We start from the raw sequence: 171,736 nt of genomic DNA, 5'->3' as shown, positions 1-171,736 counted from the left end.
CATCCAGGCGGTGTAGTCCTCGCCCATGGCCTCCAGCTGGAAGGGCTCGTTGGAGCGGAAGGCGGTCAGGGACTGCACCTGGCCGCGGGGCAGGACGGAGGGGTCGTAGCCCACCTCCACCTGCTCGATCTGGCTCATGTCGACCCCGGCGGCGTTGAGCATGGCCTCGATGGGTGCGGGGAGCAGGCCCTTGTGGCCCAGGGTGGTGCCTTCGAGGTCGGTGAGGTCCTCGACGTCGGGGCCGGTCAGCAGGGTGGCGATGGGCACGTGGCCGTAGGTGGCCACCCCGATGACGTCGCTGCCGGCGTTGTTGGCCTGGAGGATCTCGGCCTCGTTGCCCAGGGAGGTGAACTGGGAGGTGCCGGCGGCGACGGTCTGGGCGTTGCCGATGGTGTTGCCGTCGCCGGGAACGATCTCCACGTCCAGGCACAGTTCGTCGAAGTAGCCCAGGGCCTGCGCGGCGATGGGCTCCAGGATGCTCACCGAGGACTGGTACTGGAAGCCGGTGAGGTAGGTGATGGTCCCCGCGGCCTCGTTGGTCTGGCAGCGCTCGTCGTCGATGACGGAAGCGGCCTCCGCCGCCTCCGGTTCGTCCTGGGCCCCGCCGCACGCCGAGGTCAGGAGGAGGGCCGCGGCCGCGCCGGCCGCGCCGCGTATGTACCGGGAGCGGCGGGGAGAGATGGGGGCGGAGGAGGGCATGCCGGTGTTGCTCCGATCATGGTGGAGAGTTGAGGGGGTCACCGCTGTGACTCGTGCCAGAACAGCAGCCTGCGTTCGAGGAGGGTGGTGAACGCGAGCATCAGTACGCCCATCGCGGCCAGGCAGATGACGGCCGCGTAGACGTAGGACAGTTGGCCCATCGCCGCCGAGTTGCGGATCATGGTGCCCAGCCCCTGGGAGGAGCCGGCGGCGACGAACTCGGCGACGACGGCGCCCACGATGGACAGGGGCAGGACCACGCGCAGCGCGGCCATGGCGTAGGGCAGGGAACTGGGGACGCGGAGCCTGAACAGGATCTCCATCCGGGAGGCGTGCAGTGTGCTGAACACGTGCATCACCGGCACAGGGACCGAGCGCAGCCCTGTCGTGACGTTGATCAGGACCGGGAAGAACGTGATGATCGCCGTGACGATCACCTTCGGTGCCAGTCCGAAGCCGAACGCCACCACCAGGGCGGGGGCGACAGCGATCACCGGGGTGACGTTCAGGACCACGGCGAGCGGCATGATCGCCCGCCGTAGCACCGGGATCTCGGACATGAGCAGGGACAGGCCGAACGCCAGTCCGGCACCCCAGGCCACGCCCATGAGCGCGATGCTCAGCGTCGACCAGGCGTTGCCCAGGAACGCCATGGGGTCGTCGGCGAGTGTCGCGCCCACATCGGGCAGTTTCGGCAGGACATAGGGCTGCGTCTCGGCGATGTAGGTCCACCCGGCGGCGACCAGGGCCACGGCGACGACCGTGGGCAGCCACATTCCGGGCCGGAGGGGGGAGTCGCGAAGCCGGCGGCGCTTGCCGGGCACGGGACCGGTGGGTGAGGGGGCTCTGTTCGCGCCCTCGGAGGTACTGGTGGTGGCCACGTTCTCTCCTCCCGTCACTGGGGAATCAGGTCGTCGGGGGCGGAGCCGGCCTGCCAGGCGTCTTGGAGGGAGGCGCGTACCCGCTCCTCCAGCGCACGTGCGCGCGGCCCGGCCACCTCGTCGCCGTCGCGCGGGCGGGGGAGGTCGACGGGCAGGACCTCGTACACACGCCCGGGGCGGGCCGACATCACCACGATCTCGTCCGAGAGCGTGATCGCCTCGCGCACCGAGTGGGTGACGAACACCACGGTCGTGGACATGCGCTCCCACAGACTCAGCAGGTGCCACTGGAGGGCTTCCCGGGTGAACTCGTCCAGTGCGGAGAAGGGCTCGTCCATGAGCAGCAGGTCTGGGCGCATGCCGAACGCGCGGGCGATGGCGACGCGCTGCTGCATGCCGCCGGACAGTTCGTGGGGGTACTTGCGGGCGGCGTCGGCCAGCCCGACCAGTTCCAGCAGGGATTCGGGGTTCTCACTGCCCCGGCCCGCCCTCCGGTTGACCCGGGAGGGGAGCGACACGTTGCGCCGCACGTTCAGCCAGGGCAGAAGGGCCGGCGTCTGGGGGACGAGTCCTACCGCCTTGGCCGCGCACATCTGCCGCGGTGTGGAGCCGAAGAGGGCCGCCCGGCCGGAGTCGAAGCCCTCCAGCCCGGCGATGACGCGCAGGAGCGTGGACTTGCCGCAGCCGCTGGGGCCGATGAGGCTGACGAAGTGTCCTCGGGGAATGGTGAGATCGATGTCGTCGAGGACCGGTGCTGGGGCGCCTTCGTAGGTCTTGGTCAGACCTCTGACGGTGATGCTCTCGTTCACGCCGCCCCCAGGCGGTGGAAGCGGCGCCCCTGGTACACCAGCGGTTCGGCGTCGTGGCGTCGGACGCGGGAGACCTCGGCGAGGATCATGGTGTGGTCGCCCGCGTGCTGGAGGGAGTGGACGGTTCCCTCCAGCACGAGGGCGGCTTCGGGGAGGACGGGGGCGCCCAGGTCGCCGGGGACGAACCCTGTGGCGGCGAACTTGTCGGCACCCCTGGTGGCGAAGACCCTGGCCAGGTCCTGCTGGCCCTCGGCCAGGACGTTCACGGCCAGCGTTTCGGTGTGGGAGAAGGCCTCGTGGCACTCGGCCTTGGTGGCTAGGAAGACGGCGATCAGCGGTGGCTCCGCCGAGACGGAGACGACGCTGTTGGCGGTGAAGCCGTGGCGGCCGGTGGAGATCTCGGTGGTGACCACGCTGACCGAGGTGGCCATGTGGGCCAGGCCGTCGCGTAGGGCCCCTGGTTCCTCACGTATGTCGGTCGAGCGGGCTGTGGGGGAGGGCGAGGTCATGGCTGCTCCTCGGGGAACGGGCTCGTGCTGTCGGCGGCCGCTGGGGTGTGCGGGGACATGCCGAAGGGGAAGGCGTTGGGCTGCGTCGATCATGGGCGCGCTAAGAGGAGGACGTCCCGGGCGAACGCGTGTCCTGCCCGGCCGTCCGTGGTGCCGGTTCGCGTCCGGGCGGGGCGCGGCGGCGGAGTCTGGTCGACGCAGGAGAGAGCGCGTGGGCCCGAGCGGGGACCACGTGTCGACGCGACCACATGGGAAGAGCCCACGCGCACACCCTCCATACAGGACACCTCAGGCACGGTGCCTGAGCCTTCGGCGGAGAGCGGGCGGAAGCAGGGTTGGCGACGGCCCGCGGGAGTCGTTGACTCGGCAAGTGTAGACGAAAAGGATGGGCTCATAGCGGGGTATTGGTCACTTTGTCGCGTCCGATAGCTGGATATTTCGGTTCTGGTCCATGAGGAGGACGTGGATGTGGTGCGAGGCGAGCGCCGAAGGGAGCCATGCGCCGCTTCCCAGGAGGCGGGTGAAGGGTGTACTCAACACCAGGAGGGCGCGTGCCTCGGGGAACCTGGTGTCGCGCAGCCACGCGAGTTTGAAGGCGTCCGCGATCACCTTGTTGCGGTGGGCGGACTTGACCTGCCCCCAGTGGAGGTAGCACTGGGCGAGCACGGTCGGGGTTCTCCTGTCGGTGTCCGCGTAGTCGACCCCTACCCTCATACCGTCGTCCAGAGTGAAGTCACGCGGTGCCAGGGGGACGCCGAGGAACTCGGAAAGCGTTTCGGCGGGTTCGGGGGTGGTGAGCCCGGCCGTGCTCGTCGTCGGTGCGTTCCTCAGTGCGTTCCCCATGCGAGCAGACCATAGTGTACGGAAGGTCCTCAGGTGAGGGGGTAGACCACCGGTGTGAACAGAGTGAACTACTCTTCGGCACTTCGTCCCACGTCGTGACATGTGTGACTTAGAGTTTCGTGGCGCATGTCACGTCTCATTTGTCAGCATTAGTCACATGATGTGCTGAATGCTCATTGTCAGGTCGACAATGACCCTTTTGATGCTTGGAGACCGGCGTGGTGCCCGAAATCCCCCAAACCACTACGTGGCGTGCCTGGCTCGGCCTGGCCGTGCTGACACTGCCACTGCTCATGTCCGCGACGGACATGACCGTCCTCTTCCTCGCGCAGCCCTCCATCGCCGCCGACCTGGCCCCGAGCAGCACCCAGCTCCTGTGGATCCTGCACGTGGCCTCGTTCCTGCAGGTGGGAACGGTACTCACCATGGGGTGGCTGGGGTCGCGGATCGGCTACAGGCGGCTCCTGGTGATCGGTGTCAGCGTGTACGGGACGGCCTCCCTCGTCGCCGCCCTCGCCTGGGACCCGGTCATGCTCATCGCCACCCGGGCGCTGATGGGGGTGGCCGCTGCCTCCCTGCTGCCCAGCGCCACCTCGCTGCTGCGCGTGATGTTCCCCGACCCCCGGCGGTTCTCCGTCGCCATCGCGGTGATCATGAGCTCCTTCTCCGCCGGGATGGCGCTCGGCCCGCCGCTGGGCGGGGTGCTCTTGGAGTACTTCTGGTGGGGCGCGGTGTTCCTCATCAACGTGCCCTTCGCCGTAGTCCTGCTGCTGGGGCTCCCCCTCCTGCCGCGTGTGGGCGGCGGTACCACAGGTGCCGTCGGCCGCCCCGACCTCTTCGGAGCCCTGCTCTCGGTGACCGCGGTCGTCACGGTGATCTTCGGGTTCCAGGAACTCGCCGACCACCGGGCCTCGGCGTCCGAGTCGCCGCTGTGGCCGTACGTTCTGAGTATCGCGGTGGGCGTTGTGCTCGGCACGGCGTTCGTCCGGCGCCAGTTGCGCGTGCCCGAACCGCTGCTCGACCTCAGGCTGTTCGCCGCGCCCGCGTTCACGGTGTCGCTCGCCGCCATGCTGCTGATGCTCATCGGAGCGGGCGGAGTCGAGATGCTGCTGTCCCAGTACCTCCAGTCGGTACAGGGCCTCTCACCCGGCCAGGCCGGGCTCCTCCTGATCGCCCCCGCGTTGGGCTCCATCATCGGCGGGATGCTCCCCACCCTGCTCAACCGGTGGATGCGCCCCGGCGCCGTCATGGGCTGCGCGCTGCTTTCGGCGGGCACCGGGGCGACGGCCATGGTGCTGGCCCTGCGCGGCGGGGACACCGTGCACGTGATCGTGTGCGCAGTGGTGGTCGCGCTCGCGCTGGGGCCGATGTTCACCCTGGGCTACAACCTGGTGATCGCCTCCGCGCCGGTGCGGGGCACGGGTTCGGCCGCGGCCATGGGCGACGTCGCCGGCGGTTTGGGGACCGCGCTCGGACTGGCCCTGCTGGGAAGCCTGGCGGCGGTGGTCTACCGGCAGCGGCTGGTGGACGGCGCTTCCGCGGACGTGCCGCCCGAAGCGCTCAGCCGGGCCGGGGAGAGCATCGGCGGCGCGACCGCCGTGGCCGACTCCCTCACCGGGACGGCCGCGGCCGAGCTGCTGGAGGCGGCCCGGTCGGCCTTCTCCGCGGCGGTCCAAGCGGGATACGGGGTCACCGCACTGATCCTGCTGCCGCTGGGCGCCGTGGTCCTGTGGACGCTGCGGCACGTGAAGCTGGACGAACTCGACTCCGACGCTTGACGGAGCCCGCGGCCGACCGGGGGCGGTGCGTGGGTGCTCAGCGCTCCGAGCCGCCCCCGGCGGCGGTGTCGCGGGTCTCGTCGTTCTCACGGTCCTTGCGGGGGACACGCAGTTCACGGGGCTTCCACCCCGGCTGGGAGCGAAGGGTCCACATCACTGGTTCGGCTTTCCTTGGAAGTTGCGGATGATCTCTTGCAACAGGGAGTTGCTCTCGCTCTCGGCGGGCATGAGCAGCCAGGCGAGGATGTACACGAACGCGCCGCCGCCGAGGAGCGTGAAGACCACGAAGGCGAGTCGGACGATCGTGGCGTCGATGCCGGCGAAGGCGGCCATACCGCCGCACACCCCGGTGAGGAAGCGGTCGGTGTCACTGCGTTCGAGGCGCTTGGGCCGGGTCATCTCGTTCATGTCTCCAGACTGCCCTCCCTCACTGACGATTCCCATCGGGGACAGCCCTGGACCGTCCCTGACATCCCCCTCCGGCACCTCCCCGGGTGCTCTGGAGGCGATTCCAGCGCGCCCCCGTGCCAGGTGAGACGGCACGGGGGCGCTGATGGTTCCAAGTCCGGCGAAAAACGTGTGGTCAGCCCGCTGCGGCGGCGCCGTTCTCCTTCGGGCCCTCGGAGTTCGGGGCGTCGCCGACACTGGTGGCCAGCGGCCGCTCCTCGATGAACCAGGAGAGCACGAACCCCGCGAGCACGATCGGCACGGCGTAGACGAACACCGGCGGCAGCGCCTCGGAGAAGGCCTCCACGATGAGCGCGCGCACGGGGTCGGGCAGGGTCTGGAGCATCTCCGGGGTCATGGAGCTGATCCCGACCTCGCCGCCCTCGAAGGCGGGTGCGTCACCCGGGAGGTCGGCCACCCGCTCGTTGAGGCGGGAGACGAAGATCGAACCGAACACGGCGATGCCGAAGGAGGCTCCGATCTGGCGGAAGTAGTTGTTCGACGAGGTTGCCGCCCCCAGGTCGCGCCGGGGCACCGAGTTCTGCACGATGAGGACGAGGTTCTGGATGACCATGCCCAGACCGATCCCGAAGATGAACAGCGCCGCGGCGATGTAGGGGTAGGAGGTCTCGGTGCCCATCCGCGAGAGCATGAGGACTCCGACCGGCATGATGAGCGTGCCCAGGATCGGCCAGTGCTTGTAGCGGCCGGTGGCGCTGATCAGGCGCCCGGTCCCGATGTTGGTGATGAGCATGCCGGCCACCATGGGGATCATCCGCAGCCCCGACTCGGTGGCGGTGGCACCGCCCACCATCTGGAGGAACGTGGGCATGTAGGCGATGGTGGAGAACATCGCGATCCCCACGGTGATGCCCACCAGGGCCGTCATGACGAAGTTGCGGTCGCGGAACAGCCGGAGCGGGAGGATGGGTTCGGCCGCCCGGCGCTCGACGAACACGAACGCGACCCCGCAGACCACCGAAGCGGTCGCCAGTCCCAGGATCTGCGGGCTGACCCAGTCGTACTCCGACCCGGCCCAACTGGTGCACAGGACCAGGCAGACACTGGTCGCGGCCAGGAGGACGGTCCCCAGGTAGTCGAGCTTGGGCCGCGGGCCGTCCGGCTTGGGCAGGTGGAGCAGCGTGGCCGCGGTGAACAGGGCGACCGCTCCCAGCGGCAGGTTGATGTAGAAGATCCAGCGCCAGTCGAGGTGATCGGTGAAGAAGCCGCCCGCCAGCGGGCCGATGACCGACGCCAGGCCGAACACGGCACCGATGATCCCCATGTACTTCCCGCGATCGCGCGGGGGCACCACGTCGCCGATGATCGCCTGTGCGCTGATGATCAGGCCGCCGCCGCCGATGCCCTGGACGGCGCGGAAGGCGATGAGTTGGGGCATGCTCTGGGCCAGGCCGCACAGGACCGAGCCCACGAGGAAGACCACGATGGCGAAGAGGTAGACGTTGCGGCGGCCGAAGAGGTCGCCGGCCTTGCCGTAGATGGGCATGCCCACGGTGGCCGCGAGGATGTAGGCGGTCACGACCCAGGAGAGGTGCTCCAGGCCGTTGAGCTCGCCGACGATGGTGGGCAGCGCCGTGGAGACGATCGTCTGGTCGAGCGCGCCCAGCAGCACGGTCAGGATGACCGCGAGGAAGATCCAGCGCAGCCGGGTGCGGGGCGCGCTCTGGTCGGGGGGCGCGTCAGTGGTGGTCATGGGGCCTCCGTTGGCCGTGGGAAGGGACCCCGGTCGGCTCCGGGGCGGGGAGCGGTGCGAGGCGGGTCAGCCGGAGGACGGCGCGTAGACCTCGCTGAGGTGGTGGAACCCCTCGCGGAGCCGGGCACGCACGTGCTCGGCGTCCTCCCCCTCGTGGAAGTCGAGCCGTTTCATGGTGTGGCGCATGACCGACATGGCGGTCGCGGCGATCAGTTGCGGTCGGGCGTCCTCGGGAGCGGAGCCCAGGCGCCGGGCGATGGTCCGGCCCAGGCCCTCCTCCGCGCCGTGCAGTTGCGCGAACGCTCGGGGCGCCAACTGCGGTTCCTTCTCCAGGATCTGCTTGCGGAGCCGCATGAGCGTGCGGTGCGCGGTGACGTCCTCCCAACTGGCGAAGGAGGCGGTGATCAGGTGGGTGAGGTCGTTGACGAAGTCCCCCGTGGGGCCTCCCATGGCGAACACCTCCCGGGACTCCTCGTCCGGGGAGAGCGGGGCGTTGCCGAGGACGGCCTCCTCCTTGGTGGGGAAGTAGTTGAAGAACGTGCGCGGGGACACGTCGACCGCCGCGGCGATCTCCTCCACGGTCACGTTCTCCAGGCCGTGCTCCAGGGTGAGCCCAACCGCGGCCTCCTGGAGCGCACGGCGGGTGGCCTGCTTCTTGCGTTCGCGCAGCCCCATGGCATGCCCCCTTTCCGCCCCTCATAGTTGCATCGGATGCAAAATTTCGCAATATGTAGTAATTCACGTGCTGTCACGAATGGCGGTCCCATCCGAGGGTGGTGTCATACCGTCGTAGCAACACCGCAGGTCAAAGGGGTTGCTTATGAGGACGAGGCGGATGCTCACCATGGAGGAGCGCGAGGAGATCGCGCTCGCCCGCACACGAGGCGAAGGCGTCTGCCGCATCGCCCGAACGCTCGGCCGAAGCCCCTCGGTCATCAGCCGCGAGCTGCGCCGTAACCGCTCCACGCGCGGGTACCGGGCCACCACCGCCCACACACGCGCCAGGACCCGCCGCGCACGTCCCCGACCACGTCGTATGGACACCGACCCCGTGGTCCGCGAGCGCGTCCTGGCCGATCTGGGCCGGGGACGCCCCCCCCGACAGATCGCGGGCCGGTTGAAGCTGGAGGCCGACGATGCCAGCGTGGAGCCCATGGAAGGCTCCCTCCCCACCGGCGGTGCCCGCATCAGCCACGAAGCGCTCTATACCTGGATCTACGCCCTGCCCAAGGGCGAGCTGGCCCGGCTCGGGGTGATGCTGCCCTCCAAGCGCACCGGCCGCCGCCCCAGGAGGAAGAACGGCCTGTCCGGCGGGCGGATCGTGGGGATGCGCCCGATCCGGGAGCGGCCCGCCGAGGCCGAGGGGCACCGGGTCTCCGGGTACTGGGAAGGCGACCTCGTCATCGGCAAGGACGGCCAGACGGCCGCCGTCACCCTGGTGGACCGCCAGACCCGCTTCACGGTGGGCCTGGCCCTGCCCGAAGGGAAGAGGGCCGACCATGTGGCCGACGTTCATCGGCCACGTGTGGGGGTTGCCCGCGCTGGTGCGCAAGTCGCTGGCCTGGGGCCAGGGCACGGAGATGGGACGGCACGCGGCGTTGACCGTGGCCACGGACCTGCCGGTGTTCTTCGCCGACCCGCACAGCCCCTGGCAGCGTCCCACGAACGAGAACACCAACCGGCTGATCCGGGAGTACCCGCCCAAGGGGACGGAGATCCCGCAGCACCAGCCGTACCTGACCGCGATCGCCGAGGAGCTGAACAACCGGCCCCGCGCGTGCCTGGGTTTCTACACGCCGCAGGAGATGATGCACAGGCTCCCGCTTGAGGGTGAGGATGGTGTCATGCCGTCGTAGCAAAACCGCGGGCCAAAGGAGTTGCTCATGGGAACACGGCAAATTCTCACCCTCGCTGAACGCGGGGGAGATCGGGATCAGCAGAAGAGCGAGAAAAAGGTAGGCCCCCAGGGGCTCGAACCCTGAACCCACGGATTAAAAGTCCGTTGCTCTGCCAATTGAGCTAGAGGCCCGCGATACGGCTCGGAGCGTGGTCCCGGCCGTCGCCGGAGCCAACTCTACCGTAGCCATAGGGGCTCTGGGCGGCTGGTACACCCTCGCAGGGCCGGGGTCTGCTCATCCTTCGGGCGCACCCGCACCCGGTTCGTGGAGGCAAGGTGGCGCGGATGCGGTGCTTGGTGGTCAGCGACACCACCCGCCTGCCCTTCACCGAGGCCCGCACGGTCGCATCGTCGGCCTCTTGGTGTTCGTTACGGCGCGCACCGCATCCGTAGCGGCCCAGCAGGGTGGTGGGGTCAATTCCCAGGTGCAGCAGCACTCCCGTGGTCGGGACGTGGTGGTGTCAGTGAGCAACACGTGTCGGATCGAGCGGGCCGAAGGACCGAGGCCGTGCCAGGCGTAGAACCCCGACTCCGACACCCCCAGTACCCGAACGGCGACCTGGACCGGATGGCCTTCGGCGGCCATCACCGCGATCGCCTCGAACCGTCTTTTGGGGGCACCACCTTGCCTAAAAGCTCGCTGGCCCGGCGGTGGATCGCCAGCTCGGTCTTCTCGGTGTTGGTCGGGCCGGGGGTCGATATGGTCCTGGCTCCGCCAGGCGTAGACGGTCCCGGCAGGAGATGTCCAGGTCGCACGCCGCGTCGGCGACGCTGCGCCCTGCTGCGGAACTCGGCCGGGTAGCCACGGCGTTCCAGGATGTCCTCCTTGGGGTCACGTGATCCCAGAACCCAGAAATCCGACTCCGAAAAACGCAGAACACGCCAAACCCGGCACGAGACACCCTGTGGTGGCGGGACTCAGCTGTTGGTCGACGGCCCTGGCCCAGCCACGGCGTACCGGGCGGTGATGGTGCGGACGGCCTCGTCGACTACCTGAGCGGCGCGTTCGGCGCTCACCTCCCAGCCCGGCACGAGAAGTGTCGGCCAGAAGAGGTAGTTGGAGATCATGCCCAGGAACTGGGTGGCTGCGAGGTCCACGTCTTCGATCCGCACCGTTCCCGCCTCGTGCTCAGCCTGGAGGTAGCTGCGTAGGGACTCGAAGTAGGGCATCTTCCCGTGGGAGAACTGCGCATGGGCCAGCTCGGGGAACCGCGGTAGCTCGGCGATGACGATCCTGAACAGATCGGTCATCTGGGCGCGGCCTAACAACTCGGCGTAACGGCGACCGATGGTGCTGAGCCCGTCGACGACGTTGCCTGCCGACGGAGGATCCTCCTCGTCAGAGGTCGACCAGGACTCGGTCACGATGGCGTCGAACAGGGCGGCTTTGCTCGGAAACTGCTTGAACAAGGTGGCCCGCGAAACGCCCGAGGACTCTGCGATCCGCGCCAGCGAGGTCCGGTCGTAGCCCAACTCGAGAAACAGTGCGGTCGCGGCCGTCACGATCAGCGCGCGCTTCTCTTGGGCGACGCGCTGGTGATACGTCGTCACGGCTCTGCTCATGGGCCAAGCATACGAGGTGAGTGGCTTGACTCGCCACTGTCGCCGGCCTAGTGTCAGGGCAGTGGTGAGTCGAACGACTCACCACTGGCCGTCGGTTCATCACTGGTGATCCCGGTCATTCACCCACGTAAGGAACATCTGATGCCCCGCTTCGACAACCAGACCGTGCTCGTCACCGGTGGGACCGGCGGCCAGGGAGCGAGTCACGTGCGCGCCTTTCACGCGGAGGGAGCGAACGTGGTGATCGGCGACATCGACGCGGAACGCGGCGTCGCTCTGGCCGACGAGCTCGGAACCCGCGCTCGCTTCGTCCGCCTCGACGTTACCGACCAGAGCTCGTGGGCCGCCGCTGTGCTAGCCGCCGAGAGCGCCTTCGGCGCCCTGAATGTGCTCGTCAACAACGCGGGCGTACAGAACCCGCCCGCACCGATCGAACACACGGACCAGGCCACGTGGTCGCGCATCCTCGACATCAACCTCACGGGGATCTTCCTCGGCATCAAGACCGCAGTCCCCGCTCTGCGCCGCGCAGCCGGAGGGGCCATCGTCAACATCGCCTCAGCCATGGGCCTGGGCGGCACGGCGCACTACGCGCCCTACGTCGCCAGCAAGTGGGCTGTGCGAGGCCTCACCCAAACGGCAGCGCTCGAGCTCGGCCGCGACCACATCCGGGTGAACACCATCCACCCCGGCGTGATCGCGACCCCCTTCATCCACAAACCAGCTGTCGGCGCGACCGCGGCAATCGCCGACTTCTACTCACCCGAGCCGTTCGCCATCCCCCGACTTGGGGAGCCGACCGACGTCAGCCGTCTTCTCCTGTTCCTCACCTCATCAGAAGCGTCGTTCATCACGGGGTCGGAGTACGTCATCGACGGTGGACTCCTTCTCGGCCCCGCCCTTCGGAGCGAGACCGTATGAGCACTCCAGCCACGATCGGGTCGAACGACTCCGCGCGGGACGCGTCCCTGTCCCACCTGCCCAACCACATCCGACAAGCCATCGAGATCACCCCCGCCGCGGGTACCAGAGAACGGACCATCGACATCACGACGCTAGGCCGCCGCACCAGCCGGCCACGCCGCATCGAGATCTTCTTCTACCGAGTCGCGGACACCACCTACCTGTGCAGCGGCACCGGCGGTGCCGCGACCGACTGGCACGCGAACCTGCTCGCCCATCCCGGCTTCACCTTCCACCTCAAGAACGGGATCCGCGCAGATCTGCCTGCATGGGCCGCGCCTGTCACCGACCCGGCTGAACGTCAGGCGGTGCTGGCCGAAATCGTCGCGGATCTCAATCAGCCCCACGACCCCGGCACCATCCGGCCGACTCGGCTCGAAGACTGGACCGACAGCCGGCTGATGCGCATCAGTTTCCTCCCTCAGCCGTGATCACGGGCCCTTCGACAGACCCGGCACATCCAACGGCCCGACCGAAGCGATCAACGGCCGACTCGAACACCTCCCCGACCTGGGTGAGACCCGCCCACGCAGGGAAGGAACGACCGGACCGGGTCGCAGAACAGGGTGACCTCAAAGGTGGGACCAACACGCGCAAAGAGCTATCGAGCAGATATGCGCCCCCCACCTCGAGTAGCCAGCGAATTTTGACGGTACTCCTGAAGAGCCGGAATCGGCTCCGTTGCGGCTCCGGTGTTCCGGAACCCCCTGGTCTGCGGTGGTCTTTCGTGGTCTCCGCTGACACCGCGGTACCCGGGCAGACCAGAACGGACAACCACATGGTGGAGCGAAACGCCCGCCATCCCGCCGACCTTTAATCCGTGGGTTCAGGGGTCGGGCCTCTGGGGGCCTACCGGGCTTCACTTGGGCGTCCCTCCTCCGGGAGGGGCGCCCTTCGGTGTTTTCCGGGCCCTGAGGTCCCGCAGGGAGCCTGGACCCCAGCCTCAGGCGGGGGAGGCCCCGGGCCGGAGCGGCTTGTCAGGTGCCGTGGTGGCACCTGCGTGCGAGTCGGGTCCGGAGTGTGGCGGTGCCGGGTGCGGTGATCTCTTCGCAGGCGTCGCCCGGCCCCGGACCAGCCCGGCGGACGGTGGGCCAGGTAGGCCACGGTGGAACGGGCGGGGCTGGTCTCAACGGTGAAGGCCGACCTGTAGCCAGCAGACGAACAGCGGAGTCCCGGCCCTACAGGCCGGGACTCCGCTGTGTTCAACTCCCGCAGTCACTGTACCCCCGCAGACGCAACGGCAGGTGGTGACCGCGTAGGGCTGAGCGCGCGAGCCCAGGGGGATGCGGTTGAGGACAGGCCGCGCAGTCGACGTCACAAGAAGATCAAGCGCTGCGTTGTCCCAGGTCGTTTAGGTGAGCCCCGCGCACGCGGGGATGGACTCAGGTCTCCCGGGACGTGACGGGAGGGCGGACGGCCGGGTGAGGGCCCGATCCGCCACGAGGGCCCGCTCCCGACCCGCTGGGAGCGGGCCCTGTCCTGTGCCGGGCACCGCTCCCCCTTCTCCCGTGCTGCTCGAAGCGCACCGGGGCCCTGACGCCGGGCGGGGACGGTGCCAGACTTGGGACACCACGACCACCCCGGCCGTGGACATCCGTACTGCTCGGAGCCCTTAAAATGCGCCGGGTGCCCCTACGCGCCGTCACCGGGACGCGGCCGACCGCTTTGGACGTTTCCTACAACAACAGCCCTCCGGACTCCTCTCCCACCGACATGGCGCCGCTGGTCGGCGGGCGGGAGGATTGCACTCTGGGGAGTGCCGTCCCGAGGGTCGGCACACACGTCGTCTATCTGCGAAGGACCTGATCGGGTGTTCAGTCGTGTCGCCATCGTCAACCGTGGAGAGTCCGCCATGCGGCTCATCCACGCCGTACGGGACATCGCCGCGCAGACCGGGGCACGGATCGAGACCGTCGCCCTGTACACCGACGTCGACCGCACGGCCGCGTTCGTCCGTGAGGCGGACCTGTCCTACGACCTCGGTCCCGCGTCCGCGCGTCCCTACCTCGACATGGAGGTGCTGGAGCGCGCGCTGGTGGAGACCGGTGCCGACGCTGCGTGGGTCGGCTGGGGCTTCGTCGCCGAGGACCCCGCGTTCGCCGAACTGTGCGAGCGGATCGGCGTCACCTTCGTCGGGCCGAGCGCCGACGCCATGCGCAAACTCGGCGACAAGATCGGCGCGAAACTGATCGCCGAGGAGGTCGGCGTCCCTGTCGCCCCGTGGAGCCGGGGCGCGGTCGAGACCCTGGACGACGCCCTGGCGTCGGCGGCGCGGATCGGCTACCCGCTCATGCTCAAGGCCACCGCCGGCGGCGGCGGGCGCGGCATCCGCGTGATCAACCACGAGGACGAGCTCGCCGACGCCTACGAGCGCACCAGCCAAGAGGCCGCCCGCGCCTTCGGCAGCGGCATCGTCTTCCTGGAGCGCCTGGTCACCCATGCCCGGCACGTCGAGGTGCAGGTCATCTCCGACGGCGAGACCGCGTGGGCGCTGGGCGTGCGCGACTGCTCAGTACAGCGGCGCAACCAGAAGATCATCGAGGAGTCGGCCTCGCCGGTCCTGAGCCCCGAGCAGACCGCCGAACTCAAGACGTCGGCCGAGCGGCTGGCCGTTGCGGTCGGCTACCGGGGTGCGGCCACCGTCGAGTTCCTCTACCACCCCGGCGACGGCATGTTCGCGTTCCTGGAGGTCAATACCCGGCTCCAGGTCGAGCACCCCATCACCGAGTCCACCACCGGGTTCGACCTGGTCAAGGCGCAGTTGCACGTGGCCTCGGGCGGCAGGCTCGAAGGCGGGGCACCCGCCGAGCGCGGCCACGCCGTGGAAGCCCGGCTCAACGCCGAGGACCCCGACCGCGACTTCGCCCCCTCCCCGGGCCGTATCGCGCGGCTGGACCTGCCCGCGGGTCCGGGCATCCGCGTGGACACCGGCGTCGCCGAGGGCGACACCATCCCCGCCGACTTCGACTCGATGATCGCCAAGATCATCGCCTACGGCCGCGACCGCGAGGAGGCGCTCGGCCGCCTGCGCCGGGCGATGGCGCAGACCACCGTGATCATCGAGGGGGGTGCCACCAACAAGAGTTTCGTCCTCGACCTGCTCGACCGGCCCGAGGTGATCGAGGCGACCGCCGACACCGGCTGGATCGACCGGGTGCGCGCCCAGGGCGGTCTGGTCACGCACCGGCACTCCGCCGTCGCCCTGGTCGCCGCCGCCATCGAGGCCTACGAGGAGGAGGAGCGCGTCGAATGCCAGCGCCTCCTCTCCACCGCGTTCGGCGGCCGTCCCCAGGTGCAGCACGAGAGCGGTCGCCCCCTGGACCTCAAGCTGCGCGGCGCGGGCTACCGGGTGCGGGTGGCGCGCGTGGGCGCGCACCGCTTCCGGGTCGGGCTGGAGGCGGGCGGCGACGCCCGCACCGTCGACGCCGAACTCGACCGCTTCGACGAGCACACCGGGCGGATCATCGTCAATGGGACGGTGTACCGCCTGCTCACTGGTACCCACGGCCCCGTGCACCTGGTTGAGGTGGAGGGAGTGGCGCACCGCGTCAGCCGCGACGAGGGCGGCGTCCTGCGCTCGCCCGCGCCCGCACTGGTGGTGGCCACCCCGCTGAAGGTCGGCGCCGAGGTCGAGGCGGGCGCCCCGGTCCTGGTACTGGAGAGCATGAAGATGGAGACGGTGCTGCGGGCACCGTTCCGGGCCCGGCTCAAGGAGTGCGCCGTGGCCGTGGGCAGCCAGGTGGAGACCGGTGCGGCGCTGCTGCGCCTGGAACCGCTCTCCGACGGCGAGGACGAGGAGGACACCGCCTCCGGGGCCGTGGAACTGGACCTGCCCGCCTCCGAGCCCGCCGCCTCCGCGCGCCTGCGCCTGGCACGCGGCCGGGAGGACGTGCGGAGCCTGCTCCTGGGCTTCGACGCCGACCCCTACGACGAGCGCCGGGTGCTTCAGGACTACCTCGCCGCGCGCGCCGAGGCGGTCGGGGAGGGGCACCGGCCGCTGGCCGAGGAGCTCCCGCTCATCGAACTCTTCGCCGACCTCGCCGAACTGAGCCGCAACCGCCCGGCGGGCGAGGACACCGCCGACGAGCGCGTCCACAGCGCCCGTGAGTACTTCCACACCTATCTCCAGAGCCTGGACGCCGAACGCGCCGGACTGCCGGAGGCGTTCCGCGACCGGCTCACCAAGGCGCTCGGCCACTACGGGATCACCGAACTGGAGCGCTCGACCGACCTGGAGTCGGCGGTGTTCCGGATCTTCCTCGCCCAGCAGCGGGTGTCCACCGAGGTCTCGGCCGTCACCGCCCTGCTGCGCGCCTGGCTGGCGGAGCCGCAGCCGGACGAGGCGCTGAGGGAGACCGCCGGCCGCGCCCTGGAGCACCTGGTGTCGGCCACCCAGGTCCGCTTCCCCGTGGTCGCCGACCTGGCACGCGGGGTGGTGTTCGCCTGGTTCGGCCAGCCGGTCCTACGCCGCAACCGCGCCCGCGTCTATGCGAACGTGCGCAGGCACCTGCGCCACCTGGACACCCGCCCCGACGCCCCGGACCGCGCCGAGCGCATCGCCGAGATGGTGCGCAGCACCGAGCCGCTCGTGCGGCTGCTCGGCCAGCGGCTCGTCCGATCCGACCTGGACAACTCCGTGATGCTGGAGGTGCTGACCCGCCGGTACTACGGCAACAAGGGCCTCAGCGTGCGCTCCACCGAGGCCGCCGACTGCACGTTCGTGGTCGCCCAGCGCGCGGATTCGCGCGTGGTCTCCACGGCCGTGGGCTTCGAGGGCCTGGACCGGGCGCTGCGCGGACTCGCCGAACTGGCCGCCGAGGCGGAGGTCGACGCCGACCTCTACCTGTCCTGGGAGAAACAGCCGGAGGACTCCGAGGCGATGGCCGCCGCGTTGCAGGAGGCCCTCAGCGTCCGTCCACTGCCCGACCGGGTGCGCAGGCTGACCACGACCGTCGCCGGGCGCGACGGCGCGGTGATGCACCACCACTTCACGTTCCGCCCCTCGCCCACCGGTATGGCCGAGGACCGGCTGATCCGGGGCCTGCACCCCTACATCGCGCAGCGGATGCAGATGGAGCGTCTGGGCAGGTTCGACCTCACTCGCATGCCCTCGGCGGACGAGGAGGTCTACCTCTTCCAGTGCGTGGCCAAGGAGAACCCGGCGGACGAACGGCTCATCGCGTTCGCCCAGGTGCGCGACCTCACCGAACTGCGTGAGCAGGACGGCAGGCTCGTCGCGCTGCCCACGGCCGAGGAGACCGTCGCCGCCTGCGTCGACTCCATCCGCCGCGAACGGGCGCGCCGGTCCTCAAAGAAGCGCTCCGACACCAACCGGGTGGTCATCTACGTCTGGCCGCCGAGCAGTCTCACCCGTGAGGAGATGGAGACGATCGTGGGCCGGGTGCGGCCCTCGACCGAGGGCGCGGGGCTGGAGGAGATCCTGTTCATCGCACGCCAGCGCGACCCGGAGACCGGCGAGCTGACCAAGGTCGCCATCCGCATCTGCTCCGACCCGACCGGCAGCACCGAGCTGGTCGTCGGCGCGCCCTCCGACGACCCGATCGAGCCGATCGACGACTACCGGCAGAAGGTGCTGCGCGCCAGCGCCCGCAACACCGTCTACCCCTACGAGCTGACCAACCTGCTCGGCGCGTTCACCGAGTACGACCTCGACGACACCCACGCGCTCGTGCCGGTGGACCGGCCCAAGGGGCGCAACACCGCCGCGATCGTCGCCGGTGTGGTCACCACGCCCACCGAGCGGCACCCGCAGGGCGTCACCCGGGTGGTCCTGCTGGGCGACCCCACCAAGTCGCTCGGTGCGCTCTCCGAGCCGGAGTGCCGCCGCGTGATCGCCGCCCTGGACCTCGCCGAGCGGATGGAGGTGCCGCTGGAGTGGTACGCGCTCTCCTCCGGGGCCCGCATCTCCATGGAGTCGGGCACCGAGAACATGGACTGGGTGGCCGCCGCACTCAAGCGGATCGTGGAGTTCACCCAGGACGGCGGTGAGATCAACGTCGTGGTCGCGGGCATCAACGTCGGCGCGCAGCCGTACTGGAACGCTGAGGCGACCATGCTCATGCACACCAAGGGCGTCCTGGTGATGACCCCGGATTCGGCGATGGTGCTCACCGGCAAGCAGTCACTGGACTTCTCCGGCGGCGTGTCGGCCGAGGACAACTTCGGTATCGGCGGCTACGACCGGGTGATGGGCCCCAACGGCCAGGCCCAGTACTGGGCGCCCAACCTGGCAGCCGCCCGCGACGTGCTCATGTCGCACTACGAGCACTCCTACGTCGCCCCGGGCGAGGACCGGCCGCGGCGGGCGGAGAGCACCGACCCGGTCGACCGCGACATCCGCGACTTCCCGCACATGCTGGAGGGCAGCGACTTCACCACGGTCGGCCAGATCTTCTCCGCAGAGGCCAACCCGGACCGCAAGAAGCCGTTCGACATCCGCACCGTGATGCGGGCCGTCTCCGACCAGGACCACCAGGTGATGGAGCGCTGGGCGGGGATGGCCGACGCCGACACCGCCGTGGTGCAGGACGTGCACATGGGCGGTATGCCGGTGTGCCTGCTCGGCATCGAGTCCACGTCGGTGTCCCGGCGCGGCTTCCTTCCCACGGACGGCCCGGACTCCTTCACCGCGGGCACGCTGTTCCCGCAGTCGTCGAAGAAGGCCGCGCGGGCGATCAACACGGCCAGCGGCAACCGGCCGCTGGTGGTGCTGGCCAACCTGTCGGGCTTCGACGGCTCGCCGGAGTCGATGCGCAAGCTCCAGTTGGAGTACGGCGCCGAGATCGGCCGGGCGATCGTGAACTTCCGCGGTCCCATCGTGTTCTGCGTGATCTCGCGCTACCACGGCGGGGCGTTCGTGGTGTTCTCCAAGGCCCTCAACCCGAACATGACCGTGCTCGCGCTGGAGGGCTCGTTCGCCTCGGTGCTCGGCGGTGCCCCCGCCGCCGCGGTGGTCTTCGCCGGGGAGGTCAAGGCCCGCACGGCGGCCGACCCGCGGGTGCGGGACCTGGAGGCCCGGGTGGCGGCGGCCGCGGGCACCGAGCGCGCGGCGCTGGCCGCCGAACTCGACGGGGTCCGCTCGTCGGTGCGCGCGGAGAAGCTAGGCGAGGTGGCCGCGGAGTTCGACGGGGTGCACGACATCCGGCGCGCGGTGGAGGTGGGCTCGGTCGACGCCGTCGTCAGCGCCGCCGAGCTGCGTCCGCGCATCATCGAGGCCATCGAGTCCCGCCTGACGGGGGACTGAGGCGGCGGTGCCGGGCCGACGCGGCGTCGGCCCGGCCGCCGCGCGGTCAGGCGTTCTGCTCGGTCCGGTCCATCCGCTCGATGGTGGGACCGGCCTCCCGTGACCACGGGACGGCCAGGAACAGGGCCGAGCACACCCCCAGCGCGCCCGCCGCCGCCACCACGGTGCCGGTTCCGGTGAACTCGGCGCAGAACCCGGCGACGAGGATGCCCAGGCCCTGCACGACCTGGAGCCCGGCGGCGACCAGACCGAAGGCCAGCCCCCGGCCCTTCTCCGGAACACAGAGGACGAACGCGGCGTTGGCCACGAACTGGTAGGAGCCCGCCATACCCACCAGGGCCAGCGCGGTGACCATCAGCCACAGCGATGGGTCGGCCAGCCACAGCAGCAGCGGCACCGAGGTGAGCACCGCCAGGGGGCCCAGCAGCCGTATCCGGGTGGGGGGAGGCACCAAGCGGGTGAGGACGAAACCACCGATCAGCGCCCCCACCGGCGAACCCGCCATGATGAGCCCCGCCGCGGCCGGTCCGGCGCCTGCCTCGTCCGCGATCGGGTTGGCGAGTCCGTAGGGGATGGAGTACAGGCCCGCGAGCCACGCGAGCAGTGCCAGCGTCCGCAGCCGGGCGTCGCCGAAGACGAGGGCGGCCCCGTCGCGGGTCATCGCCAGGAAACCGGGCCGGCTCTCCTCCGCGGCGCGCGGCGCGGGCCGCTGGGCGACCCCCAGCAGGAGGATCACGGCGGACAGGGCGAAGACCGCGCTGGTGGCGGCCACGGCCAGTCGCGGATCCACGTGTTCGACGGCCAGGCCACCCGCCACCAGGCCGAACAGCATCCCGACCTGAGAGGTGAGCTGGGTGATGGCGGTGCCGGCCACGTACCGCTCGCCCTGGACGATCTCCGTCAGTAGGGCCGCACGCGCCGCGGCGAAGGGGATCGACGGCAGCACGGAGCAGAACAGCAGGGCCCACACCGCCCAGACGGGCACGCCCGGAACGGCGATGAGGACCACGACGAGCGCCCGGGCCAGGTCGCACGCGACCATGACCCGGCGCCGGGGCAGGACGTCGGCCAGACCGGACAGGAGGGGCCCGGCGACGAACGGGGCGAGGAACGTCACGGCCAGGGTCGCGCCCGCGGCGAAGGCGGAGTCGGTGGCCTGGTAGACGAGGACGCTCGTGGTGATGTTCAGCAGGTTGGAGCCGATCATCGAGAGGGCGTGGGCGAGCCAGACGGTGCGGAACTCGCCGATCCCCATGACCTCCCGGTAGCTGCTCCGCCAGGACGGTTTCGGGGCGTTGGGGCGCTTGTGCCCCCGGCCTTCGGGTGTTCTGTCGAGGCTCGGATTCGGCACCCGGCACTCCCTTGCCTTTACAGGGTTCGTTTCACGCTCAGTCGTGTCCCGATGACCAACGGTCCCTGATTGGTCGCGTGTCCGCAAGCGGATAAGGCGATTTCGTGCCTGATTCGTTGCTCTCGGTTAGGGCGGTGTTCGGAGGGGGGAACAGCCCTTACCCAAGCGGATCCGTGCGTGCTCAGGCCCAGCCGAGCTCGGCGAGCCGAGCGTCATCGATCCCGAAGTGGTGCGCGATCTCGTGGATGACGGTCACCCGCACCTCCTCCACCACCTGTTCAGGGGTCTCGCACAGGGCGCAGATGTCGTGCCGGTAGATGAGGATCCGATCCGGCAGCACCCCGAAATAGGAGTCCCCCCGCTCCGTCAGCGGAATGCCCTCGTACAGGCCCAGGAGCCCGTCAGGCGACTCGTCCTCGACGGTGATCACCACGTTGTCCATGAGACGTGCCAGGCCGGGCGGGATCTCGTCCAGGGCGTCGGCGACGAGTTCCTCGAAGTGTGCGCGTGTCAGTTCCACCACATCACCCATTGTGCTGCCACGGCGTGGTCGGAGACGGAGGAGGGGGCCGAAGGGGAGGGAACGGTTGGGGAGTGGCCCCAGCGCCCTGCATGATGGTGGTGTGCTGTCTTGGGAAGCGATCCGTGCGTACGACTTGCGCCGTGCCTTCGAACGTGTGACCTCCGGGCGCTTGTGGCGCTGGGGGTGCGTTGTCGTCGCCGGGCTCGTCGGCGGGTGGCTGGGGCTCGCCTTGGGCGGCCAGGTCGTCAGTCCGATCGGTCCGGCCGACGTCACGTTCAGCCTGACCCCGCAGTGGCACGGTGAGACGGTCGTCGACGTCGCCCCCCTCGGCCAGCTCGCCTTCGACACCCACCGGGCACCGCTGAGGCTGGAGGCGACGATCTCCGACATCCGGCTCGCTGCGGCCGAGGAGATGTTCACCGACCCCGAGTCCATCGGCCGGATGGCCGCGGGCATCGGTCAGGACCTGCGCCAGGGCATCACCGACCTGGTGGTCCGCGCCCTGGCCGCGGGCGCCCTGGGCGCGCTGCTCTTGGGGCTGCTGCTGTTCCGGAACCTGTGGCGGGCCCTGGCCGGGGCGGCCATCGCGGTCCTCGTCCTCGCTGGTACGGGGGCTGGGGCGGCGGCCACCTTCAACCCGAGTGCCATCGTCGAACCCCGGTACACGGGGCTGATCGCGGGCGCGCCACAGGTGGTCGGCAGCGCCGAGGCCGTCGTCGACCAGTTCTCCCAGTACCAGGAACAGCTCGCCGGCCTGGTGAGCAACGTGTCCCGGCTCTACGAGGCCACCTCCACCCTGCCCGTGTATGAGGAGGACGAGGCGGTGGTCCGTGTGCTGCACGTGTCCGACATCCACCTCAACCCGGCGTCGTGGAGCATCATCGGCACCCTCCAGCGGCAGTACGGGGTGGACGTGATCGTGGACTCGGGGGACCTGACCGACCGGGGGAGCGCCGCCGAGGACGCCTTCGCGGCCGAGATCGCCGACCTGGAGGTGCCCTACGTGTGGGTGCGCGGCCAGCACGACTCGATGGGCACACAGCGCGCCGTCGAGTCCCAGCCCAACGCCGTGGTGCTGGACGGCGAGGTCCGCGAGGTGGCCGGACTGACCTTCTACGGGGCGGGCGACCCCCGGTTCACACCCGACGCGACGAGGATCAACCCGACCGTCCGTGAGGTCGCGGAGCTGGGTGGGGAGCAGGCGGAGGAGGTCGCCGACGGGCGCGAGGAGGTGGACATCGCCGTGCTGCACACGCGCGCGCAGGCGGAGGCCTTCGATGGCGTGGTGCCCTTGGTGCTGACCGGCGACGAGCATCGGCGCTCCACGATCCTGGGCGGTCTGGGCACCAGGTTCCTGGTGCAGGGGTCGACGGGCGGTGCGGGGCTGAGTGGTCTTGATCACGGTTCCGGACGCCCGGTGCCCTACCAGGCGTCGGTGCTGTACCTGGACGCCGAGACGGGCCGCCTCCAGGCACGCGACGACATCGACCTCGGCGGGGTCGGCCTGACATCGGCACAGGTGGAGCGGCACATCGAACCCGATCCCGACCGCCCGGTGGGCGAACGGCCCACGGCACCGGAATCGGGGAGCCCGTCCGCGACGCCCTCCGTGGCGGAGAGTGCGACCGGAGGCTGACGTTCCCGCAGGTGGTCATGTGTCCGGCGGGACCGGGCAAACCGCTTTGGCGTTGGTGGGAATCTCCCCTATGCTTGACCTGTCACACGGGCCCCCATCGTCTAGCGGCCTAGGACGCCGCCCTTTCAAGGCGGTAGCGCGGGTTCGAATCCCGTTGGGGGTACGACGTGGTCTGAGCACTGTCGGGCATCTGGCAGAATGATGACCACGCCAAAGCGCCGGGGCGGTCGACCGGGGCGACAACTTCATCCAGGTCCTGTGGAGCAGTTAGGAGTGCTCGCCACCCTGTCAAGGTGGAGGCCGCGGGTTCAAATCCCGTCAGGACCGCAGGTGCGCCGTAGACCGGCGCGCGCGGCTAGGTAGCTCAGTTGGTACGAGCGTCCGCCTGAAAAGCGGAAGGTCGGCGGTTCGACCCCGCCCCTAGCCACCCCTTGTAAGCAGTGCAAACGCCCGGAGGCCGAGAGCCCCGGGCGTTTTTTGACAGCAACGTGACAGCAACCGGCTCAGCCGAGCGCGTCCCCCAGCTTCCGGAGCGCCCGCCGCTTGTCGTCCAACGAGGCGTGCGCGTAGATCGTCATCGTCACCCCGATATCGCTGTGCCCGACGATCTCCCGGACCACTTGCGGCGGCACCTCCAGGTTCAGCAGCAGCGTCACGCAGGTGTGCCGCAGGTCGTGGAAGCGCATGCCCTCCAGGCCCGCGGCCCGCCGCAGTGGTTCCCAGCTCCGCCGCAGGTTGTCCGGCTCCAGGGGAGTCCCGCGCCGGGAGGGGAAGAGCAGCCCGTGTTCCTCCCAGTCGGGGAAGGCGTCCGAGCGCTCGACGAACTGCCGCTTCCGGTGCGCCTTGAGCGCGTCCACACAGATACCGGGGAGCGGCACGGTCCGCGCCGAGTCCTCCGTCTTGGGCGGCACCAGGGCCAGCTTCCCGTTCACCCGCTGGAGTGTGTGGACCACCTCCAGGCGGCCGGCCTCCAGGTCGACATCGCACCAGCGCAGCCCGAGCAGCTCCCCACGACGCAGGCCCAGGCAGAGCGCCAGGACGTACAGGGCGTGGAACCGGTCGTTCTCCGACGCCTTGAGCAGACGGCGCGACTGCGCGACGTCCAGGCCCCGGTTCACCGAGTAGCGCGGCGGAGAGACCTTGACGAGAGAGGCCGCGTTACGCGGGATCACCTCCTCACGGACGGCCGTCTGGAGAGCGTTGCGCAGGACGGCGTGGATCGACTGCACCATGCGCGCCGACAGACGGTGCTCGCAGCACCGGGGCCGGGGGAGCGCGCAGCACTCCGGCTTGTCCCGAGCGGCGTCCGTACCGTTCTTGCAGCACTGACAGAGTTGCCGAACATGCGTGATGAAGGTCCGCACGTCGCGCGCGGCGAGCTTGGCCAGCTTCTTCTTCCCCAGGCCCGGCACGAGGTAGCGGCGGACGACACCCTCATAGCCTTGCACGGTCTTGGGTCGGCGTTCGGCGCGCACGACGTGTTCCATCCAGTAGTCCAGGTATTCCGCCACGGTCCAGTTCTCCGAGGCGACGGGAACGCCCCGGTCGGAGTCGGCCAGGAGCCTGTTCAGCTTCGATCGGGCATCGTCGTAGTCGCGTCCGTACCCCTGGACGCGCTTGTACGTGCCGTCCGTGGTCAGCGCGTACCCGGCGAAGGCGTACCGGCCGTCCTTGCGCAGCCAGATGCTTCCCTCCCCGTTGGCGCGCTTGCGCCCCTTGCGGCGACGGCGGTTGTTGCCCTCAGAGGCACTCACGCGGCATCCTCCAGGGCTTCCAGGCACTCGGAGAGCGCCGCGACGGGGACCAGGCGGCGACGGCCGATCTTGACGGTGCGGAGGGTGCGGGAGCGGATGAGATTGTAGACCATCCAGCGACTCACCCGTAGATGTTCGGCGGCCTCTTCGACGGTCAGGAGGAGTTCGGTCATGGTCACGCTGCTTCCTGCTCAGGGGTTGCCGAATGGTCTGGGGTTCGAGCGGCGTTGAGTTGTGCGCGGCGTTTGAGGGATTCGCCCACGGCGCGCAGGAGGCGGCGTTCACGGGGTGCCACGTCCGGATCGGTGGGACGGGCCAGTTCCCAGGCGAAGGAGCCGCGAGCCGTGGAGAGCAGCGCGGGGGGCCGGTGGTCGCCCTCGCCCTGGCCCTCGTCGGCGGGGTCAGTGCTAACGGCGTTAATGCCGAGGGTGTCCAGGACCCAGGCGAGCCGGTCCGCCTTGTGGTCCGCGAGGGTCTTACCGGACCACTTTCGGGAGACCAGGACGCGCCGTCCGGCGTAGCCCAGGTGTTCGCGCCGGTGGGCCTTGGAGCGGCAGAACCCGGGCCGCAGCCCGGCTTTGGGGTCCTGGGGCTGGATGCCGTAGCGCAGCCAGTTCGCGCAGCGAGGCGAGCACGGTTCGAACCGCAGCGCGTCCAGGAGCCGGTCCACGTGCTGTTCCTGAGAGACCGTCTCGACCTCGTGGCAGTCGGCGAGGTCCTTCGTCAGGTACTTCGCGAGGTAGCGCACGCACCGATCGGCGTCGGCGGACCCGGCAACGACCCCCTTGGCGTCGAGTTGGCGGCCGAACCGCGCCACGTGGTGGGGCTGCGCGTTGGGGTCCTCGTCCAGGGCATCCAGTGCCTCGTCCCAGGTGGGCAGGAGTGCGCCCGTGGCGGGGTCGAGGTAGGTACCGGTGTCCTCGTCCCACACCGGCAGGTGGCCGCCCTCGAACCGGACCGTGTCAGCCGGTGGCCACCACACCTGGTGGTAGGTGGCGGCGGCGATCTGTCGCAGTTCCGCCCTGGGGAGGGTGCCCCGGGTGGCCATGTGCAGGTGCGGGGCCAGACGGCGTTGGGGTTCCACCGAGGCGAAGTACTGCACGTCGAACCCGGCCACCCGGCGCAGGTTCTGCACGAACCGGTCGACGAGCTTGGAGAAGTGCAGGGCGTCCCGAGCGGCCCGTCGGTAGTCATAGGCGGCGGGGTCGACGGGGGCGCCGTCCGAGCGGACACGGCCGTAGGAGTCGAGGGTGAGGGTGAGGAACAGCGAGGGCCGGAAGGTCCGGCCGGTGGCGGGGTCGGTGTAGGAGCGTCCGACGGTGGTGCGGCGCATCGCGCGCTTGGGCAACTCCGGCACGTCCTGGCGGCGTCTGGTGGAGCGCACCCGACGCGGCCGGGACCCGGACGGGGAAGAGCCCGAGCGGGTGATGGAGCCGCGCAGGCCGGAGGCGGTGATCTCCTCGTCCAGGTCCGAGATCGCAGCGTCCAGGCGGGTCAGGTCCTCGTCCGAGGCGTCCCCGGACGCGGTGAGCCGTTCCCGTTCAGCGGTGACCATCGCGCGCTGTTCCACCCAGCCCCGTTGCACCTTGGTGGGCGGGTCGGGGTCCACGACGGGGTCCTCTGCCAGGTGCCAGCCCTCTTCGCACTGGGACCGGCGCAGGGACCGTTTGCGTTTGGCGCAGGCCGGACAGCGGGATTCGAGGGTGGACCCGCACGGCACGTCCACGATCTCGCTGGCACCGGTGGCCAGGTCGGTGCGTCGGAGGGAGACGGGGCGGATGCACACCCCGTGGTCGGCGGCCACCTGTTCGGCGACCTCGCGGGCCAGGGGTTGCGCGAGCCGTTCGGCCCGGGTGGACTTACCGGTCAGAGTCGGCATCGCAACCCCCAACCGAGATACGAGGAGCGCACCCGTGGACTGGTCGGACTGGCGTTTCACCGCCGGAGCCGGGAACATCATCCCCGCAGCGGGCATGCTCTACCTCGACGTGCCAGGGCCAGCACTCGGCTACGCGATCGGGAGCGCGGCTTTCCTGCTGTGGTGGGGCATCCGTGCGTTCAAAGCGCGTCGTCATGCCGCCTCACCCCCGCCGTCCGATGAGGAGGCGGCCGAGCCGTAGACCTCGACCATCGCGGTGATGTTCGCATCCGACACGTACGCGGCCCGCACCCGCACCGGGGCCGGTGAGCCCTCCACCCGCACGAACCCCACCCCGGGAAGAGCCGCATCGATCAGATGCGCGTTCGCCCCACGGTCCCGCGCCCCTTCCCCGAGGACCATGTCCACCTGCGACGCCTCGTCCAACCGCAGCGCCACCTTGTCCGGGAACAGGTTCCGCAGGTTCATCACCTCCTTGCGCGGATCCTGGAGCGCGGCCAGCACGCAGAAGCCCACCGACCGGCCCTGCGAGGTGAGGGTGGCGATCGCGTTCTCCGCCCGGCGCCGCACGTCCCGGTCGGGGTGGTAGGCGGTCAGGAACGCCACCTCGTCCAGCACCACCAACACGAACGGATCGGCGGTGGTGGGCGTGTGCGCGCGGCGGTGCCCGGCGTAGCGTCGGGCGCGTTCCTGCATGGTGCCCACCGCCCTCTCAAGCAGAGCAACCGCCGCGCCCGCCTCGTCGGCGTAGTGGGCGAACAACGCCCGCCCGTAGGACAGCTCCATGCGTTTGGGGTCGACCGCCCACACCTGCGCCGTCCCGGCATCGATCGCGGGCAGCATCGCGCGCACCGCTGACCAGATCACCGAGCCCTTACCCGAGCCGGTCACCCCCGCCACCAGGACATGTGTGCCGTGCAGGCGCAGCGCCCACCGCGCGCCGTCCTCGCGCACACCCACGCCCAGTGCGCCCAGATCCGCCCACTCGCCCACGTCCAGGGCGGGCACGGTGTGGGCGAGGGTGTCCCGGCGGGGGAACTCCAGGGTGATCTTGCGCGGGCCTTCCACCAGCACGCGGCAAGAGGGCGCACCGAAGCCGTGGGCGAGTTCGGCCACGCGCGTCTCGAAGTGGGCAGGGCTGGTGCCCGCCACCAGGGTGATGCGCACCCGGTCCGCCCAAGCGGTGCAGAGGACGCGGCGGATGCGCGGCAGGTAGCGGCGCTCCTGGTAGGACTCGGCCAGGCCGGAGATGACCAGGACGGGTTGCCAGTGGCGGCGGTAGACCATCACGTGCCGCCACCACGCCAACAAGCGCAGGGTGACCCAGGTCCGGAAGGAGACGGGATGGACGCGCCACCACACCAGAGAGGCCACGGCCGCCGAGCCCCACAGTCCGGCCGGGCCGGGCCAGTCCAGCCACCACCAGGCCCCGCCCGAGGCAGCAGCCGAGGCGACCATGACCGGGAACCGGAATGGCAGCGTGACCAGGAACCGCACCAGCCGCCACACCCACGAGGCCAGCACGACGATGCCGGGGGTCTCCACGATCGGGGTGGTCCAGCGCACCCCCTGTGCGGGGGAGGGCAGGGTCGGGGGCGTCTGCGCGGCCCCCACCTTGGCCGAGCGCATCAGAGCACACCCCCGCCCCGGTTCTCGTTCTGGTGCAGGACGCGCGAGCGCATCAGGCGGGCACGGTCGGCGACCTCGGACGCATCGGGGGTGCCCAGGTCGGCCAGCGCATCGAACACCCGCGCCTTGAAGGCGTAGAAGTCCGCCCACTCACAGGGACGGGAGCGGGGCGTCTCGACCGCGTCGAGGTAGGCGTGCACCAGGCCGGAGCCGGTCAGGGTAGACAGGTCATCGGGGTAGGGGGACATACTGGAAACACCTCTTGTGAGAGTTGGGAAGCTTCCGAGGGGTGACAGGGGCGGCTCAGGTGTTGGCGCACCAGGCCGCCCCGCTTACATGTCAGGAGGCGATCAGGCCGCGTCCTTGGCCGGAGAACGACGGGTGCCGCCAGCGGCACCGGCGGTCGGGGGCTTCACACCCCGGGCGCGCAGCGAGTAGGCCACCCGGGGGCGGCGGCCGTTGTCGTCCACATAGGGCATGACCGCCATGGATTCGAACTCCACCGGCCGGAACGGCAGCCCGGGAACCTCGTCGGGCAGGGTGGGGCACACCTTCGCGGGGATCTTGACCTTCACGCTCTTGGCCTTGCCCCGCGCGTCGGGGTCGGCGTCGATCACATCCACCGCCCACAAAGGCAGCCCCGACTCCTTGTCGAGCTGGGGCCGCTTGGTCTCGAAATCGGTGATCGCCTCCACCCCGAGCGCGAACGCGCCGTGGGGGAACACGGCGGCGAACTCCACCGGCAACGCACCCTGGATAGCCATGCGGACTCCTTACTGCGCCTATCAGCGCAAACGAAAACGTGTGGCCGGTCGCACCCCTCCACGGCAGGAGGGACCGCGCGACCAACCACACGATAATCCGCACTTTTTGTTTTGTCTAGTACATGAAGTACTAGATGGCACTTAGAGTACGCCCACCCTCCTTGCGAGCCTGGTCAGCGCTACTCCGGCGGGATCCTGGATCGCCAGGAGGTCACCGACGACCTGCCGCACCACCGGATGCCCGTGCACTTGCTCGGGGGTGATGCGCTCGGCCTTCTCCAGGGTGGCCACGGCATCATCGACGTTGCGTCGTTGGAGTTGAGCGCGTGACACGTCGATCAGGAAGCGGCCCTGACGTTCCAGAGACAGGGACGACACGTCCACCTCGTCCGCAGCGCGCAACGCCACGCCAGCGTCGCCCAGCTCCACAGCCACGGACACCTCATGCAGGCCCACGTTCGCCGGACCGAACTCGGTGTTGAAGTCGTTGCGATCTCCGCCCAAGGCGTCCGAGATCCGCTTGGCCTCGGACACGTGCCGGTAGGCGATGGTGGCCTTGTTGCCGCGTGCGGCGGCGACCGCCCGTTGCAGGGTCAGCGCTCCATAGACAGACATGGCCTTGAGGTCGCCTTCTTCCACCAGGCCACCCAGCGCCTCACACGCGGTCTGCGCTGTGGCCTCGACCTGGTCATAGTGGCGTGCGCCCTGAAAGGTCAGGCACAGGCGGAACTCACCCGCCGCCATGAGGAGCGGATCCTCCGCCCGTTCGGCCGCGGTGATGGCACGGTCAGCGGCGATCCATGCCGCCTCGTACTCGCCTTGGCCGGACAACGCGGAGGAACAAGCCTGGTAAACGGCGTTGAGGAGCCGGAACAGCTCCAGGCGTTCACCGTTGGGAACCGAGCGGGCGGCCGACTCAAGGTCGGGGATCAGCGACTCCAGAATCTCGGTGAGATCCATGTAGGCGCTGGCATGGGTCAGCTCCCAGACCCGATCAACCCGCTGGCGAAGGTCGTCCACATCGACCGCCGCAGGATTACGGCGCAGTAGAGCGGCCAAGGCGTGCGATCCACTCAGGACCAGGCGCAGTCGGCTGCTTCCCGGGGGTTCCTCGTTGGTGGCGGCGACGATGGGAGCCTCGGCAGCCAGCTCGGAGACGGGGATCTCCAGGACCTCGGCCAGTTTTTCGAGCACCACCATGCGGTCGACCTTGCGCACCCCGCGTTCGACCTGAGACACCCAGGTCTCGGAACGGCCGACGAGTCCGGCGAACTCGCGTTGAGACAGACCGCGCTGTTTACGGTGCTTGGCCACCTTGCGGCCCAGCGCCTTCTGGTAGTCGGTGCTCACTCCTGCACACCCTTAGCGTCCATCAGGTTCAGGAAGTCCACCTCCACCGAGGCCAGGAACGCGCCGCGAGCGTCCAGGAAGCGCTTCACGTGCGGCTGTTCCTCGTGGGCCGCGAAGGCGGAACGGTCGGCGTACAGCTCGTAGAAGACGCGCTCCAGGGGCTTGCCCTCCACGGTGTGGACCGCGTACACGAGCGTGCCCGGTTCGCTCCGGCGGATGTGCGGAAGCGTCTCCGCCACCAGGGCATCGAAGCCGTCAACAGCGGCTTCGTCCTTGAGCGTGAACCGCACAGACAGTCCGAACATGGGGCACTCTCCTCACTTTGACTACAAGACCCGTACTTATTGTGCGCGCAAACCAGTGCGCTACACACGCATTCGATGTACGGTAGCCGTACTAATAGTACTAGTCATGCAGCTCAGTGTCTGCCCCCTGCACCCAGAGCACGAGGTGAAACCCCATGTCCCTCTACGCAGACCGGTTCGACCACACGGCGAGCGTCCACCACGCCTGGTTCTACGGCCGCCCCGACCAGATCGCCGCTGTGCGAGCGTTTGTTGCCGACCGCTTGGGCGACTGCCCAGTGGCGGACGACGCGGTACTTCTCACGAGCGAATTGGCGACCAACGCCGTCCAGCACACCCCGTCGAGCCTCCCGGGGGCGGGGTTCGGCGTTCTCATCGAGCATGAGCACGGGAAGAGTGTGCGCGTCACCGTCCACGACGGCGGTTCGTATTTCGACGCTCCATGCGTGGCGCAGCCCGAACCCGACGCCGAACACGGTCGCGGCCTGTTCCTCGTTGACGCCCTGGCCACCTCATGGGGCAGCTACGCCACCCTCTCCGGACGCAAAACCTGGTTCCTTATATATAAGGAATGAATAGTTTAATCAGACCTGTGGTCAGGGTTTTTCGATCGCAGAAGAGCCCTTCCAACTGCAAGCATTGAGTGTATAGCGGCAGGGCTGCTTGCAACTGTAGCGTCGCCGTTTCGTTGTGGTATCGAAAAATACGATCCCTTCACCTTGCTTGATATGTTGGCTCCATAAACAATGTATGGCTTCATCTCTTCCTGTTGTCTTGGGATCTGCATGACAAGTATGCATTTCTTGTTGTGTTCTAGGTAGGTAATGTCAAAATCTTCGGGGGCTGGGTAAATGTAATTTCGCGCGATGCTCTTGTATCTTGCGGTGAGCTTCCAGCCTTTTTCTATGGGAGTAATTTGATCGATTGTGTCGATTCCGTTTCTTTTCCTTGATTTCATGCCGATGATTATGATGCCCCCCCGTTTGGAGTTGGCCATGCTACAGATGTCCTTTGCGAGCTCGTATTTTTCTGTCTCTTCTTCGAGTCTGTAGGGGGTAGATTTAACTTCAAGCCAGGGGGACTCGGGCTGTCCGAGAAAAATCTGCCATTTTCCGGAGCGAAGTATGTCGACGGCGATGTCTTGGTTTATTGGGCTCCCAAGAAAACAGTGAACCAGATCAATCAAGCCCTCGGCTATCCTGTAGGCATGTCCGAGTGTATTTCCGCGCTCGCTCAGCCAAAAATCTATGAAATAGTAGATCTGACTTCCGGACCCCTCGTAATCTATCGCTGCCAGTCCGGCACCGTTTCGCGACAGGTAGGGGCGCGCGAGTTTGATTAGTTCTTCAACTTCCACGTATTCGTTGGCGAAGAACTCCGAGCGCACTAGAAATTCGCCGTTTTTTGTCACTCTAAATTCTATTGGCTCTGCGGGAGAGTAGTCTTCGTCGTACTCGGATATGGGGGTCCGCGTTACAAGGATGCAGTCAAGGTCGGGCGGCGCCTGTTCGATTAGTAGCTTGCTCCGAGGCCAATTTCGGGGTCTCACCTCATGGCCCCAATGGTAATTTTGATGCTTTAATATTGCATTGCGAATGCTGGTGATTGAAATATTTTCGATAGCCTCTAGCGGAGCTAGGTATTGATCACTTCCAGTTCTCTGCATCGTCCAACAGTCTAGTTGAATTTCTGAATCTCCGAGAATGGCTTTTGCTTGAGTTGGCTTCACTGGGCCTGCCTATTCCTTGCCGAGTTGGGCTGTATGGGATCAAGGCGACGGCGCGAGCGCCGTCGCAGTGGCCTTCGGCCGCGCTCGGGCTGCGGGCTGCCGCCCGGTCCCGAGCGCGGCCGAAGGCCGTACCGCTTGGCATCATGACGCAGATCGCGGACGAACAGTTGCCATTCCCCGGAAATCGGCTGATGACGTGCTCGGATCCCGAGGCACCCGATAGCGGGGGCGACTGTCTCGGGTCACCCGCTCCGGCGCTATCGGGCGCCTCGGCTCGGAACCGTGGTTGCCGAAGCCCCGTGGCCGGGGGAGGGGCAGTAGACGGAGGAGCGCACGTGCGGCACCGCTGTGGTGGACCGCTTTCCCCTACGTCAGGGCAGGCCGAAGACACCTCGAAGTGACAGCAGTGGTGACAGCAACGACAGCAACCGGGGATGGACTTACCCGGACCCGAGCGGACATCCATCCCGCAGGCCAGCACCGCGACCCACCACTGACCCCGCCTGAAAAGCGGAAGGTCGGCGGTTCGACCCCGCCCCTAGCCACTCCCACAAGACATGCGAAAACACCCCGTGACCTGCGTGAATAGGCCACGGGGTGTTTTGGTGCGTCGGCGCTGCCGTATCCCCGCGTGCGCGGGGCTCACGGTCCGATCTACACCGGCCACCACCCCGACGGCGGTCCATCCCCGTGTGCGCGGGGCGCGGGTGCTCACCACCCGCACCGCCGACGACGGCACGGTGACCTACGCGGCCCACCGCCCGCCCGGCTGGTCCGGCCCCGGGGACCCCTTCGAGGAGATCACCGCACCCGACACCGCCACACTCCGCGCCCGGCTCGCCCAGCGCTGCCGTCACGGCACCTGACAAGCCGCTTCGGCCCCGGGCACTCCCCCGCCCGGGGCCGGAGCCCACACGCGGCGACCTCTGCACCAGCACAGGGGTCGGCTAGGCGACCCCTGTGCTGGTGCAGAGGTCAACCCCGTCCCCGCGTGTGCGGGGAGCAGGACACGGCGGCCAGGGCCTGCGCCTGGTGAGTCGGTCCATCCCCGTGCGCGCGGGGGGCAGCCTGACCAGAGATTTTATCCGCCCGAACCCCTCGAATCTGCAAGTTGTCGAGAAACGGACATTTCACGCGCCCTCGTCTGTCGGGCTGCTTCGCTCGAAAACCGGCCACCAAAGCGGAGGCTACACGGAGGGGGAGAGACGTATATGAGCCCCCCGAACGGCTAGACGTGGTGCGCCTTGCGCGGGGGCGACGAGCGTTTCCCGGCCAGGGAGGGGGCCGCACAGGGGGCTCTGACAAGACCTCCACCGTGCATCCACACGGGGACCTAAGCGGCCTTCCTCGTCGGATACGTGCTGAAAAGCGGAAGGCCGGTGGTTCGACACCGCACCCCGGCCACTCCTGGAAGACATGCGGAAACGCCCTGTGACCTGTTCACTCAGGTCACAGGGCGTTCCGCTGTTTCGGTGGTTGCTCAGAATACGTTCAGAAATTTCCGAGGCCGCCTGTGTGCCTTCCGGCCTCCGGGTCAGCGGCGGCGACGGCGCGGGGCACCGCCGTGGCGGGGGCGCTGCTGCTGGGAGGACTGGGCGGGTGCCCGCACCGGCAGGCTGACCGGCGTCCCCGAGGGTTCACGCGCTCCGGTCACCCGGGTGAGTTCGGGGTCCTCCGCGTCGGTCCGGGCGGTGTGCGCGTCGATCCGGGCCCGGCTCATCAGCCGGGTCATGTCACGCCGCTGGCTCGGCAGGACGAGGGTGACCACGCTGCCCGACTCCCCGGCGCGGGCGGTGCGTCCTCCCCGGTGCAGGTAGTCCTTGTGATCGGTGGGCGGGTCGATGTTGACCACCAGGTCCAGGCCGTCCACGTGGATGCCGCGGGCCGCCACGTTGGTGGCGATCAGGGCGGTGACGTCGCCCCTCTTGAACTGGTCGAGGGTACGGGTGCGCTGTGGCTGGCTCCGGCCGCCGTGCAGGGGCGCGGCGAGGACGCCGTTGGCCAGCAGGTGGGCGGCCATCCGGTCCACGGCGCGCTTGGTGTCCAGGAACATGATGACCCGGCCCTCGCGGGCCGCGATCCGGGTCGCGACGTTCTGCTTGTCGGCGGCCGACACGTGCATGACGTGGTGCTCCATGGTGGAGACGGCACCCTCGGAGAGGTCGACCGAGTGGACCACGGGGTCGTTGAGGAAGCGGCGGACCAGGGTGTCGACGTTGCGGTCCAGGGTGGCGGAGAACAGCATGCGCCCGCCGTCGGCGGGGACCTGCTGGAGGATGGCGGTGACCTGCGGCATGAAACCCATGTCGGTCATCTGGTCGGCCTCGTCCAGGACCGTGGACTCCACCCGGTCCAGGACGCAGTCGCCGCGTTCCATCAGGTCGCGCAGGCGCCCCGGGGTGGCGACGACCAGTTGGACGCCCTGGTGCAGGGCCCGTGCCTGGCGGCGGATGGGCATCCCGCCCACGACGGTCGCCGTGCGCACCCCCACCGAACGGGCGTAGGGCTCCAGGGATTCGGTGACCTGCTGGGCCAGTTCACGGGTGGGTGCGAGCACCACGGCCAGGGGGCGCCGGGGCTCGGCGGTGCGTCCCTCCAGCCGGGCGAGCAGGGCCAGGCCGAACGCCAGGGTCTTGCCCGAACCGGTCCGGCTGCGGCCCAGCACGTCGCGTCCCGCCAGGGAGTTGGGGAGGGTGGCCGCTTGGATTGCGGAGGGGGTGGTCAGGCCCTGCCGGGCCAGGGTCCGCTTCAACGGCGCGGGCATGTCCAGCGCCTCGAAGGAGTCCACGGGTGGCAGCGCCGGGGTGACGGTCACCGGGAGGGCGAACTCACCGGAGGGGCCGCTGTTCCCGGGGCGCCTGTCGGTGCGGGGCCTGCTGTTCTGGGGCCGCTGCCGACCGTGCCCGCGGCTGGGGCGGCCGCGATTGGTGCGGGTGTGCTGGGGATGACTCAATGTCGGGCCTTTCGCTGACGGCGTTCGCCGGGCGGGGCCTTCTGGCCACACAGGGGGGAACCGGGGTACGCCGGAGGAGCATGGTGGATGTCCGCGCTCGTCCGGACGGTTCCGGGGCGCGGTGGAGCCGGTGCCGGTCGAAAGAACGACGGCTGGAAACCCGGCGGAGACGGAGAGAAGCGGTGGGCCCGGCGCACAAAGGGCGGGCACCACCGCGTCGGGAGCGTCGGCTCCCCTAGATCAGGGTGATGTTCTCGGCCTGGGGGCCCTTGGCCCCGGCCGTGGCGTCGAACTGCACCGCCTGGCCCTCGGCGAGCTCACGGTAGCCGGTGGCCTGGATGTTCGAGTAGTGGGCGAAGACGTCCGGGCCGCCGCCGTCCTGCTCGATGAAGCCGAAGCCCTTTTCGCTGTTGAACCACTTGACCGTACCGGTCGCCATAGACGTACCCCTCGTTCGAAGAATGAAGAAAACCGTGGATGACGATTTCCCCGTCACCGCAGTAATCTCCCGAAGAGGTGGTCCCCGCCGGTCGGTCACGACTGCAACTCTTGCGAACGTAGCACACCGGGGTCCTGCCGCGGTGGACCGGCGGTGTCGCGAGAATCTCCGGGGGATCGGTGCCGATACCCGAGGGGCTGCTTCGCTCTGATCCCCCGGCGGCGGGTCCGGGCGGTCGGTCCGAGCGGGATTCGGGCCTGCGGGCCACGCGACCGCCGCGGACGGCGCACGGATGCGCTCCCACCGCCTCGGGGCCCGGTTGCTCGTGCGCGGGCAGTCCCTCGACGGTGCCCTGTGGGAGAGGAGCCGGCCGACCGCCACCGGATGGTCCGGGCGTGCCTGAGAGCGTTCCCGGGCGCGTGCCACGGCTGCCTCCGCGAGGCCCGGGCCGAGGCCGCCGGTGCGGTCCTGGCCGGGCACCGGATCCGGGCATCCCGCTCAGAGCGTCGGCGGCCCTTCCGAGCGGAGCCGGTCCAGTTGTCGCCGGTCGCGCTTGGTGGGGCGCCCCGCGCCCCGGTCGCGCCGGACGAGGGGGCCCGCCTCCGCCTGCGGCGGGGGCGTCGGGGTGCGGTCGACGTAGCAGCGCACGGCGATGGGCGCCCCGACCCTCTTGACGATGACGTGGCTCACGTCGACGAGCCTGGTGGTGCCGTGCAGCCGGACGCGCACCTGGTCGCCGGGCCTGACGGTGGTGGCGGCCTTGGCCGGGCGCCCGTTCACGCGCACGTGGCCGCCGCGGCACGCCTGTGCCGCGTCCGAACGGGTCTTGGTGAGGCGCACGGCCCACAGCCAGCGGTCGATCCGGGTGGAATCGGGGCCGGAGGGCAGGGGCGCCGACGACTCGCTCACGCCGTCTTCCTCTCGCTGTTCTTCGGACTCCTCCGCCACTTTACGGGGCGACCGTACGAAGTACTCCGGAAGTCGCGCTAGAGTGGTCCACGAAGCGAGGTCCTGTGGAGCAGTTAGGAGTGCTCGCCACCCTGTCAAGGTGGAGGCCGCGGGTTCAAATCCCGTCAGGACCGCTGAGGGAGCCCGGTACCGCGAGGTGCCGGGCTCCTGTCGTTGTGGGTGGAATTCCTCGGACGGGGAAGATCATCGCCGTAGGAGACAGCACTGGGCGCGGGAGGATGACGGCACGTTGGGCTATCGGTACGCCACCGAGCGGGCGGACCACTCGGCGCTGGCGAGCGGGCAGGTGCTCCGCTCCGCGCCGGGTTTCCCCGGGTTCCCGGTGCGGCTGGCCAGCGAGCTCCTCCAGCGGGCGCTGGCCCACGTCTACGAGGCCCCCGTGCGCCTGTGGGACCCCTGCTGCGGCAGCGGCTACCTGGCCACCGTGCTGGGGCTGCTCCACCGCGACGCGCTCTCCCACGTGCGGGTGTCGGACGTGGCCGCCGACGCGGTCGACCTGGCCAGGCGCAACCTCGCTCTGCTGACCGCCTCGGGCCTGGCAGAACGGGAGGCCGAGCTGCGCCGGTCGGCGCGCGACTTCGGCCGGGTGGAGTTCGTCGAGCGGGCCGAGGTGGCGGCCGGTCTCGCCGCCGGCCTGGCCGCGGCCGGGGGCGACCTGCCGCACGAGTCCGCGGTGGCCGACGTGTTCTCACTGCGGGAGCCGGTGGACTCCGACCTGGTCGTCACCGACGTGCCCTACGGCGAACTGACCCGCTGGTCCGGCGGTGTACCCGAGGAGGACCCGGTGGGCGGCCTGCTCACCTCGCTCGGCCGGGTCCTGCCCGGCCACGCTGTGGTGGTGGTGACGGCACGCACGCGCCGGGTCGACCTGCCCGAGGGGGTGCGCGCGCTGGAGCGGGTCAAGGTGGGCAACCGGTCGGCCGCACTGGTCCGGGCCCGGGACGTCAGGCAGGGCTGATCCCCCTGAGGGGCTGGGCGGTCAGCTCCGGAAGGCGCGCACGGAGTACGGGCCCACCGCCAGGGCGATGAGCGCCAGCAGCACGCACCCGGGCGTGTAGGCACCGGTGGCCTGGTAGACCACATCCGCGAGCAGGGGCGTGAAGGAGCCGTCGAGGCCGCCCGCCGCGCCGGCCAGGCCGGTCACGGTCCCCATCCGGGGCGGCTCCACCAGCTGGGCCACGAGTGCGAACCCATCGCCGTTGCCCAGGCCCAGCGAGACGGCGGTGAGCGCGGACGCGGTGCCCGCGGGGAACTCCGCGGGCGGGTGCAGGGCCAGCACCGCGGCGAGCCGAGGAACGACGCCAGGCGCGTCTTCACCGGCCCGATCCGGTCAGAGAGGATGCCGCTGCGGCCAGGACGAGGTTGGTCCCCGTTATCCGGGCCAGGGGCGTCCGCTGCCGTGCCGCTGTTTCCGCCGGAGTCTCCCCTCAAGGCGGGTTCGGGGCGATTGTCGCCCGATGCGGAGTGGGATACGTGACATCCGTGCCGTTTCAGGCATATTCATTAACGGAATGTGGTGGGAGTTGGACCTTGGCGCGTCCGGGCTGATCCATGTAACGGTGAACGGGGTGCAATGGTGGCGCAAAAAAGGGGCAGAGGTGCGGGTGAGGCGCTTTTGCGCATGGGCTCGTACTTGACGCGCTCCGAGCCCCTTGACGGAACCCGGGCACAGGTCAGACAGGGGGGAAGTGAAGGGGACGTCTTCTACCGGGACCGCTGGAGCCACGATCGCGTGGTCCGTTCCACGCACGGCGTCAATTGCACCGGGTCGTGTTCTTGGAATGTCTATGTCAAAGACGGGATCATCACCTGGGAGACACAGGCGACCGATTATCCGTCCGTGGGACCGGACCGACCGGAGTACGAACCGCGCGGCTGTCCGCGCGGAGCCGCGTTCTCCTGGTACACCTATGCTCCGACCCGGGTGCGTTTCCCCTATGCGCGTGGCGTCCTGGTGGAGATGTACCGCGAGGCACGGGAGCGGCTGGGCGATCCGGTCGCGGCGTGGGCGGAGATCACCGCCGACCCCGAGCGGCGCCGCCGCTACCAGCGCGCCCGCGGCAAGGGCGGCCTGGTACGCATCACCTGGGACGAGGCCCTGGAGATCGCCGCCGCCGCCCACGTGCACACCATCGGCGCCTACGGCCCCGACCGTGTCGCCGGGTTCTCCCCGATCCCCGCCATGTCGATGGTCTCCCACGGTGTGGGTGCCCGCTTCGTCCACCTGATCGGCGGCTCCATGCTGTCGTTCTACGACTGGTACGCCGACCTGCCGGTGGCCTCACCGCAGGTGTTTGGCGACCAGACCGACGTCCCCGAGTCCGGTGACTGGTGGGACGCCGCCTACCTGGTGCTCTGGGGTTCCAACGTCCCCGTCACCCGCACCCCCGATGCCCACTGGATGGCCGAGGCCCGATACCGGGGGCAGAAGGTCGTCGTGGTCTCGCCCGACTACAGCGACGCCACCAAGTTCGCTGACGAGTGGCTTGCCCCCCACCCCGGCACGGACGGTGCCCTGGCGATGGCGATGGGGCACGTCATCCTCAAGGAGCGGTTCGTCGACGCCCCCACAGCCCGGTTCACCGAGTACGTGCGCTCCTACACCGACCTGCCGTTCCTGGTGGCGCTGGAGGAGCGCGACGGCCTGACGGTCCCCGGCAAGTTCCTGACCGCAGCCGACCTGCCCGAGCACACGGCCGCCGCCAACGCCGAGTGGAAGCCGGTCCTGTGGCCGCAGGGGGAGGACGCCCCCGCGGTGCCCAACGGAACCCTCGGAGACCGCTGGGGCGAGGCGGGGCTCGGCAGGTGGAACCTGCGGTTGGAGGGGCGCGTCCCCGAACTGACCCTGTACGAGCCGGGCGGCGAGACCGCCGAGGTGGCGCTCACCCGCTTCGACGCGCCCTCCGGAGCGGGCGCCGCAGTGACCAGGGGCGTACCGGTCCGCCGTGTGGCGGGCCGCCGCGTCACCACCGTCTTCGACCTCCTCCTCGCCCAGTACGGGGTGGGGCGGCCGGACCTGCCCGGCCACTGGCCCTCCGGGTACGGCGACGCCGACGCCCCCTACACCCCCGCGTGGCAGGAGCGGCTCACCTCCGTGCCCGCCGGGCGGGCCGCGCGCATCGCGCGCGAGTTCGCCGACACCGCCGAGGCCAGCGGCGGCCGGGCCATGATCGTGCTCGGAGCCGGCACCAACCAGTGGTTCCACGGGGAGAACGCCTACCGCGCGTTCCTGTCCCTGCTGCTGCTCACCGGCTGCCAGGGCGTCAACGGCGGCGGCTGGGCGCACTACGTGGGCCAGGAGAAGTGCCGCACCTCCACCGGGTGGGCGGCCTACGCCTCGGCGATGGACTGGTCCCGCCCGCCGCGCTTCATGGCCGGGACCGCCTACTGGTACACCCACACCGACCAGTGGCGCTACGACACCTACCGGGCGGATGCCCTGGCCTCCCCGCTCGGCCCGGGCCGGGTGCGTGGCAAGCATACGGCCGACCTGGTCGCCGCCTCCGCCCGTATGGGGTGGATGCCGTCCTCCCCCACCTTCGACCGCAATCCGATCCTGCTGGGCCGTGAGGCCGAGGAGCACGGACAGGACCCCGGGCACTACGTCGCCGACCGGCTCGCCGACGGCACGCTGCGCTTCGCCGCCGAGGACCCCGACGCCCCGGAGAACTGGCCGCGTGTACTCACCGTGTGGCGCTCCAACCTGCTGGGCTCCTCGGCCAAGGGCAACGAGTACTTCCTCAAGCACCTGCTGGGCACCCGCGCGAACCTGCGCGCCGAACCCGCCGGCCCCGAGCACCGGCCGGGCGAGGTGGACTGGCGTGAGGAGGTCCCCGAGGGCAAACTCGACCTGCTGCTGTCCCTGGACTTCCGGATGACCAGCACCACACTGCTCTCCGACATCGTGCTGCCCGCCGCCACCTGGTACGAGAAGCACGACCTGTCCAGCACGGACATGCACCCCTTCGTGCACGCCTTCAACCCGGCCATCGACCCGCCGTGGGAGACCCGTTCCGACTTCGAGGCCTTCCACGGCCTGGCCAGGGCGTTCAGCGCCCTGGCAGCCGACCGGCTGGGCGAGGTCACCGACCTGGTCGCCGTGCCCCACGGGCACGACACTCCCGGGGAGATGGCCCAGCCGCGCGGGGTCCCCCTCGACTGGAAGGCCGAGGGGGAGCGCCCCGTCCCCGGCCGGAGCATGCCCGCCATCGTCGCGGTGCGCCGCGACTACTCCGCCGTCGCGCAGAAGATGGCGGCGCTCGGCCCGCTCGCGGAGGGCGGGGGGCTGCCGGTCAGGGGCGTCTCCTTCACCCCCGACGAGGAGGTGGAGTGGCTGCGTCGGCGCAACGGGGCCGTGCGCGGCGGAGTCGCCGAGGGGCGGCCGTCCCTGGACACCGACGTCAAGGTGTGTGAGGCGATCCTCGCCCTGTCGGGGACCAGCAACGGCCGCCTGGCCGCGCAGGGGTTCGAGCGCCTGGCCGAGCGGACCGGTACCGACATGGACGAACTGATCCACCACGCCGCCGCGCGCCGGGTGGTCTTCGACGACGCCCGCGGCGGTCCCACCCCCCTGGGCACCAGCCCGGAGTGGTCGGGAAAGGCGGCCGCCGACCGCCGTTACTCGCCCTTCACCATCAACCTGGAGCACGACAAGCCCTGGCACACCCTCACCGGGCGCCAGCACTTCTACCTCGACCACGACTGGATGCACGAGTTCGGGGAGGCCCTGCCCGTGTACCGGCCTCCGCTCGACATCCACCGCCTGTTCGGAGAGCCCCGCATCGGTCCGCGGGGGGAGCGCGAGGTCGTCGTGCGCTATCTGACACCGCACTCCAAGTGGTCGATCCACTCCGAGTACCAGGACAACCTGCTGCTCCAGACCCTCTCCCGCGGCGGCCCCACCCTCTGGATGAGCGTCGCCGACGCCGGGGCCATCGGCGCCCGCGACAACGACTGGGTGGAGGCGGTCAACCGCAACGGCGTGGTCGCCGCCCGGCTGGTGGTCTCCCACCGCATGCCCACCGGGACGGTCTACATGCACCACGCGCAGGAACGTGTCATCGACGTGCCCCTCACCGAGACCACCGGAACCCGGGGAGGCACCCACAATTCGCTCACCCGCCTGCTCGTCAAACCCACCCACCTCATCGGCGGGTACGCGCAGTTCAGCTACGCCGTCGACTACCTCGGACCGACCGGAAACCAGCGCGACGAGGTCACGGTCGTGCGCAAGCGGACGGCGGAGGTGCGCTACTGATGGGCGACGGCGAGGCGCGGCGGCCGATCGGACGGGTCATGGCACAGGTGGCCATGGTGATGAACCTGGACAAGTGCATCGGCTGCCACACGTGTTCGGTCACCTGCAAGCAGGCCTGGACCAACCGCAGCGGGGTCGAGTACGCCTGGTTCAACAACGTGGAGACCCGGCCGGGCCAGGGGTACCCGCGCACCTACCAGGACCAGGATCGGTGGAAGGGCGGCTGGGTGCGCAAACCGGGAGGACGTTTGGTGCCGCGGGCGGGCGGGAGACTCAAACGGCTCGCCACGATCTTCGCCAACCCGGTGATGCCCTCCATGCAGGACTACTACGAGCCCTGGACCTACGACTACGAGACCCTGTTCAACGCCCCGCTGGGCGAGGACTTCCCGGTGGCCACGCCCAGGTCGGTGCTCACCGGCGAACCCATGGCGGTCACCTGGAGCGCGAACTGGGACGACGACCTGGGCGGCGGTCCGGAACTGGCCCGCCATGACCCGATCGTGCGGCGCCTGGGGGAGAAGGTGCGCTTCTCCTTCGAGGAGACCTTCATGTTCTACCTGCCGCGGATCTGCGAGCACTGCCTGAACCCGTCGTGTGTGGCCGCCTGCCCCAGTGGCGCCCTGTACAAGCGGGCCGAGGACGGCATCGTCCTCGTCGACCAGGACCGCTGCCGGGGCTGGCGCACGTGCGTCACCGGCTGCCCGTACAAGAAGATCTACTTCAACCACAAGACCGGCAAGGCCGAGAAGTGCACGTTCTGCTATCCGCGGGTGGAGGTGGGCATGCCCACCATCTGCTCGGAGACGTGCGTGGGCCGGCTGCGGTACCTGGGCGTGGTTCTCTACGACGCCGACCGGGTCGCCGAGGCCGCGTCGGTGGAGGACGACACCGACCTGTACGAGGCGCAGCTCGACGTCCTCCTCGACCCGAACGACCCGGCCGTGCGTGACAAGGCGCGGCGGGACGGTATCCCCGGGCGCTGGGTCGACTCCGCGGCACGCTCTCCGGTCCTGGCCCTGGCCAAGCGCTTCCGGGTAGCTCTGCCGCTGCACCCGGAATACCGGACGATGCCGATGGTCTGGTACGTGCCGCCGCTGTCCCCGGTGGTCGACTCGCTGACCTCGACCGGGCACGACGGCGAGGAGGCGGGCAACCTCTTCGGCGCGATCGACACGCTGCGCATCCCGGTCGAGTACCTGGCGGAGCTGTTCTCGGCGGGCGACCCCGAACCGGTGCGGCGCGTGCTGCGCAGGCTCGCGGCCATGCGCTCCCACATGCGCCGGATCAACCTCGGCCAGGAGTGCGACGCGTCGATCGCCGGGGAGGTGGGGATGACCGGTGACGAGATCGAGGACATGTACCGGCTTCTGGCCATCGCCAAGTACGACGAGCGCTACGTCGTCCCGACCGCCTTCGGGGTGGACGAGGCCGACGCCGGAGCGATCGACGAGATCGGCTGCTCCCTCGACTTCGAGGGCGGCCCGGGGATGGGGGGCATGGGCGGCGCGCCCCCGTTCGGGGAGGCGTCGGGTCGCCCCGACGCCGCGTCCGTGGAGACCTTCCACGCCCTGCGCGTGCGCCAGTCCAGTGGGGGGCGGGTCGCCCCGGGCGGCCGGGTCAACCTCCTGAACTGGGACGGCAATGGACGGCCCGAGGGGCTGTTCCCGCCGCGCCGCTCCGGACCGGGGGAGGGGGAGACACCATGAGGAGCCGTGACGAGGCGGTGGTCCGGCAGGCGGCATCCCTGCTGCTCGGATACCCCGACCAGGTGTGGCGTGGGCATCTGCCCGGCATCACGCAAGCGGTGGGCGAGCTGCCCCGGGGCGGGGCCCGCGCCGCGCTGGCGGAGTTCTGCGACCACGCCGCGTGCGTGGCCGAACGGGAATTGTGCGAGCACTACGTGGACGTGTTCGATCTGCGCCACCGGCGCTCCCTGCACATGACCTACTACTCCGAAGGCTCCACGCGGCGGCGCGGGCACGCCCTGGTCGAGATCGGGGGCGTCTACACCGCCGCGGGCTGGAAGCTGACCGCCCGGGAGCTGCCCGACCACCTCGCGGTGGTCCTGGAGTTCACCGCGCGCGGCGACGCCCGTGCGGGCGAAGCGCTGCTCGCGCGCCTGCGCCCCGGTCTGGAACTGCTGAGGGCGGCGCTGCACGACCACGGGACGCCCTACGCGCGCGTCGTGGACGCCGTCCACCTGACCCTGCCCCCCGGGAGCGGTCGGGACCGCGAGCGTGCCCGGCGCCTGGCAGCCCAGGGTCCGCCCGCCGAGGACGTGGGCCTGGAGCCCTACGGGGCGGGTACACCGCTGCCCCTGACCGATGTGAGTGGACGGAGCGGAGAGGGGGCGCAGCGTTGACCACCCTCGACCTGCTGCTGTGGGGGGTGCTCCCCTACGTCGTCCTCGTCGTCTGTGTCGGCGGGCTGGTCTGGCGGTACCGCTTCGACCGGTTCGGCTGGACCACCCGCTCCTCCGCGCTGTACGAGTCCGGGCTCCTGCGGATCGGCAGCCCGCTGTTCCACTTCGGGCTGCTGCTGGTCATCGTCGGCCACATGGTGGGTTTGATGGTCCCGGAGGGATGGATACGCGCGGTCGGCGTGTCCGACCCGGTGTACCGCGTGGGTGCCCTGGTGCTGGGGGGCGTGGCCGGCTTCTGCACGCTCGCGGGGATCGCCCTGCTCATCTGGCGGCGACGTACCACCGGACCCGTCTTCAGCGCGACCACACGCAACGACAAGCTCATGTACGCGGTCCTGCTCCTGGCCCTGGTCACCGGGCTGGGAATGACGGTGTTCTTCGCGGGGCTGGAACTGGCGGGCGGGCACACCCAGGACTACCGGCGCGTCGTCTCGCCCTGGTTCCGGTCGATCTGGATCCTGCGGCCGGACGCGGCCGCCATGGCCGGTGCCGACCCGCTGTACAAGCTCCACGTCCTCGTGGGGTTCGCGCTCTTCGCGCTGCTTCCGTTCACCAGGCTGGTGCACGCCTTCAGTGCCCCGGTCGGGTACCTGTTCCGCCCCTACGTCGTCTACCGCACGCGGGTCCGGTACGCGGCCGCCGGGGGCCAGGCGAAGCGGGCTTCCCGGAGGGGCTGGTGACCGGGCCGGACGGTGCCGCCGCCCTTCGACCACACACGCACCGACACACAGGATCCAGGAGGGCAGCCGCCATGGAACTCTTCCCGCCGCTTCCGCTTGAGGAGTGGAACGAGACCAAGCAGACGCTGCACCGATTCGAACAGATCGTGGGCAAGGTGCGGCTCCAGCACAGCCGCCGCCGCAACCACTGGTGGAACGTGCCCTACCACGTGACCGGGCGCGGGATCACCACCCGCCCGATGGGGATGGTGGACGGGAACCCGGTCTTCACCATCGACTTCGACTTCGTGAGCCACCTACTGGTGGCCTCGAACCTGGAGGGCGACCAGGTGTCCTTTCCGCTCCAGGGCAACAGCGTCGCCTCGTTCTACCTGCGGCTCCAGTCGGCCCTGGACAGCCTGGGGGTCGACGGGAGCATCCGGCACGCGCACCCTTTCGACCTGCCCGACTCCGGGCGGCCGTTCGTGGAGGACCACGCGCACGCCGTGTACGTCCCCGAGCACGCCACCCGGTTCTGGCGGATCCTGAGCCAGGTCAACCTGGTGCTGGAGGAGTTCTCGGCCGGGTTCAGCGGCAAGGTCAGCCCGGTGCACCACTTCTGGCACACGTTCGACATCGCGGTCACGCGCTTCTCGCCGCATCCGGTTCCGCAGCCCGAGTCGGCCGGTCCGGTGGTCCGGGAGGCCTACTCGCGGGAGGTCGTCAGCTCCGGTTTCTGGTTCGGTGACGACACCGTCCCCGAACCGTGCTTCTACTCCTACACGGCCCCCGAACCGGAGGGGATCACGGGGCGCGGGCTCGTACCCCCGGCGGCGGAGTGGGTGGAGAGCGGCCACGGACACCTCGCGCTGCTGCGCTACGCGCAGGCCCGCAAGGCGCCCGACCCGCGTGCCACCGTCCTGGAGTTCCTGGAGAGCGCCTACCGGGCGGGTGCGGAGCCCGCCGGGTGGGACATCGGGGCGCTGGCCTGCCCCGGAGGGGTCACCGACCCCCATCTCTCCGGACGCTGACCAGGTGGTCGGCGGAACTCTCGTGCGGGTCCGGACCGTTGTCCCCGTGTGTGCGGCGTATGTCCGGGAGTAGGCTTCCCCTCGCCGAGCACGCCTGCCGAGCCCGCGCGAGGGCACCCGGAGTGGGGGAGAGACATGGAACTGACCGTCGTCGACGTACCGGAACGGTCCAGGTACGAGGTGAGTGCCGACGGGCGGGTCGTGGGCTTCTCCGCCTACCACCTGATCGAGGAGGGGGTGCTCGCTCTCCCGCACGTGGAGGTGGAGCGCGCCTTCGAGGGGCGGGGGGTGGCCAGCGCACTCGTGCGGGAGTCGCTCGACGACATCCGGGCCAGGGACCTGAGGGTGGTTCCGGTCTGCCCCTTCGTGCGTGACTTCCTCAAGCGCAACCCCGGCTACGGGGACCTGGTCCAAGAGGGCTGAGGCCGCCCCCGGCGTCGCGGAAAGTAACGGCAATATTGCACTCGAATCACATGAGTGTGGCTTTCGTGTGAAACTCCGCACGATTTATTCCTTTTGTCGGTATTCGGGGGGTAGGGAGAGGGCGTTGTCTTTTCCCGAGCTAAGGAGCCCCCCACCGTGTTAACCGAAGTCATCGCCGAGGCCAACGGCTACCTGTGGTGGGTCGTGATCGGCGTCCTCATCGTCGCCAGCCTGTACTTCACTGTCGGCTCGGGGCTGGCCCAGTTCCGGATGCTGCCCGAAATGTTCCGGGTGCTCAGGAGCAAGCCTGAGACGGCGCCGGACGGCAAGAAGGCCGTCTCCTCCCTCCAGGCGTTCATGATCTCGGCCGCGGCCCGCGTGGGGACGGGGAACATCGTCGGCGTCTCGGTCGCCATCGCGCTCGGCGGTCCGGGTGCGGTGTTCTGGATGTGGCTGATGGCGCTGGTGGTGGGAGGCGCCAGCTTCGTCGAGGCCTCCCTCGCCCAGCTCTACAAGACCCGCAGCAGTACCGGGTACCGCGGTGGACCCGCCTACTACATGGAGCGCGGCCTGGGGCAGCGCTGGCTGGGCGTCCTGTTCGCGGTCGTGCTCATCCTGACCTTCCCGATGGTGTTCAACGCGGTGCAGAGCAACACCATCGCGGGCGCGGTCAGCAACTCCTCCGAGACCCTGGGCCTGGGGTCGGGCATGGGGCTGTCGGCGGGTGTCGGTGCCGTACTCGTCGCGGCCACCGCCCTGGTGATCTTCGGCGGTGTCCGGCGGATCGCGCGCACCGCGGAGGCCCTCATCCCGTCCTTCGCGGCGCTGTACGTGCTCATCGGCCTGGTCGTGATGGCGATGAACTACGAGGCCGTCCCCGGTGTGTTCGTGATGATCTTCGAGCACGCGTTCGGCATCCGGGAGTTCGGCGCGGCCGCTCTGGGCACCGTGATCGTCCAGGGGATCCGGCGCGGGATGTTCTCCAACGAGGCGGGCCTGGGCTCGGCGCCCATCGCCGCGGCCAGCGCCTCGGTCACGCACCCGGTCAAACAGGGGCTGGTCCAGACCCTGGGCGTGTATTTCGACACCCTCGTCCTGTGCACGGTCACCGCCTTCACCATCCTGCTGGCCTCCGAGGGGCCGCCCGACGGCGGACTGGAGGGAGACCTGGCCCAGCAGGCGGTCATGGCCGCGCTGGGGCCGTGGGCACTGCACCTGATGACGCTGATCATCCTGCTGGTCGCGTTCACCTCGGTACTCGGCAACTACTACTACGGCGAGTCCAATATCGCCTACATGACGGACAGCAGGCGTGTGCGCTTCGGCTACAAGATCGTGTTCCTGGCGGCGACCTTCCTGGGCGCGCTCGGTTCGGTCGACCTCATCTGGACGCTGGCCGACACCACGATGGGCCTGATGGCCCTGGTCAACCTGGTGGCGGTCGCACCCCTGGCGGTGATCGCCTTCCGCCTGCTCAAGGACTACAACCGGCAGCGCAAGGAGGGGCGCGACCCGGTCTTCACCCGCGACCGCATCCCCGGTCTGCGCGGGGTCGAGTGCTGGGAATCGGAGGAGGAGGCCCGGACCGGGGCCCCCGCCGGTGTCCCGTCCTGACCGCCCGGCCGCTCGGGGCGGGGCCGGCCCCGCCCCGAGCGGCCCCTCCGTTCAACGGTGTGCCGGGACGGATCGACGGCTCGAAAAGCCCGTGTTTTACGGCATCCCGCTTCTTTCGGTCGCAGGCTCGACACGATAGTGTTCTACATCACAGTGGCGGACCGTGATCGCCGAAGGAGCCCGATGTCCCTCGTCTCAGTCGAACCCGCCACCGCAGAGCGGTGGGAGGAGCTGGAGACCCTGTTCGGACCGACCGGCGCCCATGGACACTGCTGGTGCACGTTCTTCCGCAGGCGGGCGAAGGACCACACGGCGAGCACCTCGTGCGAGCGCTCGCGGCGGGGCCTGGACAACCGGCTGGAGCTGCGGCGCCTGACCCTGGAGGGGCGCGTTCCCGGCCTGATCGCCTACGACCCCGACGGGCCCTGCGGCTGGGTCTCGGTGGCCCCGAGGGAGGACTACATCCGGCTGTCGCGGTCGCGCGCCCTGCGCCCCGCCGACCCCGGCGAACCCGGGGTGTGGGCGCTCGTGTGCTTCTGGCTGCCGCCGCGCCGCCGACGCCGGGGCCTCGGGACCCGACTGTTGGACGGGGCCGTCGAGTACGCCAGGGCCAACGGCGCCCGGATACTGGAGGCCTATCCCGTCGACACCGCGGGCGGCCGGGCACCCAGCGCGGAGGTCTCCACGGGCACCGTCGAGATGTTTCGCAGGGCCGGGTTCTCCCTCGCCCCGCACCACGCGAGTGAGCGATGGGTGGCTCGGCTGGAACTGAAGGCGGCATGAGCTCCGCGCCTGGAGGGGCGCGCAGAACAGGAGGGTGAGGGCGGTCCCGTGCGGGACCGCCCTCCACGCTGTTCATGATGCCCTCCCGGTCCTGGGGGGCGGCCCCGCGGAATATACCCATAGGGGGTATGGTTGAGGAGGTAGGAGCGGTCCCCAAGGGGCCGCTGCGAAGCACACGCACTCAGGAGGCGACATGGCTGCCACGACCACCGCTGTCTACAACGTCGAGGGCATGAGCTGCGGACACTGTGTCGGCGCCGTCACCGAGGAGGTGACCGCGGTCCCCGGGGTCACCGGGGTCGAGGTCGACCTGGAGACCGGCAGGGTGACCGTCACCGGTGATGGACCCGTGGACGCGGACTCCGTCCGCTCCGCCATCGACGAGGCCGGATACGGGGTGCGCGGCTGACACGGCCGCCCCCGGTGACACGGACCACCGCGCTGGAGCGTGACATGAACACGAGCAGGACCCGGACGAGAGACGCTGGCACCGCGTCGGTCGAACTGGCCATCGGAGGCATGACCTGCGCCGCGTGCGCCAACCGGATCGAGAAGCGGCTCAACCGGATCGAGGGCGTCAGCGCCAGCGTCAACTTCGCGACGGAGCGGGCGCACGTGTCCTTCGAGGGTGCCCCCGTCCCGGTCGGGGAACTCGTCGCCCAGGTGGAGAAGGCCGGATACACGGCCGCGCCGCCGCGACCGGAACCCGGCAGTGCGGAACCGGAGGAGGACGACCCCACACGGGACCTGCGTGACCGGATGCTGGTCTGCCTCGCGCTGTCCGTCCCCGTCATCGCCCTCGCCATGGTCCCCGCCCTCCAGTTCACCCACTGGCAGTGGGCCTCCCTGGCCCTGGCCTCGCCCGTCGCCGTCTGGGGTGCGCTGCCCTTCCACCGTTCGGCGTGGAAGAACCTGCGCCTGGGCGCGGCCACCATGGACACACTGGTCTCGCTTGGGGTGGGCACCGCCTATTCGTGGTCGCTGTACGCCCTCTTCCTCGGCACGGCCGGCGACCCGGGCATGACGCACGCCTTCACGTTAACGATCGCCCGTACCGACGGCTCTGGTGACATCTACCTGGAGGTCGCCGCGGGCGTCACCTCCTTCCTCCTCGTCGGCAAGTACGTCGAGGCCCGCTCCAAGCGCCGTGCCGGGGCCGCGCTGCGCGCCCTCCTCGAGCTCGGAGCCAAGCAGGTGTTCGTCCTGAGGGGCGCGGGCGCCGACGCCCGGGAGGAGTCCGTCCCGGCGGACCGCCTGGTCGTCGGCGACCGCTTCGTGGTCCGCCCCGGCGAGAAGATCGCCACCGACGGCACCGTCGAGGAGGGCACCTCCGCGGTCGACATGAGCATGCTCACCGGCGAGTCCGTCCCGGTGGAGGTCGCCCCCGGATCGGCTGTCGTCGGTGCCACCGTCAACGCGGGGGGACGCCTCGTCGTCCGTGCGGAGCGGGTGGGCTCCGAAACCCGCCTGGCACAGATGGCGCGCCTGGTGGAGGAGGCACAGAACGGCAAGGCCGCCGCACAGCGGCTCGCCGACCGGGTCTCCGGCGTCTTCGTCCCGGCCGTGATCGTGCTCGCCGTCGCCACACTCGGACTCTGGCTCGCCACCGGCGCACCCGCCGCCACCGCGTTCACCACCGCCGTCGCCGTGCTCATCATCGCCTGCCCGTGCGCGCTCGGCCTGGCCACCCCGATGGCACTCATGGTCGGCACCGGCAGGGGTGCTCGGCTCGGCATCCTCATCAAGGGACCCGAGGTCCTGGAGGACACGCGCCGCGTCGACACCGTCGTCCTGGACAAGACCGGCACCGTCACGACCGGGCACATGGCGCTCGTGGACGCCGTTCCCGCGGACGGGGAGGACCGGGACACGCTCCTGCGGATCGCCGGAGCACTGGAGCACGCCTCAGAGCACCCCGTGGCCCGCGCCGTCGCCCGGGGCGCGGCCGACCGTGTCGGCACGCTGCCCGCCGTCACCGATTTCGCTGGGATCGAGGGCCTCGGCGTCCGGGGCACCGTGGACGGGCACACCGCCGTGGCGGGCCGACCCGCCCTGCTGGAGGGGGAATGGTCGTGCGCGCTGCCCAAGGAACTGGCGGCGGCGGTCGCCGCCGCCGAGTCCGAGGGCCGCACAGCCGTGGCAATCGGCTGGGACGGCCGGGCCCGCGGTGTGCTGGCGGTGGCCGACCGTCCCAAGCCCACCAGCGCCGAGGCGGTCCGCCGATTCCGCGACCTGGGGCTCACCCCCATTCTGCTCACCGGTGACAACGCCACCGTCGCCCGGGCGGTGGCCGACGAGGTCGGGATCGACGAGGTGATCGCCGGGGTCCTGCCGAGCGGCAAGGTCGACGCCGTCAAGCGGTTGCAGGCCCAGGGGCGCGTCGTAGCCATGGTCGGCGACGGCGTCAACGACGCGGCGGCGCTCGCCCAGGCCGACCTGGGCCTGTCCATGGGGACGGGTACGGACGCCGCGATCGAGGCGGGGGACCTCACCCTGGTCCGCGGAGACCTGCGTGCGGCGGCGGACGCGGTACGGCTCTCGCGCAGGACCCTGTCCACCATCAAGGGGAACTTGTTCTGGGCCTTCGCCTACAACACCGCGGCACTGCCGCTGGCGGCGCTGGGCCTGCTCAACCCGATGCTCGCGGGGGCGGCCATGGCCGCGTCGAGCCTGTTCGTGGTCGGCAACAGCCAGCGCCTGCGCCGGTTCCGGCCGCTGACCGATCCCGCCGACGGTACGCCCGGGACCCGCTGAACACCGTCTCCGCGCCCCGGGCGTACCCGCCCGGGGCGCGGGGGTCCCACTTTCGCCCGTCACCTCACGTTAGGGTGGCCGCGCGCGTCGACGACACCCAGTACGAGGCCCCGTGACATCCTGCCCCTTCGGCACATTCCAGCAGAGCGAACCGCACCCCGACCCCTACGCTGTGTACGCGGGCCTCAGGGACGAGTACGGCGCGGTCATCCCCATCGAACTGGAACCCGGTGTCAGGGCGTGGATCCTCACCGACTACGAGCTGATCATCTCCTGGTCCCGGGACACCGTGACCTTCACCCACGACCCCCGCACCTGGGAGGACTTCCGCGAGGGGCGAATCGCTCCGGACTCCCGGCTCGCGGTGCTGATGGCACCGCGGCCCAGTGCGCTGTTCACCGACGGCGCCGAGCACCAGCGCTACCGGGGGGCGATCGCCGACGCACTGGACGCGGTCCAGGAGGGGGACGTGCGTGCCGCGACCCGGCGCTACGCCGACGGCCTCATCGACACCTTCTGTGAGCGCGGCAGCGCCGACCTGTACTTCGAGTACGCGCGACTGCTGCCGCTCCTGGTGGTCAACGAGCTCTTCGGGCTCACCGAGGACCAGGGACTGCGCTTCGGGCAGGCCATCAACGACCTGTGGACCGGCGGCGACCTCACGCGGTCCGTGGAGGAGTCCGACCGGGCCCTGTCCGAGGCGATCGCGGCCAAGCGGGTCGAGCCCGGCGACGACCTCATCTCGCGGCTGCTCCAGCACCGGTCGGCGCTCACGGACGAGGAGGTGATCCTGCAACTCCGCGTCGTCATCACCATCGCCCTCCACACGACCACCGACCTGATCTTCAGCTCCACACGGCTGCTTCTCAGCGACTCCCCGTCCCACACGGGGCGCGCCCTCTCCGACGCCGTCCTCGGTGAGCTCCTCGACCGGGTCCTGTGGGAGGCGCCGCCGATCACCAACTACCCCGCCCTCTATCCGCGCACGGAGGTGCCGCTCGGCGGTGGCAGGACGATCGAGGCGGGGACACCGATCCTGTTGGGCTTCGCCGCGGCCAACCACTTCTACCGCCTGGAGAACGCCGCACTGCTGGAGGAGGCGCCCAGCCGAGCCCATCTGGCCTGGGGGGTGGGTCCGCACCGGTGCCCGGCCCGCGACCAGGCGCTGGTCATCGCCACCGTCGCCGTGCGCACGGTGTTGGACCGGCTGCCCGACTTGGCCCTGGCCTCCCGGCCCGAGGACCTGCGATGGCTCATGACCCACGTGTTCTGCCTGCCCACGGGCCTTGCGGTCCGGTTCACCGCGCGGGAACCGGCGGTACGGCCCGACCGGGAGCCCGACGCCTCCTCGTCCGATGCGCCGTCGACCGTTGGCGACGGGAGCGTCCTCCTCAAACGGCTGCCGTCGGGCCCCCTGGCCCGTTTCCTGGGCAGGCTGCTCCGGCGTTCGTGAATGTGCTCGCGTGTGCGGCCCGAAGCCTCGTACTAGACGAGCTGAAACGCTAGTGTGTGTGCCCTGCCGCAATGTTCGAGTGCGACCCACACGGTGTACATGTGCCGGATACGGAGGGGCCGGTCCCCGCCGGGGTCCGGCCGGCCCCGATGACCCCCACCCCGAGCCGAGGTTCCCGTGACGTCCGGATGCCCCTTCGCCACGTTCCAGCAGAGCGAGCCCCACCCCGACCCGTACGCCGTGTACGAGAAGCTGAGGGCCGAGTACGGTCCGCTGATCCCGATCGAGCTCGAACCGGGGGTGAACGCGTGGATCGTCACCGACTACCAGACCCTGGTCGCGTGGTCGCGGGACACGTCGAACTTCTCCTACGACCCCCGGAACTGGAAGGACTTCCGTGAGGGCCGGGTCGCCCCGGACTTTTCGCTCCTTCAGATGATGGCCCCGCGGCCCAACGCCCTGTACGTCGACGGTGTCGAGCACCAACGCTACCGGCGGGCGCTCTCGGACAGCCTCGGGGCCGTCCGGGAGACGTACCTGAGCGAGATCACCGAGCGCTACGCAGGAGGGCTGATCGACCGCTTCTGTGAACAGGGCACGGTGGACCTGGTCGACCAGTACGCGCGGCTCCTGCCGATCCTGGTCCTGAACGAGCTCTTCGGTTTCGATGAGGACCAGGGTCTGCGGTTCGCCGGGGCCATGCGCAAGGTCGTGGTGGGTGTGGACGCCGAACGCGCCAACGCCGAGGCCGAACGGGCCCTGTCGGAAGTGGTCGCCGCCAAGCACGCGAACCCGGGTGAGGACCTCACGTCCCGGCTGATCGGGCACCGGTCCGCGCTGACCGACGAGGAGGTGATCCAGCAGATGCGCCTCATGATGGCGTGGGGGGTCGAGACCGTCCTCGCGCTCACCTGCGCCTCCGTCCGTGCTGCTCTCACCGGTTCGGCCCTCTCACCGGGGCGGGCACCGTCCCGGACCGCTCTCGCCGAGCTCGTCGACCGGGTTCTGTGGGAGTCGCCGCCGATCACGAACTTCCCGGCCGTCTACCCGCGTGTGGACATCCCGGTCGGCGGGGGGCGCGTGATCGATGCCGGGACGCCGATCCTCCTGGGCCTGGCGGCCGCGAACCACTTCTACCGTTTGGAGAACGCCGAGCGGTTGGAGGAGGCCCCCAACCGCGCCCACCTCGCCTGGGGGGCCGGACCGCACCGCTGCCCGGCCCGCGACGAGGCCACCGTCATCACGATCGTCGCGCTGCGCACGCTGTTCGAGCGGCTGCCCGACCTGGGTCTGGCCGTTCCTCCACAGGAACTGCGCTGGTACGTCACCAACCTGGCCTCCGTCTTTGTCGACCTTCCGGTTCGGTTCACGCCGACGAGCCGCCGTTCACCGGAGGAGACCAAGGCCCCGTTGCCGTCCGAGGGAGGCCGTCCCTCGTCTGTCCTGTCGAGCCTGTCCGACTTCCTGGTGAGGCTGCTGCGCGGTTCCTGAGGGAGCGCGGGGGCACGTCGGGGCGACACGCCCGGGGGACATCTCTGCGAAGGGGATGTTCTCTGCTGTTTTCGGCGGGTCTCCCCAAATCATGGGCGTGGTGTCCGGTATCAGGCCGCCTCCGGTGCCGATCCTGGGCGTGCCATGGGACGCCCCGATTCCCTACACTCATGAGCGGCCCCGCGTCCCCGCCCCCTTCCCCCCTCAGAGGAAACCGCATCAGAGATGAGAAGCCCCGAAACCGAAACCGGCCGTGAACTGGTCGGCCGGTACCGCTTGGACGAAGTCATCGGTGCGGGCGGCATGGGCCGGGTGTGGCGGGGGACCGACCTCCTCCTGGACCGCCCCGTCGCCGTCAAGGAACTGACCACGCCGCCCAACCTCCCCGAACGCGAGGTCGAGGTGCTCAGGACCCGGATGCTCCGGGAAGCGCGCAGCGCCGCACAGTTGAGCCACCCCTCCATCATCACGGTGTTCGACGTCGTGGAGGTGGACGGCCGCCCGTGGATCGTCATGGAGCTGGTGCGCGGCCCCTCCCTGGGCGACCTCGTCCGTCAGGAGGAGCGCCTCTCCGTGCGCAGGACCGCCGACATCGGCGAGCAGATGTGCGCGGGCCTGTCCGAGGCGCACGGCCGGGGCATCGTGCACCGCGACATCAAACCCGGCAACGTGCTCATCGCCGGGAACGACCGCGCGGTGGTCACCGACTTCGGTATCGCCCATGTCGACGGCTCCACCCATCTGACCAGCACCGGCCTGCTCATCGGGTCGCCCCGCTACCTGGCACCGGAGGTCGCCGAGGGGTACCCGGCCACCGCGGCCTCGGACGCGTGGGCCCTGGGCGTCACCCTCTACCAGTCGGTGGAGGGCTCCCTTCCGTTCGACCGGCCCACCCCCATGGGGACGCTGACGGCGATCGTGACCCAGGACCTGCCCGCATCGGTCCACGCGGGGGCGCTCCGCCCGATCCTGGAAGGGTTGTGCGAGAAGCGGGCGGAGAACCGCCCCTCGATCGCTGAGGTGCGCACCCGCCTGCGCGGGCTCCGCGACGCCGACGCGTCGGCCGCCGTGGTTTTGGCCCCGGCTCCCGACCCGGTCCCCGCCACAGAGGTGTTCGGGGCTCCCGAGGAGCCCGAGACCGCCGCGCACGACACGACGTCGGAGACGTCCGCCGCGTCGGCGCCTCCGGAACCCGAACCCGCGACGGCCGTGGCCGGGTCGGGAGCCGGGGCCGCGTCCGAAGCGGACGGGACCCCCGTGGTGCCCTGGTCGGACCGGGGCGAGGAGCCCGCTCCGGGCAACGCGGTCCGCAGACTGCTGGTCGCCGCGGCCGTGCTCGTGGTCCTCGCCGCCACCGCGACGACGGTCTACCTGGTCAGCGCGAACCGGCTCGGCGGCGGGGCCTCCGCCGACCTCGTGGAGGGCTCCGGCGAAGGTTCGCAGTCCCCCGCGACGGGGTCTGCCTCGGACGCGCCGCCCCCGGAGGAGACCGCCGCCGATACGCCGCCGTCCTCGGAGGAGGCGGACGAGTGGGACTTCCTCGTCCGTCACGAGGACCCCAGCGGGTTCGCCGTCGACGTCCCCGAGAACTGGACGGAGGAGCGCGACGGGCACATGGTGTACTTCCGGGGCCCGGACGGTGCCTACCTGCTCGTCGACCAGGGCGACGACCCGGGGCCCGACGCCGCTGCCGACTGGCGCGACTACGAGCCGCAGGCGCGCGGGAGTTTCGGCAGCGGGTACGAGCTCATCGGCATCGAGGAGGTCCAGGGCGGCTGGGCCGACGGCTACCTCACCGCCGCCGACTGGGAGTTCACCTTCACCAGCGGAGGCCGGGAGATGCACGCCATCAATCGCGGATTCCACACCGAGACCAAGGGCTACGCGCTCTTCCTGGTGACCCCGGACGACCCGGGGGCCAACCACGCGCTGATCGACCGGATGGCGCGGACCTTCGAACCCGCCTCCTGACCCGGCCGCTGCGGGAGGGCCGTCCCTCCCGCAGCGGATTCCCCGCCCCCTACAGCAGCCGGGCGTCGTGTACGAGCAGGGCGATCTGGACCCGGTTGTTCAGGTCGAGTTTGGTGAGGATGCTGGACACGTGTGTCTTGACCGTGGGCACGCTCAGGAACAGGCGGGCGGCGATGTCGGCGTTGGACCGGCCCTCGCCCACGGCCACCGCCACGTCCCGTTCGCGGGCGTTGAGCGCCGACAGCCGCTCCCGGGCCCGCGCGGTGCGCTCACCGTGGTCGTCGGCGGCCACCCGGTCGATCAGGCGGCGCGTCACCTCGGGGGAGAGGACCGGTAGCCCGCGGGCCACCTGGCGGACCGACTCCACGATCTGCGCCGGCGGGGTGTCCTTGAGCAGGAACCCGGCGGCGCCCGCGCGCAGGGCGCGCAGGACGTGCTCGTCGGCGTCGAAGGTGGTGAGTACGAGCACCTCCGGCGGGTCGGGCAGGGCGCGCAGCCGCTTGGTGGCGGTCAGGCCGTCCACTGTCGGCATGCGGATGTCCATCAGCACCACGTCGGGGGAGTACCGGCCGACCAGGCCGAGCACCGCGCCGCCGTCCTCGGCCTCGGCGAGGACCGTGATGTCGGGGGCGCCGCCCATCATCATCACCAGCCCCACACGCACCAGCGCGTCGTCATCGACGAGGATCACGCCGATCTCCGGGGCTCCCGCTCGCGTCTCGTTCATGGGGGCCACGGTAGCCACACGGACAGATACCAGCCACCGGTGTCGGTGGGGCCGTGCTCCAGGCGCCCCGTGGCCAGCGACACCCGTTCGGCCAACCCGACCAGCCCCTGGCCGGTCCCCGTGACCGCCGCGGGCGTGCCGGGGGAGGCCGCGGGGCCGTTGCGCACCTCCAGTGTCAGCCCTTCCCCGGGGCCACCCGCGACCCGGACCCGGGTATCGGCCCCCGGCGCGTGCTTGCGGACGTTGGTCAGGGCCTCCTGCACGGCCCGGTAGACGGTGCGGCCCACCCGCTCGGGCACCGTTCCCGTGTACTCGCGCACGAGTTCGACCCGTCCCGCGACGTCGTCCACCTCCGCCACGAGCTGGGGCAGGTCGGCGATGGTGGGCTGGGGGAGTTCGCCCACGGGGGCGCGCAGCACCCCGATGACCTCCCGCAGGTCCTGGAGGGCCTGGTGCGCGCTCTCGCGGATCACCCCGGCCGAGCGGGCGACCTCCTCGGGGGAGGCGTCCGGCCGGTACTCCAGGGCGCCCGCGTGGACGCTGAGCATGGACAGCCGGTGGCCCAGCACGTCGTGGATCTCCCGGGCGATCGACTCCCGTACCTGGTGCTGGGCCCGCTCCGCCCGGAGCCGGGCCTCGGTCTCGGCGTGCACGGCGCGGTCGCGCAGCGACTCCACGAGCCGCCGCCGGTGGTGGACGGTCAGCCCCCAGCAGGTGGCGGCGGCCTGGAGGGTCACCCCCATGATGAGGAAGACCAGCATGGAGACCACGGGGTCCGGCCAGATCACCACGTTGACGTAGGCCGCCGGTACGGACAGCGCGAAGACGGTCAGGCTGACCTTCGGGGGGCGGTGGACCGCCACGGAGAAGAGGGCGATGAGCATCGCCCCGGCCACGAGCGAGGAGAGGGCGGAGAGCAGCACCAGGACGACGGCCAGTTCCACCGGCCACCGGCGCCGCCACCACAGCGCCGTGCAGCCCGCGAGGGCGACGAGCTGTTCGGTGGCGGACAGCCACACGGGCGGTTCAGGTCCGGTCTCGGGTGCCTGCACCGCGTGCCGCGGTCCGCTCAGGTCCAGGGCCTCCACCAGACCGAACCCGACGGCGAGCAGGAACATGGCCAGATCCACGACCCAGTCGCGCGCGCTGCGCCGCCATCGTCCTCCGGAGACCGTGGAAGTGTCCATCGCCCCGGAGTCTACGGTTCGTCCGCGTGGTGCGGCACCGAGCGCGGCGGCTTTCGATCCGAGGTCGCACTGGTCGATACTTTGGTCGCCCGGACGGGCGGCGGACCGGTGCTCGCGCGGGGGCGGGGGTGGACCGGTCCGCCGCGGCGGGAACGCCGCCGGTGATGGGCTTCGGGGCGCGCGGAAAATCATCGAGGGCACTGGGGTACTCGTCTTCCTCATCGGGGTCGGCGGCACCATCGACCACCTGTGGCACCAGCCGTTCCCCGGGATCGTCCTCAACTCTTTCAACCGCTTCGTCGTGCCGAACACGGGCCTCTTCCAGGAGCACGCCCTGTTCGCCAACCCCGCGGTGGCGGTGCTCGGCGCGGCCCTCGTGCTGGCCGCCGGGTCGCCGACCCGGCGCCGCTGAGCCGTGCCCCGGCCTCGGAGCCGTCACGCGCGGTGCCGGGCGGTCGGTAGCGTGGGGGCTCGCGGGGCGCCGTAACACCGGGGGAGGCGCTTCCCGGAGCGCAACGACCGTGGGGGACCTGCCCGATGAGCACACTCGTCACCGGAGCCACCGGCTGCGTGGGCCGGCTGGTCCTGACCGCGCTGCACAGCCGTGGCCTGTCCGTGACAGGGGCCTCACGGACCTCAGGTGTGCACTTGGACTGGACGGACACCTCTGACTGGGACGCCGCGCTCAAGGGGGCGGAGCGCGTCTTCGCCGTGGTTCCGGTGGGCCTGGGCGGCAGGGTGGTCGGCTTCCTGGAGCGGGCAGCCGAGGCGGGGGTGGGCCGGGCCGTCCTCGTGTCCGCGATGGGCGGGCTCTCCGCTGACCCCGAGTACGCGCGGGCCGAGCGCAGGGCCGCGGAGCTGTTCGACACGTGGACCGTGCTGCGCCCCAACTGGTTGGACCAGGACTTCACCGAGGGCGTCTTCGCCCGGTTGGCGCGGGGGCGCGGCGGCAAGCTCGAACTCCCCGTCAGGAAGGGGACTGCGGTCAGCTTCGTCGATGCCAGGGATGTGGCCTCCGTCGCGGTGGCCGCGCTCCTGGAGGAGGGGCACCACGGGCGGGAGTACGAGCTCACCGGCCCGCAGGCGCTCACGTTCAAGCAGGTGGTGCGCATGACCCGGGGCACCGAGAGCCCGGTGTGGCGGTTCAAGCCGGTGGACGAGGCGGGGTTCTACTTCCGGGCCACCGACCGGGGCTGGGGTGAGCGCTACGTCGACGCCCTCAACGAGCGGTTCGCCGCCGCCGTCGCGGGCCGCGCCGCGGAGGTCACCGGGGACGTGCGCGCCGCGCTGGGCCGCGACCCGATCCCGGTGGCGCGGTTCGTCCGCGAGTGCACGCTCTGACGCGATCCCGGTTCTGCGCGGCCTGGTCCGGTCGGACCAGGGCCGTGGAGCGCACGCTGCACCTCACCGCCACGGTCGTCCCGGACACCGGACTCGGCGGTTAGGTGGGCCAGAGCCGTCGAGGTCGGGGCCGCCTCCCGGGGGCGGTGGAGGAGGCCGTCGCCCACCGTCGTGGGGCCCTTGGGCCGTACTTCGAGGACGAGGAGGCCTCCGAGCTTTCGACGCTGGCCGTGCCCGCCGACGTCCGCGTCCCCGCCTGACGGGGCCGCACTTTCCGGTTCTCTCCGGCCGTGAGGCCATGCGTGCCTTGGGAAAGTCGGGTTCGACCGTCTCTCCACGCGCGGACCGCACCAAGCTCCGCAAAGCCCGCAGAACGGTGATCGTTCCCCTGTACGAGGAGATCAAGCGCGGCACTCTACGGTCGGTCCTGGTCCAACCCGGTCTGAGCCTGGAGGAGCTCCGCAGCCTTCTTACGAGGCCGGTCTGATGGAGCGGCCCCCCGGGCGCACGTCACCCGGGGGCCTGTTCCCCGTTCCGGCACCGGCGCGTGCGGGCGGGAGCCCGGGGGCCTACTTGAGGAGCTGGCGGGCCATGACCATGCGCTGGATCTGGTTGGTGCCCTCGTAGATCTGGGTGATCTTGGCGTCGCGCATCATGCGCTCCAGCGGGAAGTCCTTCACGTAACCGGCACCGCCCAGCAACTGCACGGCGTCGGTGGTGATCTCCATGGCCGCGTCGGAGGCGTAGCACTTGGCCGCGGCGCCGTAGAAGGGCAGGTCGTCGTCGCCCCGCTCGGACTTGGCCGCGGCGACGTAGACCATCTGGCGGGCGGTCTCCAGCTTCATGGCCATGTCGGCGAGCATGAACTGCACTCCCTGGAAGTCGGCGATGGCCCTGCCGAACTGCTTGCGCTCCTTGACGTAGGCCACGGCCTGGTCCAGGGCGCCCTGGGCGATGCCGACGGCCTGGGCACCGATGGTGACCCGGGTGTGGTCGAGGGTGCGCAGGGCGAGCTTGAGGCCCTCGCCGGGCGCGCCGACGATGCGGTCCCCGGGCACGCGCACGTCGTCGAAGAACAGTTCGCGCGTGGGGGAGCCCTTGATACCGAGCTTGCGCTCGGGCTCGCCGAACGTGAAGCCCGCGTCGTCCTTGTGCAGGACGAACGCGGAGATGTTGCCGCCGCGCTTACCGTCTGGGTCGGTCACGGCCAGCACCGTGTAGTACTCGCTGACGCCGGCGTTGGTGATCCACGACTTCTGGCCGTTGAGGATCCAGCCGTCGCCGTCGGCCACCGCTTGGGTGCGCATGCTGGCGGTGTCGGAGCCGGCCTCGCGCTCGGACAGGCCGTAGGAGAACATCGCCGCGCCGCTGGCGACCTCGGGCAGGTAGCGCCGCTTGACCTCCTCGGAGGCACCGAGGATCACCGGCATGGTGCCGAGCTTGTTGACCGCGGGGATCAGTGAGGAGGAGGCGCACACGCGGGCCACCTCCTCGATGACGATGCAGGTGGCCAGCGCGTCGGCGCCCGCACCGCCGTACTCCTCCCCGATGTGGGGGGCGTGGAAGTCCGTGGCGACCAGGGCGTCGTGGGCGGACTGGGGGAAGGCGGAGGCCTCGTCGACCTCGGCGGCGTGCGGCGCGATCTTGTCCTCGGCGACAGCGCGCACGGCCTCGCGCAGCTCCTCGTGCTCGTCGCTGGTCCTGAACAGGTCGAAGTCGCTCATGTCGCTTCCCTCTCCACGGTGTCTGCCGCCCCGGTGTTTGGCACTGCGTGCCCTAGTATGGCATCCAGTGTCAGAGTAGGCGGTGGAGCGTCCGAAGTACACCGGGGGACGGTAGCTTCGGGTCACCGAGTGGGACACCTGGTCTCACCGCGCGTGGCGGAGGGGGACCCGATGGCCGGAACGGACACACGCGGGGTCGTGCTCGCGGCGGTACGGCTGTTCACGGAAGCCGGGTTCGAGGCGACCACCATGGAGGGCATCGCCGCGGCCACGGGGGTCAGCCGCCGCAGCCTCTTCCGCCGGTTCGGCTCGAAGGAGGACATCCTCTTCGCCGAGCACGACGAACTCTTCGCGACCGTCGCCCGCTTCTTGGAGGCCTCCCCCGACGCACCCCTGGACGCGGTGTGCTCGGCCGCCCGCCTGGTCCTCCAGGGCTACCTGCGCGACCCGGAGATCACCGTCCCCCGGTACCGCCTGGTCCGTGCCCACACGCGGCTGCGTGACCGGGAGGTGGCCATGACCGCCCGATACCAGGCAGCGTTCACCCGCCATTTGGCGGCGGGGACCGGCGGGGAGCACTCCCTTGAGGCCGGCATGGTCGCCGCCTCGCTCATCGCCGCGCACAACCACGTGCTCAGGTCCTGGCTCCGCGGCCCCGGACAGGAGCCCGAAGCGGTGTGGGAGCGCTTCGACGCCGCGGTGGACCTCGTGCGCCGCACAGCGGGGCCCCTGCTGACGGCCTCCGAGCCCGGGGAGGGGGCTGCCGGGAACGTGGTCGTCGCCGTCTATCCGGGCGGCACCGGCCGCGCGGAGCTGCTGCGCCGTGTCGGCGACGCGGTGTTCGGCGCGCGCGGGCGCGCGTAGGCTGGACCCGTCGGTGAACAGGCGGCGACGGGGATGCGAGGAAGCGGCGGATGAGCGTGGACCAGGAGGCCGGGACGCGGCAGGGGGTCGAGGTCGCTCGGGAGGCGGGGCGCCGCCGTACGTTCGCGGTCATCTCCCACCCCGACGCCGGCAAGTCGACGCTGACCGAGGCGCTGGCCCTGCACGCGTCGGCGATCTCCTCGGCCGGAGCGGTCCACGGCAAGGGCGACCGCAAGGGCGTCACCTCCGACTGGATGCAGATGGAGCAGGAGCGCGGGATCTCCATCACCTCCGCCGCGCTGCGCATCGACTACGACGACCGCGTCCTCAACCTGCTGGACACCCCCGGCCACGCCGACTTCTCCGAGGACACCTACCGTGTGCTCTCCGCGGTGGACTGCGCGATCATGCTGCTGGACTCGGCCAAGGGCCTGGAGCCGCAGACGCTCAAGCTGTTCGACGTGTGCCGCGCGCGGCGGATGCCCGTCATCACCTTCGTCAACAAGTGGGACCGGCCCGGGCGCGAGCCGCTGGAGCTGCTGGACGAGATCGAACAGCGGATCGGTCTGCGGCCCACGCCGCTGAACTGGCCCGTGGGCATCGCGGGCGACTTCCGAGGCCTGATCGACCGCGCGAGCGGCACCTACACCAAGATGACCCGTACCCCGGGTGGTGCCAGCAAGGCCGTGGAGCGGGTGCTCTCGGACGAGGAGGCCGCCCGGGTCGAGGGGGCCGAGTGGGAGCGGGCGGTCGAGGAGATCGAACTGCTGGAGGCGCTGGGCGCCGACTACGATGAGGCCTCGTTCCTGGCGGGGGAGTCCTCACCGGTGCTGTTCGGCGCCGCTCTGCCCAACTTCGGGGTGGGCCACCTGCTGGAGACCGTGGTCGGGCTCGCCCCCGCACCCGCGGCCAAGGCCGACGAGAAGGACGAGCCGCGCCCGGTGGCCGCCCCGTTCTCCGGTCAGGTGTTCAAGATGCAGGCCAACATGGACAAGAACCACCGGGACCGGATGGCGTTCGTGCGCATCTCCTCGGGCCGGTTCGACCGGGGGATGGTGCTCACCCACGCGGCCACGGGGCGCCCGTTCGCGACCAAGTACACCCAGGCGGTCTTCGGAGCGGACCGCTCCACCATCGACGCCGCCTACCCCGGTGACGTGATCGCGCTGGTCAACGCCCAGGCCCTGGCGGTGGGAGACACGCTCTACGACGGTCCCAGGGTCGTCTTCCCGGCGATCCCGAGCTTCGCGCCGGAGCACTTCGTGGTGGCGCGGGCCCTGGACGCGGGCAAGTACAAGCAGTTCCAGCGGGGGATCGCCCAGTTGGACGCCGAGGGCGTGGTGCAGGTGCTGTCCTCGGACGTGCGGGGTGAGCAGGCCCCGGTGCTGGCCGCGGTGGGCCCGCTCCAGTTCGACGTGGTCAGGGCCCGAATGGAGCAGGAGTTCCGGTCACCGATCGAGACCTCCCCGCTGGACTACTCGGTGGCGCGGCGCACCGACGCCGAGTCCGCGCCCGCGCTGCACGCGCTGTCGGGGGCCGAGGTGCTGAAGCGGCGCGGAGATGGTGAACTCCTGGTGCTGGTGCACAACAAGTGGCGGCTGCGCGTGATCGAGCGGGACCACCCCGAACTGTTCATGGAACCGCTCCTGGCCGGCGGGGTCGACGAGGGATAGTGCGCTTTCCGAACACGGCGCGGCCGTGTTCGGCCCCTATTCGTATGGGCGGCGGTGCCCTGCTCCCGCGGACGGCTTCCGCCGCCCGTCCGAAACCGTACGGCCTGCTTCCTCCCGTCCCCTTTTCCTTACCTCGCCCGCGTCCATGTGGGCTGGGCCGCGCCGTGCGTGACTTGTGGGGCGCGGGTATTGATGTGAGGTACGGAGGGCAGGATCACCGGCTCCGGTGCCCCCGCCTCAAACCCTGTGATCAGGGCGAAGGTACTCTGGGAGAGGCCGCTAGAGCGCGTGCGTGCACGCCGGCGCAGCGGACCGTGCGGCATTCGTACACGTGCGTGGGGGTGTCCGCGGCCCCGTCTCCGCGCCGGGTGCCGGGGCGCTCGGGGGACCGCTGGGAGAGGCCGCACGGCACGGGTGACCCCGGTGCCGTCGATCCCCTCCCAGGGAGATCACGGAGTAATCGGAGTTCGGCAAAGTTTGTAAATCTTCACCTTGCGGTAATTCTTATCACGTCCTGGGTATGTGTTGCATGTCACCTGTTCGTGAATCGGTGAAACTTATATGATTTTGCTTAACCGTCGTTTAACAAAACAGAACACCAACGAGTGAACACGGTCACGGCGGCTACCGCCCCGTGTCGTGCACCTCACGTATCCCCCGCCTGGAAAGGTTGACCTCGGGCATGAGCGAAGACGACAAAGAGCGCACGGCAGAGCTCCACTACGAGGGCGGAACTCTGACACTTCCGGTGTTCACCGGTACCGAGGGTGAGCGCACCATCGAGCTGAAGACCCTGCTGGGCTCGGCCGGTATGACCACCCTGGACCCGGGGTTCGGCAACACCGCTTCGTGCAGCTCGAAGATCACCTACATCGACGGAGCCGCCGGCATCCTGCGCTACCGCGGGTATCCCATCGAGGACCTCGCCGTGGGCAGCAGCTTCCTTGAGGTCGCCTACCTGGTGATCTACGGTGAACTGCCGGAGCCGGGCGCGCTCAAGGAGTTCTCCGACAAGCTGCGTGAGAACGCCGACATCCCGGCGGAGATGAACACCCTCATCGACGCGATGCCCCGCCAGGGCCACCCCATGTCGCTGTTGGCCGCCGCGGTGAACACGCTCGCCGCCTACTACGCCGACAGCGCCGACCCGTCCGACGAGAACCAGGTGGAGACCGCCACGATCCGGCTGTTGGCCAAGCTGCCGACGATCGCGGCCCGCATCTACCGCAACTCCATCGGCGAGAAGCCGATCGGGCCGAACGACTCCCTCGACTACGTCGAGAACTTCATCCGGATGACCTTCGGCGACAAGGCCGCCGACGGTGAGTTGGGAGACCTGTTCGGCAAGGCCGTCGACCTGCTGCTCATCCTGCACGCCGACCACGAGCTGAACTGCTCCACCGCCACCGTGCGCGTGGTCGGTTCCTCGCAGGCCGACATCTACGCGAGCATCGCCTCGGGCGTCAACGCCCTGTCCGGCCCGTCCCACGGCGGGGCCAACCAGGCCGTGCTGGAGATGCTGGAGGAGATCCGTGACTCCGGCACCAGCATCGGCGACTTCCTGGAGCGGGTGAAGGCCCGTGAGGTCCGCCTGATGGGCTTCGGACACCGCGTCTACAAGAACTTCGACCCGCGAAGCAAGGAGATCAAGGGTCTGGCCAGCCAGATCCTCGACCGCGACGAGAACCCCGACGCGCTGTTCTCCCTGGCTCTCAAGCTTGAGGCCGCCGCGCTCGCCGATCCCTACTTCACCGAGCGCAAGCTCTACCCGAACGTCGACTTCTACACCGGCGTCATCTACCGCACCATGGGCTTCCCGACCAACATGTTCACCGTGTTGTTCGCGCTGGGCCGACTGCCCGGGTGGATCGCCCACTTCCGCGAGCAACTGCACGACCCGGCCTTCCGGATCGCGCGTCCGCGTCAGCACTACATCGGTTCCGGCGAGCGCCGCTACCCCGGCCAGGGCTGACCGCCCGCCGCCGACGCCCGCTCCCGGCTCCGGGAGCGGGCGTTCGCCGTTCCGGGACCGGGCGGGTTCGGCGTATACCGTCCTTTACCCCTGTCTTGGTGCCCCGTCGGCCGTCGGTGTGCGACCTTGGGGTCAGCGCACACCGTGGTCCCGTGATCACGGGACCACGAAGTCGGGGTGCGGGGAGGCTGAGATGGTCCGGTACGTGCTCGCCGGTGACCTGTTCGCGCAGACGAGCCGGAACTGGTGGCTGATGGTCCTGCGCGGGACCGCCGCCGTGCTCTTCGGCGTGCTCGCGGTTTTGTGGCCAGGACCGACCCTGGTGGCGCTGGCCGTGGTCTTTGGTGCCTTCGCACTGGTCGACGGCTGCTTCCTGGCCGCGGCGGCCCTCCGCGCACCCCGCGGGTCCCGTACGGGAACGGCCGCGCGAGCGGTGCTCGGCATCATCCTGGGCCTGGTCGCGCTCCTCTGGCCGTTGGCGGCGCTGGTCGCCCTGGTGTTCGTCATCGGCTTCTGGGCCGTCCTCACCGGGGTCTTCGAGATCATCACCGCCGTGCGGCTGCGCGCTCACATCAGCTCCGAGTGGCTGCTGGTCTTCGCCGGTGCCCTGTCCGTCGTGTTCGGTCTGCTGCTGTGGTTCTGGCCCCTGGTGGGGGCCGAGGTCCTCCTCCTGGCGGTGGGGGTCTACGCGGTCATCCTCGGCGTGGTGCTCGTGGTGGCCGGTCTGCGGCTCCGCAGTGCTTCCGGCCAGGGGACCGACGCCCGGGAACGGGCCGCGGACACCGTCGACACCGGGATCGCCGACACGGGAACCGGTGGCCCCGAGGAGCGGCAGCCCGGGGGAGGGGGCCGGCACCGCGCGCCGGGACGGCGGGCGCGTCCCCCCGAAGAGTTTCCCGAGGACACGGCCTGACCGGTCGGCCACCCGCACGGACCGTTTTCCGGACACGCCACGCCTCACAGCACTCATGACCGCAACTCCGGCATTCCCTTGTGGTTTGGGAGCGCTCCCGCCAGACTCGTCCTAGCGGATAACGGATCACCGGTCGTCGGCGGGCAACGCGGACACGGGTGTGCGACAGGGGGAGTGCGGGGAAGGTGGGCGGCGCACACGGGGCGGAGAGCACCCCGATGAGCTGGGAGGGCATCGACCACGCACTCAACCGGGTGCGAGGTGAGGCCGACCGGATCACCCTCGACCTCGCGGACCTGGACCGCCGTATCGTCCACCGGATGCCCAGGGCCACTGACCTGGCCGGACGCACCCGCGAACGCTGGGAGGCCGTGGAGGAGCACGTCCACGGCCTACGGGACCTCACCTCCGCCCTCCGGGAGGTCGTCGACCACGCCACCGGACTGCGCGCCACCGGGGATCTTGAGAGCCGGACCGAGATCGGCCGCCTCCTCGACGGGCCGTCCGTGGAGGCACCGCTGGGCCCGATCACCTTCGCCGAGGCCGTCGCCCGGATCTGTGCCCGCTACTCGGTGGTCACCGAGACCGTCTCCGCGGTGGAGACCGCCTGGGACGCCCTCGGCCCCCGGATCGCCGAGCTCGACGCCGTGTGGAACGACATCGGCACCCTCGCCGACATGGTCGGACTCGACAGGACCGAGTACGACCCGCTCGGGGCCGCCGTCTTCCACCAGGCCGAGGTGGTGCGGTTCGATCCCCTCTCCCTCGTGGACGACGGGCGTGTGGACACCTCCGCACTGGAGCGCCTGCGCGGACGGCTCGAACGCACCCGCGGGGAACTGCGCGACGCCCTGCGCATGCGCGACTCCTACGACGAGAACGTCACCCGCCTGCGCTACGCGGTCGACGACGTGGCGGTGGTCCTGAGCCGGGCCCGCGGTCTGCGGGCCACGGTCGTGGCGAGGATCTCCCGCCCAGCCGCCCCCGACGTCCCCGATCCCGTGCCCGACCTGCGCGCGGCCGTCGCGGACCTGGATCGCCTGCGCGACGCCGGGCGCTGGCGCGACCTCGGCACCCGGTTGGGAGAACTTCAGCGGGACATCCATGAGGCGACGGACACCGCCCGCGAACGGGAGGCCGCCCTCACCGGTCTCCTGGAGAGCAGGGCGCGGCTCCGCGGTCGCCTGGACGCCTACCGCTCCCGTGCCGTCCGGGCCGGGTGCGCCGACGACGGCCGCCTCGCCGGGCTGCACGGCGAGGCGCACTGGGAGCTGTGGAGCACACCGTGTGACCTGCCCGCGGCCACCGAGACCCTGTCCGCGTACCTGCGCAGGCTCCGGGAACTGGCGGAACCCACTTCCCCCGAAGGCAGAACCATCCTCGGTCCGGTGGCATCGGACGGGGAAAGCGATGGCGGTGGTGTGGTCAGATGACGATGTGCACTGCGCCGGGCTGCGGCGGCCCGGTCGAGGACGGGGTCTGTGGTGTGTGCGGACGTCCCGCCGTCGGCCTTCCCCCTCCCGGAGGCCGTGGGCGCTCCGCCCACGACGCCGTCGTTAGGCAGTGGCTCTCCTCCGGCCCGGCCGGACCCGACCCCGTCCGCTCCCACCCGATCTCCTCCGGCGACGTTCGGATCTCCGGCCGCTCCGGCCCCGGAGCGCCGACCGGGAACGGGGGGGTCCGGGGCGGGGCCTCCGTCCCGGGCCGATCCCCGACGCGCTCCATGCGCGGCATGCTCGGCCTGGGGATGGTCGAGATGCCGGCTGTCCCCTACCGGGAGCCCTCCGAGGCGGTCCTGTCCGAGCCCGTGGTCGCGGAGAGGAACCGGTTCTGCGGCAACTGCGGGGAGAAGGTGGGCCGGTCGCGGGGCGACCGGCCGGGACGGGCCGAGGGCTACTGCACCGCCTGCGGGACTTCCTTCTCCTTCACCCCCAGGCTTGCCCCAGGGGACATGGTCGGCGGACAGTACGAGGTGCTCGGCTGCCTGGCCCACGGCGGACTCGGCTGGATCTACCTGGCGAGGGACCGCAACGTCAACGACCGGTGGGTGGTGCTCAAGGGCCTGCTCAACGTCGGTGACGCCGAGGCGCACAGGGCGGCCGCCGCAGAGCGGGCGTTCCTGTCCGAGGTCGAGCACCCCAACATCGTCAAGATCATCAACTTCTCCCAGTACCCCGATCCGCGCACCGGCGTCCCCGTCGGCCACATCGTCATGGAGTACGTCGGCGGGAGGTCGCTGCGCCAGTTGCTGACCGAAGCCGGGGAGACCGCCGCCGGACGGGGGGTCCTCCCACTGGACCAGGTCATCGCCTACGGCCTGGAGGGCCTGCGGGCCCTGGGCTACCTGCACTCCAAGGGGCTGCTCTACTGCGACTTCAAGCCGGACAACGTCATCCAGGGCGAGGAGCAGATCACGCTCATCGACCTGGGCGGCGTGCGCCGGGTGGACGACACCGGGAGCCCGGTGTACACCACGCCCGGATACCGCGTCCCGGAGGAGGAGCTGCGCGGCCCCGGCCCCTCCGTCAGCTCCGACCTGTACTCGGTGGGACGGAGCCTGGCCGTGCTCGCCTTCCGGTTCGACGCCGTGCGCACGTATCAGTACGCCCTTCCGCCCCGATCGTCCGTGCCGCTGCTCCAGCGCCACGAGTCCTTCGACCGGCTGCTGCGCCGGAGCACCCACCTCGAACCCGAACTGCGTTTCCACGACGCGGGCGACATGGCCGACCAGCTCACCGGAGTCCTGCGCGAGGTCCTGTCCGAGATCAGGGGTGCGCCCCACCCCGCCCCCTCGACGCTGTTCGGCGGGGAGAACCACACCGTGGGCACGAGCGCCCGTGACGCCGACCTCATGCTGGTCCCGCCCTCGCCCACCGAGGCGGCCGCGCTTCTGCCCACCCCGCTGATCGACCCCGGGGACCCGGCAGCCCAGCACCTGCGCGGCTTCTCCGCGCTGTCCTCGGACGAGCTGGTCCACGCCCTGCTGGGGATGGCCTCCCCGACCCCCGAGACCCTGCTCGCGCTGTGCCGGGCACTGATCACCGCGGGCCGTTTCGGCGAGGCCATGGACGCCCTTCAGCGGTTCAGCGAGCGAGTCCCCGGCGACTGGCGCACCATGTGGCACCTCGCCGTCGCCGAACTCGGCACCGGCCGCTTCCACGAGGCGGCCGACCACTTCGACCGGCTCTACGACCACCTGCCCGGGGAGAGCGCCCCCAAGCTCGGCCTGGCCATCGCCACCGAGCGGACCGGTGACCACAGGACCGCCGCCGACCAGTACCGGACGGTGTGGGGCACCGACCACTCCTTCGTCAGCGCCGCGTTCGGACTGGCGCGCATCCGCCTCGCGCAGGGCGACCGGGCCGCCGCGATCGCCGTCTTGGACACGGTGCCCGAACTGTCCAGCATGTACGTTCACGCCCAGACGGCACTCGTATCCGTCCTCGCCGCCCGGCACCCCGCCACGGAGGTCGGGGACTTCCTGGAGGCGGGCCGACGGCTGGAACGGCTCGGACTGGACGCCGAGACCTCCGACCGCCTGGGGGTCAGAGTGCTGGAGAGCCTCCTCTCCTGGCTCGGCCCGGGCGGCCGAGCCCCGGGGGGCGAGGAGGTCCTGGGCGCTCCACCGACCGAGGACGGGGTACGTAGCAACCTGGAGCGCCGCTACCGGGCCCTGGCGCACCGTGCCGACACGGTACGGGAGCGCCACGAGCTCATAGACAAGGCCAACTCCCTACGCCCCGTGACACTGCTGTGAGGAACGAGGGAACCGCGATGACCAAGGTGCGCACCTGCCCCGCGTGCTCCGACAGGGTGGCCGCTGGCGACGCCTTCTGCGAAGGGTGCGGACGCACCCTTCCGGGCGAGATCCGGGACGTCCCCGCCGAGCGTTCCAGCACGGCGATCACCGCACCGCAGGTGAGCCTGTCGGGCTCGGTCGGAGACGCAGCGGGGGACCGTCCGGGGCTGGCGCCGGACGAGGGCGCCCCCACCGCGCCGCAGGTGAGCCTGGCCGGTGGGGCCTCCGGCCGTGACGAGGACGCCATGGTGACCCGCGACCTCTGGCGCGGCCCCACGGACGGTGCCTCCGCCGCCCCGGCCGACCCCGCCACGTGCGTGTGGTGTCCGGGCCGGGTGCGGGACGGCTACTGCGGTGCCTGCGAGCGCCTCCAGCCCACCGGACGCGACCACGTCGCCGTGCGCGTCCCCGGCGCGGTCGGCGTCAGCGACCGGGGGCTGCGGCACAAGCGCAACGAGGACGCCATGGCGCTCCGGGTCCTGGACACCGGCACGGTGGTCGCTGTGGTCTGCGACGGGGTGTCCAGCTCCCCCCGCTCCGACGAGGCGTCCAGGGTGACCGCCGAGACGGGTGCCGAAGTCCTCGCCGAACGCGTCCGCCGGGGTGAGGACCCGAGGGAGGCGACCGGCGCGGCGATGATCGAGGCAGCCCAGGCCGTCGCCGCGATCGCGGAGTCACCCGGTTCCGCGCCCGCCTGCACCTTCGTCTCGGCGGTGGTGTGCCCCGACACCGGAGAGGTCACGGTCGGATGGGTCGGCGACAGCCGCGCCTACTGGGTCTCCGACGGTCCCGGCTCCAGCGCCTCCGCACTGCTCACCAAGGACGACTCCTGGAGTGAGGCCATGGTGGAGGCCGGGGTGCTCTCCCGAGAGGAGGCGATGCGTTCGGCCAACGCTCACGCCCTCGTCGCCTGGATGGGTGCCGACTCCGGCAAGGTCGACGCGCATATCTCCACCGTCACGCCCTCCGGCCCCGGAGCTGTGGTCCTGTGCAGCGACGGCCTGTGGAACTACTACCCCGAGGCCGAGAAGCTGGCTGCCGCCGTGTCCGGAGCGGCCACCGCACCCGAGGGCACCGCCCGCCGGTACGTCGATCTCGCCCTCGCGGCCGGTGGCAAGGACAACGTCACCGTTGTGGTCGTCCCCGTCCCCGAGGGGTGGGGCAGACCCGGCGACAGAGAACACTGAGTGCTTCCCGGGCCCCGGGGCGGTCGCACACGGCACCGCTTCGGGGCCCTCGGGTAGGAGTGACCCCCCATGCCCAGTTGCCCCGCAGGGCACGTGTCCGCCGCCCCCGACTTCTGCGACGTCTGCGGCCTCCGCCTCCAGGAGGCCGCACCGCCCCCTCCGGCCCCGCGGCCCTGGAACGGTCCGTCGACGGCTCCGCCGCACACCGAGTCGCAGGCGGCGTCGCAGCCGTGCGCCGACGGGCCCCGGGGCGGCCCCTGCCCGGACTGCGGTACGTCCCGGGTCGGCCGGTTCTGCGAGGAGTGCGGGTTCGATTTCGCCTCGCAGTCTGAGGACCGGTACCCGCGCCGACCCGGCCTGGACGGGGCCCTCGCCGATGCGCGCTGGCGCGCGATCGTGTCCCCCGACCCGGCCTACTACCAGTACATGGTCGACCGGGGCATGATCGACCCCGCCCAGATCGCCTATCCCGTACAGCGTGCGCAGCGTAGGCTCACTCTTCGGGGTGAACGGGTACATATCGGTCGGCGTAGCAAGTCGCGCGGTCTCACCCCGGAGATCGACCTGGGAGGCCCCGAGGGCGACCCCGCGGTCTCCCACGAACACGCGGTCCTGCTGCCCCGGCTCGGAGGGACCTGGTCCCTGCTCGACGCCGGTTCGACCAACGGCACCACCATCAACGGAACCGCCGACCCCATCCCCCGCAACATGGAGGTTCCCCTGTATGACAGCGACAGGATCTACGTCGGAGCGTGGACCGTCATCACCATCCAGAGGGGATGAGCGCCGGTGACCCGTCCCGGCACCGGAGAGCGCGTACCGGTGCGCCGCCGTGCCTCGACCCCGCTCCGGGTGTGGACCCTGACCGGAGTGTGCCTCGCCATGATCGCCGGACTCTTCTCGTCCTCGGCCCTGGCCCTGGGACAGGCACGTGACGGGCTGTACGTCCTGGGCCGCGACGCCGGTCCGCGGGCGATGGCCACCACTGACCTCTACCTGGCCCTGGCCGACATGGACGCCCGGGTGGCGGACGTGCTCCTCATGGGGACCGGCCACGACCTGGGCTCCGGCCGCGAGGACGCCCTGGAGCGCTACGGGTCCAGCCGCGACCGCGCCAACGAAGCGCTGCTCCAGGCGGCCTCACTCACTGAGGGCGACAGCGTGGAGGAGCGCAACGTCCAGGAGGTCCTCGACGGGATGGGGGACTACGAGCGCCTCGCCACCCAGGCGCGCCTGTCCAACGACCGGGCGGAGGCGCCCCCGGGGGAGGTGGACGCGGCGGCGCTGGCGGAGTACCGCCGCGCGACCAGGCTGATGCACACCGAGCTGCTGCCCAAGGCGTTCAACCTGGGCCTGGACTCCTCGGCCATCGTGCGGCGCAACCACGGGGACGGACAGCGCTCCGTCGCTCTGGGCCTGGTGTGGGTCTGCGGGGCCGGCACGGCGGCCCTCGCGTCGCTGGCGGGACTCCAGCTCTACTTCCGCGCGCGGTTCCGGCGCAGGTTCAATCCACCGCTCCTGGCGGCGACGGCCGGGACGGTCGCCCTCACCGTCGGGGTGGTCCTCGTCCTGAACACGGGCAGCGGGCACCAGCACGACGCCAAGGAGGAGGGGCTGGACGCCGCCATGGCGCTGGCACGGGCCGGCGCGCTCGCCACCGACATGCAGGCGGATCAGAGCCGCTACCTCGCCGACCCCGGACAGGCCGACGCCTACCAGCAGGTGTACCTGGAGCGGGCCCAGCAGATCCTGTTCCGTCCCGCGGAGAACCTCGATGCCTACTACGCGCGGGTGGACGAGGTGGCCGCCGCCTACCCGGACCTGCCGGGGGGACGGGAAGGGGACGGTGACCCGGGCACGCTCGGCTACCTCGGGGAGCGCGCCCAGGAGGCGATCCTGCCGGGACAGGAGCACGAGGACGCGCTGGCCGAGGTCCTGGAGTGCTACGACCGGCTCCAGGAACAGGACGGTGCGCTCAGGGAGGCCGCCCGCGACGGTGACACGGACACGGCGATCGCGGTGCGGATGGCGATCGCCGACTCCGAGAACGGCACCTTCCCGGACTGCCAGAGCGCGCTGGACGGGCTGACCGAACTGCACGTGGAGGCGTTCCACGAGGGGATCGAGAGGGGAGAGGCGGTGCTGTCGCTGTGGGCGTGGCTGCCGACGGCCGGATCCCTGGCCCTGCTCGGCCTGGTCCTGCTGGGGGTCCGGCCCCGGCTCGCGGAGTACCGGTGAGGCCGGGAACGCCGATCCGTCCGAGAGACGGGGAGAGGGGCATGGGAGTGCGATGCGGACGCGGGGCGGCGGCCTCGGCGATCGTGCTGGCGCTGGGGGCGTCGGCCTGCTCGGCGCTGGGCACGGAGCCGCCGTCGGTCCTGGACGGGGCGACGCTCACTGTGGGGGTCAAGTACGACCAGCCCGGCCTGGGACTGGAGGGGCCCGACGGTGAGCTCACCGGCTTCGACGTGGACGTCGCCCACTACCTCGCGGAGCGGATGGGCTTCCCCCCGGAACGGGTGGAACTGGCCGGGGTCACCTCCGCCGAGCGGGAGAAGGTGCTCGTCGGCGGTGAGGTGGACATGGTGGTGGCGACCTACTCCATCACCCAGGCGCGCAAGACCGAGGTGACGTTCGGCGGTCCCTACTACGTGGCCCAGCAGGACCTGATGGTGGCCGCAGACGACACCGGCATCCAGGGTGTGCACGATCTGGAGGGGCGCAGGCTCTGCCAGGCCCGGGGGTCGTACTCGTCGACGCGGGTCACCGAGGGGCTGGGTATCGGCGCCGAACTCGTGGAGGCGCCGAGCTACAGCGCGTGCGTCGACGCGCTGAGGGAGGGCGAGGTGGACGCGGTGTCCACCGACGACCTGATCCTCGCGGGTTTCCTCGCGCGGGAGCCCGAGGCTTTCCGCCTGGTCAACAGCCCGTTCACACAGGAGAAGTACGGTGTCGGGCTGCCCCACGGGGACGTGCGGGCCTGCGAAGTGGTCAACAAGGCGATCACCGAGATGTACCAGGACGGCACCGCCGAGGGGCTGCTGGAGACCTGGTTCGGCGACGGCGACCCGGAGGTCCTCACGAGCGTTCCCCAGTTCGAGGGGTGCGTCTGAATCCGGCGTGTGGCCCGATGCGGGCCTATCGCAGATACTAAACCGAACATAGGGAAGATAGGACAGTGTGGACAGGAGGGGGTCGTCCGTTGACGATCGTGGAGTTCCTGAACGCCCGGTTGGACGAGGATGAACGTGCGTCCAAGGCCGTTCCCGAGGGGTCCCGGGGACGGGACCGGGCTCTGGCCGAAGTGGCGGCCAAGCGCAGGATCGTCCAGGGGTACACCCGGGCGCACTCCCAGAGCATGCGCAGCATCGACCCCTCCTCCCGGCCCTCCCCCGGAGGCGGGGACCCGTGGGCGGAACTGCTCGCCTGGCGGCTGGCCCTCAAGTACCTGGCCTCCGTGTACAAGGGCCACCCCCGGTTTGACCCCTCCTGGGAGGAGTAGCGGGACCAGCCATCGCGGTCCCCGGGTGCGCGTAGGGTTCCTCTTGGCCCCGCACAGGGGCGCACGAGGACAGCGGTGGAGCCAGCGGTGACGGAAACGACGACGGAGACGGCGGGGATCGACCCGGAGCATCTGAGGGTGTGCCTGGAGGTACTCCAGCGTGCAGAGGGGCTGCCGAGCAGGCATCCGGACTCGCTCACCCTGCAACGGGCTACCGCCAAGCTCTTCAAGAGCCTCAAGGCCCACCGGCGCCGGGAGCGCAGGGCCGCGGAGAAGGCGCACGACGACGCTGTCCTGGCGGCCACCGCCACCGCAGCGCCGGACCGGATCGACGACGAGACCAACGGCCGCGCTCTCGCCGGTACCGCGACGGGAGCGCTGGCCGGAGTCCTGCGCAGGCCCCGGCCCTGCTATGTCTGCAAGCAGAAGTACACCGAGGTCGACGCCTTTTACCACCAGATGTGCCCGCCGTGCGCGGACCTCAACAGGCGGCGCCGCGCCGCGCGTACCGACCTGACCGGCCGCCGGGCCCTGCTCACCGGCGGCCGCGCCAAGATCGGGATGTACATCGCCCTGAGGCTGCTCCGCGACGGCGCGCACACCACGGTCACCACCCGCTTCCCCAAGGACGCCGTGCGCCGGTTCGCGGCCATGCCCGACAGCGACCGGTGGCTGCACCGCCTTCGGGTGGTCGGCATCGACCTGCGCGACCCCGCCCAGGTGCTCCGGCTGGCCGACTCCGTGGCCGAGCAGGGGCACCTGGACATCCTCATCAACAACGCCGCGCAGACCGTCAAGCGCGCGCCGGGCTCCTACGGGCCGCTGGTGGAGGCCGAGGCGCTGCCGCTCACCGGCGAGGGCCTGCCCCGGCCGCTGGTCCTGGGCGGGGTGCGGCCCCAGGCCCTGGAGGGGGCCGGCGGGGAGGGGCCGGTGCCGGGCGGCGCGCGCTTCACCCCGGAGATGCTCGCCTCGCTGGCGCTGACCACCGGCTCCGCCTCCATGGAGCGGGTGCGGCAGGGCACGGCCATCGACGCGGGCGGGCTGGTGCCGGACCTGGCCCCCGTCAACAGCTGGACGCGCAAGGTCGGCGAGGTCGACCCGGTGGAGATGCTGGAGGTGCAGCTCTGCAACGTGAGCGCGCCGTTCCTGCTCGTGGACCGGCTGCGCCCGGCGCTGGCCGCCTCCCCAGCCCGGCGCACCTACGTCGTCAACGTGTCGGCGATGGAGGGCGTGTTCGGCCGCGGGTACAAGGGGCCCGGCCACCCCCACACCAACATGGCCAAGGCCGCATTGAACATGCTCACCCGTACCGGCTCCCAGGAGATGCTGGAGACCGACGGCATCCTCATGACCAGTGTGGACACGGGATGGATCACCGACGAGCGCCCGCACCCGGACAAGGAGCGCATCGCCGGGGAGGGCTTCCACGCGCCGCTGGACCTGGAGGACGGCGCGGCGCGCGTGTACGACCCGATCGTCCGCGGCGAGCTGGGCGAGGACCTGCACGGCTGCTTTCTGAAGGACTACGCCCCCGCCCAGTGGTAGGGCCCGGCCTCGCCCCCGGTGAGGACGAGGCCCGCACGCGGGTCGGCCCCGACCGTGTGCACCGGGTCCGTCTCGGCGTGCCGACCGGTGTCGAGGCGGTGCGGACCGCGCACGTCCCAGGAGCGGCGGTCCCGCGATCGCACGGTGAGCAGCCCCTCGCGGGCACCGACGCAGGAGGTACGCCGTGGAATCCGCCAGTGGTGTGAACGGTCACCACCGTGGCACGGTGGTGCGGCGTTCCGGGGCGGTGGTGCGGGGTGGGGGTTCGGGGGCCCGGGAGTCGGATTCGCCCGACGCTTTCGGTCGGCGGAATCCACCGGGCGGGAAAAGGAGCACCGTTCGGCGGCATAACACCGCCAGGGAGGCGATACACGCGTAGAGCACCGTCTTCCTCCGTGGAGGCGGTTGCCATCGCTCAGCGGTCCTGCAATACAATTCCGCCTCAACACGTAGCACGGGTGCTTCGAGCCCTTGGCCGTGCTCGAAGCACCCGTGCCCCTGAAGTTCACGGCCACAGACTTCCCGCTGCCCGGCTTCCTGTGAAGCGTTTCGGGACTAGGGTCCTTATGGTCCCACGTCTCATGGAAAGCCGGGTTTCCACTCGATAGGGTCGCCCATGCACCACCCTCCGGATACACTCCACGCCCGCAAACGGCGCAAGGCCAGGGCCGCGATCGTCTCGGCCGCCTTCCGGCTTTTCGCTGAGCACGGATTCGACAACGTTACTGTCGCGGCGATCGCCGAACACGCCGAAGTGGGGCGAACCACCTTCTTTCGCTACTTTGGCGACAAACAACAGGTGGTGTTCGCCGACACCGCGGACGAGGTGGACCGCGTGTGCGCCCACATCCGCGAGAAGTCGCCGCTCCCGGCCGGCGACGACCTGTCCGCCGCCCTCTCCCTGCTGAGGGAGGCCGGCGCGGCGGCCCGGCCCCCCGCCGACCAGCCCTACACCCACGCGGCTGTGCTGTCCCGGCTGATGAGGGAGAGTCCCGAACTGCGGTCGCGCCACCTGCTCCTCCAGCAGCGCCGGGCGGACCGGATGGCCGACGCGCTGATGGAGAGGGGCGTTGTCGAGGCGGCCGCGGTGGTCGCCGCCCAGACCGCCACGGCCTGCGAGCTCGCCGCCATGCGGCTCTCCGGTGGACCGGAGGACGTCTCCGCCCGCCTGGAGGAGGCCTACGAACTGCTGGGGCCGCTCCTCGAGTCACCTTGATCCGGTCCTCACGGGCGGCAGCGCCCGACCGGCTGCCGGGCGGGCCCCTCCGTCCGGACACCCCTACGGGGCGGCGGGAACGCGTGACTCCCGCCCCGCGGTCCGCGCGTTCTCGCCAGGACGGGCCAGGACACGGGAAGCGTTCCGCTCGGCGTGGGCGGCGGCCCCGCACTCCCCCAGTCTGCGAACTCGGCTCGGGAGACCCGGTTGAGGCAGTCGGGGCGCCCGCACCCGGTGCACTCGCGGCAGGGAGTACACGGGATCCGCGCACACGGCCGGGACACCGGCCCCGTGCGCCTTGGAGACGGTGAAGCCTGTGAGCTGGGTGAAGGCCCGGGAGCGGAGCGCGACCCGTGGGGACCGCGGAGGAAGGACCGCGCTCCGAGACCTGCGCGGTGCCGGGAGCGCTCTCGGCACCGCGCTCGCGGGAGCGGTGAACCTGCTGGACCCACGGGCGGTGGTCGTGGGCGGCGAGCTTGCGACCCTGGCCCCCCGGGTGGTGCCCCCGTTGGGGGAGGAGCCCTCCCGCCGGACCGGGGGGCCGGGACCGCCCGGTCTCGGCCCCCCGGCTCGGCGGAGGGCCCGCTGCTCGGCGCCGCCCACCCGGTGGTCCGCGCCGTGCTCGACGATCCGGCGTGTGTGACCGAGCGGAAGCTGAGCGCGGTGGGTCGGATCAGACCTCCAGAGCCTCCTCGATGCCCTTGAGACGGTGGCGGGCCAAGGCGAGGTTGCTCCGGGACCGGTCCAGCGCCAGGTACAGGAACAGTCCCTGCCCCTTGCGGTCGGTGAGGGGGCGGATGACGTGGTACTGGTTGGAGAGGGTGATGAGGATGTCCTCAAGGGTCTCGTTGATCCCCAGTTGGTCCATGGTCCTCATCTTGGCCCTGACCACTTCTGTGTTCCCGGCCGCGGCCACGTTGAGGTCGAGCGAGCTCGTGGCGCTGAGGGTTCCCAGAGCCATTCCGCTTCCGTAATCGACGACGGCGGCTCCGAGAGCGCCTTCGATCGACATCATGTCCTTCAAACCGGTTTCGATATTCGGCATGTCCTTCTCCCTATTCGGTGTGGTTCGGCGCAGAGCGGGGCGCTGCGCCATCCAGCGGCGCACGGTCGGCCGCAAGTGGAACCGGAAACCGCTCACGCGATCACCGCTCCGGTCCTCGGCCGATCGACCGAGAGCGATCTGAGGCCTCCCAGCACGCGTTCGAGCAGCGCCCGGTCGACGGTGGCCGCGGGGCGCACCGCGGCGCGCCCGCGGTCGCGGCGGGCCGGTGGCAGGCGGGCCGTGCCCGCCAACCCGCGCAGTTGTCGCAGAGCGAAGCCGAGGTGCCCCCGACTGCGCTCCATCCGCACCTGAACACAGAGGTCAGAGCCCTTCAGAACGGCGAGCAGCAGATAGTGGCCGCCGTCGGTGACGACCAGGTCCTCCACTGCCTCAGCGTCGTAGAGAGGACCGTTGTCGATGGCCCGGAGGAGTGCTACCGAGTCCGTGGTCCGGTCCTCGGCCCCAGCGCGGGCCACGGTGCCGCCCGTCCGCCAGTCGACGAGACAGACACTGCACACTCCAGGGGTCTGGAGCATCTCCTGCATCTCCTGGTCGATGGTGAGCACCTCGGCTCCTCAAAGGAAGAAACGAGCGACTGGCGTCGGCCCGCGGCTGAACGGTTCCGGCCCACAAACGGCCTCTACGGATGCCATGAACCCTAGGTGGGTCACGGGGGAATCGCAGAGATTTCGTGACTTTTCGTTTTTTCTAACAAAAAACATGGGGGTTTCATTGAAGAATGAGAGGCTTGATGGGTGAATGTGCATTCAAGTGCGGAGAGAAGGGATTTCATGCGTTAAAAGGACCATCGTCGCTCTCTCCGGCGGTCCGGGGCCTTCGCGTGCCGACGTGCCCGAAGCCCGGGGCGGGACGGTCGGCCCGGGCTTCGGCCTCCTTGGTCCCGAACCGGGCACCGTGTCCGGTCCTCACCGTGTCCGGACGGGCGCGGCGGTCCGCCACAGGACGGGGCCGCCCCCGCCTCGGCGAGGGGTGCCCCCCGCCGAGGACGCACCAGCACGCGAGCAGTACCGGCCTGCTCCCCGCGCACTCGGGTATGGGGTTGACCCCTGCACTGGTGCAGGGGTCGGCGTGTGGGCTCCGGCCCCGGGCGGGGGAGTGCCCGGGGTCGGAGCGGCTTGTCAGGTGCCGTGACGGCAGCGCTGGGCGAGTCGGGCGCGGAGTGTGGCGGTGTCGGGTGCGGTGATCTCCTCGAAGGCATCGCCCGGGCCCGCCCAGCCGGGCGGGCGGTGGGCCACGTAGGTCACCGTGCCGTCGTCGGCGGTGCGGGTGGTGAGCACCCACGCCCCGCGCTGGATCTGGTCCAGGGCGTGTTCCAGGGCGGTCACGTNGCCNNCNCCTTNCCCAGGTGTTCCAGGGGCGAGGTCCACACCAGCGGCGGCCGGTGCGGGTCGGGGCGGTCGGTGACCGCCACCCGGGTGAGGTGGCCGCGGGTGGCGGCGTAGACCGCGCGCCCCTCCAGGTTGGGTCCCAGGTAGCGCAGNNCNGCCCCGTGNCCGCGCGCCCAGGCNGNGAGNTCGGCCAGGGTGGGCAGCTCGGCGATGTCGCACACGTGGTTCATGTCAGACCACCCGCTGGATGGAACGCGCGGTCTGCTCCGTCGCGGGCTGCGGCTTCCCGGAGGGTCGGGGGCTGGTGGCGTAGGCCACCGGCAGGCGTGAGAGCGCGCCGTCGACCATGTCCAGCGCGCCGACCAGGTCGCCGCTCGCGGCGGCGTAGCCCAGGGCGCGGCAGGCCACCGCGCCCCGGTCGCGGACCAGTTCGAGGTAGGGCAGGTGGCCGTCGGCTCCGCCGGGCGGGGACACGTCCAGGGCGTCGCGTACGGCGGCGAGCAGGTCGTCGGTGGTGATGTCGATCATGCGGCCGCCCCCCGGTCGAGCAGGAGACGGACCGCCAGCGCCAGCGGCGCGAGGTCGCCCGCCGGGTGGGAGACGTAGAGCCGCACGCGGGAGGAGCGGCATCGGCGGCGGGACAGACGCTCGGCGGCGCGGTGACGGACCAGCGCTAGGGCGGACGGGTGCAGGTAGCGCAAAGCGCACACCTCCAGGGGTCGTGCCGGATGGGAGGTCCGGCGGGATCGCTTAGGTGACTCCATGCTGACCCATCGCAGTCGAATCTGCAATATCCAAGCAAGGTGAATAATAAGATTCTCTTGGAATAGTCGACTGATGTGAATGGTGCGAGGAATGTCGGATTTTCATGCACGGAGCGTAGGATCGACACCAGGACGACCCTCCAACCGAAGGAGCGCGGACCTCTTGTCAGCGAGCCCCACGCTGCGACGCAGGCGCCTCTCACGCCAGTTCGACCTGCTTCGGGCGAAAAGCGGCCTGACCGTGGAGGCCGCTGCGAAGGCAGCCAAGAAGCTCCGCCCCGACCGCCCGTGGTCCGCCGCCAAGATCACGCGTCTTGAGAACCGCGACTGGAAGCGCTTCCACACCGACGATGTGCTCACCCTGCTCGACGTCTACGAGGTGACGGACAAGGCCGAGCGCGCGTCCTATGTGCAGACCGCCACCGAGGCATCACAAACGGGATGGTGGGTGAACTACTCCGATGTCCTGGGCGCGGGCATGTACGTGGACCTGGAGACGGAAGCCATCCGGCTCCGCACCTACGAGGCGTTCTACATCCCCGGCCTGCTACAGACCGAGGAGTACGCCCGCGCTGTGATCAGAGCAGGCGTGAGTGACGAACGCGAGATCGAGCGACGGGTCGAGGCACGCATGATGCGCCAGAACCTGATCGGCCCTGACGGTCCACGACTGTGGGTGATCCTCGACGAGGCCGCTTTCCACCGCGTCCCCGCCGACGTACTCCCTGGCCAGATCCAGAGGCTTCTGGACGCTCAAACACCCGATGCGCGCGTGCAGATCCAGATCCTCCCCTACTCGACTGGCCCTCACGCCGCGATGACCGGCCAGTTCGTGATCCTAGACTTTCCATCAGACCCGTCCACGGTGTACCTGGAACAGTCCATGTCAGGGCTGTTCCCCGAGGACCCCGTTGTTCTGGAGCATTACGAGATGCTGTATGACCGCGTGCACTCCCAGGCGCTCAGCGTCGATGCCTCTCGCGCGTTCATGCACGACCTGATCGAGTAGAGGACACCATGTTTACCGACCCATCCCGCCTGCGATTCCGCAAGTCGTCCTACTCCAGCGCACGCGGGGAGAACTGCGTGGAGATCGCCGAACTTCCCGGTGGCGCAGCCGTTCGCGACACCCAGAACCGCGAGGCGGGGCACCTGGCGTTCCCCAACTCTGAATGGGTGGCCCTGCTGTCCATAGCGCGGAACCGCAACCTGTAGCACAAACGACGGAACCCCCAGTCGATAAGACCGGGGGTTCCGTCGTGCTTACCTAAGCAATCCCGAGCCGAGTCTATCGGCCAGGGCGGCGAGCGGCCAGGTGCCGAGCCTATAGGGCTGCGTGCGAGAGCCCGGGGCGATACGGTTGAGGTCAGGCCACACAGCCGATATCACAAGAAGATAAAGCGCTGCGTTGTTCCAGGTCGTTAAGGGTGAGCCCCGCGCACGCGGGGATGGACCCTTCCGCCCCGCTACCGACAAGCCTTCTACGGCGTGAGCCCCGCGCACGCGGGGATGGACCCGACACCAAAGCAGCGGCGTCCCAGGCCGGTCAGTGAGCCCCGCGCACGCGGGGATGGACCCCCACCGTGCCCGACGTGCTGCGCATCCTGGACGTGAGCCCCGCGCACGCGGGGATGGACCCCCACCGTGCCCGACGTGTTGCGCATCCTGGACGTGAGCCCCGCGCACGCGGGGATGGACCCGCTCGGCGTCTCGGCGGGAGCGGTAGTCGTTGGTGAGCCCCGCGCACGCGGGGATGGACCCGTGAAAGGGCGGTGGGTTCGGCCCCCGGGGGAGTGAGCCCCGCGCACGCGGGGATGGACCCAGGCGAGGTTCCGCAGCACCTGGTCGTCGTGGGTGAGCCCCGCGCACGCGGGGATGGACCCAGCCCCAAGGCGGCCCGCGACTACATCGAAGGGTGAGCCCCGCGCACGCGGGGATGGACCCGCGGATGGAGGCATGTCCGCACGGAAAGCGTGGTGAGCCCCGCGCACGCGGGGATGGGCCCACCGCTCAGGACGGCTCGTCGGCGCGCCGCCGCTCCAAGTGTTCGGCGAGCTCGTCGGTGACCAGCAGGTCCTCCCGGATCCGCCCCGAACGGTAGGCCACCCGGGCCGCGATGTGGCCGGCGACGGGCACCGTCATGATCTGGAACAGACCCACTAGGAGCAGGGTGCCCACGTTGAACACCCCGGTCTCCACCGGGGCGATGCGCAGACCGATCCCCACCAGGACGAGGAGCAGCCCGAGCACCTGGGGCTTGGCGGCGGTGTGCATCCGCGAGAGCAGGTCGGGAAAGCGCACCAGGCCCACCCCCGCGACCAGGGACAGCAGCGCCCCCGCCACAAGGCACAGCACCGCGATCCAGTCCAGCACCGCGATCATCTGATCGCTCACGGGGTCCTCCCCTCAGCGTCGCCGCCACGGGGACCGGCCGCCCCCGGGTGCTCGTCGAGGTGGCGGCGGACCACGAACATCGAGATGGCGATCGAGCTGACGAAGCCGACGAGGGACAGCACGAGGAGGATCGGCAGCACCGACGGGTCGCGGTTGAACGCGGCGTAGGCGCCGATCCCGGTGAGGGAGGAGGCCATCAGCACGTCGACCGACAGAGCACGGTCGAGGATGCTGGGCCCCAGCATGAGCCGTGCCGTGCCGAGCAGGGCGGCGACCCCGAGCAGTACGGCGATGGTCGTCCACAGGGCGCTCACGGGCCCTCCCCTCCGGTCGAGGCCTCCAGGTCGGCGATGTCCCGGCGCGTGCCGATGGCGCGCACGATCCGCTCCTCCAGCTTCAGAGCGGTCCGGCGCGCCCGCTCGGCCCCCTCGCGGTCGACCGCGCCCAGGACGTGCAGGTAGAGCACCCGTTCGGGGTGCCCCACCTCGATCACCACACTCCCGGGGATCACCGAGAGCAGGACCGAGGTGCACACGAGCATCAGATCGGAGTCACTGCGCAGGTGCACAGCGATCACTGAGCTGCGCACGGGCGGCCCCGGGGTGAACACCTGGCGGCTCACCTGGAGGCTCGCCCTGACCAGGTCCGCGAAGAAGCGGGCGATCAGGCGCAGCGTGTTCCACGGCCGCAGACGGAGCCCGGAGGCGACCGGGGGCAGGGGGAACAGCACCATGATCAGTACCGACACCAGGACCCCCAGGACCAGGAGGCCCAGTGACTCCTCGCGCAGCCGGAAGCCGTTGAACAGCAGCATCCACACGAGTGTCATGCTCGCCACCGAGACCGGTTCGACCTTGCCCAGGCGGCGGCGCAGCGACCGCAGGCGCTCGGGGCCGCGCGGGGCTGTGCGTCTCCAGGTCACCGCTCACCTCCGAGAACCGCGTGGATGTAGGGGGTGCGGGCCGTGAGGTCGGCGGCGGCCTCGGACGAGTAGGCGATGAGCGGCCCCGCGAACACCGTCAGCGAGAGCCCCATGGCGACCAGGGCCATGGTGGCGCCGGTCATGCTCCGGGGCAGGACCACCGAGGTGACCACGCGCGCCCCCGCCTCCGCTTCCGCGTCGCCCAGCCGGGACGTGGGGCCGACCGCCTCCTCTGGCCCGAAGGCGGATGTGGAGGTCTCCTCCGTGTCGTCCTCGCTCTCCTCCAGCACCGTCCCGGGCTCGGCGACCATGCCCTCCGCGGGGGCCCGCCAGAACGCGTAGTTCCACACCCGCGCGATGACGTAGAGCGTGAGCAGGCTCGTGACCATCGACGCCACGACCAGCGTGTAGGCCATCGGCGTCCCCTCCTGCACACCGGCCTGGACCAAGCCGAGCTTGCCGAGGAAACCGGACAGCGGCGGGATGCCGCCCAGGCTCATCGCCGGGATGAAGAACAGCACGGCCAGCACCGGCGCGATCCGTCCCAGCCCACCGAGGTCGTCCAGCGAGGTGGACCCGCCGCGCCGCTCGATCAACCCCGTGATGAGGAACAGCGTGGTCTGGACGGTGATGTGGTGCGCGACGTAGAACACCGCCCCGGCCAGCCCCAGCTCGGTGCCCAGCGCGACCCCGAACAGCATGTACCCGATGTGGCTGACCAGGGTGAAGGAGAGCAGCCGCTTGATGTCCTTCTGCGCCACGGCTCCCAGTGCGCCCATGACCATCGTGGCCAGCGCTACCCACAGCAGCAGCGTGGTGATGTGGGTGATGGGGAACAGCAGTGTCTCGGTGCGGATGATCGCGTACACGCCCACCTTGGTCAGCAGGCCGGCGAACACGGCGGTGACCGGGACCGGCGCGGTCGGGTAGGAGTCCGGCAACCACGCCGACAGGGGGAACACCGCGGCCTTGACCGCGAACGCGATGACCAGCAGGACCTCCAGCACGAGCCGCAGTTCGGAGGGGATGTGCCACAGCCGCTCGGCCAGCAGCGCCATGTTCACGGTTCCCGTCGCCCCGTAGACGAGCCCGATCGAGATGAGGAACAGCACAGAGGAGAGCAGCGACACCACCACGTAGACCGCTCCCGCCCGCATCCGGGCCTGGGTCCCCCCCAGGGTCAGAAGCACATAACTGGCGGTCAACAGGATCTCGAAGCCCACGTACAGGTTGAACAGGTCTCCGGCCAGGAAAGCGTTGGAGACGCCGGCCACCAGGATCAGGTAGGTGGGCTGGTACACCGACAGGGGAGCCACCTCGGCCTTGCCCGCCATGCCCTGTCCGATGGAGTACACGAGCACGGCCAGGGTGATGGCCGCCGACACCGTCACGAACAGGGCGGAGAGCCGGTCGGCCACCACGGTGATCCCGAGCGGTGCCTCGAAGCCGCCCAACTGTACGGCCAGCGGACCGAAGGTGTCGGCTCCGCGCATGAGCAGGAGGCCGATGGCCAGGACCGCGGCGAGCGTGGCGACGCTGATCCACCGCTGCAGGAGCGGTCTGCGGATGCCGAGCGCCAGTTTCACCCCCGCGGCGAACAGCGGCAGGACCACCGGCAGCGGGACGAGGTGGTGGACGATGGCGGAGAAGAGAGGTCCGTCGAGCATCAGTCGTTCCCTAGCAGTTCGCTGTCCTCGGCGCGTGCCAGGCGTTCCCGCTCGGCCCTCATGCTCTGGCGCATCTCCCGCCGCTGGGCGCGCACCCGGCGGCGCAGCTCCCGCCAGAGCTCGCGTTCGGCGGCACGGTCGGCGCGGCGGTGCTCCCGCAGCCGCCTGCGACCCTGGCGGATGCGCCTGCGCAGCTCCGCCACCTGTTCGACCATGTCCTGTGTGCGGTCGGTCAGACGACGCACCGTCTCCTCGGAGCGCTCGTCGGCCCCCCGCTCCTCCGTGTCCGCCTCGATCCGGGCGAGCTCGGCCTGGGCCGCGGCGATCTCGGCCCTGATCCGGGCCTGCTCCGCCAACTCCTGGGCGTCGGCGGCGGCGATGGCCGCCTGGAGCTCGGCCCGTTGGGCGCGGATGTCGGCCTGCAACCGGTGGCGTTCGCGCCGGTAGCGCCTGCGGACGGCCTGGGCACCCTCGCCCCGGACGATGCGCAGGTCCTCGGCGTCGTCCTGTACCTCGTCGTTGCCCTCCAACTGCCAGTTCCGGTAGGCCATGGCGAGCAGGAACGCGGTGACGCCGAGAGTGATGACGATGGCGGTGAGGATCATCACCTGGGGCAGGGTGTCGTACATCCGGTCCGGTTCGGTCAGCCAGAGGATCGGCGGCCCTCCGGCCTCGCCGCCCACGGCCAGGATCATCAGGTTGACGCCGTTGCTCAGCACGACGAACCCCAGGAGCACGCGGGTCAGGCTGCGCTCCAGTAGGAGCACCACGCCGACCGCGACCATGACGCCGACGACGAGGACTAGGACCAGGCTCGGGGTGTCGTTCACGGTGTGACCTCCTCCGCCGTCTCCGCTTCCCGGTCCCGCTCGGCGGCGTGCGTGGCGTCCCGCTCCACCTGTTCGTCGATACGGGCGCCCAGGCTGCGCAGGATGTCCAGGACCAGACCGACCACCAGCAGGTAGACCCCCAGGTCGAAGACCAGGCCGGAGGTCAGGTGCAGGTGTCCCATGAGCGGGACGTGCAGGTCCAGCGCCGCGCCGGACAGGATCTCCTCGCCGAGGAACGGTCCGGCCAGGGCCGTTCCGGTGGACAGGGCCAGGCCGGTGCCGATGAGGGCGCCGGGCTGGAGCCAGGCCGCAGCGTAGAGCTCGAACCGGCCCCCCGCGAGGTAGCGGACCGTGAGGGCGAGCCCGGCCAGAAGCCCTCCGGCGAACCCGCCGCCGACCGCGGAGTGCCCGGTCAGCAGCAGGTACACCGAGATCACCATGACCACGGGGAAGAGGAAGCGGGAGACGACCTCGAAGATCAGGGAGCGCCGCTCCGTGGGCAGGGCACCGGCGCTGGGCAGCCACTTGCGTCCGGGCGCGGGCCTGAGGTGCATCGAGCGCGGTGCCGTCCGGAGGCCGCTGAGGTCGATCCCCCCGTCGCTCGGGGCCGGGGGAGGGGTGGTGTGGGACAGCGGCCGGGTCCTGCGGTTCACCTTTGGCTGGGAGCGGCGCCGCACGAACATCAGGCTGGCGACGCCCGCCGCTGCGGCGGCGAGGACGGAGATCTCCCCCATCGTGTCCCACACGCGTACGTCGATCAGCAGGACGGCCACGATGTTCTCCCCGCCCACCTCCTCGGCCAGGTGCGCGAAGCCGCCGGAGACGGTCTCGTCCCGGCGTCCGGCGAGCGTGAAGTAGGTCATGCTGGCGACGAGCGCTCCGGTGGCCGCACCGATCAGCAGGTTCCACATGCGGCGCCCGCGCAGTGCCGGGGTGGAGAAGCGGGCGGGCAGGCGGCGCAGGACCAGCACGAAGACGAGGATGCTCACCGTCTCCACGAGGAACTGGGTGAGCGCGAGGTCCGGCGCGCCCTGGAGGAAGAACAGCACCGCGCATCCGTAGCCGGTCATGCCCACCAGGACGACCGCGAACAGGCGGCGCCGTACGAACAGGGCGGACAAGCAGGTGAGGATGATGATGGCCGCCGGGATGATCTGCACCGGGGTGTCCATCGCGCGCACGGGCGGTGCGGGCAGCTCCCACAGGCGGCCGCTGACGATCGGCCATCCCGACACGGCCACGACGCTGACCAGGATCGTGCCGAGGTAGACCGGCAGCGAACCGCGCTGTGTGCGGCCGGTGACCTGGAGGGCGAGGTCGTCCAGGCTCGCGAGCATCCGGCGGTAGACGCGGTCGGGGTCGACGAGGGCCGTGCGCGCGCTCAGCCACACCACGCGGCGGCGCGCGGCGTGCATCGCGTACCCCAGGAGCAGGCACAGTGCGGACAGCAGGAGCGGCACCCCGAACCCGTGCCACAGCGCGAGGTGGGTCTCGTGGGCCCCCGGCGCCAGGGGGACGGTGTCGGCGTACACGGCCAGGAACGGGTCCGTGAGCCCCGAGCACACACCGCCCAGGAGGCCGAGTGCGGCCAGGACCGCCGGGGGGCCCAGGAACAGCGCGCCGGCGGGGTGCACGGGGGTCTCGGGCACCCCCTCCTTCACCGTGAAGGCGCCCCACAGGAAGCGCAGGCTGTAGGCGACGGTGAGGGTCGAGCCGACCACCAGGCCGATCAGGACGGCGGTGTCCGCGGTGCCCCCGCCGGTGAACGCCCCGAAGGCCAGCTCCTTGGCGGCGAAGCCGAGGAAGGGCGGCAGGCCCGCCATCGACGCCAGGGCCGCGACGGAGATCCACAGGAGGGCGGGGGAGGAGGTGCGCAGCCCGGACAGCTCGCGCAGGTCGCGGGTGCCCGTCGTGTGGTCGATGACGCCGACCACGAGGAACAGGGTGGACTTGAACAGGGAGTGGGCGATCAGGGCCGCGATCCCGGCGAGCGCGGCGGCGCGTGTCCCGGCGCCCAGCAGCACCACGAGGAAGCCGAGCTGGCTGATGGTGCCGTAGGCCAGGACGAGCTTGAGGTCGAACTGTCGCAGGGCCTTCCAGCCGCCGAGCACCATCGTGACCAGCCCGAAGGCCACGGCCGTCCACTGCCAGGCGGGGACGTCGTGGAAGGCGGGGGTGAGGCGGGCGACCAGGTAGACCCCGGCTTTGACCATCGCGGCGGCGTGCAGGTAGGCGGAGACCGGGGTCGGGGCGCGCATGGCGGCGGGGAGCCACAGGCTGAACGGGAACAGCGCCGACTTGGACATGGCGCCGACCATGACGAGCACCAGCGCGACGTTCACCGCTGTGCCGCCGGGCGGCGAGGCGACGAGTTCGGAGAGCACGAAGGTGCCCGCGGACAGGCCCAGGACGACGATGCCGACGAACATGGTGAGGCCGCCGGCGGTGGTGACCGTCAGAGCGGTCATGGCGGCGCGGCGGCTCTCCTTCTGCTCGGTGCTGTGCCCGATGAGCAGGTAGGAGAAGACCGTGGTCAGCTCCCAGTAGATGAAGAGCTGGATGAGGTCGTCCGCCAGGACCAGGCCGAGCATGGCCGCGGCGAAGGCGGTGAACACCCCGGCGAACCGCCCGAGCCCGGGTTCGGCGTCGGTGAAGTAGCGCGCACAGTAGGCGAGGACGAGTGCGCCGACACCGGTGGCGACGAGGGTCATCACCAGGCTGAGCGCGTCCATGTGCAGGCCCAGCCGCAGGGAGAACTGTGGTGCCCAGACGGTGGAGGCCGTGAACGTCCCACCGCGTGCGACGGAGGGGACGAGCGAGAGCGCCCAGAGTGCGGTGGCACCCGGAACGAGGGCCAGCATGAGGAAGGCGTTCCGTCCCCATCGGCGTACGAGCAGGGGTGCCAGTGCCGCGGCGGTGAAGTGTGCGATCAGGGCGATGGTCAAGACGCTCCTCCCCGACGGGGCGGTGACGGCTGTGGCCGGAGCGCGCCGTGAGTCCCTGGCACGGGCCCTGCGCACGGCGTGGGCCGGGTGCGGAGCGCCACTGCTGAAGGCTCGGCGGGGGGCGCGAAAATAATTACTTAGGCTATTTAATAGCTAGACTACATAACAGTCAAATCGCCGCGCGGCCACGGTGCGCGGCGCACACCGAGTCAGCGAGGATTGTTTCGTGCCTGACGAGACAACCGACCCCCGAGCGGTGCCGCCGGTCTCCCCTCCCCACGACGTCGAGCTCACGGAGTTCCGGCGGGCGTGGACCGAGCTGATCAACGCGGCGATACACGCACGCACCCGCAGCGGCCAGTCCCACGGGGAGCTCACCCTCACACAGGTGCTCCTCATGGAGGCCGTGCGCGGACTCGACGAACCGAGCGTCGGCTCCGTGGCCCGGTGCGTCGGCGTCTCCTCACCCTCCGCCACACGCATGATCCAACAGCTCGAACGCAAGGGCATGGTGGCACGCCGACGGTCCGCGCGCGACGAGCGCAGCACGGTCGTGGGGATCACCGAGGAGGGGGAGCGGGTCCTCGCCGTGCGCCGCCGCGCCCTGGAGGCCAAGCAGCGCAGGATGTACGACGCCATCCGGCCGTCGCTGCGGCCCATGGTGATCGACATCCTGCACGACCTGCGCGAGGCCATGGACGACACCTGAGTGTGTGGGGCGTCAGCCCGAGCCGCTCCTCGCACCAGCCACAGACTGGGGGGCCGAGCCCGCCCCGCACCGCCATCCGTTCACCAAGGACTCATCAAGAGTCGGCTCCGGGTGGCGTGTCGGCCGTGTCCGTTCCGGGAACCACGGGAACGAGGCAGAGAGGCCGATCGTAGGGAGGAACCCGTGGAGATCACCGGAATCATCAGTGCGCTCGTCATCGGTCTGATCATTGGAGCTCTGGGCCGTCTCATCGTCCCGGGCAAGCAGCACCTGCCGATCTGGCTGACCCTTCTGCTGGGTATCGTCGCCGCCTTCGTCGGCGGCTTCCTCGCCAGCCTCATCTCGTCCGCGTGGTGGTGGGTGGTCATCGTCCAGGTACTCGTCGCAGCGGCCATCGTGTACGTGGTCGACGGCGTGTACTCCAAGAAGGGCAAGACGCCCTGAGTCGGTCGCGGGTTCAGGCCGTGCGCACCGGCGGGGCCACGCGCACGGCCCCGCCGGTGTGCACGGACCGTTCCGCGGCCTCCAGCACCGCGACCACGTCCCGGCCGAACCGTACGTCGCACGGGTCGCCGGGGCCGTGGGCGACCTGGTCCAGCAGGCGGTCGACCGCGACCCCGAACGCCTCGACCGGAGTGCGGTCCCCGTCGGGAAGGGACCGCCAGCCCCGCTCCCCATGGAGGACGACCTCGAAGGTCCGCGCGTCGTCCGGGGCGTCCAGGGTCATCGCAAGCGATCCGACGGCACCACCGCGGTGCCGGGTGAGCGCGTGCACGGTGTCCCTGGGGCCCCGGACCGCTGTCACCTCCTCCACCTCACCGAGCACGGGCACGACGACCGACAACAGGTGCGGTCCCACGTCCCACAGGCCGCCCTTCTCCTTGCGCCACGGGGAGGCGCCGAAGGGGTTACCCGGTTGGAAGATCGAACCGAACAGCGTCGCGCGGGCCCCGTGCCAGCCGCCCTCGGCCGCGGCACCGCGCACGAAGGCGTCGATGCCGTCGGAGAACCGGTTGGTGAAGAAGACCACCGAGGCCAGGCCCCGTGTGTCCGCCTCCCGGACCAGGTCGTCAGCGACCGCGGTGGACAGGGACACCGGCTTGTCCAGCAGCAGGTGCTTGCCCGCCCGGGCCGCGCGCAGCGCCAGGTTTCCCTGGATGTGGGGCGGCAGGGCGATCGCCACGGCGTCCACGTCGGCCAGCAGTGCGTCGACGTCGTCGTGGGCCCGTGTGCTGTAGCGCTCGGCGAGCGCCGCGGCCTTGGCGGGGTCGCGCCCCCACACCCCGGCGAGGACCGCCTCGGGGTGCTCGGCCAGGGCGGCGGCCTGTGTCTCCTGCGCCCAGTAGCCCGTACCCAGCAGTCCGAACCTGAGACCCATGGTGCTCCATCCCTTCGTGTCCGTGGCCCTGCCATTGTCCATGGAAGCGCTCCCACGGCTGGAGCCGGGAGTGCTTCACCGGGGAGCGGCTCATGCCGACCGTCGGACCCGGGGCGTCCCACCGGGGGGAGCGGTGGCCGCAACGCCGCTTCGGCGGGGCCGGGCCGCGGACTTCTCCTCAGCCAGTGGGAACGCCAGCGCCCCGATCCGGACGTGCCCTCGATGGGGGGCGTCGGGCGGCTCAGCCGGGCGCCCCGGGTGGTCGGCCGCGCCGTCGAGGGCGGCCTCGCCGAAGAGGACCTGGAGGCCTGGGAGTTCGACGTGCTGGCCACCTTGCGCCGCTCCGGGGAGCCCTGCTCCCTGACACCCAAGGAACGGGCCGGCACGGTGATGGCGGGTTCGGCGGCGATGACCCACCGCGTGGACCGGCTGCTCCCGCGGGGGCCGGTCATCCGTGAGACCGCCCCGGCCGACCGGCGGCGGACCCTGGCGACCCTCGCACCGGAGGGGCTGGAGCTCATCGACCGGGCCGTGGCCCACCAGCGCGGTCTCCTCGCCGGGCTCGGCGAGAAGGAGCGCGAACAGCTCGCCGACCCGCCGCGCAAGCTTCTGCTGCCGCTGGACGACACGGTCTGGGGGAGGGCGCGCCCGCCGCCCCCTCAGGCACCTCTGCGGGCGGTGGCGGGCGGAGCCGGGAGAGGTGCGACAGCACCTTTAGGGGGCCAGAGGCACCACCGAGGCGAACGGGGCGCGGGTGACCAGCCGCGCGGAGATGCCGGCGTGAACCATCTCCTTGGCTCTGGCCACCGCCTCGTCCACACCGCTGCCCTTGGCCAGTTCCGCGGTGATCGCTGCCGCGAACGTGCAGCCCGCGCCGCTCACCCGCTCCTCGCCGATCTTCGGTGAGCGCAGGACGGTGGCCTCCTCGCCGTCGAAGTACACGTCCACCGCGTCCGGTCCGGGCAGCTCCACGCCGCCCTTGGCCACGACGTGTCGCGGTCCGAGCGCGTGGATGCGCCTGGCGGCCTCCACGAGGTCCTCGACCGTGTCGATGGACTCCATTCCCGAGAGCGTCCTGGACTCGAAGTGGTTGGGCGTGATGACCGTGGCCAGGGGGAGAACCTTCTCAGTGAGCGCCTTGTCGGTGTCCAAGGCGGCACCGGGCTCCTGGCCCTTGCAGATCAGGACCGGGTCGAGGACCACGTGGCGCCACCGCCGGGCGGCCAGCGCCCCGGCGACCACGTCGATGGTGTCGGGCGTGCCGAGCATGCCGATCTTCACCACGTCCACGTCGTGGCAGGAGGTCGCCGCCTCGATCTGGTCGGCGATGACGCCCGGGTCGATCGGGACGAAGCGGTGCCCCCAGTCGTTGTTCGGATCGAAGGAGACGATGCACGTGATCGTCCCCATCCCGTAGACGCCCAGTTCCTGGAAGGCCTTGAGATCGGCCTGGATACCGGCGCCGCCGGTGGCCTCCGATCCTGCGATCACGTACGCGCGGTCGGTCATCGGCGCCTCCTGTCTCGATCTGTTCCGTCGCCGGCGCGGAAGGCCCGCCGAGGGGCCCACCGGCCAGGTCACATTGGACCACAGCGGGCGGAGCGGCACCGTCAGCGCCATCCGGCCCGTTCCAGCAGCAGGTCGGTGGCGTCGTAGCCGTGGTCGTAGGCCCCGTCGACGGTGTTCTCACCCGTGGTCGCCTCGCCGACGAAGTGCAGGGCCCCGTCCACGGGCGCGGCGAGCGCGGTCGGCGCGTCGTGGGCTCCGGGCGGAACGTGGAGGTAGGCGCCCCTGCTGTAGGGATCGGTGGACCAGTCGTGGGTGGCCCGGTGCACGGGCGAGAGGCCGCGCTCGCCGACCGCCCGGCCCAGCAGCCGCAGCCCCTCCGCGAACCTCCGCCTCCGGTCCAGTGAGAGCAGTGCGCGGGCGCTCGCTCCCGCGGCCCACACCGTGACGACCTCCGGTCCGCCGGGCTCCGTGCCGCCGACGCCGGAGAAGGCCATATCGGCCCTCCCCGGGGCGGGGGCGGTCGCGCCGGAGAGTACGGGGTGGTCGAACGCGTAGAGGAGTTTGGCCACGTCGGCGCTGTCGAGGGCGTCGACCGCGTCCCGGTGGGACCGCGGCAGGGCGGGTTCGAACCGGACCGTCCCCGCCTTGAGCACCCCGATCGGCAGGGCCACGACGCAGATCCGGGCGTGCACGGTCCAGCGGCCCGCCGGGGTCTCCACCAGCAGCTCCACGCCCGGGCGCGAGCGGCGCACCACGCGGACCGGGCTGCGGAGCGCGACGGGCACCCCGTCGGAGATCGGGGGGAGGAGCCTGTCGTAGCCGCCCACGACCCGGAAGTCTTGGCGCGGCGAGGCCCACCAGTCGAAGTGGCCCCGCTCGTACATCCAGGTGGCGCTCCACCGGTGCAGGGGCTCGCTGTCGGAGGCCACCGGAGGCCAGTCCCGTTCAGGAACGCCCAGCCGCCGCAGGTAGGCGGCGGCGCTCTCGTGCGGGTGCGGTGCGGAGCCCGTGACGAGTGCCGAGCCCACCGGGCCCTCCCAGGGGACGGGCACGGTGTCTGCCCCGGTGAGCGCGACCAGTTCCCAGGTCGAGGCGTCCCTGCCGTGGATGAGCCCGGCACCCAGCTCCCCCGGGGTTGGCCCGAAGGCGCGGTGGTCGGTGTACAACTGGCCGCCGATCCGGTCGCGTGCCTCCAGGACGACTACACGCAGGCCGTGGTCCATGAGGTTGCGCGCCGCGGAGAGGCCCGCGACCCCGGCGCCGACCACCGCGGCGTCCCACACGGTGAGGGGCGCGGACGCCCCGGGAAGCACTCCGGCCAGGACTCCGCCCCCGACGAGGAGGGCGACACGGCGGGTGATCGGGGCTTCCGGCATGGCGGCTCCTCGGAGGCTGGGTGGCTCAACGGTAGGAGACGCCTCCCGGCCGCGTGCCGGTTCCCCGAAACGAGGGAGGCGGTCCGGGATCTTGGTGGGGAATCGGGCGCAGGGTGCGGCACGGCGTGCTGAAAACCCGTTCCCATATACCCCTCAAGGGTATGTTGTCCCCATGGTCACGCACTCGGAGCACGCAGGCCGTACGCACGGTCCGGACCACGACGGCCCCGTCGCCCGCTTCCGACGTCTCTTCTGGACCATGCTGGTCCTGGCGGTGCCGACGGTCCTGGCGAACGGGATGTTCGCCGCACTGCTTGGCTACTCCGTGCCCGACCTGCCCGGAGTGGAGTGGATCTCCCCCGTGATCGGTACCGTGATGTACCTCTGGGGCGGGTGGCCCTTCCTCTCCGGCGCGGTCGGTGAACTCCGTTCGCTCCAGCCCGGCATGATGCTGCTGGTCGCCCTCGCCATCACCGTCGCTTTCCTGTCCTCCCTGGGGGCGAGCCTCGGTGTCCTGCCCCGCGACCTCGACTTCTGGTGGGAGCTGGCGCTCCTCGTCGTGATCATGCTCCTCGGCCACTGGATCGAGATGCGCTCTCTGGCGAGGACCTCCTCCGCGCTGGACTCCCTGGCCGCACTGCTGCCCGACGAGGCGGAGAGGGTGGTCGGGGACGGTACCGCCTCCGTATCGACGGCCGATCTCGCCGTCGGCGACACCGTCGTCGTCCGGCCCGGGGGGCGTGTCCCCGCCGACGGCACGGTCGCGGAGGGCACCGCCGACGTCGACGAGTCGATGGTCACCGGGGAGTCGCGCCCCGTCCCCAGGGGCCCCGGTGACCACGTCGTCGCGGGGACCGTCGCCACGGACACCGCCTTGCGCGTCGAGGTCACCGCCATCGGCGACGACACCGCGCTCGCCGGTATCCGGCGCCTGGTCGACGAGGCCCAGAACTCCTCGTCCCGGGCGCAGCGCTTGGCCGACCGTGCCGCCGCCTGGCTCTTCTGGTTCGCCGTGGCGGCTGCCACGGCGACGGTCGCGGTCTGGTCCGTCCTCACCGGACCCGGTGACGCACTGGTCCGCGCCATCACCGTGCTCGTCATCGCCTGCCCGCACGCCCTCGGGCTCGCGATCCCCCTCGTGGTGTCCATCGCCACCGAGCGCGCCGCCGGGGTCGGGATCCTCGTCAAGGACCGGCGGGCACTGGAGGGGATGCGGACGGTGGACACGGTCCTCTTCGATAAGACCGGGACACTGACCAAGGGCGAACCCGTGGTCACGGGCGTCGTGGCGGTGGGTCGTGGAGAGGACGGTCTGCTCGCCCTGGCCGCCGCGGCCGAGGGCGACAGCGAGCACCCCCTCGCACGCGCCATCGTGGAGGAGGCGCGCGAACGCGGCCTCGACGTCCCGTCCGCCTCGGGTTTCCGGTCGTCGGCGGGGGTGGGCGTGTCCGCCGAGGTGGACGGTACCCGGGTCGGGGTCGGCGGCCCCCGTATGCTCCGCGAACACGGGGCCGACGAGCCCGAGGGCGCCGTGCGGTGGCGGGAGGGGGGAGCGACCGTCCTGTACGTCCTGGCCGACGGGGAGACCGTCGGGGCACTGGCCCTGGCCGACGAGGTCCGCGAGGAGTCCCGTCAGGCCGTGCGGGCACTCCGGGACCGCGGCACCGGGGTCGTGATGGTCACCGGAGACGCCGAACCCGTGGCCCGCGCGGTCGCCGAGGACCTGGGGATCGATGAGGTTTTCTCCGGGGTCCGCCCCGAGGACAAGGGCGCGAAGGTGGCCGGACTGCAGGACGAGGGGCGCCGCGTGGCGATGGTGGGCGACGGCGTCAATGACGCCCCGGCGCTCGCGCGGGCCGACGTCGGACTGGCGATCGGTGCGGGAACCGACGTGGCGATCGCCTCGGCCGGGGTGGTCCTGGCCGGCGACGACCCCCGGGCGGTGCTGTCGGTACTCCAGCTCTCCCGGGCCGCCTACCGGAAGATGAAGCAGAACCTGTGGTGGGCGGCCGGGTACAACCTGGTCGCGGTGCCGTTGGCCGCCGGTGTGCTCGCCCCGGCCGGCTTCGTCCTGCCGATGGCGGTCGGCGCGGCGGCGATGTCGCTGTCGACGGTTGTCGTCGCGCTCAACGCGCAGACGCTGCGCGGGCTGGACTTGGGGCCGGAGGGCGCCGCCGCTCCCTGAGCGGCGGCCTCAGTCGACGTCCGGGTAGCGGCTGGACCGGCTGGAGGGCGCCTGGAGCATCCCGGCGATGGCGTCGCAGAGGAAGAGGCCGACGGAGTGCCAGGGCGGGGCGGTGTTGTCGCTCTCGGCCGTGCGCTCCACGTCGGCGCAGGAGTGCAGCATCATATGCGTCGTCAGGGTGAGCCTCCCCTTGGCGATCGCCGGGTCGAGGTGGTCGAGCCGGCGCAGGAGCGAGGCGCCGATCACGCGGGCCACCGGGCTGGCGTCCACGCTCTCACGTGCGAGTCCGGAGGCGATGGGGTTGTGGAAGGCCCGGGCCAGGAAACGCGCCCTGTAGGTGGGGAAGGGCAGGGACGCGAGGTCGTCGGTCAGGGGGAGGACGAGGCTGCGCACGTCGTCGATCAGGGAGTCGGACGTTTCGAAGAGGGCTTGGCGCTCGGGGTCCAGGGAGGAGGTCTGCCGCTCGATGAGGGCGCGCAGCAGTCCTTCCCGGTTGCGGAAGTAGTAGGCGACCGCGGAGTGGTTGCGCTGTCCCGCCTCCTCCGCCACCTTGCGGTCGGACACGGCGGTGATCCCCTGCTCAGCGAAGAGGCGTTCGGCGGTGTCGAGGAGGGTGGTGCGGGGGGTGTCCGATCGGAGCGTCGGCATGCGGCCTCCCGAAGGCGGTGGTGGTGGGACGTGGATCATATCCGGCCCGCCCCATGTTAAGTCAAATGACTTAACATGGGGCGGGCCGATGGGGTCGCACGATGCCGTCCGCCCTGACCGGCCCCGGGAACCGCGAGGACGGGGCCTACTCCAGCTCGGCCGCCTGCTCGATCTGGTGGAACTGCTCACTCATGGCACTGGCCAGGGCGGTCGCCGCCGCCAGCGGGCGCACCATGATCTCGAAGTCGTCGATGAGCCCCTCGTCGTTGAAGTGCAGGAGGTCGACCCCGTGTGTCTGGACACCGTTCACCTTGGTCGTGAAGGTCAGGACCAGGTCCCGGCTGTCGGCGCTGACGATCTCGCGCACGTAGCGGAGCTCCTTGAAGGTCCGCGGGACGTGGCGCAGGATTGCCGCGGCGATCTCCCTGCCCACGTAGGGGCGCGGCACGACGGGAGTGTGGAGGTGCACGCTCTTGGCGAGCATCGCCTTGATCGTGCTCATGTCATCGGCCTCGGCCGCCCTGCGGAACGGATGCACTGACGCTCCTCAGCGAGATCTGTGTTGAGTCCGACCGACATTAACCAGGGTGGATAGCGCTGTCCATGGTCTTGATATGACCGTAGTCATACCGTTGGGGGGCTGCGGGGCGGCCCCGGCCCTCCCGGGGCACCGGCCGCGGGCCGGGCCCCGGTGCCGGACCAGTCGGTGGGCGGCCGTCTCGGCCGCGCGCTCCGGTAAGGAACGGCCTCGGTGAGAACGCTGCCCTCTGCCGTGTGCTCACCCCGCCTTGGCGTACCCGGGTGCCTTCAGAAACAGCCGCAGCTCCTCGGCGAGCGCTTCGTCGAGGCCGCGCGGCGTGCCCCTGTGGCGGGGGTCCCCGCAGGCCCGCCGGAACGTGTCGGGGTCGCCGGTGAGTTCGGTGGTAGTCCTCTCAAGGTCCTTCGCCGCCCGGTGGAGCTGCCGGGGCGTGGTGCCCCACGCGGTTTCGTAGGCCCGGAGGGCGCGGAAGAAGCGGACGCACGCCAGGTGGGTCGCCTCCGGGCGGTGGTGGCGTTGGATGTGCTCGGCCACCGCACGGGTCCTGCGAAGTGTGGGAGTCATCGGATCACCGCTTCGGGAGAGAGGTGTGGACATGTCGGGGCGGCGGCCCGGCTCCGGCCGGGCCGCCGTCTCTCAGGACTTGATACTGCGCGGTTGGCCGTCACCCCGGCTGATGCTGATCTTGCGCGGCTTGGCCTGCTCGGCGACCGGGATGCGCAGGGTCAGGACACCGTCGGTGTAGTCGGCCCGGATGGCACCGGTCTCCAGCGTCTCGCCGAGGAAGAGCTGCCGGGAGAAGGTTCCGGTGGGCCGTTCGGCGACCACCACCCCTTCGCGGTCGTGCACCGTATCGGGGCGTTCGGCGGTCACGGTGAGCACGTTGCGCTCGACCTCCAGGTCGATGGAGTCGGCGTGGACCCCCGGAAGGTCGAAGTGGACGACGAAGACGTCACCGTCGCGGTAGGCGTCGATCGGCATCGTGGCCGGTCGGGATGCCTCTCCCAGAAGCCGCTGTGTGAGGTGATCGATGTCCCGGAAGGGGTCGGTACGCATCAGCAACATGAGAACCTCCCTTGTGTCTAGCAGGAAACCTGATTCGAGGTGACGCAAGTTTTATACCTCATCCTCGAGTAGATAAACAACAGTGTGGGCAGAGGATCTCTCCTTGGGAGAGGTAGGATCGCGGGTCTCACGTAGGAGACCGCCAGGAAGGACGCGCTGATGACTGAACCGCGGCCGGGATCGACCCGAGGTCTGTACACGATTTCCGTGGCGGCCGAGCTGTCCGGCGCCGCTCCGGGGAGCCTGCGCTCCTACGAGGAGCGGGGCCTGGTCGCTCCGGCTCGTACCGCGGGCGGTACGCGGCTGTACAGCGACGACGACATCGCCCGGCTGCGGCGGGTGGCCGAGTTGGCGGCCCAAGGGGTGAACCTCGCGGGGATCGGCCGGATCCTGCTCCTGGAAGAAGAGAACACGCGTCTGCGCGGCCGATCACCTGGTCAGCGGTGAGTGCTCGGCCGGGGCGAGCAGGGGGAGGCTGGTGTACGGCCTGGCCCGGACGCCCCGTGGAAGGGGTGGCCGTGTACCGCGTCGAGGTACTCGGAGACCGTGCCCCGGTCGTTGGCCGGGCATTCGGCGCGGTGGGTCACGCGGTCCCGCTCCAGGGCGGCGAGCACCTCGGGCGCGACGCCGGAGAGGTGGATCGTCCGGGGCTTGTCCAGACAGAGGGGGATCCGTTCGATGATCCTGGTGGGCGGCCCGGTATGGCGGGGTGCGCCCTCGCCAACAGCGTGAGGGCCTTCCCCCGCGGCGACATCCTGGTCATCGCGGCCCGGTGCGTCGCCGGGGCGGCGGCCTCTCACCCGGGCGACGCCGGTCGGACACACGCGCCGTATGGCCTCCGAGCACCTCCAGGGCAGGGCGATCGCGATCGTCATGGCGGGTGTCGGCCGCCTCGTCCCCGGCTGTGCCAGTGGGGACCTTCGCCGGCGAGTTCTTGGACTGGCGCGTCACCCGCCCCATCACCGGAGGCGGCAGGGGCCAACGCCGCAACCCTCTTGGCCGCAGACCCGGCAGACCGGAGGGTCGAGGCAGGCACAGGGCGGCCCGCCCGGCGAGGTCGCCCCGAGCGGGCCGGCTCCTGGCATGGCACCCGGCTGAGGGGGGTGCGGTCCCTCCGCGACAGCGTCGGCACGGCTTCGGGGCGCGGCCCGCCATTCGTCCTCGACGGTGCTGAACACCAGGGAGTCCCGCCACCCGTCTCGGATCAAGGCCGTGTGCCGGTGGTATCCCTCGTACGTCATGCCGAGTTTCGTCAGCACCCGGGCGGATCCCCGGTTCCGGGGGTCGCACGTGGCGCGAATCCGGTGGAGCCCCCACACGTCGAAGCCCAGGGAGAGCAGCGAGCGGCCGATTTCCGTGCCGATTCCCTGGCCCCACAGCCTCGGATGCACGATGTAGGAGATGCCGCCCTGGCGTTGTGTGTGACTGCGGATGTGCAGCTCACCCATGCCGACAACGGCGTTCCCGACGCGTGCCGTATGGACCAGCCTCCGGGGTGGCTCCCGCTCCCAGGCTTCGACCGCCGCTCTCACGAAATCGCGGGTCTGGCCCTCGGTATTGGGCCCCCAGGGCTGGAAGCGGCAGACATCGGGCAGGCTGGCCCACGAGTGGACCGACCGCCAGTCGGCGAACACTGTCCTGTGCAAGGTCACTGGGCACAGGTTCATGGGCTGACCGGCTCAGTCGGAGCCAAGGGAACGCACGGTTTCGCGGGCGCACCTTTCATCGCAGGACGTCTCCGGTCGTCAGGAAGGTCTCCAGTTCGCCGCGGGTCGGCAACAGTTCGCAGTCGCCGGGAACGGACACGGCGTAGGCCCCCATGGCGCAGGCTGTCCGGAGCCGTTGGAGGGGGGCGGCTCCTCGTAGACGTTCTGACAGGTACCCGGCCACGAACGCGTCGCCGGCCCCGACGGTGTCGACCACGGGGACGGACAGCGCTGGCTGTTTGTGGATCGCGTCGTCGATGCGGGCGGTGCACCCCTGGGATCCGGTCTTTATGACGGCCTCGCCCGGCCCTGTCGCCGTCAGGCCTGCGGCCAGGGATTCGGGAGCGTCCTCCCCTGAGTCGAGGACGAGTCGGGCTTCCTCGATCCCCGCGAAGACGATGTCCGCCTCCGCGACGAGCCGTCGCAACTCGCACCGGGCCGCGGCTCTGTCCCAGAGCTTGCTGCGGTAGTTCACGTCGATACTGACGAGTACACCGTGCGCCTTCGCCGCGACGACCGCGTCCCAGGTGGCCTGGAGGGCGGAGGCGCTGAGGGCCGGGGTGATGCCGGTGAGATGCAGGATCGCGGCCCGCCTGATCGTGTCGACCGGGATGTCGTGCGATGTGAGGCGGGAACCGGCCGATCCGGCGCGGTGGTAGTCGACATGGACCACGGCGGCAGCGCGGCGGTGGCGGACCATGAGGCCGGTGAAGGAGGTGTCCCGGACCACCATGGTGTGGATGCCTTCGGCCCTCAGACGGCGTCCGACGAGCTCTCCGGCCGCGTCGTCTCCCACGCGGCCGATCCAGGTGACCGGGGCTCCGAGGCGCGCGGCACCGATGGCCACGTTGCTCTCGGCTCCGCCGATACCAAAGGTGAAGTCACGCGCGTACTCCAGGGTGCCGACCGTGTGCGCGGTGATCAGGCCCATGGTCTCGCCGAAGGTGATGAGACCGCCGTTGGCCCGCGGCGCGGGTGTGTCTTGGGAGTGTGTCACTGGGCGGCCCTGCCTTCGGCGACAGCCGCGAGGGCTTGGCGGCAGCGGACCGCGAGGCGGTCGTCGGCACCCTCCGTCGCCGCCGCGCCGACCAGGGGCGTGCCCAGGCCCACGGCGGCGACCCCGGCCGCGGTCCATGCCGGAATGTCGGTCAGGGAGATGCCGCCGGTGGGGATGAGGGGGATACCGGGAAGCGGACCGCGCAGGTCCGAGACGTACCGGGGTGAGACGGCCGAGGCGGGGAAGAGTTTCACGGCGGGTGCGCCGGTACAGTCGGCGGCGTTGATCTCGGTGGGTGTGAGCGCGCCGGGGTAGGCGGCTACGCCCGCGTTGCGGGCCGTTCGGGCGACCTCGGGCACCGACACGGGCGAGACGAGGAATCGGGCACCGGCATCGATGCAGGCCTGTGCCTGGTCGGCGGTCATGACTGTCCCCGCTCCGACGACCGCCTCTTGGCCGTAGGCGGTCGTGAGCTCACGAATGCACTGCAGGGCGCCGTGAGTGGTGAGGGTGATCTCGATGGCGTGGATCCCGGAGGCGAGCAACGTGTCGGCGATCACAGGGAAGTGCTCGGCGGTGGGGGCGCGCAGGATCGCGATCAGCCCACGGGAGGTGATCTCCGTGGTGATCGGGCATTCCGGCCGCGCGGGCGCCGGGTCGTCAGCTCGGGTCATTTCCGCTTCATGTCCTGTTCTGAGGCAGACGCTTCGCTTTGGGCACCGGCCCTCGCACGGGCGGTGCGCACCGGGGAGAGGCGGGATCGGTGACCCCGCGCCTCCCGCGCCCCGAGTGCGGCGCGGGAGGCCGGTTCAGCCCGTTGTACTCTGCTGAGAGGTGCCGGGCCTCCCGATCCGAGGCCCGGCACCCCCTTGCGTCATGAGTGGGTGACCTTCAGGGCGTAGACGCTCACCTGGCCGTAGTTGGAGCTGCTGCACGGCGAGGAGTTGCCGCAGTTGGCCTGGGTGTAGGCGCCGACCTTGAAGTAGTTGCCGGACCCGGTGTGTGAGATGGTCGTCTGGAGGACGCCGTTGTAGTACACCTTGATCTTGCCGTTGCTGACGACGTACTTGCCCTCGAAGACCGTGTGCAGCTTGTAGTCGCTGGTCACGAGCTTGTGGTGGGTGTCGTTGCCCTTGGTGATGTAGAGGTTGGAGCCTTCCAGGCGGAAAGCCGTGATGTCGTCGTCGGAGCCGTGGATCTGCGCGCCGACGACGTGCGGCTTGGTGTTGGGGAGCTTGTTGAACGCCTCCCTGAAGGTGAGGGTGTGGGTCCCCGAGGTGGCAGACCAGGACGCCCTCTCCGTGCCGTTGTCGGTCATCTCGCGCAGTTCGGAGCGCGCGTAGCTGGAGTTCGGCGTGGTCACGCCGTTGACAGGGGAGCGGAACTGCACGCCGGTGCACCTGGCGTTCACATTGAACCAGGGGGCCGAGGAGTACGTGGCGAGCGCGGGCTGCTTGATCTCGGTCGGGGAGCCGGAGGGCCCGGTCGGCAGGGTCTCCTTCCAGTTGGTGAGGTTGAGCTGCTGGGCGGGGTAGTCGCACGGGGCGTCCGCGGCCGCGGTGTCGGGGGCGACGATGGGCGCGGTCAGTGCCGTGAGGGTGGAGAGTGCGGCCACAGCGGCCATGGTGAGCTTGCGCTTGCGTGTGAGGCGCATGTTGGCTGTTTCCTTACTGTTGGTTGTGTCGGGTGTTGTGGGGGGTTAGGTCATGAGGCGTGCGGCGGGACGCAACCGTGTCCACAGGTTCCTGTCGCGTCGCCGTCGGTGCCGCCTGCCAGGGTGCTGTCGCGTCCCTGGCTCTGCGGGGTGGCTTCGAACTTGTCGCCCCCGCAGAGTTGAAGGGGAGGGCGTTGCCCTCGGTGTTGTTGCGGGTGCCCCCGTCGGGGGCGTCGCCGCCCACTCGGACCTCGGCACCGACGCTCGGGGAGCGCAGCCGCACGCGATCCTCCCGTGAGCCGTGGAGGTCGATACGGGCGATGGGAAGACCGTCCACTCCGCAGCCGGGTGCCAGGCCCATGGCATGTACGGGCTTCTTGCGGTAGCCGGACTCCTGCGTGGGGTCGACGGTGAAGCCGGTCAGGCGGACGTCGCCGTGCCGGGCCTCGGCGGCGGCACGGCTGGTGCCGGAGCTCTGGACGACGGTGGACGTGGGGCCGGTGACGGTGCCACCGGGACTCCGGCCGGCGAAGTCCCGGAAGGAGAGGCCAGGTGCCGGATGGACCGTTGACACCCGCCCGGCCGAGTCCAGCGCACGCTGGATGCCGACGAAGGGCGCGCAGCGGGCTCCGGTGTTCGTGTCGCTGCGGTGAGAAGAGACGCAGTAGTCGTGGGCGCTCCTGGGCGCTCCTGTGGACGCGGCGGGAACCGCCGCCGCCAGTAGGGCGCCCAACGCGGCACCGCGGTGGGTGACTCTCATACCGGCCTCCTCGAAGCCGCAGGTGTGAGCAGGGAGAGGGCCAGGAGCAGGGGAAGGGTGGGGCCGAGCAACAGAGGCCCCAGGGGGATCGGCAGCACGGCGAACGGAGCGAGTACGGCGACGAGCAACAGGACGACGGTTCGCCGCGGCGAACCGAAGGCCAGGACGGCCGCCCCGCGGCGAGGAGCTGCATCCGTGCCGACCGCGCAGACGGCGGCCAGCGACAGGGCGTACACAGCCGTCGCGGCCATCAGCCCCACCTGGACGGGGAACAGCAACAGGCCCGTCGCACTTCGCGTGTCCAAGAGAAAGAGACAGTTCAGGGTGAGGACGGCGAGCACGGCGGTGGCGACGAGACCCTCTCTCCACAGGGCGCGCCAGAGCCGGGGGAAGGCACGCAGCGTTCCGGTGAAGGAACGTCCGTCCCCTTCGCTCCGCCAGTCCTGCAACGCGCTTCCCGCGGCTGCCAGCGCCGGGAGCCAGGTGATGACTCCCAGGGCCAGCAGGCAGAACGCGGCGCCTGCCAGCGCTGGCTGTGCGACGAACTCCATCGCCCGCAGCGCACCGCGTTCCCAGCCCTTCATGACGTGCTCCCGGTTCTCAGTCGGTCAGATGCTCAGCAGGCCCGTGAAAGGCTGGTCGGCCCGCAGCCTGTTACTGCCGTCGAGCTCGATGCTGCGCGCCCGTACGGTCGCGATGTGTGTTCCGGAGAGGAGAACGGCCGCCGCGTCGGCGTGTACGCGCTCCGTCTCGATGGCCCCCGTGCTCGGGGCGAGGAGCACGAGCTCGCTCTCGGCGCCCTCACCGACGGACACCGCGTGCCCCTGGTCCGAGGGCAGGAGAACGGCGGGGACGGGCTGTGGGTCGAGCGCCCCTGTGCTCTCGAGGACGGTCAGGAACGTGGCATTGCGGGTCCTGGCGGTGGTGAGCCGCAGGGTGTGCATCGTCTTGCTGACCTTGAGGCTCGGGGTGCTGGATGTGGGGTTCGCCTCCACATCGGTGCGCTCCTGAGCCGCCTCGGCGTCCGTGGGCAGGAGCCGGGTGAGCCGCGCGCTTGCGGGCCCCGACTCCAGCCGCCAGCCGTCCGGGCCCAGCTGGGAGGCGGGCCAGTCGGTGTGCAGCAGGTAGGTCCACTCGCGCGGGGAATCGGCCTCGAGCTCGTCGAGGATGACGACACGCCCGCGCGGAGTCACCACCAGCGTACGGTCGAGGCGTCGCACCCCCAGCCGTTCGGAGAACATCGCTGCGGATTCCGACGTGGCATGGGCGAATCCGCCCTCCGCGAGCACGTTCCGTACGCTTGCCCGTCGCTCGTACGGCAGGCCTTCGTACACGTGGTAACGGCCCTCGTCCGCCCACCCCTGGCCGTCCACCAGGATCAGGTTGTGGTGCGCGGCGCGCTTCTGGTTGCTGTACCCCTCGTCGACCGCGAGGAAGGAGCCGTGCGAGTGCAGGACGAAGGCTCCGGCGTCGGGGTGGTGGTGGCCCGCGCTCATGGCGTCCCAACCGCCAGCGGCTTTCAGTCGGTGTCCCTCCTCCCAGGCGCGGTGGCCGCCGCCGGGCGCGGCTTTGAAGCTGACACAGGTGGCGGCGCTGTCCCAGCCCGTACGCGCCGTGATCTGCCCGAGGTCCGGGAAGTACGCGGTGAGGGGCTCCTGGTGGGGGGCGACGGGCACGACCCCCGGGTCGTACCAGAGCAGTTCGAGGAAGGCTTCGGGCATGACACCGGGGCGCACACCCGACTCGTACGCCTCGCGCCAGAAGTGGCGTTCCGCGACCAGGTCGCCCAGCCACTGCGCCGTGCTGTCCCGGTAGGCGGAGGCCAGGCGGTAGTAGAGGGCGACGCTGTGCCCGCTGCGCCGGTCGTGGCAGTCGCCGTGGTCGATGTTCTCCCCGAAACCCGGTGCGCTCTGGTGCAGGCGCCAGTGCGTGGTGTTGCGCAGAAAGCCGCCCACCGACCAGAGGTCGGCCCCCTCCTGCCGCTGCACGAGGTCGGTGTGGATGGCGAGCCACGGCACACCGTACCGCCAGTAGACGACCCCCTCCGAGTCCGAACCGTCCTCGGGCAGCATCCTCAGGACCGTCTCCAGATTCGCCCGGGCCGCTTTGGTCCACTCGGAACGTCCCAGTGCGTAGCCCGCGGTGGCGATACCGGTCCAGCAGATCCAGTTGTGGTTCTGCCAGTAGGCGCTCGACCACCAGCTGCCGGTGGTGTCCTCCGCGTACGAGTGGAGCCGCTCTCCCTGGAGCTCCAGTTTGGCCCGCAGGGTGTTCCGCCGTTCCGGCTCCAGGTCCTCGCCCAGCCAGGAGTAGGCGAGCGAGAGGCCGTGCAGCAGCCATCCCGCGTCCAGGTCGTGGTCCGGCATGTGGGCTCGGCCCCAGTGGGGGAAGGCGACACAGGTCGAGATCCAGCGCCACGCCTCCTCCAGATAGCCGCGCTGTCCGGTGAGCCGATAGGCGAGTGCCAGGTTGGCGGCGGCGGGCCCGAAGTAGGTGATGCTCGCCTCGGGGTGCTCCGTGGGCGGCGACTGTCGGCGGTACCAGTCGCACTGTTCGTACAGTCGGCGCCACTGAGCGGCGAGCGTCCCGTTCAGCTCATCGCGGAGCAGTTCGAGTCGCCCTTCGAGAAGCAGCATGTGCGGACTCACCTTCCGATGGAGTGGGTGGCGACGGTTCCGTCGGCCAGATCGATGTGGACGGTTCGTTCTGACAGGCTCACCCGGCGGACGGGCGGTGTCGCTTCGGCGGACTGGTAGACGGAGGCGAACACCGCGCGCCGGCCGGCGGTCGACCAGTCGACGCCCCGGCATGTTCGCGCCGGGTCGTCGGCGGGGCCCGGGTGTGCGACGACGGTGAACTCGGCAGGCGGACGCGATACGTGCTGCCCAGTCATGACCGCGGTCCCGCTCCCGCCTTCGCCCCAGACGGTGCGTGAGCGACCGGGGCCCTGGACCACGACACCGAGATCGGTGCCCGGGCGTAGCTGAGCCGTGAGCAGTCGCTCGTCATCGGCTTCGAGGACGAGGATGTCGAGGAGGTAGGGGGAGCCCGTGACGACCTGCCGCATGGCGGACACACCGTCGTAGGCCCCGACGCATCTGCCGGTGTCGCCGTCGAGGACCGCGTCGCAAGGCGCCTGCTCCGAATCGTCGACGCGGAAGGTCGGGTGGGCCTTCGTGCCGGCGTAGTACGTCCGATAGGTCCGGTGTGCGTAGGGGACCTGCCCTGGATCGGGCTGCCATGCGGTGCCGTCATCCGCGTAGAGGTAGAGGGACAGCTTGTCCAGGTGCCCGTGTCCTCCCCCGTGTGGTCCGGCATCCAGAAGCGCGTGTACTCCGGCTGAGCGGAACACCGCGTACCCCGTATTCGAGAAGGACCGCCTCGGGGCGCGGGCGGGCAGCGGCGGTCCGCTGAACCAGCCCGTGAGGTCCGCTGGCAGCTCGGTGTCCACGTCCCGGGCCGCGGCTCTGGCTACCGCGGACAACGGGGCTCCGGCGAACAACTGATCAGCGAGTGCAGCCACCTCGCATATCTCGGCGGACTGCGCCTCACGCCGGTACGGCCCGTCGTGCAAGGCCGGCAGGGTACCGGCGGGAGTCGCGATACCGGCCAGGGCTACGGTCATCGCCCCCAGTACTCCGGCGATGTCCCCGGGCAACCGCTCCGGCCTGCTGCCCCGCAGAGCGAGCAGATACGCGTGCAGGACGAAGAGGTGGTAATAGGTACTGCCCTCCCACTCCCAGCCGTCCTCGTGCACCGCCGTGCGCATGTGCTCGAACAGCCCGTAGCGGTCCGCCAGTTCCACGGTGTCGGGCTCGGCACCCTCAATGGCGAGTGCGGCCGACCGGCAGCACATCTCCGCGGCGGCGAGCCATGCCGTGTAGTTGGAACGAACCTCCCCCTTGCGCCGCAGCACCGCGCGCGCCTCACCGGCACAGTTTCCGAGCGACCGGAGGAAGGGCAGCAGGGCACCGAGTTCGGTACGCATCCCCCGGTGCGCGGTGAGCGTCCGCGCGGCGTGGGAGACAGACACCGCCCAGATGGCTTCGGTGAGGGCCTGGTGGAAGAGGCGGCCGTGCAGCATCCAGTCGGCCGCTCCCGGGTGCTTGCTGGGAAGACTCGCGTACAGCTCCGCGTACTCCAGGAGCAGCCGCAGTGCTTCGGAGCGCTCGGTCGGCCCGCCGCAGGCGAGACGCCGCAGGCGCTGGGCGGCGGCTTGATGGGCCAGTACGGTCCGCGCACCGCGTACCGCCTCCGTGTCCATCCGGCAGCCGTACCGGCATGTGGCTCCGGTGCTCGGGAAGGGATCGCCGATCAGGTCGCCGTGGTCGAGCTCGACCCCGTGGGCCGGGCACACATAGGCGTGCCACCAGCCGCCCCGCTCACGGGTGATGGTCAGCGCGGCCATACGCCACCGCCGATGTCGAGGGTGGCTCCGGTGACGTAGCCGGCCTCGTCCGAGGCGAGGTAGACGGCCGCGCCGGCGACGTCCTCCACCGTGCCGCCACGGCCGATGGGAAGCTTCTCGACAATGCCCTGCTGAGCCTCGGGCGGGGTGAACGTGTCGTGGAAGGTGGTGCCGCCGATGTATCCGGGGGCGAGCGCGTTGACCGTGACGCCGGTACCTCCGACCTCCTTGGCCAACCCCTTGGCGAAGCCGATCACTCCGGCCTTGGCCGCGGCGTACGCGGCGGCTCCGGGGCCGCCGCCGTCATGGGCCGCCTGGGAGGCCATCAGGACGAAGCGGCCCGAGGGCCCCGCCTCCTTCACGTACGGCAGCGCCGCCCGGCACGTGCGGAAGACGGAGAAGAGATTGACATCGACCACACTGTGGAAATGCTCTTCGCTCATCTCGGAGACGGGTACCCGACCGACAAGGTGTCCCGCGTTGGCCACGACGATGTCGAGTCCTCCGAGAAGGGCGACGCCCTCGTCCACGAGTCGAGTGACCTCGTGGGGGTTGGTGACATCGGCGGCCAGACACGCGGACTTGCGCCCCATCGCGATGATCTCGGCCGCGACCCTCTCCGCGGCGGCGGCGGAGTGTCCGTGATGAACGATCACGTCCGCGCCCGCCCCCGCCAGCCCGAGCGCGACCGACGCGCCGATGCCGTGGCCCGCACCGGTGACGAGCGCTCGGCGACCTGTGAGATCAAAAGGCATGAGAATTCTCCATGGTTATTTCGGAAAAGAGGAGCGGGGCTATTTGATGCCTGATCTGGCGAATCCCTGGACGAAGTAGCGCTGGGTGAAGAGGAACAGCACCACCATCGGAATGGTGGCCAGCGTCGTGCCCGCCATCAGATAAGCCCAGGCGTTCTGGTCGGCCTGCTGGAAGGTGGAAAGACCCACCTGGATGACGCGAAGGTTGGTGTCGCTGGTGATGATCAACGGCCAGAGAAAGTTGTTCCAGCTGCTCTCGAAGGTGAGCAGACCCACAGTGGCGATAGCTGGCTTGACTAGGGGCGTCATCACCCGTGCGTAGATACCGAACTCACCCATTCCGTCGATACGGGCGGCCTCTTCCAGCTCACGCGGCAGCGAGAGGTAGAACTGTCGGAAGAGGAAGATGGCGAAGGGTGTCAGTGCGCCCGGGACGATCAGGCCCCACCAGGAGTCGAGCCAGCCGTGCCCGCCCTGGCCCAGATAGTCGTTCCCGCCGAAGAACGGGATTCCCTTGGCTATCAGGTACTGCGGGACAATCTTTGTGTACGTCGGGATCATCATGGTGGCGAGTACCACCATGAACACCAGGGTCCGGCCGCGGAAGGGCACGCGGGCCAGTGCGTACCCCGCCGTGGACGCCAGGACGAGGTTGAACGCTGTGTGTCCGAACGAGATGAGCAGGCTGTTCTTGAAGTACGTACCGAAGGGGGCGTACTCCAGGGCCTCGGAGTAGTTGTCCCAGTCCCATACCTGCGGCAGCAGGTTGGGGGGATAGGAGGCGAGGTCGGGATCGGTCTTCAGCGAGGTGATGATCATCCAGAGGAAGGGGAGCACCATCGCGAGCGACACCGTGGCGAGCACCAGGTGCAGGGCCGTCCTCCGCAACAAGCGAGCGAGCGGGATGCGGTTCGCGGGTCGGGTCCCGCGATCCGTGTCTCCCTGGAGGAGCTTCTCAGCGGACATCCTCTTCCTTTCCGGTGAGGCGTCGACTGATCAGCATCAGCACCAGCAGGAATGCGAACAGCACCACGCTCTGCGCGCAGGCGGCGCCCATGTTGAACTCCTTGAACGCCGTGCGGTAGATTTCGTAGGTCATGACCGTGGTCGAGTTGCCGGGCCCGCCGTCCGGTGTCAGCACGTACAGCTGGTCGAACGCCTGGAAGGAGTCGATGATCGACACCACCAGGACGAAGAACGTCGCTGGTTTCAGCAGGGGTAGAGTGATGGCGAAGAACTGCTGGATCTGCGAGGCCCCGTCGATCCGAGCCGCTTCGTACACGTCCTCCGGCATCGCCTGCAACGCGGCCAGGTAGATGAGCATCTTGATGCCGATGCCCTTCCAGATGCTGACGATGATCACCGCGGTGAGCGCCCAGTCCGGGTCGGCGAGCCAGGTCGGCCCGTCGATGCCCACCCAGCCGAGCATGGTGTTGACCACGCCGAGCCGTGGTTCGAACATCCACATCCACACGAGGGCGATCGCAACCGTCGCGGTGACATGCGGCATGAAGACGGCGGTGCGGTACCAGACGGCCGCCCGCATCTTCACGTTGAGCAGGACGGCCAGGACCACCGCGATGGCCATGGCGACGGGCACGGTGAAGAAGGTGAACACCACCGTGTGCCAGATAGAGGCGTTCCACGTCTCGTCGCTGAAGATCTCCCGGAAGTTGTCCAGGCCGTTGAACTCGACCGTGCCTGCGAGGATGTCGTAGTCGGTGAAGGCCAGGACGAAGGTCGCGGCCACGGGAATACCGATCCACCAGACGAGGTGGATGACCGAAGGCGCCAGCATGAGCACGGCAGCCCTGCGCCGATCGTGACCGAACCTCTTCGTGCGCGGAGCGCGACCTCTCCCGGGCGGCAGTCCCGAATGCGTGGTAGAACGATGCACTGCCGCCCCTTCCGCGATTGTGTCTGCGGGAGCACCGGGGGACGTCGGCATCAGGGCCCCTCGGCGATGATCGTCTCGGCCTTCCTGGCGAGTCCGTTGAGGGCCTCGGCGGGGGTGGCATCGCCGAGCAGGGCGTTTTCCAGCGCCGGCTTGAACTCCTCACGAATCTCGAGCCAGGTGGGCACCCCGCCCTCGGAGAAGGCGTGGTCGAGGTTGTCCACGGCGAAGGAGACGAGCTTGTTGTTCTGCACGTAAGGGGAGTCGGCCGCGCTGAGGACCGCCGGAATGTTTCCCCGCTGCTCGGCGGCCAGGGGCGACACCTTCTCGCCAGACAGGAACTCCACCAGCTTCTTGGCCTGCTCGGGGTGGCTGGTCTCCGCCGACATGGTGGCCAGCGTTCCGCCCTGGAAGAGTGCGGGGCGCTGCTGGTTCAGCATGAACCCGGCGACCTTGTCCTCGGCGATCAGCTCGGGTGCGCTCTCGGAGATCTGCCGCCACATGTCGTTGTGGCCGACCATCATGGCCGCTCGCCCCTGCACGAGGGGAGCGGCGACGGCCCCCTGCTGGGTGAACCCGTAGTCCTCGATCTTGTCCGTGCGGATGATGTCCACCATCCACTGGAGGGCGTCCACCGCTTCGTCAGAGTCGAAGACCGGGTTGCCGCCGTCGAACAGGTCGGCTCCGTGAGCCCACATCACAGGAAGATAGGTCTGGCGCAGGTCGTTGCTGAGGATGTCGACGCCGGCGCGGATCAGCTCGCCGTTCCTGCGGATCGTCAGCTCCTTCGCCATCTCCCTCAGCTCGGTGAGGTCCTGGGGCGGGGCCTCGATGCCCGCTTCGGCGAGGATGTCCTTGCGGTAGATACCCATCCTGGTGTCGAGCAGGATCGGGCGGGCGTAGACCTTGCCGTCGTATATACCGGGCTGGATCACTCGGGGGTTGTACATTCGAGCCAGTTCGGCCTCGGTCGCCCCCAGGTCGGCCAGGACCCCCTTCTCCGCGAAGGGCGGTACCCAGCCGACACCCATGAGCATGACGTCGTAGGGCTGGCCGCCCACGATCGAGGTGGTCAGCTTCTCGTTGAGCTTCCCGTACTCGGTGTGGTCGACCTGGACGCTGACGCCGGGGTTGTCCTTCTTGAAGTCTTCGAGCAGGGACGCGAGGAGCTCCTGCCCGTCCGCCCGGTCGAAGATCGGCGTGAGCAGGCGCAGCGAGGCACTGCCACCGCCCGACTCGCCGGGGGCGGCTCCGCCGCAGGCGGTCAGTGCCGTGCTGGCGACCGCTGCGGCACCCAGGCCGAGCAGGCTTCGTCTGGACAGGGATGAGGGGTATGAACGCACAACTGACTCCCTACAGTGGGACATGCACTGGGTGGGCGAGACTTGCGTTGATCGGGGTGCACCGATTTACTGGTGCATTGATGTATGAGACTAAGAACACTCTTACTTGATGTCAACATCGTGGAAACCTTGAGTTTTCAAGGCGAGCGGGGGCGGCTGTGGGTGGAATAACGATTTACCAGGTGGCAGCAGAAGCGGGGGTCTCACCTAGCACGGTCTCGAATTTGCTCAACGGCCGGACCGGCAAGATGCTCCCGGAGACCAGGGCCCGGGTCGAGTCGGCGATCCGGCGTCTGGGCTATCGGCCCAACCGGGCCGCCCAGCAGCTGCGTACCGGGCGAATCCATACGCTCGGGCTGATCGTGCCCTCGGTGGCCAACCCGTTCTGGGGCACGTTCGCACGCCACCTCGAAGCCGCGGCCCTGGCGGAGGGCTTCTACATGCTCCTGTGCAACAGCGAGCGCGACCAGGACCGTGAGCGCCACTACGTCGAGGAGCTCTGGGGGGACGGCATAGGTGGCGTGGTCCTGTGCTCCTCGCTCCCGTCGCTCGACCACGTGACGCCGATCGTCGAGGCCGGGCTCAAGCTGGTGGCCTTCGACCGCACCGCCCAACCCGGTGACCCGCACAACGTGGTGAACATCGGGACGGACAACGTGCTTGGAATGCGCCTGGCCACAGAACATCTGCTGGGGCTCGGGCACCGGAGGCTGGCCTTCGTGTCCGGATCCATCGGCAGCATCAACAGGGCCGAACGCTACAGCGGGTTCCGGCAGGCCATCGAGGCCGCCGGCCTGCCCCCGGAGGCCGGAATCGTGTGGTCGGGGGCGGACACCCTGGACTTCGACGACCGGGACACCGCCGAACTCGGACGTGTCGCCGCGCTGGAGATCCTCTCCTCTCCCCATCCGCCGACCGCGATCGTCGCCATCAACGACATGTGCGCGCTCGGTATCGTCTCGGGCGCCAGGGAGGCGGGCCTCGTGGTCGGCCGCGACGTCTCCGTGACCGGCTACGACGACATCATGCTCGCGGGTATGGCCCTGCCCGCGCTCACCACGGTGCGGCAGCCGGTGGAGGAGATGGCCGCCACCGCCTTCGCGAGGCTGCGCCAGGCCATGGACGGGGAGGGCGGGGAGACGGGTCAGTCCGTCCTGCACCGGCCGACACTGGTGGTCCGAGACTCGACCTCGGCGCCCGTGACATCCCCGGTCATGTAGCCGACCGCACCTTCTCACCACAGCCGAAGCCGCGGACACTCCCCGCACACACGCCTGGTCGTCGGCGGAGCCGACCCACCCAGGCCGTCGCTCCCGGTGTCGGCGGAGCCACGCAGTGGGATGAAAGCCGGCGTGCGCGCCGGACGACGATCAGGAGGCGAACCCGATTGAGCGCGGAACCCGGAAACGGTTCCACCCCCACACCCGACACCCGCGATTCGTTCGGAGCCCTTTCCCCCAGGGCCTCCCTGCTGTCCGCGCTGAGGGTGAGGAACTACCGCCTGTTCTTCCTCGGCCAGGTCGTCTCCAACAACGGTACATGGACGCAACGCATCGCCCAGGACTGGCTGGTCCTCAGCCTCACCGGCTCCTCGACCGCAGTCGGCATCACGACCGCCCTGCAGTTCCTGCCTCTGCTGCTCTTCGGCCTGCACGGCGGAGTCCTCGTCGATCGCCTGCCCAAACGTCCCGTGCTCATCGCCACACAAGTGGCGATGGCCCTCACCGCCCTCGCCCTCGCCGTACTCACCCTGACCGACCGGGTCCACGTCCTGCACGTGTACGCCGCCGCGTTCGCCGTGGGTCTCGCGACCGCGCTCGACAACCCCGCGCGCCAGGCCTTCCTCTCCGAACTGGTCGGCCCGGAACTGCTGCGGAACGCGGTCGGCCTCAACTCCGCGAACTTCCAGTCCGCTCGGCTGATCGGTCCGGCCTTGGCGGGGTTCCTGATCATGGGTGTCGGCACAGGTTGGGCGTTCCTCTTCAACGGGGTGTCCTTCGCCGCCCCCCTGCTCTGCATGATGCTGATGCGCGGTCGCGAACTGTACGCCGTCGAGCGCGCGCCGCGCGGGAAGGGGCAGCTGCGCGAGGGCCTGCGCTACGTCGCCGGCCGCCCCGATCTGCTCTGGCCCATCGTCCTAGTCGGCTTCTTCGGCACCTTCGCGCTCAACTTCCCCGTCCATCTCTCCGCCTTCGCCGACGACGTCTTTCATGCCGGTGCGGGCGCCTACAGCCTCTTCAACACCCTGGTCGCTGTGGGCTCCCTGGCAGGCGCGCTGCTCGCCGCCCGACACGAGGCCACATGGAGACTGCCCTTCCTCGCCGCGCTGGCCTTCGGCGTACTGCAGGCCGTGGCCGCCGTGGTTCCGACCCTGTGGAGCTTCGCGCTGCTCCTGGTCCCCATGGGCCTGTTCGCCATGGTCGTCAACGTCACCACCAACACCACCATGCAGACCTCCACCGCCCCGGCCATCCGCGGCCGGGTCACCGCGCTGTACATGATGGTCCTCCTCGGCGGCGCGCCTCTCGGCGCTCCGGTGGTCGGCTGGATCACCGACACCTACGGAGCCCGGACCGGCCTTGCTACGGCCGGCGCGGTGGCGGCTGCCACCGCGACGATGACCGGCCTTCTCCTCGTCAGAGCCGGCGGCCACCGGATCGTGGTCGGCTGGAGGTGCCCCTTCCCGCGGATCCGGATCGAGCCTCGGAAGACGGACGAGGGAGCCGACTTGGCCAAATGACCGGTGTCCGCGACGCCCGTGCCGAGCTTCCCCGGTCTGTCCGGAGACTTCCGGGTCCGGCTCGCTCAAGGACGGGCCGAGGAAGGAAGTCGGTGCGGCGGTGCCCGGGAGATACCCCGATAACCTGCGCGAGCGCGCGGTGCGCTCGTATCGCGGGTTCGACCCCAGGCCCCTTCGGCCGACCGGCCGAGCAGCTGAACACGCACCCCGAAACACCGCGCGACTGGATCCGCCGGGACGAGGCCGATCGGTGCCAGCGCCGCGAGGGGCCCAGCACCGGCACGGCCGAGGCGGGAACCCGGATTGTCCAGCGCGCCCTTGGCGACGGCCGCGAGCCCGGCCCGTGCCGGCCCGGATGGCCGGAAGGCCCAGGGCCGCGGTCGGCGCTCGCGCCGATCGGAGCGGCGTGGCGGCGACCCCTGCGCGGTTCCCGCACAACGATCTCACCGATGTGCCCGCGGATCATCGATCCCGTCGCTGAGCGGCTCGGCCGCAACATCGACAACGTGGACGCACCGGCCTACAGCGATACTGTCCACAGCCTCGCCAGCCCGGTTCATGCGGAGGCGCGCTGTACATTGCGTTTTCTCCTCCGTTCACGTCACTTTGGAGGTCGGAGGGGTTCCCGCTGGAACAAGGAATGTGCAACGACGGGGAGGGGCCGCCGTCGTCCCTGGATACTGGGTGCATGAAGCGGAACGTGCTTTCATGGTTACGTTGGGTGGATTCCCCGTCGGAGTATTCGTGTGTTAATAATGATAATCGTTTTCCAAAGATGATCGCCTGCTGCCCCTCAGCACGGTTGCCGACGGGGCGGGCGGGAGCCTGCACGAGGAGGATCACAGGGTCGTCAGAGACCTCGGTGATCGACCGAAGGGAACTTGACCGTGCGTCGACCGCCCCTTCCGGGCCACAAGCCCGGGCCGCCGGTTCAACCAGGCAGCGCCACTGATTGGGATCTGCACGCGCTGTTGCCGCACACGTTGGCCGCTGAGGAGATCCGGGCGATCAACAATCCCAGCCGGGCCATCCACGAGCACCGCACCTACACCTGGAACGGCTGGGACTTCGACCTGCCACCCGGCGTGTTCCACCCGGGGGAGACCAGTCGGCTGGTGCACAGCCGGTTGCTCGACGGGACGTTGCCGGTCGCCGGGCTGCGCTACGCCGCGATGGGCGCGGGGCTGGGCGTGGAGGCCGTGGTGGCCGGCGTCCGTGGTGCGAGGGTCGTCTACGCGCTGGACGTGCACCCGGAGAGCGTGCGCACCACCGCCCGGCACTACGAGCGGATCACTGGCGCGGACGCTCCGCCGCTGGTCGCGCTCGTGGCCGACGTGTGGGAGGGATTCCCAGAGGGCGAGCAGGTGGACGTCGTGACGTTCAACCCGCCGGCGATCGAACTGCCGCTGTCGGACGACCCGGAGATCGTGCGCAACCTGTGCCTGGGCCGCGACATCGCGACCCGGTTCTTCGACCAACTGGTGACCAGGGACCTGCTCGCTGCCGACGGGGTGGTGTACCTGATCGCGTCGAACACCGCACCGCTGCGCGACATCGTGGCGCTGGCCCTGGAGGCCGGGTTCGGCGCCGAGGTCGTGCACGTACAGGACTGGCCGGGCGACGACGTGCAGACCTATCTGTTCGCACTGCGCCGCCAGAGTGGCCGTCCCGGAGGGAAGGGTTGAGCGCGGTGCACGAGCACTACGCGGACGCCATCGCCGACCCCGACCAGCTCGTACCCGACCTGGTGTGCCTGCGGTTCGAGGCGATGAAGGTGCGTTCGGCTCTGGGCGCGGTGCGTCACCTCCTGGCCACGGAGGCGGTGCGCCCCGGGGAAACCCCGGTGGACAGCTCCAGCGGCATCTGCGCGCTGGCCCTGGCACCGGTACGGGATGTGCTGCCACATAGTCGGCTCCACCACAGTGGACGAGACGTTGCGGGTACAACTGGAGATCCTGGGCGCGACCTTCGAACAGATGCCGCCCTCGGACGACCTGATGCCGGACCGGAACCGACGGGTCGAGAGGGTCGGCAGGCCGCTGACCATCGTCAGCGGTGTGGGTACCGGCTCCTTGACCGGCACCCTGGCCTGCTACCTGCGGTCGGTCGGCCGGGACGTGAAGCTGATCGGCATCCAGCCGTTCGGCAGCGTCACCTTCGACGCCGAACACACCGCCGACCCGGACATGGTCATCGCCGGTCTGGCACCGTACGAGGTAGCCGGCAGTGATGGGATCGCGCTGCCCGGGTCCGTCGCCGACTGGGCAGTCCCGCCACCTTCGCCGCATGACGCCGTACCGGTCCCTGCTCGTGCCCCGAGCGGATCATTCTGACCTCTGCCCCCCGTCGGCGGAACTCTTCCCGCTTTCCCGGTCCAGCACCGGAACCGCGTGTCCGCCGCGGCCATTGGATGACCGAAAGGATCCCCTTCCCATGCAGAACAAGCAACAGTCCATGCGGCGACCCGTACGGCGTTCCAGTTTCGCCCTCGTGGCCGTCACCGGGCTCATGGCCAGCACGGCGTGCGGTGGTGGCGGTGAAGCGGTCACCGAAGCCGGCGCGGGGGACTTCCCGCTGACGGTGCAGAACTGTGGCCGGGAGGTCACCATCGAGGCGCCACCGGAGAGCCTGTACGTGATCGGAGGCGAGGCCGGGACGCTGGTGCACGCCGCTGGCGGCACGGACCGGATCAGTACGTTCTCCCCCTTGATCGGGGAGCCGCTCGGCGACGCGGAAGGTCCGCTCGGGGAGGCCGAGCAGACCCCCATCCAGAGCTCCGACGACATCTCCCGCGAGGTGATCATCGGTGCGGAGCCCGACTTGGTGGTCACCTTCGGCCTCAACGAGTTCAGTCCGGAGGACCTGGAGGCGGCCGGCATCCCGACGCTGATCATCAGCGGATACTGCGGCGGGTTCGGTGCCGGGCAGTCCGAGGTCGAGGATCCGCTGGAGGGCATCTACGCCGACATCACCACGCTGGGCCAGGTCCTGGGGAGCGAGGAAGACGCTGAGCAGGCGGTCACCGACCTGCGCGGCCGGGTCGACGCGGTGACTGAGCAGGCCGAGCAGTCGCCCCCGCCTGAGGGGACGGCCGCCGCGCTGTTCGTCGCGGGGCCGGACAGCGGGCTGGGCGCGTACGGCCGACGCAGCATGATCCACCAGCAGATGCGGTACGCGGGCCTGTCGAACGTCTTCGAGGACACCGACGAACGGTACTTCGAGCCGAGCACCGAAGCCCTCATCGAGGCCGCCCCGGAGCGGCTGATCGCGCTCTACGAGCCGGGCGACACCTCCGAAGGGGAGGTGCGTGACGCGCTCACCGGACGCTCTGAGCTCGGAGCGGTCCCGGCGATCGAGGCCGAGCAGGTGATGGTGCTCGACTTCTTCTACTCCGGGCACGGCACGCTCGCGATCGACGGCCTGGAGCAGCTGGCCGAGCTGATCAACGAATAAGTCCACCATGACCACCGCCGGGCGGGTGGACGGTGCCGGACGAGTGTTCCGGCCACCGGCCCGGCGGCCGCCGAAGAGGTACCGCGATGGCGTTGACCGCAGACCAGGACGACACACTCGGCGCGAGTGGTGTGCCACCCGACGATCTCGACCACAGCCGACGCACCCGGCGGACGCTGCTGTGGGTCGGGGGACTCACCGCGCTGCTGCTGGTCAGCATCCCGGTCGCGATCGGACTCGGTCCGGTGTCGATCACGCCCGGCACCGTCGCGCGCATCATCAGCAGCCACGTCCTCGGCATGCCGGAGGCGACCGGGACACCGTCCGAGGACAGCATCGTCTGGTTGGTGCGCACCCCCCGGGTCCTGCTGGCCGCCGTGGTCGGAGCGGCCCTGGCGATCGCCGGGGCGGCGCTACAGGCCCTGGTGCGCAACGTGCTGGCCGAGCCCTACCTGCTGGGCATCACCTACGGAGCCTCCACCGGCGCAGCGCTCACCATCCTGTTCGGTGTCGGTGCGTCGATCGGTGCGAGCTCGCTCACCGGCAGCGCGTTCGTCGGCGCGCTGGTCGCGACCGCCGTGGTGTTCGCGCTCGCGACCAGCGGAGGAAAGATCACGTCGGTGCGCCTGCTGCTCGCCGGTGTCTCGGTCGGCTACGTACTCCACGCCGCCACGAGCTTCCTGATCTTCGCCTCGGACACGCCAGAAGGTGCTCGAGCGGTGCTGTTCTGGCTGCTCGGCTCGCTGGCCAGGGCGGACTGGACCGGGGTGGCGACCGCAGGGGCGCCGATGGTGCTCGCGCTGGCGATCCTGCTGCTGTGGTCGCGAAAGCTGGACGCGCTCACCCTCGGGGACGACACCGCGCACGCGTTGGGCAGTCCGCCGGCCCGGCTCCGTGTACAGGTGCTGCTGGTGGTCGCCCTGTGCGTGGGCGCCGCGGTCGCGGTGTCCGGAGGCATCGGATTCGTCGGCCTGGTCGTCCCACACGTGGCCCGGCTCTGCGTCGGCGGCGTGCACCGCCGGCTGCTGCCGGTCGCCGCTCTGATCGGTGCCTCCTTCCTGATCTGGGCCGACGTGGTGGCCAGGATGGCATTCGTACCCCGAGAGCTGCCGATCGGCATCGTCACCGCCGTGGTTGGCGCGCCGTTCCTGTTGTTCCTGGTCCGCCGGATGAAGTCGGCGGCCTGATCCCACTGTCGCACTGCCGCACCCCGACGAGGAAGGCTCCGTCCACGATGGCTGAAGCACCGCTGATCGTCCTGCTCGGTAACGACGATGACGACGACGACCACCGCGTCCTGTTCGCCGAGATCCGCCGCCTCGGCGGGGCCGCCCGCCGGGTACACCCCGACGAACTGGTCACCGAGGTGACCGCGGAGGGCACCCGGTTCCTGGTGGACGGCTCCGAACTGGCGCCCGACCTGATGTTCGGCTGGGTCTACGAGGACTACCTGCTCCTGGGCATGAACCAGCTGGAGACCGCCCGGCTCTCCGGACTCCCCGTGGTCAACTCCGCGATGACGCTGCTGCGCGGGCAGTCGAAGTACCTCAACTCCGTGCTGCTGCACCGCGCCGGCGTACGGCACCTGCCGGTGCTGTGGGGCCGCGACGAGGAGACCCTGGTGTCCTGGACCGCCGAACGCGGATATCCGATGGTGACCAAGCCGCTGATGAGCTCCCGGGGCCGCGGGATGTACCGGCTGACTGACGAGGCGTCGGTGCGCGACTACACCGGTTCGCTCGGTCCCGGGCCCGAACAGTACTACGTCCAGCCGTTCGTTCCGGCCGGGCACCGCGACACCCGTGTGCTGTGCGTCAACCACCATGCGGTGGCCGCGGTGACGCGGATCGCCCCAGAGGGCACCTGGATCTCCAACGCCCCCGGCAACACCCGCCACCGTGCCGAGCTCACCCCCGAGCTCTGTGCCATCGCCGAGGGCGCCGCGCGAGCGATGAACGCGTTGTTCGCAGGTGTCGATGTCGCCCACGATGAGCGGACCGGCGAACTGCGGGTCTACGAGGTCAACACCTGCCCCACCTGCACTGCCACCTACCGCGAACTGGGCACGGACCCGGTACCGCTGATGGAACTGGCCTCCTTCCTGGTGGCCGCCGCCCGCGACTTCGACGGGGCGCGCGCCGGCTGGCGTCCCTCGGTCGCGGTCTGAGGTGCCACGATGCTCTCGATCCTGCGCAACCGCCGCTTCCGGCTGGCCTGGCTGAGCTACACCGCGTCCAGCACGGCCACTTCACTCACCCCGGTGGCGCTCACCCTGTTCCTGCTCGACACCCACGGCGGGGTGGCGGTCCTGGGGCTGGTGCTCGGCTCACGCACGGCGGGCTTCGTCGTCGGTGCGGTCGCCGGCGGGATGATCACCGACGGCTACCCCCGCCGTACCGTGCTCACCACGGCGAGCGCAGTCCGCGGAACGGCGATCCTGGCGTCGGTCGCCGCGTTCACCGTGTCGGTGCCGGCGATCTGCGCCGCGATTCTCGTGGCCGGGATCGGCGAGGGCATCTTCCGCGGCGCGTACCAAGCCCTGATCGGCGAGGCGGTGGCCGAACCGGACCGGCAGCGGGCCAACGCGCTGTCCACACTGAGTAACCGGCTGATGCTGGTCGGCGGGCCGACCCTGGCGGCCCTTCTCTACATCACGGTCGGCGGTCCGGTCACGCTCGCGGCCACCGGCCTGCTCTGGATCTGCTCGGCCGGGTTGGCACTGCTCCTCCCGCGCGGCGAGCGCCCGCCGTCCAACGACGCCCGGCGGCGCCCGTTCGCCGACTACGCCGAGGTACTCCGCGAGGCGGGCAGGCACCGCTGGTTCGTCACCGGGCTCGGCGCACTGGTGGTCTGGCTGGCACTCGGGTTCGCGGTGCAGCAGTTGACCCTGCCGCTGGTCAGCCGGAACGACCTGGGTGGCAACACGTTCCTCGGCATCGCGCTCGGCTGCTACTCCGCCGGGGCCGTGGCCGCGGCGCTGCTGTTGTCGCGCTGGACTACGCGCCGACCCGGGACCGTCGCGTTCGTGGGGCTCAGTCTCTACGGCCTGGTACCGCTGGCGCTCACCGTGCCGTCGGTATCGCCGCAGTGGGGCGCCGCGCTGGTGCTGCTCGCCTACTTCCTCGGCGGGATCGGGATCGAGGCGTTCAATATTCCTTGGTTCAGCGCCATCCAGAGGGAGGTGCCGCCGGAACGGATGGGCCGGCTGTTCTCCTTCGACTTCATGGTCTCCCACGGTGTCGCGCCGCTGGGCCTGATCGCCCTGCCCTACGCGCTGACCTCGATCGGCCAGACCCCGGTGCTGTGGGTCTGCGGACTGCTGACCATCGCCGCGGCGCTCAGCGCGCTGGCGGTGCCCGGCGCCCGCGACCTGGCCGATCCCAGGACGGCCACACGGACCGAGGCGGTCCTGTGACGACCACGGCCCCTTCATCGCCCCCACTCCACGAGAGTCGCCCAACGTGATCAGTGCAGCAGACGTGACGTTCGCCTACGACGGAACCCCCGCGCTCGCCGGGGTCGAGCTCCACGCACGCTCAGGCCGTGTCCTCGGACTCATCGGCCCGAACGGCAGCGGGAAGACCACCCTGTTGCGCATTCTGTACGCCGCGCTCACCCCGCGGCACGGGACCGTGCTCGTCGACGACGAGCAGGTGAGCGCACTGTCGGGTCGGGACCTGCCCCGGCGCATCGCCGTGGTGGCCCAGGAAGCGCCGCCGGAACTACCGGTCACCGTCGCCGAGATGGTCCTGCTCGGCCGTGCTCCCCATCGCTCATCGCTACAGGCCTACACCGCCGACGACCACCGCATCGCCGCGGCTGCGCTGCGGCGTGTCGGGATCCGCCACTTGGCGGACCGCAACTTCGCCGCCCTGTCCGGAGGTGAGAAACAGCGCACCCTCATCGCCCGTGCGCTCACACAACAGACCGGTCACCTGCTCCTGGACGAACCGACCAACCACCTGGATATCCGCTACCAGCACGAAGTCCTCCAGCTGGTGCGTGCCCTCGGCATCACCACGGTCGTGGTCCTGCACGACCTCAACCTGGCCGCGCGCTACTGCGACCACCTGGTGCTGCTCGACCAGGGCCGCGTGGCCAAGGCCGGGCCAACCGTCGACGTGCTGACACCCGAGGTGCTCGAACCCGTCTACCGGATCTCGGTACGCGTCCTGGAGGACGGGGACCGTGTGCAACTGGTGTTCCGGCCGCACAGCGATACTCCGTCAGAACACGTCGGGAACCAGCGCATGCCGTAGCGAACCACGGTCAGTCGCTGGCAGTCGTCCTCAGGTACGCCTCGCCTGTGGGGGCTCCTGCCTTGTAATATGCAAGTATTGCTATACATTGATTCCTTGTACGGCGCTGGGACGGCCGCATGCCCTCCGCGGGCGGAGGCCCCTCCGGCGACCGTGTACCGAGCATTCCGCCACGGCAAGGAGGCCGATGATGACCAGCACGACCGAGCACCGCGCGCACAGCGATCACCCGCACGTCCACGGCGAGTCCTGTGGACACGTGACGTTCCCGCACGGCGACCACGTCGACTACGCGCACGACGGGCACGTCCACCGGGTGCACGAGGACCACGTGGACGAGTGCGTCCCGGCCGGCCACGTCGTCCACGAGGGGCACGGCGCGCACGAGCACGGGCACGGCTGCGGCCACGTCGCCGTCCCGCATGAGGACCACGTCGACTACCTGCACGACGGGCACCGGCACGCGGCACACGAGGGTCACTGGGACGACCACTGACCGATCCGCCCCGGTCGGTGGCGGGGGCCTGCCGTGACCCATGGGGGAATGGAAGCCGTTTTCATTTGCTAATATGCGCATATGACTACGCCTTCCGTTCTCGACCCCCTGCGGGAACTGCACCCGGCCAGTGAGCTGCTCCGGGCACTGGCCTCCCCGCTCCGGCTGGGCATCGTGCGGGAGCTGGCCGAGGGCGGCAGGTGCGTCCACGAACTCGTGGACGCCCTGGAGGCGAGTCAGCCCCTGGTCTCCCAGCACCTGCGTGTGCTGCGCGCGTCGCGGATCGTCACCGCCCAGCGCAGGGCCCGGGAGGTCGAGTACTCGCTCGTCGACGATCACGTCGCGCACATCGTCCTCGACGCTATCCGGCACGCCGCGGAGTCCTGAGCGCCACTCTCGCCGCAGGTGAGCCCCCTCTGGAGCGGCGGTTGCCCTTCGGGGCGATCGCGGATCGGTCGTCGATGATCGCGACCGTGGTGAGCTACGGCCATGTGTACGAAGCCCAGCGCCACGGTGAGCCGGAGCGGCGGTCGGCCCTGTTCCCGCTCTCGGTCGACGGCATGATCGTCGTCTCCTGCATGACCCTGCTCACCGATGCCCGCCACGGTCACATGGGCCCGGCCGGCAGAGATCTCCGGTCCCGAGAACCGGGGACGCATCGGTGACGACGTACAGGGTGGGCACGGCGGATGCGCGCTCCGCGGTCACTCCGGTCCACCGCGCGGTACCACCAGAGGGCTTCCCGGCCAATGCATGAGTCCCCGGTAGGGGGTGTTCGGGCAGCGCGGTCTTCGAACACCCCTCCTCCCGTGCCGGACCGGAAGACCGACACCGCCAGCAGGGAGGCGCTCTGGCCCTTCATCGCCCTGATGCTCTGACCTGCGACATGGGGACTTCGAGAGTGTCCGAGGGGGAGACGGCCCCCACGCCTGTGACCTGAGGAGCCTCGTGGAGGCTGTCCTGTGGCAAAAGAAAACCCCTGCTCATGGCAGGGGGTTTCACTGGTGATCTGGTGTCCGAGGGGGGACTTGAACCCCCACAGCCTTAACGGCCACTAGCACCTCAAGCTAGCGCGTCTACCTATTCCGCCACCCGGACCGGTGCGATGGCCAGCGGATCTCGCCGCCGGACACGACAACCATAGCAAAGGTCTGAAGTGGCACGAACCAGTTTCCCGCCGTCGGGCCGCGGTGTGACAGGCTCGGGAACGTCAGTCAGTAGGCCGAGAGGGCGAGGCCGGACGGGAGCTGGACAGATGGCAGAGCCGGAGCAGGGGTTGAGCACCGCGGAGGTCGAGGTCGTCGACCTGTGCAGGGAGCTCATCAGGATCGACACCTCCAACTACGGCGACCACTCGGGGCCCGGTGAGCGCGAGGCCGCCGAGTACGTCGCCGGGAAGCTCGACGAGGTGGGCGTCGAGTCCCGGATCTATGAGAAGCACCCCGGCCGCAGCAATGTGGTCACACGGATCGAGGGTGAGGACTCCAGCCGCCCGCCCCTGCTCGTCCACGGGCACCTGGACGTCGTCCCGGCCGCCGCCGAGGACTGGACCCACCACCCCTTCGCGGGTGAGGTCGCCGATGACTGTGTGTGGGGCCGCGGCGCCGTCGACATGAAGAACATGGACGCCATGGTGCTCGCCGTGCTGCGCCAGCGGATGCGCGAGGGCCGCCGCCCGCCGCGCGACATCGTGCTGGCCTACCTCGCCGACGAGGAGGCCGCCGGGACGTGGGGCGCCCGCTACCTGGTCGCCGAGCACCCCGAGCTGTTCGCCGACTGCGACGCCGCGATCAGCGAGGTCGGCGGCTTCTCCTTCACGGTGAAGGACAATCGCCGCCTCTACCTCGTGGAGACCGCGGAGAAGGGCATCGCCTGGATGAAGCTGACCGCGCGCGGCACGGCCGGGCACGGTTCGATGGTCAACGACGACAACGCGGTCACCGAACTGGCGGCGGCGGTGGCGCGCCTGGGCGAGTACCGGGCACCGGTGCGGCTCACCCCGACCGTGCGCACGTTCCTGGAGGAGATCTGCGAGGAGTTCGGGATCGCCTTCGATGAGAGTGACGTCGACGCCACGGTCGCCCGGCTCGGCCCGATCGCCAGCATGATCGGTGCCACGCTGCGCAACACCCTCAACCCCACGGTGCTGGACGGGGGATACAAGGCCAACGTCATCCCCGGTGAGGCCTCCGCGCAGGTGGACGGCCGCTTCCTCCCCGGAACGGAGGAGGAGTACTTCGAGCAGATCGACCGGCTGCTGGGCCCCAAGGTCGACCGCGAGTTCATCGCTCACCTGCCCGCCGTCGAGACCCCCTTCGAGGGCGGGCTGGTCCACGCCATGCAGGCGTCCCTGCTGGCGGAGGACCCCGGGGCCAAGGCCGTGCCCTACTGCCTCTCCGGCGGTACCGACGCCAAGAGTTTCGCCAAACTCGGGGTGCGCAACTTCGGGTTCTCGCCGCTGAAGCTGCCTCCCGAGCTGGACTTCTCCGGCATGTTCCACGGGGTCGACGAGCGTGTCCCGGTCGACGGCCTTCGGTTTGGTGTGCGGGTGTTGGACCGGTTCATCGACATGATCTGACTATGTCCCGCTTTGTCAGGGCAGGGTGTTCGGAGAAAGTGGGAAGTCCGCCGAAGGAGGCGCGCTTTCTCGTGCGCGATCACCCAACGTGATGTTAATGTTGCGGTCAGTCGAAGGGTGCTGCGGTGCTCCGCTCGCGTCAGAGAGCGGAAGCCGCCCGGCACCCTCACGTGAGCGCGGCTAGGCCGCACAGTGGCAGTGGAATCGAAGGGGCACCGATGGCTTTCACGGAGCGGGGGGGACCGGCCGCAGCCGGTCGCGTGCCCTTCGGTTCCCGTGGTGCCTGCCTCCGCCTGCTGCTCCTGTCGGGCCTTGCCGCTGCCGCGTGGCTCGCCGGGGTCGGTGTCGCCCACGCTGAGGCTGACCCTGAGGCCGGCGGCCTGGTCGGCACAATCGTCGGACTGCCGGAGGAAGCGGCCGGGAACGCCGACCGCGCTCTGCCCGACACCCGTCGTCCCATGCTCTCCGAGACCGCTTCACGGACCGCCTCGACCACCGGGACGCTCACCGAGACTGTGCTCCGACCCACCGCGGCACTCTCCGCGGACGGTCTGGACACGGTCGGTGCCGCCACCGCCGACGGCGCGGACGACCTCGTCAGGGGTCTGGCCCGCACCGGACGGAGCGTGGTGGAGTCCGCAGACGGATCCCTGAGCGAGTCCGCACTGATGGACACCGTCACCACCGGTCTCGCCGAACCGGCGCGCGTGGCCGACGGTGTGGCCCTCGGGGTCCCGATCCAGCTGCCCCCGTCTGGAACCGGTGGCTCCGCCGCGGTATCCGAAGACGAGCAGCCCGACGGTGCCGAGGCCGGTGGTGGAGCGGTCGAGCCCGTGGGCACCGCGGCCGTCACAGGCGGCCTTCCGTCCGAAGCCGTCCGGGAGGCGGCCCGCGACGAGGCGGCCCGCTCCGCCCACGACGAGCAGTCCGACAACCGTGTGCACCTCGCGCCTGGCGGTGCTCCGCACTCAGCGGCCTCCGACGCGACCGGTTCGTCCGCTCCGTCCTTCCCCGCGCCCGGCGCGGCCGGATATCTCATGGCCAGGGACCTGTACTTCGTCCCCCAGGCCCACCGGATCGCCCTTCCCGGCGACCCTACTCTGGTGGTCCGCGACGCCGCGGACGACCCCTCTTTCTCCCCTGACTAGCCGCGTTCTCGACCGCGGCCGGTCCGCGCACCCCTGTGCGCGACCGCTCCACCGGTTCCCGGTGGGTGCCCTCTCCTTCGCCTGATCGGGCTGGGAGCCGCCGTCCGCGGTCCACGAGCAGCAGACGCCTCTCCTACCTCGTCGACCGAAGGACATTCCATGCCCTACACGGCTTCCGCACGCCTCACCGCCCTCATGGCGGCCGGACTCCTCACCGCCACCGCCACCGGTGTCCACGCCGACAGCGACGTGGCCACCTCCGGGAACGGTTCCCTCCTCGGTGGTAACCAGTCCGTTCTCGACCTGGACGTCCCCGTCAACGTCTGCGGCAACGCCATCGCCGTCGTCGGGGTGGCCGGGGCCGCCTGTCTGGGGGGTGACGCCGAGACGGTCGGCGGTCAGGCGTCGTCCACGGACGGGCCGTATGACGGAGGGGAGACCCCGGGTGACGGCTATGGCGAGGGTGGCGGTGACGGCTATGGCGAGGGTGGCGGTGACGGCGGCGGCGAGGGTGGCGGTGACAGCGGCGGCGAGGGTGGCGGTGACAGCGGCGGCGGTGACGGTGGTGGCGACGGTGGTGGCGACGGCGGTGGCGACGGTGGTGGCGACGGTGGTGGCGACGGTGGTGGTGACGGTGGTGGTGACGGCGGTGGCCAGGGTGGCGGTGACGGTGGTGGCGACGGTGGCGGTGACGGTGGTGGTGACGGTGGTGGTGACGGTGGCGGTGACGGTGGTGGCGACGGCGGCGGATCGGATCGGGAAGACACGCCTGAACAGGACCGGTCCGGAGGCGGCGCGCTCGCCACGACGGGTGGTTCTGGACTGCTCAGCATGGTCGCCACCGCCCTGGTCACCGCCGCTGCCGGAATGACCCTCATCGTCCTCGGAGTGCGCCGACGCAACGGCGCCTGACCAGCTCGCCCGGGCCGGACGCGGCCCGGGGGCTGACGTGAGTCCCGCGCATCACCGCGGGGTTCACGCCAGCCATCGCTCAACCAGAGCGGAGCTGATCGACGGAGCGCCGAGCGCTCGCCCCGCACCCGGTGGGGACGGAGCACCGAGCGTTCACCAGACCGGCAGACACACACCGCCCAGGTGTGGAGCCGACCGGACGATCCCCGGCCCCGGTCGAAGGCCCGCGCCCCACCCAGGGGTGCGGAGCGGCCCGCGGCCCGAGCACATCCCGAACACCTCGTTCTCTGAAAGGACTTCCCACATGAGCAAGTGGGCCAGTACCTCCGCGAAGACGATGCTGCTGGCATTCGGCTTCGTGACGCTGGGCACCGGAGCGGCCTACGCCGACAGCGACGTGGCCACCTCCGGCAACGGCTCCCTCCTCGGCGGCAACCAGGCCGTGATCGACGGGGACGTCCCCGTCAACGTCTGCGGCAACGCGGTCGGGGCGGTCCTCGGCGTCGCCGGGGCCTCCTGCACCGACTCGGACGCCGTCGTGAAGGAGCCGCACCGCGACATCGCCACTTCGGGCAACGGTTCGCTGCTGGGCGGCAACCAGCTCGTGGCCGAGCTGGACGTGCCGGTGAACGTGGCGGGCAACGCGATCGGGGCGGTCGGCGGTGTCGCCGGGGCTGCGGCCACCGACGCCGACGCGGTCGTCCGCGAGTCCTCCGACCGGGGGCGTCGGGGCCACGGCGGCCGGAGCGGGGACCGCGGCTACCGCTCCCACCAGAGCAGCCCGGCCTTCACCGCCTCAGACGCCGAGGCCGCGATGGAGCTGCTGAACGAGGCCACCGAGAACGCCTCGGTCCTGCCCGTGGGCGACCTCTCCCGCAGCGTGGACATGGGCGTCCTGCGTCAGTCCGCACCCGCGGAGCGCCAGCAGCAGTCGGCGCGCGTGCACCAGAGCGCGGATTACGTGGCCACTTCGGGCAACGGTTCGCTGCTGGGCGGCAACCAGCTCGTCGCGGAGCTGGACGTGCCGGTGAACGTGGCGGGCAACGCCGTGGGTGCCGTGCTGGGCACCGCGGGCGCCTCCGCCACCGGCTCCGACGCCATCGTCCGCCAGAGCGCGGACTACGTGGCCACTTCGGGCAACGGTTCGCTGCTGGGCGGCAACCAGCTCGTCGCGGAGCTGGACGTGCCGGTGAACGTGGCGGGCAACGCCGTGGGTGCCGTGCTGGGCACCGCGGGCGCCTCCGCCACCGGCTCCGACGCCATCGTCCGCCAGAGCGCCCCGGCCGCGCAGACGGGCATCCCCGTCGTCGGCGACCTGCCCGAGCTGCCCGTCTCCGACACGGTCGGCCAGGTCGCGCCCTACACCCTGACCGAGACCGTCCCGCAGGCCGGTGAGGGCTACTCCGGTGACGACGCCGCACGCGAGGCCGTCGCCCCGCTGCCCGCCGCCGCTCAGGCCGCCCCCGCGGGCGACCCGTTGAGCGGCCTGCTGGGCGGCCTGCTGGGCGGCGCGGGCGGCGCGGGCGGTCTGACCGGCGGCCTGCCCCTGTAAACCCTCCGAGGACCCGGTGGGGTGATCCGCCCCACGGTCCGGGGATCCGGTGTCTCGTTCCGTAATGGATCGCGGTGGACTGCGAGAGGCCGAGCACGACCGGGCCGGAAGGCGGAGAGACCCCAGGGGTCCGACGGACAGGCGCGTCAGCGCCGTGGACGTCGACCGGACAGGCGTTCCGTCCCGCGCACTCCCGTTCCGTAATGGATCGCGGTGGACTGCGGGAGCGACGGGACGGTCGCCTGCTCAGGGCGTGTCACGAGTCCTCCCGGGAACATCCGGGAGGACTCGCCGCATTCTGGCGGGCATGGAGCGCAGCTCCAAAAATGTGACAGAAGTCACTGTGCGGGTGGGTTCCGGGTGCTCTCCGAGGGCGGTGGGCGACCATGGGGGAGCGACCCCGGGGCCACTCGCGGGCTGCGCGGGGCGGTGCCAGTTCGGGTAACGCTTATTCTGCGGTTGCCGATGGCGGCGGTTACCGGACCCGAGGGGCGGGTCCCACCCGGCCATCGACGGGGGAGGGCCTGGAATTCGGTTACTGTCGGTTCCCAGAGGACCGAAGGACCACGGCCGGACAGATCACACAGGGCTAGACGTAGGGGAACAGCGTGCCACCCACGAAGGGCAGCGCCGGCGAGAACGGCTCCAAGAACAGCGGACGGCAGGGGACGGGGACCGCTCTGGTCATCGTCGAGTCGCCCGCCAAGGCGAAGACCATCGCCGGGTATCTGGGCCCCGGCTACGTCGTGGAGTCCAGTATCGGTCACATCCGGGACATGCCGACCAGGGCCGCAGAGATCCCGGCCAAGTACAAGGGCCAGGCCTGGGCCCGGCTCGGCGTGGACGTCGACGGGGACTTCGAGCCGCTCTATGTCGTCAACTCCGACAAGAAGGCGCACGTCAAGAAGCTCAAGGAGCTGATGGCCGAGGCCGATGAACTCCTGCTCGCCACGGATGAGGACCGCGAGGGCGAGGCCATCGCGTGGCACCTGCGGGAGGAGCTCAAACCCAAGATCCCCGTCCGCCGCATGGTCTTCAACGAGATCACCAAGGACGCCATCCGCCGTGCCGCCGACAACACGCGCGACCTGAACACGCGCCTGGTCAACGCACAGGAGACACGGCGCATCCTGGACCGCCTCTACGGCTACGAGGTCTCCCCCGTGCTGTGGAAGAAGGTCATGCCGAAGCTGTCGGCCGGCCGCGTCCAGTCCGTCGCCACCCGGCTGGTGGTGGAGCGCGAACGCGAGCGGATGGCCTTCACCTCGGCCGAGTACTGGGACATCAAGGCGGTCTTCGACGCAGCCGGAACGGGAGCCGAGGAGCCCGCCTCCTTCCCCGCGACCCTGGTGGGCCTGGACGGGGTCCGTGTGGCGGTCGGCCGCGACTTCACCGCCCAGGGCACGCTCCGCCCCGACCGCACCGTCCGCCAACTGGACGGGGCCACCGCACGGGGACTCGCCCAGCGCCTGTCGGGTGCGGCCTTCGCGGTCACGGCGGTGGAGCGCAAGCCCTACCGCCGTTCCCCCTACGCCCCGTTCCGCACCACGACCCTCCAGCAGGAGGCCTCGCGCAAGCTCGGCCTCTCCTCCAAGCAGACCATGCAGGTGGCGCAGCGGCTGTACGAGAACGGCCACATCACCTACATGCGTACCGACAGCACCACGCTGTCGCAGAGCGCCCTGAGCGCGGCGCGCACGCAGGCCACCCGGCTGTACGGGGCCGACCATGTGCCCGACAAGCCACGCGTGTACGCCAGCAAGGTCAAGAACGCACAGGAGGCGCACGAGGCCATCCGTCCGGCGGGCGACACGTTCCGCGTTCCGTCCGAGACCGGGTTGAGCGGCCCCGAACTCCGCCTCTACGAGCTCATCTGGAAACGCACCGTCGCCTCCCAGATGAAGGACGCCGTCGGCGAGTCCGTCACCGTGCGGATCGAGGGGACCTCCTCGGACGGCGAGCGGGCCGAGTTCACCGCCACCGGCAAGATCATCACCTTCCACGGGTTCCTCAAGGCCTATGTGGAGGGATCGGACGACCCGGCCGCCGACCTGGACGACCGCGAGCGCCGCCTGCCGCCCGTGGCCGAGGGCGACCCCCTCAAGCCCGGCTCCTTGGAGGCCGAGGGGCACAGCACCCGGCCCCCAGCCCGCTACACAGAGGCCACCCTGGTCAAGGAGCTGGAGGGGCGCGAGATCGGTCGGCCCTCCACCTATGCCTCGATCATCGGCACCATCCTTGACCGCGGCTACGTGTTCAAGAAGGGCACGGCGCTCGTGCCGTCCTTCCTGGCCTTCGCCGTCGTGCAGTTGCTGGAGCGCCACTTCGGGAACCTGGTGGACTACGAGTTCACCGCCCGTATGGAGGAGGTGCTCGACGACATCGCCCGCGGCGAGACCGAGAGCCTGCCGTGGCTGCGCCGCTTCTACTTCGGCGGCCGCGACCCGCAAGGCGAGGAGGAGACCGGGCTGAAGAACCTGGTGGCGGGCGACCACCTCTCGGAGATCGACCCCAAGGAGGTCAGCTCCCTGCCGCTGCCCGGCACCGACATCGTCCTGCGCGTGGGCCGCTACGGCCCCTACCTCGACCGCGAGGGGACACGGGTCAACGTGCCCGAGGACCTCGCCCCGGACGAGCTGACGGTGGAGAGGGCCGAGGAGCTGTTCGCCCAGCCCAGCGGCGACCGCGAGCTGGGAAGCGACCCCGAGACCGGCCGTCCCGTCGTCGCCAAGACCGGGCGCTTCGGCCCCTACGTCACCGAGGTGTTGGAGGAGCCGGAGGAGGGTGAGACCAAGAGCAGGTCCAAGGCCAAGGCCAAGCCGCGCACGGCCTCACTGCTGAAGTCGATGACCCTGGACACCGTCACCCTGGAGGACGCGCTCCGGCTGCTGTCGCTGCCCCGCGTGGTCGGGGAGCTCGACGGTGAGCGGGTCACCTCCCAGAACGGCCGCTTCGGCCCGTACCTGAAGAAGGGCACCGACAGCCGTTCACTGGAGACCGAGGAGCAGATCTTCACGGTCACCCTGGAGGAGGCCCAGGCGCTCTTCGCCCAGCCCAAGCAGCGTGGCCGACGCGCGGCCAAGCCCCCCCTGCGCGAGCTCGGCAAGGATCCCGAATCGGGTGCCTTGATGGTGATCAAGGACGGCCGTTTCGGCCCCTACGTCACGGACGGGGAGGTCAACGCCTCCCTGCGCAAGGGCGACGAGGTCGAGTCGATCACCGACGCCCGTGCCGCGGAACTGCTCGCCGAGCGCCGTGCCAAGGCTCCGGCGAAGAAGAAGCCCGCCGCGAAGAAGACCACGGCCAAGAAGACGGGGACGGCCGCGGCCAGGAAGACCGCCGCAGCGAAGAAGGACGGCACCCCCGGTTCGACCGCCAAGGGCTCCTCGGGCGGCAGCTCCTGAGCCTCCTCACGGGGGCGCCGTCCCCCACGGGCCTCCCCGTGTTCGCCAGGGGCCCGCGGACCGTCCTCCGGTGACGAACGGTCACAGGCCGGTACACCCCCTGTCGGCGGGTGATCTTCCGTACTAGTCTGTCTGTGACGGAGGAGAATACGTGAAACGTCTGTGACTTTCCGCTCCGTCTCCCGAATCATGTGGCGGGTCGCCGACCCGTCTGGCCCTATCCCCCGCACGGATAACCTTGAGCGCTATGAGCAGATCTGCACCCCTGGGAGCGCCGTCCGAGGCGCGCCACGTCCTGGCGATCTCACCTTTCAGAAGGCTGTGGATCTCGCTTTCCCTCTCCAGCCTGGGCGACTGGCTGAGCCTGCTGGCCCTGATGTCCCTGGCGGCGATCTTCACCGCCGACGGGTCGCGGATGGTGCAGTACCTGGCCGTCAGCGGCGTCGTGGTCATCAAACTCGCCCCCCCGATCCTGTTGAGTCCGCTGGCCGGGGTGGTCGCCGACCGCCTCGACCGCCGCTGGACGATGGTCATCGGCGACATCCTGCGCGGCCTGCTGTACGTCTCCATCCCCCTGGTGGGGCTGGCCTTCCCCGGCTTCGCGCTGGAGTGGCTGCTCATCGCCAACCTCCTGGCCGAGATCGTCGCCCTCTTCTGGGCCCCGGCCAAGGACGCCACCGTCCCCAACCTGGTTCCGAAGAAGTTCCTGGAGCAGGCCAACCAGATCAGCCTGCTGACCACCTACGGCACCGCGCCCGTGGCGGCGCTGCTCTTCGCCGCGCTGGCCTCGGCGAGCAACGTGCTCGGCGCACTGGTGCCCTCCATGGCCAGCCCCGAGGCCGACGTCGCCCTCTACCTCAACGGCGTCACCTTCTTCATCGCCGCGATCGTCATCGTCGGCCTGCCGATCCCCAAGCACAAGTCGCCGGCCGAAACCGGCGACACCTCCGACAGCGGCATCCTCCGCGCGGTCTTCACGGGGTGGCGCTACCTCGGCGGGACCCCGCTCGTGCGCGGTCTGGTGCTGGGCCTGCTCGGTGCCTTTGCGGCCGGGGGCGCGGTCGTCGGTGTGAGCCGTATCCATGTCGAGCATCTGGGTGCGGGCAACGCCGGGTTCGCGGTCGTCTTCGCCGCCGTCTTCGCCGGTATGGCCCTGGGTATGCTCGCCGGGCCGCGCGTCCTCAAGAAGTTCAGCCGCCGTCGCCTGTTCGGCCTGAGCCTGACCGTCTCCGGGCTGGCCCTGCTGCTGGCCGGAGCGGTCCCCGACATGGTGTTCACCGCGGTGCTCACCGGTGTCCTCGGCATGGGTGCCGGCATCGCGTGGGTGATCGGGCTGACGATGCTCGGCCACGAGGTCGAGGACGCCTACCGGGGCCGGGTCTTCGCCTTCGTGCACGGCGCCGCGCGTGTGGTCCTCGTGGCGTCCACGGCACTGGCCCCGCTGGCGGCCGGGCTCATCGGCGACTACAGCTTCCCGGTCGGGGCGCTCACCTACGACCTGTACGGCAGCGGTGCGGTCCTCATGGCCTCCGGTCTGCTGGCGGCGATCGTGGCCCTGGTCTGCTACGGCCAGATGAACAAGGGCGCGTCCGACTCCGGGCACGGTCTGCTGCCCGAGCTCTCCGCGGCCCTGCGCGGTGTCGACCTCGCCGACGAGGACGAGCAGCAGCAGGAGCGGCCCTCGGGCGTGTTCATCGTGGTCGAGGGCGGTGAGGGATCGGGCAAGTCCACACAGGTCAGGGAACTGACGGTGTGGCTGCGCGACCAGGGGTTCGAGGTGCTCGGCACACGCCAACCCGGCGCGACCAAGCTCGGTATGCGCCTGCGCGGCCTGCTCCTGGACCGGGAGAATTCCCACATCACGCCCCGCGCCGAGGTACTGCTGTACGCGGCCGACAAGGCCGACCACATCGACCAGGAGATCCTCCCGGCGCTGCGGCGCGGTGCCGTGGTCATCAGCGACCGCTACGTCGACTCGATGCTGGCCTACCAGGGCGTGGGCCGCGACCTGGACCCCGAGGAGATCCGTGAGATCGCCGACTGGTCGACCCGGGGTGTGGTCCCCGACCTCACCGTGCTGCTCGACGTCGCGCCTGAGGACGGCCTCGCCCGCCTGGGCCGCCCCGCCGACCGCATCGAGGCGGAGTCGCTGGAGTTCCACAAGCGGGTCCGCCAGGGCTTCCTGAGCCTGGCCAGGACTGACCCGGACCGCTACCTGGTACTCGACGGCGGTGAACCGCAAGACAAGGTCGGCCGGGAGATCCGGCGCCGGGTCCGCTCACTGCTGCCGGACCCCGTTCCCAGCAGTTCGGAGGCGGTCACCGGGATGATCCCGGTCATCAGGAACGACTGACGCGGGCCGCGTCCGCCGTCACCGGCGGACGCGGTACCTCAGATGGGTGACGCCCGGGGCCTCCACCGCCCGCTCCTGCTCCAGCGCCGCGCTGTCCACGCCGTCGAACAACCGCTCGCCGGCGCCCAGGAGCACGGGGACCAGGTGGAGGTCGAGCCGGTCCAGGAGACCGGCGCCCAAACAGGCGCGAACCGTGGCGGCTCCGCCGGCCACCAGCACGTCCCGACCGTCGGCGACGGCACGCGCGTACCCCACGGCGGCCTCCGAGCCCTCCGTGACGAAGTGGAAGGTGGTCCCGCCCTTCATGTCCACCGGTTCCCGGGGGTGGTGGGTGAGGACGAACACGGGGGCGTGGAAGGGCGGCTCCTCGCCCCACCAGCCCGTCCAGGGACGCTCCTCGTCCCAGGGCCCCGGGCCGCCACCGAACATGTTCCGGCCCATCACCACGGCGCCGACGTTTCCCTCCACCTCCCGGAGCACGGCGGTGGAGGCGTTCTCCTCACCGCCGGACAGTCCGTGCTTCCCGCGCCACTCAGCCAGCGCGAAGGCCCACTCGTGCAGGGCCTTGCCCCCCACGCCCACCGGATGGTCGACGTCCTGTCCGGGGCCGGCCGCGTACCCGTCCAGCGAGATCGACAGGTGGGTCCTCGTGACGCCCATTTCCGGTTCCTCTCATGATCGGATGCGGGCACCGTACGCCATGGCGGTGACGAAGGACACCGTTGTCCTCAGCCGGGGCGGGACCTGTGGACAGCGCCCGGGCGTCGGCGGCGACTCCTATCCTGGACGCGTACATCCACGTCCGTCCGGGGGAGCCACGTGACCGTCTTCGACGACCTCATCGGCCAACAGAGTGCGGTACGCCAGTTCCAGCGCGCCGTCGCCGGGGCGGCGGACCTCGTGGCGGGCGGTCCCGGTACCGGGATGACCCACGCCTGGCTCTTCACCGGGCCCCCGGGGTCGGGGCGCTCGGAGGCGGCCCGCGCGTTCGCCGCCGCCATCCAGTGCGCCGACGGCGGTTGCGGGCACTGCCCCTCCTGCCACCAGGTGCTCGCCGGGACCCACCCGGACGTGCTGTACGTGCGGCCCAGCGGACTCAGCTACGGGGTGAAGGACACCCGCGACCTCGTTCTGCGCGCCGCGTCCAAGCCGTCGGGGGGGCGGTTCCGCGTCGTCCTGTTCGAGGACGCCGACCGCGCCACCGAAGCCGCCTCCAACGCCTTGCTCAAAGCGGTGGAGGAGCCTTCGCCCCGCACCGTCTGGCTGCTGTGCACCCCCACCCCGGACGACCTGCTCGTCACCATCCGCTCCCGCTGCCGCCTGGTCACCCTGGCCACCCCGGGGACGCCTGAACTGGTCGATGCGCTGGTCCGGCGCGAGGGGGTCGATCACCAGGCCGCGCGGGCCGCCGCGAAGGCGGCGGCGGGCCGGATCGACCGGGCCCGCCAACTGGCCACCGACCCCGAGGCACGCAGACGTCGGGAGGAGGTGCTGTCCATCCCGGCCCGACTCGACGGCCCCGGTGCCTGCGTGGTCGCCGCGGCCCGCCTCTACGCCATCGCGGAGGAGGAGGCCAAGAACCTCACCACCGCCCTCGACGAACAGGAGCGGAGCGAGCTGAAGGCGGCCTTCGGCGAGGGCTCCTCGGGCAAGGGCGTGGCCAAGGCGGTCCGCGGTTCGGCGGGGGCGCTCAAGGAGCTGGAGGAGCGGCAGAAGCGTCGGGCCACCCGGACCAAGCGCGACTCCTACGATCGGGCGCTGCTCGACCTCGCCGCCTTCTACCGGGACGTGCTCACCCTCCAGTTGGGCGCACGGGTGGAGCGGTCGACCGATGAGCGCTCCGGCGACCTCGAACGCCTGGCGCGCTCCGGTCCGCCCGAGGCCACGCTCCGCCGGATCGACGCGATCATGGAGTGCCGCGGGCGCATCGCCGCCAACGTGCACCCCCAGATCGCCATGGAGGCCATGACCTCGGCACTCCTGGTCGGCTAGCGGGAGGGACCGGGCCCCACCCAACGGTGAGGGAGGGCACAATGGTGCGGCAGCGACAGCACGCCGACCGTGGTCGGCCGGACAGGGAGAGGGCGACCAGGCGTGGGGACCAGGAAACGAGGGCCGCTGGCGGCCGTGCTCGCGGGCGTGCTGTTGGCGTCCAGCTGCGCCTCTGGGGGTGCCGGCCCGCTGGAGGAGGCGTCCGAACAGGCCGCGGACGTCGATGTGCTGGCCGACGTCACCGACCAGGAACTGGAGTGGGGGCCCTGCGAGGAGGGGGTGGAGGAGGCCGAATGCGCTCTCTTCGCGGTGCCCCTCGACTACGGTGACCCGGGCGGCGAACGGATCGAGATCGCGGTCAAGCGCCTGCCCGCTGAGGGGGGCGACCCCGTCGGCTCCCTGGTGGTCAACCCGGGTGGCCCCGGCGGCTCCGGGTACGACTACGTCGACCTGGCAGCCTACACCGTCAGCCCCGAGGTGCGCCGTCGCTTCGACGTCGTCGGGTTCGACCCGCGCGGCGTGGGGCGCAGTACCCCGCTCACGTGCCTGGACGCGCGGGAACTCGACGACTACCTCGGCATGGAGGCGGACACGGCCGACGGTGACGCCGACATGACGGAGGTCACCGAGGAGGGGATGGCGGAGCTGGCGGAGAGCAACCGGGGCTTCGTCGAGGCATGCCGGGCCAACCACCCCGAGCTCATGCTGCACGTGGGCACCGTGAACGTGGCGCGGGACATGGACGTGCTGCGCGAGCTGCTCGGGGATGAGAAGCTCACCTATCTGGGCGCCTCCTACGGTACGCACATCGGTGCGGAGTACGCCGACCAGTTCCCGGGCCGGGTGCGTGCCCTGGTCCTCGACGGCGCGGTCGACCCCAGCCAGGGCCAGTTGGAGCTCAGTGTGCAGCAGGCCACCGGGTTCGAGACCGCCCTGCGCTCGTTCGTCGAGGACTGCCTCACCCAGACCGACTGCCCTCTCGGCAGGTCCGGGGACAGCGTCGAGGACGGGATCGCGGTGCTCACGGACTTCCTGGAGGACACGGGGGAGGAACCGCTCGCCAACCACCGCGACGACCGCGAGGTGAACCGGCCCCGCGCCGAACTCGGGGTGCTCGCCGCCCTGTACTCGGAGTCCTGGTGGCCGCGTGTGCGCGGTGCGCTGGCCGAGGCGATGGACAGTGGCGACGGCACCGCGCTGGTCCTGCTCGGCGACGAGCTGTATGGGCGCTCCGACCCCGAGGAGTACGAGAACTCCACGGCGGCGCTCATCGCGGTGAACTGCTCGGACTCGGCCAGCCCCCGCGACATCCGCGCCTACGCCGAGGCCGCGGAGGACGCGGCCGAGGAGTCGCCGATCTTCGGCCCTCCGCTCGCCTGGGGCGCGCTGGCGTGCGCCTACTGGCCGCAGGAGGCGGTGGACCCCGGCGGTGAACTCGACGCCGCGGGCGCCGACCCGATCATGGTGCTCGGCACCACCAGGGACTCGGCCACGCCCTACGCCTGGTCGGTCGCGCTGGCCGAACAGTTGGACTCGGGCTTCCTGGTGACCCGGGACGGTGACGGCCACACGGGCTACCGGAGGGGCGACACGTGTATCGACGCGGTGGTGGACGCCTACCTCATCGACCTGGAGGTCCCCGAGGACGGCATGGCCTGTGCGTGAATCCGGTGCTGCTGTGCGCCCGGCGTGTGCGAGACACCCCGGGGAGGCGCTAGACTGGTTACCGCTTCGCCGCGCTGACACGCGGCGCGGTGCCGCCTTAGCTCAGTCGGCAGAGCGATTCACTCGTAATGAATAGGTCGTCGGTTCGATTCCGACAGGCGGCTCCCTTCTGACCAGCACGAACGCCGCCCCCGACGGGGGCGGCGTTTCGCTTTGGGCCGGTCGGGTGACCAATTGGGTTACCAATGCCTATTCGGCGAACAGGTCTCCCATGATGTCGGCCCCCTCCATGATCACCGGGTGCAACTCCTTGCGGTAGACGAGCTCGGTCGTGTTCGTGCTGCTGTGGCCGACCAGGCGTGCGATGTCCTCCAGGTGCGCGCCGTTGGCGGACATGAGCGACACGAAGCTGTGGCGCAGTTCCCGGGGCGTCCACGACCCCTCGACCTTGGCGGCCCGCACGATGGCTTGGAAGTCGCGCCGCACGTTGTTCACGTCCAACGCCGCCCCGGTTCGGGTGCGGAAGACGAGATCGGTGTCGGGCCAGTCCTTCCCGGCTTCCTTCCGTTCGGTCTCCTGCGTTTCCCTATGGGCCTTGAGCGCGGCTACGACGGGAGCCGGAAGAGCGAGCGTGCGGCGGCTCTTCTTCGTCTTGGTGTCCCCGTCCTTGCGGACGGAGCGCCAGACCGCCACGTGCGGCGGGGTGCCCTCGGGAGGGTCGAGGTGGACGTGCGGCCACGTGAGTTCCCGCGCTTCCTCGGTACGCACGCCGGTCAGCAGCGACACCATGACGTAGGCGTACAGGCGCCGTGACCGGGCAACCGCCAAGACCGCCTTGGCCTGTTCCAGGTTCAGGGCCTTGCTGGGGCGCCCGGCGCGGCCCTCGGGCGGGTCCACCAGTTCGGCGACGTTGCGCAGCACCCTGTTGCGGCGCTGGGCATGCCTGATCGCCCGGCGCAGCAGGTCCAAGCACTGTTTGAGGGTGGAGGTGGCCAGATGTTCGGCCCGTTCGTCCAACCAGTCGTCTACGTCGTCGGCGGTCAGTTCCCGCAGCTTGGCCTTACCGAGATGGGGGATGACGTTGTTCGCGGCCAGAGACCGGTATTTGGTCACCGTCGCTGCGCTGCGGCCCTTCAGGCCGCGCTTGAGCCAGTCGTTGACGGCGTCAGCGACCGTGTAGCCGGGGGACGGCCTGATGCCGGTCTCGTGTTCCTCCCGCAGCTCTCGCAGAGCCTCACGGACTTCTTCCTTGGTCTGGCCATAGACCACAGGGCGGCGTCGCTTGCCTGAGGGGGTGAAGCCGAGAGAGATCGATCCCCGAAAGAGCCCTTTGTCTTCATTCCAGCCGATCGTTCCCTGGCCGTAGTGACCCTTGGGCTTCTTTGGCCTGGGTTCCTTGCTCCCCATGTGCTGTTTTGCTCCTGTTCTGTATCAGAGGGTGGGGGTGGCCGCCCCGCTGGGGCGGCCACGGGGAGGTCAGGCGGCGTTGGCCTCGGTCTTGAGCAGGTCGACGTAGGCGTCGATGGCGTCGGCAGTCACCCGCCGGTTCTTGCCGCTGCCGACTGTGGCGAGACGACCGGTGCGGATCTCAGCGAAGAGCCGGGTCCGGCCCATCGACAGGACGTGCGCGGTCTCACTCAAGGTCAGGAGTCGCTTCGGGAGCTCGTGAACGGTCATGATGGACGTACTCCTTCTTCTTTGGGTTGGAGTGCGGTCCCGGGGATCTGCTGGCAGGCGGCCCCGGGGCCGTTTCTTCTCTCGGTGGGTGGGTCAGGCCGTGGTGCGCAGGCTGGTCGCGCACGGGGTGCACATGTCGGGGTAGTCGCTGGCCTCGAACCGGCGGAAGCGGTCACCGCAGGACCAGCACGCGCCGGACTCCACCGCCACGGGTCCGGCTTCCGGCAGGTCCGCCACATCCGCCACAGCCGACACGCCCCAGGTCAGGGGCGTGTTCTGTGTGGCGGACAGCGCGGGTGTGGCGGATCGGTCCGCCACAGGGACCCCCTCGGAGCCCGCTCCCTGGCTAGCCATGGGCGGGGACTCCGCAGGGGCCGGGTTGTCGTCCGGCGGCGGGAGGTAGCGCGACCAGGCGTCGGCCAGGTCCGCGGCGTGGTAGCCCTTGGGGGTGGAGCCGTCGGGCATGCGCACCGTCCGCGATTTGATCGCTTCGCCGTGGGCGGTGGTGTAGTCCTTCAGCAGACGGGACAGGCCCCGGGAGTCGAGCCCCTTGCCGCCGAGTTCGGCCCAGGGGGCATCCTCCAGATCGGCCAGCGCGCCCAGGAGGGCCTGGGTGGGCAGCTTGTCGGCGCCCTGGTGGCGGAAGACGGCGCGGGTGTCGGCCAGCAGCCGCACCCCCAGCGACACCCGCCTCGGATCGGCGCTGGCGGCCACCAGCTCCACGCACGCGCTGCGGGCCTTGCCGGGCCAGGGGCCGCCCGCGGCGTCGGCGACCATCAGCAGCGGTTCCCACACGTCGGCGGGCCGGTCGCTGACGCCTTCGGGCATGGCGGGGAACCTCTCCCGGACGCTGTCGGCCACGGCGCTGGCCCAGGCGGTGAGACGCTCGCGCAGGGCGTGGCCTTGGGGCTCGTTGAGGCGTGCCCGGTAGGGTTCGACCCTCTCGTGGGGGGCGCGTCGGCGCATGCGCACGATGACCGAGCGGGTCAGGACGGTGTCGGGTAGTTCGCCCAGGCCGCCCAGGCCGATGGCGGCGTAGGAGGGGAAGGCCGCCACGGTCTGGGAGGAGCCGTCGCCCACGCACCGGTAGGAGACGCCGGAGCGGCGGTGTCCGGCGTTGATCAGGCCGCGCAGTTCCTCGTTGTCCTTGGCTTTGGGGCCGAAGACGGTGTCGATCTCGTCGAAGAGGACGGTGGGTTTGCGTTCGGTGTCGGCGATGGCGCGGAACAGCGCGGCGGGGGTGGCGTTGACCGCCAGCATGGGGTTGGGCACCAGGGTTTCCAGGATCTCCAGGGCGCGGGTCTTTCCGGAGCCGGGTTCGGGTGAGAGGAAGGCCAGGCGGGGTGTGGAGTCGAAGGCGTCCATCATGTGGGTGTGGGCGGCCCACAGGGCGGTGGCGGTGGCGGCGGCGTCGGCGGGGAAGACCACGAAGCGGCGCAGGAACGCCTCGACTTCGTCGAGGAGGGCGGGTCCGTGGTCGAGGTGGTCCATGCCGCTGTGCCATCCCTCGGTGGGTGTGTGGGTCATCGGTTTTGTCCTCCGCGCTCGGAGCCGGTGGGGCGCTGGTCCTTCTCGGGGAGGGGGTCGGTGCCCCAGGCCCAGGCTTCGGCGGCCAGCACCACGGCGGCGATCTTGGCGGGGTGGGCCTCTGGGAGGGCGCACCAGGCGGGGGTGCCGTAGGCGGGCGGCGGGGTGGTGGTGTTGCCGCGGGCGATGAGGCGGCGTGCCCACTCGCGGCGGTAGGAGCGCACGTGTGGGCGTGAGGTCTCGGGCATGGGCGGTGTCCTTCCTCGGGCGGTGCGAGGGGCGTCGGGTGTGTGCGCCCGGCGGGCGGGCGGACGGTGTGCCGGGGTGGGCGGTGTGCAGGTCACCGGGCGGGCGGCCGGTGGGCGCCTTGGGCGGTGCCCTGGTGGCGGGGCCGGTGCAGGCGCATGTGTGTGCCGAACGGGGCGCGCGCGTCCAGGAGGCGTTGGGCCAGGGGCGGGCGGCCGGTGGGCGCCTGGTCGGCGTCGTCGGCGCGCAGGAGTTCCAGTGCTTCGGGGATGGGCACCCACAGGGCGCCGTGGCGGGCGGGCCGGTCGCTGGCGGGGGCGGCGATCCAGGTCAGGTTCAGGTGCAGCGGAGCGAGGGCCTTGTAGGCGCCGGTGACGCGGTCGGGCTCCACTGCGAGGGCGGCGCGTTCGCGTACGCACCGCACGGCCGCTTGGCGGACGCTTTCGCCCTGGTGGAGGGTGCCGGTGGGCAGGGTCCATTCCGGGGCCTGCCAGGGGTCGCGCACCAGCAGCACGCGGCCTTCGTCGTTGAGGGTGACGGTGGTGATGCTGACCCGGTCGCGGGGCGCGGTGAACCAGTGGGGCTGTGCGGTGGCGGGCGGGGGTTCGGCGGCCGGGAGCGTGTGCGCGGCGCTGGTGTGGGGCATGATGGGAGTCCTCCCGTTTCGGAGCGTGCTTCGCGGACGGTTGAGGGACCCCGGCACAGCGGCAGTTCTTGGTCGGATTCGGCGCTGTGTCGGGGGCGGGTTCAGGCCAGGGCCAGCGCGATGGAGGACTCGCGGATGAGGTCGCGGTCGAAGGCGCGGGCCAGCAGCACCGCCTGACGGGTGCGCATCCGGTAGACCCTTCCCCGTACGGGGTCGGGTGTGCCTGCGGGGTAGCGGCCCGCCAACCGGTCGTGGACGGCCGTGAACTCTTTGCGCAGGGGCACACGCAGCTCTACCGGGGGGCCGTCGCAGACGGCGTGGCGGGCCTGGGACTCGGCGGTGTTGATGCGGCGCTTGCCGCCGTAGCGGCGGGCCAGCGCCCGGCCCCGGGGGGTCTTCCAGCCCTCGGAGAGGTTGAGGGAGTGGCACAGGTTGGCGTCCTGCCACAGCGCGACTTCCCCGCCCGAGCGCGCGACCCCCTGAGCGATCCAGGCGTTGAGAACGCGCACGCCCTGCTCTGTCAGTCGGGGCGGGACGACGGGGCCGCCGGGGCGGGTGGGCAGGATCGGCGGGAGGAGCTTGCCCAGGGCGGCGGTGCGCTCGGTCTGCGAGGCGGGCATGTCCGACAGGGCCAGCGCCAGGGCCTGTTCCATGTTGGACAGCTCACTGACCCAGGCGTGGGGGTCGGGGGTGTGGTCGTCGTGGTGCTGGCGGGGGCGGGGGATGGTGGTCGTGGTGGTGGGGCGGTCAGCGAGCAGCGGCATCTTCAGCGTCTCCCAGCGTCCAGGTGTGTTCGAGCGCGTCCAAGTACCAGTATTCATATATGAGGCTCATATTCAACCCTTGATCTACAAGTTTCCCGCGAGTAGCATCAAAGGTGCAGGTCAAGCCATTGACTGGCGTCGAGTCCACTAAGGGCGTAGGCTTGTCTCAGCTTGAATATGACCGATATACGAGGATTGGAGCTTGAAGTTGAGTCCTCGCGTTCAGAGGCCGTTGCCTCCGTACCAGCAGATTGCTGACCACTACCGTGACCTGATCACCCAGGGCACCCTCAAGGAGGGTGACCGGCTGCCCACCGTGGCCGAGATCGCCGACGAATGGGGCGTCTCCCCGGGCACCGCCCACAGAGGCATGCAGCAGCTACGGGGTGAGAAGCTGGTTGCCACCAATCAGCAGGGCACCACGGTGCAAACGTTCCGGCAGGCCACTCCCGCGCCGATCGACCGAGTGCACCGAGCATCCGCCGCAACCCATGACCGCATCGAGGTCCGCGAGGCCGGGACTGTCACCGCACGTGCCTACGTCGGGGACGTCCTCGGCATCAACGCGGACGCGGGCAACATCAAGGTGGTTCGGCGGGAGTCCGTGACCTACCGGGACGGCACACCGCGCATCCTGGCTGTGTCATGGCTTCCTCTGCACTTCGCCCAGGAGGTGCCCGAGCTGACCGGCTTGGAGCCCATTCCAAGCCTGGTCTCCCTCATCCACGAGAAGGGGGCTCGTACCGCCACACATGGACGCGACTGGGTGACCGCCCGTCGCGCCGATGAGCGGGAAGCTGAAGCACTGGGTATCGCTGTCGGCGACCCTGTTCTTGCGGGCACGTCGGTATGGTCCGACGAGGAGGGACCCATCGAGTACCGGGAGTACGTTTCCCCCGCTGACCACGTCATCACCCATGAGTACACGGTGAACCTGTCCTCCACACAGTAGGAGTGGCACCACTGAAGCCCCGGCGCGCGCCGGGGCTTCAGTGCTTCCCTGTCTCGTGCTGTGTGGCGGCATCTATCCGCCACACGCCACAGATCCGCCACATAAAACAGGCCCCTGACCTGGGGCGTGTCGGCTGTGGCGGATGTGGCGGACCTGTCGGAAGCCGGGGCGGTGGCGGGTTCGTGGGGGGCACGCCATCTCCGGCCGGGCGGGGGACCCCTGGGACAGAGCCCTGTCCCAGCCCTGGGACGTCCCAGCGGTGACCCAGCACCGTCCCACACCGTTGGGACGCCTTCTGGCCTGCATGTCCCAGGATGGGACAGGACACCCTTTGCCTCCTCGCTAGAAGGGGTACACGCGGAGGAACGGACCCCCTTCACGGTTCCTGGGACATCCTCGCCGGACAGCGCGGGCAAGGGGCGAACAGAGGCACACAGGAACTGAAGGGCTCGGGGTGCCGAGACCAGGCGGGCGAAGACTGTTACAGACCCCCGTCTCAAGGCCGTTACAAGACCTGTAACGGGTTCTGTCACCAGGCCCTGTAACAGGACTCGTGACGGACCTGTGACAGCGGCTCGTAACGGCACCTGAACAGCCGTAACGCCCGTTCGTAACGGATACTTGAGAACACCCCCTAGTGCCGCCTTGGAGCCGTGTCACGGCCCCGTGGGGAGGGGTAGGCCGGTCTGGTGTCACGGGGTACGTGTCAGCAGGTCAGTCGCGTCACGGGCGGTTGACACGACGCTGTCACGAACCCCGTGACAGTGACTCGTGACAGGTGCTGTCGCAACGCTCGTGACAGCACCGTGACGGGTTCCGTGACACGCACTACCCCCTATGGCTAGCCATGGGGGTTCGACGGCTCGTATGCCTCATCAGGGTGACCAAACGGGTGACCAATCCTGGTGAACTTTGGCGGACTCACGAGAACCCAGAGGGACCGTTTGGGCAGGTCAGCGAGGGTGTTCGGCCTGGTCTCCGCGTGCCCGAAAGCCCTCGTAATGAATAGGTCATCGGTTCGATTCCGATAGGCGGCTCCCTTCTGACCAGCACGAACGCCGCCCCCGTCGGGGGCGGCGTTTCGCTTTGGGCCGGTCGGGTGGCCATTTGAGGGCCAGTGGTCCGTGCCGAGCCGTTGAAGCGTTGACCCTGTTCCCAGCGCGGGTCTCGGGTGGGTGAGCCATGCGCTGGGAGCAGGATTGAACCCGAGTGCTGACGCCGGGCCCGGGGAACCGGCGTGTCGCCGCCGGTCAATGGATGCTTACTGTACGTTCTGTGGATGAGTGTCTCTTATGGGTGGAATGCGGGTAGATGTGCGCCATGAGCTTAGTGTTCATGGTGTTTCTACTGGTAGCCGCTGTCCTCGCGATCGGGGGAGGCTCCTACGCGGTGCGACGCGTCGTCGCCTCGCTGGAGGAGCGCCTCGGGCCGGAACCGGCGGCCCCGCCCGCCGACGTGGCGGACACCCCTCCCCGGGAGGTGGGCGGCTATGTGGCCGCCCAGAGCCGGGCGGAGGAGCTGCCGCCGTCCCTGCGGACACGGGTGCGGGCCCTCCTCGCCCTGGGGCGGACCGAGGAGGCGGTCCGCCTCGTAGGCGAGTACACGGCCGACGACGAGGAGACCGCACGTGGGATCGTCGCCGACCTCGACACGGGCCGGGGGCCGGGGCGGATCCTGGAGCCGTAGGGCCCGTCCGGCACCGCTAGGGCCACGTGCCATCCACCACGGTGCCGTGGTCGGGCTTGGTCCGGTCCAGCCACTCCTGGCGGCCGCGCGCGTACTCCAGCGCCCACGCCACCTGCTTCCTGTGCAGTTCGGCCAGTTCCAGTGCCGCCACCGCCGGGTGCCGGGCACCGATCTCCTCCGCCACGGCCAGTGCCGCGGAGGCGTCCGCCGTGGCCGTGTGGGCCTTGGTCAGGGTCACCCCGTAGTACTCGCTCATCGCACCCAGGTTGCGCCTGCCCTTCCGGTAGGGCTCGACGCCGCGGTCGATCACCAGGGGGTCCACGACCGGTGCCACCTCGCCCCCGAGCCGGTCCTCCAGCGAGGCGAGCCCGTGCCGTTCCAGTTCCAGGGCGAGCACCTTCAGATCGTAGGGGGCGTTGAACACGACTAGGCCCCGTGCGGCCCTCAGGTGCGCGGTGAGGGCCTCGGCGATCTCCTCCAGGCACTTGGCGGCGGGGCGCCCCTCGGCACGCGCCCGCTCGGTGCTGATGCCGTGGACGGCCACCGCGTCGGCGGGTATCTCGCGCGGTCCGGGGTCCACGAGCCAGGTACGTCGGTCCCCGTCGCGGTCCACGAGCGCCGCCGAGACGAGGAAGGCGGTGCGGGGGTCGCGCGCGGAGGTCTCGGAGTCGAACCCGAGCAGGGCGGTGGTGTGCCACCCCGCGTGCGCCGCGCGCGGGGGCGGCACGGGGCGGGGTTCGTGCTCGGCGCAGTAGGTGCGCCAGCGCCCGGTCTCCTTGAGGACGACGCCCTCGCCGGCGTCGACACGGACCGAACAGGTGGTGCAGGTGCCGGGGTAGCGGTTGCGCATGGATTCCCTCTCCGCACGGATTCGCGGTGCCGCGGTGTACGGCGGTGATCGTGGATCATCGTAAGTCGGGGTGGGGACAGAGCAGAGGCGAACGGCTCGGAACGTGCGGGTCCTGTGGGGCGGGTGTGTGCGTCCGCCCGGTTGTGGGGTAGAGAAGGGGCATGAGTCTGGAAGAGGCATCACGCCAGTTGGAAGCAGCGATCCACGACGCGCGCGTCGCCTTCGACTGCATCCTCCTGGAGGAACTGGACCGGGCGCACACGAACGCCATCACCGCCCGGGCCGCGGTCGACGCCGCCGAGCAGGCGATCAGGGTCGCGTTGGAGAAGCAGGAGGCGGCCAAGGCCGGGGACTCCGAGGAGGACGAAGGGGTCGACGGCTCCGCGGGGAGCACGGATAAGGCCGAGGAGGTGGAGTCGGCGGACTGACCCCCAGGGGTATCGAACTTATTTTCGAACAACGGGTATGCTGAACGCATGCCCGATCAGTCGCTGAGGCCGGACTGGCCCACGGGTGTGCACCCACCCGGGGCGGACTCCTTCGAACAGACGGCGCTGGTGTGGTTGTTCGACCACGTACCGGCCGACTACCGACTGCACGGGGTGCTGCGGCGCCATCCCGTGGCGCTCTCCCGGCTCGCCCACCAGTACGTGTCCGCCGCGCTGGAGGCGGCCAGGGAGGGGTACCGCACCGCCCGGGTGGACCTGCGCGAGTACCTGCCGCCGCACGCCCTCGACCAGGTGATGAACGCCTACCGCGACGAAGGGCGGCGTATGGCCGCGCTCCTGCGCTCCGTCGAGGCGGTGGACGCCGAACTGCGTGCCGCCGCGGACCGCGGGGGCGGCGGTGGGTGAGTACCGGTCAGGCGGTCACCCGGACCACCACGGCGACCTCGCCGCCGGTGTTGACCAGGTGCTGGCGTCCCCGCGCCGCGGATCCCACGACACGCGCCCGGCCCCGGGCGAGTTCGGCCGCCGACAGGATGGACCCGTCCGCCCCGGAGGCGACCAGGTGCGCCCGGCCACCGGCCAGGAGCAGCACCTCCAGAGCGGGCCCATGGCCGGGGCGCCCCTCAGGCTCGGGAACGAAGCTGTTCGGTTCGAGTGCCACCACGCTCACCCGGATCCGCCCGGCCGCGTGGCGCCGTGCGGTGCGGGGCGCGGGCTGCCAGCGTCCCCGCCGGGACGGCCGCAGCGCGGGGCGGCCCAGGGCCTGGGCGGCACCGCGGGCGGCGGCCACCAGGCGACCGACGGTGGGCAGAGGACGCTGCGCCAGGTGGGCGTAGCCGGAGCGGCGTCCGGCGTCGACCACGTCACCGATCCCTTCCAGGGAGACCTGCTCGGTACGGGCGGGGGCAGCGGGAAGCACGGAGGTGGAGGCCTGGTGCGGCATTGTGGAAGGATCCTTCGCGTGGGCGCGTCCGGGGGCCTCGGACGCGCGACTGTCGTCGACGGCCCCGCTCGGGCGGGGCGATGGCGGTCAGGCGTCTCGACGCGCGAAGGCGGAGACGGCCGGTTCCGCAGGAGGGGCGGGCACCGCGCGGGGCGCGGGCGAAAGCCTCAGCGGCGACAGCGACAACACGGACACGTCGGGAACGCCTGGTGGCGGGAGGCCTCGAAGGCCGTGCGAGCCGTGGCGGACGACGTGTGCGGATGCATGCCCCCAAGGAGACCAGCAGAGCGCGGGAGGCGTCAAGCGATCATGGATATTCGGGCGTGTCGCTCACGCCACTCCGAGTGCGCCCGCCTCCTGTTGCGAGCGGCGCCACGGGGTGGTGACATGTGGGAACCGTGAACGGTGTGGGAGCGGTACCGACACGGGAAGTCCCCCGTCCCCCAGCCGCAGTGATCAGGAGAGGCCGCGATGGCGCCCGGCTCCAGAGGCCTTCGTTGACCCCGGAAACCCCGGGGCTGTGGGCGCGCGTGTTCGTACGCGCGCTCGTCGTCGTGGCCGCCGGGGTGATGGCGCTCGGCTTCCTCGGGCCGGGGGAGGGGCTGCTCATCGCGGGCCTCACCACACTCACGTACGTACTGATGTGGCTGCGTGGCCGGACCCCGGGCGTGCCCGAGCCGCGGCGGGCGCCCGAGCCGGGAGGCGGGGAACCCGGGGCCGGGTGAGCACCTTCCGGGGTGGTCGGTCTTTCGGCAAAGGCCGGAGGGCTCCACCGGCCGCGGCGTAGATTCTAGGTCTATGACGGACCGGGACCTCCTCCGCGCCCTGCGCTCCAGCCGTACGTCCGCCGGGGACGCCTACACGTACTTGCTCGACGCCTACGGGGAGGAGCTGTACCGGAGCTGTATCCTGGCCCTGCGTGACCGGGACGCCGCGCACGTGGCCCTCAGGGACACGCTGATCGTCGCCCGTGCGCACATCCGGCACGTGCCGGACGCCTGTCACCTTCGGGAGTGGCTGCACGTGCTGGCCGAGGCCGAGTGCGCTCGGCGCGCGGTCCGGGGAAGCGGTTCAGGACCGCAGTGGCGGATGCCGGAGCACGTCGAGTTCGTGCGGTCCAGGGTGATCGACGGCATGGCCGGCCCCGGCCTCGACGCCTACCGGGCGCACGTGAGCGCCCGCGCCGACCACTTCGGCCGGGACGGCTTCCCGCTCCCGGCAGCGGCCCGCCCGCTGGCCAGGGGACTGGTCGCTCTTCTGCCCGTCCTCGCGGTCCTGCTGTGCCTGCTCCTGGCGGTCCTCGTGGCGGACTGCCTTCTGGGCGGCGGCTGGGGCACGGCGCGGGGACCGGCGGTCGACGCCGTGCGCTGACTCTGGGTGCCCCCGCCCCGCCCGTCGCCCGCCACCGCCCTCAACGGACGCCTGCGGCGCAGTCCTGATTCGTGTGCAAGCGGTTCCAGCCCGCCCCTCTGAAGGACTCCTGGACCGGCCAAAGACGGAGCGGTTTCGCGGTGGCCACGTGGGCACCGGGCGACCCCTGAGCGGTTCCGGCCCGACGGGGCCTCACGAAAGACCGGTGGTGCCCGGCGCGGGCGTCGGGACCGGGGAGAGGGGCACGCTCAGGCTCAGCGAACCCTGTTCAACCGGATGACGGGGCAGCTTCTCCACTGCACTGCAAACGGGTCAGGTCTTCGGCGAGCAACGTGCGTTCGCCCCCTTCCCAGAGGCCGAGGTCTCCGGTGGCGGCTTGACAACTAAGCCCCTTGAGATGTCTTTCGGGCGCTCGCGGCAGGTACGGACACGACGACGGCCCGGATTTCCCAGGGCCGTCGTCGAGCGGTGCGCCGACCCCTACTGGGAGTCGCCGGTGGTGATGTGGGAGGCGTCGCCGTGGCCGCCCTTCTCCTCGGCGCGCTTGATCGAGGCGATGATCTCCTGCTCCGCCTCGTGGCGCCCGGCCCAGTTGGCGCCCTCGACGGACTTGCCGGGCTCCAGGTCCTTGTAGACCGTGAAGAAGTGCTCGATCTCCAGGCGCTCGAACTCGTTCACGTGGTGAATGTCACGCAGGTGCTCCTGGCGCGGGTCCGTCGCCGGGACGCACAGCAGCTTGTCGTCACCGCCCGCCTCGTCGCGCATCCGGAACATGCCGACGGCACGGCAGCGGATCAGGCAGCCCGGGAAGGTCGGGGCCTTGAGCAGCACGAGGGCGTCGAGCGGGTCGCCGTCCTCGCCGAGGGTGCCCTCGATGAAGCCGTAGTCCGTGGGATAGGTGGTGGAGGTGAACAGCATGCGGTCGAGACGGATACGACCTGTCTCGTGGTCCACCTCGTACTTGTTGCGCTCCCCTTTGGGGATCTCGATGGTGACGTCGAATTCCATGCTGATCTCGGCTCCCATTGCGACTAATGTCGCCATATAACTACTACGTCTGACCGCGACACCGAAGGAAGGGCAGGTGCCCCGGGTGCGACGGATACGAGGCGAGGCCTACTGCGCTCTGGCCCTGCTGAACGTGTTCGTGCTGGTGGCCGGTCTGGTCGCCCTCGATGTGATCGAGGCGCGACCGGCCCCGGCCGAGCCCAGTCCGGTCACGAACGCCGAGGGTGCGGCGGTGGCCGTCCCCGCGGCTTCGGCCCCGGCCGATCCGGCCAGGGTCGCGGACGCCCTCGATGATCCCATGTCCACCTCCGGGCTCGCGGAGGGCCTCTCCGGTTTCGTGGTCGACGCGGCGAGCGGAGAGACCCTCTTCGAACTGGCTCCCGACACACCGGTCACGCCGGCATCGACGACGAAGATCGCCACGGCGGTCACGGTCCTCACCGCGGTCGGCCCCGATCACGTGCTTGAGACCGAGGTGTTCCTCGATGCCGGGCTCGGCCGCGTGGTGCTGCGCGGCGCGGGTGACGCGACACTGACCGTGTCCGCTGATTCCGCAGCCTACCCGCAGGTAGCGACGCTGGAGTCGCTCGCGGCCCGCACCGCGCGGGTCCTGGCCGACCACGGACTGGACACGGTGTCCGTCGGCTACGACGACACGCTCTTCACCGGACCCGACACGGCACCGGGGTGGAAGCCCAACTACGTCACCGAGGGCAGCACCGCCACCGTCCACGCGCTGATGATCGACTCCGGCCGCTACTCCCCCGAGGCGCGCGGCTACGGTTCGCGCGTTCCGGACCCGCCCCTGTTCGCGGCCCAGGCCTTCGCTGAGCAGTTGGAGGAGGCCGGGGCGGCCGTCGAGGGCGCCCCCGCCCCAGCCGAGGCCACCGGGGAACCCGTGGCCGTCGGGGAGTCCCCGCCGGTGTCCGCGCTCGTGGAGCACATGCTGCTGGCCAGCGACAACAACATGGCCGAGGCGCTCGGCCGGATCGCCGCACTGGGGACCGGGCAGGAGGCCTCCTTCGCCGGTGCAGCGGAGGCGACCCACCGTGTGATGGAGGACCTGGGCGTCAACGGTGTCCGGCTCTCCGACAACAGCGGGCTCAGTACCGAGAACCTCATCTCCCCCCGGGCACTGGTGAAGCTGCTCAGGGCCGCCTCGGCCCCGGAGAACGAGCACCTGAGCGCGGCCGTGTCGGGCCTGCCCACCGCGCACTCCACGGGAACCCTGGCGGGCCGCTACTCGGCGTACTCCACCTCCCACGACGCCGCCGGCCTGGTGCGCGGCAAGACCGGCACCCTGAGCGGGGTGAGCACCCTCGCAGGGACGGTCCGCGACCAGGAGGGGAACACGTTCCTCTTCGCTTTCATGGCCAACACGCCCTCCGCCTCCGGCCCCCGGTTGGACACCCTCGCAGCCGAGCTGAGCCGCTGCGGCTGCTCCTGAGAACCCCGGGACGGCATGGGGGACCTCCCGGGTCCTTCCCCGAATTCGTCCGCCGATCCCCGTGCCGTCCGGTGCCCCGTGGGTAGGCTGGCCGTGTGACTGTGATCGACTGGGACGTAGCCGTCAGCACCGGTGTCCGCCTCGTGCGGCCCGGACCCCAGGTGGACCTGCGCGACGCGCGGGAAGCCGTGGTGCAGTTGCGCGACCTCTCCGGCGCGGCCGCCGGGCACGTGCGTGACTTCACCGGGATGAATCCCCTCGAACCGGCCGGTCCGGCGGTTGTCGTCGACCGGCCCGGATGGATCCGGGCCAACGTCGACGGCTTCCGGACGGTGATCGAACCCGTCTTGGAGCAGATGGCCTCGGAGCGCCTCGGCAACGCCCCCGTGGCCGACCTCTCCGCCATCGGCTCCCGGATCACCGGTGTGCAGCTGGGTGCGGTCCTGGCCTACCTCGCCGGGAAGGTCCTCGGGCAGTACGAACTCTTCCTGCCCCCGGACCCGGACGGCAGGACCCCCACCGGGCGGCTCACCCTGGTGGCGCCCAACATCGTCGCCGCCGAACGCGAGATGGACGTCGACCCCCGTGACTTCCGCCTGTGGGTGTGCCTGCACGAGGAGACCCACCGCATGCAGTTCACGGCCACGCCGTGGCTGCGCGCCCACGTGCAGGACCTGATGCGCGAACTGCTGCTGTCGTCGGAGATGGATGCCTCCGACCTCATCGCCCGCCTGCGTGCCGCGGGCGAGGCCGTCGCCGACGCCGTGCGCGGTGGCGACTCCAATCTTCTCACCGCCTTCCAGAGCCCCGAGCAGAGCGAGATCATGGACCGCGTCACCGCGGTCATGAGCTTGGCCGAGGGGCACGGCGATTTCGTCATGGACGCCGTCGGCCCCGACGTCGTGCCGAGCGTGGAGCGCATCCGCGCCCGTTTCCAGAAACGGCGTGAGGCGGCCAACCCGCTGGACCGGATCATGCGCCAGCTCTTGGGCATGGACATGAAGATGCGCCAGTACGAGGAGGGCGCCGCGTTCGTCTCCGCGGTGGTCGCCCAGGTCGGCATGCCCGCGTTCAACAAGGTGTGGACCTCGCCGGAGACGCTGCCCACCCTGGCCGAGATCCGCGACCCCAACGCCTGGATCGAGCGGGTCGTGCGCCCCGCCGCCATCACCGAGTGAGCGGACCGCCTCCCGAGGTGGCCGCGGTGCGCTCGGCGGTCCGGCGGGCGCTGGGCACCCTGCCCGAGGACGCCACCGTGCTGGTGGCGTGCAGCGGCGGTGCCGACTCCCTGGCCCTGGCAGGGGCGGTGGCCTTCGAAGCGCCGCGTCTGGGCCTGGCGGCCGGGGCGGTCACCGTGGACCACGGGCTCCAGGAGGGGTCGGCGGAGCGGGCCGAGGCCGTGGCGGGCGTGCTGCGCGGTCTGGGCCTGGCGCCCGTCGCGGTCCGCCGGGTGGAGGTCGCCGGGCACGGCGGCCCCGAGGCGGCGGCGCGGCGGGCACGCTACGGGGCTCTCGACGCCGTCGCCGCCGACCACGGCGTCGTGCTGCTCGGCCACACGCTCGACGACCAGGCCGAGACCGTCCTACTCGGGCTCGCACGCGGTTCGGGTGCCCGTTCCCTGTCCGGAATGGCCGCGCGGACCGGGCGCTACCTGCGCCCCCTCCTCGAACTGGAGCGCGCCACCGTGCGCGCCGCCTGTGAGCGCATGGGACTGGACGCCTGGGAGGACCCCCACAACGCCGACCCGCGCTACGCCCGTTCGCGGGTACGCCACGAGGCGCTGCCCACACTGGAGCGCGCACTCGGCCCGGGTATCGCCGCGGCGCTGGCCCGGACGGCGGCCCTGCTCCGCCAGGACGCCGACACACTCGACGCGCTGGCCGCCGCCCTGTACGCCGATGCCGGGGACGCTTCGGAGACACCCGTGGACGGGACGCGGAGCGCCGGCCCGGTGCTCCGGGTGGAGCCGCTCGACGGGGCCCCCGCCTCCCTGCGCACCCGGGTCCTGCGCCGTGCCGCACTGGAGGCGGGCTGCCCGCCCAGCGCGCTCACCGCCCGGCACGTACGCGAGGTCGAACGGCTGGTCACCGAGTGGCGTGGCCAGTCCCACATCGATCTCCCGGGCGGGGTGCGGGCTCGCCGCGCGGACAAGCGTGTGCGCTTCGAGCGGTGACCCAAGCGGTTTCCTCGCTGTTCGCGGCCGACTCCGGCACGTCTATCCTGGGTGCCGCACACGGGGAACCCAGCAGCGAGGACAGTGAGCGTGGACGCTAACGACATGGGCAGCGATCTCGAGAAGATCCTGGTCACCGAGGAAGAGATCAAGACGCGCCTCGCGGAACTGGGGGAGCGGATCGACGCAGACTACGAGGGCAGGGACCTGCTCATCGTCGGTGTGCTCAAGGGGGCGGTCATGGTGATGGCCGACCTGGCGCGGGTCCTGCACAGACCGGTCTCCATGGACTGGATGGCGGTCTCCTCCTACGGTGCCGGGACCACCTCGTCGGGGGTGGTGCGCATCCTCAAGGACCTGGAGACCGACATCAAGGACCGCGACGTCCTGATCGTCGAGGACGTCATCGACTCCGGCCTCACCCTGTCGTGGCTGGTGGGCAACCTCAAGTCCCGCGGTCCCCGTTCGGTGGAGATCTGCACGATGGTCCGCAAACCGCTGGCCTTCGAGGTCGACCTCGACGTCAGGTACATCGGGTTCGACCTGCCCAACGAGTTCATCATCGGCTACGGGCTGGACTACGCGGAGAAGTACCGGAACCTGCCGTTCATCGGCACCCTCGCCCCGCACGTCTACAAGGACTGAGCGTGTTCTGTCGCCCCCCGTTCCGCCTCGGCCCGCTCATCGCCCACCACCCTCAAGGGTCGGCCCCCGGCGGCCGTGTGCCCTGTCGGACACGGGGATCCGGGAACAAGGGCCGGGTCTCCGGTCGTTCGTTCTCATGACGGCCCGCCGGTGGTAGGGACCCGAGCGGTGTGCCCGCTCCGGGGAGCGAGGTGTACCGTCGATTATCCCGGCGTGATCGCAGGGAGCACGTGTCCGATTGGTCCTGCTTCGGAAAGTTCTCTGGGGCGGGGCGGCCTGGTCAGGAGGGACGGACCCGTCAGGGTTCCGCTCACATGAATCTGAAGCGTTTTTTCCGAGGCCCCTGGATCTGGATCCTGGCTGTCACCCTCATGCTCATCATCGGCTTCAGGGTGTTCGACATCGGTGGGGGGCCGCAACCCGAGCCGACCGACATCTCGACCGTGTACCAGCACATCGAGCGGGACGAGGTCGAGAGCGCGGAGATCATCGACAACGACCAGCGGATCCTCGTGACCACGACTGACGGGGACATCCTGGAGGCCTACTGGGTCGAGAACCAGGGCATGCAGCTCGCCGACCTGCTTCAGGAGCAGGCCGACGCCGAGGACGGCAACCTGGAGTCCTACAAGGTCTCGGTCGCCACCACACCCGTGTGGGCCTCCGCACTCTTCAGCTTCCTGCCGCTCATCCTCATCATCGCCATCTTCTGGTTCATCTTCAGCCAGATGCAGGGCGGCGGCTCGCGTGTGATGAACTTCGGCAAGTCCAAGGCCAAGCTCATCACCAAGGACACACCGAAGAACACCTTCACCGACGTCGCCGGAGCGGACGAGGCGATCGAGGAGCTCCACGAGATCAAGGAGTTCCTGGAGAACCCGGCCAAGTTCCAGGCCATGGGCGCGAAGATCCCCAAGGGCGTACTGCTCATGGGCCCGCCCGGAACCGGTAAGACCCTGCTGGCGCGCGCCGTCGCGGGTGAGGCCGGGGTGCCGTTCTACTCCATCTCCGGCTCCGACTTCGTCGAGATGTTCGTCGGCGTGGGCGCCTCCCGAGTGCGCGACCTCTTCGAACAGGCCAAGGCGAACGCCCCCGCGATCATCTTCATCGACGAGATCGACGCGGTGGGACGCCACCGCGGCGCCGGCATGGGCGGCGGCCACGACGAGCGCGAGCAGACCCTCAACCAGATGCTGGTCGAGATGGACGGCTTCGACGTCAAGGGCGGCGTGATCCTCATCGCCGCCACCAACCGCCCCGACATCCTCGACCCCGCGCTGCTGCGCCCGGGCCGCTTCGACCGTCAGGTCGTCGTCGACCGTCCCGACATGGACGGCCGCCGCGACATCCTCAAGGTCCACGCCAAGGGCAAACCGATGGCCGAGGACGTCGACTTCAACGTCATCGCCCGCCAGACCGCCGGGATGACCGGTGCCGACCTGGCCAACGTCATCAACGAGGGTGCGTTGCTGTCGGCCCGCGCCGACGACAAGGTCATCACCCACGCCACCCTGGAGGAGGCGATCGAGCGGGTCATGGCCGGCCCGGAGCGCAAGACCCGGGTGATGTCCGACGAGGAGAAGAAGGTCATCGCCTACCACGAGGGCGGCCACGCCCTGGTGGGCCACGCCCTGCCCAACGCCGACCCCGTCCACAAGATCACGATCCTGCCGCGCGGCCGTGCGCTCGGCTACACCATGTCGGTGCCCACCGAGGACAAGTTCCTCACCTCCCGGTCGCAGATGATGGACCAGCTCGCCATGATGCTCGGCGGGCGCGCCGCCGAGGAGCTGGTCTTCCACGAGCCCACCACGGGGGCCGGCAACGACATCGACAAGGCCACCAGTCTGGCCCGCAACATGGTCACCGAGTACGGCATGAGCGAGCGCCTGGGCGCACGCAAGTTCGGCTCCGCCAGCACCGAGCCCTTCCTGGGCCGCGAGATGGCACACGCCCGCGAGTACTCCGAGGAGATCGCCTCCGTCATCGACGAGGAGGTGCGGCGCCTCATCGAGTCCGCGCACGACGAGGCCTACGACGTCCTCGTCGAGTACCGGGACGTCCTCGACGACCTGGTCGTGGCCCTGCTGGAGAAGGAGACGCTCACCAAGGACCAGGTACTGGAGATCTTCGCCCCGGTCCGCACGCGGCCCTCACGCGGCTCCTACACCGGCTACGGCAAGCGCAGGCCCTCTGAGCGGCCCCCGGTGCTCTCCAAGAAGGAGCGCGCCGAGGCCGACGGCTCGGAGGCCGAGGCGGGGCACGCCAACGGACGGCTGCCGGAGACCGCCTCCACACGCGGAGAGGGTGATGAGGGTTGAGCGAGACCTCGGAGCAGGAAAGACCTCCCAGGACCATCGACCGCCTGCGCATCGAGCGCGCCGTGCGCGAGATCCTCATCGCCATCGGAGAGGACCCGGACCGGGACGGGCTCCGCAAGACCCCGGAGCGGGTCGCCCGGGCCTACGAGGAGCAGTTCTCCGGACTGGGACAGAAACCCGGCGACGCGCTCACCACGGTGTTCGAGGCCGAGCACGAGGAGATGGTCTTGGTCAAGGACATCGAGCTGTACTCCACCTGTGAGCACCACCTGGTCCCGTTCTACGGTGTGGCCCACGTGGGCTACATTCCCGGTGCCGACGGCCGGATCACCGGGCTCAGCAAACTCGCCCGGCTCGTGGACGTGTACGCGCGCCGCCCGCAGGTCCAGGAACGCCTCACCGGCCAGGTGTCCGACGCCATCATGGACCACCTCCAGCCGCGCGGCGTCATCGTGGTGGTGGAGGCCGAGCACCTGTGCATGACCATGCGCGGGGTCCGCAAACCCGGCGCCAAGACGGTGACCTCCGCGGTGCGCGGGATCTTCCGCAGCAGCGACCGCACGCGCGCCGAGGCGATGAGCCTGATCCTCGACCGCCGCTGAGCCCGCTCCCGCATCCTGGCGGCCCCCGGGGCGTCGGCGTGTCCGGGGCCGGGCGGCCGGGACATAGGGTGATCCGTATGGGGCCGAAACAGACAGTTCCGGGCTTGCCCGACCGAGGGCGGTGTCTGGTCATGGGGGTCGTCAACGTCACACCGGACTCCTTCTCGGACGGTGGCGCTTGGTTCGATACCGAGCGCGCCGTCCGGCACGGGCTGGACCTGGTGCGCGAGGGCGCCGACATCGTTGACGTCGGCGGGGAGTCGACGAGGCCCGGGGCCCAGCGGGTCTCCGCGGAGGAGGAACTGCGCAGGGTCGAACCGGTCGTGCGCGAACTCGCCGCACACGGCGTCGCGGTCAGCGTGGACACCATGCGGGCCGAGGTCGCCGAGCGCGCGGTCGACGCGGGGGCGGTACTGGTCAACGACGTCAGTGGCGGACTCGCCGACCCGGAGATGGCCCGACTCGTGGCCTCTTCCGGTGTCGCCTACGTGTTGATGCACTGGCGTGGGCATAGTCATGACATGCAGAGCCGTGCCGTGTACACGGATGTCGTCCAGGAGGTCCTCGATGAGCTCCGCGACCGTATGGAGGCCATGATCAGTGCAGGTGTCGACCCGGGCCAGATCGTCCTGGACCCGGGGCTGGGATTCTCGAAGGTCCCCGAACATGGGCACAACTGGGCGCTGCTCCAGGAGCTCGCCCGGTTCCACGGACTGGGCCGCCCGGTGCTCGTGGCGGGGTCCCGCAAGCGTTTCCTGAGCCGACTGCTCGGCGGAGCCGAAGGGGACCGGCCCTTCACCGACTGCGACGCCGCGACCGCAGCCGTCACCACCCTGGCCGCACACCAGGGCGCATGGGCCGTGCGCGTCCACGACGTGCGCCCCAACGCCGACGCGGTGCGCGTGGCCGCCGCCTGGTCCGCCGGGGGGCGGGGCCTCGACGCGGCGGGACGAGCCGAGCCGTTGGAGCGGGGCCGCCCGTGAAGTCCCGCCAGGAGGTCATGGAGCGCGTCGCCGAGTCGAACGCGCAGTTCTACAGTGCCATCGAGAACGGCGACATCGATCTGATGCAGAGTGTGTGGGCCGACGAGCACGAGGCCCCGGACCTGGTGTGCGTGAACCCCGGCTGGCCCCTGTTGCGGGGGCGTGCCGAGATCATGCGGGCCTGGTCGCTGGTCATGGCCAACGTCACCTACATCCAGTACGTGCTGACCGAGACCCACATCGGGGTCGGCGGCGACATCGCCATGGTGACGTGCGAGGAGAACGTCCTGACGGCGGAGGACGACAGCACCGGGTTCGTCGCCGGCGGGAAGGTGGTCACCACCAACCTCTTCGTCGACACCGAAGCGGGGTGGCGGCTGTGGTCGCACCACGCCTCGCCGGTGCTCATGGACGACGAGGGCGAGGACGGGGACTGATGCCCGACCGCATCGCGCTCCGGGGCCTGCGGGCCCGCGGCCACCACGGGGTGTTCGACTTCGAGCGCAGGGAGGGGCAGGACTTCGTGGTCGACGCGGTGCTGCGCGTGGACACCGCGCCTGCCGCGGCCAGCGACGACGTCGGCGACACCGTCCACTACGGTGAGCTGGCCGAGGGCCTCGTGGCGATCGTGGAGGGGGAGCCGGTGCACCTCATCGAGACCCTCGCCGAACGTCTAGCGGCCGTCTGCACGGCCCATCCGCTGGTTGAGGGGGTGGAGCTGACGGTGCACAAGCCCTCAGCCCCCATCCCCCACGAGTTCGCGGACGTGTCGGTGACCGTGCTGCGGGGGGACCGGCCGTGACGGCCGTCCGCGCGGTCCTGTCCCTGGGCTCCAATCTGGGCGACCGCCGGTCCGCCCTCCAAGGTGCCGTGGACGTGCTGCTGGAGGGCGGGGGAGCACCGGTGCCGGTCGCCGTGTCCCCGGTCTACGAGACGGCCCCCGTGGGCGGGCCCGAGCAGGGGGCGTTCCTCAACGCGGTGCTGGTCGTGGACGCAGTCGGCGGAGCACGGGCGCTACTACGGCGCGCGCAGGCCGCCGAACGGGCCTTGGAACGGGTCCGCGGGGTCCGGTGGGGGCCGCGCACCCTCGACGTGGATGTCATCGCGTTCGGGGACGAGCGGGACGACGACCCGGAACTCACCCTCCCGCACCCGCGTGCCCACCTCCGGGCGTTCGTGCTGAGGCCGTGGCTGGACGCCGACCCCGACGCGGTGCTGCCCGGCCGGGGCCCGGTCGCTGACCTGCTCTTTGCCGTATGGTCGGCGGACACCTCGGGGGAACAGGAACTGCACCTCCGCGACGACCTGGAACTGCGGCTTCCGGAGGGGACGGGACACTGATGTCGGAGGAGGACGAGGGGCGGCTCCGCCCGACCGGGTGGCGGCTCCCCCTGGCCCTGGCCGTCTGCGGAGCGGTAGGGGGCTGGCTCGTCACCGACGCTCTCAGGGTGCTGCCGCCGCTGCCGTGGACGGCCATCCCCACGCTGACGCTGCTGGCGCTGGCGGAGGCGTTCACGGCCAGGCGTACCCGCAGGCGCATTCGCAGGGAACCCGGGACCGAACCGGTGCCCCCGATCAGCGCGGCGCGCCTGGTCGCGCTGGCCAAGGCCAGTGCCCTGTTCTCGGCGCTGGCGGCGGGCTTCTTCCTGGGCATGGCGCTGGAGGTCTCCCCGATGCTGGAGCTTCCCGGCCACCGCGAGGTGTTCCTGACGGCCCTGGGGACGTCGGTCTCCGCCGTGCTGCTGCTCGGCGCGGCGCTCTGGCTGGAGTTCGCGTGCCGGGTGCCCGATGACGGCCGCGGGGAGGACCCGCCGGGAGCGCTCTGAGGGTGGTGACGGGTGGTTGGCTGGAGCCGTCGGCTCTCGTGTGAGGGTGGTGGAGGGTGACGGGTGGTTGGCTGGAGCCGTCGGCTCTCGTGTGAGGGTGGTGGAGGGTGACGGGCGGGCCGAGGCGCTCCGGCCGACCCCCGCCCGACAATGGTTGACTGGGTCCGTGGAGACCAGTGACGCTACCCCGAACCCGGAGGCCCCCGGCCCCCGACCGCTCACCGCGGCGTTCGGCCCGCCAGAGGGCACCGAGTGGCAGCGGGTGTCCCCCGCCCTGGCCTTGTACCGCAGGCTGGTCCTGGCCGCGCTGTGCCTGGTCGGTGGAGGCGTCGTCGCAGTGCTGGCCTACGCCTGGGCCGGTCCGGTGTGGGCCGCCGCGTCGGGCGCCGTGGCGTTGTCGGCGCTCGTGTGCGGATGGTTCCTCGCCGGGCGCTTCCAGCGGTCGTGGGGGTACGCCGAGGCACCGGAGGAGCTCTACGCCACCTACGGGGTGCTCGTCCGGCAGATGGTGGTGGTCCCCTACGGCCGGATGCAGGTGGTGGACGTCACCTCGGATCTGCTGGAGCAGGCCCTGGGCCTGGCCACCGTCCGGGTGCGCACGGCCGCGAGCACGGCCGACACCCGTCTGGTCGGGCTCGGACTGGAGGAGGCGGCCCGGTTGCGCGACCGCCTCGCGGCACGCAGTGAGAGCTTCTCGACGGGGTTGTAGTGAACGGACCGATCCGGCCTTCTGGCCCCTTCCAGCCGCCGCACCCGCCGGGGTGGGGCCGCCCGCCCGTGCCGCCGCCCCCGGGCACCGTGCCCGGAGGGCCGGGGGCGGTGCCGTACGCGGGTCCGCGCCCGCAGCCCGTGCGGCGCCCCCGCCCGGAGGACGACGTCACCGCGGGCGTGTTCCGGTCCCACTGGTCGATCGTCCCGGCCCGGGTGGCCGTGGTGACCCTGGTGTTCGTGGCGCTCGGCGGTCCGATTCTGCTGACCTTCGGTGTGTCGTGGGTCCTGCTGCTGGTGATCGCGGTCGTCTCCGGCACGTTCGCCTACGCCCTGCCCGCCTGGTGGTACGGCACCTTCGGCCTGCGCGAGGACCATCTGGTGGTCCTCACCGGACTGGTGATGCGCGAGTCGCGCGAGGTGCCGCTGAGCCGGGTCCAGGCTGTCGATGTGGTCCAGCCGCTGCTGATGCAGGTGTTCGGCCTGGCCGAGCTGCGGATCGAACTGGCGGGCGGCGACGGGACCGCGATCCGCCTGAGGTTCCTGAACCGCCGGTTCGCGGAGCGGTTCAGGGCCGCGGCGCTCGCGTACGCGGCCGGGCTGCCCGGGCGTGCGCCGGAGGCCCCCGAGTGGCCGTTCTACCGGTTGCCGTTCCTGCTCCTGCTGGGGGCGCTGACCTTCCGGGTGCCGGTCCTGCTTGCTCTGGTCGTGCTGTTCATGCTGGCCACGGCGGGTGCCGTCTTCTTCGAGCCCGGGGTGGCGGGTGCGATCGTGCCGCTGCTCCTGGGGCTGATCCGCTACTACTGGGGTCCTCTGGTCCGCTATACGGACTACTACGCCTCGCTCTCCTCCGACGGGTTGCGGCTGCGGTACGGCATGTTCCAGCGGCGCATGCAGACGGTGCCTCCGGGGCGCGTGCAGGCGGTCCGGGTCGTGGAACCGCTGCTGTGGCGTGTCCTGGGGGTGGCACGGGTCGAGGCCAACGTGGCGGGGTACGCGGGTGCCCGCCAGGGGGACTCGGCCGCACTGCTGCCGGTGGCGCCGCGGCACAAGGCCTTCGCCCTGGTGGGCGAACTCTTCCCGGACGCTGAACCGGCCCTGGTACCGCTGGACTCCGACCGGCGCTGGGCGCCTCGGTCAGCGGGTGTTGACGCGCGACTGTTCGTCGGCGCGCACGGCCTGTTCTGCAAGGTGACGGAGATCGTTCCTGTGGAGCGTGTGCAGTCCCTGCGTCTGGTGGCGGGGCCGCTGTCGCCGCTCACGGGCCGGGTTTCGTTCGAGGTGGACACGCCTCCGGGACCGGTGCGGGCGCGGACGTGTGGCCGGACGGCGCGTGAGGGGCGCGCTCTGCTGGATTCGCTGGTGGACTTCGGTAGGAGGGCGCGGGTCCCCGAGGCGGGGACCGAGCGGTGGGAGACGCGGTCGACGCTGGGCCCCCGGGGGTGGGGCGGGGACACACCCGAGTGACGATTGTGGCCTTGGTCACATGAGGGTTGGGGGTCTCTCCCCGTTGTCCGTTGCATAACGGATATGTCCGATCACTCTTGGAGATATTTCCAGGTCATGTCCCCGACAATTCTGCGATTCCGGTCTGCGCGAGGCCGTCGAGTATGGCTAAATGGTCTCCGAACACGGCGAGTGTTCACTGACATACACATCGTCAACGATTTGATCCGGTTGGCGCCCCCGCCAGCCGGTGACGGGAGACATTCATGCTGAAGAAGGCCTTCGCCACCGGTGCCGTCGTTGCCGCTGCCGCCGGTGCCCTGCTCACGGGTTCCCCGGCCATGGCCGACGACAACATCCTCACGTCCGGCAACGGTTCCATCCTCGGTGGCAACCAGCTCGTGGCCGACGTGAACATTCCGGTCAACGTCTGCGGCAACGGCATCGCCATCCTTGGTGTGGCTGGCGGTAACTGCGTCGACTCCGGTGCCAAGGTCTTCGAGTAAGGAGCCAAGGCACCGCGGGCCCGCCCGTGGGAGGGGTCCGGCGGGGGAGACGCCCGGCCGATCCGCCCCGAACGGGTCCGCAGCACCAAGCCTGGGGGTGCCGTTCCGCGACCAGCGGAGCGGCACCCTTCCCTGTGTCCGTAAGTGCCTCCGAAACCGAGACCGGAACCCCGACCCCCGTGACCCGGTGTACACGCCCGGGGCGCTTGGGTGGGCAAGCGCCCCGGGGCGCCGTTCCACGGAGCGCCCGCGGGCCCGGAGCCGCGATCGGTACAGGTCACCGCGCGGGCCCGGAGCGGGGCCGACCGGCGGCCCGTCGCACCGGGACGGCTATCGTGTGCTCAGGCGCCACGGAAGGCCGCGGGGCGCCGACGCGGGCGAGAGCACGGAGGGGCACGGCACATGGAGACGACGCAGGGCCGACCGGCGCGGCTTCGGGTCGGTGTCATCGGTCCTGGCCGGGTCGGCTCCGTCCTCGCCCAAGCACTGGGCCGCGCCGGGCACGAGGTCGTCGCCACCACCGCGGTCTCCGACTCCTCCAGGGCCAACGTCGTCTCCCGCTTGCCGACCGCGCGCGTCCTCGAAGCCCCCCAGGTCGTGGCCGCCAGCGACCTCGTTCTCCTGACCGTCCCCGACGACGCGCTGCCCGACCTCGTCGAGGGCCTCGCAGCCACCGGCACCCACCTGCGCGGCACCCTCCTCGTCCACGCCAGCGGCGCCCACGGCCACGGCATCCTCGCCCCCGCCACGCTTGTCGGAGCTCTGCCCCTGGCCCTGCACCCGGCCATGACCTTCACCGGCCGCGACGAGGACATCGAACGCCTCCCGAACTGCGCCTTCGGCGTCACCGCACCCGACCCACTGCGCCCCATCGCCGAGGCCCTCGTCGTGGAGATGGGGGCCGAGCCCGTGTGGATCGCCGAGGACAAGCGCACCCTCTACCACGCGGCCCTGGCCGGAGGCGCCAACCACCTGGTCACCCTCGTCTCCGAGAGCGCCTCCCTGCTCTCCGCCGCCGGGGTGCCCGAACCGGGCCGGATGCTCGCCCCCATGCTCAGCGCCGCCCTTGACAACGCGCTGCGCCTGGGCATCCACGGCCTGAGCGGACCGGTCCTGCGCGGCGACGCCGGAACCGTCGCCGGACACATCGAGCAACTGCGCGAGAACGCCCCGGAGAGCGTCGCCAGCTATGTCGAACTGGCTCGGCTCACCGCGGACCGCGCCCTCAACGCCGGGATGCTCAAACCCGAGGACGCCGCGCGGCTGCTCGACGTCCTCCGGCGCTGAGCACCCGCACGGATCCGAAGGACCGGACGACACGGGTACCGCCCCGCGGACCCCAGGGAGCACCGGCAAGGCCCGCACGGGAGAGAACGAGATGACCACGACCAGGACACCCGCTACGAGCGGGCCCGATGTCGCACGCACGCCCGGGGAACTGCGCTCCGCGCTCGCCGGAGCCGGCCGTGTGGCACTGGTCCCCACCATGGGCGCACTACACGAGGGCCACCGCAGCCTCATGCGCCTGGCTCGCGCCGAGGCCGACACCGTGGTGGCCAGCGTCTTCGTCAACCCGCTCCAGTTCGGTCCGGGCGAGGACCTCGACCGCTACCCGCGTGACCTGCCAGGGGACGTGCGCCAGTGCGCCGAGGAAGGGGTGGAGGTCGTCTTCGCCCCCGACACCGCCACCATGTACCCGCGTGAACAGATGGTCACCGTCGACGCGGGCACCATGGGCGAACGCCTCGAAGGCACCTCCCGGCCGGGGCATTTCACCGGAGTGCTCACCGTGGTCGCCAAGCTCTTCCACCTGGTCCGCCCCGACCTCGCCGTCTTCGGGGAGAAGGACGCCCAGCAGATCGCCCTCATCCGCCGTATGACGGCCGACCTGAACCTCCCGGTACGGATCGTCGGCGCGCCCCTTCTGCGCGACCCCGACGGGCTGGCGGCCTCCAGCCGCAACGCCTACCTCTCCGCGCGGGAGCGGGAGAGCGCCCTCGCCTTGCCTCGGGCGCTCTCGGCCGGACGCGCCGCCGCGGACCGGGGACCGGACGCCGTCCGCGCCGCCGCTCGCGCCGTCCTCGACAGAGCCGCGCGGGCGACCCCGCCGATCGTGCTCGACTACCTCGCGCTCGTGGACACGGCCACCTTCGACGAGGTCGGTGCCGACCACAGGGGGCCGGCCTGCCTGGCCGTCGCCGCACGCGTGGGGCGCACCCGGCTCATCGACAACGTGACCGTGCGCCTGGCGGCTGCGGACCCCGGCAGCTCTCCTGAAGGGGAGAACAGATGAGCACAACTGGACAGACCCGGATGCACGCCCCCGAGCCCTCGTGGACTGTTGGTGCCGATGTCGCCGTCATCGGTTCGGGTGTGGCCGGTCTGAGCACCGCCCTGCGCTACGTCCAGCGCACCGAGCGCGGACGTGTCGTCCTCGTCACCAAGGACCGCCTCTCCACCGGCTCCACCTCCTACGCCCAGGGCGGTATCGCCGCCGCGATGGCCCCCGGGGACGACCCCGTGGCGCACATGGTGGACACCCACATCGCGGGGGCCGGGCTGTGCGACCCCCACGCCGTGCACGTCCTGGCCAACGAGGGCCCCGGCGCGCTGCGCTGGCTCATCGGCCTGGGAGCCGACTTCGACCGCACGGACCGTGGCGAACTAGCCCTCACCCGCGAGGGGGGCCACCGCGCCGACCGGGTCGCCCACGCCGGAGGGGACGCCACCGGCGCCGAGATCCAGCGGGCCCTCCAAGCAGCTGTCCTGGCCGAGGAGCGGATCGAGGTGATCGAACACGCCCTCGCCCTCGACGCCCTGCGCGACCCCGGCAGCGGAGCGGTGTGCGGTGCCACCCTCCACGTCATGGGCGAGGGGACGCGCGACGGCGTCGGTGCGGTCCTGGCACCCGCCGTCGTCCTGGCCACCGGCGGGCTGGGGCAGGTCTTCGCCGCCACCACCAACCCGCCGGTCTCCACCGGTGACGGCCTCGCCCTCGCAGCCCGCGCCGGGGCTCGCCTGCGTGACCTGGAGTTCATCCAGTTCCACCCCACTGTCCTCTGGCTGGGTCCCGACGCCCGGGGACGACAGCCCCTGGTCTCCGAGGCCGTGCGCGGCGAGGGCGCCTACCTGGTGGACGGCGACGGCAACCGGATCATGAAGGGGGTCCACGACCTGGCCGACCTCGCCCCCCGGGACGTGGTCGCCACGGCTATCGCCCGAACCATGGCCGCGGCCGGGACCGACCACGTCCACCTGGACGCGCGCCACTTCGGCCGGACCCGGTGGGAGCGGCGCTTCCCCACCATCCTGGCCTCCTGCCGCGCGCACGGCATCGACCCGGTCACCGAGCCGATCCCGGTCTCACCCGCGGCGCACTACGCCTCCGGCGGGGTCGAGGTCGACATCGACGGGGCCACCGGGGTCGTCGGCCTCTGGGCCGTCGGCGAGGTGGCGCGCACCGGTGTGCACGGGGCCAACCGCCTGGCCTCCAACTCCCTTCTGGAGGGGTTGGTGTACGCCGACCGGATCGCGGCCCGCCTCGCGGAGCGGTGGCGGCCCGTCCCGGACGAGGGGCTCGCCAGCGGCGCGGCCCTGCCGCTGGCCGACCCCGCGGGGACCTCGCGGATGCGCGCACTCATGTCCCGGCACGCCGGGGTGCTGCGCACCGGTGAGGGGCTGGCCGAACTGACCGCCGACCTCGACGCCCTGGCACGGGCGGGCGGGGGCGCGGACCCCGACACCGCCTCGTGGGAGGCGACCAATCTGCTCACCGTGGCGCGGCTCGTGGCCGCCGCGGCACTGCACCGCACCGAGAGCCGGGGTTCGCACCAGCGTGCCGACCGCCCCGCTCCCGTCCCCGCGCTGCGCGCGCGGAGGAGTGTCCTGCGTCTGGAAGGGAACACGCCCGTGACCACCGACGAGGAATGGACCCCGTCCCTGCCGAGCGCACTCGTCACCGAACTGGACGCGATCGCGTTCCCCCTGGCGGCCGAGGGGGGAGGGGCCGAGCCGGACGCGCGCGCCGAGTTCACCCTTTCCTGCACCGCCCCGCACCGGTCCCACGTGGACCTGGTCCGGCGCGCCCTGTCCGAGGACCTCACCGCAGGGCCGCGCATCGACGTCACCACCGTGGCCACCATCCCCGAGGACCAGGTGCGCACGGCCCACGTCGTGGCCCGAGCGGACGGCACCGTGAGCGGTCTGCCCCTCGCCGAACTCGTCTTCTGGCTCGTCTGCTCCGGCGCCTTGGAGGTCGCCCGCCGGGCCGGCGACGGCGACGCGGTCGCGCGCGGGGACGTGCTCATGTCCGTCACCGCCAGGACCCGGGACCTGCTCACCGCGGAGCGGACCGCGCTCAACCTGCTCACCCACATGTCCGGTATTGCCACCGCCACCCGTGCGTGGGTGGACGCGGTGGAGGGGACCGGGGCCCGGATCAGGGACAGCCGCAAGACCACACCCGGACTGCGCGCCCTGGAGAAGTACGCCGTCCGCTGCGGGGGCGGTGCCAACCACCGCTACGGCCTCAGCGACGCGGGGCTGATCAAGGACAACCACGTGGTCGCCGCCGGCGGCGTCGGCGCCGCGGTGCGCGCCATCCGTGAGCGCTTCCCCGACCTGCCGCTGGAGGTCGAAGTGGACCGGATCGACCAGATCGAGGACGCCATCGGGGCCGGCGCTGGGGAGATCCTCCTGGACAACTTCACCGTGGAGCAACTGCGGGAGGCCGTCACCCTGGTCGGCGGCCGCGCCCGGCTGGAGTCCTCCGGCGGGCTGACGCTCGACGTCGCGCGGGAGGTGGCCGAGACGGGTGTGAACTATCTGGCCGTGGGAGCCCTCACACATTCCAGTCCGGCATTGGATATCGCTCTCGACCTGTCGTGACTGCCCCTGTTGGTGCAAGATGCCCTGAGATAAGCGTTCCGACCATGGATGAGGGTCCCCAGCATGCTGCTCGCGATCGACGTCGGCAACTCCGAGACGGTGTTCGGTCTTTTCCAAGGCGATGACCTCGTCGAACAGTGGCGGGTGGGTACCGATCGGCGCCGCACCGCCGACGAATGGGCGGTGGTGCTGCGCGGACTTATCGACGGCAGTGCGATGGGCGGCCGAGGGGACGTCGACGGTCTCTCGATGTGCTGCTCGGTGCCGTCGGTGCAGCACGAGATGCGCGACATGTTCCGGCGCCACTTCGGAGACGTGCCCGCCGTGATCGTCGAACCGGGGGTCCGGACCGGGGTGCCGATCAGGATGGACAACCCCAAGGAGGTGGGCAGTGACCGGATCATCAACGCGCTGGCCGTCAAACACCTCTACGGGGGTCCGGCCGTCGTGGTCGACTTCGGCACCGCGACCACGTTCGACGCGGTCAGTGTGAAGGGGGAGTACGTCGGGGGAGCGATCGCCCCGGGGATCGACATCTCGGTGGACGCCCTCTCCCGCCGCGGCGCGCAGCTGCACATGGTGGAGATCGTCAAGCCGCGCGCGGCGATCGCCAAGAACACCACCGAGGCCCTGCGCTCGGGGATCGTGTTCGGGTTCGCGGGACAGGTGGACGGGATCGTGGACCGCATGGTCACCGAGCTCACCGACGCCCCGGACGACGTCACCGTGGTCGCCACCGGCGGCCTGGCCCCGGTGGTGGTGGGGGAGTGCGAGACCGTGGACGTGCACGACCCGTGGCTGACACTGGCGGGGCTGCGCCTGGTCTTCGAGCGCAACGTGGCCTGACGCCGCGGCCGGGGGCGGCGTGTCCGTCCCCGGCGACAGGGGTCCTACTCCTGGCTGTGCCGCTGTACCCGCAGCCGGGGGAAGACCTCGGCCAGGTGGTCGAAGTCCCGGTGGCTGTGGAGGAGGACCGCGTCCGTGCGCAGCGCGACGGCGGCGATGAGGCAGTCCGTGTGCTCTCTGATCGCCTTGCCCTTGGACCGGGCTGTCCTGTAGATGGTCGCGGCTTCGCGGAAGTCGAACGTGGGCTCCACCGTCAGTGGGCTCTGTGCCTGGAGCATCGCGTCCAGTCGGAAGAACGCGTTCTCGGACCTGGCACCGGAGAGGGGATCGCACATGACGGGGTCGGTGGTCGCCACGTCCTGTCGGGTGTCGCGTAGTTCCTTGACGAACAGGTGGGTCTCCGACCCCGTGCCCCCGGTGTATTCGAGCCAGGCGGAGGTGTCGAGGAGGTAGGTCTTGTCCGTGTGCCTGTAGGTCCTCGAAGCCTGAACGGCGCCTCTCGTCCAGATCGCTCTCCCAGAGGCGGCTTCCTTCGAGTTCTTCCATCAGTTCGTAGCGGCGTCCCGTCCCGGCCACGTGGTGCAGCCCGAAGTCCACGGCTTCCGGTTTGGTGCGCAGGCCGTACTTCTGCATGACCGATGTGACCAGTTAGTTGTCGATGTCAATATTTGCGCGACTCATACACCCAGGACGCACCTGCCACGGAAGGCAAGGGTCCGAGCACATGGCGTCCACCGCTCCGGGGGCGCGGGCGGGTGCCGGCCACCGGCACCCGCCCGTGGACGGCGACATTCGGGTACCGGGAGGAGAGTAGGATCGGGGCCGTGAATCACGCGCACGACGACACCTACGACGACCTGCCCGAACAGATGCGGGTCCGGCGCCAGAAGCTGGACCGTCTCCGGGAGGAGGGCACCGACCCCTTCCCCGTGACCTTCCCGCGGACCACGTCGACCGGTGCCGTGCGAGAGAAACACCAGGGGCTGGAGCCGGACACCCACACCGGTGACAAGGTCGGCATCGCCGGCCGGGTGATGCTCTATCGCACCGGCGGCAAGCTGTGCTTCGCCACCCTGCGCGACGAGACCGGGGACCTCCAGGTCATGCTCTCCCTGGACCGGGTCGGCAAGGAGCGCCTGGACGCCTGGAAGGCCGACATCGACCTCGGCGACCACGTCGGGGTGGAGGGCGAGGTCGTCACCTCCCGCCGCGGCGAACTGTCCGTCATGGTCACCTCCTGGACGCTGACCGCCAAGTGCCTGCGCCCGCTCCCGGAGAAGCACAAGGGCCTCACCGACCCCGAGGCACGGGTGCGCCAGCGCTACCTCGACCTCATCGTCAACCCCGAGTCCCAGCAGATGGTGCGCCGCCGGTCGGCGGCGGTCCGCGCGATCCGCGACGGGCTCAACACCCGGGACTTCGTCGAGGTCGAGACCCCGATGCTGATGCGGGTGCACGGCGGGGCGACGGCCCGCCCCTTCACCACGCACATCAACGCCTACGACATGGACCTGTACCTGCGGATCGCCCCGGAACTGTCGCTCAAGCGGCTCGTGGTCGGCGGTCTGGAAAAGGTCTTCGAGATCAACCGCAACTTCCGCAACGAGGGCGCAGACTCTACGCACAACCCCGAGTTCACGATGCTGGAGTTCTACCAGGCCTACGCTGACTACAA

Annotated in this window: 160 protein-coding genes, 8 tRNA genes, 2 pseudogenes and 1 CRISPR repeat array (1 of these 171 cut by a window edge); of the genes and pseudogenes, 97 read left to right on the top strand and 73 right to left on the bottom strand. The window is 70.5% G+C overall.

The features are described from left to right. The 5 genes from B042_RS0101740 to B042_RS21645 all read right to left on the bottom strand — a co-directional run. Window positions 1-699 (bottom strand): ABC transporter substrate-binding protein (locus B042_RS0101740; RefSeq protein ID WP_036553544.1); only part of this gene is annotated, 699 nt, incomplete at its 3' end. A gap of 38 nt (window positions 700-737) precedes the next feature. After that, on the bottom strand, window positions 738-1,580 hold the full coding sequence (locus B042_RS0101735; RefSeq protein WP_369797653.1) for an ABC transporter permease: 843 nt from the start codon (window positions 1,578-1,580) through the stop codon (window positions 738-740). Window positions 1,581-1,594: 14 nt separating this feature from the next. Next, window positions 1,595-2,389 carry an ABC transporter ATP-binding protein gene (locus tag B042_RS0101730; RefSeq protein WP_028646771.1) on the bottom strand — a complete coding sequence of 265 codons (795 nt, stop codon included), beginning with the start codon at window positions 2,387-2,389 and terminating at the stop codon, window positions 1,595-1,597. Next, the gene (locus B042_RS0101725) at window positions 2,386-2,898 is read right to left on the bottom strand and encodes a flavin reductase family protein (protein WP_028646770.1); all 513 of its coding nucleotides are present in this window, start codon (window positions 2,896-2,898) and stop codon (window positions 2,386-2,388) included. Before B042_RS0101725 ends, B042_RS0101730 begins: the two co-directional genes overlap by 4 nt. Window positions 2,899-3,306: 408 nt before the next feature. Then, window positions 3,307-3,741: a hypothetical protein gene (locus B042_RS21645; RefSeq protein WP_051415393.1), complete on the bottom strand. Its 435-nt coding sequence runs from the start codon at window positions 3,739-3,741 to the stop codon at window positions 3,307-3,309. A gap of 218 nt (window positions 3,742-3,959) precedes the next feature. Here B042_RS21645 and B042_RS21640 point away from each other — a divergent pair, with 218 nt between their 5' ends. Further along, window positions 3,960-5,519 carry an MFS transporter gene (locus B042_RS21640; protein ID WP_036553646.1) on the top strand — a complete coding sequence of 520 codons (1,560 nt, stop codon included), beginning with the start codon at window positions 3,960-3,962 and terminating at the stop codon, window positions 5,517-5,519. Between the two features lie 153 nt (window positions 5,520-5,672). Here the strand turns inward: B042_RS21640 and B042_RS0101705 are convergent, their stop codons facing one another. The 3 genes from B042_RS0101705 to B042_RS0101695 form a co-directional block, all read right to left on the bottom strand. Beyond that, window positions 5,673-5,927 (bottom strand): PspC domain-containing protein, encoded by a 255-nt coding sequence (locus B042_RS0101705; protein ID WP_028646769.1) that lies wholly within the window; start codon window positions 5,925-5,927, stop codon window positions 5,673-5,675. A 175-nt stretch (window positions 5,928-6,102) separates the two neighbouring features. Beyond that, complete coding sequence (locus B042_RS0101700) at window positions 6,103-7,680, bottom strand: MDR family MFS transporter (RefSeq protein ID WP_028646768.1); 1,578 nt, start codon at window positions 7,678-7,680, stop codon at window positions 6,103-6,105. 66 nt (window positions 7,681-7,746) lie between these two features. Continuing rightward, window positions 7,747-8,355, bottom strand: coding sequence for a TetR family transcriptional regulator (locus B042_RS0101695; RefSeq protein ID WP_028646767.1), 609 nt, complete (start codon window positions 8,353-8,355; stop codon window positions 7,747-7,749). 145 nt (window positions 8,356-8,500) lie between these two features. Between B042_RS0101695 and B042_RS26835 the strand changes: the two are divergent. Further along, window positions 8,501-9,127 (top strand): annotated as a pseudogene (locus B042_RS26835) (IS30 family transposase); the annotation flags it as partial. A gap of 52 nt (window positions 9,128-9,179) precedes the next feature. After that, window positions 9,180-9,536 carry an IS30 family transposase gene (locus tag B042_RS26830; protein WP_255342274.1) on the top strand — a complete coding sequence of 119 codons (357 nt, stop codon included), beginning with the start codon at window positions 9,180-9,182 and terminating at the stop codon, window positions 9,534-9,536. Between the two features lie 100 nt (window positions 9,537-9,636). On the opposite strand, the gene B042_RS0101685 is transcribed toward B042_RS26830, so the two are convergent. Both B042_RS0101685 and B042_RS0101680 read right to left on the bottom strand, forming a co-directional pair. Next, window positions 9,637-9,709: transfer RNA gene (locus B042_RS0101685), tRNA-Lys, on the bottom strand. A gap of 786 nt (window positions 9,710-10,495) precedes the next feature. Then, window positions 10,496-11,140, bottom strand: coding sequence for a TetR/AcrR family transcriptional regulator (locus B042_RS0101680; protein WP_028646766.1), 645 nt, complete (start codon window positions 11,138-11,140; stop codon window positions 10,496-10,498). A gap of 141 nt (window positions 11,141-11,281) precedes the next feature. Between B042_RS0101680 and B042_RS0101675 the strand changes: the two genes are divergently transcribed. The 3 genes from B042_RS0101675 (at window position 11,282) to B042_RS0101665 (ending at window position 19,367) form a co-directional block, all read left to right on the top strand. Then, on the top strand, window positions 11,282-12,061 hold the full coding sequence (locus B042_RS0101675; protein WP_028646765.1) for a glucose 1-dehydrogenase: 780 nt from the start codon (window positions 11,282-11,284) through the stop codon (window positions 12,059-12,061). Beyond that, window positions 12,058-12,534 (top strand): nitroreductase/quinone reductase family protein, encoded by a 477-nt coding sequence (locus tag B042_RS0101670; RefSeq protein ID WP_028646764.1) that lies wholly within the window; start codon window positions 12,058-12,060, stop codon window positions 12,532-12,534. Before B042_RS0101675 ends, B042_RS0101670 begins: the two co-directional genes overlap by 4 nt. 1,379 nt (window positions 12,535-13,913) lie before the next feature. Then, window positions 13,914-19,367, top strand: a complete 5,454-nt coding sequence (locus tag B042_RS0101665; RefSeq protein WP_028646763.1) for a carboxyl transferase domain-containing protein — start codon at window positions 13,914-13,916, stop codon at window positions 19,365-19,367. A 46-nt stretch (window positions 19,368-19,413) separates the two neighbouring features. On the opposite strand, the gene B042_RS0101660 is transcribed toward B042_RS0101665, so the two are convergent. Then, entirely contained in the window at window positions 19,414-20,718 is a 1,305-nt protein-coding gene (locus B042_RS0101660; protein WP_028646762.1) for an MFS transporter, read from the bottom strand. Window positions 20,719-20,899: 181 nt separating this feature from the next. Further along, window positions 20,900-21,250 (bottom strand): metallopeptidase family protein, encoded by a 351-nt coding sequence (locus tag B042_RS0101655; RefSeq protein WP_028646761.1) that lies wholly within the window; start codon window positions 21,248-21,250, stop codon window positions 20,900-20,902. A gap of 94 nt (window positions 21,251-21,344) precedes the next feature. Here B042_RS0101655 and B042_RS0101650 point away from each other — a divergent pair, with 94 nt between their 5' ends. The 4 genes from B042_RS0101650 (at window position 21,345) to B042_RS0101635 (ending at window position 23,304) form a co-directional block, all read left to right on the top strand. Beyond that, window positions 21,345-22,877 carry a metallophosphoesterase gene (locus B042_RS0101650; RefSeq protein WP_051415400.1) on the top strand — a complete coding sequence of 511 codons (1,533 nt, stop codon included), beginning with the start codon at window positions 21,345-21,347 and terminating at the stop codon, window positions 22,875-22,877. 90 nt (window positions 22,878-22,967) lie between these two features. After that, a tRNA-Glu gene (locus B042_RS0101645) sits at window positions 22,968-23,040 on the top strand. 89 nt (window positions 23,041-23,129) lie between these two features. Further along, window positions 23,130-23,204 (top strand) — tRNA-Asp (locus B042_RS0101640). 26 nt (window positions 23,205-23,230) lie between these two features. Further along, window positions 23,231-23,304: transfer RNA gene (locus B042_RS0101635), tRNA-Phe, on the top strand. A 76-nt stretch (window positions 23,305-23,380) separates the two neighbouring features. On the opposite strand, the gene B042_RS0101630 is transcribed toward B042_RS0101635, so the two are convergent. The 3 genes from B042_RS0101630 to B042_RS0101620 are packed head-to-tail and all read right to left on the bottom strand — an operon-like array spanning window position 23,381 to window position 26,510. Continuing rightward, on the bottom strand, window positions 23,381-24,631 hold the full coding sequence (locus B042_RS0101630; RefSeq protein WP_051415392.1) for a tyrosine-type recombinase/integrase: 1,251 nt from the start codon (window positions 24,629-24,631) through the stop codon (window positions 23,381-23,383). Next, window positions 24,628-24,804: a helix-turn-helix domain-containing protein gene (locus tag B042_RS24635; RefSeq protein WP_231493684.1), complete on the bottom strand. Its 177-nt coding sequence runs from the start codon at window positions 24,802-24,804 to the stop codon at window positions 24,628-24,630. Before B042_RS24635 ends, B042_RS0101630 begins: the two co-directional genes overlap by 4 nt. 2 nt (window positions 24,805-24,806) lie before the next feature. Then, window positions 24,807-26,510, bottom strand: a complete 1,704-nt coding sequence (locus tag B042_RS0101620; protein WP_028646757.1) for a replication initiator — start codon at window positions 26,508-26,510, stop codon at window positions 24,807-24,809. 34 nt (window positions 26,511-26,544) lie between these two features. On the opposite strand from B042_RS0101620, the gene B042_RS25510 reads away from it, so the two are divergent. Continuing rightward, complete coding sequence (locus B042_RS25510; RefSeq protein ID WP_155988818.1) at window positions 26,545-26,751, top strand: hypothetical protein; 207 nt, start codon at window positions 26,545-26,547, stop codon at window positions 26,749-26,751. Here the strand turns inward: B042_RS25510 and B042_RS0101615 are convergent. The 5 genes from B042_RS0101615 to B042_RS0101595 all read right to left on the bottom strand — a co-directional run bounded on the left by B042_RS0101615 (window position 26,703) and on the right by B042_RS0101595 (window position 30,558). Continuing rightward, a complete protein-coding gene (locus B042_RS0101615; protein ID WP_028646756.1) occupies window positions 26,703-28,142 on the bottom strand; it encodes an FtsK/SpoIIIE domain-containing protein in 1,440 nt (479 codons plus the stop codon). The genes B042_RS25510 and B042_RS0101615 overlap by 49 nt on opposite strands. Further along, window positions 28,139-28,387 (bottom strand): hypothetical protein, encoded by a 249-nt coding sequence (locus B042_RS0101610; protein WP_028646774.1) that lies wholly within the window; start codon window positions 28,385-28,387, stop codon window positions 28,139-28,141. The genes B042_RS0101615 and B042_RS0101610 overlap by 4 nt, the downstream gene beginning before the upstream one ends. Window positions 28,388-28,489: 102 nt before the next feature. Continuing rightward, window positions 28,490-28,903, bottom strand: a complete 414-nt coding sequence (locus B042_RS0101605) for a hypothetical protein (RefSeq protein ID WP_028646755.1) — start codon at window positions 28,901-28,903, stop codon at window positions 28,490-28,492. A 141-nt stretch (window positions 28,904-29,044) separates the two neighbouring features. Continuing rightward, window positions 29,045-30,253, bottom strand: coding sequence for a helix-turn-helix domain-containing protein (locus B042_RS0101600; RefSeq protein WP_028646754.1), 1,209 nt, complete (start codon window positions 30,251-30,253; stop codon window positions 29,045-29,047). Continuing rightward, window positions 30,250-30,558 (bottom strand): putative quinol monooxygenase, encoded by a 309-nt coding sequence (locus tag B042_RS0101595; protein WP_028646753.1) that lies wholly within the window; start codon window positions 30,556-30,558, stop codon window positions 30,250-30,252. Before B042_RS0101595 ends, B042_RS0101600 begins: the two co-directional genes overlap by 4 nt. 155 nt (window positions 30,559-30,713) lie before the next feature. Here B042_RS0101595 and B042_RS0101590 point away from each other — a divergent pair, with 155 nt between their 5' ends. Further along, window positions 30,714-31,133: an ATP-binding protein gene (locus B042_RS0101590; protein ID WP_028646752.1), complete on the top strand. Its 420-nt coding sequence runs from the start codon at window positions 30,714-30,716 to the stop codon at window positions 31,131-31,133. Between the two features lie 5 nt (window positions 31,134-31,138). On the opposite strand, the gene B042_RS24630 is transcribed toward B042_RS0101590, so the two are convergent. Continuing rightward, window positions 31,139-32,224 carry a helix-turn-helix domain-containing protein gene (locus B042_RS24630; protein ID WP_081748537.1) on the bottom strand — a complete coding sequence of 362 codons (1,086 nt, stop codon included), beginning with the start codon at window positions 32,222-32,224 and terminating at the stop codon, window positions 31,139-31,141. A 515-nt stretch (window positions 32,225-32,739) separates the two neighbouring features. Here B042_RS24630 and B042_RS25505 point away from each other — a divergent pair. Continuing rightward, window positions 32,740-32,832: transfer RNA gene (locus B042_RS25505), tRNA-OTHER, on the top strand. A 162-nt stretch (window positions 32,833-32,994) separates the two neighbouring features. Then, window positions 32,995-33,153 (top strand): hypothetical protein, encoded by a 159-nt coding sequence (locus tag B042_RS25500; RefSeq protein WP_155988817.1) that lies wholly within the window; start codon window positions 32,995-32,997, stop codon window positions 33,151-33,153. Between the two features lie 668 nt (window positions 33,154-33,821). Here B042_RS25500 and B042_RS0101575 read toward each other — a convergent pair. The 3 genes from B042_RS0101575 to B042_RS0101565 all read right to left on the bottom strand — a co-directional run bounded on the left by B042_RS0101575 (window position 33,822) and on the right by B042_RS0101565 (window position 36,588). Further along, window positions 33,822-35,240: a DEAD/DEAH box helicase gene (locus B042_RS0101575; RefSeq protein ID WP_028646751.1), complete on the bottom strand. Its 1,419-nt coding sequence runs from the start codon at window positions 35,238-35,240 to the stop codon at window positions 33,822-33,824. A 235-nt stretch (window positions 35,241-35,475) separates the two neighbouring features. Continuing rightward, window positions 35,476-35,679 (bottom strand): cold-shock protein, encoded by a 204-nt coding sequence (locus tag B042_RS0101570; protein WP_028646750.1) that lies wholly within the window; start codon window positions 35,677-35,679, stop codon window positions 35,476-35,478. 498 nt (window positions 35,680-36,177) lie between these two features. Next, window positions 36,178-36,588 (bottom strand): RNA-binding S4 domain-containing protein, encoded by a 411-nt coding sequence (locus tag B042_RS0101565; protein ID WP_028646749.1) that lies wholly within the window; start codon window positions 36,586-36,588, stop codon window positions 36,178-36,180. Window positions 36,589-36,686: 98 nt separating this feature from the next. Here B042_RS0101565 and B042_RS0101560 point away from each other — a divergent pair. Together B042_RS0101560 and B042_RS0101555 are read left to right on the top strand one after the other, a co-directional pair. Continuing rightward, window positions 36,687-36,761: transfer RNA gene (locus tag B042_RS0101560), tRNA-Asp, on the top strand. Between the two features lie 116 nt (window positions 36,762-36,877). Then, the gene (locus tag B042_RS0101555; RefSeq protein ID WP_028646748.1) at window positions 36,878-37,606 is read left to right on the top strand and encodes an rRNA methyltransferase; all 729 of its coding nucleotides are present in this window, start codon (window positions 36,878-36,880) and stop codon (window positions 37,604-37,606) included. Between the two features lie 21 nt (window positions 37,607-37,627). On the opposite strand, the pseudogene B042_RS0101550 reads toward B042_RS0101555, so the two are convergent. Beyond that, window positions 37,628-37,992, bottom strand: a pseudogene (locus B042_RS0101550) (MFS transporter); the annotation flags it as partial. Window positions 37,993-38,221: 229 nt separating this feature from the next. Here B042_RS0101550 and B042_RS0101545 point away from each other — a divergent pair. The 13 genes from B042_RS0101545 (at window position 38,222) to B042_RS0101485 (ending at window position 56,509) form a co-directional block, all read left to right on the top strand. Then, window positions 38,222-41,905 (top strand): nitrate reductase subunit alpha, encoded by a 3,684-nt coding sequence (locus tag B042_RS0101545; protein ID WP_028646746.1) that lies wholly within the window; start codon window positions 38,222-38,224, stop codon window positions 41,903-41,905. Continuing rightward, window positions 41,905-43,614, top strand: coding sequence for a nitrate reductase subunit beta (gene narH, locus B042_RS0101540; RefSeq protein ID WP_036553539.1), 1,710 nt, complete (start codon window positions 41,905-41,907; stop codon window positions 43,612-43,614). Before B042_RS0101545 ends, narH begins: the two co-directional genes overlap by 1 nt. Further along, window positions 43,611-44,270, top strand: coding sequence for a nitrate reductase molybdenum cofactor assembly chaperone (narJ, locus tag B042_RS21630; protein ID WP_051415391.1), 660 nt, complete (start codon window positions 43,611-43,613; stop codon window positions 44,268-44,270). Before narH ends, narJ begins: the two co-directional genes overlap by 4 nt. Beyond that, on the top strand, window positions 44,267-45,010 hold the full coding sequence (gene narI, locus B042_RS0101530) for a respiratory nitrate reductase subunit gamma (RefSeq protein ID WP_028646744.1): 744 nt from the start codon (window positions 44,267-44,269) through the stop codon (window positions 45,008-45,010). The genes narJ and narI overlap by 4 nt, the downstream gene beginning before the upstream one ends. A 71-nt stretch (window positions 45,011-45,081) precedes the next feature. Further along, window positions 45,082-46,020 carry a DUF5996 family protein gene (locus tag B042_RS0101525; protein WP_028646743.1) on the top strand — a complete coding sequence of 313 codons (939 nt, stop codon included), beginning with the start codon at window positions 45,082-45,084 and terminating at the stop codon, window positions 46,018-46,020. A gap of 135 nt (window positions 46,021-46,155) precedes the next feature. Then, window positions 46,156-46,443 (top strand): GNAT family N-acetyltransferase, encoded by a 288-nt coding sequence (locus B042_RS0101520; protein WP_028646742.1) that lies wholly within the window; start codon window positions 46,156-46,158, stop codon window positions 46,441-46,443. Window positions 46,444-46,599: 156 nt separating this feature from the next. Then, a complete protein-coding gene (locus B042_RS0101515; RefSeq protein ID WP_028646741.1) occupies window positions 46,600-48,057 on the top strand; it encodes a sodium:alanine symporter family protein in 1,458 nt (485 codons plus the stop codon). Window positions 48,058-48,240: 183 nt separating this feature from the next. Continuing rightward, complete coding sequence (locus B042_RS0101510) at window positions 48,241-48,840, top strand: GNAT family N-acetyltransferase (protein ID WP_028646740.1); 600 nt, start codon at window positions 48,241-48,243, stop codon at window positions 48,838-48,840. Window positions 48,841-49,033: 193 nt separating this feature from the next. Next, the gene (locus tag B042_RS0101505) at window positions 49,034-49,249 is read left to right on the top strand and encodes a heavy-metal-associated domain-containing protein (protein ID WP_028646739.1); all 216 of its coding nucleotides are present in this window, start codon (window positions 49,034-49,036) and stop codon (window positions 49,247-49,249) included. A gap of 44 nt (window positions 49,250-49,293) precedes the next feature. Beyond that, window positions 49,294-51,594 carry a cation-translocating P-type ATPase gene (locus B042_RS0101500; protein WP_036553639.1) on the top strand — a complete coding sequence of 767 codons (2,301 nt, stop codon included), beginning with the start codon at window positions 49,294-49,296 and terminating at the stop codon, window positions 51,592-51,594. A 112-nt stretch (window positions 51,595-51,706) separates the two neighbouring features. Beyond that, complete coding sequence (locus tag B042_RS0101495) at window positions 51,707-53,047, top strand: hypothetical protein (protein WP_028646737.1); 1,341 nt, start codon at window positions 51,707-51,709, stop codon at window positions 53,045-53,047. A 240-nt stretch (window positions 53,048-53,287) separates the two neighbouring features. Then, complete coding sequence (locus B042_RS0101490) at window positions 53,288-54,538, top strand: cytochrome P450 (RefSeq protein WP_028646736.1); 1,251 nt, start codon at window positions 53,288-53,290, stop codon at window positions 54,536-54,538. A 225-nt stretch (window positions 54,539-54,763) separates the two neighbouring features. After that, a complete protein-coding gene (locus B042_RS0101485) occupies window positions 54,764-56,509 on the top strand; it encodes a serine/threonine-protein kinase (RefSeq protein ID WP_028646735.1) in 1,746 nt (581 codons plus the stop codon). A 49-nt stretch (window positions 56,510-56,558) separates the two neighbouring features. On the opposite strand, the gene B042_RS0101480 is transcribed toward B042_RS0101485, so the two are convergent. Continuing rightward, window positions 56,559-57,236, bottom strand: a complete 678-nt coding sequence (locus tag B042_RS0101480; protein WP_197024144.1) for a response regulator transcription factor — start codon at window positions 57,234-57,236, stop codon at window positions 56,559-56,561. Continuing rightward, window positions 57,233-58,423 (bottom strand): sensor histidine kinase, encoded by a 1,191-nt coding sequence (locus tag B042_RS0101475; protein WP_028646733.1) that lies wholly within the window; start codon window positions 58,421-58,423, stop codon window positions 57,233-57,235. Before B042_RS0101475 ends, B042_RS0101480 begins: the two co-directional genes overlap by 4 nt. A 537-nt stretch (window positions 58,424-58,960) precedes the next feature. Here B042_RS0101475 and B042_RS0101465 point away from each other — a divergent pair. From B042_RS0101465 to B042_RS0101460, 3 genes are all read left to right on the top strand, one after another. Continuing rightward, window positions 58,961-59,764 carry an NAD(P)H-binding protein gene (locus tag B042_RS0101465; protein ID WP_028646731.1) on the top strand — a complete coding sequence of 268 codons (804 nt, stop codon included), beginning with the start codon at window positions 58,961-58,963 and terminating at the stop codon, window positions 59,762-59,764. A gap of 104 nt (window positions 59,765-59,868) precedes the next feature. Then, complete coding sequence (locus B042_RS25495; RefSeq protein WP_155988815.1) at window positions 59,869-60,024, top strand: hypothetical protein; 156 nt, start codon at window positions 59,869-59,871, stop codon at window positions 60,022-60,024. 38 nt (window positions 60,025-60,062) lie between these two features. Next, entirely contained in the window at window positions 60,063-60,251 is a 189-nt protein-coding gene (locus B042_RS0101460; RefSeq protein ID WP_051415390.1) for a hypothetical protein, read from the top strand. Window positions 60,252-60,333: 82 nt separating this feature from the next. Here B042_RS0101460 and B042_RS0101455 read toward each other — a convergent pair whose 3' ends face one another. Beyond that, window positions 60,334-61,488 carry an acyl-CoA dehydrogenase family protein gene (locus tag B042_RS0101455; protein ID WP_028646729.1) on the bottom strand — a complete coding sequence of 385 codons (1,155 nt, stop codon included), beginning with the start codon at window positions 61,486-61,488 and terminating at the stop codon, window positions 60,334-60,336. 171 nt (window positions 61,489-61,659) lie between these two features. On the opposite strand from B042_RS0101455, the gene B042_RS0101450 reads away from it, so the two are divergent. The 12 genes from B042_RS0101450 (at window position 61,660) to B042_RS0101395 (ending at window position 76,943) form a co-directional block, all read left to right on the top strand. Then, window positions 61,660-62,352: a TetR/AcrR family transcriptional regulator gene (locus B042_RS0101450; RefSeq protein WP_036553635.1), complete on the top strand. Its 693-nt coding sequence runs from the start codon at window positions 61,660-61,662 to the stop codon at window positions 62,350-62,352. 50 nt (window positions 62,353-62,402) lie between these two features. Further along, window positions 62,403-64,025: a peptide chain release factor 3 gene (locus B042_RS0101445; protein WP_028646727.1), complete on the top strand. Its 1,623-nt coding sequence runs from the start codon at window positions 62,403-62,405 to the stop codon at window positions 64,023-64,025. Between the two features lie 682 nt (window positions 64,026-64,707). Further along, on the top strand, window positions 64,708-65,997 hold the full coding sequence (locus B042_RS0101440) for a citrate synthase (protein WP_028646726.1): 1,290 nt from the start codon (window positions 64,708-64,710) through the stop codon (window positions 65,995-65,997). A gap of 193 nt (window positions 65,998-66,190) precedes the next feature. Next, entirely contained in the window at window positions 66,191-66,910 is a 720-nt protein-coding gene (locus B042_RS21625) for an HdeD family acid-resistance protein (protein ID WP_051415389.1), read from the top strand. A gap of 218 nt (window positions 66,911-67,128) precedes the next feature. Continuing rightward, a complete protein-coding gene (locus tag B042_RS0101430; RefSeq protein WP_028646725.1) occupies window positions 67,129-68,343 on the top strand; it encodes a hypothetical protein in 1,215 nt (404 codons plus the stop codon). Beyond that, window positions 68,340-70,667: a serine/threonine-protein kinase gene (locus tag B042_RS0101425; protein ID WP_028646724.1), complete on the top strand. Its 2,328-nt coding sequence runs from the start codon at window positions 68,340-68,342 to the stop codon at window positions 70,665-70,667. Before B042_RS0101430 ends, B042_RS0101425 begins: the two co-directional genes overlap by 4 nt. Window positions 70,668-70,684: 17 nt before the next feature. Further along, a complete protein-coding gene (locus tag B042_RS0101420) occupies window positions 70,685-71,896 on the top strand; it encodes a PP2C family serine/threonine-protein phosphatase (protein ID WP_028646723.1) in 1,212 nt (403 codons plus the stop codon). A gap of 69 nt (window positions 71,897-71,965) precedes the next feature. Continuing rightward, window positions 71,966-72,679, top strand: a complete 714-nt coding sequence (locus tag B042_RS0101415) for an FHA domain-containing protein (RefSeq protein ID WP_028646722.1) — start codon at window positions 71,966-71,968, stop codon at window positions 72,677-72,679. Window positions 72,680-72,685: 6 nt separating this feature from the next. Beyond that, on the top strand, window positions 72,686-74,134 hold the full coding sequence (locus B042_RS0101410) for a hypothetical protein (protein WP_369797652.1): 1,449 nt from the start codon (window positions 72,686-72,688) through the stop codon (window positions 74,132-74,134). A gap of 41 nt (window positions 74,135-74,175) precedes the next feature. Beyond that, window positions 74,176-75,009 (top strand): glutamate ABC transporter substrate-binding protein, encoded by an 834-nt coding sequence (locus B042_RS0101405; RefSeq protein WP_028646720.1) that lies wholly within the window; start codon window positions 74,176-74,178, stop codon window positions 75,007-75,009. A gap of 89 nt (window positions 75,010-75,098) precedes the next feature. After that, complete coding sequence (locus B042_RS0101400; protein ID WP_028646719.1) at window positions 75,099-75,398, top strand: DUF6221 family protein; 300 nt, start codon at window positions 75,099-75,101, stop codon at window positions 75,396-75,398. An 87-nt stretch (window positions 75,399-75,485) separates the two neighbouring features. Then, window positions 75,486-76,943: an SDR family oxidoreductase gene (locus tag B042_RS0101395; protein WP_028646718.1), complete on the top strand. Its 1,458-nt coding sequence runs from the start codon at window positions 75,486-75,488 to the stop codon at window positions 76,941-76,943. On the opposite strand, the gene B042_RS25490 is transcribed toward B042_RS0101395, so the two are convergent. After that, window positions 76,922-77,086, bottom strand: a complete 165-nt coding sequence (locus B042_RS25490; protein ID WP_155988813.1) for a hypothetical protein — start codon at window positions 77,084-77,086, stop codon at window positions 76,922-76,924. The two genes, B042_RS0101395 and B042_RS25490, sit on opposite strands and share 22 nt — an antisense overlap. Window positions 77,087-77,559: 473 nt before the next feature. On the opposite strand from B042_RS25490, the gene B042_RS0101385 reads away from it, so the two are divergent. Beyond that, window positions 77,560-78,159, top strand: a complete 600-nt coding sequence (locus B042_RS0101385; protein ID WP_028646717.1) for a TetR/AcrR family transcriptional regulator — start codon at window positions 77,560-77,562, stop codon at window positions 78,157-78,159. A gap of 673 nt (window positions 78,160-78,832) precedes the next feature. Here B042_RS0101385 and B042_RS0101380 read toward each other — a convergent pair. The 6 genes from B042_RS0101380 to B042_RS0101355 form a co-directional block, all read right to left on the bottom strand. After that, a complete protein-coding gene (locus tag B042_RS0101380) occupies window positions 78,833-79,204 on the bottom strand; it encodes a hypothetical protein (protein ID WP_028646716.1) in 372 nt (123 codons plus the stop codon). A 92-nt stretch (window positions 79,205-79,296) separates the two neighbouring features. After that, window positions 79,297-79,770 (bottom strand): hypothetical protein, encoded by a 474-nt coding sequence (locus tag B042_RS0101375; protein ID WP_028646715.1) that lies wholly within the window; start codon window positions 79,768-79,770, stop codon window positions 79,297-79,299. Window positions 79,771-80,343: 573 nt separating this feature from the next. Next, window positions 80,344-80,550, bottom strand: a complete 207-nt coding sequence (locus B042_RS0101370; protein ID WP_028646714.1) for a hypothetical protein — start codon at window positions 80,548-80,550, stop codon at window positions 80,344-80,346. After that, window positions 80,547-80,783: a hypothetical protein gene (locus B042_RS0101365; RefSeq protein WP_028646713.1), complete on the bottom strand. Its 237-nt coding sequence runs from the start codon at window positions 80,781-80,783 to the stop codon at window positions 80,547-80,549. The genes B042_RS0101370 and B042_RS0101365 overlap by 4 nt, the downstream gene beginning before the upstream one ends. A 1-nt stretch (window position 80,784) precedes the next feature. Next, on the bottom strand, window positions 80,785-81,081 hold the full coding sequence (locus B042_RS21620; RefSeq protein ID WP_036553536.1) for a hypothetical protein: 297 nt from the start codon (window positions 81,079-81,081) through the stop codon (window positions 80,785-80,787). Next, on the bottom strand, window positions 81,078-81,263 hold the full coding sequence (locus tag B042_RS0101355; RefSeq protein WP_036553535.1) for a hypothetical protein: 186 nt from the start codon (window positions 81,261-81,263) through the stop codon (window positions 81,078-81,080). Before B042_RS0101355 ends, B042_RS21620 begins: the two co-directional genes overlap by 4 nt. A 217-nt stretch (window positions 81,264-81,480) precedes the next feature. Between B042_RS0101355 and B042_RS0101350 the strand changes: the two genes are divergently transcribed. After that, window positions 81,481-82,326, top strand: coding sequence for a DUF5753 domain-containing protein (locus tag B042_RS0101350; protein ID WP_028646711.1), 846 nt, complete (start codon window positions 81,481-81,483; stop codon window positions 82,324-82,326). A gap of 8 nt (window positions 82,327-82,334) precedes the next feature. After that, complete coding sequence (locus tag B042_RS0101345; RefSeq protein WP_028646710.1) at window positions 82,335-82,532, top strand: DUF397 domain-containing protein; 198 nt, start codon at window positions 82,335-82,337, stop codon at window positions 82,530-82,532. Between the two features lie 212 nt (window positions 82,533-82,744). Beyond that, a CRISPR array of direct repeats spans window positions 82,745-83,322; the repeat unit is 29 nt; unit sequence GTGAGCCCCGCGCACGCGGGGATGGACCC. 5 nt (window positions 83,323-83,327) lie between these two features. Here B042_RS0101345 and mnhG read toward each other — a convergent pair. From mnhG to B042_RS0101315, 6 genes are read right to left on the bottom strand one after another with little or no spacing between them, the layout of a single operon-like run. Beyond that, a complete protein-coding gene (gene mnhG / locus B042_RS0101340) occupies window positions 83,328-83,711 on the bottom strand; it encodes a monovalent cation/H(+) antiporter subunit G (RefSeq protein ID WP_028646709.1) in 384 nt (127 codons plus the stop codon). Further along, entirely contained in the window at window positions 83,708-84,025 is a 318-nt protein-coding gene (locus tag B042_RS0101335) for a monovalent cation/H+ antiporter complex subunit F (RefSeq protein WP_028646708.1), read from the bottom strand. The genes mnhG and B042_RS0101335 overlap by 4 nt, the downstream gene beginning before the upstream one ends. Beyond that, window positions 84,022-84,633 (bottom strand): Na+/H+ antiporter subunit E, encoded by a 612-nt coding sequence (locus B042_RS0101330; RefSeq protein WP_255342271.1) that lies wholly within the window; start codon window positions 84,631-84,633, stop codon window positions 84,022-84,024. Before B042_RS0101330 ends, B042_RS0101335 begins: the two co-directional genes overlap by 4 nt. Beyond that, window positions 84,630-86,300 carry a Na+/H+ antiporter subunit D gene (locus B042_RS0101325; protein WP_028646706.1) on the bottom strand — a complete coding sequence of 557 codons (1,671 nt, stop codon included), beginning with the start codon at window positions 86,298-86,300 and terminating at the stop codon, window positions 84,630-84,632. Before B042_RS0101325 ends, B042_RS0101330 begins: the two co-directional genes overlap by 4 nt. Next, a complete protein-coding gene (locus tag B042_RS0101320) occupies window positions 86,300-87,130 on the bottom strand; it encodes a Na(+)/H(+) antiporter subunit C (RefSeq protein ID WP_028646705.1) in 831 nt (276 codons plus the stop codon). The genes B042_RS0101325 and B042_RS0101320 overlap by 1 nt, the downstream gene beginning before the upstream one ends. Then, window positions 87,127-90,075, bottom strand: a complete 2,949-nt coding sequence (locus B042_RS0101315) for a Na+/H+ antiporter subunit A (protein ID WP_051415386.1) — start codon at window positions 90,073-90,075, stop codon at window positions 87,127-87,129. The genes B042_RS0101320 and B042_RS0101315 overlap by 4 nt, the downstream gene beginning before the upstream one ends. 226 nt (window positions 90,076-90,301) lie before the next feature. Here B042_RS0101315 and B042_RS0101310 point away from each other — a divergent pair, with 226 nt between their 5' ends. Both B042_RS0101310 and B042_RS0101305 read left to right on the top strand, forming a co-directional pair. Beyond that, entirely contained in the window at window positions 90,302-90,784 is a 483-nt protein-coding gene (locus B042_RS0101310; protein WP_028646703.1) for a MarR family winged helix-turn-helix transcriptional regulator, read from the top strand. Window positions 90,785-90,967: 183 nt separating this feature from the next. Continuing rightward, complete coding sequence (locus B042_RS0101305) at window positions 90,968-91,228, top strand: GlsB/YeaQ/YmgE family stress response membrane protein (protein WP_028646702.1); 261 nt, start codon at window positions 90,968-90,970, stop codon at window positions 91,226-91,228. Window positions 91,229-91,241: 13 nt separating this feature from the next. Here the strand turns inward: B042_RS0101305 and B042_RS0101300 are convergent, their stop codons facing one another. From B042_RS0101300 to B042_RS0101290, 3 genes are all read right to left on the bottom strand, one after another. Continuing rightward, the gene (locus B042_RS0101300; RefSeq protein ID WP_028646701.1) at window positions 91,242-92,162 is read right to left on the bottom strand and encodes a Gfo/Idh/MocA family protein; all 921 of its coding nucleotides are present in this window, start codon (window positions 92,160-92,162) and stop codon (window positions 91,242-91,244) included. A 714-nt stretch (window positions 92,163-92,876) separates the two neighbouring features. Beyond that, a complete protein-coding gene (gene thiD / locus B042_RS0101295) occupies window positions 92,877-93,671 on the bottom strand; it encodes a bifunctional hydroxymethylpyrimidine kinase/phosphomethylpyrimidine kinase (RefSeq protein ID WP_028646700.1) in 795 nt (264 codons plus the stop codon). 101 nt (window positions 93,672-93,772) lie between these two features. Continuing rightward, window positions 93,773-95,047, bottom strand: a complete 1,275-nt coding sequence (locus B042_RS0101290) for an NAD(P)/FAD-dependent oxidoreductase (protein ID WP_036553534.1) — start codon at window positions 95,045-95,047, stop codon at window positions 93,773-93,775. 172 nt (window positions 95,048-95,219) lie between these two features. Here B042_RS0101290 and B042_RS21615 point away from each other — a divergent pair, with 172 nt between their 5' ends. Next, on the top strand, window positions 95,220-97,232 hold the full coding sequence (locus B042_RS21615; RefSeq protein WP_036553533.1) for a heavy metal translocating P-type ATPase: 2,013 nt from the start codon (window positions 95,220-95,222) through the stop codon (window positions 97,230-97,232). A gap of 9 nt (window positions 97,233-97,241) precedes the next feature. On the opposite strand, the gene B042_RS0101280 is transcribed toward B042_RS21615, so the two are convergent. The 4 genes from B042_RS0101280 to B042_RS0101265 form a co-directional block, all read right to left on the bottom strand. Further along, the gene (locus tag B042_RS0101280) at window positions 97,242-97,880 is read right to left on the bottom strand and encodes a TetR/AcrR family transcriptional regulator (protein WP_028646698.1); all 639 of its coding nucleotides are present in this window, start codon (window positions 97,878-97,880) and stop codon (window positions 97,242-97,244) included. A gap of 145 nt (window positions 97,881-98,025) precedes the next feature. Further along, window positions 98,026-98,418, bottom strand: coding sequence for a nuclear transport factor 2 family protein (locus B042_RS0101275; protein WP_028646697.1), 393 nt, complete (start codon window positions 98,416-98,418; stop codon window positions 98,026-98,028). Between the two features lie 240 nt (window positions 98,419-98,658). Then, the gene (locus B042_RS0101270) at window positions 98,659-98,982 is read right to left on the bottom strand and encodes a hypothetical protein (RefSeq protein ID WP_051415384.1); all 324 of its coding nucleotides are present in this window, start codon (window positions 98,980-98,982) and stop codon (window positions 98,659-98,661) included. 72 nt (window positions 98,983-99,054) lie between these two features. Then, window positions 99,055-99,483 (bottom strand): Hsp20/alpha crystallin family protein, encoded by a 429-nt coding sequence (locus tag B042_RS0101265; protein WP_028646695.1) that lies wholly within the window; start codon window positions 99,481-99,483, stop codon window positions 99,055-99,057. A gap of 159 nt (window positions 99,484-99,642) precedes the next feature. Between B042_RS0101265 and B042_RS0101260 the strand changes: the two genes are divergently transcribed. Then, a complete protein-coding gene (locus B042_RS0101260) occupies window positions 99,643-99,930 on the top strand; it encodes a MerR family transcriptional regulator (RefSeq protein ID WP_028646694.1) in 288 nt (95 codons plus the stop codon). On the opposite strand, the gene B042_RS24200 is transcribed toward B042_RS0101260, so the two are convergent. From B042_RS24200 to B042_RS0101195, 13 genes are all read right to left on the bottom strand, one after another. After that, entirely contained in the window at window positions 99,921-100,358 is a 438-nt protein-coding gene (locus B042_RS24200; protein WP_051415382.1) for a hypothetical protein, read from the bottom strand. The genes B042_RS0101260 and B042_RS24200 overlap by 10 nt on opposite strands. Window positions 100,359-100,442: 84 nt before the next feature. Then, the gene (locus tag B042_RS26975) at window positions 100,443-101,150 is read right to left on the bottom strand and encodes a GNAT family N-acetyltransferase (protein WP_081748536.1); all 708 of its coding nucleotides are present in this window, start codon (window positions 101,148-101,150) and stop codon (window positions 100,443-100,445) included. A gap of 55 nt (window positions 101,151-101,205) precedes the next feature. Further along, window positions 101,206-102,186, bottom strand: a complete 981-nt coding sequence (locus tag B042_RS0101245) for a sugar kinase (protein WP_028646693.1) — start codon at window positions 102,184-102,186, stop codon at window positions 101,206-101,208. Continuing rightward, on the bottom strand, window positions 102,183-102,860 hold the full coding sequence (locus tag B042_RS0101240) for a bifunctional 4-hydroxy-2-oxoglutarate aldolase/2-dehydro-3-deoxy-phosphogluconate aldolase (RefSeq protein WP_028646692.1): 678 nt from the start codon (window positions 102,858-102,860) through the stop codon (window positions 102,183-102,185). The genes B042_RS0101245 and B042_RS0101240 overlap by 4 nt, the downstream gene beginning before the upstream one ends. Window positions 102,861-103,060: 200 nt before the next feature. Continuing rightward, a complete protein-coding gene (locus B042_RS0101235) occupies window positions 103,061-103,840 on the bottom strand; it encodes a polysaccharide lyase family 7 protein (protein WP_028646691.1) in 780 nt (259 codons plus the stop codon). Window positions 103,841-103,853: 13 nt separating this feature from the next. Continuing rightward, the gene (locus B042_RS0101230) at window positions 103,854-104,600 is read right to left on the bottom strand and encodes a hypothetical protein (RefSeq protein ID WP_028646690.1); all 747 of its coding nucleotides are present in this window, start codon (window positions 104,598-104,600) and stop codon (window positions 103,854-103,856) included. Next, on the bottom strand, window positions 104,597-105,184 hold the full coding sequence (locus B042_RS0101225; protein WP_028646689.1) for a hypothetical protein: 588 nt from the start codon (window positions 105,182-105,184) through the stop codon (window positions 104,597-104,599). The genes B042_RS0101230 and B042_RS0101225 overlap by 4 nt, the downstream gene beginning before the upstream one ends. A gap of 24 nt (window positions 105,185-105,208) precedes the next feature. Beyond that, entirely contained in the window at window positions 105,209-107,236 is a 2,028-nt protein-coding gene (locus B042_RS21600; RefSeq protein ID WP_036553532.1) for a heparinase II/III family protein, read from the bottom strand. 8 nt (window positions 107,237-107,244) lie between these two features. Further along, window positions 107,245-109,008: a heparinase II/III family protein gene (locus tag B042_RS0101215; RefSeq protein WP_028646688.1), complete on the bottom strand. Its 1,764-nt coding sequence runs from the start codon at window positions 109,006-109,008 to the stop codon at window positions 107,245-107,247. After that, window positions 108,996-109,763 (bottom strand): SDR family NAD(P)-dependent oxidoreductase, encoded by a 768-nt coding sequence (locus B042_RS0101210; RefSeq protein WP_028646687.1) that lies wholly within the window; start codon window positions 109,761-109,763, stop codon window positions 108,996-108,998. The genes B042_RS0101215 and B042_RS0101210 overlap by 13 nt, the downstream gene beginning before the upstream one ends. Window positions 109,764-109,802: 39 nt before the next feature. Then, on the bottom strand, window positions 109,803-110,729 hold the full coding sequence (locus B042_RS0101205) for a carbohydrate ABC transporter permease (RefSeq protein WP_028646686.1): 927 nt from the start codon (window positions 110,727-110,729) through the stop codon (window positions 109,803-109,805). Beyond that, window positions 110,719-111,561: a carbohydrate ABC transporter permease gene (locus B042_RS0101200; RefSeq protein WP_197024142.1), complete on the bottom strand. Its 843-nt coding sequence runs from the start codon at window positions 111,559-111,561 to the stop codon at window positions 110,719-110,721. The genes B042_RS0101205 and B042_RS0101200 overlap by 11 nt, the downstream gene beginning before the upstream one ends. A gap of 149 nt (window positions 111,562-111,710) precedes the next feature. Then, on the bottom strand, window positions 111,711-113,000 hold the full coding sequence (locus tag B042_RS0101195) for an ABC transporter substrate-binding protein (RefSeq protein ID WP_028646684.1): 1,290 nt from the start codon (window positions 112,998-113,000) through the stop codon (window positions 111,711-111,713). A 158-nt stretch (window positions 113,001-113,158) separates the two neighbouring features. Here B042_RS0101195 and B042_RS0101190 point away from each other — a divergent pair, with 158 nt between their 5' ends. From B042_RS0101190 to B042_RS0101135, 12 genes are all read left to right on the top strand, one after another. Continuing rightward, complete coding sequence (locus B042_RS0101190; RefSeq protein ID WP_028646683.1) at window positions 113,159-114,220, top strand: LacI family DNA-binding transcriptional regulator; 1,062 nt, start codon at window positions 113,159-113,161, stop codon at window positions 114,218-114,220. 167 nt (window positions 114,221-114,387) lie between these two features. After that, complete coding sequence (locus B042_RS21595; protein WP_081748535.1) at window positions 114,388-115,740, top strand: MFS transporter; 1,353 nt, start codon at window positions 114,388-114,390, stop codon at window positions 115,738-115,740. Window positions 115,741-116,711: 971 nt separating this feature from the next. Then, entirely contained in the window at window positions 116,712-117,425 is a 714-nt protein-coding gene (locus tag B042_RS0101180; protein ID WP_231493665.1) for a methyltransferase, read from the top strand. A 237-nt stretch (window positions 117,426-117,662) separates the two neighbouring features. Next, window positions 117,663-118,073, top strand: a complete 411-nt coding sequence (locus B042_RS24195) for a hypothetical protein (protein WP_028646681.1) — start codon at window positions 117,663-117,665, stop codon at window positions 118,071-118,073. A 100-nt stretch (window positions 118,074-118,173) separates the two neighbouring features. Beyond that, window positions 118,174-119,193, top strand: coding sequence for an ABC transporter substrate-binding protein (locus B042_RS0101170; RefSeq protein WP_028646680.1), 1,020 nt, complete (start codon window positions 118,174-118,176; stop codon window positions 119,191-119,193). Window positions 119,194-119,279: 86 nt separating this feature from the next. Beyond that, the gene (locus B042_RS21585; protein WP_036553531.1) at window positions 119,280-120,380 is read left to right on the top strand and encodes an iron ABC transporter permease; all 1,101 of its coding nucleotides are present in this window, start codon (window positions 119,280-119,282) and stop codon (window positions 120,378-120,380) included. 47 nt (window positions 120,381-120,427) lie between these two features. Then, entirely contained in the window at window positions 120,428-121,360 is a 933-nt protein-coding gene (locus B042_RS21580) for a RimK family alpha-L-glutamate ligase (RefSeq protein ID WP_051415380.1), read from the top strand. A 9-nt stretch (window positions 121,361-121,369) separates the two neighbouring features. Further along, window positions 121,370-122,608 (top strand): MFS transporter, encoded by a 1,239-nt coding sequence (locus B042_RS21575; protein WP_036553530.1) that lies wholly within the window; start codon window positions 121,370-121,372, stop codon window positions 122,606-122,608. Between the two features lie 46 nt (window positions 122,609-122,654). Further along, window positions 122,655-123,452 carry an ABC transporter ATP-binding protein gene (locus B042_RS0101150; RefSeq protein ID WP_028646679.1) on the top strand — a complete coding sequence of 266 codons (798 nt, stop codon included), beginning with the start codon at window positions 122,655-122,657 and terminating at the stop codon, window positions 123,450-123,452. A 190-nt stretch (window positions 123,453-123,642) separates the two neighbouring features. Beyond that, entirely contained in the window at window positions 123,643-123,948 is a 306-nt protein-coding gene (locus B042_RS0101145) for a hypothetical protein (RefSeq protein ID WP_028646678.1), read from the top strand. Between the two features lie 81 nt (window positions 123,949-124,029). Further along, the gene (locus B042_RS0101140) at window positions 124,030-124,335 is read left to right on the top strand and encodes a metalloregulator ArsR/SmtB family transcription factor (protein ID WP_028646677.1); all 306 of its coding nucleotides are present in this window, start codon (window positions 124,030-124,032) and stop codon (window positions 124,333-124,335) included. 74 nt (window positions 124,336-124,409) lie between these two features. Continuing rightward, the gene (locus B042_RS0101135; protein WP_081748543.1) at window positions 124,410-124,613 is read left to right on the top strand and encodes a DUF2637 domain-containing protein; all 204 of its coding nucleotides are present in this window, start codon (window positions 124,410-124,412) and stop codon (window positions 124,611-124,613) included. A gap of 345 nt (window positions 124,614-124,958) precedes the next feature. Here B042_RS0101135 and B042_RS0101130 read toward each other — a convergent pair. Further along, a tRNA-Leu gene (locus tag B042_RS0101130) sits at window positions 124,959-125,046 on the bottom strand. 157 nt (window positions 125,047-125,203) lie between these two features. On the opposite strand from B042_RS0101130, the gene B042_RS0101125 reads away from it, so the two are divergent. The 6 genes from B042_RS0101125 to tmk all read left to right on the top strand — a co-directional run bounded on the left by B042_RS0101125 (window position 125,204) and on the right by tmk (window position 135,895). Further along, entirely contained in the window at window positions 125,204-126,526 is a 1,323-nt protein-coding gene (locus B042_RS0101125; protein ID WP_028646675.1) for a M20/M25/M40 family metallo-hydrolase, read from the top strand. 218 nt (window positions 126,527-126,744) lie between these two features. Further along, window positions 126,745-127,674 (top strand): hypothetical protein, encoded by a 930-nt coding sequence (locus B042_RS0101120; RefSeq protein ID WP_081748533.1) that lies wholly within the window; start codon window positions 126,745-126,747, stop codon window positions 127,672-127,674. A gap of 159 nt (window positions 127,675-127,833) precedes the next feature. Further along, entirely contained in the window at window positions 127,834-128,586 is a 753-nt protein-coding gene (locus B042_RS0101115) for a chaplin (protein WP_028646673.1), read from the top strand. 304 nt (window positions 128,587-128,890) lie between these two features. Continuing rightward, window positions 128,891-130,138, top strand: a complete 1,248-nt coding sequence (locus B042_RS0101110) for a hypothetical protein (RefSeq protein WP_028646672.1) — start codon at window positions 128,891-128,893, stop codon at window positions 130,136-130,138. A gap of 608 nt (window positions 130,139-130,746) precedes the next feature. Further along, window positions 130,747-133,542, top strand: a complete 2,796-nt coding sequence (gene topA, locus B042_RS0101105) for a type I DNA topoisomerase (RefSeq protein WP_028646671.1) — start codon at window positions 130,747-130,749, stop codon at window positions 133,540-133,542. Between the two features lie 247 nt (window positions 133,543-133,789). Next, complete coding sequence (gene tmk / locus B042_RS0101100) at window positions 133,790-135,895, top strand: dTMP kinase (RefSeq protein WP_028646670.1); 2,106 nt, start codon at window positions 133,790-133,792, stop codon at window positions 135,893-135,895. 18 nt (window positions 135,896-135,913) lie between these two features. Here tmk and B042_RS0101095 read toward each other — a convergent pair whose 3' ends face one another. Further along, entirely contained in the window at window positions 135,914-136,555 is a 642-nt protein-coding gene (locus B042_RS0101095; RefSeq protein WP_028646669.1) for a dihydrofolate reductase family protein, read from the bottom strand. 159 nt (window positions 136,556-136,714) lie between these two features. On the opposite strand from B042_RS0101095, the gene B042_RS0101090 reads away from it, so the two are divergent. The 3 genes from B042_RS0101090 (at window position 136,715) to B042_RS0101080 (ending at window position 139,716) form a co-directional block, all read left to right on the top strand. Next, window positions 136,715-137,887 carry a DNA polymerase III subunit delta' gene (locus B042_RS0101090; RefSeq protein WP_028646668.1) on the top strand — a complete coding sequence of 391 codons (1,173 nt, stop codon included), beginning with the start codon at window positions 136,715-136,717 and terminating at the stop codon, window positions 137,885-137,887. 102 nt (window positions 137,888-137,989) lie between these two features. Next, on the top strand, window positions 137,990-139,552 hold the full coding sequence (locus B042_RS0101085; protein WP_051415377.1) for an alpha/beta hydrolase: 1,563 nt from the start codon (window positions 137,990-137,992) through the stop codon (window positions 139,550-139,552). 91 nt (window positions 139,553-139,643) lie between these two features. Continuing rightward, window positions 139,644-139,716 (top strand) — tRNA-Thr (locus B042_RS0101080). Window positions 139,717-139,801: 85 nt separating this feature from the next. Here B042_RS0101080 and B042_RS0101075 read toward each other — a convergent pair. The 6 genes from B042_RS0101075 to B042_RS0101050 form a co-directional block, all read right to left on the bottom strand. Then, entirely contained in the window at window positions 139,802-140,821 is a 1,020-nt protein-coding gene (locus B042_RS0101075; RefSeq protein WP_231493663.1) for a site-specific integrase, read from the bottom strand. Between the two features lie 207 nt (window positions 140,822-141,028). Further along, entirely contained in the window at window positions 141,029-141,229 is a 201-nt protein-coding gene (locus B042_RS0101070) for a helix-turn-helix domain-containing protein (RefSeq protein WP_028646665.1), read from the bottom strand. Window positions 141,230-141,322: 93 nt separating this feature from the next. Further along, entirely contained in the window at window positions 141,323-142,756 is a 1,434-nt protein-coding gene (locus B042_RS21570; RefSeq protein WP_081748532.1) for a DUF3631 domain-containing protein, read from the bottom strand. Next, complete coding sequence (locus tag B042_RS0101060) at window positions 142,753-143,004, bottom strand: DUF2742 domain-containing protein (protein ID WP_028646664.1); 252 nt, start codon at window positions 143,002-143,004, stop codon at window positions 142,753-142,755. Before B042_RS0101060 ends, B042_RS21570 begins: the two co-directional genes overlap by 4 nt. 92 nt (window positions 143,005-143,096) lie before the next feature. Continuing rightward, on the bottom strand, window positions 143,097-143,648 hold the full coding sequence (locus B042_RS24190; RefSeq protein WP_028646663.1) for an NUDIX hydrolase: 552 nt from the start codon (window positions 143,646-143,648) through the stop codon (window positions 143,097-143,099). Between the two features lie 101 nt (window positions 143,649-143,749). Further along, window positions 143,750-144,412, bottom strand: a complete 663-nt coding sequence (locus B042_RS0101050) for a hypothetical protein (RefSeq protein ID WP_028646662.1) — start codon at window positions 144,410-144,412, stop codon at window positions 143,750-143,752. A gap of 202 nt (window positions 144,413-144,614) precedes the next feature. Here B042_RS0101050 and B042_RS0101045 point away from each other — a divergent pair, with 202 nt between their 5' ends. Both B042_RS0101045 and B042_RS25485 read left to right on the top strand, forming a co-directional pair. Then, on the top strand, window positions 144,615-145,364 hold the full coding sequence (locus B042_RS0101045) for a GntR family transcriptional regulator (protein ID WP_081748531.1): 750 nt from the start codon (window positions 144,615-144,617) through the stop codon (window positions 145,362-145,364). 1,320 nt (window positions 145,365-146,684) lie between these two features. Further along, the gene (locus tag B042_RS25485) at window positions 146,685-147,050 is read left to right on the top strand and encodes a hypothetical protein (protein WP_036553587.1); all 366 of its coding nucleotides are present in this window, start codon (window positions 146,685-146,687) and stop codon (window positions 147,048-147,050) included. A gap of 16 nt (window positions 147,051-147,066) precedes the next feature. On the opposite strand, the gene B042_RS0101035 is transcribed toward B042_RS25485, so the two are convergent. Then, a complete protein-coding gene (locus tag B042_RS0101035) occupies window positions 147,067-147,900 on the bottom strand; it encodes an exonuclease domain-containing protein (RefSeq protein WP_028646659.1) in 834 nt (277 codons plus the stop codon). 161 nt (window positions 147,901-148,061) lie between these two features. Between B042_RS0101035 and B042_RS21560 the strand changes: the two genes are divergently transcribed. Both B042_RS21560 and B042_RS0101025 read left to right on the top strand, forming a co-directional pair. Next, window positions 148,062-148,328, top strand: coding sequence for a hypothetical protein (locus B042_RS21560; protein WP_051415376.1), 267 nt, complete (start codon window positions 148,062-148,064; stop codon window positions 148,326-148,328). A gap of 48 nt (window positions 148,329-148,376) precedes the next feature. Next, entirely contained in the window at window positions 148,377-148,754 is a 378-nt protein-coding gene (locus B042_RS0101025; RefSeq protein ID WP_028646658.1) for a hypothetical protein, read from the top strand. Window positions 148,755-148,761: 7 nt separating this feature from the next. Here the strand turns inward: B042_RS0101025 and B042_RS0101020 are convergent, their stop codons facing one another. Beyond that, window positions 148,762-149,292, bottom strand: coding sequence for a hypothetical protein (locus tag B042_RS0101020; protein ID WP_028646657.1), 531 nt, complete (start codon window positions 149,290-149,292; stop codon window positions 148,762-148,764). Between the two features lie 497 nt (window positions 149,293-149,789). Here B042_RS0101020 and B042_RS0101015 point away from each other — a divergent pair, with 497 nt between their 5' ends. Both B042_RS0101015 and B042_RS0101010 read left to right on the top strand, forming a co-directional pair. Continuing rightward, window positions 149,790-150,017: a hypothetical protein gene (locus B042_RS0101015; protein ID WP_028646656.1), complete on the top strand. Its 228-nt coding sequence runs from the start codon at window positions 149,790-149,792 to the stop codon at window positions 150,015-150,017. Window positions 150,018-150,090: 73 nt separating this feature from the next. Then, window positions 150,091-150,663 carry a hypothetical protein gene (locus B042_RS0101010; protein WP_028646655.1) on the top strand — a complete coding sequence of 191 codons (573 nt, stop codon included), beginning with the start codon at window positions 150,091-150,093 and terminating at the stop codon, window positions 150,661-150,663. A gap of 480 nt (window positions 150,664-151,143) precedes the next feature. Here the strand turns inward: B042_RS0101010 and B042_RS0101005 are convergent, their stop codons facing one another. Next, window positions 151,144-151,671 carry an inorganic diphosphatase gene (locus B042_RS0101005; RefSeq protein ID WP_197024147.1) on the bottom strand — a complete coding sequence of 176 codons (528 nt, stop codon included), beginning with the start codon at window positions 151,669-151,671 and terminating at the stop codon, window positions 151,144-151,146. 76 nt (window positions 151,672-151,747) lie between these two features. Here B042_RS0101005 and dacB point away from each other — a divergent pair, with 76 nt between their 5' ends. From dacB to B042_RS0100915, 18 genes are all read left to right on the top strand, one after another. After that, the gene (gene dacB, locus B042_RS0101000; protein ID WP_081748529.1) at window positions 151,748-153,118 is read left to right on the top strand and encodes a D-alanyl-D-alanine carboxypeptidase/D-alanyl-D-alanine-endopeptidase; all 1,371 of its coding nucleotides are present in this window, start codon (window positions 151,748-151,750) and stop codon (window positions 153,116-153,118) included. 101 nt (window positions 153,119-153,219) lie between these two features. Further along, window positions 153,220-154,296 (top strand): zinc-dependent metalloprotease, encoded by a 1,077-nt coding sequence (locus tag B042_RS0100995; RefSeq protein ID WP_028646652.1) that lies wholly within the window; start codon window positions 153,220-153,222, stop codon window positions 154,294-154,296. Continuing rightward, window positions 154,293-155,291 (top strand): tRNA lysidine(34) synthetase TilS, encoded by a 999-nt coding sequence (gene tilS, locus B042_RS0100990; protein WP_028646651.1) that lies wholly within the window; start codon window positions 154,293-154,295, stop codon window positions 155,289-155,291. Before B042_RS0100995 ends, tilS begins: the two co-directional genes overlap by 4 nt. 90 nt (window positions 155,292-155,381) lie before the next feature. Further along, window positions 155,382-155,936: a hypoxanthine phosphoribosyltransferase gene (gene hpt, locus B042_RS0100985; RefSeq protein WP_028646650.1), complete on the top strand. Its 555-nt coding sequence runs from the start codon at window positions 155,382-155,384 to the stop codon at window positions 155,934-155,936. 314 nt (window positions 155,937-156,250) lie between these two features. After that, window positions 156,251-158,257, top strand: coding sequence for an ATP-dependent zinc metalloprotease FtsH (gene ftsH / locus B042_RS0100980; protein WP_028646649.1), 2,007 nt, complete (start codon window positions 156,251-156,253; stop codon window positions 158,255-158,257). After that, complete coding sequence (gene folE / locus B042_RS0100975) at window positions 158,254-158,859, top strand: GTP cyclohydrolase I FolE (protein ID WP_028646648.1); 606 nt, start codon at window positions 158,254-158,256, stop codon at window positions 158,857-158,859. Before ftsH ends, folE begins: the two co-directional genes overlap by 4 nt. 131 nt (window positions 158,860-158,990) lie before the next feature. After that, window positions 158,991-159,842 carry a dihydropteroate synthase gene (gene folP / locus B042_RS0100970; protein WP_036553521.1) on the top strand — a complete coding sequence of 284 codons (852 nt, stop codon included), beginning with the start codon at window positions 158,991-158,993 and terminating at the stop codon, window positions 159,840-159,842. Further along, complete coding sequence (locus B042_RS0100965) at window positions 159,839-160,279, top strand: nuclear transport factor 2 family protein (protein WP_028646646.1); 441 nt, start codon at window positions 159,839-159,841, stop codon at window positions 160,277-160,279. Before folP ends, B042_RS0100965 begins: the two co-directional genes overlap by 4 nt. After that, a complete protein-coding gene (gene folB / locus B042_RS0100960) occupies window positions 160,279-160,644 on the top strand; it encodes a dihydroneopterin aldolase (protein WP_028646645.1) in 366 nt (121 codons plus the stop codon). Before B042_RS0100965 ends, folB begins: the two co-directional genes overlap by 1 nt. Continuing rightward, window positions 160,641-161,183, top strand: a complete 543-nt coding sequence (gene folK / locus B042_RS0100955; RefSeq protein ID WP_028646644.1) for a 2-amino-4-hydroxy-6-hydroxymethyldihydropteridine diphosphokinase — start codon at window positions 160,641-160,643, stop codon at window positions 161,181-161,183. The genes folB and folK overlap by 4 nt, the downstream gene beginning before the upstream one ends. After that, window positions 161,183-161,668, top strand: a complete 486-nt coding sequence (locus B042_RS0100950) for a DUF3180 domain-containing protein (RefSeq protein WP_028646643.1) — start codon at window positions 161,183-161,185, stop codon at window positions 161,666-161,668. The genes folK and B042_RS0100950 overlap by 1 nt, the downstream gene beginning before the upstream one ends. A 262-nt stretch (window positions 161,669-161,930) precedes the next feature. Further along, window positions 161,931-162,377, top strand: a complete 447-nt coding sequence (locus tag B042_RS0100945; RefSeq protein WP_028646642.1) for a PH domain-containing protein — start codon at window positions 161,931-161,933, stop codon at window positions 162,375-162,377. Between the two features lie 110 nt (window positions 162,378-162,487). Continuing rightward, on the top strand, window positions 162,488-163,843 hold the full coding sequence (locus B042_RS21555) for a PH domain-containing protein (RefSeq protein ID WP_036553520.1): 1,356 nt from the start codon (window positions 162,488-162,490) through the stop codon (window positions 163,841-163,843). 245 nt (window positions 163,844-164,088) lie between these two features. Further along, entirely contained in the window at window positions 164,089-164,328 is a 240-nt protein-coding gene (locus tag B042_RS0100935) for a hypothetical protein (RefSeq protein WP_028646641.1), read from the top strand. Window positions 164,329-164,730: 402 nt separating this feature from the next. Continuing rightward, window positions 164,731-165,615 carry a Rossmann-like and DUF2520 domain-containing protein gene (locus B042_RS0100930; protein ID WP_028646640.1) on the top strand — a complete coding sequence of 295 codons (885 nt, stop codon included), beginning with the start codon at window positions 164,731-164,733 and terminating at the stop codon, window positions 165,613-165,615. A gap of 91 nt (window positions 165,616-165,706) precedes the next feature. Continuing rightward, the gene (gene panC / locus B042_RS0100925) at window positions 165,707-166,621 is read left to right on the top strand and encodes a pantoate--beta-alanine ligase (RefSeq protein WP_028646639.1); all 915 of its coding nucleotides are present in this window, start codon (window positions 165,707-165,709) and stop codon (window positions 166,619-166,621) included. Beyond that, window positions 166,618-169,215, top strand: a complete 2,598-nt coding sequence (locus tag B042_RS0100920; RefSeq protein WP_028646638.1) for an L-aspartate oxidase — start codon at window positions 166,618-166,620, stop codon at window positions 169,213-169,215. The genes panC and B042_RS0100920 overlap by 4 nt, the downstream gene beginning before the upstream one ends. A 63-nt stretch (window positions 169,216-169,278) precedes the next feature. Continuing rightward, window positions 169,279-170,061, top strand: a complete 783-nt coding sequence (locus tag B042_RS0100915; RefSeq protein ID WP_028646637.1) for a type III pantothenate kinase — start codon at window positions 169,279-169,281, stop codon at window positions 170,059-170,061. Window positions 170,062-170,105: 44 nt separating this feature from the next. Here B042_RS0100915 and B042_RS21550 read toward each other — a convergent pair whose 3' ends face one another. Further along, complete coding sequence (locus tag B042_RS21550) at window positions 170,106-170,570, bottom strand: PIN domain nuclease (protein WP_051415373.1); 465 nt, start codon at window positions 170,568-170,570, stop codon at window positions 170,106-170,108. 315 nt (window positions 170,571-170,885) lie between these two features. Here B042_RS21550 and lysX point away from each other — a divergent pair, with 315 nt between their 5' ends. Further along, window positions 170,886-171,736, top strand: partial view of a bifunctional lysylphosphatidylglycerol synthetase/lysine--tRNA ligase LysX gene (gene lysX / locus B042_RS0100905; RefSeq protein WP_028646636.1) — the 5' portion only. It continues 646 nt past the right edge of the window; 851 of the gene's 1,497 nt are visible here — the first part of the coding sequence; its start codon is at window positions 170,886-170,888; the stop codon falls past the right edge of the window.

The sequence above is a fragment of the Nocardiopsis sp. CNT312 genome, assembly GCF_000515115.1.
In the GTDB taxonomy this organism is placed as follows: Bacteria; Actinomycetota; Actinomycetes; order Streptosporangiales; family Streptosporangiaceae; genus Nocardiopsis.
The sequence above is the reverse complement of the archived record's forward strand: the minus strand, read 5'-3'. Positions and strand labels throughout refer to the sequence as shown.

Coding starts and splice junctions, on each gene's coding strand:
- B042_RS0101725 (WP_028646770.1), bottom strand. CDS start 2,898: ATGACCTCGCCCTCCCCCACAGCCCGCTCGACCGACATACGTGAGGAA.
- B042_RS21645 (WP_051415393.1), bottom strand. CDS start 3,741: ATGGGGAACGCACTGAGGAACGCACCGACGACGAGCACGGCCGGGCTC.
- B042_RS0101705 (WP_028646769.1), bottom strand. CDS start 5,927: ATGAACGAGATGACCCGGCCCAAGCGCCTCGAACGCAGTGACACCGAC.
- B042_RS0101700 (WP_028646768.1), bottom strand. CDS start 7,680: ATGACCACCACTGACGCGCCCCCCGACCAGAGCGCGCCCCGCACCCGG.
- B042_RS0101695 (WP_028646767.1), bottom strand. CDS start 8,355: ATGGGGCTGCGCGAACGCAAGAAGCAGGCCACCCGCCGTGCGCTCCAG.
- B042_RS26830 (WP_255342274.1), top strand. CDS start 9,180: ATGTGGCCGACGTTCATCGGCCACGTGTGGGGGTTGCCCGCGCTGGTG.
- B042_RS0101680 (WP_028646766.1), bottom strand. CDS start 11,140: ATGAGCAGAGCCGTGACGACGTATCACCAGCGCGTCGCCCAAGAGAAG.
- B042_RS0101675 (WP_028646765.1), top strand. CDS start 11,282: ATGCCCCGCTTCGACAACCAGACCGTGCTCGTCACCGGTGGGACCGGC.
- B042_RS0101670 (WP_028646764.1), top strand. CDS start 12,058: ATGAGCACTCCAGCCACGATCGGGTCGAACGACTCCGCGCGGGACGCG.
- B042_RS0101655 (WP_028646761.1), bottom strand. CDS start 21,250: ATGGGTGATGTGGTGGAACTGACACGCGCACACTTCGAGGAACTCGTC.
- B042_RS24635 (WP_231493684.1), bottom strand. CDS start 24,804: ATGACCGAACTCCTCCTGACCGTCGAAGAGGCCGCCGAACATCTACGG.
- B042_RS0101620 (WP_028646757.1), bottom strand. CDS start 26,510: ATGCCGACTCTGACCGGTAAGTCCACCCGGGCCGAACGGCTCGCGCAA.
- B042_RS0101610 (WP_028646774.1), bottom strand. CDS start 28,387: ATGTCCCCCTACCCCGATGACCTGTCTACCCTGACCGGCTCCGGCCTG.
- B042_RS0101605 (WP_028646755.1), bottom strand. CDS start 28,903: ATGGCTATCCAGGGTGCGTTGCCGGTGGAGTTCGCCGCCGTGTTCCCC.
- B042_RS0101595 (WP_028646753.1), bottom strand. CDS start 30,558: ATGTTCGGACTGTCTGTGCGGTTCACGCTCAAGGACGAAGCCGCTGTT.
- B042_RS0101590 (WP_028646752.1), top strand. CDS start 30,714: ATGTCCCTCTACGCAGACCGGTTCGACCACACGGCGAGCGTCCACCAC.
- B042_RS24630 (WP_081748537.1), bottom strand. CDS start 32,224: ATGCAGAGAACTGGAAGTGATCAATACCTAGCTCCGCTAGAGGCTATC.
- B042_RS0101570 (WP_028646750.1), bottom strand. CDS start 35,679: ATGGCGACCGGTACGGTCAAGTGGTTCAACAGCGAAAAGGGCTTCGGC.
- B042_RS0101545 (WP_028646746.1), top strand. CDS start 38,222: ATGGTGGCGCAAAAAAGGGGCAGAGGTGCGGGTGAGGCGCTTTTGCGC.
- narH (WP_036553539.1), top strand. CDS start 41,905: ATGGGCGACGGCGAGGCGCGGCGGCCGATCGGACGGGTCATGGCACAG.
- narJ (WP_051415391.1), top strand. CDS start 43,611: ATGAGGAGCCGTGACGAGGCGGTGGTCCGGCAGGCGGCATCCCTGCTG.
- B042_RS0101525 (WP_028646743.1), top strand. CDS start 45,082: ATGGAACTCTTCCCGCCGCTTCCGCTTGAGGAGTGGAACGAGACCAAG.
- B042_RS0101520 (WP_028646742.1), top strand. CDS start 46,156: ATGGAACTGACCGTCGTCGACGTACCGGAACGGTCCAGGTACGAGGTG.
- B042_RS0101510 (WP_028646740.1), top strand. CDS start 48,241: ATGTCCCTCGTCTCAGTCGAACCCGCCACCGCAGAGCGGTGGGAGGAG.
- B042_RS0101505 (WP_028646739.1), top strand. CDS start 49,034: ATGGCTGCCACGACCACCGCTGTCTACAACGTCGAGGGCATGAGCTGC.
- B042_RS0101500 (WP_036553639.1), top strand. CDS start 49,294: ATGAACACGAGCAGGACCCGGACGAGAGACGCTGGCACCGCGTCGGTC.
- B042_RS0101485 (WP_028646735.1), top strand. CDS start 54,764: ATGAGAAGCCCCGAAACCGAAACCGGCCGTGAACTGGTCGGCCGGTAC.
- B042_RS0101480 (WP_197024144.1), bottom strand. CDS start 57,236: ATGAACGAGACGCGAGCGGGAGCCCCGGAGATCGGCGTGATCCTCGTC.
- B042_RS0101475 (WP_028646733.1), bottom strand. CDS start 58,423: ATGGACACTTCCACGGTCTCCGGAGGACGATGGCGGCGCAGCGCGCGC.
- B042_RS0101465 (WP_028646731.1), top strand. CDS start 58,961: ATGAGCACACTCGTCACCGGAGCCACCGGCTGCGTGGGCCGGCTGGTC.
- B042_RS0101460 (WP_051415390.1), top strand. CDS start 60,063: ATGCGTGCCTTGGGAAAGTCGGGTTCGACCGTCTCTCCACGCGCGGAC.
- B042_RS0101455 (WP_028646729.1), bottom strand. CDS start 61,488: ATGAGCGACTTCGACCTGTTCAGGACCAGCGACGAGCACGAGGAGCTG.
- B042_RS0101450 (WP_036553635.1), top strand. CDS start 61,660: ATGGCCGGAACGGACACACGCGGGGTCGTGCTCGCGGCGGTACGGCTG.
- B042_RS0101445 (WP_028646727.1), top strand. CDS start 62,403: ATGAGCGTGGACCAGGAGGCCGGGACGCGGCAGGGGGTCGAGGTCGCT.
- B042_RS0101440 (WP_028646726.1), top strand. CDS start 64,708: ATGAGCGAAGACGACAAAGAGCGCACGGCAGAGCTCCACTACGAGGGC.
- B042_RS21625 (WP_051415389.1), top strand. CDS start 66,191: ATGGTCCGGTACGTGCTCGCCGGTGACCTGTTCGCGCAGACGAGCCGG.
- B042_RS0101430 (WP_028646725.1), top strand. CDS start 67,129: ATGAGCTGGGAGGGCATCGACCACGCACTCAACCGGGTGCGAGGTGAG.
- B042_RS0101425 (WP_028646724.1), top strand. CDS start 68,340: ATGACGATGTGCACTGCGCCGGGCTGCGGCGGCCCGGTCGAGGACGGG.
- B042_RS0101420 (WP_028646723.1), top strand. CDS start 70,685: ATGACCAAGGTGCGCACCTGCCCCGCGTGCTCCGACAGGGTGGCCGCT.
- B042_RS0101415 (WP_028646722.1), top strand. CDS start 71,966: ATGCCCAGTTGCCCCGCAGGGCACGTGTCCGCCGCCCCCGACTTCTGC.
- B042_RS0101405 (WP_028646720.1), top strand. CDS start 74,176: ATGGGAGTGCGATGCGGACGCGGGGCGGCGGCCTCGGCGATCGTGCTG.
- B042_RS0101385 (WP_028646717.1), top strand. CDS start 77,560: ATGCACCACCCTCCGGATACACTCCACGCCCGCAAACGGCGCAAGGCC.
- B042_RS0101380 (WP_028646716.1), bottom strand. CDS start 79,204: ATGCCGAATATCGAAACCGGTTTGAAGGACATGATGTCGATCGAAGGC.
- B042_RS21620 (WP_036553536.1), bottom strand. CDS start 81,081: ATGATCGACATCACCACCGACGACCTGCTCGCCGCCGTACGCGACGCC.
- B042_RS0101345 (WP_028646710.1), top strand. CDS start 82,335: ATGTTTACCGACCCATCCCGCCTGCGATTCCGCAAGTCGTCCTACTCC.
- B042_RS0101325 (WP_028646706.1), bottom strand. CDS start 86,300: ATGCTCGACGGACCTCTCTTCTCCGCCATCGTCCACCACCTCGTCCCG.
- B042_RS0101300 (WP_028646701.1), bottom strand. CDS start 92,162: ATGGGTCTCAGGTTCGGACTGCTGGGTACGGGCTACTGGGCGCAGGAG.
- thiD (WP_028646700.1), bottom strand. CDS start 93,671: ATGACCGACCGCGCGTACGTGATCGCAGGATCGGAGGCCACCGGCGGC.
- B042_RS0101290 (WP_036553534.1), bottom strand. CDS start 95,047: ATGCCGGAAGCCCCGATCACCCGCCGTGTCGCCCTCCTCGTCGGGGGC.
- B042_RS21615 (WP_036553533.1), top strand. CDS start 95,220: ATGGTCACGCACTCGGAGCACGCAGGCCGTACGCACGGTCCGGACCAC.
- B042_RS0101280 (WP_028646698.1), bottom strand. CDS start 97,880: ATGCCGACGCTCCGATCGGACACCCCCCGCACCACCCTCCTCGACACC.
- B042_RS0101270 (WP_051415384.1), bottom strand. CDS start 98,982: ATGACTCCCACACTTCGCAGGACCCGTGCGGTGGCCGAGCACATCCAA.
- B042_RS0101265 (WP_028646695.1), bottom strand. CDS start 99,483: ATGTTGCTGATGCGTACCGACCCCTTCCGGGACATCGATCACCTCACA.
- B042_RS0101260 (WP_028646694.1), top strand. CDS start 99,643: ATGACTGAACCGCGGCCGGGATCGACCCGAGGTCTGTACACGATTTCC.
- B042_RS24200 (WP_051415382.1), bottom strand. CDS start 100,358: ATGACGATCGCGATCGCCCTGCCCTGGAGGTGCTCGGAGGCCATACGG.
- B042_RS26975 (WP_081748536.1), bottom strand. CDS start 101,150: ATGAACCTGTGCCCAGTGACCTTGCACAGGACAGTGTTCGCCGACTGG.
- B042_RS0101240 (WP_028646692.1), bottom strand. CDS start 102,860: ATGACCCGAGCTGACGACCCGGCGCCCGCGCGGCCGGAATGCCCGATC.
- B042_RS0101235 (WP_028646691.1), bottom strand. CDS start 103,840: ATGCGCCTCACACGCAAGCGCAAGCTCACCATGGCCGCTGTGGCCGCA.
- B042_RS0101230 (WP_028646690.1), bottom strand. CDS start 104,600: ATGAGAGTCACCCACCGCGGTGCCGCGTTGGGCGCCCTACTGGCGGCG.
- B042_RS0101225 (WP_028646689.1), bottom strand. CDS start 105,184: ATGAAGGGCTGGGAACGCGGTGCGCTGCGGGCGATGGAGTTCGTCGCA.
- B042_RS21600 (WP_036553532.1), bottom strand. CDS start 107,236: ATGCTGCTTCTCGAAGGGCGACTCGAACTGCTCCGCGATGAGCTGAAC.
- B042_RS0101215 (WP_028646688.1), bottom strand. CDS start 109,008: ATGGCCGCGCTGACCATCACCCGTGAGCGGGGCGGCTGGTGGCACGCC.
- B042_RS0101210 (WP_028646687.1), bottom strand. CDS start 109,763: ATGCCTTTTGATCTCACAGGTCGCCGAGCGCTCGTCACCGGTGCGGGC.
- B042_RS0101205 (WP_028646686.1), bottom strand. CDS start 110,729: ATGTCCGCTGAGAAGCTCCTCCAGGGAGACACGGATCGCGGGACCCGA.
- B042_RS0101200 (WP_197024142.1), bottom strand. CDS start 111,561: ATGCTGGCGCCTTCGGTCATCCACCTCGTCTGGTGGATCGGTATTCCC.
- B042_RS0101170 (WP_028646680.1), top strand. CDS start 118,174: ATGCAGAACAAGCAACAGTCCATGCGGCGACCCGTACGGCGTTCCAGT.
- B042_RS21585 (WP_036553531.1), top strand. CDS start 119,280: ATGGCGTTGACCGCAGACCAGGACGACACACTCGGCGCGAGTGGTGTG.
- B042_RS21580 (WP_051415380.1), top strand. CDS start 120,428: ATGGCTGAAGCACCGCTGATCGTCCTGCTCGGTAACGACGATGACGAC.
- B042_RS21575 (WP_036553530.1), top strand. CDS start 121,370: ATGCTCTCGATCCTGCGCAACCGCCGCTTCCGGCTGGCCTGGCTGAGC.
- B042_RS0101145 (WP_028646678.1), top strand. CDS start 123,643: ATGACCAGCACGACCGAGCACCGCGCGCACAGCGATCACCCGCACGTC.
- B042_RS0101140 (WP_028646677.1), top strand. CDS start 124,030: ATGACTACGCCTTCCGTTCTCGACCCCCTGCGGGAACTGCACCCGGCC.
- B042_RS0101135 (WP_081748543.1), top strand. CDS start 124,410: ATGATCGCGACCGTGGTGAGCTACGGCCATGTGTACGAAGCCCAGCGC.
- B042_RS0101125 (WP_028646675.1), top strand. CDS start 125,204: ATGGCAGAGCCGGAGCAGGGGTTGAGCACCGCGGAGGTCGAGGTCGTC.
- B042_RS0101120 (WP_081748533.1), top strand. CDS start 126,745: ATGGCTTTCACGGAGCGGGGGGGACCGGCCGCAGCCGGTCGCGTGCCC.
- B042_RS0101115 (WP_028646673.1), top strand. CDS start 127,834: ATGCCCTACACGGCTTCCGCACGCCTCACCGCCCTCATGGCGGCCGGA.
- B042_RS0101110 (WP_028646672.1), top strand. CDS start 128,891: ATGAGCAAGTGGGCCAGTACCTCCGCGAAGACGATGCTGCTGGCATTC.
- tmk (WP_028646670.1), top strand. CDS start 133,790: ATGAGCAGATCTGCACCCCTGGGAGCGCCGTCCGAGGCGCGCCACGTC.
- B042_RS0101095 (WP_028646669.1), bottom strand. CDS start 136,555: ATGGGCGTCACGAGGACCCACCTGTCGATCTCGCTGGACGGGTACGCG.
- B042_RS0101070 (WP_028646665.1), bottom strand. CDS start 141,229: ATGACCGTTCACGAGCTCCCGAAGCGACTCCTGACCTTGAGTGAGACC.
- B042_RS21570 (WP_081748532.1), bottom strand. CDS start 142,756: ATGACCCACACACCCACCGAGGGATGGCACAGCGGCATGGACCACCTC.
- B042_RS0101060 (WP_028646664.1), bottom strand. CDS start 143,004: ATGCCCGAGACCTCACGCCCACACGTGCGCTCCTACCGCCGCGAGTGG.
- B042_RS24190 (WP_028646663.1), bottom strand. CDS start 143,648: ATGCCCCACACCAGCGCCGCGCACACGCTCCCGGCCGCCGAACCCCCG.
- B042_RS0101050 (WP_028646662.1), bottom strand. CDS start 144,412: ATGCCGCTGCTCGCTGACCGCCCCACCACCACGACCACCATCCCCCGC.
- B042_RS25485 (WP_036553587.1), top strand. CDS start 146,685: ATGAGCTTAGTGTTCATGGTGTTTCTACTGGTAGCCGCTGTCCTCGCG.
- B042_RS0101035 (WP_028646659.1), bottom strand. CDS start 147,900: ATGCGCAACCGCTACCCCGGCACCTGCACCACCTGTTCGGTCCGTGTC.
- B042_RS21560 (WP_051415376.1), top strand. CDS start 148,062: ATGAGTCTGGAAGAGGCATCACGCCAGTTGGAAGCAGCGATCCACGAC.
- B042_RS0101025 (WP_028646658.1), top strand. CDS start 148,377: ATGCCCGATCAGTCGCTGAGGCCGGACTGGCCCACGGGTGTGCACCCA.
- B042_RS0101020 (WP_028646657.1), bottom strand. CDS start 149,292: ATGCCGCACCAGGCCTCCACCTCCGTGCTTCCCGCTGCCCCCGCCCGT.
- B042_RS0101010 (WP_028646655.1), top strand. CDS start 150,091: ATGACGGACCGGGACCTCCTCCGCGCCCTGCGCTCCAGCCGTACGTCC.
- B042_RS0101005 (WP_197024147.1), bottom strand. CDS start 151,671: ATGGAATTCGACGTCACCATCGAGATCCCCAAAGGGGAGCGCAACAAG.
- ftsH (WP_028646649.1), top strand. CDS start 156,251: ATGAATCTGAAGCGTTTTTTCCGAGGCCCCTGGATCTGGATCCTGGCT.
- folP (WP_036553521.1), top strand. CDS start 158,991: ATGGGGGTCGTCAACGTCACACCGGACTCCTTCTCGGACGGTGGCGCT.
- folB (WP_028646645.1), top strand. CDS start 160,279: ATGCCCGACCGCATCGCGCTCCGGGGCCTGCGGGCCCGCGGCCACCAC.
- B042_RS0100950 (WP_028646643.1), top strand. CDS start 161,183: ATGTCGGAGGAGGACGAGGGGCGGCTCCGCCCGACCGGGTGGCGGCTC.
- B042_RS0100935 (WP_028646641.1), top strand. CDS start 164,089: ATGCTGAAGAAGGCCTTCGCCACCGGTGCCGTCGTTGCCGCTGCCGCC.
- B042_RS0100930 (WP_028646640.1), top strand. CDS start 164,731: ATGGAGACGACGCAGGGCCGACCGGCGCGGCTTCGGGTCGGTGTCATC.
- panC (WP_028646639.1), top strand. CDS start 165,707: ATGACCACGACCAGGACACCCGCTACGAGCGGGCCCGATGTCGCACGC.
- B042_RS0100920 (WP_028646638.1), top strand. CDS start 166,618: ATGAGCACAACTGGACAGACCCGGATGCACGCCCCCGAGCCCTCGTGG.
- B042_RS0100915 (WP_028646637.1), top strand. CDS start 169,279: ATGCTGCTCGCGATCGACGTCGGCAACTCCGAGACGGTGTTCGGTCTT.